Genomic DNA, 230686 nt, shown 5'->3' with positions numbered 1-230686 from the left:
GGCCATGGTCGAAAATCTGATCCAGTTTGATAATGTCTTCGACGGGTTCAGCTTTGAAGGGGTACCGGATATACGGGTGATTGTATTTAAAGGTTACCCTGTCATGGCCATGATGCGTTGTTCAACCGCGGCCTCCGACGGCAAAGCCAACCTTCACCAGGGAGCCGTCGGGGTCGGCATTGATATCGCCTCCGGCAAAGCCGTTCGTGCGGTGCAGTTTAACCTGCCGGTAGAACGTCACCCGGATACTGAAAGATTGCTCAGCGAGCTCACCGTACCCAACTGGCTGAAGTTACTGGAACTGGCAGCCAGTGCCTGGGAAATGACAGGACTGGGCTATCTGGGCACTGACATGGTACTGGATAAAGTCAAAGGTCCTATGGTATTGGAGCTGAATGCCCGGCCTGGCCTTGCGATCCAGACCGCCAATGGCTGCGGGTTGCTGCCGCGACTTCATCACATTGAAAGCCTGGGCACGCCGTCCAAGATGCCCTCTCCGGCTGAACGCGTCGCCTATGCTGCCGAACAGTTTGGAGCTAAGCCCCTGTTCTGATTACCTCTCAAGCCCCGGTTTTCGGCTGGGGCTTTCTTCTTCTGGCCAATTAGGCGCATAATAGCTCAGTCATCATATTCATTGATTTCAACTGGTTATTGGAGAGCCTATGTCAGAGATCCTGCGTTTATTTGACCAGCCGGTGGATCGCACCAAGAGCAACAGTACAAAGTGGCTGAAGTATCAGGGAAAGGATGTTCTGCCTATGTGGGTGGCAGACAGTGACTTCAGAGTACCGGATGCGATCACACACGCCCTCCACCAGCATGTCGATCACGGCGTCTTTGGCTATGGTTCCGTGCCTGCATCGCTCAGCGAGCTGATCGTTGAGCGCATGGCGACGCTCTATAACTGGCAGATCAAACCGGAGTGGATTGTTTATTTACCCGGTCTGGTCTGTGGTCTCAATCTGGCTGTTCGTGCCTGTACCGAGCAACATCAGGCCGTTGTCAGTCCCAAGCCGGTGTACCCGAAATTTTTTAGTGCGGCAAAATACGCTTCACGCCCTCTGGCCTACTCCCCCGTAACACTGCAGCAAGGCCGCTGGCTGTTGAATTTAGCGGCAACTGAGATCCCGACCGATAGCAAGCTGTTGCTGTTCTGTAACCCCTTAAATCCCGGCGGTACCGTCTACACGCGTCAGGAGTTGGAAGCGCTGCACAGCTTTGCCAAAAAGCATGACCTGTATGTCTGTTCCGATGAAATCCACTGCGATTTGCTCCTCAATGAGAATGCCCGCCATATTCCCTTTGCCAGTCTGGATGACGATGCCGCACAGCGATCCATCACCCTGATAGCACCGAGCAAGACCTTTAACATTGCCGGTCTTGGCGCATCAATGGCAATTATTCCGAGTTTCGAGCTACGACGCCGTTTCAACCGGACGCGGGCTGGCATAGTGCCTGAGGTCAATGTGCTGGCCTATACGGCCGCCGAAGCCGCATACCGTGATTGCCAGCCGTGGCTCGACAATCAGCTCCACTATCTGCGTCAGCACAGAGACAGGCTGATGACAGCCATTAACAGTATGCCGGGGCTCACACTGCATCCGATTGAAGCGACCTATCTGGCCTGGATTGATGCCTCCGGCCTGCCTGTGGCAAACCCGCATGCCTTCTTTGAAGCCGCTGGTGTTGGCTTTTCGTCTGGCGCAGATTTTGGCCATTCCGGATTTGTCAGGATGAATTTTGGCTGTACCAGCCAGACTTTAGAGCTGGCGCTATCGCGCATGAAGAACGCCATTGAATCAATCGGTTAATAATTAGCCATCTGATAGACAATCTCGCTAAAGATTTTCACTGACTGTCCGATAGAGATAACACTGGTTTTAATTTCTGTCGGACTCCATGCAAATCCATACCATAGACAAAGCGCAGCTTATCAGTGAAGTGCAGCTTGGTAACCAGCTCAACCGCGCGGTTGAGCAGGGGCGCCGATCTGACTTCGCACTGATGCTGGCTATGTTATCGCCGGATTATCTGGAAACCACGCCGACCGAAAAACCGCTGCCCCCTGCGACCACAGAAGAGCAGTTGCGCTCTTATTTCGAATTGCAAGACCCTGCCCCGCTGTCGACATCCGAGTTCTGCTATCCCCGTGGTGCAGAGCAATCACGAGCGTTCCATTATGGCGGGCTTTCCGCAACCCGCTTACTCAGCTCGTTACAACCCATAGCAATAACGTTCCCCCCCCAGGACACTAAAGGTTTGCCTGAAGAGCTGTACCATAACCTGTCCGGGCATGAGCGCCGCCGCCTGCCTCCCACCCAGCCGGAACCGATCAAAGGGTCCCCGCAGGATCTCTACCTTAACCTTATCCGAGCCAAACGTTCCGCTGAAATGTATGGTGCCGTTGCTAAGGTCTGCTGATCACCATCACCTTTTCTTTTCGTTATTTTTCAGTCAATTAAGCAATTTTTTCGCGACATCTCACAAAGTACTAAATTTCGTGACAAGCGTCATATGCCAAACAATTCAATGCCGCTTTACCTGCGTACTTAACTAAGATTTAACATTATCAGGGTGTTATTAGTTTATTGAATAGTGAAGGTGAGGATGGTTAAAGCCGTCATTGCTGTTACGACTTCTAGGTATCCACATATAGGAAGATTGCGCTATGAATATTGCAGACTCAGTTATTCTTATTACTGCTGCAGGCTGCCCATTAGGAAAAGCCGCATCGTTCCATTTCTCTTCATTAGGCGCACGGATAGCCCTGGTAGATACAGACAGTGAACGATTGCACATCAACCATCAGGAATGTTTAGCCAAAGGCAGCGAGTGCTATGCACTTTGTCTTTCCGATAATAAAGAAGCCACTATTGCCAGTGCCATTCATGCGGTACACGAGCAATACGGAAAAATCGATGTACTGATCAACTGTTGGCTGGGTGTCGATATTCCCATGCTCTTAACCCAGACCTCAGTTGAAGAATTCTGCCAGCTCATGACGGAAGGTACATCAGCGTTTCTTTCCTTTGGCAAACAGACCGCAAGCTACATGCGCGAACATCACCAGTCCGGTGTGATTATCAATTTAGCTGCTTGCCGGCCGGATAATCCCATACCTTTGAGCAGCAGTTCCAAAGCCATGCTGGCGGGCTTTACTCAAAGCTGGTCCAAAGAGCTGGCGCAGTACAAAATTCGTGTTGGTGGCGTTTTCCCGCTGATCTTTGATGAGCGGCATGATCTGCCACCCAGCACCCTACTCAGCCTGCCCATGCAGTATGAAATTGCCCGTAGTGCTGAGTACATAGTCTCGAACGACTATTTCAATGGCAGAATGATTGAAGCTGAAGTGGTCTGATCCCCTGTCACTGCAGCGAGTCCCGTCTTTGTCCTCGCAATCTACTAATGCCATAGGCCGTAATCTGCAAATGGTATAAAAAAACCCGCCAGATGGCGGGTTTTTGTTTCACTCAGCGATAGGCTATCAAGCCTTAGCCGCAACCTTCTTGCTTCGGGCCGCAGGAGCAGCCTGAATGACTTCCGCAGGTTTTTGATCTGCATTCTTCTTAATCACAGTCGTGCCTTCAAAGGTTTCGCCTTCGACATACGCCTTTCCGTAATAAGAAGCCAGTAGCACCTCTTTCAGCTCTGCAATCAGCGGATAACGCGGGTTCGCGCCGGTGCACTGATCATCAAAGGCTTCGACAGCCAGTTCATCCAGTTTCGCCAGGAAGTCAGATTCTGATACCCCTGCCGCCTGAATTGACTTAGGAATATCCAAATCGTCTTTCAGTGCATCCAGCCAGCTCAGCAAGCGCTCAATTTTCTGTGCGGTACGGTCACCGGGCTGAGAAAGGCCCAGGTGATCAGCCACTTCGGCATAGCGACGACGAGCTTGCGGGCGGTCGTACTGAGAGAAAGCCGTCTGCTTGGTTGGATTGTCGTTCGCGTTATAGCGCACCACATTCGCAATCAGCAAGGCATTTGCCAGACCATGTGGAATATGGAACTCAGCACCTATCTTGTGTGCCATAGAGTGACAGACGCCCAGGAACGCATTGGCAAAAGCAATACCGGCGATGGTTGCCGCGTTATGGACTTTCTCACGGGCAATCGGGTCTTTCGCACCGTTGGCATAGCTGGAAGGCAGGTATTGCTTGAGCAGTTGCAGTGCCTGCAATGCCTGGCCATCTGAATACTCGTTTGCCAGCACAGACACATAGGCTTCCAACGCATGGGTCACAGCGTCATAACCACCAAACGCAGTCAGTGATTTTGGCATGTTCATTACCAGATTGGCATCAACGATTGCCATCTGAGGTGTCAGCTCATAATCAGCCAGCGGGTATTTCGCGCCTGTTTCATCATCGGTGACGACCGCAAACGGCGTCACTTCAGACCCCGTCCCTGACGTGGTTGTAATACAAACCAACTCTGCTTTTTTACCCATTTTCGGGAATTTGTAGATACGTTTACGGATATCCATAAAGCGCATCGCCAGCTCTTCGAAGTGGGTATCCGGATGTTCATACATCACCCACATGATTTTCGCGGCGTCCATCGGTGAACCGCCACCCAGTGCAATGATCACATCAGGCTGGAAGCTCTTCATGGCTTCCGCACCTTTTTTGACGATCGTCAGTGTTGGATCGGCTTCCACATCGTAGAAAGCATGGACATCTATGCCCTGTGCTTTGAGCAGCGTCATCACTTCATCGGCATAGCCGTTGTTAAACAGGAAACGGTCGGTCACCAGAAAGGCACGTTTCTTATCTTCCAGATCCGTCAGCGCCACAGGCAGGCTGCCACGGCGGAAATAGATCGACTTAGGCAGTTTATGCCACAGCATATTTTCAGCTCGCTTCGCCACTGTTTTCTTGTTAATCAAATGTTTAGGCCCGACGTTTTCAGAGATAGAGTTCCCCCCCCAAGAACCGCAGCCTAAAGTCAAAGATGGTGCTATGTTGAAGTTGTACAGATCACCGATACCGCCGTGGGTGGTTGGGATGTTCACCAGAATACGCGCGGTTTTCAGCTTATCGCCAAAGTACTTAATGCGCTCTTCATTGACATCCTGGTTGGTATATAAACCCGAGGTATGACCAATACCGCCAAGGTCAACCATCTTACAGGCCATATCTACCGCATCTTCAAAGGTTTTGGCACGGAACATCCCCAGGGTTGGCGACAGTTTCTCATGGGCAAACTCTTCATCGATCGTGATGGCCTCGCCTTCACCAATCAGTACCTTGGTATCAGAAGGAACCGACACCCCTGCCATTTCAGCAATTTTTGTAGCAGGCTGGCCCACGATATTGGCGTTCAGATTACCTTCAATCAAAATCACTTTGCGGACTTTGTCGGCCTCTTCTTTGCTCAGCACATACCCTTTGTGGCTGGCAAAACGCGCCTTCACTTCGTCATAGATTTCATCCATTACGATTACGGCCTGCTCTGAGGCACACACCACGCCATTATCAAATGTCTTAGACATCAGCACAGATGCCACCGCACGTTTTACATCGGCCGTTTCGTCAATCACCACAGGCACATTACCTGCGCCGACGCCAATGGCCGGTTTGCCAGACGAGTAAGCCGCTTTCACCATGCCCGGACCACCGGTGGCCAGAATCAGGTTTAGGTCTGGGTGCTTCATCAGGGCATTGGACAACTCAACCGAAGGCTGATCGATCCAGCCAATGATATCTTTAGGTGCGCCAGCCGCGACGGCGGCATCCAATACCAGTTTCGCCGCAGCGTTGGTCGATTCTTTCGCCCGTGGGTGCGGAGAGAAAATAATACCGTTACGGGTTTTGAGTGAAATCAGAGATTTGAAGATAGCGGTTGAAGTTGGGTTTGTCGTCGGCACAATGCCGCAGATGATACCGACAGGCTCTGCGATGGTGATGGTGCCGAACTCATCGTTCTCCTCCAGAATGCCGCAGGTCTTTTCGTCTTTGTATTTGTTGTAAATAAATTCAGAGGCAAAGTGGTTTTTGATCACCTTGTCTTCAACGATCCCCATGCCAGACTCTTGTACGGCTTGCTGGGCCAGAGGAATACGGGCATTGTTTGCCGCCAGAGAGGCGGCACGGAAAATCTTGTCTACTTGCTCCTGCGAGTAGGTGGCAAAAATCTTCTGTGCTGCTTTTACACGGGCAACCATTGCATCGAGTTCTGCCAAATTCGTTACAGGCATAGTCAAACTCCTAACTTTAAGATTGAAAACTTTTTAGTAAGGATACGTCTCTGATTCCTTGCCATGAGAGCGCTTATCGCCGATTGAGCACACTTAGTAAATTGCTTTCAAAACTGATTTTATGACTTCATTGCCAGGTGGGGCTTGATCTGGATCATGCTAAACGCATACATCAGAAAGATGTCACCACTCATCAAAAACAAATAAAATCAATTATTTAAAAAGCAACTCAATTAGAATCATTCACAAAACAAATATTTAGACATGCCGCAACATGAAATTAATTTTCATATCGGTAATTTAATTCCCAAAAGTGACAACAGATTGGCTCCCCAAACGGCTACAGGCTCATACCCCATTCTGGGTAGTATTCACGCCACATAAAGCCTAATCCAGTAACGCTCAGAACGACAATGTCATTGAATGACTTTTTGACCACCAATAAGCATCTGAACACATATCATTGATAAATGAAGCCAGAATAGAAAACAAAAACAGTAAAATAGGTGCAGTAAGTCTTACCTTCCCCCTGCTGCTGTAAACCAAATAAGCTCTTACCGGCAGCAGGTACAAACAGCGCGGAAATGGCTCTGGCAAAGGCAGCAACTCTTAAGTATGCTTTATTTTTCAATCACTCAGATGTTAGTTATGTCCCACTCAACAAGAAAAGAAAGACTCTACATCACCATTTTTGGCACCCACACCCCGGCGGGCAAAGCATTTGATATCACATTAATTCTGACCATACTGGCATCGATTATTGTTCTGATGCTCGGGTCTGTCAGCCCGATAAGCCAGAAGTGGGGACAGCTGTTCTACCTGATGGAATGGGGGTTTACGCTGATCTTTACGCTCGAGTATCTGCTCAGGCTGTACTGCTCACCCAAGCCGGCTGCGTATGCCCGGAGTTTTTACGGCATTGTCGATTTTCTTGCCATCTTACCCACCTATCTGGTGTTTCTTTTTCCGGCCGCGCACTATCTGATGGTCATCCGGTTGCTGAGGGTAATGCGTATATTCCGGATCTTAAAACTGGTTAGGTATTTGCAGGATTCTAATTTACTGCTGAGGTCTTTATTACAATCCAGCCGCAAGATCCTGATCTTTTTCACTACTGTCGCAGTGCTGGTGACTGTATTTGGTTCACTCATGTTTGTGATTGAAGGACCAGAACATGGCTTTACCAGCATTCCTTACAGTATTTACTGGGCCATAGTGACCTTAACGACTGTGGGTTATGGTGACCTGGTACCTCAGACGGATCTCGGTAAAACGCTCGCCTCATTCACTATGCTGATGGGCTATTCCATCATCGCCGTTCCCACCGGCATTATCACTGCGGAGATTGGCCATCAGAGTCAGTTACACCGCACCCTGGTGAAGTGCATGAACTGCTCGCGGCCGGGCCATGAAACCGACGCCGTCTTCTGTAAGCATTGCGGCAGTGAACTCGCACATCCCGATGACAGGATCGTCTCAGCGCCTGCCACTAAATGATCCCAGAAAAACGAACACAATCCGCACGCACAAAAAAGCCCTCGCAAGAGGGCTTTTTCACTCAGCTGTCCAAGTGTCTGATAAACAGCTATTTACGACGCCAGATCGTACCTTGCGGACCATCCTCAAGAATGATTCCCATGGCGGTCAGCGTATCACGTGCGGCATCTGCAGCTGCCCAGTCTTTCGCAGCTCGGGCATCCAGACGTTGCTGGATCAGTGATTCAATCTCAGCCACATCGTCTGCCTTTGCACTGCTTTGCAGGAAGGTTTCAGGATCCTGCGCCAGCAATCCCAGTACTTCAGCCAGTGCGCGCAGTTGAGCGCCAAGTGCAGAAGCCGCCTTCAGATCTTCACCTTTCAGGCGATTAATCTCACGCGCCATATCAAACATCACAGAGTAAGCTTCAGGCGTGTTGAAGTCATCATCCATCGCCGTGGTAAAGCGCTCAATGAAGGCTTCACCACCCTGTGCGGCTACATCCGTATCCAGACCGCGCAGTGCCGTATACAGACGCTCCAGCGCAGAGCGTGCCTGCTTCAGGTTCTCTTCGCTGTAATTGAGCTGGCTGCGATAATGGCCAGACATCAGGAAATAACGAACCGTTTCAGCATCGTAATGCTCCAGCACATCACGAATGGTGAAAAAGTTACCCAGTGATTTGGACATCTTCTCACGATCAACCATCACCATACCGCTGTGCATCCAGGTATTCACATACTGGGTATCATGGGCACAGCAGGATTGCGCAATTTCATTTTCGTGATGCGGGAACTGAAGATCAGAGCCGCCGCCGTGAATGTCAAAATGATCGCCCAGAATGGCAGAGTTCATTGCAGAACATTCAATGTGCCAGCCCGGACGGCCAGGTCCCCATGGTGATTCCCAGGTCGGCTCGCCCGGTTTGGACATTTTCCACAGCACGAAATCCAGTGGGCTGCGTTTTGCCGTTTCAATATCAACACGCGCACCGGCCTGCAGCTGTTCCAGATCCTGGCCAGACAACTTACCGTATTCGTCAAACTTACTGACTTCAAACATCACGTCGCCATTGTCTGCCACGTACGCGAAACCGCGTTCGATCAGACGTTCACATAGCGCAACAATTTCCGGAATGAATTTGGTCGCACGAGGCTCAATATCCGGACGCGCCATACCCAAGGCATCAAAATCGGCGTACATTTCGCCGATCAGACGTTCGGTCAGAGAGTCACAGCTTTCACCGTTTTCTGCCGCGCGTTTAATAATTTTATCGTCAATATCTGTGATATTACGGACAAATGTCAGATCATAGCCACTGTAACGCAAGTAGCGTGACACCACGTCGAATGCAACAAAGGTGCGGCCGTGGCCGATGTGACATAAATCGTAAATAGTAACCCCGCAGACGTACATGCCTATTTTGCCAGGCACTATGGGTTTAAATTCCTCTTTTTGTCTTGTCAGTGAGTTATAGATCTTTAACATGTCTGATAATTACTCATTTCGGGGGTTACGATTCAAAGGGCTGATTATACCCAAGTCGCCTCAAGATGCTAGGTTCAGCGCGATTGGCATGGTTAACGGGTGCAGTACCGATTTTACCAATCCCAACCCTCTTCTATAGTTATAGAATTAACTTGGTTCACCTGTATAAACTGTATTGACGCTTTGCCTTAGTTCGTTAGAATTCAGGGTTTAAAGCAATACACTCCAGTTAAGGATAAGCTCATGGTAACGCTTCACACCACTTTTGGTGATATTAAAATCCAGCTCAACACAGAAAAAGCTCCGGAAACCAGTGCGAACTTCCTGCAGTACTGCCGTGACGGTTTCTACAATGGTACGCTGTTTCACCGTGTGATTGACGGCTTCATGGTTCAGGGCGGCGGTATGGCGTCCGGCATGGTTGAAAAAGAAACCCGTGCACCAATCAAGAATGAAGCTAACAATGGTCTGAGCAACAAAACTGGCAGCATCGCGATGGCCCGCACCATGGAGCCACATTCCGCAAGCTCTCAATTCTTCATCAACGTGAATGATAACAACTTCCTAGATTTCAAATCTGAAACACCAGATGGTTGGGGATACTGCGTATTTGGTGAAGTGGTTGAAGGTATGGATATCGTCAACAAGATCAAAGCGGTTGCGACAGGTAACTGGGGCTATGTCCATCAGGACGTGCCGGTTGAAGAAGTTGTCATCAATTCTGTTACCATCGAAGAATAATTCCCTGCCAAGGTGGCCGTTCATACCGGCCACCTGTCTCAATACTTATGACCATATGTTTTATAGCTGATTTGCACCTGAGTGCGGATCGCCCTGATATTACCGATTGTTTTCTGCACTTTATGTCAACCGAGGCAACCCAATGCGAAGCACTCTATGTGTTGGGCGATCTGTTTGAAATGTGGATTGGTGATGACGACGACAATGCCTTTCACCGCCAGATCAAATGTGCATTTAAAGCATTGACGGATTCCGGTGTGCCCTGTTTTTTCATTCATGGCAACCGTGATTTCCTGATCGGCAAGCAATTCAGCCGTGAAACAGGCGTCATGTTATTACCAGAGCACACTGTGATTGACCTGTACGGTACGCCAACGCTGATTTTGCATGGTGACACTTTGTGTACCCTGGATGAAAGCTATCAGCGTTACCGGAAAAAAGTCCATAACCCATTTATTCAATGGCTATTTTTGCGCCTACCGCTGGCATGGCGCCAGGCTGTTGGCCGCAAGATGCGCTCTGGCAGCAGTAGCAACAATCAGATGAAGTCCTATGACATCATGGATGTGACGCCACAAGCTGTCACTGATTTAATGTCAGAACACCAAGTGACCCATATGATTCATGGCCATACCCATCGCCCGGCCGTTCATGATTTAACCATTGATGGGCAGCAGGCCACCCGGACCGTGCTGGGTGACTGGTATGATCAGGGTTCCGTTCTGCTCTGCACAGCTGCCGGTTGCCAGCTGCAAATGCGCAGCTTCAGAATGGCTGACCAAAACTAGCGATACATATTCACACTCACACACAACCCGGTGATTCATAACCAGAGGCTGAATTCGGGTCGACACCGGGCATTACTTTTACTTATCAATCTTATCTTTTGGGCTTAAGATCACAAGCCGCGCAATTTCTCAGCGAAAGGTCACAACCAGTGGAAAATTCTACTGCTAATGTTACGCAACGGTGATAATTATTAGTAATATACTGGTTCACTCCTGTCATGCGGACTATTCACCAAAGAGAATCACTGGCAATGCAAGCCCTCGCCAACACAACGATAACCATAAACAGTGCTGATATCATGTATTCTTATCTTGCCCGGCAGCCCGTTTTAGATCGCGAAAAAACGACTATTGGCTACGAATTGCTCTTTCGCGACGGGCCCAAAAATTGTTTCCCGGATGTGCCGCCCGAAGAGGCAACAAATCGCTTGTTACTGAACAATTTCTTCTCTAACGGTTCAAACGATGTATGCAGCGGCAAACTCGCCTTTGTCAACTTTCCTGAAAAAAGCCTGCTTAAAGGTACACCTCTTCTTTTTCCATCCCATACTTTTGTAATTGAAGTGCTGGAAGACTGCACCCCCTCAGATACGCTTCTGGAAACGGTTAAAGACCTTTATCAGCGTGGCTACCAGATAGCACTGGACGATTTTAACCCGAGCGTAGAATGGAACCGGTTTTTGCCTTTCGTCCACATCATTAAATTTGATTTACAACTGACGCCTATTGATAAAGCGCGATTTTTTATTCGCCGCCACAAAGACAAGCCAATTCAGTTTCTGGCTGAAAAAGTGGAAACCTACGCCGAATTCAAAGAAGCCAAAGCGGCGGGATTTCATCTGTTTCAGGGGTATTTCTTCAGCAAGCCCGAAATGATGCAGCAAAAGACACTCAGCCCTTCGGCGCTGACGACGCTGAGGCTCTACCAGCAGATCTGTCAGGATGTGGTGAACTTTGATGAGGCGGAGGAGATCATTGCGACCGATTTGTCCTTATCGTACAAGTTATTACGCCATGTGAATGCCATCACCTCAAACCGTGCTGTGCCCATTTCCTCCTTCAAGCAGGCACTCATTTATCTGGGGGAAGAAAGGCTTCGCCGCTTTATCAGTTTTGTGGCAACCTCACACGTTACCCGTGACAAGCCGTCATCACTCTACTGCCTGTCTTTGCAACGGGCCCATCTGTGCGAACTGCTGGCCGCTGACATTTCCCCGAAATTAAATGGCAACCGTGCTTTTCTGACGGGGCTTTTCTCGATGCTGGATTCACTGCTTGATCAGCCGCTCGATGTGTTGATCCCTATGCTGCCGCTCGATATCAGCATTCAGGACGCCTTGATTCACCGCAGCGGAAAACTGGGATACCTGCTGTCACTGGTGTGCGCCTATGATCATGCCGATTGGGATCAGGTGGATAGCATGTGCTCTAAACTGGGTCTGGAGAGTGAACATGTTGCGAACCGCTACCTGGAATCTTTAGAATGGGTGACCAGCATAGAAGAACTGCAATAAATGATGACAAACACACAATTATGTCCTTGTGGCAGCCAGCAACCTTTATCCAGCTGCTGCCAGCTTGTCCACCAGAATCCATCAATGGCCCTGCATCCTGAACAGCTCATGCGCGCCCGATACAGCGCGCATGTTCTGGGACTGGTCGATTTTGTCGTCGCGACTTACCACCCCAGTTGTCAGGCAGAACAATATCGCGACGCCATCGCAGACTCCATCAATAGTGAATGGCTTGGGCTTGAGGTCGTCAGTAGCCAGATCGCCAGCGATACCCAAGGCTATGTCGAATTCAAAGCCTTTTACCGTGACGAAAACCAAGAATATTGCCTGCACGAAAAGTCACGATTTTTACGTGAAATGATCGGAAACAGCCCACAATGGTTCTATATCGACGGCGAGTATCCGGAAGCAACCGAACCGCTGAAAGTGGGCCGGAATGATCCCTGCACGTGCGGTAGCGGCAAGAAGTTTAAAAAATGCTGTATGTAAGCTAATCCCCGTGTGGCATTCAGCACAAAGAAATTTCCAAAATGTACTAATTAACTATTGCAAAACCGCCGTAGCTTGGTTAGTGTGAATAACAAGTCCACAGTCAATAATGATTTAGACAGAGTACATAATTATGCGTATCCAAATGGTAAACCTACACCACCATCATCATCCTGATTAGTCTTTCAGGAGGATACGCCTCACTCTGGAAGACGACAATTCGCCTCTTCCAGCGGTCGCTACATATAAGCAGCATTCAGACCCCCGGAAGAGAAATCTTCCGGGGGTTTTTCGTTTTAGCACTGAATTTAAAAGATAAATTAAGCATATAGGGAATGTCATCATGCAAACACAACGACTACGCATTGCTATCCAGAAGAAAGGACGACTGAGCACTGAATGTAAAGATCTCCTGAAGCGCTGCGGTGTAAAATTCAATCTGATCGGTGAGCGCCTTGTGGTTCACTGTGAAAACATGCCCATCGACCTGCTGCTGGTTCGTGATGATGACATTCCCGGCCTGATTATGGATGGTGTCGTTGATCTGGGCTTCATTGGTGAAAATGAACTGGAAGAAGTCGGGCTTGAGCGTGCGGCGCGGGGTGAACCCAGCCACTACGAGATGCTGCGTCGCCTGGATTTCGGTGGCTGCCGTCTGTCTATTGCGATTGATAAAGATGAGGAATACCTAGGTCCGCAAGATCTGCAAGGTAAGCGCATTGCCACTACCTATCCACAACTGGTGAAGCGCTACATGACAGAGCAGGGTGTGACATTCAGCACCTGCATGCTCAATGGCTCAGTCGAAGTTGCACCACGTGCCGGTCTGGCCGATGCCATCTGTGACCTGGTTTCCACCGGTGCGACACTCGAGGCCAACGGCCTGAAAGAAGTCGAAGTGATCCTGCAGTCTAAAGCGGTACTGATTCAGCGTTCTGGTGATTTCAGCGCCGACAAACAAGCGTTGATCGAGCGTCTGTTAACCCGTATGCAAGGTGTGATTCAGGCCAAAGAGTCGAAATACATCATGCTGCACGCACCGACTGAGTGCCTGGAACAAGTGACAGCCTTACTGCCTGGCGCGGAAGACCCTACCGTACTGCCGCTGTCTCACGACAAAAGCCGCGTCGCCGTTCACCTTGTCAGCTCAGAAAATCTGTTCTGGGAAACCATGGAACAACTGAAAGCGCTGGGCGCCAGCTCAATTCTCGTTCTGCCAATTGAGAAAATGATGGAGTAAGCACCATGAAGACGGTTGTATGGCAATCTCTGAGTGAACAGCAGCGTGAATCATTACTGCAACGCCCGGCCATCACAGCAGGCGAGAATGTGACGGCAATTGTCAAAGACATCATTACAGATGTTCGCGAACGCGGTGATGAGGCCTTGCTGGAGCTGGCAGAAAAATTCGATAAAGTCCGCCCGGAATCAATCAAAGTCAGCCAGGAAGAGATTCAGGCCGCCGCTGACAGACTGTCTGAGGACATGAAACAGGCACTGCAACAGGCATACGCCAACATCGCCAAGTTCCATAAAGCGCAAAAAACCAAGCCACTGCAGGTTGAAACACAACCCGGTGTTATCTGTGAGCAGGTCACCCGGCCCATTAATGCCGTGGGTCTGTACATTCCGGGAGGCAGCGCCCCCTTACCGTCGACTGTGTTGATGCTGGGCGTGCCGGCACAAATTGCCGGATGCCGGCGTGTGGTGCTTTGTTCGCCCCCGCCTATCGCCGATGAGATTCTGTATGTCGCCCAACTGTGCGGCATTACCGATGTCTACAATGCCGGTGGTGCGCAGGCTGTCGCCGCCATGGCATACGGCACCGAATCAGTATCCAGAGTCGACAAAATTTTCGGCCCCGGTAATGCGTTTGTTACCGAGGCCAAACGTCAGGTCAGCAATGATTTTAATGGCGCCGCCATTGACATGCCTGCCGGCCCGTCTGAAGTCATGGTCATTGCCGACAGTGGCGCTGATCCGGATTTTATCGCTGCTGATTTGCTCAGTCAGGCTGAGCACGGACCAGATTCACAGGTTGTGCTGGTTACCCCTGAGCCAAGTATTGCCGACCGCGTCGCTGACGCCATTGCAAAACAGCTCAGCAGTTTGTCCCGTGCCGATATTGCCCGCCAGGCACTCGGCTCGAGCCTGATGATCATTGCCGACAGCATCACTCAGTGCGTGTCTATCTCAAATCACTACGGACCTGAGCATCTGATTGTTCAGACCCGTAACCCGCGTGATTTAGTGCCTCTGCTGGATAACGCCGGCTCGATTTTCCTGGGGCACTGGTCGCCGGAATCCGTAGGCGATTACGCCTCAGGCACCAACCACGTATTGCCTACTTATGGTTATACCAAAACGTATTCCAGCCTGGGTCTGGCCGACTTTACCAAGCGTATGACGGTGCAGGAGCTCAGTGCCGATGGTCTGCTGGAACTGGCGCCGACGGTGGAAACCATGGCAACCGCAGAAGGTCTGGACGCACACCGCCGTGCCGTCAGCATCCGGGTAGAAAAAATCAAACAATCACGCTCATCGACGTTGAAAGAGGCTTAAGATGAACCCTGAATTACTGGCTCGTAAAACCGTTCGCGAACTCACGCCATACCAGTCTGCCCGCCGCCTTGGCGGCAGTGGTGACATCTGGCTGAATGCCAACGAGTCGCCGTTCGTCAATGAATACAAGATTCAGTGTGACCGCCTGAACCGCTACAGCTCCTGCCAGCCAGAAGCGCTGATTCAGGCCTATGCCGATTATGCGCGTGTCGATAAATCCCAGGTGCTGACTTCGCGTGGGGCTGACGAAGGCATTGAGTTGCTGGTCCGCACTTTCTGTGAGCCTAAGCAAGACAGCATTCTTTACTGCCCGCCGACTTACGGCATGTACAGCATCAGTGCCGAGACCTTTGATGTGGGGGTCAAGCAGGTACCGCTGACCGCTGACTGGCAGCTGGATTTACCTTCGATTGCCGATAACCTGGACGGCGTCAAACTGGTCTTTGTCTGCAGCCCTAACAACCCGACCGGCAACCTCATTCGCCGTGATGACATTATTACGCTGCTGAACATGACGCAAGACAAAGCCCTGGTGGTGATGGACGAAGCCTATATCGATTTCTGTCCGGAAGCTTCCACGGTTGATTTGCTGGCACAGTTCCCGAACCTGGTGATCCTGCGTACCCTGTCTAAAGCCTTTGCCCTGGCTGGCCTGCGTTGTGGCTTCACACTGGCCAACTCAGTGGTGATTGATTTGCTGCTGAAAGTGATAGCGCCTTACCCGGTACCTATCCCTGTGGCGGATATTGCGGTTCAGGCACTGTCGCCCGCCGGTCTGGCCAGAACCAAATTTCAGGTGCTCGATCTGAGCGCAAACCGGGCTTACCTGCAAGCTGGACTGGGTATGTTACCGGGTGTGACGGTATACGACGGCTATGGTAACTATCTGCTGGTACGTTTTCCTGACGGTGATGCCATGTTCAAAGCCCTGTGGGATAACGGCATTATTCTGCGCCGCTCTCCGATCGAGAACTGTATCCGTATCAGTATTGGCAGCCGGGATGAATGCGAGAAGACCCTGGCCTTCATCCGCACTCAGCTGGAAAAGATTTCGTAATTTGGAAGGATTCTATTGTGAGCAAGGAAAAAATTCTCTTTATTGATCGCGACGGCACTTTGATTGCCGAACCGCCGGTAGACTTCCAGGTCGATCGGCTGGACAAACTTGAGCTGGAGCCCTTCGTCATCCCTGCCCTGCTAAAACTGCAGGATGCAGGCTATAAACTGGTCATGGTGACCAATCAGGACGGACTGGGCACAGACAGTTACCCGCAGGCTGACTTTGATGCTCCGCACAATATGATGATGGCCATTTTCGAGTCTCAGGGAGTTCGCTTCGATGATGTGCTGATCTGCCCGCATTTTGAACACGACAACTGCAGTTGCCGCAAGCCCAAGCTCGGCCTGGTCAAAGACTACCTGCAACAAGGCCGTGTCGATTTTGCCACCTCTGCGGTTATCGGCGATCGCCAGACCGATCTGCAACTGGCCGGCAACATGGCTATCCGGGGTATCCAGTACCAGCGTGAAAGCCTGAACTGGCAGCAGATAGTGGCCGATCTCACCACCCGTCCCCGCATTGCCGAAGTGGTCCGCAAGACCAAAGAAACCGACATCAGAGTGAAGGTCAATCTGGATCAGTCCGGCGGCAACGTGATTCAGACCGGTCTGGGCTTTTTCGATCACATGCTGGATCAGATTGCGACTCACGGCGGCTTCCAGCTCATCCTGACAGTGGATGGCGACCTGCACATTGATGACCACCACAGTGTGGAAGACACCGCACTGGCACTGGGCCAGGCGCTGAAAGAAGCGCTGGGCGACAAACGCGGCATCGGCCGCTTTGGCTTCAGTCTGCCAATGGACGAATGCCTGGCTCAGTGTGCGCTGGACTTATCCGGCCGCCCCTATCTGAAATTCGATGCCAAGTTCAGCCGTGAAAACGTCGGTGATCTGTCAACGGAAATGGTCCCGCACTTCTTCCGCTCCCTGACCGATACACTGGCCTGCACGCTGCACCTTTCTTCCGATGGCAACAACGATCACCACATCGTTGAAAGCCTGTTTAAAGCCTTTGGCCGTACCTTGCGCCAGGCCATTAAAGTGGAAGGCAACGAGCTGCCGAGCAGTAAAGGGGTGCTGTAATGACTGATTCAACTCAGAAAGTTGTCATCATTGATACAGGGTGCGCCAACGTGTCATCCGTGCGATTTGCCATTGAGCGTTTGGGTTATCAAGTGACCGTCAGCCGGGATCCTGAGATTGTACTGGCGGCAGATAAACTCTTCCTGCCCGGTGTAGGGACCGCCAGCGAGGCTATGAAAAACCTGGCCGAGCGCGACCTAATCACACTGGTAAGCCAGGTCGACAAACCCTTGCTGGGTATCTGTCTGGGCATGCAGCTGCTGGGTGACTACTCAGAAGAACAAGGCCTGAATGGTACAGAACGCGTGCCCTGTCTGAAGCTTTGTCCGGCACCGGTGCAGAAAATGCGCACCGGTGAGCTGCCCTTACCGCACATGGGATGGAATACCATTACTCCGGAAGAGGGCCACCCATTATTTAACGGCATCCCTGCTGGCAGTTATTTCTATTTCGTCCACAGCTACGCCATGCCGGCGTTTAACACCGAGCAAGGCAGAACGATAGCCAGCTGTGAATACGGCCAGCCATTTACTGCCGCAGTGCAAAGCGGTAATTACTACGGTGTGCAGTTTCACCCTGAACGTTCCGGTAAAACCGGTGCACAACTGATTCAAAACTTTCTCGATATGTAGGACGACAAGGACTGGTTATGATTATTCCCGCACTCGATTTAATAGATGGCCAGGTCGTCCGCCTGTTTCAGGGCGATTACGGTCAGGTAACCGAGTATAAAGTAAACCCCGCAGAACAGTTTGCGCTGTATCATCAGGCAGGGGCTGACTGGCTGCACCTGGTTGATCTGACCGGCGCGAAAGACACCTCTGCTCGCCAGCTCGATTTAATCCGTGCCCTGCTGGCCAGCACGCCTGCCAATATCCAGATTGGAGGCGGCGTTCGCAGCGAGCAAGATGTTGCCGACTTACTGAATGCCGGCGCGCAGCGTGTTGTGATTGGTTCAACCGCGGTTAAACAACCGGAAGTTGTTAAGGCTTGGATGGAAAAATACGGCCCGGAGCGCATCGTACTGGCGCTGGACGTCAACATCGATGACAACGGCCAGCGCAAAGTGGCCGTCTCCGGCTGGCAGGAAGATTCAGGCGTCACCATTGAAGCCCTGATTGAAGACTTCCGCACCGTGGGCCTTAAACATGTTCTGTGTACGGATATCTCCCGCGACGGCACGCTGGCTGGCTCTAATGTCGATTTGTACCGCGACTTATGTGCGCAATACCCAGACGTTCAGTTCCAGTCATCCGGCGGTATCGGATCACTGGATGACATTGCTGCACTGAAAGGCTCAGGCGTTGCCGGCGTGATTGTCGGCCGTGCCCTGCTGGACGGTAAATTTACCGCAGAGCAGGCATTTGCCTGCTGGAACGAGTGACAAGGAGCCTGACATGTTAGCAAAACGCATTATTCCCTGCCTGGATGTCCGTGACGGCCAGGTCGTTAAGGGTGTCCAGTTCCGAAATCACGAAATTATCGGTGACATCGTTCCGCTGGCAAAACGCTACGCGGAAGAAGGGGCCGATGAGTTAGTTTTCTACGATATCACAGCGTCCAGCGATGGCCGTGTCGTTGACAAAAGCTGGGTCGAACGTGTCGCTGAAGTCATCGATATTCCGTTCTGTGTCGCGGGCGGTATTAAATCAGCCGACGATGCCCAGCAAATACTGCAATTTGGCGCGGATAAAATTTCTATCAATTCGCCGGCGTTAGCCAACCCTGCGCTGATCACTGAGCTGGCAGATAAATTCGGTGTGCAGTGTATTGTGGTGGGTATCGATTCTTACTTTGATGCCAAAACCGGTCAGTATCAGGTTTACCAGTTCACCGGTGATGAAAGCCGCACCCAGGTCACCCAGTGGCAAACCGCTGACTGGATTGAGGAAGTGCAGCGCCGCGGGGCAGGTGAAATCGTATTGAACATGATGAACCAGGATGGTGTTCGTCAGGGCTATGATCTGACTCAGCTGAATCTGGTTCGTGACATTTGCAAAGTGCCGCTTATTGCCTCCGGCGGCGCCGGTGAAATGGCGCATTTTGCCGATGCCTTTACTATCGCCGGAGTTGACGGCGCCCTCGCCGCTTCGGTTTTCCACAAGCAAATCATTAACATTGGCGAACTCAAGCAATACCTCAAACAACAACAGGTGGAGATCCGACTATGAGCCTGAGCAGTGAAATTAATTGGGACAAGGTCGACGGTCTGGTCCCCGCCGTAGTGCAGGACAGCCGCAGCGGCCAGGTACTGATGCTGGGCTACATGAATGATGAAGCCCTCAGCAAAACGCTGGATACCCGGCAGGTGACTTTCTGGTCACGCAGCAAACAACGTCTTTGGACTAAAGGCGAGACATCCAGCAATGTGCTGCAACTCAAACAAATTCAGCTCGACTGTGATCAGGATACCCTCCTGGTCAGCGCCGAGCCTGTTGGCCCCACCTGCCATCTCGGTACAACCACCTGTTTCGACAAGGGCAGCACAGACAGCGGAGACACTGCCACCGCCCCCGATCTGGTGTTTCTTCACCGACTGGAGCAAGTGCTGGCAGCCCGCAAAGGCGCCGATCCTGAGTCCTCTTACACCGCCAGCCTTTACGCTCGTGGCACCAAGCGGATTTCGCAGAAGGTGGGCGAAGAAGGCGTTGAAGTCGCGCTTGCGGCAACGGCGGGTGACAAAGAGGAGGTAATTTCCGAATCAGCCGACCTGATGTATCACCTGATAGTGTTGCTTCAGGATCAGGGTCTGAGCCTGTCTGATGTGATTGCCAAACTACAGGAAAGGCACAAAGGCTAAAGTCCGCGACAAGCCTCATTAAAAAAGGAAGCTTCAGCAGCTTCCTTTTATATTTTGTTTTCATTAATTATTACGTTGGCTTTATCAGGCGCTTTTCGCCGCCTGACGAGCTTGATCCATCGCTTCTTTATAATGCTTCCGGCAAACCGATACGTATCTGTCATTACCACCGATTTCAACCTGATCGCCATCTGCAATGGCTTTACCTGACGCATCATGGCGAATCACCATGTTCGCTTTTCGGCCGCAATGACAAACGGTTTTCAGTTCGACCAGTTTATCGGCCCAGGCCAGCAGGTACTGACTACCTTCAAACAGCTCACCACGAAAATCGGTACGCAAGCCATAGCAAAGCACAGGAATATCCAGTTTATCGACCACTTCAGTCAACTGGTGAACCTGATCTTTCGTCAGGAACTGGCATTCATCCATTAACACGCAATCCACTCGTGACAAGCTGTTCATCTGAGACAGCTTATCCCACAGGTTATCTTCCGGGCTATACAGTTCAGCCTCTTCAGACAGACCAATTCTGGAACTGACCTTACCCTGACCAAACCGGTTATCAATGGCTGCGGTAAAAATTACCGGCGACATGCCGCGTTCACGATAGTTAAAAGACGACTGCAACAGCGTCGTCGACTTCCCGGCATTCATCGCCGAGTAATAAAAATACATTTGCGCCATCAGGCTTTCCGCATCACTCTGAATATCGCAAGATGCTACCGAAGAAGAATGCGAATTGGAAGTCTGGCTCCCGGCTTCATGCGGTGAGACCACTTTACGATGAATTACTGTACACAGAGATAAAAAAACCGGCTCAGTGCAGACTAAGCCGGTTCAGTGCCATCTTTCTACGATAGCTAAGCTGCTCTTACGCGCCTTTCAGCGGGCGTTTGGCAATCCAGGCAAGGGATACACAAACCAGTAAGAAAGCGACTGTCGCAGCCACAAAAGACACCGCCAGAGATTCTGTCATCCCTAACACGGTAAAGCCTACTGCAGAAACAAGTGCAACGGACAATGCGTAAGGCAACTGTGTCGACACATGGTCAATGTGATTACAGCGTGCCCCCGTTGAAGACAATATGGTGGTGTCTGAAATAGGTGAACAGTGATCGCCAAAAACAGAACCAGCCAGTACCGCACTGAGCATAGGCAGAATCAGGCTGATGTCAGTTGCCGCAGCCAGATCACCGGCTATCGACAACATAATACCAAAGGTGCCCCAGGACGTACCGGTCGAGAAAGCCATAATACCGGCCAGCAGAAACAGAATCACAGGCAACCAGACAGGGTTAATATTGCCCTGAACCAAAGTCGACAGGAATTTACCTGTTGCCATATCGCTGATTATGCTACCGATTGTCCAGGCAAAAAACAGAATAAGAATGGCACCGAACATGGATTTCGCACCAATCCATAAAGCATGCGCAATGTGCTTTACCGGAATAGCCTGGCGTCCAACGGCAACCAGTGCCGATAATAACCCCAGCAGACCGCCGTAACACAAAGAGGCCCCAACATCGGTAGACTCAAATGCGCCAAGAATAGAAAACGGTTTACCGTCAGCCTGCAAACTCTGATTACCGGTGTAGATCATGAAGAATAATGTGGCTGCCACCAGTACCAGAATAGGAATAATGAGATCGCCCACTTTTCCATTTTCACTTTCTTCTATTTCAAGTTCGTCATTCAAATCTTTGGCTTCGGCATGAACTTCTTCATTGTCAAACCCGCGAGCATGACTGGCCTGAACTTCATGCTTCTTCATCAAACCAACATCTAATTGGAACCAGGCAACAACAAATACCATCAGCAGCGCGAACACAGCGTAAAAATTCATAGGAGCCAGTTGCATGAAGGCGCTCAACGCAGAATATTCAGTCACACCATGTGAAACCAAAATACCCCCCACCACTGTAATGATATATGCCCCCCAACTGGATGCAGGCATCAGTACACACATAGGTGCGGCAGTGGAGTCCAGAATATAAGCCAGTTTTGAGCGGGAAACATAAAAGCGGTCGGTGACTGGCCGGGAAATCGAACCAACCGCCAAGCTGTTGAAATAATCATCAACAAAAATAAACACGCCAAGAAAAGCCGCTAAAAGTTTTGCACCGCGTTTACTTTTAATCTTAGTTTGCGCCCATTGTGCAAAAGCACGCGTACCGCCAGAGAGCGTCAGTAATGCTGTGGTCATGCCTAATAAAAGCAAGAAAGCAACAATACTCATATTCCAGGTATTGATGCTGTCACCATCTATAAACAGCCCTTCAATTTTGTTTCTCAAATAAGAGACAGTATTGAACATACTGAAATCAGTCAGCAATAACGCACCGATCAAAATGCCAATACCCAGCGAGAGAAGCACTCGTCGAGTAAGAATAGCAAGGCTTAACGCCACGAGTGGCGGTAAAATGGAAATGGAGGATTGGGAAAAATCTACTAGGTTCATGATCTCTACTACAACCGATCGTGGTTGGAGATCTACTGTTAAACACGGTACCGATGTCAACCGTGATGGGAAGCGATATAGGAAAGAGACTGATGCCCCTCCCGACCCCACAGTAGCGCTCCATAGTTAATTGTAAGTTACTATGGCAGTGTTGTCCCTTTCAGTGACAACCCCAGCAAGGTGATTTGACAGACCAGCCTTACTTCGGCATTAGCTCCTTTCACTGACGTTCCTCGGGGTCACCTCCCGCCAGTTACTGATAGATAATGCACCTCTACCCTTAGTCAAGGAATCGCGTATTCTACTTTTTGTTATCTGATTTGCAACTACAGAAAGCCAATATCTGCTACTTTGAGTTAATACTACTGCACTAATCTTCTGTATTTACTTACATTTGCGCCCAAAACGCACTGTAAATGAATATGAAATTATTAGCATTACAGCAAGTTAAAATATTCGTACTCCCCCATTTTATTAACAAGCAAAAAAACGAATGGTGCCGCCTTTCATTGTTCAAAGATAAAGTTCAAGTATAAAAAACCGCCTGATTAATAATGCAAACTAACAATTTTATTTGGCAGTTGGGTTTAAAAAGTATTACTATTGCAGATATAAAGTGATTCACTAATAATTAGTATAACGCCAACAGGAAATTTGAAATGTCTGATGCAATGAAAGCGCTATTAAACCTTCGTAGTCTTCGTGCACTTGCTCGTGAATATTCACTGGAGCAACTGAAAGAAGCCCTGGAAAAACTTCAGACCGTGGTTGATGAACGTGAAGAATCAGAAGCGGAAGAAATCGCGAAAGAAAAAGAGCGCGAAGAAAAACTGAAGCAATACCGAGATATGCTACTGGCTGATGGTATTGATCCTGAAGAACTGATGGCAAACATTGGTAAAGCAAAAACCAAGCGTGCAGCTCGCCCGCCTAAATACAAGTTCATCGATGAAAACGGTGAAGAGAAAACCTGGACAGGCCAAGGCCGCACGCCAAGCGCTCTTAAAAAAGCACTGGATGAAGGTAAATCTCTGGACGACTTCAAGCTTTGATCAAACAAGGTTGATCAAGACCAGATCAAAAAACCCGGCATTGCTGCCGGGTTTTTTATTATTCGCAATTAATAACGCATATCGTTTTTTGTTCAGCTAAATCCGCAGCTACCGAATACTGTCTGCCAGTGTACTGACGGCTAACGCAAAATAATGCGACCGGTTCCATTTCAGTAATGTTTGGTAATTACCGTACACTAAGTAAGCTCTGCCATGATTATCGTCTGGTTGCACCAGCCATGCATTGATATCTACCTTAGGTAGTGCAGTGCCATTCAAACGGCGCACACCCAGTTGATCCCACTCAGACAACGTTTTCATCTTTTGGGATTCCACACCTTTCAGGGTGTCGCTCAACCTATCAGGAATACGTACCTGGCGTCCCCATGTGTATTTGTCATCCCAACCTGATTTACTCAGGTAGTTGGCCGCAGAAGCAAAAACATCATCTTCCGTTTTCCAGATATCAGCTTTATCGTCGCCATTTCCGTCAACAGCAAAGGTCAGGTATGAGGTCGGCATAAACTGAGGCTGCCCCATGGCACCGGCCCAGGAGCCTTTCATATCCGCTGCACTAATATGGCCTTGCTGTAAAATAGTTAAAGCCGCCATGACCTGCTCACGGAAGAAGGCTTCACGGCGACCTTCATAAGCAAGCGTCGTCAACGCTTCAATGACATTATACGAGCCGGTTAAGCGACCAAAATTACTTTCCACGCCCCACAATGCCACGATGAACCTGGGCTGAACACCATACTGACGCCCGATTCGCTCCAGTGCCGTTTTATGCTGCTGATAATACTTATTCGCCTGTTCAATTTTCCACTGGGGAACAGCTTTAGGTAAATATTCATCCAGTGTTAACTTCTTTTCTGGCTGATTTTTATCAGCTTTAACTGCACGTTCAATGAATGTGACATCAGCGAAGGCGGACTCAAGAATCGAATCATCTATCCCCTTCTCACGTGCTTCTTGTTTTAGCCCGGAGACATAATTATCAAAACTTTCATCAGCCGATACTATCGGTGATGCAAGGCCTAGTCCTAAGGACACAAAGACAGCTACCCATTGCTTACGCATATCCACCCTTTCATCGTCATGTATTATTTTCTGACTTATTTGCTTTGTATTCGTCTAGAAGGTTAGTCACAGGAGGCGGAATTTGCAGGTAATAACCCTGGGTAGAGAGCAACTCCCGTACCTTATTGATATCCGCCAACGCTAACTTCCTCTCATTACTCAGTTTTAGCACCATAACAAACTGAGGTGTACCAAAAGTGCTCAATAAGGCTTCAGGTACATCTGAAAAATCATCTTTGGTATTGATATATAAATAGGTGTTTTCTTTTTTAGAGCTTTTATAAATTGCACAAAACATGAGCTGACCTGCAGGTTACCAATCACCATTATCTGACCACAAAAAGCAGAAAACATTCCACCCCGAATCAGGATCAGGGTTCCTCTGCGTTCTGCGTTCACCATTGTGGCTATCATTTAAACTTTATACCGAACTCTGACAAGGAGAACTTGCTGAGACCTGCCTGGGAATATAACATGCTATAACCTATGTGATAACGTACCTGAGCGCGAAATTGTCCGCGTAAGATGAATAAGCCATGACAAAAACGGCAGAATTAAAAGGGGGCAGTTACACGCTCTCATCCTTACACTTGGCTGACGGCGGCTTAGAACAGGCAATCAGTTTCCTGAAGGACAAAGTGGAGCAGGCTCCGGCATTCTTTGCCCATGCGCCTCTGGTGATTGATGTCAGCCAGGCTGGCAGGGCACTTGATTTCGAACAACTTCGACAAGGCATTCAGGATGCGGGTATGATCCCCGTCGGGATCAGTGGCTGCAAGCCCTCTCACCTGCAAGCACAGGCGAAATCAGCCGGTTTTGCCATCATGAATGCCGCCAAGCAGGCCCGGGCCACCAGCCCGGTGATGGAGCCAGCAAAAGTGATTCGCACCCCGGTTAGATCGGGGCAACAGATTTATGCAAAAAATTGCGATCTCGTCGTATTGAATCATGTCAGCGCAGGTGCTGAAATTATTGCTGATGGATGTATCCATATTTATGGGTGTTTGCGTGGCCGGGCTATTGCCGGCGCCAGCGGCCAAACTCATGCTCAGATTTTCTGCCATAATTTACAGTCAGAGTTGATATCTATTGCTGGTAATTATTGGCTAAGTGACAAAATTCAAGACGCTTTTTGGGGAAAAAGTGTCGCTATCTCTCTGACTGACAACAATTTAAATATAGAGCATCTGGCTGTATAACTTTGAAAAGGAATAATACAGATGGCACGAATTATCGTGGTGACCTCAGGTAAAGGTGGGGTAGGTAAAACGACCTCCAGTGCGGCCATTGCGTCCGGCCTGGCCTTAAAAGGTAAAAAAACGGCCGTCATTGATTTTGATATCGGCCTGCGGAATCTGGACCTGATTATGGGCTGTGAACGCCGCGTTGTTTATGATTTCGTCAATGTTATCAATGGCGAGGCAAAACTTAATCAGGCGCTGATTAAAGACAAGCGTGTAGACAACCTGTTCGTCTTGCCGGCTTCACAAACCCGTGACAAAGATGCCCTAAGTAAAGAAGGTGTCGAAAAAGTCTTGTCTGAATTAGATGCACTGGGTTTCGACTTTATCATCTGTGACTCACCGGCAGGCATAGAGACAGGCGCGCTGATGGCCTTATATTTTGCAGATGAGGCGATAGTCACTACCAACCCTGAAGTGGCCTCTGTGCGCGATTCAGACCGTATCCTTGGTATTCTCGACTCTAAATCCCGTCGAGCCGAAAACAGTGAATCACCGGTTAAGCAACATTTATTGCTGACTCGTTATAATCCTTCGCGTGTGGTTCATGGCGATATGCTCAGCGTCGCGGATGTTGAAGAAATTCTGCACATTCCACTGCTAGGCGTCATACCTGAGAGCCAGTCTGTTCTGAATGCATCTAACAAAGGTGAACCCGTTATCCTGGACGCCGATTCAGATGCAGGTCAGGCATACCAGGACACAGTTGCACGCTTACTGGGTGAAGATCGCCCGTTCCGATTCTTAGAGGAAGAGAAAAAAGGCTTCCTGAAACGCATATTTGGAGGCTAACCACACTATGGCTTTGCTAGAGTTCTTCCGCCCCAAAAAACAGTCGACCGCGAGTGTGGCGAAAGAAAGGCTGCAGATCATTGTTGCTGAACGTCGCTCCGCGAGTATGGGTAATCCGAGTTATCTGCCCCAGCTCAAACAGGATATTCTTGAGGTTATCCGCCGTTACGTTGATGTCTCACCTGAGCATGTCACGGTACACCTCGATCAGAAAGAAGAAGACCTGTCGGTACTGGAACTCAATGTCACCCTGCCCGATGAAAAATAAAAAAATCCCCGGTTCGCCGGGGATTTTTTTCAGGTGTTAACTTGGTTTGTTACCGTACAAGCTTTAAGCCTGAACCAAAGGCAACACCCGATGAGCAAAAAGCGCTCTTCGCCAGCCAGACAACATTTCAGGCAACTGATCTTCAGGGCAGCCCTTCTTCCATGCCCAACTCAGCAACTGATTAATTTGCTTCTTCGAGGCAAGAAACTCCGTCGCCAGCCCTGTTTCTTTGGCCACGGCATTTACTTCATCTTTGATGCGTTTAACCATTTGTTTATAGCCGGGCATTTCCATCAAACGAAACAATGGCTGCGGATAATCCAACTGGCTCATTTTTTCAACGTCTTTCACAATGGAAATCAAACGGTTACCATGTCTTTGAATCTCACGCTCATCAAAACCTTCCTGAGCCATAACCGCTTTTGAGGTGATCTCATAGCGAGCAATTTTCCAAAGATGCAGCTCTTTGAGCACAAAGTTAAGTGCCAGATCGCGCTTTCTCGCTTCCCGAAGACGCCAGGAAGCCAGCTTCTGTAAGATAGCCAATTGTTTAGGGGATAGCTGCCAGGCATTCTTTATGTCTGTGTAAACTTGCTCCGGGTCGGGAACACGGCTGCGCTTTACCAGCATGGTTTCGCATTCCTGACGCAGGGCATCCATCCACCCTTTCGCTTCCACTTTTGCCAAAAGCTGCTGATACAAAGGCAACAGATAAAAAACATCTGCGGCGGCATAATCAAGTTGCTTGTCACTCAGAGGACGAGCAAGCCAATTCGTTCTGGCTTCCCCTTTTTCCAACTCAACGCCCAGATATTCCTGCACTAAGGCACCAAATCCCGTCGACAAGCCGTGGCCGATAAAGGCCGCCATGATCTGAGTATCCAGCATAGGCGCGGGCATGCAGCCAGCAACAGACTGAAACACCTCCAGATCTTCACCACAGGCATGCAGCACTTTCACAACATCAGGATTTTGCATTAACGCCCATAACGGCGACATATCAGTCAGCTTGAGAGGATCAATCAAAGACAGAAGTTCGCCGTCATAAAGCTGGATCAGCCCCAACTGAGCAAACAGGGTCCGTGTACGAACAAATTCGGTATCCAACATTACCGCCTGTTGTTGACTTGCCTGCTGGCAAACCTCAGCCAGTCTGTCATTCGTGGTTATAATCTCAAATTTCAAAACTCACCTTTTTCAACATAACAAGCAGATACCAGCCTGTTTTCTCTGTGTTCTAACGCCATTCTCAGATGAATACTGGCTGCTGGCATAAAACAAAGTGCCGGCTATGTAAGCCGGCACTGAACCTGGAACAAGTTTATCCTAAAATTCAGGATTATGCTTGCGCTGTCTCTTGTTGCGCTACCTTCTCTGACTCTTCACGCAGTGCACGGCGCAGAATTTTACCGACATTGGTTTTCGGTAATTCATCTCTGAACTCCACCACTTTAGGCACTTTATAACCGGTCAAGTATTGACGGCAATGCGACAACAACTCTTCGCGGGTCAAGCTGGAATCGCGTTTCACAACACAAATCTTCACCACCTCGCCCGAAGCTTCATCCGGCTGACCGATTGCCGCCACTTCCAGCACTTTACTGTGCAAAGCGACAACATCTTCAACTTCATTGGGATACACATTGAAGCCAGAGACCAGGATCATATCTTTCTTACGGTCAACGATATGTAAGAAACCGTCTTCGTCAAAACGCACAACATCGCCTGTCGATAACCAGCCATCTTCTGTCAGCACCTCACGCGTTGCTTCAGGGCGCTGCCAGTAGCCTTTCATCACCTGAGGACCATTGACCTGCAGTTCGCCGGTTTGATCCATGGCCAGAACGTTACCCTCTTCATCCACAATACGAATATCTGTCGAAGACACAGGCAGGCCAATCGAACCATTGTACTCAGTCAGGTTATGCGGATAAGCGGCCACCAGCGGCGAACACTCAGTCAGGCCATACCCTTCCAGCAAATAGTTCTTTGTGGTTGCTAACCATTTCTCCGCAACGGCACGCTGTACAGCCATACCACCACCTACAGACAGATGCAGACGGCTGAAGTCCAGTTCAAGAAAATCTTCATTATTGAGCAGCGCATTGAACAGTGTGTTTACACCGGTCAGCGCAGTGAACGGATAGCGCTTCAGCTCTTTGACGAAAGCTGGAATATCCCTGGGATTGGTAATCAGCAGGTTCTGGCCGCCCATTTCAATGAACAGCAGACAGTTCACAGTAAGGGCAAAAACGTGATATAGCGGAAGCGCTGTAACCACCTGCTCACGACCATCATGCAAAATGGGTCCGTAGGCTGCTTTAGCCTGCAGCACATTGGCAATCATATTTCTGTGCGTCAGCACTGCGCCTTTCGCTACGCCGGTAGTCCCTCCGGTGTATTGCAGAAAAGCGATGTCCTCTCCTGAAATGAAAGGCTTCACGTATTGCATTCTGCGCCCGCGCTTCAGCGCATGATTCAGCGAGGTGGCATGCGGCAGGTGGTATTTAGGGACCATCTTTTTAATGTGCTTCACCACAAAATTAACCAGAGTGCCTTTGGGCCGGGAAAGTTGATCCCCAAGACTGGTTAAAATGACATGCTCAACACTGGTTTTTTCGACAATTTTCTCCAGCGTATGAGCGAAGTTCGACACAATCACAATGGCTTTTGCACCAGAGTCATTCAGTTGATGCTCCAGTTCACGAGGTGTGTATAGTGGGTTAACATTAACCACCACACAACCCGCACGGAGAATACCGAACAGCGCGATAGGATACTGAAGCAGGTTTGGCATCATGACAGCCACCCGATCACCCTTTTCGAGCTTCAGGTCATTTTGCAGATAAGCCGCAAATGCACGACTGCGTTCTTCCAGCTTTCTGAAAGTCATCACCTGACCCATATTGATATAGGCCGTTTGATCGGAATATTTCTGGACGGACTGTTCAAACAGTTCAACCAATGACGAGTAAGTATCAGGGTTGATTTCAGCCGGTACATCATCCGGATAGCGGTTAAGCCAAACCTTATCCACCATGCACTCTCCTTATATTTATTAGGGCTTAAAGCGCCAAAAATGGCTGTAGCGGGACATTCAAACACTTGTTCTATACAAGCATTACAGCACAATTAACATTGAATTAACACAACTGATTAGACCAGCTTATTGATTTTTGAACTGAGCAGCAAAATCTGCTCACAAACAAGCTGAGGGCTATCAAGATGACAGTGATGACCACCGGGTACCACTATTTGCCCGGCCTGTTTCAGCCATGACAAGCCAGCATCCGGTTCTTTCAGATAGGAAAAGCCTTTATCACCGATCACTGACAATACCGGACACTCAATTTGCCGCATCAGCGCCTTAACCTGTTCCTTTGTCATCCTGAACAACGAATCGCAACGCAATTTATCGTCATGACGCCAGTACCAGTGTTTGCCGTCGGTATAGGTCGCTCGCTGAACCAGCGGCCTGAGCTGATCGGGTGTCAGTCTGTTTACCCGACAACGAACAGATAATGCGGCCTGAAACGAATCCAGTTTAAATTCTGCAGACTGACGCTGCCTGCGCCGCATCCGGCTTTCAATCCCCTGACGCAGCCTTTCAGGCACCCGTTCAGCGCTTTCATGGAGTGGCGCAAGCCCTTCGATCAGCACCAGTCCAGTGACCGATTCGGGAAAGGCCCCAGCATAGGCTGCCGCAACCAGCGCCCCCAAAGAATGGCCAACCAGCATAAGATTTTGAGATGACAGAGACTGTATGATCTGAGCCAGATCGTCGACATAGTCCATGAAATAATAATAATTATCTGTCTGGCGATGTGCAGACAGACCATGCCCGGGCCAGTCGACAGCAACCAGATTAAACCTCGCGGCCAGTGGCTCAAACAGCACAGCAAAGCTGGCAGCGTTATCGTGCCAGCCGTGCAGAAACAAGAGCGTAGGACGACGCCTTTCGGCATCGCTTATCGGAATGAGCTTGCCTCGCTGTATGCTTTCCCGGCAAGGAGAAAAAGACGTGATTACCGCCAGCTCAGTGTCAGCAAGCGGTAATCGGCTTTCGTACATCATAGTTAGTTTCGCTGTTCAATCAGGCAGGTCGTCGTAACTAAGGAGTAACGCGGTACTGGACATCCAGATTATCTGGCCGTAAACCATAGTGGATATACTGACAGCGGATACCAAGGCAGCGGTAGTAGGCACTCACATCATCAACACGGACCTGCTCTTTGATTTGCCAGATCTGCTGGCCTTTAGCAAACACCACAGGATAGGTGTAATCGAAATCACCAATCTTACCCACTTCGCTGCCACGCAGCTGACCGGCAATGGTCACCAGTTTACCCTGAGCGTATTCGATAGGGTCAGCAAAACCATCAACATAAGCAATAAATCGCCCTTGAGGCGACGCTTTCAATTCAGGCTTGCCTGATTCATCTATAGGCAAGCTGGCTATTTCCAGCCGCGTACGTGACGCTTCATTGACCACTGAGGCAATCACGCCTCCCAGGCGCACCTCTTTATCCTGTACACCCTGAGGGTCTTCAATCACTTGGGTTAAGTCGGTTACTGGTGTTTCGGTCGATGTTTGCAGGCTGTCTGGCAGTTGGCTGCAACCACTCAATACCATTAAGGCAAATGCCAATATAGATTTTTTCACCACAGGATCCTTGTTAAAAAAGAAATTCGCGTCTGATGCTCTGCCGGCATCGAAGCTCAAACGTAGAAATCCACGCCTAACAAATGAGAGTATTCTTCCCTTTTAGCCTGATGCAGCACATCGAGATAAGCCGACAATGCCTGCTTATTTTTCCCCTGCGGACTGTCGTACTGCACTCTGGCCTGAACCTCTTCAATAAAAGCCGGATCCTTGATCGTTTCCGCCACCGCTTTAGCAACCACAGTCGGCTGAGAAACAGGCGCAGCTGTCTGCTCAGCCTTTCGCTGTTTATCGGTTCGCTTCGGCCGTTGCGGCGCCTGCGTTGCTGTCGGTAAACGAGGTATGTTGACCATATTGACCTGTGTGTCTTGTTAGCTGTGAATACGCATTATTCACGGCCGGGCAATTTTTTCCACGTTACTTCATCACGCAGATAGACAGGGCTGGCATGTTCAGCGTCTACGGCTTCACCACGCTGCAGAGCAAATTGAGCCAGCCATGCCATATCCTGGGCTTCAGGGTAAAGCACTGTGCCGGCCTGCTTTTCGACAGCCAAAGCCTGTAATTGTTCCTGATAGGTTTGCCAGCCAGTACCTGCGGTAAACCAGCGGGTATCCGGTACAGAGATCAATCGCTGCTCTACCCGTTCTGGACGCAATACGGCTTCTTCACCGAGCACATGCCAGTCACCATCTTGCTGACGCTGATATTGCCCCCAGTAAATTTCGCCCATCCGCGCATCGATAGCAGCCAGGGTATGGCAAGCCTGATGTAAACGGTAGCTTCCCTGAGACATAGCAGCCAGTGTCGACACACCGACCATAGGCAAATCGGCACCAAATGCCAGCCCCTGAGCGATACCTATGCCAATCCGCACACCGGTGAAACTCCCCGGGCCACGACCGAACGCCAGCGCATCTAACTGGGTTAAACGCAAATCCGCTTCGGCGAGGACTTCATCAACCATAGGCAAAATTTTGGTGGTATGTTCACGCGGCGCAAATTCGCAACGCGCAATCACTTCACTGCCCACTAAAAGCGCAACAGAACAATTTTCAGTCGCGGTATCAACCGCTAAAATCTTACTGCTCATTCAAGCCTCTGAATGCTGGCTGTCGGCTGCTTGCTGCTCGGCGTGCAGTCCAGACAGAAATTGTCCGACACCGTCAACATCCCGCGTACGGGGGATCGGCGGCAGACTTCTTAAAAATACAGCGCCATAAGGGCGCGTGACCAAACGATTATCGCAGATAACCAGCACGCCTTTATCCTGCTGGTCACGGATTAACCGGCCTACCCCCTGCTTGAGGGTGATCACCGCATCCGGTATCTGAACTTGCGCGAAGGGGTCCCCGCCGCGCAGACGACAATCTTCTATCCGCGCCTTCAATAATGGGTCATCCGGCGCGGTAAAGGGAAGTTTGTCGATAATAACACAGCTCAGCGCCTGCCCTCTAACATCAATACCTTCCCAGAACGCACCTGTTGCAATAAGCAGCGCATTTCCCAATTCCAGATATTCTGAAAGCAGTTTTTGCTTACTGGTTTCTCCCTGAACCAGCACAGGCAAATCCAGGCAGGCGCGAAAGCCTTCCGCAAGATCCCGTACCATCTGGTGCGAGGTACAAAGGAAAAAACACCGCCCCTGGTTGGCCTCAATCACAGGTGCCATCAGAGTCACCAGTTTGGCCGCCAGTCCGTGACTGTTGGGTTCTGGTAAAAAACGGGGAACACACAGCAACGCCTGCTGCTGATAATCAAACGGGCTGGTCAGCGACATCTGCTCCGCAGGCTGCAGCCCTAAGCGATGACTGAAATGGCTGAAATCTTCATCAACAGCCAGTGTCGCAGAGGTAAAGATCCAGGCGCCTTTTTGCTTTTCTATCTGCTCATGAAACTTCTCTGCGACCGACAGCGGCGTAATATGCAAAGTAAAATGGCGGGGGGTGCATTCATACCAGTAGGAATAGCCGGTGATCGAGGTATCACACAAGCGTGTCAGTCTGGCTTTAAGCAAGGTGGTTCGTTCAAATGCGGCGTCCAGCAACTCACTGCGGCCAAGTGCCAGTTTGAGCACGTCATGTGCCAGATCCAGTGCATCATTCAGCCTCGTCAGCTCCCGTTGAATAGCCGGGCTGTTCACCGCCTCACGCCAGTTGCCGCGATAGCCGGGTTCGCCCATCACCAATCGCATATCAGCAGCGGCCTGACTCAGCCGGTCTGCGGTTTTTTCCAGCTGACGCATATCTCGTGCTTCAGTGCGATAACCGATAGTAATGTCTTTCGCCAGTTCCTGCAGTTGTCTGCTCGACAGACTTTGGCCGAAATACTGGCTGGCAATATCTGGGATCTGATGGGCTTCATCGAAAATAAACACATCCGCTTCCGGGATCAGCTCGCCAAAGCCTGTTTCTTTAATGGCCAGATCCGCCATGAACAAATGGTGGTTAACCACTACAACATCCGCATCCATGGCTTTTCGCCTGGCTTTCACGACAAAGCAGTCTTCAAAAGACGGGCACTCGCGCCCCAGGCAATTGTCGTTGGTTGAAGTAATAGTCGGAATCACCGGGCTGTCTTCGGCAATGGAATCACATTCGCTGATATCACCGGTTTTGGTAGCTGAAGACCAGCTGCGGATCGTCACCAGCTGGCTCAGCATGCCCTGATCGACAAAGCCACCATGGCTTTCGGTGATCTGACGGCTGAGCCTGTCGAGACAGAGATAATTTGAGCGCCCTTTCAGTAACGCCACTTTCCCTGTATAGCCCAGCGCCTGGGTCATCAAAGGTAAATCCCGGTAGAAAAGCTGTTCCTGCAGGTTTTTCGAGCCTGTGCTGATAATGGTTTTATGGCCCTTGAACAACGCCGGCACCAGATACGCAAAGGTTTTGCCTGTGCCTGTACCCGCTTCTACCACCAGTTGCTGCTGGTGTTTAATTGCCCGCCCGACCGCTTCTGCCATATCAATCTGTGGCTGACGTGCCTGAAAGCCAGGTATCGCCTTTTCCAATGCACCGCCGGGTTGAAAGAATTTTGCAATCATGAAAGCCAATCTATTGGTTATTTATCCAGTATCTTTCGGGATTATGCCAAGATTACCCCGTAACAGCCAGCGGCAGTTGCCAGGAAAAATTATTGAGTCAGATCACAAAATCTTTTGACGTCGAAATCAAAGCCATGTAAAAAATTAATGACACAACTAATACATATATGCACGCAACATAAGGACACCATGGAAAAGAAAACCCTGCTCACCGATTGCCCGGATGCCATGGGATTGATTTCTAAGATCACCAACATCTGCTACAAACACCAGCTCAACATTATCCACAACAAAGAGTTTGTCGATCACCGCCATCGGCAGTTCTTTATGCGTACTGAGCTGGAAGGGGTGTTTAACGATGAAACCTTTCTGTTCGATCTGGATCGCGCCCTGCCTGAAGGCAGCCACCGCCGTCTGGTGAGCTCTGCTCGCAAGAAAGTCGTGATTATGGTGACCAAAGAAGCACACTGCCTGGGCGATATCCTGGTAAAAGCCTATGACGGCACACTGGATATTGACATTGCAGCTGTCGTTGGTAACTACAACAAACTGGCTGGCCTGGTGGAAAAGTTTGATATCCCCTTCCACCATGTCTGCCATGAAGGTTTAAGTCGTGAAGAGCATGAAGCCAAATTACTTGACTGTGTAAACCAGTATTCACCCGATTATGTGGTGCTGGCAAAATACATGCGTATTCTGACGCCTGGTTTTGTCGCTCAGTTTCCGCACCGGATTATCAATATTCATCACAGTTTCCTTCCGGCATTTATTGGCGCGAAACCTTACTTGCAAGCCTATGAACGCGGGGTGAAAATCATTGGTGCCACGGCCCACTTCGTCACCAATGATTTGGATGAAGGCCCTATCATTACCCAGAACGTCATTCCGGTTGATCATAACTACAGTGCAGAAGACATGGCCCGTTCAGGACGTGATGTCGAAAAATCTGTTCTGAGCAAGGCACTCAGCCTGGTAGTAGAAGACAAGGTGTTCGTTTACGGCAATCGCACCGTGGTGCTGTAAACCTGTGGCGGAAAAGTGTTCATCGCTTCTCCGCCCTGGCTTTATGGCTCAGATCAGCCTTCACTCTCAATCACAGCTTTCAGCGAACACGGGTGCAGCTTAATGCATACCCCGTCCTTCTTAAACGCAAAGGTCGGGTTAGCCAGCCGCTCTTTCTCTCCTGCCGGTGAACTTGCTTTCACATCAATACCGGCTTGCTTCAAGTTGTCCCAGTCCAATCCGGGAAAACGCGCATCCAGAACCACTTTTAATTCCTCTGTGGTGGACGCCTGACAAGGCACCACAAATTCAACATGCTCCCACCCCTGAACCGGGTATGCTTTATCGCCCGGGTAAGGCAGCTCCAGTGCTTCAATCTGCCATTGGCCCGCTTGCACAGGCTGATGAAAACCAATCACAACAATAGGACGACCATTGATCACATTGGTTGACCACTCTTCACCGTATGCCAGCCATGCCTGATGCAATGCCGTCGCTAACGCAGTACTATTTACGCGCAGGGCAATGTGGTCTGCCTGACAGGCTGAAAGATCCAACCCCAGTAGTTCAGCAAGCCTCTCAATTTTACCCATAAATTCAGGTAATTGTGCCAGCATCTGCTCCGGTTGCAGATTTGCCTGCTGTAAATCTTGCATGTGATTTCTCCTCACTGATCTCAGGTCACCCATTATCCACAGAATCTTTGCCAGCAAAAGCCTTGAGCAACAAGCCTTCAGCCAGCCATAGCAATGAGAAAAATTTCAGCTCCTATCACCTTTTCACCTTGCCAACTGCCCTGTGTTTATGGGTATTATTACGGCTAACTATTTTTAGTATCCATGCAGCCGCCTTTGCAGCCAGCAAGCTCCCGTCAGCACTACCCGGATGACCTTTTTAAAAACATCAGACAGGGTTGTTTTCACCTTTTCTGGTGTATTGCTGACCACGCTTCTGACCGATTCAGGTGTAAGACGTAACTGCATAGCTTATTGAATACCCAAGACTTTTGCCTGCCTGTCAGGCTACAGACCGATTTAAAGGATAGACGTGTGAACATTCAAGCACTCATTAACGATAAAGTTTCCCTGGCGCTCGAAGCGGCCGGTGCCCCGGCAGGCAGCCCGGCAGCTGTTCGTCAGTCAGCCAAAGCACAGTTCGGTGATTACCAGGCCAACGGTGTGATGGGTGTTGCGAAAAAACTGGGAGCTAACCCGCGCGAGTTTGCACAAAAAGTCATCGATCAACTCGATCTGGGCGATATCGCAGAGAAAGTCGAGATCGCCGGTCCTGGTTTCATTAACATCTTTCTGAATAAAACCTGGCTGGCCGAGCGTGCAGAAGCGGCACTGACTGATGCCCGCCTGGGTGTGGCCACGCAGGAAAAACAAAATATCGTTGTCGACTATTCAGCACCCAATGTTGCCAAAGAAATGCACGTTGGTCACCTGCGCTCCACCATCATTGGTGATGCTGTGGTTCGTACACTGGAGTTTCTGGGACATAACGTCATTCGCGCCAACCACATAGGCGACTGGGGAACTCAGTTCGGCATGTTGATTGCCAACCTGGAACGTGTTCAGCAAGAATCTGGCGAGATTTCTATGGAACTGGCTGATCTGGAAGCTTTTTATCGTGAGTCGAAAAAACTGTACGATGAAGATGAAGCCTTTGCAGAACGCGCCCGTAACTATGTAGTGAAGCTGCAAAGTGGCGATCAGTACTGTGCTGATATGTGGAAGAAACTGGTCGACGTGACCATGGAGCAAAACCAGTATAACTATGATCGTCTGAATGTATCCCTGACCCGTGACAATGTGATGGGCGAGTCCATGTACAACGATATGCTGGCAGGGATTGTCGCCGATCTGAAAGCGAAGGGGCTGGCCGTAGAAGACGATGGCGCTCAGGTTGTTTTCCTGGATGAGTTCAAAAACAAAGATGGTGAGCCTATGGGGGTTATCATCCAGAAACGTGACGGCGGTTTCCTGTACACAACCACGGATATTGCCTGTGCGAAATACCGCTACGAGCATTTCAATGCCAACCGGGTGCTTTACTTTATCGATTCACGCCAGCACCAACACCTGATGCAGGCATGGACGATTGTCCGCAAAGCAGGTTACATCCCTGACGATGTGTCGCTGGAGCACCACGCTTTCGGTATGATGCTGGGTAAAGACGGTCGTCCGTTCAAAACACGCTCTGGCGGTACCGTTCGTCTGGCTGATCTGCTGGATGAAGCAGAATCACGCGCTAAGGTACTGATCGAAGAGAAGAACCCTGAGCTGGATGCGGCTGAGAAAACCAAGATTGCATCGACCGTCGCCATGGCCGCGGTGAAGTATGCTGATCTGTCCAAACACCGTACCACAGATTACGTGTTCGACTGGGAGAACATGCTGGCCTTCGAAGGCAATACAGCACCTTACATGCAATACGCCTACACCCGTGTCATTTCTGTATTTAAACGCGCAGGCCTGAACGAAAGTGAGCTGACACACCCAGTTGTGATCAATGGCGAGAAAGAGCAAGTGCTGCTGTCAAAACTGCTGCAATTTGAAGAAGCCGTGGAAACCGTGGCCCGTGAAGGCCATCCGCATGTTATGTGCAGCTACCTGTTTGAGCTGGCGGGGAATTTCTCCAGCTTCTATGAAGCCTGCCCGATTCTGAATGCCGATGAACCGGTCAAGCACAGCCGTCTGAAACTGGCGCTGCTGACAGCGAAAACCATCAAACAAGGTCTGGATTTACTGGGTATTGACACACTGGAACGTATGTAATCTGGCAGAATATCACATTTATCTAATTAAGCAAAGCTAAACATGCACAGCCTTCTGAGGTATCCTTAGAAGGCTTTTTTTTTGCACAAATTTTTGGATACCGGCCTTTTTCTGTTACATGGAATGTTGCAATGAGCCTCAATGACTCACACGAAACCGACGACGGTATGACTGACGAATTTCTCACGTCAACTCAAACCTTGCGTAAAGCCATTCCACTGATGATCAAGCATAAAGTCCCGACGACACCGGTGAATTACGCACTGTGGTACAGCTATACCACGAATCAGAATCCGATTCTCACTCAGGCCATAGACCAGAGTTTAGCGCAATACGGGCATTGTCCTCCCAGCCTGAGTGATTCGCTTTACCGAACCCATCTGGCTCATCACCCTGCCAGTGAGCAAGGGCAGGTAAGCCATAGCCTGCAAGCCATCATGGATGAACTTTGCCACACCATGAACGGATCTCAAAAAGAAACGCAGGCATTCCATCAAGCGTTATCCCGGACCTGCCAGCGGCTGAGCCAGAAAGCCGATCAGGGTGTCAACGTGCACGAAGCCAATGATTTGGTACAAGAATTACTGGATGAATCCAGACACATGCATCAATCCAGTACGCTTATGAACCAGCAACTGAAAAACGCTAATAAAGAAATTGAGAATCTGAGAAAAGCTCTGAAAGACAGCCTCAAATGTGCCAACGAAGATCCCTTGACCGGACTACTCAACCGACGCGCCTTTCAGCAAGACCTCAGCAGTTGTATCCAGCACGGCACACCTTTCAGTCTGGTCTTGCTGGATATTGATAACTTTAAAACCTTCAATGATGAATTTGGCCATTTAATGGGCGATAAAGTACTCTGCTCTGTTGCCCGCCACCTTCAATTCTGGTGCGAGCAAGGTATGCAGGCCTATCGCTACGGTGGCGAAGAGTTCGTTATTATCTTACCTGGCACTAACCTGCAACAAAGCAGAGACAAAGCAGAAAAATTACGTAAAACCCTCTCCGGCATTGCCGTGCAGGACAAACAATCGGGAAATACCGTCAGCTCTATTACTGCATCGTTTGGCATTGCAGAACAAACAGGAAAAGAAAACGGTCTGGCAGTGCTGGCCAGAGCCGACAAGTATCTGCTGCAGGCAAAAAATCTTGGCCGGAACCGGGTACTGCCTGTCTTATAACCCATTTACTGCCCGTATCTCGGGCCATGATGCAGATAGCTGATCTCATCTTGTGTCGATAATCTGCCGCAAACGGCATTGCGGTGCGGAAAGCGGCCGAAATCTTTGATGACCTGGAAATGACTGACAGCGTACTGATAGAAGTCGTCAAATTCTGGCTTATGCTCTTTCATGACCTCCTGCCGCAATTGGTCAAAACGAAACACACTCTCTTCCTGATCTTCCAATGCTTCTGAGTGCTCTAACGGCAAATAAAAGAACACTCTCTCAATAGGGGCTAACGCACGATCAAAATTCTTCGCCAGTCCGCGTTTACATATGGCCTGTGCCAATGAATCATAGCGGAAAGCGGCTGCCAACCCCCGATAGATGTTACGACTGAACTGATCAAGCAAAATAATCAGCGCCAGCGTCCCCTTAGGCGTTTCTGTCCACGCATTCAATTCACCCCGACCAGCACGGCTGACCAGATCCCTGAAACGTTCGGTGATTTCACGGTCTACTGCATCCCCGCCTTTAAACCACAGTGCCTGTTTATCCTGTTCGGTAACTTCCCCTTTGAGATTTCCGAACCAATAGGTAAGCACCTCCTCACACTCTGCCATGGTTTCCTCCTGCTTGTTCATAACAATAACTCTGAGATAATTAAGCCGCTTTCGTGCTTATACGTTCTAGTTTATCCTAGGGTGAGCTTGCTCGGTGCGATGGCTTTTTGTTGTAGCCTGATAGCTGACTTGTGAAGCACTTAATAGAAAGAAGGAATATTTCCATGAGTTTCACCCTTCATCCGAGACTAAGCGCGGATACTCAGTGGATTGGCGACTTACCGCTTTGCCGTGTGCTGCTGTCAAAAGAAGCCATTGGTCCCTGGTTGATTCTGGTCCCCAGATATGACGCATTACGTGAGATTCACCATATGTCTGCCGTGGATCAACAGCAGCTGATGGTAGAATCCAGCTCAACCGCCCAACTGCTTGAGACCTATTTCAGCCCCGATAAAATCAACATCGGCGCCTTAGGCAATTTAGTGCCGCAGCTTCATGTCCATCATATCGCCCGCTTTACGACAGATATTGCCTGGCCAGGACCTGTCTGGGGAAATACCGACGGCAGCCTGCACAGCGAAGATGAGCAACAACAACTGGTTGAACGATTGCAATTACTGTTCGGCCAAGTAAACGGCTTTACGCCAGCATAAATGGCTCAGCGAACAGCGACCGAGACGTTAATAACTCCAGCACTACACGCACGAGGGCCAGGCCCCATCGGTGCGACACACAGTCTATAAAGTAAAAAAACGCATCAAACGATGCGTTTTTTCTTTGTTACCCCGGCATAACCGCCAGCAGGTTCTGCCGTTCCCGATTCGCCAGTTTACGATAATCGGTCCGGGTTTTATTAGGCACAGGCTCAGCCTGAGGCAGCGGTACCTTCATGGCGTTCACTGCACGTCCGTATTTCAGCAACTCATAATGAAGATGCGGTCCCGTGGAACGTCCGGTATTCCCACTCAGTGCGATTTTGTCACCCATACGGACTTTCTGACCGACTTTTACCAGTATCTTGCTCAGATGAAGGTAGCGGGTTGAGTATTCCCGACCATGCTTGATCATAATGAAATTACCCGCCAAAGCATGTTTTTGCGCTTTAACTACCACGCCATCGCCTGTCGCAACCACAGGTGTGCCGACAGGCGTTGCAAAATCAGTACCGTTATGTGGCGAGACTCTGTGGGTGACGGGATGCTTGCGATGGGGATTAAACGATGAACTGATCCGAAAACGTTTCTGAGTCGGATATCGGTTCAGCGCCCGGTTCAGGCTTCGGCCTTCTTCGTCATAAAACTCACCATCGTCATAACGCATGGCAAACAGTTCCTGATTACGATTCATATAATACAGAGCCTTCACCTCACCCTGACCCACCGCTTTTCCGTCAATAAATTCACGTTCAAGCGTAATCGCAAAGCGGTCGCCCTTGCGGGCTTCTTTACCTAAATCAAACCGCCACTGCAGCGCTTTGACCAGGGTCTGAATTTGCGTCGGTGACAGACCGGCAGAGCGGGCCGACTGATAGAAGCTGCCGGAAACACGTCCGGTTAAACGTACAGGTTTAAACTCACCGGTGCGCTCCACTTCCTTATGCTCATAACCCTTTGAGGTCAGGGTATAAGTATCCGTCAGTTTCGCACTGCGTTCGATGGACAGTTCGCCGATCCGCCCTTCTTCATCCAGCGACCAGCCAATACTTTGTCCGACACGTAGAAACTGGATCGATTTATCTGCCTCAATCAGTTTGTACATATCTGAAATAGGCAGCGCATACTGAGTGAAAATTTCACCTAAGGTTTCACCGGAAGACACTTTGTGGGAATGTGCAACATCAGTGGCTTGATCCAACTGTTGTTCCAGCTCATCTTTGGGAACCTGAAAGTCCGGGTCTTCCGGGTCAAGCACAACACCAAGCGGTTCACTGTTTTGCTCGGACAGTGACAAGAGCTCCTCTGACAGCAGCGGGACTTCACGCCGCTGTTCCGATTCGCTGCGCGAACCGTAAGAGGGAGAGTGGACGACAGAAGGCTGCCACATAAGGGCAGCCGCAACGATAAGTGATGTAGAAGCAAGCGCAATTCGGTGTTGACGGGGGAGCTGATAAAACCGCCGGGCTGCAACCGTAAATATTTTCATTGTTATTTATTTAAGACATTCGGTAAAACTTCGTCCGAGTTCTTGCAGGAATCGAACATAACCTCCCTGGCCAGAGGCAATATCCGTTGCCATGGGATCCAGGGTTCCAATTTTGATGTCACTGCCATTTGTGACACTGTTAATGACCGCAGGTGAGAACTGCGGTTCCCTGAAAATACACTTAACCTGTGACTTTTTTAGCGTATTACGGATAGCGATCAAGGTTTTTGCACCTGGGCGGCGATCCGGTGAAACCGTAAAGTGTCCCAGATTATGTAACCCAAACGTTTCCTCAAAATAGCCATAGGCATCGTGAAAAACATAGTACCCATTATCACGCACAGGCTGGAGCTGCTCTTTCAGGTTCTGTACAGTTTCATTAACACTGACAATGAACCGGGACAGGTTAGCCTCATATTGCGCACGATTCAACGGATCCAGTTCAATCAATGCAGTGCTGATCACTTTTGCAGTCTGAATTGCCTGATCCGGGCCCAGCCAAAGGTGCGGGTCGATGCCATCATGATGATGTTCATGCTCTTCGTGACCGCCATTACTTTCGTGACTTTCATGACTTTCGTGACCGTCATGATCTTCATGGCCTTCAAAATCCCGGAAAGTAATTGTCTCTTGCGAGGTCAGTGAAAGCGCATTTTCCTGGCCACTGAGTATTTTGGTCAGAAAAGATTCCAGCTCCGGCCCGACCCAAACCACCAAATCCGCGGCTTTCAGCTTTTCCACATCAGATGGACGTAAAGCATAGTCATGGGGAGAGCTGCCGGCAGGCAACAGAGTTTCGCTCTGGCCGACACCTTCGACCAGCTCCTGCACAATCAGGTTCACCGGATGTACAGTGGTCACAACATGCACATTGCTTGCTGAAACCGCAAAGGGTACCAACACCATTGCCGCAAAGTACCAGGCTCGAAAACGCAACATCTACCTACCCTAAAAATATTCAATGAAAAGAAGTTTGATAATGTTATAATATAACACCAACCGATAGCAACGAGATTCACACCCATTTATGGCCAGTACAATGTCCACCAAACCTTTGGTAGAACTTCAGAATGTTACTGTTAACGCTTCAGGCCGCCACATTCTTGATCTGGTTTCACTCCAGCTTGAACGCGGCCAGATCACCACTCTGATAGGTCCGAACGGGGCAGGCAAGTCCACGCTGGTGAAAGTCATTACCGGCTTGCGCAAGCCCACATCTGGCCGAGTCATTCGCTCACCGGGGCTACGCATTGGCTACGTACCACAAAAACTGCAGCTCAATGACACGCTGCCGCTTACCGTTGATCGTTTTATGGCATTAGGCGGGCGTTACAGCGCCCAGCAACGTCTGGATGCGCTGGCGCTGGCGAGCAGCGCGCACCTGATACACAGTAATATGCACAGCCTGTCGGGAGGAGAAACACAAAGAGTGCTACTGTCTCGCGCACTTTTGCAAAATCCAGACTTGCTGGTGCTTGATGAGCCTGTACAGGGCGTCGATGTCAACGGTCAGCTCGAACTCTACAGTTTAATTCAGTCGCTCAGAGATAAGCTGAACTGCGCGATAATGATGGTTTCTCATGATCTTCATCTGGTTATGGCTAAAACCGACCATGTCATCTGCCTGCAGCACCATGTCTGCTGTTCGGGTGAACCAGAGTCGATCACCTGTCACCCTTCTTATGTTGCGCTCTTTGGCACACAGCAAAGTGAGCAACTTGCACTGTATCACCATCACCACAATCACGAACACGATCTGGGCGGTAGCCTGGTAGGTCCATGCCAGCACGGAAAAAACAATGCTTGAATTTATGCTACCCGCCTTTGCCGCCGGCATTGGCATCGCTATGTTAGCCGGGCCTTTGGGCTCCTTTGTTGTCTGGCGTAAAATGGCCTATTTCGGTGATACGCTGTCCCACGCCTCATTACTGGGCATAGCACTGGGCTTCTTGTTTAATATCAACCTCAACCTCGCTTTGGTGATCTGCTGTCTGACTCTGGCGGTCATTCTGGTCAGTTTACAAAAGCAGCGTTATATCGCTACTGACACGTTACTGGGCATTCTCGCTCACAGTGCGCTGTCGTTAGGCTTAGTCGCAATCAGTTTCATGGATCATGTCCGCATTGATTTGATGGCTTATCTTTTTGGTGACTTGCTGGCGGTGACAACCAATGATCTGGTATGGATTTACGGTGGTGGCGCGCTGGTCATGGCCGCTTTGATTGCATTATGGCGTCCGCTGCTGTCGATGACAGTCAACGAAGATCTGGCTCAGGTTGAAGGGGTTAACGTCGATCTGATGCGGTTATTACTGATGTTGATGGTCGGTATGGTGATTGCGGTAGCGATGAAATTTGTCGGCGCACTGATTATCACATCTTTGCTTATCATTCCGGCAGCCACAGCGCGCCGCTTTGCACAAAGCCCGGAAAGTATGGCAGTGATTGCCGCAATTCTGGGCTGCATTGCTGTGATGCTGGGCCTGTTACTGTCATGGCATTATGATACCCCGGCGGGCCCATCTGTGGTCGTCTCTGCCGCTTTGTTGTTTTTGCTCAGCCAGACAAAACGCTCAGAGGCCTGATCAGCGTAAGAAAGAACGGTATCTGTCCTGACAGGCCTGCTTGATACTCAATGTGGCTTCAAGCCTGCTCGATTTCGGCATGAATTCGAGCAGGCACTGATAGTATTGTTTGTCTTTGTCGGTCAGCAGAATATTATCCAGATACAGTTCACGACAGGCATTGGTTAGCCAGGTAATTGCCGCCGCTTCCTCAGCGGCAGAAACATACTCCAGTATGCAGTCATTGTACTGCTCGCGCTGTTCAGCGAAGCCCGCAGCCCATACAGGACCGTAACTCAGCCAATAGGCCATGCACCCAATCCTGATCAGGTCATTCATTTCTCATGTCTTCACAGCAGCATCTTGTTAACCGAATCTTCTCTATTAAAGATAGTTGACGCTGACAAGGACAGAGACCCCGCCTCAGAGCATTGCTGCGCTGAAAATAAAAAATCCGGGCGGCTTGCACACACCCGGATTTGTTTTCTGCGAAAGGCTTTACCGTTAGCCTCTGGATTTAAGGCATGGATAAGCACTTTTCATATGTTATCAATTAGATAAAATCACAAGGATGTTGCTCAGCACCACGCGGGGGCTTGTAATGTTGCTTTTTCTGTTCGAGTTGCTGCAATAACACACTTTTGTGTGATTCATTCAGCAAAGTCCAATGGCAACCTTCGATCGCTCCTGCAAACATCCACAACAGTTTCTGATCAACATTTTTCCCCTGAGTCTGTTTTACCTGCAGATACGCATCCACCGCCCCCATCTGATGAAAAATATCAACATCATCGATACCGGATTTTTTCATCATCCTTTCGAGGGTCAAACGCAAGTTCGGCAGATCCCGTAACCGCTTGTTACGGGATGCTCCTTTGACTGTTTTTTCCTGTAATGCTATCGCGATTGAGCTTTGAATCAGCTCATTACAGAGCGATAACCGGGATGCATACAGAGGTGAGATATCGTAATAATTCACGACTGCCACCGTACTGCGCTTCACATGCTTGAACTTGTGGCAGCCCAATTCGAGCAGTTGCTGATCCAGCATTTCTCCACCACGAATATAAAGCTTTTCATTCGACAGCAGAGCATACATGGCCCCCTGAACGAAGATACCTGTCCCGCCAAACATGGAACGCTGTTCATTCGGTACAAAGGTATCCAGGTAATTTATGAATGTTTCTTTTGTAATCGACATAACATAAGTCCTAAATTTATTCTTCTTTGTCGATCTAAAACCAACGCCAACTATCATATGCAACAATGTCACACAGAAATTTTAAATTCCACATATGAAACAAAGTACAGATGAAAATGAGATTCAGAGCAAGTTCTTAAGAAAAATTGAATGCAAATTCAGGTAACTATGGGCATTTATCAATAAGTAATAATAAAAAATCCTGTGTCATATCCGATGCTGATGATCGTTTTACACTGTGATAACGACTAAGGTTAAGAGAGAAAGGGAGAAAGGAATTAAGAGATATGCCTGATATTGCCCTGTTTCCTTCTGCCAGCCATGTGTTACCGGAAGGCAAACTGGAAATTACCATTACCGAACAGCGTTACCAGCGTATGCTGAAAGAGTCGATTGAAGGCCAGCGGGATTTTGCATTATGCATGCGCAGTGAAGAAGAAGAGAACGACGAGACCATTACCCGCATTCCCGCCATCGCAACCAAAGTCCGGGTGGTGGACTTTAACGCGTTAACTAACGGTTTGCTCAGCATTGTCGTGGAAGGTAAAACGAAAATACGGATTTTGTCGGTAAGGCATGAGAGTGATCGCCTGTTGATTGCTGACTACCTGCCATTCAGGGCATGGCCGCCAACACCTTTAACAGACAAACACCAGTGCTTAGTGGACAAACTGAAACTCTTTTTCGCCACTATGCCAGAAATTGGCGCCTTATATCCAATCAGTGAATTCGACGACTTAAGTTGGGTATGTCAACGCTGGATTGAATCACTACCGCTCGAAGTTCACTATAAGCAGCTATTAATTGCTCAGGATTCCCCTGCCCTCACTGCACGTTTTTTGCACAAGCTACTCGATAATAACCAGTTATTTGATGACGATATCAACTAACCCTTACATTGTTCTCAAAAATCACCTGGTCTGGTGTACTCAACTCATCTGACCAAGATAAAATAAGCAAAATCTCATAGGTTAACGTTCCCTCATGCCGCATGTATCTTTTTTCTGGTTAAAACCTGAAAACGACAAAATTTTGACAGGCCTGCAATCAGAGTTTCACGCGTTAGTGAAGGACGCGATCAAAGAAAACCGTCTGAAGCTACCGCCTATTCCTGACGTCCTGACAGAACTGCAGACCTTGTGTAACAGAGACGACTCTACCGTTCGTGATGCAGCCACTTTATTGCTGAATGACCCCGGTATGGCCGCAACTGTGATAAAAACCTCCAATACCATGATGTTTAATCGCCGTAACATTGTCTGCCACGATATTCAAACCGCTGTCAGTCGGCTCGGTATTTTCCGTGTCAGAGATATCATTACAGCAAAAACAGTCTTGGACATTAAACTGCACAGCAGCTTTGATATTGAATGCAAGTCTCTGTTATTAAACAGCGCCACCCGTTCCAGGCAACTGGCAGGTTCTATGGCATTAATTACCCAGAACCTGCTGCAATACCGTCCAGAGTTGAAAATTGAGCCAGAGAAAGCCCTGCTGGCCGGATTATTTGCCGACATTGGTTTATTCAGCCTGATACATGAATACCAAAACTACCTTGATAGCGGGAATTTTCTGGATATCAATTTTGCCAAATACGTCTTTGAACACTGCTGTAACAAATCCAGTCTGGATATCCTGAAACACTGGGGCTTCGACGAAGATTATCTTGAAGTCGCCTGTAATAAGCGTTTTTTTCCTGCTCACAAGAAAGAAGATGACATCACTTATCTGGATGTCGCCCGCATGGCTAATCATTTGTTACTGTTTAAAGACGATGATGACGCCATCGACGAGCATGAAGTTGAACTGGATCTGGCTGGCGCAGAAGTCATGTTTACTTTGACCAATCTGCCCGATGACGAATTTAACAGCCAAATCAACCACGTGTTGCTCAGCAGTGGTTTTTAATCTATCAGTAAGCCCCTTCCAGCCAGATCTCCTCCACTTAAGCGCTGTAGACACACAGCGCTCTATTGACCCTGTCTTCAACAGCCTGATAAGCTTCTGATTTCATTAACAGCCCATTGACAAAAAGGTTCATTGTCAGGACTGCACCAACCATGCAGTATCCGGGTGCTTTTTTTCGCCAGAACAGGCAACGTATTGTAAGGATACTCATGTTTTCAGGAATGCTTTTTATTTTCCTGCCACTTATCGTTGGCTACCTCATACCGGTCAGGAAAGACTCAGTACTTCAGTTTATTCACGCGCAGACATCACGCCTGGTGCTAGTGATTCTGTCACTGATGGGACTGAGCTTGGCCGGTTTGGACAATCTGGGAGAAAATCTCAGCCAGATCCTGTTATACACAATCACCTTCTTCCTCTGCATCAGCGCATCTAACCTGCTGGTACTGCCGCTGCTTGATAAGCGCTATCCATTGAAAACAGAGCATGGCCACCAGCAGCTTCCCAAAGCCAAAATGTTGCTGGAGTCAGCCAAGCTGATATTGGTCGTCGCCGTCGGGCTCATTGCTGGTCTGTTGCTGAACATGGATTTGAGCTGGGTTGACCGGGCAAGTGAAATCATTCTGTTACTGCTGCTGTTTTTAATCGGTATCCAGCTGCGCAACAGTGGCATGACGCTGCGACAGATCCTGCTCAACAAGCAAGGTATGCTGATCGCTTTAGTGATTATTGCGACCTCTTTACCAGGTGGGTTGCTCGCCGCCTGGCTGCTGGATATTCCGCTGAATCACGGCCTGGCGATGGCCTCAGGATTCGGCTGGTATTCGCTGGCTGGTATTTTGATGGGTGATGGCCTTGGACCTGTATACGGCGGCGCATCATTCTTGAATGAGCTGCTGCGGGAGCTGGTTGCGTTAACCATGATACCCGCCGTGATTTCACGCTTCCCCAACACAGCCATCGGCTATGCCGGTGCAACAGCAATGGACTTCACTTTACCTATTATCCAAAACTGTGGCGGTATTCGCTGCGTCCCAATTGCAATAGTCAGCGGATTCATTCTCAGCCTGTTGGTACCAGTGCTGATGCTGTTTTTTCTGTCGCTTTAAACCATAGTAACAATCCGCCGCCATCGGCGGTGGATTAGAAGTGGCAACAAAAAGCCTGGCAACTGCCAGGCTTTGATTATGGTTAAAGGAAAACTGTCACCGCAAATTAAGCGTGATTGCGAATCCACTCATCCATTTCTGTACGCAAGTTATCAGACTTAGTCCCGAAGATAGCTTGCACACCGCCAGAGACTACAACCACACCGGCTGCACCCAGACGTTTCAGTTTGTCCTGATCAACGATATCGGTGTCTGCAACGCTGACACGCAAACGTGTAATACAGGCATCGAGGTTAGTGATGTTGGATTTACCGCCGAAGGCTTCAACCAGCTCACCAGCCAGCTCAGAACCCGTTGCGGTTTCAACATCCGCCGTTTCATCTTCACGACCCGGTGTTTTCAGATTCAGGGTACGGATAACAAAAGTGAATACCACGTAGTACAGTACGGCATAACACAGACCCAGAATCACCAGTGTCCACACGTTCTCTGCACGAGGCATCTGAACAATGAAGTCGATGAAACCGTTCGAGAAGGTATGGCCGTGTACAACACCCAGAGCATTGGTCAGTACATATGCCAGACCAGCCAGCAAAGCGTGAATCCCGTACAAGACTGGCGCGATGAACAGGAATGAGAACTCAATAGGTTCGGTAATGCCGGTCAGGAAAGATGTCAGGGCAGCCGATGCCATGATACCCATTACCTTGGCGCGGTTTTCAGGTTTAGCACAGTGAGCGATAGCAAATGCTGCTGCAGGCAAACCAAACATCTTAAACAGGTAGCCACCCGCAAGCTGACCAAAACCGTTGCCTGCGGCACGGGAAGCGTCATCCGCAGTCAGGAAACAAGTCATGATACCACGTGCTGCTTCACCAGTATTGGTCACACAAGAACCCGCTTCATAGAAGAATGGAACGTTCCAGATGTGGTGCAGGCCAAATGGGATAAGAGAACGCTCAACGACACCGTAGATACCGAACGCCAGTACTGGGTTCTGGTTGGCAGCCCAGTCAGAGAATGTGGCAATAGCTGAACCGATTGGCGGCCAAATGAACGACAGCACAACACCCAACGCAATAGACAGAAAACCTGTGATGATAGGCACTGCACGCTTACCAGCAAAAAAGCCCAGGTATTCCGGTAACTGGATCTTAAAGAAGCGGTTGAACGCCCAGGCCGCCACACCACCGGCCAGGATACCACCCAGCACACCGGTCTCAATCTTGGCGACACCCATGACATCGGCCATCACCTTCAGGGTAGCAACCATGATACCGTAACCGACGATGGCAGACAGACCGGCAACACCGTCGTTTTTCGTAAAGCCCAGAGCCACACCAACGGCAAACAGCAGTGCCATCTGACCGAATACCGAGCCACCGGCCTGTTCCATCAAGTGAGAGACTACGTCAGGTAACCAGCTGAAGTTAGCAGCCCCCACACCTAACAGAATACCCGCTACCGGCAGAACCGATACAGGCAGCATCAGCGCCTTACCGACCTTCTGCAGGTTAGCAAAAAAGTTCTTAAACATATTGTGCTCCTGAGTGAGATGTTTGTTTTGTTTCAGCGGTTTCCAGCGACCTACCCCCGTAGTCATAATGCTAGCACCGCTCATTTTTATTGTTCGGCATAAGTATAAAATGCGGCGCCAAATATAACGTGACATCAATCAATATTGCCAACCGAAGATGAAAGTAAGTTTCAGTTTGACGCATAGATCACAATTAACAATCAACTCAAAAAACACATCAAAATCAAACAACTTAATTATAAATCAAATACTTAATGCAAATATTTGGCATTACGGCCGAATGTAATTATATTTCACTTTTGTATCCCATGTTTCTTTATGTAACGAACGAAGATTTCATGGAATGACAGGTAAAGATTGGGGGGAGATTGAAAAAGGAGAGGAAAATTAAAATAAATGGATAAAACCTATTGGATTTATTTGAAAAAAAGGAGCCTCAGCTCCTTTTTTATCCGTTTTAGCGTTTTGCCTGCGAAAAAAGTCGGAAAAAGTTTTCACTCGACACTCTGGCAACCTCAGCGGCAGAAACCCCTTTCAGCAAGCCTATATACTCTGCAACTTCTTTAACATAAGCAGGCTGATTTTCTTTACCGCGATAAGGGACAGGCGCTAAGTAGGGTGAATCTGTTTCCACCAATAGCCGCTCCAGAGGTAAACGACTCACCACATCTTTCAGTTCAGCAGCTTTATTAAAAGTCACAATTCCGGAAATGGAAATATAAAAGCCCAGCTCAATTGCCGCTTCTGCCATTTCCAGGCTTTCAGTAAAGCAATGGAGTACACCACCACAGCGCTCAGCGCCTTCTTCGCGCAGAATACGAATGGTATCTTCACGCGCCATGCGGGTGTGAATGATCAACGGCTTGTTCAGCTCAACCGCCAAACGGATATGCTGACGGAAAATATCCTGTTGCTGTTCGGCCAGTTCAGGTTGGTAGTGGTAATCCAACCCGGTTTCACCGATAGCGACGACTTTATCATCACTGGCATATTGCCTCAGCAGGCCATAATCAAAGCCAGCTTCAATATCCAGCGGATGCACCCCACAAGATGCAAACACATTATCGAAAGGGGCAATCATCGCCATCATGGCAGGGAAACTGTTCAGGGTGACACCGACGGACAGAAAATACTCTACTCCCCGAGCCTGTGCTTTTGCCAGTACGTCTGCAACATCAGTATGCAGTTCGTTGTAATTCAATTTATCAAGGTGGCAATGGGAATCTACTAGCACCTGAATATCCTCTCGCGTTTCTGTGTATTTATGTTGCACTGATAAAGCCTGACAACCAGTCAGAGATCAACAACTCATCATTCAGACCAGGATGGCTTTCCAGTTCCCGAATCAGGGCATTAAGCCCTTTTATTTGCGCCAGCAATGTGACCGTGGTCAGCTGCCCCGCGATTTGCCTGACCAAAGGTGCTGATTCACAATGAATCAAGTGCTGCTCAGCGCCTTGCTGTACTTTCAGGCAGTCAACCAGAAAATAGCTCAGCCATTTCAGGCTTGAGTGGCCATCTTTCATGCAGCTGTCAGCCACACTGAACAGGCCACTATGGGGGGGAGACAGAAACTGATGAAAGCCGGCCAGCAAATGCTGATGACGGATATCCTGTCCCTGCTCGATAAACGCTAAGGCTGCCAGAGGCGCATTGCCGTTAAGCCGTACAGCCTCCAGTTTGATTGATTGCATCAGTTTATGTTCAACCCAGCGCTTAGCATCCTGCTCAGGCGGCAGAGGCAGACGCCACTTGTTACACCGGCTGTTAATCGTTGGCAGTAAGCGATCCAGCTCAGTGGCGGTTAAGATGAACTGGCAGTTTGCCGGCGGTTCTTCCAGTGTTTTCAGCAAGGCATTCGCCGCCGCCTCGCCCATATGCTCTGACTGCTCAATCAGTACCACACGCTTACCGCCAAGCTGGGAGGTTTCCCACGCCCAGTGGTTACACTGACGAACCATATCAACGCCAATGGCTTTGCCATCCTGCGGACTGATACTGTGACAATCTGGGTGGGTACCGGCTTCAAACAACTGGCAGCTGTGGCAGATCCCACAGGACTCTTCAACACCGTTCTGGCAGAGCACAGTTTTTGCCAGCTGGCGTATCAACACGTCCCCGGCGCACCCGGCAGGTGAAATCAACAGCATGGCGTGATGCAAACGATCCTGACTCAAAAGCTGCTGCCATTGCTGCCAGACCGTTGTCAGCCAGGGGTAACTCATGCTGACTCCTGCTGAGCCAGCCAGGCATTCAACTGCTGGCGGATATCCGACGTCACAGCTTCCAGTGATTGGGACGCATCAATAATCACCACTTTGCGGTTATTACGTGACAGCGCTAAAAACCGCTCCCGGGTTCGTTCGAAGAAAGACAGATCCATTTTTTCAATGCGATCCAAAGCCCCGCGTCCCCGAGCCCGTGACAAACCAAGCTCTGGGTCAATGTCCATGTAAATGGTCAGATCCGGTTCAAAATCGCCAAGCACCATGGTTTTGATCCCAGACATCAGCTCAGGGTCAAATCCCCTGCCGCCGCCCTGGTAAGCCTGCGACGACATATCATGACGATCGCCCACCACCCAGTGACCTGCACGCAGCGCAGGCTTAATAACATTTTCTACCAGTTGGCTGCGCGCCGCATACAGCAACAACAACTCAGCCATATCTGTTAATGGCTCTTCCGGGTGCCCTTCTTTCACCAGCGCTCGCATTTGTTCTGCCAGGGGAGTCCCGCCTGGTTCGCGGGTAGACTGAATGTCGGTGATCCCCCGTGCCGCGAGCGTGTCCAGCACGGTTGCAATCGCGGTACTTTTACCCGCCCCTTCCAGGCCTTCGATGACGATAAATTTTCCGTTCATTTATTGTTTTAATATCTTCAGATAATGGCGAACAGCACGATTATGCTCGCTTAATGTTGTTGAGAAAGTATGGCCACCTTTTCCGTCGGCCACAAAATAGTAGTAACCTGTCTGGGCAGGTTTCACCGCGGCAATCACAGAGGCCGCGCTTGGCATAGCAATAGGTGTGGGTGGTAAGCCGTCTATGGTATAGGTGTTATAGGGTGTCGGTGTTCGCAAATCTTTTCTGCGAATATTGCCGTCAAATTTCTCCCCTAAGCCATAAATCACCGTCGGATCCGTTTGAAGACGCATCCCTTTGTGCAGACGATTCATAAAGACAGATGACACTTTAGCCCGCTCTTCATCAACCGCCGTTTCTTTCTCGATAATGGAAGCCATAATCAAGACTTCGTATGGATTATTGAGCGGAATCGAATCGTCCCGCTCTTTCCAGGCATTATCAAGCAGCTCCGTCATATGCTTATAAGCGCGCTTGAGCAAAGCCAGATCAGATGTGCCCGCTGTATAGTGATAGGTTTCAGGTAACAGATACCCTTCCAGCTTATCGACATCGGCGCCGATAGCTTTGGCGATATCCTGCTCTGTCATCTGGGAAGTGTCGTTCTTCAGCATTGGGGCATTTTCCAGCTCAGCCAGCCAGTCGGAAAAACGGCCGCCCTCCAGTAAGGTGATCGCAAACTGGTGTTCTTTGCCCGAGGCCACCGTTCTCAGGATATCGCGCAGGGTATGTGCCTGCTCAATGGCATACGTGCCCGCTTTAATTTGAGCCAGTTGCGGTTCGATCCGCCCGATCCAGCGCGCCCAGGGAGAGTCGGCGATCATCCCCATCTGAGTCAGCTGGTAAAGTAAGCCTCGGAAAGTGGAGCCCTGTCTGACCGTGAGATATGGCTCAGTATTTTTTAACAGCGGCTGGTCAATACTTGCTCTTACCTGCACATACGTCCAGCCTGCACCGCCTGCCAGGATGGCCCCCAGCAGTACAAACACCAATGCCAGTTTCTTTAGCACGTGTACAACCTCTTCATTATCGCTTTTAACGCACTGTGTTCAGTGTACGTTCTCATTTGGATTTTCGTGACCGGCACCAGGGCCATCAACGCATTAGTAATAAAGACTTCATCAGCGCAAAGCAAGGTGTCGAGCGGGCTTTTGACAAACTCAAGACAATAGCCCAAATCGCTTGCCTGCTGACAGACGTGCGCCCGCATTAAGCCATGCACCCCAGCCAGATCCAAAGCTGGCGTGTATAGCCTATTGCCGCAACGCCAGAAAATATTGGAGGCACTGGTTTCCGCCACATGGTCATTCGCATCTAGCACTACAGCATCAAGCCAGCCATTCCGTTCAATTTCCTGCTTCAACAGCACCTGCTCCAAACGGTTCAGGTGCTTTAAGCCGGCTAACATGGGAGAAAGCCCGAGCCGCTGCTGACAAACTCCTAACTCGATACCTTCCTGCTGCCATTTCTCGTAAAAGGCTGGCCAGGTAAAGTCGGAAATAATGACCTGAGTCTGATGGCAGCCTGCAGGGCTGTAGCCTCGGCCTCCGGTACCCCGGCTGATAAGTATTTTTACAACCCCTTTTTCAGGGTATCCCCTGGCAAGAGACATCACCTTATCTGTTAGGGGCGACCAGTCTGGAGCATCAATGTCCAGTCTTTTCAAGGTCGTTTGCAGGCGTTCAAGGTGCAGATGCCAAAGCCTGGGTTCACTGTGTTCAACCAGCACAGTCGTAAAACAACCGTCGCCGTACTGCAAAGCACGAGCAGACACATCGACCGTGTCTTGTTCCACATAACCCTTTGCAACACTGTTGATCCACACCATTGCGACCCCCATAAAAAAACGGCCCGGTTAGATGACCGGGCCGTCTAGCATAACAGAATCGACTTAGATTTTCTTGAACAGCAAGGAGCCATTCGTGCCGCCGAATCCGAAGGAGTTACACAGTGCGTACTCCATCGAAACCTGACGGGCTTCACCCGGGACATAATCCAGGTCGCAACCTTCGTCTGGATTCTCCAGGTTGATAGTTGGCGGTACCGCCTGATCAACCAGAGACATAACAGTAATAATGGATTCCACAGAACCTGCTGCGCCCAGCAAGTGACCAGTCATTGACTTAGTTGAAGACACAAGCACCTTGTCTGCCGCTGCACCCAAGGCACGTTTAATGCCCAGTGTTTCAGCAACGTCACCAGCCGGTGTAGAGGTACCGTGTGCATTCACATAGCCAATCTGATCTTGCGAAATAGCAGCATCACGAATAGCAGCTTCCATAGCCAGGGCACCGCCAGAACCATCAGCACTTGGCGAGGTCATGTGAAAAGCATCACCACTCATACCAAAGCCAACCAGCTCAGCATAAATCTTGGCACCGCGCGCTTTCGCGTGCTCATACTCTTCCAACACCATCATGCCGGCACCGTCACCCAGGACGAAACCGTCACGATCTTTGTCCCAAGGACGAGACGCGCCCTGAGGATCATCGTTACGGGTAGACAGCGCTTTCGCCGCAGCAAAGCCTCCCATACCCAGCGGTGTTGAGGCTTTTTCTGCACCACCAGCCAGCATCATGTCCGCATCTCCGTATACAATCATACGGGCGGCGTGACCAATGTTGTGCAGGCCAGTCGTACAGGCAGTAGAAATTGCAATGTTTGGACCGCGCAGGCCATACATGATAGACAAATGACCGGCAATCATGTTGACAATCGTGGATGGTACAAAGAATGGGCTGATTTTACGCGGACCCTTCTCAAGCATTGCCTGATGGTTGACTTCAATCAGGCCAATACCACCAATACCTGAACCGATAGCAACACCAAAGCGACTGGCGTTGTCTTCGCCGACTTCAATACCAGAGTCTTTCAGCGCCTGAATACCAGCAGCCACGCCATACTGGATGAACAGATCCATTTTGCGGGCATCTTTCTTTGACATGTAATCTTCGCAATTGAAGTCTTTGACCATGCCAGCAAAACGGGTTGCAAAATCACTCGCATCGAAGTGCTCAATATTGCTGATACCACTCTGGCCTGCCAACAAGGCTTTCCATGAAGATTCGACAGTATTGCCAACCGGCGACAGCATACCCATGCCAGTTACAACTACGCGACGCTTAGACACGATTTATTCTCCGGGAACTGAAGTATTAAATAAGGATTTACAAATGAAAATCAGGCGGTCATGGAGACCGCCTGGAAGTGTTCTTGAGATTACTCAGCAGAAGCGCTTACAACGTAGTCGATAGCTGCCTGAACTGTAGTAATTTTCTCAGCTTCTTCATCTGGAATTTCTGTGTCGAATTCTTCTTCCAGAGCCATTACCAGCTCAACAGTATCCAGAGAGTCAGCACCCAGATCGTCAACAAAAGAAGCTTCGTTCTTTACTTCAGACTCATCTACGCCCAGCTGCTCAACGATGATTTTTTTTACGCGTTCTTCGATGTTGCTCATACTAATCTATTTCCTTAACAAGAGTTCGCTATTGCGATTTGCTGTAGTTTATTCATTACTGTAAAAGTTGCAACACTCAGGGTGCTGGTCAAACCACGATTCTGCGTCAAATCTACGTGAGTTTGACCTGCATCCAAAAAGATTTCAACTTTTTTGCTTAAATCATGTACATGCCGCCATTAACGTGCAGGGTTTCGCCTGTAACGTAACCAGCATCGTCAGAGGCTAGAAATGCAACAGCTGCTGCAATTTCACGCGGCTCGCCTAAACGTCCCGCAGGCACAGCAGACAACGTAGAGGCACGTTGCTCATCATTCAGAGCTTTGGTCATATCCGTTTCAATGAAACCAGGTGCCACAGCGTTCACTGTGATACCACGTGAAGCCACTTCGCGTGCCATGGATTTAGTGAAACCGATCACACCGGCTTTTGCCGCTGAATAGTTTGCCTGACCCGCATTACCCATAGTACCGACCACAGAACCAATGCTGATAATACGCCCATAACGCTTTTTCATCATTGAACGTAGCACAGCTTTAGACAGACGGAAAATCGAGGTCAGGTTAGTGTTGATGATATCCTGCCATTCGTCATCTTTCATTCGCATCAGCAGGTTATCGCGCGTAATACCGGCGTTGTTCACCAGAATATCAACATCACCAAATTCTTCTTTGATCTGCTTCAGTACTGCATCAATAGACTCAGGAGAAGTCACATTCAGTGCCAGACCTTTACCTTTATCACCCAGGTAAGCGCTAATCGCTTCCGCGCCACTTTCAGAAGTGGCAGTGCCGACTACGGTTGCACCACGTTCAACCAGGATTTCTGCGATCGCACGGCCGATACCACGGCTTGCGCCGGTGACCAGAGCAACTTTACCTTCCAGGCTCATGTTTTTTCCTCTTTATATAGCCTGTCATTGTTTACAGGCTGATTATTCGGTTTGCCGCGTACTGACCAGCAGCTATCGCGACAACGTCAGATTATTTAGCCGCTGCCAGGCTGGCTGGATCATTCACAGCAGCGCCATTGAGCGATTTATCAATGCGCTTAGTCAGACCTGTCAGCACTTTGCCTGGCCCCACTTCCAGCAGCAGTTCGATACCTTCAGCGGCCATACGCTCGACAGATTCTGTCCAGCGCACAGGGCCATAGAGCTGTTTAACCAGCGCCAGCTTGATCGCTGCCGGGTCGGTTTCAGTCGCGACGTCCGCATTGTTAATCACTGGAATAACCGGCGGATTGAAAGTGACTGACTCAAGCGCCACGGCCAGTTTATCGGCAGCTGGTTTCATTAACGCGCAATGAGACGGTACAGACACAGGCAACGGCAGTGCGCGTTTCGCGCCTGCGGCTTTACACAGATCGTTCGCACGTTCCACTGCCGCTTTATGCCCTGCAATAACAACCTGACCCGGTGAATTAAAGTTAACCGGTGCAACCACTTCGCCCTGAGCCGCTTCTTCGCACGCTTTAGCAATAGCGTCATTGTCCAGACCAATGATAGCCGACATAGCACCCACACCGGCTGGTACCGCTTCTTGCATCAGTTGGCCGCGCAGCTCAACCAGCTTAATAGCATCGCTAAAATCCAGCACACCAGCACAAACCAATGCAGAATATTCGCCCAGACTATGGCCGGCCAGAACAGCAGGCTGTGCGCCCCCTTCTTGCTGCCAGACACGCCAGATAGCAACCGAAGCCGCCAAAAGAGCAGGCTGAGTGCGGTGAGTCTGGTTCAGATCTTCGGCCGGGCCATTCTGAATCAGCGCCCACAGGTCATAACCCAGGGCATCAGATGCTTGTGCAAAAGTTTGCTGTACGCTTTCATACTGCTCAGCCAGTTCAGCCAGCATGCCAACAGCCTGAGACCCCTGACCAGGGAAAACAATCGCGAACTTAGACATTCGAGAATCCTTATACAAAGAGAAATGGCATCCAAGATGCCATCAATGATGCGGTAATCAGGCGACTATTGATTAATTCCGCCTGTGCCTCATAGTAAAAAACGTGCGGTTCTATCAGAATTTCACCAGTGCCGAACCCCAGGTGAATCCACCACCAAAGGCTTCCAGCAACAGTGTCTGTCCCCGCTGGATGCGGCCGTCTCGTACGGCTTCATCCAGCGCGGCCGGCACCGTTGCCGCTGACGTGTTCCCTTGCTTATCCAGCGTCACGACAACCTGATCCATCGACATTGACAGCTTTTTCGCCGTCGCCGTAATAATGCGCAAATTGGCCTGATGCGGCACCAGCCAGTCCAAATCGGATTTTTCCATATTATTGGCGGCCAGTGTATCCGTCACCAGATTCGACAGCTGAGTGACGGCCACTTTGAAGACTTCGTTGCCTGCCATGTAGAGCCATTTATTACAATCAAATGTCTCACCGTGTTCAGGCACAGCCAAACTGAGCAAACCGCCAAAATGGCCATCTGCATGTAGATGGGTAGAAATGATACCGGCTTCTTCACTGGCGCCCAGCACAACGGCCCCTGCACCATCACCAAATAAAATGATGGTGGAACGGTCTTGCGGGTCGCACTTATGGGACAGCGCATCCGCACCGATAACCAGAACCTTCTTCGCCATACCGGTTTTGATGTGTTGATCCGCCACACTCAAGGCATAGACAAAACCGGAACAGGCCGCCGCAAGATCAAATGCCGGGCACCCTTTGACGCCAAGCATGCCCTGTACCTGACAGGCTGCAGACGGAAAAGCATGGCTGGCTGAGGTTGTCGCAACGATAATTAAATCAATCTCGTCAGCCGCAACACCGGCCATTTCCATCGCACGGCTTGCAGCGTGATACCCCATTACTGCGACTGTTTCCTCTTCTGCCGCGATGCGACGCTCACGAATACCAGTGCGAGCGACAATCCACTCATCGCTGGTATCCACCATTTTCTCCAGATCCGCATTGGTACGAACCTGCTCTGGCAGATAGCTGCCAGTGCCTAATATTCTGCTATACATGAAGACTAAAAATGCCTCTCAAGTAGTACGTGTTCCAAACGGTCACTGATTTTTGCCGGTATCTTCCGCTTGATTTCATGTACTGCTTCACCAATTGCATTGGTAAAAGCAGCAATGTCAGCACTTCCATGGCTTTTAACGACAATACCGCGCAATCCTAACAGACTTGCGCCATTGTACTGGTCGGGGTTCAGGCTTTGTATCTGACGGAACAGGTCACTAAACAGCCACTTAGCGATCAATCGCTTGATAGGATGCTGGCTGACAGCCTGTTTAAAGCTCTCTATAAAGAGATTAGCAACCCCTTCGCTGGTTTTCAGGCTAACATTGCCGACAAAACCATCACAGACAACCACGTCGGCTTTACCGTCATACAGTTCATTGCCTTCAACATAGCCAATGTAATGTACATCCGGCGAACGGCTCAGCATAGATGCACAGCGTTTAACAAGATCGTTGCCTTTTATTTCTTCAGAACCAATATTGAGCAGGGCCACTTTGGGCGGCCTGCCCGTCATTTCCTGCTCCGCCAGTACCGATCCCATCACAGCAAACTGAAACAAAGTATCAGCATCACAAGATACATTGGCACCCAGATCCAGCAGCCATGTTTTGCCACCGCGGCGGCTGGGGATTGCGGACACTAAAGCAGGACGCTCCACGCCGGGTAATTGCTTCAACGTATAGCGAGCCAATGCCATAAGAGCGCCGGTATTCCCTGCACTGACACAGGCATCCGCGTCACCTTCTGCCACAGCATCCAATGCCCGCCGCATAGACGAACCCTGGCTTTGGCGTAATGCTTGAGACGGACGAGTGTGATCAGCGATGGCACGATCGCAATGGACAACAGTCAGACGGGGATGATGAGTAGAATTGAGCGATGAGAGTTGAGCGGTGATTGCACTTTGATCACCGAAGAGGAGCAGATTTAGCGACGGGTATTGTAACAGTGCCTGCACGGCGGCAGGCACTGTTACCTGAGGACCGAAGTCCCCACCCATTGCATCAAGTGCAACGGTTAGACCAGTCAAGGTTCAACCTTATTTGTTGATAACCTTGCGGCCACGGTAAAAACCGTCAGCAGTCACGTGGTGACGCAGATGGGTTTCACCGCTGTTCTGATCGACAGATACAGCAGCGCCAGTCAGTGCATCGTGTGAACGACGCATACCACGTGCTGAACGTGATTTTTTGCTCTTTTGTACGGCCATTAACCCTACTCCTTATTACTTTTACTCAAGTTTTTTAATACTGCAAACGGATTCGGACGCTCATCAGCAACAGGGATCTCACCGAAGCTCATACCTGATGCAGTGACTGAACAGTCAGCTTCATCATGCATTGGCACTTGCGGTAACTCCAGAATCAGCTCATCTTCGATGAGTTGAAGCAGATTGATCTCACCATTTTCGTCGACTTCAGCCGGCTCATAAGCTTCCGGAAACTCATCTGCTTCCTCGGGTCTGAGGAGCGGACTATAACAGAAATCCACACTGTAATGGTGTTGGAATTCTTCCTGACATCGCTGGCAGGTTAACATCACATCAACATCAGCATGCCCACGCATGAATGCGATATGACGCTGGTCAAAGTCAAATGATAAGATGACGTTTGCATCACTTAAAACGCTGGAAGCCGATTCAGCCAGACGCTCTAAAAGCTCGGCTTTGATGATGCCATCATAGTCGAGCTTTTTTTGAGCAGCGCGGACCGGATCTACCGTCAGCGGCAATTTTACCTTTTGCATAGGGCGCGAATATTAGCCTTCTAATTGGTTTGAGTCAAAGGAAATGTGTCCGAAATCCCAGCTTTTGACCATTTCCCCCCAAGGGGTTTTCATTGCCAGTCCAAGTCCATGGTACGGCAGGTATAATAAGGTTGGTTCTGAGTTAAAACTAGCGTAGATTTCAGCTTATTGCTCCCCCAATCTCTGGGGGTAAAAACGCACTGAACACACCTACACACATTGAGTCAAATCATGAAACAACCGCTACTTCTGGCTTCTACTTCTCCCTTCCGTCGCAGTCTGCTGGAGAAGTTCGGTTTACCGTTCGACTGCGCATCACCCAATATTGATGAAACACCGTTTCCTGATGAATCGGCTGAAACACTGGTAAAACGGCTGGCTGAAGCCAAAGCCCGAGCATGCCGGGCAGAACATCCGTCTCATATCATCATCGGCTCGGATCAGGTCTGCGTCATTAACGGCAAGATAGTGGGTAAACCTCATACCGCAGAGCAGGCCTGTGCCCAGCTCGCCGCCGCCAGCGGTCAGACAGTCACTTTTTATACTGGCCTGTGCGTCTATAACGCTCAGACTGATAACAGAGACGTCATCTGTGAACCCTTTCTCGTGCATTTTCGCACTCTGACGCAGGTTGAGATCCAACGTTATATTGAACGTGAACAACCATTACAGTGCGCCGGCAGCTTCAAAAGCGAAGGCTTAGGTATCGCGTTGTTTGACCGCCTTGAAGGCCGGGATCCCAATACCCTGATCGGTTTGCCCCTCATCAGTTTACGGGAGATGCTGTCCCGACAGGGTATTGACGTCCTTTGAATGCATTAACGCTGGCGAAGCGCCTCCAGCGTTCTGTTGAGCATGGCATCCATGGGCGCATTGATTTCCACTTTCTCACCCGAGTGCGGGTGTTCAAACTGAATATTCGCTGCATGTAAAAAGAGACGACTCAGCCCGGCCGTCTTGGTATACGCATCAAAACGCGGGTCACCGTATCTGTCATCCCAGGCAATGGGGTGACCTGTATACTGACAGTGCACACGGATCTGGTGCGTACGACCTGTGACCGGACTGGCCTGCACCAGCGTGGCCTCTGTAAAACTTTCCAGTACTTTAAAACGTGTATCAGACGCTTTACCGTTCGGATTAACCCGAACAATACTGTTGACTTCGTTTTTCAGCAGCGGAGCGGTGACTTTACGGCACTCTTTCGGCCACTGCCCCATGACTAACGCAAAATAATATTTCTGAACCGTTTTCTGCCTGAACTGTTCCTGAAGTTTACGCAGGGCTGAACGTTTCTTTGCTATCAGCAAAATGCCTGAAGTGTCTCTGTCTATCCTGTGTACTAACTCCAGAAAGCGCGCATCCGGGCGCAACGCCCGCAGTGCTTCGATGGCACCAAATTTCAGGCCACTGCCACCGTGTACAGCAGTACCTGACGGTTTATTGAGGATAAGCATGTGCTCATCTTCGTAAATGATGCAATTTTCCAGCTCAGCGACTTTGTCCAGTTTAGTGCTGACAGGTGCCGCTGCTTCTTTCTCTGGCAAGGTCACAGGCGGTACTCTCACCAGATCCCCTTCCTGGAGTTTGTACTCCGGTTTTATCCGTTTTTTGTTTACTCGCACCTCACCCTTACGCAAAATCCGGTAAATCATACTTTTGGGCACGTTTTTCAGTCGGGCACGGAGAAAATTATCAATCCTTTGCCCGGCAAAATCATCAGCAATAGCGATGAATTGCACTTTTGGTTTGTCATCTTTCATAGCTCAAGATTCTATCACGGCTATAAAGCAGATTGCCGCAAAAAAGTCACCCTGCTATGATTGCAGTCTGGAACAGGGGAATTTCCCACTTTCCGTGCCATGACGGTCATATTTTCGTCATGATGAATGTTTTTTATCCTGCTCTGCTTGGCGTCGCTGCAATAGGCGTAAGACGATAAGTCATGCAGAGTCATTATTAGTGTTCCGATTGCAGATTTTTTATCGGTGTTAGAGATACAACCGCGATGACGCGGTGTTACCGGCTGAGTACCGTAGGGTCTTAAAGCCACTTTTAATGGTCTTATACCATCTTTAAGTACAGCTGGCAGATACGTGTAGCCATAGAGCACTCCTGAAACATCCAACCGTGAGGTTGCAACCGTAAATCAGACTTGGGGTCAGGCAGCATCGGTAGAAAATCCAATATTGGCTCACTAAAACAACGACAATAAATGAGTACACAGAATGAAAAGAATGTTGATCAACGCAACTCAGAAGGAAGAGTTGCGCGTCGCATTAGTGGACGGTCAAAAGCTATTCGATCTTGATATCGAAAGCCCAGGACACGAATCTAAGAAAGCAAATATCTACAAAGGCCGCATTACCCGTATCGAACCTAGTCTTGAAGCCGCTTTCGTCGACTATGGTGCCGAGCGTCACGGTTTCCTCCCTCTGAAAGAAATTGCACGCGACTACTTCCCAGCCAACTACACCTATCAGGGTCGTCCTAATATTAAGGAAGTGCTGAAAGAAGGTCAGGAAGTTATCGTTCAAGTGGATAAAGAAGAACGCGGCAACAAAGGGGCTGCGCTGACAACCTTTATCTCTCTGGCGGGAAGTTACCTGGTACTGATGCCAAACAACCCTCGTGCCGGCGGTATATCGCGCCGAATCGAAGGGGAAGAACGCACACAACTGAAAGCCGCACTGAGCACCCTGCAACTACCGGATGGCATGGGCCTGATCGTACGTACTGCTGGCGTGGGCAAATCCGCTGAAGAACTGGAGTGGGATTTAAACGTACTGCTCAATCACTGGAGTGCAGTGAAAGAAGCCGCCGATGCCCACCCTGCTCCTTTCCTGATCCATCAGGAAAGTAACGTGATTGCCCGTGCTATTCGTGACTATCTGCGCCGTGATATTGGCGAGATTTTGATCGACAGCCCGAAAATCTTCGACCGCGCCCGCGATCACATCAAACTGATACGTCCTGATTTTCTGCCTAAAGTAAAACGTTACGAAGGCGAAGTACCGCTGTTCAGCCACTATCAGATTGAAAGCCAGATTGAATCGGCTTTCCAGCGTGAAGTGCGACTGCCTTCCGGTGGTTCTGTGGTTATTGACCCGACAGAAGCTCTGACTTCTATCGATATCAACTCAGCCCGCGCCACGAAAGGCGGTGATATCGAAGAAACCGCGCTGCAGACCAACCTGGAAGCGGCCGACGAGATCGCCCGTCAACTGCGTTTGCGCGACTTAGGCGGCCTGGTGGTTATCGACTTCATCGATATGACCCCGGTTCGTCACCAGCGTGAAGTGGAAAACCGCCTGCGCGAAGCCGTGCGAATGGACCGTGCCCGCGTGCAAATCGGCCGTATCTCCCGCTTCGGCCTGCTGGAAATGTCACGTCAGCGTTTAAGTCCTTCTCTGGCTGAAGCCAGCCACCATGTCTGCCCACGCTGTACAGGTACAGGTGTGGTACGTGATAACGAGTCGCTGTCTCTGTCTATTCTTCGCCTAATTGAAGAAGAAGCACTCAAAGACAACAGCTCTCAGGTACAGGCTATCGTACCGGTTGCTGTCGCGTCCTACCTGCTGAACGAGAAACGTCGCTCTGTACAACACATCGAAAAATATCACGATGTAAGAGTGGTGATCGTTCCTAACGCTGATATTGAAACACCGCATTTTGAAGTGCTGCGTGTACGTACCGGCGAAGAAAAAGACACCTTGTCTTACCACATTCCGCAAGTGCTGGAAGCTACACGTGAGACAGAAGCAGCGGAAGCGGCACCAGAGCGTGCAACCAAAAAGCGTGAAGAGCCCATTCTGCAAGGATTTACTGCGCCAAAAGCACCAGCGCCGGTTGTTAAGCCTGCTCCTGCCGCAGTCTCTGAGCCGACGGCCAAAGCAGAAAGCAAGCCTGGTCTGTTCCAGCGACTGTTCAGCGCTCTTGCCAGCTTCTTTAGCAGCACCGCTGAAGAGAAGCCTGCAGAAAAGCCAGAGACTACACCTGCCGTACGCCAGGATAACCGACGTGATAACCGTCGTGATAACCGCCGCGGCAAAGACGGCAGCCGTCAGGGTCAGAGCCGTAACCGTCAGGATGATGATCGCGATTCACGCGACGCGAAAGCTGGCGAAAAAGGTCAGCGTCAGCAGCGTCGTCGCAATGAGCGTCCTAAGCAAGACCGTAACGCCCAGGCTGAAAAGCCAGCGAAAGCGGCGGCACCGCGCACAATAGCTGATGAAGAAATCAAAGAGCAAAAACGCCAACGCCGCGATGAAGTGCAAAAGCAACGCCGTAAGGAAAAGCAGCAACAGGCTGAAACGGCAGAGGTAATTGACACCGTTGAAGCGACCACCGACAACGTTGAGCAACCAAAGACCGAGAAGGTAAAACAACGCCGTCAACGTCGCCAGTTGCATAAGAAGATCCGCCTGGAATCTGCAGAGCTGCAGCCAGCCGGTGACACAGAGCAAGCTCCTGCTGCGGTCAGCGATAAGACGCCAAGCCGTGTTAAGAACGTCGGTATCGAAATGGCCAAAGAAGCCAACTCTGCCGCTGAGCTAGAATCTGCCGATGTGCAGTCGGAAACAGATGCTCAGGAAGGTCAGGAAGGTCAACGCCGTAACCGCCGCTCACCACGACACCTGCGTGCCAGCGGTCAACGTCGTCGCCGCATCCGCGATACGCGTCCTCAACAGGATGAAGACCAGGTCGATCAGGCAGTCTCTGATGCCATTACCCATGCGGTAGAAGAAGTGTCTGACAGCCTGGGCGAAATGGAAAACGTGGTCTCCATTGTTGAGCGTCCTAAGCGTCGTCCAACTACCGGTGTGGCGTCTCCTGAAATGGCAATGGGTAAAGTCTGGCCTCGTCACGACAAGCCAGCTGTCCATGCAGAAGATACCGCCGCAGAAGATAGCGCCGAAGAAACTGAAACCCTTGCAGCAGCAGTACAGGCTGAGCAATCCGCCGAGGCACAAGCTGCATCACTGAGCGGTGTGGCCATGCCGGAACTGGCAATGGGTAAAGTCATGCCACTTCGTCAGCCTGCAGCGCAAAGTGAGCCAGTACAAGCCCGCGTTGAGCAAGCCGAAACGGCAGCTGTGGCTGAAGCACCTGAAACCACCCAGGTTTCTGAGAGCGCGGCTCCCGACACTGACGTTTCCGTGCCTCTGGTAGCAGAAACTGTCACTGAAGCCGTCGCAGAAACTGTTGCGGAAAAGCAGGCAGAAGAAGCCAGTCCGCAAGAGACCGTTGAACCGCCTGTTATGGCCCAAGTGACAGCAGCCGTTAAGCAGCAAGTGACGGCAAGCGCACCCCGCGGGATTCACAGCGTGTCTCCGATGACTAAGGCACCTGCTCCGCAGCAAGTGCTGGATACGACACCGGTAGCGATTGCACCATTACGTACCAGTCAGATTCAAGCCCGTCAGGCAGGTAGTCAGACAGCAACTAACGTTGCTTCGGCGCCAATGACCAAAGCAGCCTCAGAGACACAAGAGTAACTCTGACGCAGTAATAAAGACAAAAAGCCATGCGTTTGCATGGCTTTTTACTTTCTGTGTTTCGGATTAACGTACATCTCCAGTCAGGCCACTTAACTCAGAGCCACTTACAGTGCACGCCAGATCACCTTTGTTTCAGACCAGCAACTATCCTGTCCGCAGCAGCTTCGATTAAATCCAGCACATGCTCGAAACCCTCCTCGCCGCCATAGTACGGGTCCGGTACTTCATCTTCCTCTGCATCCGCAAAGGCCAGTAACAAGGACAGCTTAGAAAGATATTCTGCCGGACAGATGGCTGTCAGATCAGACAAATTTTGCCTGTCCGCAACCAGAATTAAATCAAACTTTTCGAAATCGCCGACAACTATCTGGCGGGCGCGAATCCCCTCAAAGCTGTATCCTCTGGCTTCCCCGGCAGCACGCGAACGACTGTCCGGCCGTTTTCCTTCGTGATACCCAATCGTACCTGCAGAATCGATCTCAACCTCGACGCCCGCTTTCACTGCCTTAGCACGCAACACAGCTTCTGCGGTTGGCGAGCGGCAAATATTGCCCATGCAGACTAACAGCACGGACGGTTTTCTCTTATCTGGCATCCATTTCCCTCATCATTATCAGGTTATCTTTACACTTGATTACAGAGTACGCATCCCTGCCAGGTCAATGCAATATTCAAACAAGCACAGCCTATCTGTGTCCTGCCTGTCGTTGTTTGCGCTGAGCTGCCACAACCACCACAGCCGCATGACGGATCACAGAGGTCAAACAATCACCACCGCCATAGGCGGTGGTTTAGAGGCGACAAAAAAGGGAGCGAAATCGCTCCCTTTTTGTCTGAGTCTCTGATGTTCTTTGCGTTATCGGATTAACAGCATAGGAACAGTGGCATCCACCAGAAGCCGGGTGGTATTACTGCCGACAAAGAACTGGCGCAGCTTAGAGTGACCATAAGCCCCCATCACTATCATGCCAATCGATTTTTCCTGCTGATATTGCAAAATTGCACTGCCTACTGATCCCGTCAGGCACACTTTAGTAACGTTAATACCTGCGTTGCTCAGGGTCCCGGCCGCAGACTCAAAGGCGTCGCGTTTGTTGTCAGCATCTTCCACCATCACTAAGTGGCACGCCATCCCCTTGAGTAATGGTGTATCAATGGCCTTCTGCACCAGCTTCTGGCTGGTTTCGCTGCCATCAAACGCCAGCAGATACTCAGCCGGTTCACTGAAATCGCCGTTAGCAATCAGAGTGTGGGTCGAAAATGCCCGCACCACACTTTCCAGCTGCGAGCCAATCGCCTTGGCATCCTGCTGATGTAACTCGCCGGATTTACCCAGCACCAGTACCCGAATTTCCGGTTCCAGTTCCAGTAACGTCTCGACAAGATGCCCATGCAGTTGCTGTTTCACCACAGCAGGGACGCCAGTATCAGTGACCAGAGATTCCAGATCATTGAGCAAAGCTTTGCTGTGCTGTATTTCCAGTTTGGAGCGTTTTTCATCCAGCTCGCTGAGCTCTTTCAGTAACGCTTCACGGCTGCCCAGACCAATTGTTCCGGACAGCTGAGAATCAGCCTGATACCTGTCTTTATCCAGCACGTGCAGCAGTTTTAGCGGCGTATCCAAACGCCTGGCTGTCCAGGCTGCCAGGTCCACCACGGCTTTCGAGTAATGCTGGCCGTCTATACATGCGGTAATATATTGCGTCATGATATCTCCTTAATGGCCGCCCATCAGTTTTTCAACTTCTTCCGGCTTGTCATGAACACCAAATTTATCAACTATGGTCGCTGTTGCTTCATTCATGCCAATGAGATCCACCTGAGTACCTTCGCGGCGGAACTTAATGACCACTTTATCCAGCGATGAGACGGCTGTGATATCCCAGAAGTGAGCCGATGACAGATCAATAGTGACACGCTCCAGCACTTCCTTGTAGTCAAAAGAGGCTAAAAATTGATCTGAAGAGGCAAAAAAGACTTGTCCTACAACACGATAAGTTCTTGCTTCGCCATTTTGTTCCAGATCACTCTTCACCACCATAAAGTGGCCGATCTTGTTGGCAAAGAACAAGGCTGCCAGCAGAACACCGACAAACACACCAATAGCGAGGTTATGTGTTGCCACGACCACAGCAACGGTGGTGACCATCACAATATTGGTAGACAGCGGGTGTGATTTCAGATCTTTAATCGAAGACCAGGAGAAAGTACCAATAGACACCATAATCATGACAGCAACCAGCGCTGCCATTGGGATCTGCTTGATCCAGTCGCTGAGAAAAACCACCATAATCAGCAGGAACAAACCCGCGATAAAAGTTGATAATCTGCCCCGACCACCGGACTTGATGTTGATAATCGACTGACCAATCATGGCACAACCAGCCATACCGCCCAGGAAGCCCGTGGCAATATTTGCAACCCCCTGACCTTTACACTCACGGTTTTTGTCACTGCTGGTGTCAGTGAGATCATCCACAATTGTGGCTGTCATCATGGACTCCAGCAAACCGACAACTGCCAGGCCAACAGAATAAGGCAGGATAATCAGCAAGGTTTCCAGGTTCAGCGGAACATCCGGCCACAGGAAAACAGGCAATGTATCAGGCAATTGCCCCATGTCGCCAACAGTGCGAATATCAATGCCAAAGGTCAATGTGACTGCAGTAATAACAAGAATACACACCAGTGGCGATGGAAGAACTTTGCCGACATAAGGCAAATAAGGGAACAGGTAGATAATACCCAAACCGGCCGCCGTCAGAGCATAAACGTGCCAGGTTACATCAGTCAGTTCAGGTAACTGGGCCATAAAGATCAAAATGGCTAATGCGTTAACAAATCCCGTGACGACCGAACGGGAAACAAATCGCATTAAATCACCCAACTTCAGATACCCGGCCGCGATTTGCAAGATACCGGTTAATACTGTGGCTGCCAGCAGATACTGCAAACCATGCTCTTTGACCAGAGTCACCATCAGCAGCGCCATGGCACCGGTTGCCGCTGAAATCATGCCAGGACGGCCTCCGGTAAACGCAATAATTACCGCGATACTGAATGAGGCATACAGGCCGACTTTCGGGTCAACGCCGGCAATAATGGAAAAAGCAATCGCTTCTGGAATAAGAGCCAGTGCAACTACAAGCCCAGACAATACATCACCACGCACATTGGATAACCAATCGCGCTTTATCGTTTCTATCATAAAATTTCTCAAAAATTTGTGTAAACAAGAGGTTAGAAAGATTAGGGGTGGGTTGTCGGCTAAGGCGGCGTAATTGACATCTGTCTCTCCATGGCGTGTAAAAAGTGTGATCCTATTCACTCCTTTCGACCTAGTCAATAAAAATGCCTTTTTATCCAATCTGTTCGGGATCAGGCGCAACCTGAGTAAACCGAATGAAAAATATCTGCTGCTTCAGTAAATCCCCCTGAAGTGAAGCCATTATGGTTAAATAGCGCCTGAAAACCCACACACTGAAAATACGCCCCATGACAGAACTGAAAACCCTGATGCTGTTTTTATTCACCGCACTGGCAGAAATACTTGGCTGCTACCTTCCCTATTTATGGTTGAGGGAAGGCAAATCCATTTGGCTGTTGTTCCCTGCTGCTATTTGCTTGGCGCTGTTCGCCTGGCTTTTGTCTTTGCACCCCACAGCGTCCGGCCGGGTATACGCTGCCTACGGCGGGGTTTATATCTTCGCTGCCATATTCTGGCTATGGTTGGTTGATGGCATCCGCCCTACGTTTTGGGATTTGCTCGGTGCGTCTGTCGCCATTACGGGCATGTGTATCATCATGTTTGCACCAAGGCATACATAGATATTTTCATCCGGTAAGGCTGATGCATATCTGTCAGTCTTTACTGCCAGTCTTACCTCAAATCGCACTGCAACGACATCAAATAGTGCTTTGCCCTTCGTCATTCACGGCGAATCACCACTACACTTGAACATTGACGTTATTAGCCTGTGTCAGTATTCAAGGAAAAAGTATGAAAAAATTATTAATCATCTTCGGCAGTACCCGGCCTAACCGTGGTGGCTTACCAGTTGCTGAGTGGGTAGTACAAGAAGCAGAAACTGCAGGACAGTTTGAAGTGGCATTTGCTGATCTGAAAACAGTGAACTTGCCCTTACTGGACGAACCTGATCACCCTGCCCAGCAAAAATATACCCAAGCTCATACTAAGCAATGGAGCCAGGCCGTCACTGCTGCGGATACCATTCTCTTTGTGACCCCGGAGTACGACTACTTTCCCCCTGCCGCATTAGTCAACGCCATTCAATTTCTGGCCAAAGAATGGGCTGGAAAGCCAACCGGTATTGTCAGTTATGGCGGGGTGTCCGGCGGGCTACGTTCAACTCAGGCATTACGGCTGCTGCTGTCTGGCGTCGGTACGCTTACCCTGTCTGCTTCCGTGCCTATTGCCTTTTATAACCAATACATTAATGACCAAGGCGTGCTGGAAGCCAATGACGCAATGAAAAAAGGTCTCACGGGTTTGCTGACAGAATTGCAAAGAATGACCGAGCTTGTCGCGAGGGTATAAATACTGGCCAGACTCATCCGAAACATCAGACAGGCCACAAGATAGTGGCCTGTCCAATTCTACCCGTGCAAGCTAAACCACAGGACTATTTATCGGTGAAGCCTCAGCGCTAAAGAATGGACTACTGAGGCACTACCCGTGCAGTTCTGCCGGTGACATTAATCCGGACTTTCTGCCCCACCCGAAAAAGCATATTAGGATCAACAGCCTGGACGATGGCTATGGTTTCGCCTGAGTCGAGTTTAATCGTCAGATTCACACCGTTACTTTCCGACAGATTCTGTGAGGCTTTACTCCCGGCATAACCACCCAGCAAACCACCCCCGATGGCAGCAATGTCTGAGCCGCTGCCGCCACCGATTTTCGAGCCCAATATCCCGCCCACAGCTGCACCGGCTATGGTGCCAACCACATTCTGCTCACCTTCTAAGGTCACAGGATCAATCTGAACAATAGTGCCGTATTTCACTTGCTGGATCTGCTGTGCCTGAGATCGGCCATAAGAATCACCGTAAGGGTTTCTTGCACAGCCACTCACTGCCAGCGACACAATGAAAAAGACGAAAAGGACGAATTTCACAACATCACCTTCCTTACCTGCTAGGGTTCACGCTAAAAGTATAGCAATCCCTATTTTCCTCCATTGGCTAAGGAATGAGAGATTCAGGTTGTCATTAAACCGCCAATCCCACTTGCGTCTTGTGCTCTGCTCGAACACAATCATCTCTTTTCTATTCCGCAGGAACGCCAACTTAAAGAGGCAGTTATGGCAGACGAACACAATAAACAGGATCGTTACAAAACCCGGCAGCAAAAAGTCAAAGAAGAAGTCGATGCCCGAGTGGCTGCAGCTCAGACAGAAAAAGGCATCCTGCTGGTCATTACCGGTAACGGTAAAGGTAAATCCACCTCTGGTTTCGGCACTATTGCCCGCGCGGTCGGTCATGGTCAGAAATGTGGTGTCGGTCAGTTTATCAAAGGCACCTGGGACAATGGCGAGCGGAACCTGCTAGAACAACACGACGTCACTTTCGCTGTCATGGGCACAGGATTTACCTGGGACACGCAAGACAAAGAAGCCGATACACTCGCGGCGCAGACCACCTGGACTGAATGCAAAAAAATGCTGACAGACGCCAGCTATGACGTGGTATTGCTCGACGAGCTGACTTACATGCTGACTTACGGCTATCTGGATATCGATGAGGTGCTGGACACTATCGCGCAGCGCCCACCGGAGCAATCCGTGGTGGTAACAGGCCGCGCGGCTCACCGTCGCCTGACTGACATGGCCGATACCGTTTCAGAAGTTCGCAACATCAAACACGCCTTTGAGAGCGGTATTAAAGCCCGCAAAGGCGTAGACTGGTAATCAGGACGACGGCAGCGCCGAATGATGACAGGCCTCAGACGCATGGCAGAGGTCTGCATCAATATCCTGACTGCCCAACAGGCGCAGCCACAAAGAAGGTAAATGTTTTATCCGCACCGCTGGACTGCTCAATTGCACTGGCAGCGGGAATTGCCAGTCTTCATGGTTCTCCCGGCTGGCAAACACAAACCGGAACGGCAGATAATCCACCATGCCCAGACGCAGATCTGTGGCGATGATCTGGCTGCCGTTATCTTCATAGCGAATGAACTGACGGGTAAAACGTTCAAGCGCCTGCAATGTTGAAGGCTTGTCGGTCAGAGGCCAGTGACCACGGGCTTTCTCAAGAAAGTCTACAGTGTCTGATCCATCCAGCAGTGACGACAACCCTTCCCAGTAGCTATCCTCGCCTAACACCACAATTCGCCATAACACGGTATTAAAAGGCGTTGGCGAAACAAAAACCGGCTTGCCTTCCAGTGGCGTGCCTGCCACCTGATTTTCTACTCTCTGCTCAATCATGTGCATCGCCACTACTGACCATAACAGGTACAGACTGGACAGGATAACACCGGCTTTGCACAGGCTGGCAATACGATCACGCCACAGCAGCGCGGCCAGCAACGTCACTAACAGCGGCAGGGTATAAAGCGGATCAATAATGAAGATACTGGACACCGCCACGCTGACAGGTAAAGGCCACAAAAGCTGAGTACCGTAAGCGGTAAAGGCATCCAGAATGGGATGGGTGATCAGGCAGGCCGCCACCAAGCCCCACAACCGCAAGAAACTGAATGAGCTGGCTGGCCGCCATCGGTGCCAGCACCACGCCAGTAACAACGAAAGCGGAAACAGCACAAAAAGAGAGTGGCTGAAGCCGCGATGCTTCACCATATCCGATACAGGATCGCCATAATCGATCAACACATCCAGATCCGGCAAGGTTCCCAGCATGGCACCGGCCACCAGCACTTTGGGTGAGGCTTTTCGGCCAGCTATCATGCCGGCAACAGCAGCGCCCAACGCCGCCTGTGTAACTGAATCCAAGGTCACTCTCCATGGTTTTTTGCTGATTGTACCAAACCGCTCAGTCAGAGATAGCCCAACTACATTATCAGTAACAAAATAGCGGCAGGCACTAAAAAGGCCAGCGGTTTACCCGACTGGCCCTGATCTCATTGGTTTGACGCAAACTGCGCGTTAGTTAAACAGTCCTTTCAGCAACTTATCCGTAGCTTCTTTGACTTTATCGTCACCGGCTTTGTCGCCCAGCAATTTATCCAGACCGCGTTGCACTTCCTTGTTGGCCTTTTCTTCCAGTCTGTCGGCTTCTTTTTTGGCTTTTGCTTCCAGTTCTTTCGCCCGCTTATCCAGCTCGCTGTTCCGCTTCACCAGCTCTTTAAAGTTGATGGCATAATCTGGCGCCTGCCAGGTCCCGGTAATATCAAGCGGCACTGTGATATCCGCGACTTCGTCTACCGATTTACCGCCCTGTCCTTTACTGGTGGCCACCACAGAGGTGTCAATCTGAAACGCCAGTGACTGCTCGGTCAGATCCGTATTCCCTTTGCCATCGACACGCAGCAGAGGCGAAGCCAGATGCATATTATTGGTCGCCGCTTTACCGTCCTTCAGTATGAAGGTCGCCGTCAGCGCAGAGAAATCTGTCTTTTTCGGCTCGTCCTGTACAGTATCAGACTGGCCTTTCAGTTTGGCCTTGGCTTCACGGATCATCTTGGGAATATTGATCCCGTTAACCGCACCATCGGCAAAATTGATGGCGATTGTTCCATCCAGCTTCTTCTTGAGCCGCGACTCTGCCAGGCCTTTGCCTGCCACTTCGACATCAATGTTACCCGTGCCAGCCAGAATATCATTCTCGGCAACATCGACCAGTAAAGGCTGCACCTGTACACCCTGAATGGTATTGCTGATCTGGTACACCGGCAATGAACCGTTCGCATCCAGTCTGGCTGTGGCGGATATTGTCCCGTCATACAGATCTGCCGCGAATTTGTTGAGAGTAAACACGCCATTTTTAACCGCTATCGCCAGATCAACATTGCTCAGCCTGGCGTTGGCCGCCACAAAGCGCTTAACCTTCACAGTGCCGTCAACATCGAGCTGTTTCAAGACCGACAGATCAGGCTCCTGTTCGCTGACAGGTGCATCGCCAGCCGGTGCTGAAGCCGTGCCTGAGGTGTCTGACGGTTTGGCCTCCTCACTGGCTGCAGCCTCTGCGTCGCCACCGGTCCAGTTGTCGACATTGATCTCCTCACTGCTGAGCGCAATACGGATCACCGGAATATCGGCCTGTTTGAAAGAGGCGTCGCCGTTCAACGCCAGTTCATCCGCCTTCACTGTCAATCCGCTCAGGGTCGCCATAGCGGCTTTGAGATCGTATTCAGCATCGCCAGACATGGCCACTTTCATCGTCGGCCGGGGCAGAGCGGCACCTTCGAGATCTGATTTCAGATCCAGCGCCTGCAGCGAAATGTTCGCCTTATCCTGGCTGACCCTAATCCGGGTTTTACCCTCAGCATTAAAGGCAAGATCAGGGATCTGCCCTTTGGCTGACAGTGTCACGTTACTCCACTCGCCCAAATTAAAGGCATCCAGTTTCACCGTGACATTATCCAGCTGAGTGCCGGCTTCTGTCATGCTGGCGGAGAGCTCGGTGTTTTTCAGCGCCGCGTTATCCAGATTTTCCGCCAACTGCAGGCTGGTTTTGCCCTGGGCAGAGAAGCGCATCGCACCGTTTTGACCCGCCAGATCAAAATTCAGATCCGCCCATTCACCCGGTGCAAATTGGCTCAAATTCATGTTCAGCGAGTCCAGCGCAGTGACAGTACCTGCCTGATCGTCCCGCAGGCTGACACTGGCATTTTCAAGCGCTATGCCTGCCAGACTGATCACCCATTTCTCACCGGTTGCTGTTTCGCCTTCGGCCACCACTTCACCCTCACCTGACGCTGTCGGCTGTGCCTCAGTTTCCCGGGAGTCAGACGCCCTGTCTGTGGTCGTTTTATCGCCACCTAAGCCATCCAGATTACTGACGCCATCTTTGCGCGTCTGAATAAACACACGGGCATCTTTGAGCGTGACCTGACCAATTTCCAGCCGGTTGGACAGCAACGGCAGTACAGACACAGACACACCCGCTTCGTTGAACTGAACCAGGTTAGCTTCATCAAAACCTGCCGGATTACGAAACTCGGTCCGGCCTATCGCAAAGCCCACGCTCGGGAAAAAACGCCAGCCGATATCGCCTTCAATAACCAGATCACGGCCCGTGGCCTTTTTCACCTGTTCCGCAATCAAAGGCTTAAATTGGTTCGGGTCGACCAGCGTCACCAGAACGCCAATCGCCACCACCACAACCAGCACGATCGCCAGCAGTACATAGAGAATTTTTTTCATTCTGTCCTCGGAATGTGTGCCATGTTGAACAACATTTATTGACCTGTGACACACTAAAAATGCCAACAAAAAATGTCAAAATACCTGATTTATTAAAGCAAAAAATAAGGCCACCGTTAAGGTGACCTTATCATTCTGACTACAATTTAATGCGCTTCTGACAAAAATCAGCGATGTTTCTTCTCGTCTTCATTGATTCGGCTGGCAACCGCACCCTGCTGATTATGATATTTCGCATTGGCGCGCTTGTTGTAAGGTTTCTCAGCAGAACCTGACAGCACCTCAAAACTCAGAGCACCAATGGGCATGTGCGGACGCAGTGCCAGCGGCAGCCGGCCACTGTTATAAAATTCCAGCACAATCCTGCCAGCCCAGCCCGGGTCGATACGGTGCGCTGTGACGTGTACCATCAAACCCAAACGGGCCAGCGAAGAGCGTCCGTCCAGCCAGCCGACAATGTTATCCGGTAAGGTGACAGATTCATGAGTCACCGCCAGCGCCAGTTGTCCCGGATGCAGGAAAAAGGCATCGCCATCGGCGACTTCAATCTCATCACTCATGACTTTTTCGAGCTGTGCCGCAACATCTTCTTTTTTGCCGGAGAGATCGATAAACGGCGCACCGTGGTCAGTAAAAATACGGAAATTATTACCTAAGGTGACATCGATTGTCAGACCGCTAATCACATCATTTGACGGGCGCGGCTCAATACTGATCTTACCTTCATCAAGATAGGCCTTGATGTCCTTGTCACAAAGTCTCATGTTGCGGGTTATCTCCAGGGCAAAAAATCATAAATACTATCGGAAATGTTTGCCGCCACTATAACGACCTGTTCGCAGCAGGTCTATCTTTGCAGCCGCTTGCGTGACATGTTGTCACGCCTTTTATTACAACACCGAATTCAGGAGACAAAAAAGGCTGACCTGAGCCAGCCTTTGCCATACCTTACGCTTTAAGCAAGCGGGCAATATGCGCTTTTAACACATCGATAGCAATTCGGTTCTTGCCGCCTCGTGGCACAATAATATCGGCATATTGTTTCGACGGTTCAATGAACTGCATAAACATAGGGCGGACGGTTTTCTGATATTGCTGCAGTACCGATGACATTGTCCGGCCGCGTTCTGCCACATCGCGCTGCAAACGGCGAAGCAGGCAGATATCCAGCGGGGTATCCATGAACACAGTTGCATGCATCAGGTCACGTAAACGGGGATCCGTCAGCAGCAGGATACCTTCCAGAATGATCACCTTCTTTGGAGTCAGCGAGGTGGTTTCCGTCATGCGAGTGTGCTCGCTGTAGCTATACTGCGGCACTTCCACCGCTTCACCACGCATTAGGGTTTCGAGGTGCTCACAAAGCAAATCATGGTCAAGGGCATTGGGATGGTCATAATTGGTCTTTACCCGTTCATCCATACTCAGGTGACTTTGATCGTTATAGTAACAATCTTCCGTAATAACACCGATCTGTTGATCGCCAACTTTTTCTCTAAGTTCGTTGTAAACCGTTCTGGCAATCAAACTTTTACCGGAAGCAGACGCGCCTGCAATCCCGATAATTACGCATTGGTGTGAATGTTCAGACATATCAGAAAGCACCTGTAAGAATATCTAGCGGGTTATTACCCAAATTCAGTAACCGGCCCTACTCAGCGGCACAGCACTATACTGCAGGTAAAAATTAAACCGCACGATTATAAGGAGTTGACGCCTTGGATACCAGAGCAAATGCGATCTTGCGCTCAAAACATTATGCAAATGCAACGGCAAACAAGGCTGGAACAGTTACATTGACTGCAATTATAGAGTTTTAATACTGATCTGTTCTGCCACAGGTTGCCCATGCCAATAGAGTCGGCTGGCTACGCGCCCGGCTAACTCTATATAAGCCTGAGCCTGCTCACTGTCAGGTGATGACGCCACTGTCGGTGTGCCTTGGTCAATATCCTGACGAATCTGAATATGCAGTGGCACCTGAGCCAGCAAAGGAATCGCGTAGTCCCGCGCCATTCTCTCCGCCCCTCCGGCACCAAAAATCGCCTCATGGTGACCGCAGGCGCTGCATATGTGATAGCTCATGTTTTCCACCACGCCGAGTACGGGCACATGCACTTTACTGAACATATTTACTCCCTTAATGGCATCAGCCAGGGCCAGATCCTGCGGGGTGGTGATCACCACAGCCCCGGTGACCGGCATTTGCTGCGCCATGGTCAGCTGGATATCTCCCGTGCCGGGCGGCATGTCCACCACCAGATAGTCCAGCTCCGGCCACAGAGTTTCATTCATGATCTGCGACAGAGCTTTCGATGCCATCGGGCCGCGCCACACAGTCGCATTATCGGCCGGCACCAGGTAGCCGACAGAATTGGTATACAGGCCATGCGCCACCACCGGAGCCATCATTTTTCCGTCCGGTGAGGACGGTTTTTCATCTGCCGCGCCCAGCATCATAGGCACAGATGGCCCATAGATATCGGCATCCAGCAGCCCGACCCGGGCGCCCAGCGCCTGTAATCCCAGCGCAAGATTCACGGCTGTCGTCGACTTGCCTACGCCGCCTTTGGCCGAACTGACGACCAGCAGATTCTTAACGCCTTTCAATAGCGGCTTGTCATTGGCGGCCAACGGCGTAACCCGCACTTTGACACTGACGTTCAGATCTGTGGCAATCTGCTGAGCCTGCTGATCAGCAATCCAGTCTGTCAAGGCATCGGCCACAGACGAAGCGGCAAAAGGCAGCGTGATGATCACCGCCTGATCACCTTGCCAGTGGACGAGACCGGGAGTATCCGCCCACTCATGTACCAGCCAGGGATGTGTAAACTGATTTAACCAGTCACACAATGCCGCTTTATCGGCAAAAGGACTGTTAGGATTATTCACCATGAGAAAGACCTGCTTTGTTCGTTGTAATACGCTGTTTTTATCCTATCACTTTGCGTCTGAAACCGCTCTAATTGTCAGTGATTTCGGCTATGAATCAGGCCTGCCTTGGGGTACTATTCAAGGCTTATTATCTTTTTTACCCATCATGAGCGAATAGAGAAATATGGCTGCAAACCCAAGAAAAATTCTGGTGACCTGCGCCCTGCCGTACGCTAACGGTTCTATCCACCTTGGCCACATGCTTGAGCATATCCAGGCGGATATCTGGGTGCGCTATCAGCGCCTTCGCGGCAACGAAGTTCATTTCATCTGTGCAGACGACGCGCACGGTACGCCAATTATGCTTAAGGCCCAACAGATGGGGATGGAGCCTGAGCAAATGATTGACGAAGTGAGCAAAGAGCACCAGGCGGATTTTGCTGGCTTCGATATCAGCTTTGATAACTACCACAGCACGCACTCTGAAGAGAACCGCGAGCTGTCTTCTTTCATCTATAACGAACTCAAGAAAAACGGTTTTATTACCAGCCGCACTATTTCTCAGCTGTTCGATCCAGAGAAAGAAATGTTTCTGCCGGACCGTTTTGTCAAAGGCACCTGCCCGAAATGTAAAGCAGACGATCAGTACGGTGATAACTGTGACAACTGTGGTGAAACTTACAGCCCGACGGATCTGATCAACCCGAAATCTGCAGTTTCTGGCGCCACGCCTGTAATGAAAGATTCAGTGCACTTCTTCTTTGACCTGCCTCAGTTTGAAAGCATGTTAAAAGCGTGGACCAAGTCCGGCGCACTGCAGGAAGAAACATCCAATAAAATGCAGGAATGGTTCGATGGCGGACTGCAGCAATGGGATATTTCCCGTGATGCGCCATACTTCGGCTTTGAAATCCCGGGCGAAACCGGCAAGTATTTTTATGTCTGGCTGGACGCGCCTATCGGTTACATGGGTTCATTCAAAAACCTGTGTGACAAGCGTGACGATCTGAACTTTGATGAGTTCTGGAACAAAGACAGCTCCACTGAGCTTTACCATTTCATCGGTAAAGACATAGTGTATTTCCACAGCCTGTTCTGGCCAGCCATGCTGGACGGTGCCGGTCTGCGCAAACCGAGCAATGTCTTTGTTCACGGCTATGTCACAGTCAACGGTGCCAAAATGTCCAAGTCTAAGGGGACATTTGTCAAAGCCAGCACTTATCTGGAACATTTGGATCCTGAGTGCCTGCGATACTACTACGCCGCCAAACTGAACAACCGTATTGATGATCTCGACCTGAATCTGGAAGACTTCTCACAACGCGTCAACAGCGATGTCGTGAACAAGATTGTCAACCTGGCTTCCCGTAACGCAGGTTTCATTACCAAACGCTTCGATGGCAAACTGGCCGACACCTTCGCAGAACCGGCGCTGTACCAGGAATTCGTGGCGGCGTCTGACCGTATTGCCGAGTTATATGAGAACCGTGAATTTGGTCGTGCCATCCGCGAAATTACTGCCCTGGCTGACAAAGCTAACCAGTACGTCGATGAGAAAGCACCTTGGGTTGTAGCGAAAGAAGAAGGCAAAGATGCTGAACTGCAGTCAATCTGCTCTGTCGGTATTAACCTGTTCCGCGTGCTGATGACTTACCTCAAACCTGTGATGCCAAAACTGACAGAGCGCGTTGAAGGATTCCTCAATGAAACCCTGACCTGGGATGGTATTGCACAGCCACTGACAGGCCATGAGATTGCCAAGTTCAAAGCCCTGTTCAGCCGAATCGACAGCAAACACATTGAAGCTATGGTTGAGGCGTCTAAAGAAGATGCTGCCGCTGAAAAAGCCGCAACAACCCAGCCCGCCGCGGGTCCATTGGTTGATGAACCAATCGCGGATGAAATCGAGTTCGATGACTTTGCAAAAGTGGATCTGCGTATTGCAAAAATCATCAGTTGTGAGTCTGTGCCAAAAGCGGACAAACTACTGAAATTCCAGCTCGATATCGGCGGCGAAACCCGTCAGGTTTTCTCTGGCATTAAGTCAGCCTATAACCCGGAAGATCTGGTCGGCAAGCTAACGGTTGTCGTGGCTAACCTCAAACCGCGTAAAATGAAGTTTGGTATGTCAGAAGGCATGATCCTGGCTGCCGGTCCTGGCGGCAAAGAGCTATGGCTGCTGGAACCTCATGAAGGTGCCCAGCCTGGCATGCGTGTAATGTAAAGCGGATTCACAGAAAAACACCTGAAAAAAGGAGCAGTCGCTCCTTTTTTTTTATCCTTATTTCCCCTTGTTCCGCACGTTCACCCGCCGGCGACTCTCTCGCAATCATGCACTTCTCAGCAGCACCTACAGCCTACACACTCAGCTTTTGATTTCATCAAAATCGCAAAGAGCAGACGATATAACCAAAAAATGCTTGCTATATCAGTATATAAAGCAATCAAACGGTTTCTGGTTTGTTAATAAGAATAAGGCTTTATTAACAACAAACCCAATAAAGTGTGATCTCATACAAGCTTTAAATCATGACATTGATTTTACATCGCGGGTTTGTAACTGGAACTGGTAATCTGCTCCGCGCTCTGAGGATCAGTAACAGAGCCACATATAATAAGGAGTGTTCTTTCATGAAAACCCAAAACAAAAAACTGTCCCTGACCGCCCGAGTCATTCTCGGTATGGTGCTGGGTATTTTGACTGGATTTATCATCCGCTCGCTTTTCGCTGACACGGCATTTGTTCAGGACTACATAGTGAACGGCCTGTTCGAAGTAGGCGGCTCAATCTTTATTGCCAGCCTGAAGATGCTGGTTGTGCCACTCGTTTTCGTCTCACTGGTATGCGGTACCAGCACTCTGAGCGATATCAGCACTCTTGGCCGTCTTGGCGGTAAAACGCTGGCTTTCTATCTCACCACTACGGCTGTGGCTATTACGCTTGCCCTGACAATGGGCACGCTGTTTAAGCCTGGCGAAGGTGCAGATCTGGCGGCCGCGACCTCATTTGCAGCCAAGGAAGCACCTTCACTGGGTGAAGTGATCATTGGCATGTTCCCGACCAACCCTATCAATTCCATGGCTCAGGGCAATACGCTGCAGATCATCGTATTTGCCATTCTGCTCGGTATTGCCATCAGTGCAGCAGGTAAAGCGGGTGAACGCATTGCCGGCGTCTTTGCCGATCTGAACGAAGTGATCATGAAGCTGGTGGCATTGCTGATGCACATCGCGCCATACGGTGTATTCTTCCTGATGGCAAAACTGTTCACCGGTCTGGGTTTGGATGCTATCTATAACCTGATGGGCTACTTCCTGGTACTGAGTTGTACCCTGATTCTGCATGCCGTGTTCACTTACGGCCTGATGCTGAAAATGTTCTCGGGCCTGAGCCCATTCGTTTTCTTCAAGAAGATGGAAGATGCGATCATGTTCGCCTTCTCAACGGCCTCTTCCAATGCCACCATCCCGGTGACGATGGAAACGGCGACCAAGCGTCTGGGTGTCAGCAATAAAGTGGCCTCATTCACTGTACCATTGGGCGCGACCATCAACATGGATGGCACCGCCATTATGCAAGGTGTGGCCACTGCCTTTATTGCTCAGGCATTCAATATCGACCTGACCATGGGCGATTACATGGCAGTGATCATGACAGCAACGCTGGCCTCAATCGGTACCGCCGGTGTCCCTGGTGTCGGGCTGATCATGCTGGCGATGGTATTGAATCAGGTAGGACTGCCGGTAGAAGGTATCGCTATCATCATGGGTGTTGACCGCCTGCTGGATATGATTCGCACTGCCGTCAACATCACAGGCGACAGTGTTGTCACCTGTATTGTGGGTAAATCTGAAAACGAGATAGATATCAGCCGCTTTAACGATCCAGAAGCGGGTGAAGCTGACGAAGAAGTGCACCTGCACAAAGCCTGATGCGAAAGCTGGATAGTAACCTCTGAGGCCCCATATCGGGGCCTCTTCTTTTATCTGCTCAACCAATTTCTCTCCTTGCCTCATTCTGTGGCATCGCAAGTTTTTAAATGCACCAAAACAGTGCAATTAAAGTGTACCAATGACGCCACCTTAAAAAATTTTCCAACTTAATCATATAGATAGAAAATGATACCTGCTAAAAAATCTGGCTCGCTTTTTGCGTTATGGCTAGGTCGTTAAGAAACTGCAACTCAGGCTTAAACAAGCTGACCCAGAAACAGAATCAAAACGTCAAAGAGGATCAACAAAGTATTTATGCCATTTACTGGCATTCAGGGAGTCGATATGTGGATTATTCTTGGTTTAACACTGACTGTGCTGGCACTCACTGCTTGGTATTTCTACAACAAACAGCAGCAGGCACAAACTGAAGCACACTTCGATCAGATCCTTGGGCTTCGGCAGCTCATTCAACTGCTGCGCCAGCACAGGCGTCTGTCCCATAGCCATCTTATGAAAAGCCAACTCACAGAAAGTCGAGGCGAAATCCTGCCGGTTTTTCCTGAACAGAATGCCATCCTGAGTTTGAGCCATACTCTGCTGAGTCAGGCCGGGCTTGAGCAAAAACCCATGTACCGGATTCTGACTCAGCATTTGCAGCAGTTAAGCACTGAGTGGCCGCAGTATTCTATGTCACGTAACCAGGCCAGTCATGGCAAAAACATTCGCCATGTTATGTATCTGATTGATGACCACTTAACCACCAGCCTGCTCATTGCAGACAAAAGCACCCTGTTCGAGCAGTATCAGCAGTTCTGGCCGGTCACACTGAACGCATTAGATACCCTGGCCCAGTTCCGCTCAACGGTGGCGGTGTTTCATCCCAGTAACAGCAAGCAGGAAGTATTACTGCGCAGGCATCTGCATTTGCTGCAACGCCGATTGGGACAAATGAACCTGATGCTCAAAATACCCGGGCCGTCACTAATGGCCGATCAGCTGGAGAATGACCTGACCACTTTGCTGCAATCGGCCAGTGCAAGCAAAGCATGCCGGCTGGCACTGTATAAGTTCTCACTCAGCTTGTCGGATAACATTTTCTATTTATTTGATGCCAAGTTGACTGAGATTGCTCATTCGCTGGCGATAGAAGATTTTCCGCTGGATATCAGCGCCAGTCTGCTTCCCCTGCTGGAACAGGCTGAATCTGAAGCTGCTGGTCAAACCGAACTCAAGCTTCAAGCCTGATAACAATGCCCCCGCCTCTGACGCAGCGGCCAGAACAGGTAGCAGTCAAGGTAACTAGCGGTCAAAGTAGGTAACAGGACATAAAAAAACCCAGCGCGCAGGCTGGGTTTTTCATTTGACTGTCATCACAGCGATTAACCGATGTGAGTCAGACCGCCCATGTACTGACGCAGCACTTCAGGGATCTCAATGCGGCCATCAGCCTGCTGATAGTTTTCCAGCACTGCGACCATGGTGCGGCCAACCGCCAGACCTGAGCCATTCAGAGTATGTACCAGCTCAGGCTTCTTCTCGCCTTTACGGCGGAAGCGTGCCTGCATCCGGCGTGCCTGGAAATCACCCACATTGGAGCAGGAAGAGATCTCACGGTAAGTATTCTGCGCCGGCAGCCAGACTTCCAGATCGTACGTCTTCATCGCACCAAAGCCCATATCACCAGTACAGAGAATCACTTTACGGTAAGGCAGTTCCAGCAGTTGCAGTACTTTCTCTGCCTGGCCGGTCAGCTCTTCCAGTGCCGCCATAGAATCTTCCGGACGGGTGATCTGAACCAGTTCCACTTTATCAAACTGGTGCATACGAATCAGGCCGCGGGTATCACGACCATAAGAACCGGCTTCAGAGCGGAAGCAAGGCGTATGCGCCGTCATCTTGATTGGCAGTTCAGCTTCGTCAACTATGGTATCGCGAACCATATTGGTCAGCGGCACTTCCGCGGTCGGGATCAGCGACATACCCACGCCTTCTTCGGTCGCAGGCTTGGTATTGAACAGATCTTCGCCGAATTTCGGCAGCTGGCCCGTACCGTACAGGCTGTCTTGATTGACCAGGTAAGGGACATACATTTCGGTATAGCCATGCTCCTGGGTGTGGAGATCGAGCATGAACTGCGCCAATGCACGGTGCAGACGGGCGAACTGGCCCTTCATTACGATGAAACGGGAGCCAGAGAGTTTTACCGCGCTGGCAAAGTCCAGACCTTCAGCCATCTCGCCCAGATCAACGTGATCTTTCACAGCAAAATCGTAAGTCTTAGGTTCGCCCCAGCGTGAAATTTCGACGTTCTCGTCTTCATCTTTACCGATTGGCGCGGAGTCATCCGCTATATTCGGAATAGACAGCTCAATGTCGCTGAGCTGAGACTGAATCTCAGCCAGCGCTTTTTTAGCGTTATCCAGCTCAGAACCCAGGCCAGCGACCTCTGCCATGACTTTATCGGCTTCTTCGTGCTCGCCCTTGCCTTTCAGCTGACCAATTAACTTCGAGCGGGAATTACGCAAGGACTGCAGTTCTTCCGTTTTCACCTGAATCGACTTACGTTGCTCTTCCAGGGAACGAAGTGTTTCTACATCAAGGGTAAACCCACGGTGCGCTAATTTTTCTGCTGTCGCGTCCAGCTCAGTTCGAAGAAGTTTTGAATCTAGCATGCTAATCCTGTGCTCGTCATAGAATGTTGCACAAAATTTAACCCGTTCGCGGGTTAAATAAGTTGAAATCTGAATACGTTAGAATCACTAACGCAAGTTGATAAACGATACCCAAAAAGCCTGATTATTGATAGCGTTTCTGCGGGCTTTTTGCATCCAAGGAAGCCAGATATTCCAGCTTCTCAGCAATTTTACTCTCTAAACCACGCTCTGAGGGCTGATAGTACTTCCTGCTCTGTAGCTCAGGGGGCAGATAGCACTCCCCTGCCGCATACGCGCCAGGCTCATCATGGGCATACCGATACTCAGCACCGTAACCCAGATCTTTCATCAGTGTGGTTGGTGCATTTCTCAGATGAGGAGGGACTTCGTAGTCGGGCAGATTGGCCGCATCCGCTTTTGCCTGATTAAATGCAGTGTAGACCGCATTACTTTTGGGTGCAGAAGCAAGATACACAATGGCTTGCGCGATCGCCCTTTCACCTTCATAAGCGCCCACCCGGGTGAAACAATCCCAGGCCGCAATCGCGACTTGCATGCCACGCGGGTCGGCATTGCCGACATCTTCAGACGCTATGGCCAGTAATCGGCGGGCGACATAAAGGGGATCGCAACCTGCCTGTAGCATGCGCGCATACCAGTATAAGGCGCCATCCGGACTGGAGCCGCGGATTGACTTGTGGACCGCGGAAATCATGTCGTACCAGAGATCGCCTTTGTTATCAAAACGGGTGATCTTCTCACCGGCGACTTCAGCCAGCAGCGCTAAAGTGATGACTTTACTGCCCTGATGCGCCTCTACCATATCCGCCAGCAGCTCCAGGTAGTTCAGTGCCATACGCGCATCGCCATTAACCAGTGCCGCCAGGTTTTCTTTCACATCCGGAGCAAAGGTCAGGCTGTCGTCCCTGATGCCGCGCTCTGCATCATCCATCGCCTGATTGATGACTGTCAGTATGTCGTCTGTCGTCAGAGACTTAAGCTTATAGACCCGGGCGCGGGATAACAGTGCATTGTTCAGCTCAAAAGACGGATTTTCAGTGGTCGCGCCAATGAATGTCACAGTGCCATCTTCAATATGCGGCAAAAACGCATCCTGCTGGCTTTTATTGAAACGGTGCACCTCATCGACAAACAGAATGGTTCGCCGGCCGGCATGCTGATTCTGACGTGCTTTATCTATGGCAGCACGAATATCTTTGACGCCCGAGGTCACCGCCGATACACGCTCTACTTCAGCATTGGCATAGTGAGCCGCAACTTCCGCCAGCGTCGTTTTGCCGGTGCCGGGCGGTCCCCAGAGAATCATGGAGTGTAGATGCCCGGCCTCCAGCGCTCTTCGTAAAGGCTTCCCCTGGCCAAGTATATGTTGCTGGCCAATGTACTCTTCTACCGTACGCGGACGCATGCGCGCAGCCAAGGGGCGAAAATCCGAGGAAAAATTTAAGCTGAGGTTATCCACGCTGACCATCCATCACTGAAAAAGGCGGTATCTCTACCGCCTGAATAATACTCTCTCGTTTTTAACGCAATCAGCGCTTATCGTCCAGCTCTACGCCCGGAGGGGGAGTGAAGCTGTATTGCTTACGATCTTGCTTGCCACGCGTAAATCGGGCAAAGCGAAACTGGCTGAGCTGACCGTCCTGCTCTTCAACGGAAAACCCGCGAACCTGACCATCCCGGCCGACTGTGACCACAAACTTCCCGGTCACTGCAGCGCTGTCTTTCGGCGTCAGCGTAAACGTATCAGCCGTCTGGGCTACGTTGTATTTCGCCCAATCCTGATTCTGGTTGCGAATCAATAAAACAAAAGGAGTCTGCGCGGTGGCATCGTCCAGTTTCATCGCCGTTACCTGCTCTACCATAGGGGTGTAGTACCAGAGGGTACGGCCATCTGACACCAGCAGATTTTCATCCGGCGTGTCGGCATGCCATCTGAACAAATTCGGGCGCTGAACCGAAACATTCCCCTGCCCCTCAACCAGCAAATCCCCTTCAGGGCTGGTGACCTTCTGAGTGAATGTGGCACTGAAGGCATCGACTTTATTCAGACGCTGACTCAACTCCTGCTGGGCACTGGCTAATGCCAGTACTGGAAACAGTGCTGCGGCCAGAATCACGCCCTGAATGGTTTTTGTTATTTGCTGATTTTTCATCATACATCAATCTCCTGCCGGAGCCGGCGCCAGCACTTCGCGGTTACCATTATGGCCCGGAGGACTGACAATACCGTGTGCTTCCAGCTGTTCTACAATACGGGCGGCGCGGTTATAGCCAATTTTGAAACGGCGTTGTACGCCAGAAACGGATCCGCGACGGCTCTCTGCCACAAAGGCAGCGACCTGGTCAAAGAGCTGATCAAGATCATCCTCACCACCGGATGAAGTTTCCCCTGGCAACATGGCTTCCGACCCCTGGTCTGAGTTCAGAATTCCGTCGATATACTGGGGTTTGCCCCGGGCTTTCCAGTCGTTCACCACATTATGGACATCATCATCGGATGCAAAGGCACCGTGAACACGTATGGTGTGACTCTGACCTGCCGGCAGATACAACATATCACCCATGCCCAGCAACGATTCTGCCCCACCCTGATCCAGAATAGTCCGTGAGTCTGTCTTGGTTGAGACGGTAAACGCCATACGGCTTGGTATATTGGCCTTAATCAGACCGGTAATCACATCCACCGACGGACGCTGAGTCGCCAGCACCAGGTGAATACCAGAGGCTCGCGCTTTCTGCGCCAGACGAGCGATCAGCTCTTCCACTTTCTTGCCGACCACCATCATGAGATCGGCAAACTCATCCACTATGACCACAATACTTGGCATTTTCTCCAACAGCGGTGGATGTTCATCCATACTATCGCCAGGTTTCCACAGCGGATCATGAATTGGGTGACCGGCGGCAGCAGCTTCTTTCAGCTTGGCATTATAACCGGCCAGGTTTCGCACCCCTACCGCGGCCATCAGTTTGTAGCGGCGTTCCATTTCCCCCACACACCAGCGAAGCGCATTACCGGCGTCTTTCATGTCAGTGACGACTTCGGTCAGCAGATGCGGAATGCCTTCGTAAATAGACAGCTCCAGCATTTTCGGGTCGATCATGATGAAACGGCAATCCTCTGGCTTACATTTGTAAAGCAGGCTGAGGATCATCACGTTGACACCCACAGATTTACCAGAGCCTGTGGTACCGGCCACCAGTAAGTGAGGCATTTTACTTAAATCAGCAGCAACCGCCTCACCGGCAATGTCATAGCCCAGCACGATAGGAAGTGGACCGCGCATGTTCATAAAGCGCTCACTGCCCAGCACTTCAGACATATAAACCGTTTCGCGGCTCTCGTTCGGCAATTCCAGACCGATATAAGGCTTGCCCGGGATCACTTCCACAACGCGCACTGCATAGGCAGACAAAGCACGGGCCAGATCTTTCGCCAGCCCTGAGATGCGGCTCACTTTGACACCGGGTGCCAGATCCAGCTCATAGCGCGTGATCACCGGGCCAGGATAAATCCCAACCACCTTGGCTTTAATTTTGTAATCCGCCAGCTTAGATTCCACCAAACGGGCGGTATTCTTTAATTCTTCTTCACTGGTTGGCTGCACATTTTGTGTTGGCGGCTGCAGGAGATCCAAAGTCGGCATCGGTGAAGTCGGTTTAGGCAAATCGACATCTTTTTTCATCAGGAACGGATTATCCAGCCCCGCTGCGTAGGCTTGCTGCTGTTGTGCCTGCTGCGCTTCGCGAATTTTGCGCTGAAAAGCATCTTCATCAGATTCTTGGTCATCAGCGTATTCAGCCTCGTCCTCAGTTTCTGAGGCTATGCCAGCACGCTCCAGTTCAGACATACCATCACGGACACCGATCTCAATATCCGTATCGGGCATGGGTTCGTCTTGCCAGGGTATATCCTCATCAGGTTCAGCAACTGCGTACTCCTGCTCCGGCGCAGATTGGTACTCAGACATCACCGGCTCTTCCCCGACCAGGGACAGATCGCCGATAACGGGTTCATCCACCCTGTCATGAGTGGACGGGTCCTGCTGGCTCAGTTGGTCCTGACCCGGCTGTTCATAACTGTCTGTAAGAGTGTCGGCCTGGGCGTTGTCCGACTCGGCGGCATACACGCTGTAATCATCATTTTCAGCCAGCTGGGACTGCAAGTCCGCAATCGTCACGCCAGCGATATCCGGATTGGAACCCAGCGGCTGACTGGCGGAGGCTGCAGCGGGCTTGCTGCGTTCTGGCATCACAATGGCAGGTTCTGACTGCCCAGGCGCATGCGCCGGCGCAGGCTTAACCTCAGGGCGAGCCTGATTGATCTGAGCCGGTTTCTCAACAGCCGTATCCGAAACCCGTGTGTCGGCCAGCGGCGTTGGAGTATAGGCAATACGTTCTGGACGACGCAGTAATACGTCATCCTCGTCAATGTCTGTCTCGTCCTTGTGCGTCAGCCTGGCGGCATAAGCTGTCTGGCTTTCGTCTGGAATATCAGCAGCAAAAGGCGTCAGTGTCTGCGGCTTTTCGCCACGGACTCTGTTGAGCAACCAGCCTAACATCCCTAAGGTTGTCTCACCTATGCCATCCACCACGCGCAGCCAGGAAATGCCGGTCAGCAGGGTAAAACCCACCGCCCATAAAAACATCAGAACCAGTGTCGTGCCAAGCAGGCTAAACAGCGGCAGAGTCAGATTGGCGACGACATCGCCGATAACACCACCGGAGGAGAAGTACCAGATATCATCAAAGTTCAGATCGGCAAGGCCACAACTGGTCAGAAACAGTAACAGCAAGCCTAACAGGCGGGTGCCGTATATCATGTAGTCCGCCGCTTCCCGTTCACCACGACGACGGAACATCACCCAGGTCACTCCCAGCATAACAAGCGGTAAAGGGTACGCCAGCGAGCCAAAAGTGAAAAAGGCGGTGTCGGCCACCATAGCACCGAATGCGCCGGCTTTATTTTGCACCGTACCCTGCCAGGCCGTTTGCGACCAGGACGGATCGGCCGGGTTAAAACTGACCAGGGCAACCATGATATACACTGCGGCAAGAATACCGATGATCAAAAAACTTTCCAGCAGGCGCTGTCCGCCTGACAGGCGTATAGGCTGAGTTTTGCCTCTAACTTTCCTCAAAAACTCTCTCCGGTCTTGCTAATACTGACTGTAAGCCGGGGGTAATCAACGTCCTGTGGGTGACCCAGCTGAATTTGCGTTTGATATATCACCCAGGCCGCTTTAAGGGGCTTGGGTGTTGTGGCCTATTTTATACCACTTAACGGGTAATGTTACCTGCCTGAGAAAATGTGGGAGCAAAGTAGGGAAACGATGTGAACAACACAGAATGCACGCCCGTTGACACTTTCACTCACTTTGCGCACTCCCGCAGCACGCTTGGCTCCACCATACAAGCTGTAATTGTAGTTTGTTGATAACACAAATAATTCATCCCAATGTCAAATAGATGATGGGATGCCGACTTTTTCAGCAATTGAGACACAAAACAGTATAACTGCCACAAAAACGAAACAAGCGGCGCAAGGCCGCTTGGTATTGATTGAAATCAGACTGGCTCCGGGCCAATTAACGCGTTTTGATAACCAGGTTATTGGTCTGTTTCACTTCTTCCATTACAACATATGTACGAGTGTCGTTTACACCCGGTAAGCGCAGCAGGGTTTCACCCAGCAGCTTACGGTATGCAGACATATCCGATACACGTGTTTTTAACAGGTAGTCGAAATCGCCCGACACCAGATGGCACTCTTGAATATCTTCCAGCTCCTGAACCGAACGGTTAAATTGCTCAAAGACATCGGGTGCACCACGATTAAGGGTAATTTCAACGAAAACGAGCAGAGATGCGTCCAGATATTGCGGGTTCAGCAACGCCGTATAGCCGCTGATGTACCCCTGGCGCTCCAGGCGACGTACACGCTCCAGACAAGGAGTTGGAGACAATCCAACACGTTTAGACAACTCAACGTTTGAAATTCGTCCGTCCTTCTGAAGTTCGTTCAGAATGTTGCGGTCGATGCGATCCAACTCCTTGGAGGGTTTCTTTTTGGTATCTACCATTTTTTATTCCACCTATTTACTTCCTTGTAAAAAAATATACTACATCTACTAGTTATTTAGTATCAAATACTCTTTTAGTCAAACTATACTGCCATTAGCTCTGTCATTTCAACCTTGTCCATAGCTAACCCTGCTACATAGATCAAGGAGCACAGCATGATCATCGGTGTGCCTAAAGAAATCAAAGACCACGAATACCGAGTAGGCCTTGTAACCAGCAGCGTCAGAGAACTGGTTTCGCTAGGTCATCAGGTACTGATTGAAACCCAGGCCGGAGCAGGTATAGGGTTGTCCGATGCAGATTATCAATCTGCCGGAGCAACGATTCTTTCGACTGCTTCAGAAGTTTTTACCAGATCAGAGCTAATTATTAAAGTAAAAGAACCCCAGACCGTCGAAAGAGCCATGCTTCGCGAAGGGCAAATTCTATTCACTTATCTACATCTGGCCCCTGATTTTGAGCAGACAAAAGAGCTGATTCAGAGCAAATCTATTTGTATTGCTTATGAAACGGTAAAAGACCATAAAGGCCGGCTTCCTTTACTGGCGCCCATGTCTGAAGTAGCCGGCAGGATGTCGGTTCAGGCCGCTGCGCAAACGCTGGAAAATACCCGTGGCGGCAGAGGTTTGCTGCTCAGCGGTGTACCCGGGGTCGAGCCAGCCAAAGTCCTCATTTTAGGCGGTGGTGTTGTGGGTTCGAATGCCGCCCGTCTGGCGGTAGGGATGCGTGCTGATGTCACTGTGCTGGATCGTAACCTGGATACGTTACGGGCGCTGGACTGCGAGTTTCAGGGCAAAGTGAAGCTGCTTTACTCGACGGATGATCTGATTGACCGTCTGGTGCCTGATACCGATGTGATTATCGGCGCGGTGCTCATTCCCGGTGCAGCTGCCCCTAAGCTCATCACGGCCGGGCACGTTAAAGCTATGAAGCACGGTTCATGCCTTGTTGATGTGGCGATTGATCAGGGCGGCTGTTTTGAAACTTCTCATCCGACCACGCATACCAACCCAACCTACATAGTAGACAATGTCGTGCACTACTGTGTCGCCAATATGCCCGGTGCGGTGGCACGAACTTCGGCGTTTGCGCTCAACAATGCCACGCTGCCGTATATCATCAGTCTGGCCGGTAAAGGCTATAAGCAGGCGTTACGGGATGATCCCGGCTTTCTGGCCGGTTTAAATGTCATACACGGTAAAGTGACATATCGCGAAGTCGCTGAAGCCTTTAACCTTCACTATACCGATCCGACGGTTGCCCTGAGCATGCACTAAACTGCGCCTGTTACATTTCGCTGCCCCTAGCGCTGAAAACCTGGTTTCCGGCGCTTTTTCGTTGAGTTTCCTGAACAGCTATGGTCTGCTCTTTCCTTACGCCTGCATTTTCCCTACAATCGATGCCTTATTGATAAGTGACGCTGACTAAGTCTGGAGAAACAATGAGTAACGCAAAACACAGTAAACTACTCATCCTAGGTTCTGGCCCCGCCGGTTATACGGCAGCTGTCTACGCGGCCCGTGCCAATCTCAATCCAGTCATGATTACTGGCATGCAGCAAGGCGGCCAGCTTACCACGACGACAGAAGTTGAAAACTGGCCTGGCGACGCGGAAGGACTGACAGGTCCGGCACTGATGGACCGCATGAAAGAGCATGCTGAAAAATTCAATACTGAGATCATTTTCGATCACATCAACGAAACCGATTTCAGCCAGCGTCCTTTCCATCTGAAAGGCGATAACGGTGAATACACCTGCGACGCATTGATCATTGCAACCGGTGCGTCCGCAAAATATATCGGTCTGGATTCCGAACAAACGTTCCAGGGCCGCGGTGTCTCTGCCTGCGCCACCTGTGACGGATTTTTCTACCGTAACCAGAAAGTTGCTGTGGTCGGCGGTGGTAATACCGCAGTAGAAGAAGCCCTGTATCTGGCCAACATCGCGTCCGAAGTGCATCTGGTACACAGACGTGACACCTTCCGCGCCGAGAAAATTCTTATCGATCGCCTGATGGACAAAGTCCATAACGGCAATATCGTCCTGCACACAGATCGCACCCTGGAAGAAGTGCTGGGTGATGACATGGGCGTGACAGGTGTACGCCTGAAAGCGACCCAGTCTGATAAAACTGAAGATCTGGACGTGATGGGCGTGTTCATTGCTATCGGCCACCAGCCGAACACCGGCATTTTCAGCGGTCAGCTGGCAATGGAAAATGGCTATATCAAAGTCCAGTCCGGCCTGGAAGGCAATGCAACACAAACCAGCGTTCCTGGTGTATTTGCCGCCGGAGATGTCATGGATCACGTCTACCGCCAGGCTATCACCTCTGCTGGCACAGGTTGCATGGCCGCGCTGGATGCGGAACGCTACCTTGACGCGTTAAACAGCAAGTAAAAACTGAAACTACGGCCACGGCAATCGACCGCGGCCTTTTTTGCCTTCCCCCTTTGGGAAACCAGAATTTGACCAACCATACAGCGCTACTTTAAAAAATGGATAAACAATTACAGCGCGAATTGACCAAATGGTTAAAATCGCAAAGCAAGCTTGCCAAACCCTGGCTCATGCTGAGTGTCGGCATGGGATTCCTGTCGGGTCTGCTCCTGGTAGCCCAGGCCGGACTGCTCGCCTACATTTTGCAGCAACTGATCATTGAACACACTGACAAGTACCAGCTGATCGCGCATTTTGCCGGCCTGATTGCTGTGGTTGCACTGCGTGCCGCCTGCAGCTGGGGCCGTGAAGTGGCAGGATACCGGTGCGGAGAGCATATCCGCCTGCATATCCGTCAGCTGATCATTCAACGGCTGCATCAGCTTGGCCCGGCGTTTATCAAAGGTCGTCCTGCCGGTTCCTGGGCCAGCCTGATTCTGGAACAGGTTGAAGAAATGCAGGATTTCTTTGCCCGCTATATCCCTCAGATGGCGCTGTCTGTCCTTATCCCGGTTGTCATTCTGGTGGCGGTATTTCCGTTTAACTGGGCGGCCGGCCTGATTTTCCTGATCACTGCGCCGTTAGTTCCCTTGTTCATGGCGCTGGTCGGTATGGGTGCTGCCGATGCAAGCCGACGCAACTTTACAGCCATGCAACGCCTGTCCGGCCACTTTTATGACCGCCTGCAGGGCCTGGCAACACTGCGACTGTTCAACCGCGCAGACGCTGAAGCAGAAAACCTGCACGATGCCGCCGATACACTGCGCAAACGCACCATGGAAGTGCTGCGCATGGCCTTTCTGTCATCCGCGGTGCTGGAATTCTTCACGGCCATTTCCATCGCACTGGTCGCGGTCTATTTTGGTTTTTCCTTCATTGGCGAGCTGGATTTCGGCCATTATGGCCTGCCGATCACTTTATTCACCGGTTTCTTTATTCTGCTGCTGGCGCCTGAGTTCTATCAGCCGCTGAGAGATCTGGGCACCTATTACCACGCCAAAGCGCAAGCCATTGGCGCCGCAGAATCCATAGTGACTTTCCTCAATACCCAGGCCGACGACATGAGTCAGGGTGAGCAGCCGCTGCCCTCTCCCGAAACCATCCGCATCAGTCTGAGCGACGTCAAAGTGCTTAGCCCGCAAGGACAGGTACTGGCAGGCCCGCTGAGTTTTGAGATTGATGCGAAACAACAAGTGGCTCTGGTTGGCCCCAGCGGTGCCGGTAAAACCAGCCTGTTAAATGCCCTGCTGGGTTTTCTGCCCTATGAAGGCAGCATTAAAGTGAATGGCGCAGAACTGCGCGAAATCGACCCTGCCCAATGGCGCCAGGCTATCAGCTGGGTTGGCCAAAATCCGCTGCTTATTCACGGCAGCATTCGCGATAATATTACACTGGGCAATCCATTAGCTACCAACGAGCATATCCGGCAAGTGGCTGACAAAGCCTTCGCCAATGAGTTTATTCAACATCTGGAACGGGGCTTTGATCATCCGGTCGGTGATCGTTCAGCCGGTCTGTCCGTGGGCCAGGCACAGCGGCTGGCCGTCGCCCGTGCCCTGCTTCAGAACGGCAGTTTCTGGCTTTTAGATGAACCCACCGCCAGCCTGGATGCTAACAGCGAACACCTGGTGCAACAGAGCCTTAACCAGGCTACACAGGGCCAGACCACCCTGATGATCAGCCACCGTCTCGACCAGCTGACCAGTATGGATAAGGTGCTGGTGCTGGAAAACGGCCAGATTGTTCAGCAAGGCCATTTCAGCCAGATTAGCCGCGAAGGCTTATTAGCCGACATGTTGTCCCACACAGATAAGAGGGATCTCGATGCGTGATTTAATCCCTTACATTAAACTCTACCGTCGTCATTGGTTTGGCCTGACCCTGGGTATGTTGCTGGGGCTGGCGACCCTGCTTGCTGCCATGAGCCTGCTGACACTGTCTGGCTGGTTCCTTGCCGCCTCTGCCGTTGCGGGTATGACGATTGCCCGTGAAACCTTCAACTACATGTTACCTGCATCAGGTGTGCGTGGTTTTTCCATCGCCCGTACCGCTGGCCGGTGGGGAGAACGTGTTGTCAGCCACAATGCGACCTTTAAGCTACTGGCCGATCTGCGCATTTTCTTCTTCCGTAAGCTCATTCCGCTGATTCCCGGCCGTCAGACCAATCTGCGCGACGCCGATTTGCTAAACCGCCTGGTTGCTGATGTGGATGCCATGGACCACGTTTACCTGCGGCTGATCAGCCCCTTAGTGATTGGGGTGATTGGTATCCTGGCGATCAGTGGCTTTCTGGCCTGGTTTGACCCTGCGCTTGGCCTGGTACTCGGTTGCCTGCTGTTTACCCTGATGCTTTCTCTGCCGGTTGTTTTTTATAAACTGGGCAAGAAGCACGGTGAAACGCTGACGATGGCAAAAGCCGGATTCAGAATACGCCTGCTCGACTGGTTACAAGGCCAGGCCGAGCTCTTACTGTTTAACGCAGAGCCCGCGTACAGAGAGCGGACACTGAGTGAGCAAAGTCAGCTGCTGCTGGCACAGCGCCGCATGGCCAGCCTGACAGGGATGGCGAATGCGATGTTATTGCTGGCCACCGGATGGTCTCTGGTACTCATGCTGTGGTTAGCGGCTGACGGTGTGGGCGGCAGCACACCTGATCCTATGATTGCGCTGGCGGCTTTTGCCACTATGGCCAGCTTTGAGCTGATGATGCCGGTTGCCGGGGCTTTCCAGTATCTGGGGCAAACGCTCTCCTCGGCCAGACGCCTGAATGAAATTATTCATGCCACGCCCGACACACAGTTTGATCCTCAGGGCCATCAAGCCAGTGTTAGGGGCGAGATTAAAATTCAAGACGTCAGCTTTAGCTACTTCGGCAGCGAACAATCCGTGCTCAACCATGTCACTCTTGAGCTCAAAGCCGGTGAAAAACTGGCGCTGCTTGGACGCACAGGCTGTGGTAAATCAACCCTGCTGCAATTGCTGACCCGTAACTGGGATCCGCAGCAAGGTCAGATCACACTGGATGGCACGCCGCTTTGTCAATGGCAGGAAGCGGCACTGCGTGATGCTGTCAGCGTGGTCAGCCAGCGTGTCGATATCTTTAACGGCACAGTGCGCGATAACCTGCAACTAGCCAAACCGGATGCAACCGACAGCGAGCTGACAGCCGTACTGACCAAAGTCGGACTGGAGAAACTGCTGGACGGTAATGGCCTGAATACCTGGCTGGGTGACGGGGGCCGGCAAATTTCCGGGGGCGAACGCCGCCGTATGGGCATCGCCCGTGCGCTGCTTCATGATGCCCCCATTTTACTGCTCGATGAACCAACCGAAGGGCTGGACCGCCGGACTGAACAACAGATCCTGTCTTTGCTGTTCGAGCACATGCCGGATAAAACAGTGGTCTTCATTACCCACCGTCTGGTCGGGCTGGAGCAAATGGATCAGATTTGTCTGATGGATCAGGGCAACATCATAGAACGTGGCAATCACGCTTCTCTGATGGCCCTGAACGGGCGCTACACTGAACTTTGGCGTCGGGTTTAACTCATGCAACAAAAAGGCGCTGGAGCGATTCCAGCGCCTTTCTCTCAGCCTGGCTCACATTTGTTCTGACTCACTTGTTCTGGCTATGGATAAGTGCGGTCAACTCTGACCCCTTCGTCGAAATAGAGAATCCGGACGTTATCGCCTGACTGAAACAGCATATTCGGATCAATGACCTGAATCACATCCACCAGCTTACCGTCATCGGTTTTTATCAGTAATTCCACCAGCTTGTACTGCCGGATTGACTGACCAATATGCTGATTTTGATAGGCAACTCCAGCGCCCGCCAAAGCGCCAACCGTGGTCGCGACCTCACGGCCATGTCCTCCTCCGAACTGATTACCGATCAAGCCGCCCACCACTGCACCTAATAAAGTCTGCCAACCGTTATGTTCGGAGTTGACCACTTGCTGCTGGGTAATATAACGTACCGTTTCCAGTTGACCGAAAACAACCTGATTGACAGGGCGCGCCTGATTGCGATTATAAGGCGCGGCTTGCGACACGCACGAAAACAGCAAAACGAACCATAACCACTTTCTCATACTGATATTCTCCACCTACATTGTATTTATATGGCTATATATTTGCCTGAGCTCGACTCAGTCGACTTACAGTTTCCCCATCCGAGCACAGCGCTTGATGATCCCAATGGCCTGTTGGCATTTGGTGGTGATCTCAGTGCCCAGCGACTTGTTCATGCTTATCGGCAAGGCATCTTCCCTTGGTACGCTGAAGGTGAGCCCCTGTTATGGTGGAGCCCGTCTCCCAGAGCAATTATCCTGCCAGAGATATTTCAGCCAAGTAAGAGTCTGAAAAAGTTTTACCGCAAATCAGGCTATCAGGTCACTCTGAACCATGCCTGTCATCAAGTCATAGAGAAATGCGCTTACAGCCGCGGGGTTGATGCCACTTGGATCACTTCCGCCATGATTAAAGCCTATCAGCACTTACATAACCAGGGCCACTGCCATTCCGTTGAAGTCTGGCATGACGACCAGCTTGTTGGCGGCTTATATGGCATTAGCGTCGGTACCGTCTTTTGCGGTGAATCCATGTTTTCGCTCGCCGACAATGCCTCAAAGATTGCATTCTGGCACTTCTGCCGGCATTTCAGCGCACATAACGGCAGTCTTATCGACTGTCAGATTATGAACTCGCACCTTGCTTCTCTGGGCGCGCAGGAAGTGCCTCGTGACGCATTTTTGCAAACCTTAGGACAACAAAGATGCGCCATACTTAAATCAGGTTGTTATTCGCCCCAGGTTATTGCGTAGTAGGTTATCATGAGTCTTCCCACTATACGCTTAGGCTTTACTCCGGAAATCAGTTGCAGTTATTTACCTGAGCAAAAAGAGCAGCTTGGCGTAGTCGTTGACCATCGCTGGTTAACGGCTTCTGGCTACGGCGCTCTGCTTGGCTGCGGATATCGTCGCAGCGGTCAGGCCATTTATAAACCTATGTGTGACCAGTGCCATGCCTGTACTCCCCTTCGTGTTGACTGCACTAACTTCACTCCCAGCAAAAGCCAGAAAAGGCAGTTAAAACAGCTCAATGGCTTTCGGGCTGAATTCAAGAACCAGCTTGATGATGACTGGTTCCCTCTCTATGAACGATATATCCGGGAAAGACATGCGCACGGGGCCATGTATCCGGCCAGCAGACAGCAGTTTTTTGAGTTTTGCCAGGCAAACTGGATGGAAACCCGTTTTTTGCACCTCTATCAGGATCAGCAATTACTGGCTGTCGCCGTCACCGATTTTTTTGACCAGGCACTGAGCGCAGTCTATACCTTCTTCGAGCCGAACTACCCGTTATCGCTGGGCACTCTCTGCGTGCTGAAGCAAATCCAGTACTGCCGGGATACCGGACGGCGCTGGCTCTACCCCGGTTATCAGATTGATGACTGCCCTGCGATGAACTATAAAACCCGCTTCAGACCTTACCAAAAGCTGATTCAGGGCCAATGGCAATAAGATTATTATTTATTCCCCCTGCTTCTGCCTCATTAAAAGGAACGAAGTTTGCAACAAAAGCTGACAAAGGGCAGCAGCAAGGGTAAAATTGCGGGCCTGAACTTTACACTTAAACAGTTTCAAGGCATTATCCGGCCCAATCAGATGCAAGGCACGGTAGCCTAAGAGGATTCAATGGCAAAAGAAGACGTAATCGAAATGCAAGGTACTGTACTGGATACACTACCTAATACTATGTTCCGTGTTGAGCTGGAAAACGGTCACGTAGTGACTGCACACATTTCTGGCAAAATGCGCAAAAACTACATCCGTATCCTGACCGGCGACAAGGTGACAGTTGAGCTGACTCCTTACGATCTGTCTAAAGGCCGCATCGTCTTCCGTTCACGCTAATTTGCGCCGGGCGGGTGAACATCAGACTGGCCCAGCTGCGAAGCACACCATACTATCGCCTTCATAAGCTAAGGCATAAAAAACGGGACTCTCAAGTCCCGTTTTTGTTCGCTGTCACTGGCTGAAGCCGGCGTTTTAATGCGCGGGTTCCATCTCACTGCTGAAGCGGAAATCCAGTGTACCGTCATCTTTTAAGGTTACACGCACCGAACCACCATTGACCAGCGAGCCGAACAGCAACTCGTTCGCCATAGGTTTTTTCAGATTTTCCTGAATGACCCTGGCCATTGGCCGGGCACCCATAGATTTGTCATAGCCTTTATTTGCCAGCCATTCACGTGCTTCATTTGACACTTCCATTGAGACGCCACGGGCATCCAGCTGGGCCTGCAGCTCAACAATGAATTTATCAACAACCTGATTGATAACATCTTTTTCCAGGTGATTGAACCAAATGATATTATCCAGACGGTTACGAAATTCAGGTGCAAAGACCCGCTTGATTTCCGACATCGCATCATGACTGTGATCCTGCTGAACAAGCCCAATGGATTTACGTACCGTCTCCTGAACACCGGCATTAGTCGTCATCACCAAAATCACGTTGCGGAAATCCGCTTTACGTCCGTTATTATCAGTCAGGGTCCCGTTATCCATTACCTGCAGCAACAGGTTAAAGACGTCCGGGTGCGCTTTCTCTATTTCATCCAGCAGCACAACAGAGTGCGGATGCTTAATGACGGCATCGGTCAGCAAACCACCCTGATCAAAACCAACATAGCCCGGAGGCGCACCAATCAAACGGCTGACAGTATGGCGCTCCATGTACTCAGACATATCAAACCTCAGCAGTTCGATGCCCAGCATTTTCGCCAATTGCACCGTCACCTCGGTTTTACCTACCCCTGTCGGGCCGGCAAACAGGAATGAACCCACGGGTTTATTATCAGCCCCTAACCCGGCACGGCTGAGTTTGATAACTTCGGTCAGCGCTTCTATCGCCTTATCCTGACCAAAGACCAGCATCTTAAGCTTGTTGTCCAGGTTCAGCAGAACCTCTTTATCGCTTGAGGAAACCGATTTTTCAGGGATACGGGCAATACGCGCGATCATGGCTTCAATGTCGCTGACATTGATGGTTTTCTTACGCTTACTGACAGGTGCCAGACGGCAACGCGCACCGGCTTCATCAATGACATCAATTGCCTTATCAGGTAAATGGCGCTCATTGATATACTTAGCAGAAAGCTCAACTGCCGCCCGAATGGCTTTATTGGTGTACCTGACTTCATGGTGGGCTTCGTATTTCGTTTTCAGCCCCATGAGTATTTTCGTGGTATCGTCCAACGAAGGTTCAACAATATCAATCTTTTGGAATCGACGAGCCAGCGCTCTCTCTTTCTCAAAAATATTGCTGTATTCCTGATAAGTGGTTGACCCCATACAACGGATTTTACCGCTGCTCAGCAAAGGCTTGATCAAATTAGCCGCATCAACCTGTCCGCCAGAAGCCGCTCCCGCGCCTATGATGGTATGAATTTCATCGATGAACAGGACGGCTTTCTCTTCTTTCTCAAGCTGCTTCAAAATCGCTTTGAAGCGTTTCTCAAAGTCGCCACGATACTTAGTGCCGGCCAACAGTGAGCCGATATCCAGCGAGTAGATAACACAATCTTTAATAATGTCGGGGACCTGACCTTCAACGATACGCCAGGCAAGGCCTTCCGCGATAGCCGTCTTACCCACCCCGGCCTCACCGACCAGCAAAGGGTTATTTTTACGACGACGGCACAACACCTGAACGGTACGTTCAAGCTCATATTCACGGCCAATTAATGGATCGATAGCACCGGCCCGGGCCAGCTGATTGAGATTAGTGGCAAAGTTTTCCAGACGGTCTTCACCGCCTTCAGCACGAGGATCGTCAGGACTGACCTCTGACTGATTCAAATCATCACTGTCACTGTCTTTTACTGTGCCATGAGAAATGAAATTGACCACATCAAGTCGACTGATATCACTTTTCTTAAGCAGATAGGCCGCATGCGATTCCTGTTCACTGAAAATAGCCACCAGCACATTGGCACCGGTCACTTCGCTGCGGCCCGATGACTGTACATGGAAAACCGCGCGTTGTAGTACGCGCTGAAAGCTCAGTGTTGGCTGGGTTTCCCTGCTTTCGTCATCGGCAGGGATTAATGGCGTGGTTTGTTCAATGAAGGCATCCAGTTCTTTTCGAAGGGTGTCCAAATTAGCACGGCACGCTAACAGGGCTTCCTGAGCAGCAGGATTCTCCAATAGCGCCAACAGCAGATGCTCAACCGTCATAAACTCATGGCGTTTTTCCCTTGCCCGCGCGAAGGCACCATTGAGACTGGTTTCAAGTTCTTTATTTAGCATAAGGCACCTCCCCTAAATACCACTTGATTTGGCGTGCCGGAAAAAGTCAGGCTTTTTCCATGGTACACAGTAGCGGATGTTCATGCTCTCTTGCATACATCATGACTTGAGCCACTTTGGTTTCAGCGACTTCGGCAGTAAAAATGCCGCACACTGCCTTCCCCTCATAATGCACAGCCAGCATCAACTGTGTTGCTCTCTCCAAATCCATGGAGAAGAACTTCTGTAACACTTCTATCACAAAATCCATCGGTGTGTAATCATCATTATTTAAAATCACTTTATACATCGATGGCGGCTTAACCTGAGTGTCCTCCTTATTCAGTATGTCTGACTCTGGGCTAATCCTTTCGCTTAACTTACTCATATTCTCATCTTAGTCATTTGTTCAATCGGTTGCTAGATTGCGACGGACAAAAAAGATTTCATCCAAATGTTACAAGTCTTGCTTGACTGTCTAAGTCTTTTTACTAAAGTGTACCTTGTAGTAGATACTAACTGCATCAAAATAGCATTTATATTCAAGTCATGTTAAAACAGTACTGATAAATAAATGCTAAATGGAAATTGAATGCAAAGAGGGATGTAAAAGCATGGCAACAGGTACAGTTAAATGGTTCAACAACGCAAAAGGCTTCGGTTTCATTTGTCCTGAAAACGGTGAAGGCGATATCTTTGCACACTATTCAACTATCCAGATGGAAGGATATCGAACGCTGAAAGCAGGTCAACAAGTTAACTACACCGTTCAAACTGGCCCGAAAGGCTATCACGCCAGTGAAATCGTCCCCATCGATGTTGAAAGCGCCAGTAAATAAACGTAGCTGACACATTTACATCACTTTATCCAGGTGGGCGACTGCTCACCTTTAGCTATTGCCTCTCCCACCCTACTGACAACCTACTCTTCAAGCATTTCATCTCTGGTTATGCTTTTTCATCACCACTTCATTGACAATTAAGTGAATAAACAGTGAATAAATCACAAGAAAACAAGTAATTAACAATTCAGTTAACAACTGGCTATTCAGCCCGCGTTTTCTTATCGTTTTGAACAAGCGCTTGTGGGCTAATTATGACCGATCTCATAGAAACAACACAATGCCAGAGACATGCTTTTCTCAGGCCATGGGATAAATAATCGAGTAAAAACAAAAAGGCCCAGCCGAAGCCGAGCCTTTTTCAAAGCGATTAAACTGACTTACATTTGTTCAATCATATCGCCAGCGAACTCTGAACATTTACGCAGTGTTGCGCCGTCCATCAGACGTTCAAAGTCGTAAGTCACAGTCTTGTTGCGGATTGCCGCTTCCATAGACTTGATGATCAGGTCGGCAGCTTCAGTCCAACCCAGGTGACGCAGCATCATTTCAGCAGACAGAATCAGAGAACCCGGGTTCACTTTATCCTGACCAGCATACTTAGGTGCAGTACCATGAGTAGCTTCAAACAGTGCAACACCATCACCGATGTTGGCACCAGGTGCGATACCGATACCACCTACCTGAGCAGCCAGTGCATCAGAAATGTAGTCACCGTTCAGGTTCATAGTCGCAATCACATCATACTCAGCCGGACGCAGCAGGATCTGCTGCAGGAATGCGTCTGCAATGCTGTCTTTGATGATGATCTCTTTACCTGTGTTAGGGTTTTTCAGCGTCATCCATGGGCCGCCATCCAGCAGCTCAGCACCGAATTCTTTCGCTACTTCGTAACCCCAGTCTTTAAAGGCACCTTCAGTAAACTTCATGATGTTGCCTTTATGAACCAGCGTCAGTGAATCACGGTCATTGTCGATGGTGTACTGTACTGCTGCACGTACCAGGCGCTTAGTACCTTCTTCAGATACTGGCTTGATGCCGATGCCGCAGTCTTTAGAGAAGCGGATCTTAGTCGCGCCCATCTCGTCTTGCAGGAACTTGATAACTTTATCTGCTTCGGCTGTACCCGCTTTGAACTCGATACCTGCATAGATATCTTCTGAGTTTTCACGGTAGATAACCATATCAGTCAGTTCAGGTTGTTTCAGCGGGCTTGGTACGCCTTCAAAATAACGAACCGGGCGAGCACAGATATACAGATCCAGCTCTTGGCGCAGTGCAACGTTCAGAGAACGAATGCCGCCGCCAACAGGTGTAGTGAGTGGACCTTTAATTGCAACTTTGTATTCACGAATAAAATCAAGGGTTTCTTGAGGAAGCCAAGCATCTTCACCGTAAATCTGAGTCGATTTTTCACCGGTGTAGATCTCCATCCAGGAAATTTTACGGTCGCCGCCGTATGCTTTCTGAACTGCCGCATCAACCACTTTGATCATTGCAGGGCTTACATCAACGCCAATACCATCACCTTCAATAAAAGGAATGATCGGGTTGTTAGGAACGACCAGCTTACCATTGGCATCAAGGGCAATTTTCTGACCTTCTGCTGGTACAACTACTTTACTATCCATTAAATTCTCCTAGCGTCCGTTTGTTATCTTTTTGTAAGATGCGGGGGAATCATACTTGAAAATTCACCAGCACGCCATGGGTGGTTTTTTACGTTATAATGGTGCGCTCACAAAATACTTATCCCCTTTACTTTGTATCGCCATGAAAACTCAACGTACCCGACGCACCACCCGGAACGACGATCGTAACCCGTCCCGTCAGCCTGGCGCCAAACCGCGAAAATCACGTATTGCCTCTCAGCCAGGCCGTCACCGTGGTCCGCAGAAGATCATTCTTTTTAACAAGCCCTTCAATGTGTTGACGCAATTTAGCGGAGAGCCGGGAGACAAAACACTCGCTGACTACATCCCGGTAAAAGATGTCTATGCCGCAGGGCGTTTGGACAAAGACAGCGAAGGCCTGCTGGTGCTGACCAATGACGGTATCCTGCAAGCGCGCCTGACACAGCCCAGCTCCAAGCAGCCCAAAACTTACTGGGTGCAGGTTGAAGGCATTCCAGATGAAGAGCAGCTCAAAGCATTACGTACAGGTGTTACATTAAAAGACGGTATGACATTGCCGGCCGATGTCACCGTCATTGAAACACCTGCGGTTTGGGACAGGCATCCGCCAATTCGTGAGCGTAAAAATATCCCGACCACCTGGCTCAGTATTACCTTAAGAGAGGGGCGAAACCGGCAAGTGCGCCGTATGACGGCCCATATAGGTCACCCCACTCTCAGATTGATCCGCTATCAAATGGCTGACTGGACTGTCGATGGTCTGGCTCCCGGTGAATGGCGGGAAGTCTCTCTCTGACAACGACAGGCTGGCCGGGGAGATTTACCGGCGCGTTAATTTTGCTAAAACACTACACATTAGCGGAGAGTTACACTATCATTGCCGGCAAATAGCAAACGATTGCGTTAGTGGTGATTAACGAGTGATCGCACAGGCTGACAGCCCAATTTGCCGATAAAAGATGAATAAAGTGTGAAGCGGTTCTCGATCTGTTTCAGTTCGCAGCTTTCTGTTAGAATTACGCCCTTATCACTTATTCAAGATTGAAGAGAAAAATGTCAGATAACAGCCAGAAAAAAGTTATTGTCGGCATGTCCGGCGGCGTCGATTCCTCGGTTTCTGCTTACCTGCTACTTCAACAGGGCTACCAGGTAGAAGGCCTGTTCATGAAGAACTGGGAAGAAGATGACAATGACGAGTACTGCTCAGCGGCAGAAGATCTCGCGGACGCACAGGCTGTGTGCGACAAACTGGGCATTCATCTTCATACGATCAACTTTGCTGCTGAGTACTGGGACAACGTGTTCGAATACTTTCTTGCAGAATATAAAGCTGGCCGTACCCCAAACCCTGACATTCTGTGTAACAAAGAAATCAAATTTAAGGCATTCCTGGAGTTTGCCGATGAAGTGCTGGATGCTGATTATATTGCCATGGGACACTATACCCGTCGCACTTTCCCTACCCAGCCCGGTCAAAAAGCACAGATGTTACGCGGACTGGATAACAACAAAGACCAGAGCTATTTCCTTTATACCCTGAGCCACGATCAGGTAGCACGTAGTCTGTTCCCTGTCGGTGAACTGGAAAAACCGGAAGTACGCCGCATCGCTGAAGAGCAAGGGCTGATCACCGCCAAGAAAAAAGACTCTACCGGTATCTGTTTTATCGGCGAGCGCAAGTTCACCGAATTTCTGGGTAAGTACCTGCCTGCACAACCAGGCGATATTGTGACGGCAGAAGACGGTAAAGTTATCGGACAGCATCAGGGACTGATGTATCACACCCTGGGCCAGCGCAAAGGCCTGCTGATTGGTGGTTTGAAAGACAGCTCAGATGAGCCCTGGTATGTCGTTGATAAAGATATTGAGAAGAACCTGCTGATTGTCGGACAAGGAAAAGATCATCCGCGCCTGCAATCTAACGGTCTGATCGCCGCTCAGCTGCACTGGGTGGATCGCGAACCTGTGCGTGAGCCGGTGAAATGCACGGTGAAGACTCGTTATCGCCAGCAGGATACGCCTTGCACCCTTATTCCTGTTGATGACAACAGCATCAAAGTCATTTTTGATGAGCCGCAAATCGCAGTGACGCCAGGCCAGTCAGCGGTGTTTTATCAGGGTGATGTGTGTCTTGGCGGCGGCATCATTGAAGAGCGGATTTAAAGGGACAGTCCATGGCTTATACAATTTATGACAGAACCATTGCGTTTGCAGGTATTTGTCAGGCAGTGAAATTAGTACAGACTGTTGCTCGCACAGGTACTTGTGATAACGATGCTTTCGTCACCTGTTTACGCACCCTGACCTCGACAAACCCAAACAACGTGATTGAAATTTTTGGTGAAGAAGCTGACCTCAGGTTAGGCCTCAGCACCATGATCAATGAAATTGACAATACACCTGCAGGCAGTGAAATTACCCGCTATCTGGTCAGTGTGATGGCGTTGGAGCGTAAGCTGGCCAGTCGTCGCGACAGTATGGCGCAGTTGGGCGACCGGATTGATATGGTGAAACGCCAGCTGGATCATTTCGACCTGCTTGATGACCAGATGATCAGCAACATGGCCAGTGTGTATCTGGATATCATCAGCCCGCTTGGCCCGCGCATTCAGGTCACAGGGACACCGGCTCAGTTGCAACAGCAACAAGTGCAGCACAAGGTACGTGCCCTGTTGCTGGCTGCTGTTCGCAGTGCCGTATTGTGGCGTCAGGTCGGCGGTAAGCGCCGTCATCTGATTTTTGGCCGTAAACAGATGCTTGAACAGGCAAAAATCATTCAGGCCCGAAGCTAAACACTATTCTCAGAGAACGCCTGCTGGGCGTTCTGTAACTCAGCTATAACCCTTTAATCAGGAGAGAGACATCATGGAACTGTCAGCATTGACTGCTGTTTCCCCGGTAGACGGCCGCTACGGTAGCAAAACCAGCGCACTGCGCAGTATCTTCAGTGAATTTGGTCTGCTGAAATACCGTACCATCGTTGAAATTCGCTGGCTGCAAAAACTGGCAGCGACTGACGCTATCGCGGAAGTTCCGGCCTTCAGCGCTGAAGCCAATGCCTTCCTGGATCGTATTGCCGCTGAATTCAGCGAGCAAGATGCACTGCGTATCAAGACCATTGAGCGCACGACCAACCACGATGTGAAAGCCGTAGAGTACTTCCTGAAGGAAAAAGTGGCTGATAATCCTGAGCTGCACGCGGTGAATGAATTCATTCACTTTGCCTGTACGTCTGAAGACATCAACAACCTGTCGCACGCTTTAATGCTAAAAGAAGCGCGTGAGCAAGTCATGCTGCCTGAAGTCCGTAACGTGATTGACGCCATTAAAGCACTGGCAGCGGAGTACCGTGAAGTGCCTCTGTTGTCCCGTACACACGGCCAGCCGGCTTCACCAAGTACCATGGGTAAAGAAATGGCTAACGTGGCGTACCGTATGGAACGTCAGTACCGTCAGATTGAACAGGTAGAACTGCTGGGTAAAATCAACGGCGCTGTCGGTAACTACAATGCCCACCTTTCTGCTTATCCGGATATCGACTGGCACCAGTACAGCGAAGAGTTCGTCACCTCTCTGGGTCTGGACTGGAACCCGTACACCACGCAAATTGAACCACACGATTACATCGCAGAACTGTTCGACGCCTTTGCACGCTTCAACACTATCCTGATCGATTTTGATCGTGATGTCTGGGGCTATATCGCCCTGGGCCACTTCAAGCAGAAGACCATTGCCGGTGAAATCGGTTCTTCCACCATGCCGCACAAAGTCAACCCGATTGACTTTGAAAACTCAGAAGGCAACCTGGGTCTGGCGAATGCTATCTTTGCTCACCTGGCTCAAAAACTGCCGATTTCCCGCTGGCAGCGTGACCTGACCGACTCTACGGTATTGCGTAACCTGGGTGTTGGCTGCGGTTATGCCATCATTGCTTACACTTCTACCCTGAAAGGGATCAGCAAGCTGGAAGTCAACCAGGCTGCACTGGAAGCCGAGCTGGACAAAAACTGGGAAGTGCTGGCCGAACCGGTACAAACAGTGATGCGTCGTTACGGTATCGAAAAGCCGTATGAGAAGCTGAAAGAGCTGACCCGCGGCAAGCGTGTCGACGGCGAGGGTATGCGTCAGTTCATCGATGGTCTGGATTTGCCGGAACACGAGAAAACACGCCTGAAAGCCATGACACCGGCTAACTACATTGGTGATGCAATTAAACTGACTGATCAACTCTGATCGGCTTATTTATTGTGTCTCAAGGCCAGCATAGGATGCTGGCCTTTTTAGTTTCTGCCGGTCTGCCCCCAATCACTGATATAATCGCCCTTAAATTTCTAACCGATGAAGACTATGTATCAATTTACCTTCTCGTTCAGCGAGTTCTTATCGACTTACTGGCAAAAGCAACCCACAGTGATTAAAGGCGGTTTTGCCGATTTCGTTGACCCTATCTCGCCAGATGAACTGGCCGGACTGGCGATGGAAGAAGAAGTCGACTCCCGTTATATTGCACATCAGGGTGAAGACTGGCAGGTCGAACAAGGGCCGCTGAGCTTCGAAAACCTGCCGGATGATCACTGGTCTTTCATGGTGCAGGCAGCCAACCACTGGCACAGCGGCGCGGCCAGGCTGGTCAAACCGTTTCAGGCAATGCCCGGCTGGCTGTTTGATGATCTGATGATCAGCTATTCCACCCCTGGAGGCGGTGTCGGCCCTCATTTCGACCAGTATGATGTCTTCATTATTCAGGGTTCCGGACAACGCCGCTGGCGTGTCGGCCCGCGCAAAGAGAACTACGAAGAGTGCTTCCGTCATCCGAATCTGCGCCAGATCACCGGGTTCGACCCAATCATAGATGAAGTGCTGGAGCCGGGCGACATTCTGTATATTCCTGCCGGATTCCCCCATGACGGTTATGCACTGGAAACCGCAATGAGCTACTCAATGGGGTTCCGTTCACCAAAGCAACAGGAGCTTTTGAGCAGCTTTGCCGATTTCATCATCGAAAATGAACTGGGCGATGAACATTATCACAACCCAGATCTTCCGGCTCGTGACAAGGTCGGCGAACTGCCAGCCAGCGAATGTCAGGATCTGATAGCCATGATGCGCAACCTGATGGAAAAACCGGAAACCATGCATCAGTGGCTGGGTGAATACTTAAGCCTGAGCCGTCATAATATGGATGTGATCGCAGCTGATCCGGCCTGGTCGGGTAATGAAATCGTGGGCGCGCTGATGCAGGGCGAAACGCTGTTTAAGATTGGCGGTCTGCGCGCTTTTTACCATCAGGAGCACCCTCACACTGTCTATATTGATGGCGAGCGCTACCAGTTACCCGCCGGTTGTGAACAGGCCGCCGACTGGCTTTGCAATCAGGACAGTTTCTCTATCGCAGAGGTGGGTGAGCTCATCAATAACTCAGCATTAATTTTACTGCTGACCCAATGGGTTAACATGGGTTACTGGCATCAGGCCGACTAAATCAGGTTCCCGTTAAGGTAGAAAAGCCCGCACTGCGGGCTTTTTTTGGTCACGCTGACAGCGGCGGCGCTGTCACACTTTGAACTGACCTGCTAACTCTTGCTGTTTATGAGACAAGGAGGTTAAACGCTGGCCTATAGTGGCCGAATTTTCAGCCTGACCGAGAATGGTTTCACTCAGCTCGCGGATATTCGATACATTACGGTTCACTTCTCCGGCGACCGCACGCTGCTCACCCGCGGCATGCATAATTTGCTCATTCATAGACTGAATCGCACGGACCGCTTCGGTAATACGCTCCAGACTCGCGACAGCTTCACTGACCTGATGGGCGGTATCACCTGCCAGCTGGTTGCCTTCTTCAATCGCATTCACCACATCACGGGTGCCCTGCTGCAACACCTCAATCACGTTGCGGATCTGGCCGACAGAGTCCTGAGTCCGGCTGGCGAGCTGACGCACCTCGTCCGCGACCACTGCAAACCCACGGCCTTGCTCCCCGGCCCGCGCCGCTTCAATGGCCGCATTCAGGGCCAGCAGGTTTGTCTGTTCTGAAATGCCGGCAATCACCTGCAGAATCTGATTGATATCTTCGCTGTTTCGTTCCAGGTCACGGGCGACAGGGACAGCCGTTTCCATGCGGGAAACCAGATGGTTCATGGATTCTGCTGAGGCATGAATCACACTCTGGCCCTCTACAGCAGCTGAGTCTGCATCCCGGGCAGCACCAACCGCTGTTTCGGTATGGCTGACAACCTGCTCGGCCGTCTGCGACATCTCTTCAGACGCCGTCGCTACCATGTCGACTTCTTTAAACTGCGCCTGGCTGCCGTCACGGGTGTGGCTCGCTACCTGTGCGGCCTCATTGGCTGTGGTGCCGACTTCATCAACAGCAGTGATCACTTGCGAGATGGTGTGCTGCAATTTATCCAAGAAGCGGTTAAACCAGGTTGCCAGCTCCCCCAGCTCGTCTTGCTGGCCAACATGAAGGCGCTGGGTTAAATCCCCTTCTCCTGAGGCAATATCTTTCAATCGTTCGGCAATCTGACGAATCGGGGCAACCAGACGAGCGGCAGCAAACCACAGCATCAGCAAACCAGCCGCTGCAATCATCAGGCTGGCCATCAACTGAATAGCAGAAGATTCATCTCGCTGTTTTTGAATCGCATTATCCAAGGCTGTTGCTTCCGCCAGCACTTTTTCAGCCGGTAACTGAATAACCACACCCCAGGTTGTCTGACCCAGTTCAACCGGATTGTAAGCGGTCAGCCAGCTTTGATCCTGACTCCAGCCCACCACTTGCGTACCCTGTCTGAGCCAGTCATTCAGCGTAGCAGGAAGGCCATCGCCTGGCATTACCGTGCTGCCCACCCTGTCACTGGCCTGATCCCAGGCTACAACTGTGCCATTCTGACTGACCAGAGAAACCTTACCGCTGGCGTTAAACAGGTTTTCGTCTACGGTATTGATGACACTCTGTAAGGAATCCAGCTTCACATCAATCCCCATCACACCAACGGCTTTACCCTTTACAATCAGCGGGATAGTAATAGAGCTCAGCAGCACCTTCTGGCCATTATCGGTTGAGAATACCGGATCCTGAACACAGGATTCCCTGCCATTGAGGCTGCAGGTATACCAGGCATTGCTAGCCTTATCGCCAATTTTCGCTTCACTGATAATGCGTTGCTCAGCTTCGCCACTGTCGCCGCGGTACCAGTAGGGTGAAAATCGCCCGGTCGCATTGGCTCCGACATAGGCAGCATCGGCGTAGTTGCCATCTTCACCATCCAGGGCGTCCGGCTCAAACACCACAAACGCGCCATGAATGTTGGCAAATTCATTGACAGAACGGCGGAGTAACTCGGTAATTGAGCCGCGAAGTTCTGCACTGTTGGTGTAATTTTCTTCCGCGTTATATTTCAGAAACAGCACACTCTGAGCCAGCATCTCTGCCCTGTGTGACGCTTCATCAAAAAATTGCTGAACAGAAATCGCCTGTCTTTCAGCCTGTGCTTTTACCAGCTCTTGCGACTGATTTCGCAACGAACTGAATGACTGCTGGCTAACCAGTTGCTGACTTTGTCCCGAGAAGTAAAACGAAAGGCTGGTGAGTACCGCAGCGGTTGCCAGTAAGGCAAACCCCGCCATCAGGGTAATTTTCCACTGAACCGAAAGTGACCGCATATAACCGTCCTTGTAAGTCAAATCAGTCAAAATGTAACTTTTAGTGATAACAACATCAACAGGTTGTTAACAAAACACTCAAAAGTTTGATTTTTATTCAATTTATCAGAGATGTAACAAAAAAAGCGCGGGTTTTACACCGCGCTTAAAGCCTGTCACAGGCTTAAATCAGTGCACATTCAGGCAAGCCACAGCATGTACGTCTCCGCCTTCTAATTGAGGCTTTTTCTGCGCACAGCTGTCGGTTGCCTGCGGACAGCGCGTTCTGAACACGCAGCCCGAGGGTGGATTCATGGGTGAAGGTAAATCACCTTCCAGTAACTGAATGGTCTTATTGCGCTCCTTCTCCGGATCCGGAATAGGAACAGCCGACATCAGTGCCTTGGTATAAGGGTGCTTAGGTCCGTCAAACAGTGCATCTCCCTCACCGATTTCAACGGCATTACCCAGATACATCACCATGACACGATCCGAGATATGCTTCACCACCGACAGGTCGTGGGCAATAAATATCAGGCTCAGGCCCATCTCTTTCTGAAGTGATTTCAACAGGTTGACCACCTGAGCCTGAATAGACACGTCCAGTGCCGACACCGGCTCATCACAGATAATCAGTTTTGGCCTCAGGATCAACGCACGTGCAATACCGATACGCTGACACTGACCGCCGGAGAACTCATGCGGATAACGGTTGATCACGTTAGGTAACAAGCCTACCTTATTCATCATTTCTTTCACCCTGGCCTTGACTTCATCTGTCGTCAGCTCCGGATAAAAGGTTTTCAATGGCTCGGCAATGATATCTCCCACCGTCATACGCGGGTTCAGAGAGGCCAGCGGATCCTGGAAAATCATCTGGATTTCTTTGCGTTTTTCACGCATCGCATTGTGTTCCAGCTTGGTCAGATCCTGCCCCAGCCAGACAACATTGCCTTCTGTAGCTTGCACCAGACCAATGACTGCACGGGCAAAGGTCGACTTACCACAGCCCGACTCACCCACAACGCCCAGAGTTTCTCCTTCGTACAAACGAATTCCGACCCCGTCGACAGCTTTCAGCTTAAGCGGTTTGGTCCAGGGCCAGGCTGACTTGGGTGCAATGTTGAAGTGAACCTTGAGATCTTTAATATCGAGTAAAACTTTCTTTTCTGCTTGCATTACCACGTCCCCACATCAGAAAAACATGCACGTAAACGCCCCTCAGCAAAAGGTTCCAGTGAAGGGGCTTCCTGTGAACAGCGGCTGCTGACACGGTGGCAACGCTCCTGATACGGACAGCCGACAGGCAGGCGCAGTAAGTTAGGCGGATTGCCTGGAATCGTCGGCAATTCTTCACCTTCGGTATCCAGACGGGGAATCGCTCTCAGCAGACCTTCGGTGTAAGGGTGAGCAGGTTTATAGAAAATCTCATCGATTTTGCCATATTCCATGGTACGGCCAGCGTACATGACCAGCACTTTGTCACAGCTACCGGCTACTACGCCCAGATCATGGGTGATCATGATAATGGCGGTGTTGAAGTCGCTTTTCAGCTCGTTGAGCAAATCCATGATTTGCGCCTGTACGGTAACGTCCAGGGCCGTGGTTGGTTCATCGGCAATCAGCAGTTTCGGACGGCACAGCAGCGCCATGGCGATCATCACACGCTGGCGCATACCGCCGGAAAACTCGTGCGGGTACATGGTAATTCGCTTGCGCGCTTCCGGAATTTTCACTGCATCAAGCATGCGTACACTTTCTTCGAAAGCTTCGGCACGCCCCAGACCTTTATGCAGCATCAGCACTTCCATCAGCTGATCGCTGACTTTCATGTAAGGATTCAGCGATGTCATCGGGTCCTGGAAAATCATCGCGATCTGCTCGGCGCGGATCTTATTGAGTTCACGCTCCGGCAAATTCAGGATTTCACGGCCTTCAAATTTCGCGCTGCCGCTGATCTTACCGTTCTTGGCAAGCAAACCCATAATGGAGAACACGGTCTGGCTTTTGCCTGAACCCGACTCACCCACTATCCCCAGGGTTTCCCCCTGGTTAAGAGAAAAATTCAAATCATTCACTGCGGTGACAATACCATCTTGCGTGGTGAACTCTACCCGCAGATCTTTGACATCTAATAAGCTCATATTTCACTTCCTTATCTTGCCGCCGTGCAGTCAGTGTTCCAGCAAGGTAACCTGAACAGCGGCAATGAATATTCCTTGGTTTTATCTGTCTTTCGGATCCAGCGCGTCGCGCAGGCCATCGCCAACATAGTTAAAGCAGAATAAAGTCAGGACCATAAATATCGCAGGGAACAACAGCTGCCAGATGGCAATCTCCATTGTTTGTGCCCCTTCTTGCAGCAAGGCGCCCCAGCTGGTCATTGGCTCCTGTACACCCAGACCAAGGAAACTCAGGAAAGATTCGGTCAAAATCATCTGCGGTACCAGCAGTGTTGAATACACAGCAACAATACCCAGTACGTTAGGCACAATATGACGGGTAATAATATTCCAGCGGCTGACACCAGATACATGGGCAGCTTCGATAAACTCTTTGCTGCGCAGTGACAACGTCTGACCACGTACGATACGGGCCATATCCAGCCAGGAAATAGCGCCAATCGCCACGAAGATCAGCATGATATTACGACCAAAGAAGGTCACCAGGACGATCACAAAGAACATAAACGGAATCGAGTACAGAATTTCCAGAATACGCATCATGACACGGTCGGTGCGGCCGCCAAGAAAGCCGGACGTTGCGCCGTACAAGGTGCCGATAACAACAGCAACCAGAGCACCGAGAATGCCGACCATTAATGAGATACGGCCGCCGATCAGGGTACGCGTATACAAATCACGCCCCAGACTGTCTGTGCCGAACAAGTGACCTTCCGAACCAAGACTTGGCGCGGCATGCAATGCATACCAATCGGTGTCATCAAAGGCGTACTGACTGAACATAGGCCCGAAAATAACAGCCAGGCAGATCAACGACAGAATAGCCAGGCTGATCATAGCGGCTTTGTTACGTGTAAATCGGGTACGGGCATCCTGCCACAGACTGCGGCCTTCAATTTCCAGCTGCTCTGAAAACTTCTCTACCGCGTTTACGTTTTCTTTTTTAGTTAACATCATCGGTCAGCTTCCTTAGTAGCGGATTTTCGGATCGATATACGCCAGAACAATATCAACAATAGCGTTGAACAGAATGGTAAGCGTACCGATCAGAATAGTAATACCAAGCACCAGTGAATAATCACGGTTGAAGGCTGCATTCACGAAAAGCTTACCAATTCCTGGCAGACCGAAGATGGTTTCAATCACAACAGAACCAGTAATAATACCGACAAATGCAGGGCCCATATATGAGACAACAGGCAACATCGCTGGCTTGAGCGCATGCTTGACAATGATATACGGGTAACTCAGGCCTTTGGCACGGGCAGTACGGATAAAGTTGCTGTTCAGTGTTTCAATCATGCTGCCACGGGTAATTCGGGCAAATGTCGCCACATACAGCAGCGCCATCCCTAACATAGGCAGCAGCATGAATTTAACCGAACCATCCTGCCAGCCACCAGCAGGTAACCATTGCATGTTAATTGAAAAGATATAAATGAGGACAGGTGCCAGAATAAAGGATGGCATCACCACCCCGGCCATGGCCGTAGACATTATCAGGTAATCCAGCCAGGTATTTTGCTTGAGTGCGGCAAGGGTACCGACAGTGACCCCCATCACCAGCGCAAACACAAAAGCAAAAAAACCAATTTTTGCAGAAACAGGCAAGGCACCCTGAACCAGCTCATTCACGCTGAAATCTTTATATTTAAAAGACGGGCCAAAGTCGCCCTGCAGGATATTACCCAGGTAAGTGGTGTACTGTTCGAAAACAGGCTTATCCAGACCATACTTAGCTTCGATATTTGCCATCACTTCCGGCGGAAGTGGACGCTCACTTGAGAACGGATTACCCGGCGCGAAGCGCATCAGGAAAAATGAGATTGTGATCAAAACCAACAGCGTTGGGATCGCCTCAAAAATCCGTTTTGCAACAAATTTAATCATAATTGTTACCGACTAATAGCTGTGACAGAAATGCGGCATTTCCTCCTCCTGAGGAGGAAATGCCGTTGGTCTTATTTTTTTGATTGGTACGAACGTTTAGTTCGCTTTAATGTACAGATCTTTGGTGAAGATCTTCTCTTCCGCATTGTTATATGGGAAGCCGCCAACTTTCTGACTTAACAAGCGAGGTTTTACGTATTGATAGATAGGCGCGATTGGCATATCTTTCGCCAGCAGTTTCTCAGCCTCGGCGTACAGAGCTTTACGCTCAGCATCAGACGTTGAGTCAAGAGCTTTAGCCATGATGTCATCGTACGCTTTGCTGTGATAGCGAGGATCATTTGAAGAGTTGTTGCTTTGCATCAGAGACAGGAAGCTTGATGCTTCATTGTAGTCGCCACACCAGCCGGCACGGGTAACTTCAAAATTACCCTGACGACGGTTGTCCAGATAGGTTTTCCACTCCTGGTTTTCCAGCTCAGTGGTCACACCCAAGTTCTTCTTCCACATAGAAGCTACAGCGACTGCAATTTTCTTGTGGTTTTCTGAGGTGTTATAGAGCAGTGTAAAGTTCAGCGGGTTGCTGCTGTCGAAACCTGCTTCTTTCAGCAATTCTTTGGCTTTCGCCACACGCTCTTTCTGCGTCATAGCAGCATATTCTGGCGCAACCGGATCAAAGCCAGCCGTGATCTCCGGTGTCAGGAAATAAGCCGGTTTCTGGCCCTGGCCCAACAGCGCTTTGGTGATGATGTCACGGTCAATCGCGTAAGTCAGGGCTTTACGTACACGCACATCATTAAATGGCGCTTTTTCGTTGTTAAAACCGTAGTAGTAAGAACACAGGTTACCCGTAATGGTAACTTCTTGCGGGTGCTCTTTTTCCAGGCGGCGGAAATGCTCATTGGGCACTTCATACGTGAAATCAATTTCACCGGCCAGGAAACGATTCATTTCTGCAACCTGGTTTTCGATTGGCAGGTAAGTCACTTTGTCGATGACAGTGTGCTCGTTATCCCAGTAGTAAGGGTTGCGCTTCATTTCGATGCGTTCATTCACAACCCAGTTGTCCATTACGTAAGCACCGTTACCCACGAAGTTTTCTGGCTTGGTCCAGTCATCACCAAATTTTTCAACCACTTTCTGGTTGACGGGTTTCACTGTGGTGTGGCCCATCATCTTAACGAAGTAAGGAACGGCCTGCTCAAGCTCGATGCGCAGTGTGTTGTCATCTACTGCGAAAACACCCAGCGAGCTAACTTCTTTCTTCCCAGCAATAATCTCTGCAGCATTCTTCATGGTAGTCATTTCCAGATACCATGAATAAGGGGAAGCAGTAGCAGGATCTACCGCACGCTTGAAGCTGTATACGAAGTCACCGGCTGTGACAGGATCACCGTTTGACCATTTAGCATCTTTGCGCAGGTGGAAAATAAACGTGCGGTTATCTTTGGTTTCCCAGCTTTCTGCAACACCTGGAACTGTATTTCCGTCACCATCCTGGTTAACCAGACCTTCCAGCAAATCGCGAATTACGTGGGACTCCGGCACACCTTCCGTTTTGTGCGGGTCGATAGAGGCAACTTCAGTACCATTACCACGTACCAGTTCTTGCTTCTCAGCCAGTTTCACACCAGCCGGTACATTTGCGGCCATTGCAGAAAATGAAGCTGCTGCAACAGAAACACCCGCGCCAAGCAGAAGTGCCTGAGTAATTTTGTTCTTAAACATGCATTATCTCCAATACATTATTTCATTGCGTCCATGACTTTCTTCGACCAGGTTAATGATAACCGTTATCATCCATTGTTATTCCAATTAACAATGATAAAACAGCCGAAGAATTGGTTGAAAACTTTAACAGTAACTAACAATATTTGCCATAAAATCATCACAAAACAGCGAACACACCTCATAAAAATGACTAATAAAGACAAAAGTTTCGATTGAAAATACACAGACAGATAATTTATCCACTTTATTCATCGTTAATAGTCAATACAGCTAAACATACTGATAACATGAATAAATGTGCAATTTAATAACATAACAAGTCACAAAGTCATCATTTTATGTGGAATGAATTTAAGTCTTAACAAATATGCAACCTTTAACTTTTAGAATCTTGATCGAACGCAACAAAAAAAGCGCCAAAATTGGCGCTTTCTAAGACAAAATAATCGTTATTTTCGATCTGATTCAGTTCTTAACTGTTCGTGGCTGTCATCAAACGTCTCACTTTTTCCTTCTCGCTGCATGTCTCGATCATCATGCATCTGATCAGAAAATGGGGCTCTAATGCCCGCATCTTCCAGAATCTGTTTAACTCGTCTGTTTGATACGCGTCTGTGCTTCATACCCCCTCCTTTGCTAAAACAGAAAATCAATGTGTTATTTACTGCAGTAAAATTCCAGGCTGGTAAAAACAATTATGCCTTCACGACTGGCGCAAACACCACCGCGGCCGTTTCCCGCAGATATTAACTATGGCACAAAATTTCATGCTCTGCCGAAGGCGGATTTTAAGAACAAAAGCGCATAAAAAAAACGCTGTTAGATTTTGTTTTCACATCCCCATTCCAACGCAATATTCAAGTATCTCAGCCAGATTTTTAGCGCTAATATCACCGATATTGGCAGGGCTATTCTACTGGCAGCAGTGAAGGCAAATGCCAATCAACCTGTTCCTGAATATTTCCGTTAGTGATCGAGAGTGCAACTATGAGACCAGCCGGCGGCGCATCACGCCCCAGCCCTTCACGAGTCCGTCATGGCTACATGCCACCAGCGCGTAAAGTGAAAGAAGAAGAAGGTATTAAGTAAGCATGTAAGAGTAATTATCTACTCTTAATGTGATGAAATAGCCCCAGATTTGGGGCTATTTTTTGTTTTGTACTTTTTTGCTGTAACCTGCTTATAAACATAAACCCGGCACCATGGCACCGGGTTCAAAGGCAGTAGTATTTGCAAGTTACGAACTGCAGTTACGTTTCTTAGAAGTAAACGTAGTAACCAACAACGATTTTATTATCGCCATCGACAATTTTGGTGTCGTAACCATTACCAGTGTTAGCATCTTCATAGGCAATTGTTGCACCGTCATTGTAAGCGTATTCCAGGAACGCTTTAGACCAGCTGTTTACTTTATATGTTGTACCAACATAGATTTGAGTAAAATCTTCTTCCATGCCGTTGCTTACATCGTAATTTACAAATTCATAACCAGCGTAAGCATTTGCTTGGCTATTGAAACTATATACACCTGACAGCTGATAACCATCCATGTCGATTGAATCGCTGTTGCTCTTATCTTCGATAGAACCGTTCAGATAAGTGAAGGCAATACCAGCGGCCCCCATAGTGTATTCTGCAGTAACCTCAGCATGTGTGTTTTTCACATCACGGCTACCAGCATCAGCAAAAGCAGCAGCGGACACCACACCACCACCAGCATGCAGGTTGAGATTACCAAAAGAAGTACCAACAAAGAACTCTGTTGCTTCTGGGTTTGCACGATCTTCAGACATGTTGTACGCAGAGTTAATCCAGAAAGATTCACCTTCGTAAACATACTTGATCATTGAGTCCAGCTTACCGCCAGTAACTGCTTCTGAGATGAAACCAATTGGCGCACCACCATAGTAGTTAGAATAATCAGCACCCCAAACGTCATCTGCAGGCGTGGTCTGGAAACCAAAGCTGACTTTACCGTAATTAGTTTCAACACCACCAAAGTGCAGACGGCTCTGAATATCTCCAGTCATACCCACTTCGTATTGGCCAAAAACACTGACCTGATCATTTACCGCAAATTTTGCTTTTACACCTGTACGGGAGCTTCCTGCATCCAGTTTAGTGTCTTTGTCTTCTTCTTGTTTAAAAACTGTACGAATCTGGCCATACAACTCTACGTATTTGCCTTCTTCGTTGATCAACTCATAAGCATTCGCTGTGTTGGCAATCAATAAGGTAGGGATTGCTACTGCTAAAAGTGTCTTTTTCATTTTACATTCCTCTAACGATTTTATGTTATTTGGCCCCATCCAAGGACGACAAAAACTTAACAGGCACTGAACAGCGGCGCAACAGAACATTTCAACATCAACGCAACAAAATAGTATAAAAAACCACCAACTTGCTAAACGTGATCACGATCCACTGTGAATAAATAACCAGTTAAATAAAATAAAAAACCAAAAAAGAAGGATTGCATTGAATGCAGGATATCATTTCATTCACAAAGCTGAACCTAAGCTTAATTATTTTTGGTTATAAGAATTATAAAATTAGAATTAAAAAGATATAAATATTTTTTTGAACTTTCTAGATTAGTGGTCTTTTAAGCACAATAAAAAAGTGTCATTTTTCACCCTTTATATTGTTAATACTGTGTTTACAAACATAAGTGGAGCAAAAATTCGCCACCACAATGGGAGACTGGTTTTATACATCGGGTATGCATTTTTTAAGCAAAGGTATGCATTTGATATTAACGTAAAATAACGTTAACAAAGAATATGTCAGCTAGAGATCACAGTTCAATGCGGGTTATTAGGATGGTTTCACTGTTGCGGATAGATTAACAGGTGTTTTACTCTAGTCTCAGGGAGACAATAGAAGACACACCTATTAATCAGGTTTAACATTTATTTTTGCCAGCGCTGCCTGGCTTGCTGGTCCGTTTCTCTGGCATCGACCCAGCTGGTTTCACCTTCCCTGACCTCTTTCTTCCAGAAAGGTGCCTCGGTCTTCAGGTAATCCATGATGAATTCACAGGCTTGAAAAGCCGCTCCCCGGTGCGCGCTGGATACCCCGACAAGCACTATCTGGTCGCCTGCAGTTAACTGACCAACCCGATGGATGACAGTTGCAGCCAAAACCGGCCAGCGTGACTTCGCTTGTTCAACAATAGATAGCAACGACTTTTCCGTCATGCCAGGATAATGTTCAAGAGTCAGAGTCGACACTGATTCACCCAGGTTCATATCCCTGACTTTGCCGACGAAAGTCACCACAGCGCCAGCCTGGTTTCCTTCGGCTAAGGCTTGATATTCCTGCGCTAAACTGAAGTCCTCAGCCTGCACGCAAATCTTATCTGTCATCTTTCACCCCCCGGTAACCGGTGGAAAAAAGGCCACTTCATCGCCGTCGTTCAGTTGGATATCCAACGGGCAGATAGTTTGATTGACGGCCACTAACAATTTATCGTTATCCAGTGCCAGCGCCCATTTCTCACCGCGCGATGATAAAAATGCACGTAAGTCTTCAGCTGTTGGATACTCAAACGGTACTTGCAATTTATCTTCACCGATCAATTCGCGCACTTGGGCAAAAAACAGCACAGTAATCATAAGCCCTCTCCCTGTATATCCGTTGTTACCTGAAAATCGCCGGATTTTCCGCCGCGTTTTTCCAGCAACCTGACAGGGCCGATAACCATGTCTTTCTGTACCGCTTTACACATATCATAGATGGTCAACGCCGCCACCGATGCCGCCGTCAGGGCTTCCATCTCAACGCCGGTTTTCCCTGCCAGCTTACAGGCAGAGACAATACGTACCCTGTTCTGTTCAGGCTGAGCCTCTAACTGAACTTCAACTTTCGATAACAGCAGTGGATGGCAAAGGGGGATCAGATCCCAGGTTTTCTTTGCCGCCTGAATACCTGCAATTCTGGCGGTAGCAAACACATCACCTTTGTGATGCTGGCCGGAGACAATCAATTGCAGTGTTTTATCCGACATGGTGACGAAAGCTTCAGCTTTCGCTTCACGAACGGTTTCCGCTTTTTCCGATACGTCCACCATATTCGCTTCGCCGGACGCATTAATATGAGTCAGTTCTGTCATTAGTTTCTCTTTAATATTGAATCTGGGAAAACTGCGTCAGCCGCCGATAGAAGCCAGATGCGGCGTCATACCCGTAATGCCATCCTGCAGGTAATGACTGATTGATTTTTCTGTCAGTCCCCCCCGGATTCTGGCGATCAGAGCATCATGCTGATTATCGCTGGCCAGTAAATCACGCAGCTCAACACCATGATCACCAAAAAGACAAAGATGCAGCTTACCCCGCGCCGATACTCTCAAACGGTTACAGGTGGTACAAAAGCCTTTTTCATAAGGCATGATCAGGCCAATCTCGCCCAGATAATCAGGATGATAGAAAACCTGTGCCGGACCGTCATTCAACCCGCGGGGTTTAAGTAGCCAACCATTGGCGATCAACGTATTACGAATACTGACACCGGACACATGGCGCTGTTTGAACAGCTCATCCATCTCTCCTGTCTGCATCAGTTCAATGAAGCGAAGCTGAATCCGGCGATCTTTTATCCATGCCAGAAACTGCGGTAGCTGCTCGGCATTCATGCCTTTGAGCAGCACAGTATTCACTTTGATCTGCTCGTAGCCGGCTTCAAAGGCTGCATCGACACCTCGCATTACCTGGTGAAACAGATTTTCACCCGTAATGAGATGGAACTGGCGGGGATCCAGGCTATCGACACTGACATTAATATTTGTCAGCCCGGCCAGGCGCCATTGATGAACTTGCTTCTCCATCCGGTATCCATTGGTGGTGGTTGCCACTTTTTCGATACCAGGCTGTGAAGCAACAGTATGGATGATGTCGGTAAAATCCCGCCGCAAGCTCGGTTCACCGCCGGTGATCCTTACTTTGGTGGTGCCGCAGTCAGCAAAGGCCGACGTGACACGGCGAATCTCGTCCAGGGTAAGGAAAGAGGGCTTTTTCCCATGCTCAGGATGATAGCCATCAGGCAGACAGTAAGTACACCTGAAGTTACAGACATCAGTGATTGACAGGCGCAAATAATAGAATTTGCGCTGGTAGTTATCTTCAAATTGTTTCGCCACGGAACACCTTTCCAAATACGGGAGGCCAGCTCATTTCTGAACTCACCCTGAGTGAAACCAGCACAGGCCGGTCACTGGCGACACCCTCTTATCATGGACGATTCCGTTATGCCTTCATGACTTAGAAGAGAGTCGCTCGGAGTTTTGATGGCAGTTATGCGTCAGAATATTTTACAAAGAATTTTCACACTCTTCACAGAAAACACACAACAGCGTTGTAATTTCACATTACCAGAGTTTAGCTCTGATTGACAAATAATTGAGAATTACCTTTTTAAGTCTACCCCTAGCCCACAGAAGCGACAATACTACTAAGGAGTAGTCTCTTTTATCTGAGCGGATGTCGGCAGGGAGGGGTTATGTCGGACATTGTAGAATCTGCAACCGTTGAAGACATTGCTTTGTATCTACAACGGGAAGAAGGGATTGATGCCCATCTTGCCCGCAGTCAGGCCAAGCAGGTCATAGACAGCTTTACCGATATGAGAAGCAAAGGGTTAATCAAGGGCTGGTATTTTGACGAGCAAAATCATTTAGAACTGTTACCCAGTGATGCTGCAATGAAAATCATCGCTAATCATAAGTAGGATCGCCGCAAACAGTTATGCTACCTGTACATGCAATTTGCAGAGGCATATTTGCAATTTGCAAAGCGATTTGCATTTCAAAACGATGGCAAATTTATGACAGGGCTATACTGCATATGAAAATCCGGCATCCAATTTGCAGTAGGTATGTTAAGCAACGTCGATGAGACCAAAGACCAACTAAAATGAAAAAATTGGAGCCGACAATGAGTGACATGATCCCACTGATATTTCAACAGCGTCACATCCTGCCAGGCGGTCGGATCCCAGTGCGTATCCCGCCGGGCAGCCAGATGGAGACATTCAAAGTTGCCCTGGCATCTGACAATGGCTTCGGCATCTGCATGTTCGATGAGGACGAACATGGTCAGCATTTTTGTTACATAGGTACGCGAGTGACTGTCGAAGATTTTGACATTTCAAGTCAGGATGGCGCTTTGATCGCGACCTTATACGGACACAGTAATTTCCGGATAAAATCGCTAAATCAAGCTGACAATGGCGTGTTTTATGCTGTTCCTGAAGACATTCCCCAGTGGCCTGATATGACACTGCGCGATGATCAGCAACCACTGGCTGAAAAACTTCAGGTAATGTTTAACAATCACCCTGAGTTGGACAAGCTGCATCAGACGAAATACCTGAATAATCTCAGTTGGTTATGCCAGCGCTGGCTTGAATTACTGCCACTGCCGGCATTTCAGAAACAGGCCTTACTGACAGCGCCAAATTGCCTGAATACGTACGACTATCTTCAGAGCATCATGCAGCAAAACCACTGAACATTGTTCGCCAGCCAGCACTGAAATCAGTGCTGGCTGCACATTTTATTCCACTGCAGCGGAATGCCACTTTCCCACTCGCCCGCCCTTGGGTACACTTCCATTCAGCACACTATTCAATAACGAGCATTCCTTAACCTATGAGCAGCCATGTATCTCCAACCTCTGCCAGAATTGTCGCTATCGGCGGTGGTCACGGCCTGGGGCGAATTCTGTCTTCCCTTTCCTGCTTTGGTTCTCATGTCACAGGCATAGTGGCGACCACTGACAATGGCGGCTCTACCGGGCGCATCAGAGCATCCATGGGCGGCATTGCCTGGGGAGATACCAGAAACTGTATCAATCAGTTAATCACTGAACCGTCTATTGGCTCAATGTTATTTGAATACAGATTCAGAGGTAATGGCGATCTGAACGGACATAATCTTGGCAATCTCATTCTGACTGCTTTAGACAACTTATGTATTCGTCCACTTGAAGCCATTAACCTGATCCGGGAAATCCTGCACGTGGAGACCCAGATCCTCCCGATGTCAGAACATCCGACGGATTTGGCAGCCTGGTTACCCGACGGCAATATCATTAGCGGTGAAACCAGTATTGATGAGCTGCAACAGATCCCGAAGCGCCTGTTTATCGAGCCTTCCGTGCCCGCGACTAAAGAAGCGTTAATAGCAATAAAAGAAGCGGATCTTGTCTTGCTTGGACCGGGCAGTTTTCTGACCAGTATCATGCCGCCACTGCTGTTAAATGACCTCGCCTATGAACTGAAAATCTGTAATGCACCCGTTTATTTCATAGCCAATCTCGATAAAGAAAAAGGGCCGGCAGGCAGTATGTCACTGGAAACTATGTTGTACTGGTGCGAAAGGGCGATGGGGGGAAGAAAAATTGACGGTGTTTTATCGGACAAACACAGGCCAGAGCTGAACGAAAGCTATGACCAGGTGGTTGGGGAGTTTGCCTCCCGCAACCATGAATGGCGCCATGACCGGCAGAAGCTAAAAAATGCGGTTGAAAGCCTCCTGATCCGACGCTAAATGCCGGTACTGTTGCGCCATGTCGCCCACTAACTGTTGCAGCTCAGGTAAGTGATCGTTGACCCAGGACTCTTGTCCCTGCTTAACTCTCGATTCGCACTCCTGAGCCATTTGGGCTAATTCATCAGCCCCAAAACTGGCGGCGCTGCTTTTTATCGCATGGCTAATCTCCCGGATTTGCATCACGCTGGGCTGCTCAGTTAATTGCTGTAAATATTGCTCTAACTCGCCGCTGAAAACTTCAAGCAAGAGTGCAACAGTTTCCTGGCCAACTTCAACAGCCAAGCGTTTTAATGTTGCTTCATTAATAATGGCAGTCATTTATTCTTTCTCCCTTTGACTACTCTCGGCCTCTTGCCAAGCCTGTAATTTTCTATAGATAGTAGATGGGCTGACTTCCAGTAAACCGGCAGCTCTGGGGATATTCCCGTCACAGGCTGCGATTGCTGACTGTATTGTTCGCTTCTCTACCTTCCACAATGGTTCAATCTGACTGGGACTCGCAACGGACAAACTATCCAAACTGTGGATAACCGTTCCAGGTTCCGGTAAAGATGATGTGGACACAGCACTAACTGATGCAATTTCAACGCCAGAAACTTGCTTGAGGGATGGAGGGAGCATCTGAACGAGTACTTCTTCGCCATCATTGAGCACAACAATGTTGCGGATAACGTTTTGCAACTCACGCACATTCCCGGGCCAGGTGTGCTGACGGAAGCGTTCAATTACATCTGGTGAAAAACGGCTAAAGCGCTTCCCTTCTTCCACCGAGATATGCCCCAGCAAAGCATGAGCAATTTCAATAACATCGTCGCTGCGATCACGAAGCGGCGGCAAACTGATAGGAATAACATGCAGGCGGTAATACAGGTCTTCACGAAACCGCCCTTGTTTAACTTCTTCCCAGGGATTGCGGTTGGTGGCACAAACAAAGCGAACATCAACCGAGCTGGTTACGGAAGAACCCACCTTCTGAAACGTGCCGGTCTGAATAAACCGTAGCAATTTGCTTTGCAATTCCAAATCCATTTCGCAAAGCTCGTCCAAAAACAAGGTGCCCTTGTTTGCCAGCTCAACAGCGCCTTGTCTTTCTGTCAGCGCACCGGTAAACGCGCCTTTTACATGGCCGAACAATTCACTTTCAATCAGTTCTTTGGGTATAGCCGCACAGTTCAGTGCAACAAATGGGCAATTGGCGCGCGGACTCGCGGCATGAACGGCTTCAGCACACACTTCTTTGCCTGTGCCACTCTCACCGGTTATAAATACCGTCGCTTTACTCGATGCTGCGGATTCTATAACGCGATACACCGCCTGCATTGGCAGACTGGTCCCGATAAACCCTTGATATTGTGCGCCCTGAGTGACTGACATTGCTTTATTGTCGTTTTTGTCATTTTTCAGGGCATTGTTCACCGTGATGCGCAGCCGATCCGCTTCGCAGGGTTTGATCAGGAAATCTTTAGCGCCATAACGCATCGCTTCCACGGCCACATCAATGGAGCCATGGGCTGTCATGATCACCACGGGCAACTTAGGGTGATGCTTACGTACCTGCTCAAGCACCGTCATGCCTGTCATGTCAGGTAATCGTAAATCTAACAGTACCAGCTCAGGCACCGAGTCTTTCATTGCTGCCAGAGCTTCCGCACCGGTACCGACTATTTTGACGTCTAACCCTAACGGATTAAGGTAGGATTTATACAAGGCCGCAACTGATGCAGTATCTTCTACCATCAGTACTTGTCGTGCTTTCAGCTTGTTATCCATTTATCCTCCGACGCAGTTTCCCTGATCTAATTGTAATCACTGGAAAAAATTACTGCCTGCTGACTTTTGTATTATCGGCCATTTACCATTTCGCATTGCAAATCGGTTTGCAAAATGCAAAAAACTATCTCTAGTATAACTTTTTTGTGCAGACATGGTGACCAGAAATCCCAAATAATCACTTTCCGAGGCACTTTAAAAAGTTGGCACGCTTGCTGCATTAATATAACCGACTCTGATAGAGTCAACCTAGCCAACTGACGTTGTTTGTGGAATATTTCACTTAAACAATGATGCCAACCGAACGATTTACGGTTGGCTTTTTTTTTGGCTGCGTTTCAGCGGAAGGGTCGCAGGAAGCCACCCTCAGACTGGGAGGCCCTTTCAGCTGTTAGCGATGAACTGCTCGCGAAGCGAATGAATTTGATCACGTAGCTGTGCCGCTTTCTCAAATTCCAGTTCCTGTGCCATATCATACATTTGCGCTTCCAGTTTCTGGATCTCAGTTTCCAGTTCCTGCGGAGACATCAGGTTATAGCTACCCCGGCGTTCCGCCACTTTATGTAACTGCTCCGCTTTACTGGCTCGGCGTGTACGTCCTTTACCCAGTTCCATGATATCCGCAACTTGCTTATTCAGAGCCTTAGGTTCGATACCTCTTTCCCTGTTATACGCATCCTGCTTTTCCCGGCGCCGTTCGGTTTCAGACATTGCACGCTGCATTGACCCCGTGATGCGGTCGGCATAAAGAATGGCTTTACCCGACAGGTTGCGTGCAGCCCGGCCAATGGTCTGAATCAGTGAACGCTCAGAGCGCAGAAAACCTTCTTTATCGGCATCCAGAATGGCCACCAAAGACACTTCCGGCATATCCAGACCTTCTCGCAGCAGGTTAATCCCGACCAGCACATCAAATTCACCCAAGCGTAAATCACGAATGATCTCGACCCTTTCGACAGTATCTATGTCTGAATGCAGGTATCTGACCCTGACGCCATGCTCATCCAGGTATTCAGTAAGATCCTCGGCCATACGTTTGGTCAGGGTGGTCACCAGCACCCGCTCATTGATCGCTGCACGGAGCCGGATTTCCGACAACAAATCGTCAACCTGCGTAGAAACCGGTCTGACTTCAATGATTGGGTCCAACAATCCTGTCGGACGGACAACCTGCTCCGCAATATCATTACCGGATTTATTTTTTTCATAATCGCCGGGCGTGGCAGAGACATAAATCGTCTGAGGCGCCAAAGACTCGAACTCTTCAAACTTCAAAGGCCGGTTATCAAGGGCGGAAGGAAGGCGGAAACCGTACTCAACAAGATTTTCCTTACGGGAACGGTCTCCTCTGTACATAGCGCCGATCTGGGAGACAGTCACGTGCGACTCATCAATAATCAGTAAGCCGTCAGGCGGCAGGTAATCAAAAAGCGTTGGCGGCGGCTCGCCTTCGGCACGGCCGCTGAGATAGCGTGAATAGTTTTCGATACCAGAGCAAAAGCCAAGCTCATGCATCATTTCCAGATCAAACTGCGTGCGCTGAGCAATTCGCTGCTCTTCCACCAGCTTATTATTGTCAATAAGCTGCTGACGACGAATAGCCAGATCGACTTTGATTTTTTCAACCGCCTCAAGGATACGTTCGCGAGGCGTAACATAGTGGGTCTTAGGATAGATAGTCGCCCGCGGCATATCTTTTTGAATGATCGCGCCGGTCAGCGGGTCAAACCGGCTGATGCAATCCACTTCATCATCAAACAGCTCAATACGAATCGCGTCATGATCGGATTCAGCAGGAAAGATATCGATCACCTCGCCTCTTACCCTAAAGTTGCCACGCTCAAAGGCAAGATCATTGCGTGTATACTGCAGTTCCGCCAACCGCCGCAGAATATCTCGCTGATCCAGCATGTCACCACGCCGCACATGCAACATCATTTTCAGATAAGAGTCTGGATCGCCCAAACCATAGATAGCCGATACAGAGGCAATAATCACCACATCCCGGCGCTCCATTAACGCTTTCGTAGCGGATAAACGCATCTGTTCGATATGCGCATTCACAGAAGAATCTTTTTCTATGAAGGTATCCGTGGAAGGCACATAGGCCTCTGGCTGGTAATAATCGTAGTAAGAGACAAAATACTCAACCGCATTATCAGGAAAGAACTCTTTCATTTCCCCGTAAAGCTGCGCCGCCAAAGTCTTATTAGGTGCAAGTATCAGAGTCGGCCTGTCGGCGCTGGCAATGACATTTGCCATAGTAAATGTTTTCCCTGAGCCAGTGACACCCAGCAGGGTTTGGTGTGCCAGACCGGAATCCAGACCTTCCAATAACTGTTGTATGGCTGTCGGCTGATCCCCGGCCGGGGCAAATGCAGAAGCCAGATTGAAGGATTTACTCATGACACCATCCGAAAAGTTCAGGTAATAGGATCTGATTCCATTGTGAGGCCACCAATATACTTGTCAACCAAGAAAGGTGAAATCAGCTATTGACCCAGACAAAATGTCGACGTAACATCATGCGCCTCAGTGACCTCCCTGCTGACTGCTCACTGTCAAAAAAGTGATAGTTGATGTCAAATTTCCAGCTAAATTATACGCACTGCGAATAGATCACCATCCACAGCTTATCCTCAAACAGCATTTTTTCATTCACAGTCTCCTGATTATGAAATCTGATGTAGAGCTAAAAATCTAATTTGATTTTTTCAGCTTTATCGTTTTCTTTCTTGCTCCTCTGAAACAGCAGCTTATCTGCTCACTATGATATCGATTACAAATAGATTACTCATAAAGGAAGAGCTCCGGTTTGCCGTTTACCCGACCACAATCAACACAGTTATCCACAGTTTCCGTGGATAAGTAGCCCAACCCCTTGTCTCTTCTGGTTTAGCAAAGATCAAGTCATTTTTTCCTGTTCTGACGCGAGACTATTTGGGAGCGATTTACGCCTCAATTCGGCTAAAAGAACAACAAACTTGAAAAACCCTTTGGCTGAGGAGTTGTTATAGCCGTCACAAAGGCAGATAATGTACCGCTCACTGGCAAGCATAAAAAAGTTGGTATGACGGAATACCTGTTACTTCTGATCGGCACCGTACTGGTCAACAACTTCGTTTTGGTCAAATTTCTGGGACTCTGCCCGTTTATGGGGGTGTCTAAAAAACTGGAAACCGCCATTGGTATGGGGCTCGCCACGACGTTTGTTCTCACACTCGCCTCTGTGAGTGCGTATTTGGTCGAAGCTTACATTTTGCAGCCTTTAGGCATTCAGTACCTGCGCACACTCAGCTTTATTCTTGTGATTGCGGTCGTCGTTCAGTTCACAGAAATGGTGGTACACAAAACCAGTCCGACACTGTATCGGTTACTGGGCATTTTTCTGCCCTTAATCACGACCAACTGTGCCGTGCTGGGTGTTGCTCTGCTCAATATCAATGAACGTCATAATTTCATTGAATCCGTGGTGTACGGATTTGGCGCCGCTGTCGGTTTTTCTCTGGTGCTCGTGCTCTTTGCTGCCATGCGTGAACGTATCGCGGCTGCCGATGTCCCCTCACCATTTAAAGGCGCATCCATTGCTATGATAACGGCGGGGCTGATGTCGCTCGCCTTTATGGGCTTCACCGGACTGGTTAAACTGTAATTATGAGCGGAATCTTAATTGCCATTATAGCTATCGCTGTCCTTGCTGCGATTTTTGGCCTGATCCTGGGCTTTGCCGCTGTTCGCTTCAAAGTTGAATCGGATCCAGTTGTTGAACAAATCGATGCCATCCTGCCACAGACCCAATGTGGTCAGTGCGGCTATCCGGGCTGTCGTCCTTATGCCGAGGCGATAGCTAATGGCGATGAAATCAACAAGTGCCCTCCGGGTGGACAGGCGACCATAGAAAAGCTGGCCGATTTAATGGGTGTTGAAGTCAAAGATTCAGCCCATGACGCAGAAAAAAGCATTAAAAAGGTGGCCTTTATTCATGAGGACATGTGTATCGGCTGTACCAAGTGTATCCAGGCCTGTCCGGTTGATGCTATCGCAGGTGCAACAAAAGCCCTGCATACCGTTATCAAAGATGAATGTACTGGCTGTGATCTCTGCGTTGCCCCCTGCCCGACGGATTGCATTGAGATGATCCCGGTTGAATCTACGCCTGAAAGCTGGCGCTGGAATCTGGATCAAATACCCGTGGTCAATCTTCCTGCCACTGAGCACCACGGTAATAAGGTAGAATAACCGTCATGCTGTCTATTATTGAACAACTCAAATTAGGAAAGCTTTGGGATTTTCCGGGTGGTATCCATCCGCCAGAACAAAAAAAACTATCAAACCAAAGCCCGGTTTCAGCAGCCTTTTTACCGGATGAGCTGGTCATTCCGCTTAAGCAACACCTGGGCGCAGTCGGTAGTCTGTCTGTTGCTGTGGGTGATAAGGTGCTGAAAGGCCAGGCGCTGACGCATACCGATGTCGCTCTGAGCGTACCGGTACATGCACCAACATCGGGTGTCATTGCTGCCATTGAGGCAAGAACCATAGCCCACCCTTCCGGCTTATCTGATCGCTGCATCATCCTCAAACCCGATGGAAAAGACAGTTGGGGCACTAAAAACACCATTACCAACTACCTTGAAAGCGAACCGGCTGATCTGATTGAGCATATCCGCAGCTGTGGTATTTCCGGTATGGGCGGCGCTGGCTTTCCTACCGCGCGCAAGCTGCAAAGCGCGTCAGGTAAAACGGATCTGTTGATCATTAACGCCGCGGAATGTGAGCCTTATATTACGGCCGATGACCGTCTCATGCAGGATTATGCCGATGAGATTGTGGAAGGTATCCGCATCATCAGTTATATCCTCAAACCCAAAATGACCGTCATCGGGATTGAAGATAATAAGCCGGAAGCGATTGCAGCACTGACTCAGTCGGTAAAAGAGCAAGACAATATACTAATCCGAGTGATCCCGACCAAATACCCGTCGGGTGGTGAAAAACAGCTGATCAAAATTCTGACCGGAAGAGAAGTCCCAACTCAGGGGATCCCGGCGGATATTGGCATTATGATGCAAAATATCGGCACGGCGCACGCGATAAAGAAAGCCGTCATTGACGGCGAACCGCTTATTCAGCGTGTGATGACGATAACGGGCCAGACCGTCAGTACCCCCTGTAATACCTGGGCTTTACTTGGCACTCCTGTGCAGGCATTGCTCAATCGCTATGGCTATAAAATCGACAAAAAACAGCCTCGCGTAATTATGGGCGGCCCTATGATGGGCTTTACCTTACCGCATACTGAAGTCCCCATCACCAAAACGGCTAACTGCATACTTGCGCCAAGTCGCAAAGAGCTCAGTGCGCCGGGCGATGAAATGTCCTGTATCCGTTGTACTGCCTGTGCAGAAGCTTGCCCGGTTTCCCTGTTACCCCAGCAATTACAGTGGTATGCCAAAGACGGCGATTATGACAAATGTGAAGAATATAATCTGTTCGACTGCATAGAATGCGGGGCTTGCGCCTATGTTTGCCCCAGCGAAATTCCTCTTGTTCACTATTACCGCCAGGCCAAAGCGGAAATCCGCCACAGGAAACAGGATGCATTAAGTGCCGAGCGTGCCAAGCAGCGCTTCGAGGCCAAAAACGCCCGGATGGAACGGGAAAAAGAAGAACGTGAGCAACGCTTCCAGAAAGCGGCTGAGCAACGCCGTAAAGACATGGCAGCCAAAGGAGGCGATGATGCCGTGGCCGCTGCGATTGCTCGGGTAAAAGCGAAAAAAGAAGCGGATGCCGGTACTGAGGTGAAACCTGCCGTGGCCGCCGCGATTGCCAAAGCCAAAGCCAAGCAGGCTGAAGCGCAGGCAAAAGCACAATCAGCTGCACCGGGTGACACAGCCCTGCCAGACAACAGTGAAATGGCAAAACTGCGCGAAGAGCGTAAGCGGCAGGCCCGGGAGCAGAAAGCGGCCAAAGCCGCGGCTGAAGCTGATGCGCCGATAGCCGCGCCTGAAGCAGAAGCAGCCAGGCCGTCAGAGGACGACCCGAAAAAAGCGGCGGTCGCGGCCGCCATTGCCCGCGCTAAAGCCCGTAAAACGGCGCAAGCGGCTGAATCGCAGGCTGAACCACAAACTGATAAACCGGCTGAAGCCGCGTCAGACGAGCAGGCAATAACTGACGTTCAGGCCGACCCGAAAAAAGCCGCGGTTGCAGCAGCCATTGCCCGCGCCAAAGCCCGTAAAGCGGCCCAAGCGGCTGAATCTCAGGCTGAAACACAAACTGATAAACCGGCTGAAGCCACGTCAGACGAGCAGGCAATAACTGACGTTCAGGCCGATCCGAAAAAAGCCGCGGTTGCAGCAGCCATTGCCCGCGCCAAAGCCCGTAAAGCGGCCCAGGCAGCAGAATCGCAGGCTGATAAACCGGCTGATGCAGTAGCAGACGAGCAGGCAATAACTGACGTTCAGGCCGACCCGAAAAAAGCCGCGGTTGCAGCAGCCATTGCCCGCGCCAAAGCCCGTAAAGCGGCCCAAGCGGCTGAATCGCAGCCTGATAAACCGGCTGATGCAGTAGCAGACGAGCAGGCAATAACTGACACTCAGGCCGACCCGAAAAAAGCCGCGGTTGCAGCAGCCATTGCCCGCGCCAAAGCCCGTAAAGCGGCCCAGGCAGCAGAATCGCAGGCTGATAAACCGGCTGATGCAGTAGCAGACGGGCAGGCAACAACTGACACTCAGGCCGATCCGAAAAAAGCCGCGGTTGCAGCAGCCATTGCCCGCGCCAAAGCCCGTAAAGCGGCGCAAGCGGCTGAGAAAGAAGCCGCTGAGAAGAATGCGGATAACAACAACAAACCCAACGAGGAAAACAAGTAGTGGCTTTTAATATTGCCAGTTCTCCCCATGCACACAGCCGTCGCAGCACCAATGACATCATGCGAAATGTCATTCTCTGCTGCGGCCTTGGATTTGCCGCTCAGTGGTATTTTTTCGGATGGGGTGTTGTCTTTCAGGTTTTATTCGCAGGATCGATGGCTGTACTGGCTGAATGCCTTGTCCTGACAATACGTAAACGCCCTCTTCGTCAGGTTCGGGACAACAGCGCGTTATTGACCGGGATTCTGCTGGGTCTGTCCATACCGCCTCTGGCACCGTGGTGGATAGCCGTTATTGGTATTTTCTTTGCCATCATAGTTGCCAAACACCTGTACGGTGGACTGGGGCAGAACCTGTTTAATCCGGCCATGGTCGCTTATGTGGTGCTGTTGATCTCCTTCCCGGTTCCTATGACATCCTGGCTGCCGCCGGCTTCAATCAGTGATCATCCGGTGACTCTGATGGAAAGCATGCATGTGATCTTTACCGGATTTACTGCAGATGGCTTCAGTGTCCACCAGTTGCGTAACGGTATTGACGGCGTGACTATGGCCACGCCGCTGGATACCCTTAAAACATCAATGAAAGCGGGCTTTACCGCATCAGAAGCAATGGAAAGCCCGGTCTTTGGTGCGCTGGCGGGAATCGGTTGGACCTGGGTCAATCTGGGTTTCTTTCTCGGCGGTTTAGTACTGCTGAAGCTACGGATTATTCAATGGCAGATTCCGGTCGCCATGCTTTCGGCTCTTTTCGTGATCAGCTTTCTGGGGTACATAATCAGTCCGGATGGTGCGGCGTCTCCCTTGATTCACCTGTTTTCAGGGGCGACTATGTTAGGGGCCTTTTTCATAGCCACGGATCCCGTTTCCGCATCCACCACCCTGCGCGGACGCCTTATTTTCGGTGCCATGATTGGTATTCTGACCTACCTGATCCGTACTTTTGGTGGTTTCCCGGATGGCATTGCCTTTAGCGTACTCTTGGCCAATATGTGTGTTCCGCTGATCGATTACTACACCCGTCCGCGGACTTACGGTCATTCCTAGGAGCGCCCATGATACTGAAAAACATGCAAAAAAACGGTGGTATTCTGGCTATTTCAGCTTTGCTTGCCACTGCCCTGGTCGCCCTGACGCATCAGGTCACCGCGTCGCGTATCCAAGAGCAGGAACAAAAGCAACTGCTGCAGGTGCTCAACCAGGTAATCCCGAAAGAGAATCATGACAACGAGCTCTACAAGAGCTGTATTCTGATCAGCGATCCGGCGTATCTTGGCACCAGCGAGCCGATGCCGGCCTATCTGGCGACCAAAGACGGTCAACCTAATGGTGTTGCCATTGAAGCCATCGCGCCGGATGGTTATAGCGGCGCCATTAAGGTGATTGTCGGGCTGGATATGACAGGTACAGTCACCGGGGTACGCGTACTGGCGCACCAGGAAACACCGGGACTGGGCGATAAAATTGACATCCGGATCACTGACTGGATTTACAGCTTTACCGGACGCAAACTTAACGGTGAGAAAGACGCTGCCTGGGCTGTACGTAAAGACGGCGGTGACTTCGATCAGTTTACCGGCGCCACTATTACCCCGCGCGCCGTGGTGAATGCCGTTAAGCGAGTGTCGCTGTATTTTAACCAGCATCAGGATACGCTGTTTACTCAACCGGCTAACTGCGAAGGAGCCTGAGCAAAATGAGTTCAACGCCAAATAACGAACTGATGGCTAACGGGCTGTGGCACAACAACCCGGCTATCGTGCAGCTACTGGGATTATGCCCGCTGCTGGCAGTCTCAGCCACGGTCACCAACGCCCTTGGACTGGGCATTGCCACTACTCTGGTGTTAGTGGGTTCTAACCTGATTGTGTCTCTCATTCGGGAGTGGGTGCCAAACGAAGTCCGCATTCCGATTTTTGTGATGATCATTGCGGCGCTGGTCACCTGTGTCCAGTTGCTGATGAACGCTTACACATACGGTCTGTTTTTGTCCCTGGGGATCTTTATCCCTCTGATAGTGACCAACTGCATCATCATTGGTCGCGCCGAATCATTTGCCTCAAAAAATGCACCTATGCCAGCCGTGATTGACGGGCTCTGGATGGGGCTGGGCATGACATCTGTACTGGTGGTGTTGGGTGCAGGACGTGAGATTCTGGGCAACGGCACCTTGTTTGACGGGGCCGACCGGCTGCTGGGTGACTGGGCGTCGGTGCTGCGGATAGAAGTCTTCAGCACAGAGAACAATTTCCTGCTGGCGATGCTGCCACCGGGCGCCTTTATTGGTGTCGGCTTCCTGATTGCCCTAAAAAACATTATTGACAAAAAGCAGGCAGAGAGAACACAGACCGCAGAGAAAAAACCCGAGATCGAGCGGGTTCGTATTACCTCTGCGAACTGATTTTCACGAGCCTTTCATTATGATGAAAGCTCAGCAACATTGATCTCGGTAATTGGCATTCCCTACAATTTCTATCTGTGCCAGTAACCTGCCCTGCCGAACTTAGGAAGCGAGCATGAACAATCAGAAACGCGTTCAAATCCTTGAGCGATTGCGGGCTAATAACCCGCACCCGGAAACGGAACTTCACTGGAGCAACCCGTTTGAATTGCTGATAGCCGTATTGCTGTCAGCGCAGGCAACCGATGTCAGCGTCAACAAAGCCACCGCCAGGCTGTATCCTGTTGCCAACACACCGGAAGACATGCTGGCGCTGGGGGTCGAGGGTGTAAAAGAGCACATCAAGACCATAGGTCTGTTTAATTCTAAAGCTGAAAATGTCATCAAAACCTGCCGGATTCTGGTTGAGAAGCATGGCGGTGAAATCCCTGAAAACCGTGAAGCGCTGGAAGCCTTGCCGGGCGTCGGCCGTAAAACCGCCAATGTCGTGCTCAATACCGCTTTTGGCTGGCCGACTATCGCTGTTGATACCCATATCTTCCGTGTGTCCAACCGCACCAAATTCGCCATGGGCAAGAATGTCGACGAAGTCGAACAAAAGCTGCTGAAAGTGGTGCCGAAAGAATTCAAAGTCGATGTCCATCACTGGCTGATCCTGCATGGACGTTACACTTGTGTGGCACGCAAGCCCCGCTGCGGTAGCTGCATTATTGAAGATCTCTGTGAATTCAAAGACAAAGTCTATCCCGCTGAATAAGCTCTACTCTGAGGAGAAAAAAATGGCAAACGGACGCATTCTGCACACCATGTTACGCGTGGGTGATCTTGACCGTTCTATCGCTTTCTACACAGACATCATGGGCATGAAGCTGTTAAGAAAGTCGGATAACGAAGCCTACCAGTACACCCTGGCTTTTGTCGGTTATTCGGATGAATCCGAAGGGGCAGTCATCGAACTCACTTACAACTGGGGCACCACTGAGTACGACATGGGCAACGCTTATGGCCACATCGCCATTGGTGTCGAGGATATCTATACCACCTGTGAAGCCATTAAAGCTTCAGGGGGGAACGTTACCCGCGAACCGGGCCCGGTTAAAGGCGGCACAACGCACATAGCCTTTGTTCGCGATCCTGACGGCTATCAGATTGAACTGATTCAGCGCAGCTGATTAACCTGATACCACGCAAACTGCACGCATACGAAAAGAGGGCAGGATTATTTCTGCCCTCTTTATACGCACGATCACAGTTACGCACGAGCACATCGATGAGTGGCTATTCCACTTTGCCAAAATATTCCGTCACTTCCGCCCGGTAATTTTCTTCCTGATTACCAGTATCTATGACATCCACTGAGTAATACGGCATTTTCGATTCTTTCAGTTTGTCGACCACATTATCAGTCAGATTGTCTGCGCTGATAGAGCTGAACACCTCATAAGTGGTTGACCGATTCAGCCCCATATCCTCTGCCTGCTCCTTAGTGATGAGCTGAGCCTGAGTCGCTGCCGCCACCTCTTCTTTCATTGTTTCTAAGCCGCTATTCACTATGTCTTTGTCATCCGCAAAGACGGAAGAAGCGGCGATCATTATCACCATAGCCAAGAGTTGCCGTTTCATTTTTTCACCACGCTTTTTCTATTGTTATGTCGGATCAACGATCCTTGCTTCTATCAATCTAGCGTGTTTTGGCTATCTCTCTTCTTCAATAATGAGAACTGGTATAAGTAGATGACTCGCCACTATTGATAATGAGAAACGATCTCATTATTATTTACCAAATACAGGAGGAAACCACATGTCATTTACTTTCCCAGCATTACCCTATCCCTATGATGCGCTCGAACCCTATATTGATGCCAAAACCATGGAAGTGCATCACAGCCGTCATCATAAAACCTACTTTGACAAATTCATCAGCGCCATTGAAAACACCGATCTCGAACAAATCACCCTCAAAGACATTTTTGCACGGGTCTCCGAATTCAGTCCTGCGGTCAGAAATCACGGCGGGGGCTACTATAACCACAACCTCTACTGGCAGTGCATGTCACCCAATGGCGGCGGACAGCCTGTCGGCCTGCTGGCAGAAGCGATTCGATGCCACTTCGGCAGCTTTGATGAGTTTAAAACCGCCTTTTCAGACGCCGCTGCAGCTCACTTCGGCTCTGGTTTTATCTGGTTGTCTGTCACTGGCGGGCGACTGGAGATTTCCTCAACCTCTAATCAGGACAATCCCCTGATGGATGTGGTGGAAAACCGCGGTACTCCAATCCTGGCACTCGATGTGTGGGAACATGCTTATTACCTGACGTACCAGAATAAGCGTCCCGACTACATCAGTGCCTGGTGGCAGGTGGTTGACTGGGATCAGGTAGAACAACATTACCTGGATGCACTTCATCAATAAGAAGGAAATGTACTCATGAACGTGTCACGGTGGGAAATGCACACCTTGCTGGCAGCAGAAGCAGAGAAAGACCAAAAACCCATGATGTCAGTGATCCATTATCAGCTTGCTCTGTCGGAATCACAGCAATTGGAACCTGTCGATGGAACTCTGGATGAGCTGGAAGAATTACTCGCCATCAAAGTGACCGCCTGTCACAACATGGCCAGTTTTTGGCGAAAACAGGGAGACGGCGACTACGAGCTGAAATATCTGCAGCTGGCATCCGAGCAGATCATGGCGCTGATTCCGCAATGCCCGAACCGTGACTGTGAAGCCTTCATCAGCTCTTTGGGCTGCTGTAAGTCAGCGCTGATCGATTTTCTCAAACGCCACCCTAACCCCAAAGTGGCAAAACAGGTGGCGCATATCACAACCAGCAACCAGTGTGAGCTTATCGCCAGGTTCCGCTTGCAATGAGCGCTCTATTCCCTCATTCGCAATCACTGCCGGATGAGGGAATCACCCATCACATCAGGCTGGAAGTCCGGCCCATGGAAATCACAACACGCCTGTTTTTATTGCGCCCCAGCGGCGTACTGTTATCGGCAATCGGACGGCGCTCACCGAATCCCTGAACTTCTATCCGATCTTTAGGCAGACCCAAAGAGACAAAATACTGCTCCAGCTTTTCTGCGCGGCGCTCAGATAAAGACTGGTTAGTATTTTTTCCGCCAGAAGAATCACTGTAAGTCGCGACCAGGATTAAATCGATGTCCTGACTGTATTTAATAAAATCCGCAATTTGCGCCAAACGCTTCTGTGAGGCCTTGTTCAGCTCGTCGCTGTTTTTATCGTAATGCAGCACAGTAAAGGAGATATCTTCAAAGTTATAAGGCAGCAGATTGGCCAGACAGGTACTGAAGGTCTTGTAACCCGCACTGAATGCCACGGCAGACAGGCCAACTGCAATCCTTTCGTTTCTGTGCTGCCAGTCCTGATAACTGAAGGTCGGTATTTTCCCTTCTTCAAGTTCCGACAACATGTTCCATGCCATCTGCCCGCCTACATAACCGTCAAACTGCTTAAAGAATTTCAGTCGCGTCAATGGTTCTGCCGCATCGCCGGGGCGCCATCGCGGAGGCATAGATACCAGGCTGACATTGCTGGTCTGTCCCAGCGGACGACGCATTTTCAGTTCAAAATCGAGGTTCATTTTTTTGCTGGCACGGGATGTAAACTGCGCCTGACCAAAATTCGGGATGGCATGCTGCAACTGGCATTCCAGCGGCGTATCCACCACCATCTCCCAGGTAGACTCCCCGGGCGTCGCAACATAATATTTTCCCGCCCAAGCTGGCGAACAGGCACCCATCAGTGCTAAAGACCAAGCCCCCAGCTTCAATGGCAACGTCATTTTTATCATCCCGGAATAACCTACTTGCAAGTACTGGGTATTGTATCGGATTTTGTCGCAAAATCTTTAGCCGCCGTTTATCTTTCTGACAACCTCTCAGTATCCGTGCCCTGCCGTCACACCTTAGCAGCAAGGGTTTAGCTTCTGAACCAGATCTGACATAATGCTGGCCTCATTTTTATCAGCAACATTATCATGAGCCAAGAAAACACATTAAATACCCTGAAAAGTCGCTTTCGTGGTTTCTTTCCTGTCGTTGTCGATGTGGAAACAGCCGGTTTCAACGCCAACACTGATGCCCTGCTTGAAATTTGTGCTGTCACCCTGACCATGGACGAAGAAGGATGGCTCAAACCTGCCAGCACACTGCATTTTCATATTACGCCTTTTGAGGGTGCAGTTATCCATCAGGAAGCATTGGATTTTAACGGTATCAAAGATCCGTTCAGCCCGTTACGTGGCGCGGTGACGGAAGAAGAAGCCCTGAAAGAAATCTATAAAGTCATACGGAAAGAACAAAAAGAAGAAGGCTGCTCTCGCGCCATCATGGTGGCGCATAATGCGAACTTTGATCACAGCTTCGTCATGGCCGCCTCTGAAAGGGCCAAGCTAAAGCGCATTCCCTTTCATCCTTTTGCCACATTTGATACCGCGGCACTGAGTGGACTGGCATTCGGCCAGACGGTGCTGGCTAAAGCCTGTGAAGCAGCGAATATTCCATTTTGTAACAAAGAAGCGCATTCAGCTCTCTATGACACCGAACGAACCGCAGAATTATTTTGTGAGATCGTTAACAAATGGAAAAAATTAGGTGGATGGCCAGTCGCCGCACTTCAAACAGAAGAAGAAGCCTAAGGTCAGACCTGAAACACAAACACTCATCAGACCTCCTACCAAAGCCCAGCCATGCTGGGCCTTTTCACAAAAATGAAACAAACGTCCGAAATTAATCAAACGTGAGTTTAAAACACAGATAAATAATACACCGTACAAATAGCCTTGCTAGCCCCCAAACACCCTGTTACATATGGTTAACATTGGCGTAGCGAATCCTTATACTCCGTGTCTACAAGCTGATTCACCATTCTTTCATGGATTGAAGAACGCGAAGCATATCAATAATAAACAACAAGAGAGGCAGCAGAATGTCCAAAAGATTTCATGTAACCGCACTCGCCGTGGCCGCCGCGCTGACATCCCTCCAGGCGCAAAGTGCTGGTTTCCAGGTAGCTGAACACTCCGCCAGCGGTTTAGGCCGGGCTTTCGCCGGTGAAGCCGCGATTGCCGATAACGCCGCAGTGCTGGCCCGTAACCCCGCCGCATCGACCATGTTCAAGCAGCGCGCCCTTTCGGGTGGCTTAAGCATTGTTGACCCGGCAATCGATGTCGACAGCGTTAATCGTGACCAAAAAGCCAATGACATTGCACCTCCGGGCTTTGTTCCTGCCGGTTACTATATTCAGCCGATCAACGACAAGCTGGCGTTTGGTCTGGCCCTGTTTTCTAACTACGGTGTCACCACAGATTACGATCCCTCTTTCCATGCAGGTTCATCTGCGGGCGAGACGTCACTAATTACTGTGAATTTCAACCCAAGTATTGCTTATCGTGTAAACAAGCAACTGAGCCTGGGCGCAGGTGTCAGCGCAATTTATGGTTCAGCCGAGTTGAATCGCTTCTTAGGTGATCTCGCTGTGGCTGTACCCGGTGCCGACCCAAGTGATAAGAGCGTCAATATGGAAGGTGATACCTGGGGATTTGGCTGGAACGTGGGTGCATTGTTTGAACTGAACGATAACAACCGCTTTGGCCTCAGCTACCGCTCACAGACCGATATGGACTTTGAAGGTGATTTTACCGACTACACAGGCCGTATCACTGGCTCTCCCAACAACACTGTACCGGGTGACTTAACCGTGGTGCTTCCTGCTATTGCTGAATTTTCCGGTTTCCATCAACTGAACAATCAGTGGGCGGTCCACTATAGCGTGCAATGGACACAGTACAGCAAATTTGAAGAGCTGCGCGCGACAGGGGATCAATGCGTACCAGGATACGGCGGCAGCGCAGGTCTGTGTTTGCTGAAAGATGAAAAGTATGACGACACCTTCCGTTATGCGATTGGTACAACCTATAACATCAACACAGAATGGACAGTTCGCGGTGGCTATGCCTTTGATGAACAGGCTGGTAAACCAACCCTGAGCATTCCCGATACCGACCGTAACTGGTTTACAGCAGGTGCGACGTACAACTACAACGCAAATCTGTCGTTTGATGCCGGCATCGCTTACCTGATCGCCGATGAACTGACTTTCACTGAAGACGGCGACACCTTTGAGTCCAGTGGCGGCGCGATTATCGCTTCCGGCCAGGTGAACTACAGCTTCTAAGCCAATCGCTCTCAGTTGAACAGAATTTAGGGATAAAATATGAACAAAAAATTACTTGCCCTGCTGGTTGCATCCAGCTTTTCACTTTACGGTTGTGGTGACGAACAAGGCCTGAGTGGTACACCAACCATCGATCCGGATATCAAAAGCAGCCTGAATGCCGAAACCAAAATTGAGTTTGATCTGCTCTCGGCTGAAAAAAAGGTTGTTACGCCAAGCTTTATTGCCATGGATCTTGACGATGGCACCATAGCGACTGAAAGTAGCGCTAAAGTGGCGAATATCAGTGACCCGGCCTACGCCTGGGGCCAGACCGACGGCTGGAGTACCACTCAGCCCATCAACATTAACTTTACCGGGAACGATCTGGCCGCAGAAACTGCTGCAGACAGCTTCTATCTGATTAAGTCTGGTGATCCAACCAACTCAGCTGATGCAACAACGCCTGAAGTCTTGTCGGCAGATAATGGCGATTTCATGGTGACGGCTTCCGGAACCAGACTAACCGTGATCCTGACCAAGCCTTTAGATCCGGCCAGCAACTATATGTTCGCGGTCACCAGTGATCTGAAAGACAGCAAAGGCAATCCTGTGGGTCTGTCCAATTCTTATGCGGTCCTGAAGAGTGTCGGTAAAGTGCCGGATGCAGCACTGGAGAAACCTCAGGCCATCACGCACGCGGTAGAAAGCACGCTGTCAGCAGTAGCAGGCGCACCGAAGAATAAGATTATTTTCTCCAGCTGGTTCACCACCGCCTCGGTTGGCGAAGTGCTCTATGCTGCAAAATCCGCTTCTGCGCTCGCGTTAAAGCATGGTGCTGCGAATATATGGCAAGGCAGTGCCATTGCTGATGGCATTAGCCAGAGTGATCTGGAAAGCATGTTCGAGATGAGCGTGCCAACCGATAGTGGTACAACCACACCAGGTGGCAATCCAATCTACACCGGAACGATCAAACTGCCGTATTTCCTGGAAAAAGATCCCACCAAATTCAGCAGTACACCTTGGCAAAGCGGTATGCCGAGTCTGGCAAAAATCAGCTATGTGCTGAACAACGGCTCTGATGCCGACAAAGCGGCGATTGTCCAACAACTGGCGGCACTGCAGATCACGACAGAAGATTTAGCTGCCGTTAAAACCGATCCTGAAACTCAGGTCAGAGTACTGCAGGCGCTTACAGGTTCAACTTTAAAACTGGCCGATGGTTCGCAACTGGATGAAGAACGACTGATTACCCGTTATAGTCCTGTGCCAAAACTGAAAGCAGTAGATACTGTTGAATATACGCTTGTCTTGTCATCAGATACGGCCACTTGCCAAACCGGTTCAAGCAAAGTTTCCATCTATCAGCACGGTATTACATCGACAAAGGCGACAGTCGCGGCCTTAGCCGATAGTGTCATTGGCACTGAGTGTCATGCGATCTTCGCCATTGACCACCCACTGCATGGCGATCGTGGCATTGCAGGTGTCGGTAGTGCTTCAGGTCCGGATGGTAACCCAGCGTTATACCTAAACCTGGCAGCACTCACAGTCGCACGGGATAACCTGCGCCAGAGCACCATCGATGTACTCAACCTGCGTGCAGGAATTGCATTGGCGTTTAAAAAACTGGGGACAGCGATTCTTCAGGGAGATACAGCAACTATTATTGAAATGGGCCCGCTGGCGCGCCTCAATCCACAGAGCAAAGTCGGTTTTGTCGGTCACTCGCTTGGTGCAATCACCGGGATCAATGTCGCTGATGCCGCGAACCGAACCCTGAACGACCCTGCCGGTGATGCCGCTTTCGCGATCGATAAAGTCGCACTGGCGAATCCGGGAGCGGGGATTCCTCACCTGTTACTTCAGTCAGGTACATTTGGCGATTCAATCAAAGGCCAGCTGCTCTACTCAGCCAGTACTGACTTCCAGAAATTCTGTGCCGATTACTCGCTGAGTGATCCAGAAGCCTGTTTCAAAGCATTTGAAACTGCACTAGTCGGCGCAGGAGATCCAGAAGGGACGCTAGCAACTGCGTACGGCCAGTTCAGCCAATTCGCTTATGTTGCACAAGGGGTGCTGGATACCGTCGACCCGATTAACACTTCACTGCAAGTCTCGGCGGATTTACCGGTTTACCTGAGCCAAGTGAAAGATGATCAAACAATTCCAAATCAGCTCATACTCGGCGCCACAGTCAACGGTGCAGATAACATCCCACTGCCATATTCTCCGTTTGGTGGCACCCTGCCGTTGCTGCAAACTATGAGCCTTTCAACTTCAACACATGTAAATGGTGAAGTCGTTCGAAGTGCTGTGTTGTTTGATTCAGGGACTCATAATTCTTTGTTGGAATCAGATGCAACGGGTATCAATATGCGTGCTCAAATCAGTTCTTTACTGAACAATGATGGCACTGTACTCAACAATTGATCACACATACATCATGAGAGAAACACAAAGGCCAGCAGTGCTGGCCTTTGTGTTTCTGCATGAAAAATGAATAGGACACCTAAAGTTCGCAGCCTGTATCACCACAGATGTTCATGCCAACAACAGACATTCAGGTTCCTTCCACTCCCCTGCCTGATCTTCTCAGGTGAAAAACTCTACCTTGAGCACAATTTCTTCTCGACATGTATGAAAATTTCAGCAAACTAGACGGCTTGCTCGTTTTAGCCTGGATCGCATGATTATTCATCAATGCAATCACACGAATTTAAAATGGAAAGTCGTTTTATGAATCCTGTCGTTATTTCCGTCTGCGTCATGCTGGTGCTGGCGCTGATGCGAGTCAACGTCGTGGTCGCACTGACCTTCAGTGCCATCCTCGGCGGACTTGTCGGAGGGCTCTCCCTCACAGATACCATCTCTGCCTTCGAAGGCGGATTGGGTGGCGGTGCTACCACAGCATTGAGCTATGCCATGCTGGGCACCTTCGCCGTTGCCATTTCCCGTTCGGGTATTACGGATGTACTGGCACAAAAAGTCATCAAACGTATCAGCGGCCATCATAATGCGGCAGCGGCGACCGGGGTGAAGTACTCAGTGCTGACCATTCTGCTGCTGCTGTCTATTTCATCGCAGAATGCGATTCCGGTGCACATTGCTTTCATCCCTATTGTGATTCCCCCTTTGCTGCATGTGTTCGCCAAACTTAAGCTGGATCGCCGCCTGATTGCCTGCGTACTGACCTTTGGTCTGGTGACACCTTACATGGTGCTGCCTGTGGGCTTTGGCGGTATTTTCCTCAATAATATCCTGCTGAAAAACCTGCATGACAATGGCCTGGATGTCGCCGCCAGCCAGGTGCCTTATGCCATGATTCTGCCGGCGGCCGGCATGCTGTTTGGTCTGCTGCTGGCCACCTTTGTCAGCTACCGCAAACCACGGGAATATTCTGAAGCGCAAATCCTGGCCAGCGAACCGGAGCACGCTGAGATCAACATGCAGCATGTTTATGTGGCCATGATTGCTATCGCGGCCGCTCTGGGCGTTCAGCTGTACAGTGGTTCGATGATCATCGGTGGTCTGGCCGGTTTCATGGTGTTTACCCTTGCCGGTGTGATCAAATGGAAAGATACCCATGACGTGTTCACCAAAGGTGTCCACATGATGGCAATGATAGGTTTCATCATGATTGCGGCTGCCGGTTTTGCGGCAGTCATGAAAGCCACTGGCGGCGTGGAAACCCTGGTCAGCTCGCTGTCTCATGCCATCGGCGACAACAAAGCGCTGGCTGCCCTGCTGATGCTGGTGGTTGGCCTGCTGGTGACTATGGGCATAGGGTCATCGTTCTCGACCATTCCCATCCTGGCGACTATCTATGTGCCATTATGTCTGAGCTTTGGCTTCTCGCCGCTGGCGACTGTGGCGCTGGTCGGTACTGCTGCTGCACTGGGTGATGCCGGCTCACCGGCTTCTGATTCGACTCTGGGCCCGACAGCCGGCCTGAATGCTGACGGCCAGCACGAGCACGTGTGGGACACGGTTGTGCCGACCTTTATTCACTACAACCTGCCACTGATTGCCTTTGGCTGGCTGGCCTCCATGATGCTGTAAGTCGCTCATTGTTTGGCAGAAACAAAAAGACCCCGCAGTGCGGGGTCTTTTTTTATCAGTACAGTAGCTTTCAGATATTATTCTGCGGCTTCAGCACTGTCGCGACGCGCTGCGGCTTCTTTGATCAAAGGTTGCAGTTCACCTTTCTGGAACATTTCCAGAATAATGTCACAGCCGCCAACCAGCTCGCCTTCAATCCACAGCTGCGGGAAAGTTGGCCATTGCGCGTAAATTGGCAGTTCAGCACGGATATCCGGGTTTTGCAGGATATCAACGTAAGCAAACTTTTCACCACAAGCCATCAGTGCCTGAGAAGCCTGTGAAGAGAAACCGCAGCTCGGCAGTTTTGGTGATCCTTTCATGTACAGCAGAATTGGGTTTTCTTCGATCTGCTGTTTGATTTTGTCGATGGTTTCCATAGCTTCCTCTAACAACGTTAGCTTTATAGTAAGTGTGATACCCACATTCTACTTTGTCACGGCAAGGAAAAAAACGCCTAATAAAAGTAAGGTTAAGACTTATACTTGTCTGAACGCTTGCTTGCCATCTTCTGCTTGCAGCGACCTTTTTCATTCAGACTACTTTTAATAAAGAAAAAACTTGCTAAAATGATTTGCAAACACGCAAGCCTATCGCTTGTATACAATAACAAACACAGTTTGAAGTGACGCAGGCTGTTGCCTGCTAACGGAAGCAATGTCGTGGGTCTGCCCACACCATCAATATGGAGAATCGAGTAATGGCATTCGAACTACCTGCTCTACCGTACGAGAAAAATGCACTTGAGCCACACATTTCTCAAGAAACGCTGGAATACCACCACGGTAAGCACCACAACACTTATGTTGTGAAACTGAACGGCCTGATCGAAGGTACTGAGTACGCAGACAAATCTCTGGAAGAGATCATCAAGACCTCGACTGGCGGTGTTTTCAACAACGCAGCTCAGATCTGGAACCACACTTTCTACTGGCACTGCCTGAGCCCGAACGGCGGCGGTGAGCCAACTGGCGCAGTGGCGGATGCCATTGTTAAAGCGTTTGGTTCTTTTGACGCATTCAAAGCAAAATTCACTGATTCAGCAATCAACAACTTTGGTTCATCATGGACTTGGTTGGTGAAAAAAGCAGACGGTTCTCTGGACATCGTTAACACGTCTAACGCTGGTACGCCACTAACTGAAGCAGGTGTCACTCCTCTGCTGACTGTTGATCTGTGGGAACACGCTTACTACATCGACTACCGTAACCTGCGTCCGGACTACATGAACGGTTTCTGGGCACTGGTTAACTGGGAATTCGTTGCTAATAACCTGGCAGCTTAATTCTCAAACCTAACGGTTAAGATCGCAAAAGGCCCGCACATTCAGTGCGGGCCTTTTCTTATGGTTCTTTGTTGTTGATTGTTCAGTTGCTGATTTTTCAGCAGGCAGCCCCACTACTTACTGAGCAAAAACCTCTGGTCTGAACTAGCAAACGATCAGGCTTTCTCTGCCAGAATGATACGCAGTGTACGGCGCAGCGGCTCAGCAGCACCCCACAACAGCTGATCACCCACAGTGAACGCATTCAGGAAATCATCGCCCATTGCCAGCTTACGCAGACGGCCCACAGGTACAGACAGAGTGCCTGTCACTTTCGTTGGCGTCAGCTCCTGCATGGTAATATCACGCTCATTAGGGATCACTTTAACCCAGTCATTGTGGGACGCGATGATACCTTCGATTTCATCCAACGGGACGTTCTTCTTCAGTTTCAGCGTCAGCGCCTGGCTGTGACAACGCATCGCACCGATACGCACGCAGGTCCCGTCAATCGCAATCGGGCTGTTGCCGGTTGCCAGAATCTTGTTAGTCTCGACGCCGCCTTTCCACTCTTCTTTGCTCTGCCCGTTTTCACGCTTCACATCGATCCAGGGGATCAGAGAGCCCGCCAACGGCACACCGAACTCAGATGTCGGGAAATCGGCAGAGCGCATGGCTTGCGCCACTTTACGGTCGATATCCAGAATAGACGTGGCCGGATTAGCCAGCTCGCTGGTAACGTTGTCATTAATGACACCCATCTGAGAGATCAACTCACGCATATTCTTGGCACCCGCGCCTGACGCCGCCTGATAAGTCTGGGAGGTCATCCACTCAACCAAATCTGCCTTAAACAGTCCGCCGACCGCCATCAGCATCAGGCTGACAGTACAGTTACCACCGGCGAATGAACGCACGCCAGAGTGGATACCCTGCTGAATCTGATCAAAGTTAACCGGATCCAGAGTGATGATGGTTTGATCATCCATACGCAGCGTAGACGCCGCATCAATCCAGTAACCTTTCCAGCCTGCCTGACGCAGCGCCGGATACACCTTCTCGGTATAGCTGCCACCCTGGCAGGTAATAATGGCATCAAGCTTCTTCAGTGCATCAATATCAAATGCATCATGAAGTACGCCTGCATCTTTACCGAAGTCAGGCGCAGGAATTCCAACCTGAGAGGTTGAAAAGAAAACAGGTTCAATATGGTCAAAGTCTTTTTCTTCCACCATACGTTGCATAAGCACGGAACCTACCATGCCGCGCCAACCGATCAAACCAACTTTCATCATAGCTTGCTACACTCCATGTTGACGTGATTGGGCACCTCCTAAATTGATTGGAGAAAAGCCACCTCAGTATGCAACAGGTCAAATAAAGGCCATCAGTGACACACTGACAGCCGCATACCCATTTCAATCACGTTTTTGAAAACCACATTCATGGCTGTTACGCGCCAGAAATACTCTGCATTATCGCAACGGCCATGAACCGAAGATAGCTAAATACCATAAAGCAAAGCCCCTACCAACGCAACAAAATGCCAAAATTAACTGGTGTCAAAGCTGTAACACAGCGCAGCATGATGAGCGCACCAGTTTTTTTAGAGTATTCAGCTAATTTGATGTCATGGAACAGAGCGATGATGCTAGATTTTCAGGGAATAAATCATGATTTTCCTGCAGAAGCTAAAATACTGTTTTTCACACTCTTTAATTCACTAAAGCGTGTATTCATATATCTTTACATCACTTTATCGCAATCAGAAGGCTGATTTGCTCTCAACAGGCAAAAACCTTAAATAAGGCATCGAGAATGATGGATTCCAAGGCAGAGAAAAGGATCAAAAATAAGCAGATAATCAGGAGTGAAGCGTTGGGACAGCGCAGGCAAACTGGCGCTGAATAATAGTTAAGGAATAACACGGATAAAGTGTCCGAAACACTAAAGTTAGATAAGACGTACTGCACAGATTTCCAACTGTACAGTACGACTGTTCAACTGCGTATCAGGTATCGCTGTTCTGACGTCGCTGAAGCTGATCTTTCAGGTTCGGCGGTGTGCCTTTAATCGTCAGTGTGTCGGTGTCCGGATCGTAGAAAATTCGCTCACCCAGCAGCATGCTGTCAAAGTTGATCGTCAGCCCGCCACCGGAACCGACAAACTTGGTCAGCTTACGCATGGCAGTCCGATCAGCCGGAAAGGTGTCTTCCAGCTCATAGCCTTGGTTGGAGGTGAACTGGTAGAAGTCGACCCCGGCCTCTGTGGCAGGTAATTCACCCGACAACTCTTTCACCGCAACTTCTTCACCGGACTGCAGCTGACCGTTGCAGTAATCGTAGACCTGCTTGCGGTATTGCTGCTTTTCCTCTTTATCCATACGAGAATCAGCACAGAAATCCTCAACCGCCTGCATCAGCACCTGATTCTGCACTTTGACATCCAGGCCGACTTCCGCCTGCAGGAAATCCAGGAAAAAGTCGGCCACTTTACGACCAACCCGCCCCTTGATAAAGGTCAGGTAACGATTACATTCGGGATCAGTCTCCCAGGATGACAAGTCTATCCGGGCAACAATTTCCATTTTGCTGACATCCAGATAGTCTGTGGCGCTAATATCAAGTTGATCAGTCACCTTCATGCTGTGGCAGGTTGGCAGAAGACCAATGAAGAGATAATCGGTGGCCAGAGACTGGTATTGCGCCATGACCAGTGTCCCGGCATCAGCAAACGGATACTTCACCAGCTCAGATTGCAGACGTTGTGACGCCTGATTTGAAAAAGTCAGAAAATCCAGGTCTCCCTGGCGGCACTGTTTCAGCCAGTAACCGAATTCACTCTCTTCGGAGAATCGGCCAAAGCCTTTGGTACCCTTACTGCTGTACACCCGGTGCAGTTCAGCAACCAGTTCAGTGGTGGTATCGGTATGTTCTAGTTCCTGCTCTCTCAACTGAACAGACAGCTCATCTTGTTCGTTTTTGGAGAATTGGTGCAGGATGACGTTGGAAAGCGTGAGACTCATAATGGAAAAGTTTTTCAGTAAATCTAAAGTGTAGGGTATTATAAGTCGCTTTCTTCACCATAAAACAAGACCTGATATGCCAATTACATCAAAATACAGTAATGAAAAAGTGGAACAGATCCTTAATGATGTGTTCGATGTCTTTGAAAAGCACGATACATCTGCTGAATTAGCGCTTATGATTGTAGGTAATGTTGCTACCAATATCATTAATGCCGATGTTCCGGCATCACAACGTCAAGCCATTGCTGATAAATTCGCCCAAGCTCTGCTGACCTCAATCAAGAAAGATTAATCCCAGCACCAGAGAGAAGAAGAACACAGGTATATGGTCTCCAGCGGAAACAACTACAAAGAAACCGTGTCTCAACTGATTAGCTGGGGACACTGGTTCAGTTTTTTCAATATTATCGCCGCCATGCTGTTAGGCACCCGGTACATTATCCATTCGGAGTGGCCGGAAACCCTGATGGGGCAGCTTTATATGGGCCTGAGCTGGGTGGGTCATTTCGGCTTTCTGGTTTTTGGCTTTTACATTCTCATTCTGTTTCCTGCCAGCTTTCTCATCCCTTCGCAGCGTTTGATGCGACTGTTTGCGGTGCTGGTTGGAACCATAGGTCAAACCATACTGATTCTGGACACCCATGCTTATGAAAGCCTGGATCTCCATCTCAGCCCTCTGGTCTGGGATCTGTTACTCAGTGGGGAACGAACCGAACTGAATGCCCGCTGGCAATACTTGTTCATAGTCGTGCCAGCCATTTTCCTGCTCCAGCTGTTCCTGTCTGAATGGCTGTGGCGCAAGCTGCGTAAACTTACACGCAAGCATGTCGGCGTACCGATTGCTTCTGTTTTCGGACTGTGTTTCCTCGCCAGCCATCTGCTCTACATTTGGGCCGATGCCAATCTTTATCGGCCCGTTACGGCGCAGCGATCCAATTTTCCGCTGTCTTATCCAATGACAGCCAAATCCTTTATGGAACGCCATGGCCTGTTAGACAGGCAGGAATATGCCCGTTTGCAGGAAAAGCAGGGCGTTGAAAACAGCGAGAGCATCCGCTATCCGCTCAAGCCGCTGTCGTTCAGCGATAAAGGGACCGGCCAGAACCTGTTGGTTATTATGATCGATGGCTTACGCAGTGATATGGTCACAGCTGAAACCATGCCGTATCTGGCTGCCTACGCGCAGCAGAATCTGAACTTTACTGAGCATTACAGTACTGGAAACGACAGTACCCTGGGGACCTTTGGCTTATTTTATGGCCTGCCCGGCGCCTACAATACCAGTATCCGGGCAGAGCACAGCCCACCGGTCTTGCTCGAAACCCTCACTAAACGCGGGTATCGGTTTGGTTTGTTCAGCGGTTCAGGCTTTGCCGATGTCATCTATCCGCAGGCTATCTTCACCAAAGATCAGATAGCTTTAGCCGCGGCCCTGAACCCGGAGACACATAGCGATCAGCAAGCCATTACCAATATGCAAAGCTGGCTGAGCAAACAAACCGCAGGCAAACCCTGGTTTGGCTATCTGGAACTGGTATCAGTCCAGGATTACGAAGATTCTGACAATACCGTTGCAGCCACATTTTCACCCTCGCTGAAAGACACTCAGCCCGGTGAAGACTCAAGCACAGATCCGGCTGAGCTACTGAAAAACAGTTATCGTAATTCGGCTTACTATGTTGATGAGCAATTGATTGCCATCTTTGATAGCCTGATTAAACGCGACATGCTGGACAATACTGTAGTGATTATCACCGCCAACCACGGTACTGAGTTTAATGAAACCGGCACCAATTCCTGGGGCTCGGGATCCAATTACAGCCAGTATCAGCTGAAAGTACCGCTGATCGTACATTGGCCAGATAGCCAAACCGCACAGATCAGCCGGGCAACCAGTCACCTTGATATTGTCCCTACTCTGATGGAAACCCTGCTCAGTACCACGACAGCGCCTGAGTTTTACAGCAGTGGCATCAGTCTGTTTGATACCAGCAATAAACGTCGCTGGGTATTGGCTGGCGACCATCAGGACATTGTTGTTGTCCAGCCGGAAGGTACCACAATAGTTGATAAATACGGCAACTACACTGTGTACGACGCTGAATACAGAATGAAAGATAACGGGAAACCGAAACTCTCCACTTTGATGCAGGTAATGCATGAGCTGAAGCGGTTTTATCAGCCGGGGTCTGCGCAATAATCTCTCAACAGGGCAGCCCATATAGCTGCCCTGCTCTTTATGAACATTACCGGCCAGCCAACTAAACTAACTAATGGTAATCAATATTGCTGGCGTAGCATTGCTCATAGCCATCATTCCAGCCATTCGCGTATTTATTCTCTTTCTTCATTCTCTCGGGATCCTGACGAAACCCGTCATAGAAAGTCGTCGCCTGTACTTTTCGGCTGTCACAACCATCCTGATACCCTTCAAGATAATTGCGGGCAAATCCCAGTTCTGCGAGCTGAGCATGCCGTGTTTGGCCACATGCCGACAAAATCAGAGACAGTGATACCCACAATAAAAACACATGTCGTCTTTTCATGTTCTCACCTGACGGTGTAAATAAAGTCAAAATATCCCCGTAAGGTAAAAATAGTGAAACTTGTCAGTTAACTCTGTCTCAATAGTGACACAAGGGCCGTCTGGCTGCTGAGCGACCTACGGCATGTCCAGGCCAGCCCGCCACAAATTGGCAACAAAGCCATCAACAAACACGCATTACCGCCTTCGTCCATCGTCCATCGTCCATCGTCCATCGTCCGCAAAATAAATACCTTCAGGGTGTCAATGCAACAAAACGCACACACACACATAATAAATTTGACTACGGCCAGATTTTAACTAATTGCTATATATGTTTATTGAATTTCCCGCGTTAGCACTCTGTTCTCTTTTCATTATTTTTATATCGTAATGTATTAAAAAACATTTCATAAACCCTCCAGGTCAGTAGCAGCGAGAACGGAATGGATTCCTTCTATCAGGCATACTTTTCACAATGGCAGACAGCAACAGAGAGGCCAGCAGTTATTGACGGGCTGCTTCCTCTGTTTTGCCGCCATTTGGGTGCCTCATCCTGTCGGCTATTCGTAAAAAAGCACGCTGAGTGGACTCATTTCACGCATTGCACCCCATTCCATAGCTTGCCTATATCACCGCGTGATGAAGAGCTCGAAGGCTGGCTTTGTCAGCCGATGCCTTTTCACCGGCAGTCTGCTGAGAAGGCGGTGCTTTGGCTCCCGCTGCAACATCAGGGTACACCTATTGGCTTGCTGGCACTGAGTTATCCGGCAGGTTCACCATGCACAGACCCTGACTATTTACAGCCTTGTATCCTCCACCTGAGTGCCGAGCTGAAAAATGACATCGCAGCAGAGCAGCCTGCCGGTTCGGGCCCGGTTTTACTGGATATGCTGCAGGGCTTGCACGACATCTCTTTCGCTTTATGGCGTGCTGAAAGTATTGACGATATGCTCTTTCATGCCGTCGAACAGGGAAAGAAAGTGCTGAAGATTGATCGTATCGCTATCTTTCTTCTGACAGGGCATAACCGGATGAAAGGCACTTATGGCACAGATACTGAAGGCAATACGGTAAAAGAAGCCTATTTTGAATCCCCTATCCCGTCTCACTGGTTCATTGACCATCCTCAGGCACAACACGGTTACCTGGCCATTGAAGAGAACACGTCGCTTTATCATGATTTACAGGAAATCGGGTTTGGCTGGAGTGCTTACACGTCACTGTGGGACGGGGATAAACGCGTCGGCTGGATAGCTTACGATAACCTGATCAACGGACGCCCGCTGGCTGACTATCACCCGCAGCTTCTCAAGCAGTTCAGCTTTATTGTCTCTCAGCACCTGGTTCGCAGACAGACAGAAGAACACCTCAGCCAGCTCAATGGCGAACTGGAAAAGCGCGTCACCGAACGGACGCGGGAATTGCAGCAGTTAAACCGGCAACTGGAACACACTTCCCGTCATGATCCCTTAACGCAGGTGCCGAACCGGCGGGTGTTTGATCAAACCCTGCCCTTAGAATGGCGCAGGGCTCAGCGGCACCAGTTACCCGTCTCATTGCTGATTATCGATGTGGATCACTTCAAGTCGTTCAATGACACTTATGGTCACGCGATGGGCGACCGTTGCCTGAGCCTGATTGCCCAGACGCTGGTCTCGGTCGAACGTCGGGCCGGGGCACTGTTTGCCCGTTATGGCGGAGAAGAATTCGTTATCTTGCTGCCGGGTCAAAACGCTCAGGCAGCGATTGTCGCTGCCGAAAACACCTTGAAAGCGGTTCGTTCGTTGCTCATTCCTGTCAACAATCAGGAATACTGCAATGTCACTGTGAGTGTTGGCATCAGTTGTATGGTGCCGGACAAACAGTCGACAGCAGATCAACTGTTTAATCAGGCCGACAGCGCCTTATACAAAGCCAAATCGCTGGGCCGGGATGCCTTTTTTATTTACGACGACTAGCCGCTCTTTTCTGGCCGGTACTTTTCTGACCTGTAGCACCCGAATGTTGCCTGCTCCGCGTACGCCGGTTATAGCCGCCCTTTCCTTTACTGGCCGGAGGAGCAACCGCCTGAAGTGTTCGGAGGCTTGGCGGGACACCACCTGATTTGATCGACCCCATCAGTTGCTCAATCTGCTGTTGCAGCGCTCCCATAAACGGCTGGTAGGCATATTTCCGCTCAGCCATGTCCTGCAGCTGGTGTTCCCAATGTGCCGTCATGTCCGGGTAGGTCGCTTCATCAGGTAAGGCATACACCAGAGCGCGGCCAGCGTCTGAGGCATGAATATTCTTCCCCTGACGGTAGAGTAACTGGCGCTTGAACAAGACTTCCATAATACCGGCCCGGGTTGCTTCCGTACCTAAACCGTCCGTGTCGCGCAGAATCTTCTTCAGAGATTTATCTGCCACAAATCTGGCGATCCCCGTCATCGCCTGAAGCAAAGTTGCTTCGGTAAAATGCTTAGGCGGCTCCGTCACCCTGTCTTTGATTTCTCCGTCCTGGCAGGTCAGCACTGTGCCTTTATCCAAAGGCGGCACTTTATCGGCCAGATCCTGCTCTTTGTCGGCATCGTCTTTACCCTGCAACACTTTCCAGCCCGGCTGCATCAGCTGGCGGCCTCTGGCAATAAACACTCCGCCTGCGATAGCAAACGTCAGCTTAGCTTCCGCGTAAACCGCCGCCGGGTAAAACTGCATCAGATACTGACGGGCAATCAACTGATAAACCTTGGCTTCCTGATCATTCAGGCTGCCGGGCTGCACCGCTTTCGGGGTGGGAATAATGGCATGGTGCGCATCCACTCTACTGTCATTCCAGGCTTTTGAGCGTATTGATAAATCTGCGCCCTTGACCGCCTCAAGCATCTGCGGTGCCGTTGAAGACACAGCTTTCACCACCTCACTGGCCTGATGATAGTGATCGGCCGGCAGGTAGCGGCAGTCAGAACGCGGATAGGTGATGACTTTGTGCTTCTCGTACAACGACTGACAGCACGCCAGTACATCCGCCGCGCTCATGCCAAAGCGACGCGCTGTATCGATCTGCAGTGCCGACAGAGAATAAGGTAAGGGCGGCGATTGGCGGGTTTCTTTTCGCTCCGCATCCGAAACAGTGGCTGGCTGGCCCTTAATGCGCGCCACAACATTTTCACACAGCTTGCGATTAAGCACCCGGCCTTCATCGTCTTGCCAGGGTTCACAGGCCTTGCTCGGCTGCCAACGGGCGCGGATAACGTTGTCCTGATAGGGGATCAATGCATAGACATCATAGAAAGGAGCCGGCACGAAATTGGCGATCTCGTCATCCCGGCGAGTCACCAGCCCAAGCACAGGTGTTTGTACCCTGCCGACCGACAGTACGCCTTTATAGCCGCCCCGCTGCCCGAGCAAGGTATAAGCACGAGACATATTCATGCCGTACAGCCAATCCGCCCGGGACCGGGCCAGGGCTGACACAGACAACGGAATAAAATCGCTATTGTCCCTTAACTGCCCGAGCGCTCTTTTCACTGCTGCCGGGTTAAGATCTGAGATAAGTAAGCGTTTCATGGCTGCTTTTTTCGCGGCGGCCAGCTTAACATAGTCGATCACTTCATCGACCAGCAGCTGACCTTCCCTGTCCGGATCGCCAGCATGTATCACTTCATCTGCCAGTTTAGCTAACTTGCGGACCACACTCAGTTGCTGCTTAGCCGATTTTCTCGGTGCCAGTTGCCACTGCTCAGGAATGATAGGCAAATCATCCAGATTCCATTTCTTATAACGCGGATCATACGCATCCGGCTCGACCTGCTCGAGCAAATGGCCGATACACCAGGTGACAATGTCGCCGTTGGCGACTTCGATGTAGCCTTGATGATTCTTATGCGGACGGGGTAAGACGGCTGCAATAGCACGTCCAAGGCTGGGTTTTTCAGCGATATAAAGACGGGTCATGAAGTCTGTAACTACTGGAAATAACTCTCCGCACTATAAAGAATTCAGCAATAGGTGACAATCATTACTGGATATAAACCCAGTAAAAGTTCACAAAGCCGTCGCAGGATTGAGGAGAGACAGGCAGCAATAAGCTGCCTGAAGAAGCCTGCAGGAAACTATACAGAAAGCTATAAATACTCAACAAATTGCGCCAAATCCCGCTCTGGCGCTTTCGCATCACGGCAATCCGGTGTGCCCAGATACAGAAAACCGACAATCATATCATCACCCTGTACGCCCAGCGCTTCGCGTACCACAGTATGATATGCCCAGCTTCCTGTGCGCCAAAAGCCAGCATAACCCTGAGCAACCGCCGCCATCTGCATCGCCTGAGCCGCACAGCCTGCCGACAGATGTTGTTCAATCACTGGAATTTTATCGCTGGGCTGCACTTTAGCGACAACAGTAATCACCATAGGCGCACGGAAAGGGGCTTTAGAGGCTTTTTCGATCACCGCCTCTTCTGCCTTATCAGCCTGGGCAGCAGAGACCAGAATATCGGCCAGCTTATTCAAACCTTCGCCTTCCGAGACGATAAAACGCCAGGGAGTCAACGCACCGTGATCCGGTGCCCGAAGGCCGGCACGAAGAATATTGTCCAGCACTTCACCCTGAGGGGCCGGGGCGGTCATTTTAGGCAAGGAGCGACGATTAAGCAGCAGCGACAGTGCATCCATAAATTATGTATCCTCGATGATAACAATTCTTGTTAAATACCATACCACATCTGCTCTTCTGAGTAACGGCAACGAAAAGAGGCTCCCTCAGGAGCCTCTTGGTCACAGTAGCCGATACCTGCCGATATCTAAAGACGGGCGGCCAGCTCTGTTCCCTGACGGATAACACGCTTGGCATCCACTTCCCCGGCGAATTCAGCACCACCGATGACATGCACCTTGATACCCAGCGCTTTGAGCGGTGCCGACAACTCTTCCACGGAAGTCTGACCGGCGCACAGCACAATATGATCAACTTCCAGCACGCGCTGCTGTCCTTCCACGCTAATATGCAGACCTTGCTCATCAATCTTCTCGTAGCTGACGCCGGAGAGCATTTCAACACCGCGTTTCAGCAACACCTGCTGGTGGATCCAGCCTGTCGTCTTACCCGGCCCTTTACCCATCTTGCCGGGCCTGCGCTGCATCAGCCACACCTGGCGCTCACTGTGCTCGCTTTGAGGCGTACATAAACCACCAGCATGGGTAATGGTTTTATCAATGCCCCAATCCTGTAACCAGCTGTCCAGAGAACTGTCCTGAGGTTCTGTCAGCATACTTGAGACATCCACCCCGATACCACCAGCACCGATCACAGCCACCCGCTGACCCAGCTGCACTTTATCGCGGATCAGTGTCTGATAATCTATCACCTTATCGCTGGCTTCCAATCCGGGAATGGCGGGAATACGAGGTTTCACCCCGGTCGAGACCACGACATCGTCATAGCCTTTCAGCTCATTGATATCCACCGCCTTGCCCAGTTTCAGGTTCACACCTGTCTGGCTCAAACGGCGGGAGAAATAACGAATCGTTTCCCGGAATTCTTCTTTACCCGGAATTTGCATCGCCAGATTAAACTGCCCGCCGATATACTCGTTCTTCTCGTATAAATCGACCTCGAAGCCGCGTTCTGCAGCAGCCGTTGCGAAAGCCAGCCCAGCAGGACCCGCACCGATAACCGCCACTTTGCGGTGCTGTGCGGCCGGGGTCAGCACTAACTCTGTCTCATAACAGGCCTGAGGGTTAACCAGGCAACTTGCCCGCTTGCCGGCAAAAACATGATCCAGACAGGCCTGATTACAGCCAATACAGGTATTAATGTCGTCGGCACGGTTCTGTTCGGCCTTCAGCACAAAATCAGCGTCAGCCAGGAACGGACGGGCCATGGACACCATATCCGCCTGATCGGCAGCAAGAATGGACTCTGCCACCTCTGGCGTATTAATCCGGTTACAGGTCACCAGCGGGATAGACACTTTACCTTTCAGCTTTTCCGTTACCCAGCTGAACGCTGCCCGGGGAACCTGAGTCGCTATAGTAGGAACTCGCGCCTCATGCCAGCCGATACCGGTATTGAGAATGGTCACACCGGCGGCTTCCAGCGCCTGAGCCAGCTGTACCACTTCATCATAGGTACTGCCCTGCTCCACCAGATCCAGCATCGAAAGACGGAAAATAATAATAAAATCTGTGCCTACCCGGGCACGAACGGCTTTCACCAATTCAATAGGAAAACGGACCCGGTTCTCATAGCTACCGCCCCATTCATCGGTTCTGTGGTTGGAACGCTGACAGATAAACTGATTGATCAGATAACCTTCAGAGCCCATCAGCTCAACGCCGTCATAACCCGCTTCTCTCGCCAGCTCAGAGCTGCGTGCAAAGGCGTCAATGGTCTTGAGGATCTGGCGGCGGCTCATTTCTTTGGGCGTAAATTTAGAGATAGGTGCTTTAATGCCAGAAGCACTGACAGCAAACGGATGCATCGCATAGCGCCCGGCATGCAGAAGCTGAATGGCAATCTTGCCGCCTTCTTTGTGGACAGCATCTGTAATAACCCGGTGTGCCCTTGCCGCTCGTCCGCTGCTGAATTCGGCACTGAGTGGTGTCAAGCGGCCGCGAAAATTGGGTGCAAAGCCGCCAGTTACAATCAAGCCTACTCCACCTCTGGCGCGGGCAGCGTAAAAGGCAGACAGCTTTTTAAATCCATCGTGTGCTTCTTCCAGGCCAGTATGCATAGACCCCATCAACACCCGGTTTTTAAGCTGAGTGAAGCCAAGATCCAAAGGTGCCAGCAAGTGTGGGTAGGTAAGAGTGTCCATAGCTTCCCTATATCTCTTTAATTATTGTAGGTCAGACCAGTTATAGCATAGGGTTAACCTTCACTCAAACACCTGTTTACATAACCTCAACATCCATCACTGCTGCGGTACTTTCCAAATACGCAATTTTAGTCGCAATATAGCTATCATTAGGATTTTACGCTGTGTCTCGGTTAGGATAAGCACTGGGATTTATTATCAGGAAAGGCCATGAAAGTACTACTAAAAGGCATTGCCAAAGTGCTGCGCGGATGTTGGAAGCTGTTGAGCTTTACCCGTCAGCTATTTTTTAACCTGTTTTTTATTGCTCTGATTGGGGTCATCATTTTTGCCTTTCAGCAAGGGGCTGAATCGCCGGTTCTGCCAGAAAAGGCCGCTTTGGTACTGGATATTGACGGCCCGATTGTTGAGCAGCGCTCCTACGTCAATCCCTTCGATCAATTTGTCGACAGCGCCATGGGTCAGGTGCCGGTTCAGGAAAATATCCTTTTTGACATCGTCGATACCATTCGGGCTGCCGCCAAGGATGACAGGATCACCGGCCTTATCCTGAATCTGAAAAGCATGCCAGAGACGAACCTGACGAAGCTGCGCTACATTGCCAAGGCCATTGAAGAATTCAAGCAGGCTGGCAAACCTGTCTATGCCACGGGCGATCACTACCGCCAGAGCCAGTACTACCTAGCCAGCTTCGCCGACAAAGTGTTCATGTCTGCCGACGGCGGCGTGATGCTGACAGGTTACGGCAGCTATTCGCTGTACTATAAAACCTTACTGGATAACCTGGATGTCACCACCCATGTCTTCCGCGTCGGGACCTATAAATCATTCGTTGAGCCCTACACCCGTGACAACATGTCAGACGCTGCCCGCGAAGCAAACACAGTCTGGCTCAACCAGATGTGGGACGCTTACACGCAGGATGTCGCACGTAACCGCCACATCCATGCCAGTGTCCTGAACCCTGAAGTCAAAGATCTGGTTGCAGAACTGAAAAGTGTCGAGGGCGATTTCGCACGCCTGAGCCAGAAAATGGGACTGGTAGACGAACTGATCAGCCGTACCCAACTACGCCAGACCTTTATCAAGGAATTTGGCAGCGATGGCGACCATGGCTTTAATCAGATCAGTTATTACGATTATCAGCCTTCGGTCAGTGCACCATTCGAGCCAAGCAGCAATGGTATTGCCATAGTCGTTGCCAGCGGCGCAATTGTCGATGGTCAGCAAGGGCAAGGCAGAGTCGGTGGCGACACAACGGCCGCTTTACTGCGAGAAGCCCGTCTTGATGATGACATTAAAGCGGTGATTCTGCGCGTTGACAGCCCTGGTGGCAGTGCCTTCGCTTCTGAGATTATCCGCAATGAAGTGGATGCATTAAAACTGGCTGGCAAGCCTGTAGTGGTGTCAATGTCCAGCCTGGCGGCATCCGGCGGTTACTGGATCTCGTCCAGCGCCAGTGAAATTATTGCTCAGCCAACCACTATCACAGGTTCTATCGGTATCTTCGGCATGCTGGCTACCTTTGAAAAAGGCCTGGAAAACATCGGGGTGCACAGCGATGGCGTCGGTACTACCCCCTTTGCCGGTATCGGGATAACCCGAGGCTTGCCTGACGATGTCGCTGAAATTTTCCAGCTGGGTATCGAAAACGGCTATCAGCGCTTTATCAGCCTGGTCAGCGAGAATCGCCATATATCACTCGAAGAGACAGACAAAATAGCACAAGGCCGGGTCTGGACGGGTCAGGATGCATTAAAACTGGGTCTGGTTGATCGTCTGGGTGATTTCGATGATGCCATTGTCTCTGCGGCCAAACTGGCAAAACTGGACAACTACGACATTCGCTGGATAGCCTTGCCGCTCAGCCCGATGGAGCAGTTTCTGCAGGATATGACGTCAGAAACCAGCGCGCGCATTGGCATGGCAATATCCGCCCAGCTACCCAATGTGTTCACGCCGGCTTTGCGCCATATTACAGCCGATATCACCAATATGAATAATTTCAATGATCCCAAAGGACAATATGCTTTCTGTCTGAATTGTTCCAGCACAGGAAATTAACTCTTTTCGGATTCACAGTGATGAAACTTGACTTAGCCCGGTATATCCGGGCTTTTTTTCGCCGGTTTTCACCGTATAATGCCTTCACCATCAATAACTATGCTGTACCCGTACTCTAATGACAAAAAAACATATCTATATCGCCTACACAGGCGGAACAATTGGAATGCAGAAGTCAGCTCACGGATATATTCCTGTCGCTGGTTTTATGGAACAGCAACTGCAGAACATGCCTGAGTTTCACCGCTCAGAAATGCCTGCATTCACTATCCATGAATATGCGCCACTGATTGACTCTTCAGATATGACTCCTGAAGACTGGCAACGCATTGCTGATGATATTAAGGCCAACTACGACAAGTTTGATGGATTTGTCATTCTTCATGGTACGGACACCATGGCCTATACCGCTTCTGCTTTATCCTTCATGCTGGAAAATCTGGGCAAGCCTGTGATTGTCACCGGCTCGCAAATCCCACTGGCAGAAATGCGCTCAGACGGTCAAAGCAACCTGCTTAATGCGCTGCATCTCGCGGCTAATTACCCGGTTAATGAAGTGACGGTTTTCTTCAATAACCAGCTTCTGCGCGGCAACCGCAGCACAAAAGCCCATGCCGACGGTTTCAATGCTTTTATTTCACCCAATATGCCAGCGCTGATCGAAGCAGGTATCAACATTCAGGTAAAACCAGCCACAGAGCTGAACAAACAGCCGGCAGGTGAGTTTCGGGTACACCAAATTACCCCGCAACCAATCGGTGTGATTACTATGTACCCCGGCATTTCACCTGAAGTTATCCGCAACACCCTGCGCCAGCCGGTCAACGCCATGATCCTGCTGACATTCGGAGTGGGTAATGCGCCGCAAAACGCTGATCTTCTGGCTCAGCTTAAAGAAGCGGCCGACCGCGGCGTCATAGTGGTTAACCTGACTCAGTGCCTGTCCGGAAAAGTGAACATGGATGGTTACGCAACTGGCTGTGCACTGGCGGATGCCGGCGTACTCAGTGGTTATGATATGACTCGGGAAGCCGCACTGGCGAAACTGCACTTTCTGCTCAGCCAGGCGCTGCCAACAGAAAAAGTGCGTGAGCTGATGCAACAGGACATCCGCGGCGAGTTATCCCGCTAATCAAGTTAATCGGACTCCCCCAATTGAGCCGCACTCGTGCGGCTCTTTTTATATCTCAGCTACACTTATAGCAAATTTCGTCTGTTGACTATGAGCAAGGTTGACTATGATTCTGCACGGCGCCTCCATTTCTCCTTTTGTCAGAAAAATCATGCTGGCCTTATCTTACAAAGGGCTGAATTACAACTTACAACCGCTCAACCCGTACCTGGAAAAAGAGTTGGCGCACAAACGCCATCCAATGGGAAAAGTGCCGGTGCTGGAACATGACAGTCTGACAGTTATCGACTCAACAGTTATTGCCCATTACCTTGACGACATCTACCCGGTTCCTCCGCTGTACCCGGGCGATGCCGGTGAAAGAGCAAAAATCCGGTGGCTGGAAGAATATGCCGATACCCGGCTCAGCGCACTGCTCGCTGGCGTGCTCTTCTATCAGAAAATTCTGAGGGGGCAGATTCTGGAAAAAGACGTTGATCAGGATGCCATTGACGACTGCATTCAGCATCATCTGCCGCCGGTTCTGAACTACCTGGAAGAACAAGTGCCGGCAGAAGGTTATATTACGACCCGTTTTTCGATGGCCGAAATTACGCTATGGAGTATTTTCCGCAGTGGCTGGATGGCTGGCTTAAGATTGAAACCTTACTATCCCAAACTGGCCATGTATCTGGAAGGTATTGAGCAAGAGCCCTGGGTGTCTAGTCTGGTGACGCAGGAAGATCATGAATTGAGTGGGTTTTACTGTGACCCTGTGCCTTTCACTGTGCCCAGGCAGTGATAACTGCAGATGAGCGCACCAGCCTTTACAGGGTCATAGGTGTCAGTTTTGCTGTAAAGTGAAACGGGCAATATCTGCCACAGGGGTTTCACTGTCTTCTATGGCAAAATCACGCTTGAGCTCAGATTTAGACTTAAAGCGAATCTCACCACCGGCTGCCACTGTCATATGCTCGGCCTCGGTATTATGACGAGACTGATACAGCATGACGGCCTGCATGGTGGACTCTTTCTGAGCCTCAGTTAATGGGGTGCCATCAGCCCATTTACCTGTTTCAGCCGCCGCCAGTAACTTTTGGTACACCTCTGGGGTCATGGCAGCCAGAATCTGTTGTACATCCATCCCATCTACTCCTCTTCATGCCCGACTATTTCAGGCCACTTGCAATGGTAGGCTACGATAATGACCTGAGTTTGCCAGTCAAGTAGCGTCTTGGTTTTAGTTTTCTTTTGTTTTCGTGATCACACTGCAGCAATGTCACATTATTCTTTCTCTCAGGTCAGTTTCTGCCGATAGGTATTAGGGTATTCTTGATTCTAGTGAACCCATCTATGAGTAACGCACCGCACATGACTTCTTCTGGCAAAAAAACGCGCAACATTTTGTTTTTTTTATCTGCTGTCGCATTTCTGCCAGCCTGCCAGGGCGAGTTTAAAACAACCGACAGTCTTTGCTCGGCACATCCCGAGCTATGTAAAGGACTGAATAACAATGACGGCCAGTGCCGTATCCAGCGTACAGATCTCATTTGGCAACGCTATAAACAGCTGAAAACGCCGACTGACATTGAAAAACTGCATACTCTTGAGTTCACCCGCAGCTACCAGTATTGCCTGGAGTATGCCGCAGAAATTGAACCAACCCGCTATAAAGAACGTAAATCAGTGCGGACCGCTGCGCTTATTCACAGCTATGAGGTCATGGAACAGCTAAGCGAAGAGCTGGCTGACTCCAAAGAACCCGAAGTTATTTATGACCGCTGGAGCCAGGGCGAGCACCAGGCTAAGGAAGAATTTCTGAAATTGGAAGGCACAGGCCAGCTTCAGACACCGGAATTGCAACTGGCACTGGCCTCTTTTTATACTGGTGTTGATAAAGCCAAAACTCGCCAGCTTCTGTTAAGAGCTCTGGAGCTTTATCAGGGTAAAGTTAAAGTGAAACCAGACATTATTCTGACACTGGCGACGCAGGCCCATCAGGACAACAACAAAACCGAAGCCTATTTATGGTCAAGAGTAGGTAGCCTGATGGGACTACCCGTGGCCAATTCAGAGACCTTATCGCGCCTGTATCCAATGCCGCAACAAGATAAAAGTCATCTGGATTCCTTAGCAGACAGCATCATACAGAGCATCAGTGCCGGCCATTTTAACCGTGTCTATGTAGAAAAAAATCTGATCTCCCTGCCAAGCCAGCAGCCCGACCAGCCACCGTCCTGACAACGCCATCACGGGCAGCACTGCCGTTACTCTACTTCACTGAATTGCAGTGAGACCGAATTGACGCAGTATCGCTGCCCGGTAGAAACCGGCCCATCATCAAATACATGCCCTAAATGACTGTCACACTCAGCGCAGCGAATTTCCGTTCGCTTCATCCCATGACTGGTATCGCTTAAATATCGAATTGAATCAGATTTAACAGGTGCATCAAAACTCGGCCAGCCACATCCCGAATCGTATTTTTGCTCAGAATGAAATAAGGCAATTTGACAACAAGTGCAGTGATATATTCCTGTTTTCTTATTATGCAATAACGTGCCTGAAAAAGGGGCTTCTGTGCCACCTTCCCGACAGACATAATATTGTTCATCTGATAGCAGTTCTTTCCAGTAAGAATTTGTTTTAAAAGCCATTTACCTGCCTGTAAACACAGTTTTCCAAAACCGTACTACTTAAAATTTGCCAATTTTTGCATATATGGCACATACTTTTGCTCGAAAGGTTTTTACATCGAAACAGTGCATTTAAGCATATTCCCCTGTATTTCGGGTACTGAATTAAAACTGAGCTACATCGTTGATTACTTTGCCAGCATTTATAGGTGAACTATTCATCTTTCGGCCAGGATTGTAATAAAAATCCGAAACTTTTTTGATTAAAGACAATTTGAGGTCTGTTTTTGCTTGCAGACCAGCGTTAGATTATGTAATTTTACTACCAGTTATCTTTCATTAGAAATTAAGTTGTGGAGCAACATAATGACTATCAAAGTAGGTATTAACGGTTTTGGCCGCATCGGTCGTTTCGTTTTCCGTGCTTCTGTAGAACGTGATGATATTGAAGTTGTCGGTATCAACGACCTGATCGACGTCGAGTACATGGCTTACATGCTGAAGTACGATTCAACTCACGGCCGTTTCAAAGGCACAGTTGAAGTTAAAGACGGTAACCTGATCGTTAACGGCAAGACTGTACGTGTTACCGCCGAACGCGATCCAGCAAGCCTGAACTGGGGTGCAATCGGTGTTGATGTTGTTGCAGAAGCAACGGGTATCTTCCTGACTGACGAGACTGCACGTAAGCACATCGAAGCGGGTGCAAAGAAAGTGGTTCTGACTGGTCCGTCTAAAGACGACACTCCTATGTTCGTAATGGGTGTGAACCACGAAACTTACCAGGGTCAGGAAATCGTTTCTAACGCGTCTTGTACTACTAACTGTCTGGCACCTATCGCTAAGGTTCTGAACGACAAGTGGGGCATCAAAGACGGTCTGATGACGACTGTTCACGCAACAACTGCTACTCAGAAAACTGTTGACGGTCCTTCTGCGAAAGACTGGCGCGGTGGCCGTGGTGCTTCTCAGAACATCATCCCATCTTCAACTGGTGCGGCTAAAGCTGTAGGTAAAGTCATTCCTGAGCTGAACGGCAAACTGACTGGTATGGCATTCCGCGTTCCAACAGCAGACGTTTCTGTTGTTGACCTGACTGTAAACCTGGAAAAACCTGCTACATACGAAGAAATTAAAGCTGAAATGAAGCGTGCTTCTGAAGCTGAGATGTCTGGCGTACTGGGTTACACAGAAGATGCCGTTGTTTCTCAGGATTTCATCGGTGAAGTACGTACTTCTGTATTCGACGCTGACGCAGGTATCGCTCTGACCGATACTTTCGTTAAGGTTGTTTCCTGGTATGACAACGAGATCGGTTACTCTAATAAAGTACTGGATCTGGTTGCTCACATCTCTAAGTAATACTTAGACGATGATTGAAAAGGCGGCTGATGGCCGCCTTTTTGCTATCTGTCATCCCGGATAGAGTCTCGACGGGCAGAAGTGTCGCCCGCAACCTTCATTGGCTTTTAAAGGAATCACTATGGACTTACGTCAACTCCCGACTTCAACAGTGCTTTCAGAACATATCAGCCTGTGCCGTCTTGATGGTGTGGATATCATTCGAATTCTTCACCCTGAATGCCAGGCAGCTATCTCATTATTTGGTGGTCATCTCTTAAGTTTCCAGCCTCAGGGACACGAAGATCTGATCTGGATGAGTGAAGCCGCCGACTTCTCGGGTAAGTCAGCTCTTCGTGGCGGCATGCCAGTTTGCTGGCCATGGTTCGGTAAAGTGGCCAGTCCATCGCACGGTTTTGCGCGTTCCAGTGTGTGGGAGCTGGAAAGTTTCAACGATCAGCAAAGCCATGTCACTGTCACGCTCACGCTGCATGACTCCCCCAAGTCCCGGGCTATATGGCCCTACCGCTTCCACAACCGGCTCCACTTTGAGTTCGATAAAACCCTCAAAGTCCAACTGACCAGCACCAATACCGACCAACGTCCGTGGCTTATGTCCGGCGCGCTTCATACCTATCTGGCCGTTGGAGACATAATGCAAACGAAATTGTCCGGATTGGGTAATGAATACCTCGACGGTCTGGCCGATCAGCAACGGCTTCCGACCAATGGTGTTTTACAATTCGATGACGCCGTAGACAGAGTTTACAGTCGGGCTGAGGACACGATTTATCTGGAAGATCCTGCCCTGTTTCGCCGTCTTCGCATGCATAACCATGGCCATGACAGCGCCGTGGTCTGGAACCCATGGCAGTCCGGTGCAGCAGGCATGGCTGACATGACACCGGATGGTTACACCACTCTGCTGTGTGTGGAATCAGCACTGGCGGGTCAGGGTATTGTGCTGGAACCCGGGCAATCGCACAATCTCAGTACAGAAATCTGCGTCGAGTAACTGCCAGGCTCAGGAAAACCTGAGCCTGCTTTACCCCTGACTTCAACCCCTGACTTCAACCTCTGATCTCAGGCCTGCATGGTAATATCCGCTTCAATCAGCACCCAGCCGTTACCATCCGGATCATTGAAAGTCGCGAAACGCCCTCCCATTAAGGTCACAATTTCTGACAGACTGACCCCCCGGTTGGTGAGCTCATCGTATGTCGAGGTAATATCATCAGTATGCACCACCAACCCCTGAACAGAACCTGCCCGCATTCCCCCAAATGGCATAACCAGACTAATGGTCGTCTCTGCGCCCTTAGGTGCCAGCTGTATCCAACGTTTATGGCTATCTGCCTTGTGATCCCTGATCAACTCAAATCCCAGTGCATCCCGGTAAAATAAAAGAGCCTGGCTTTGGTCCGATACAGGAATCGACACAGTATCAACCCGCGAAATCGGCATGTATCTCCTCCCCCTCAAGCTACACTTTTCTAGCTTAAATCAGAGCTGTTGATTTAGCTCAAAAAATAAGCAAGCAGTTTGATGGCATACTCCGCCTCTGAGCCGGTTTCCCAATGCTGAGACATCGCAGATAGCTGGCTGCCTTCGGTGCCTCCCCCTAAAAAACCATCTTCCGCTGACTTTCCCATTACCCGCATCATTTAACGCCAACCCGCACAGCCGAAACCAGATTTCGCACCAGTTCCTACCGTTTGCCCGCTTCAACTCACTTTCCTGAAATAATGCGACTTCAGGCTGGATCTCGGCCCAGGTAAAGTGGCGTTTTTTTGAACAAGATGGCTTGCAGATCCCTGTTGATAGGAGGATAGTTCCTCTATGGTAGGTTGTTTTTTGCCCACTATAGTCTGATGTGTCAGCTAAATTTTTCAGCAAAACCAACCACTCACTAAAGCAAATTAATTAGTTAGGTCTAGTCTTAGTTATGAGGGATGTGAAAGATTATTGATTTCGTCCTTTCTAAATGATTGAAGAACGATTCAGGGGGCATACCATGAGTATTTTTGACCACTATCGTCATCGCTATGAAGAAGCCAAGGATGAAGAGCTTTCATTGCAAGAATTCCTTGAGATTTGCCGTAACGATCGCAGTGCTTACGTAAACGCCGCAGAACGTCTTCTGATGGCCATTGGTGAACCGGAAATGGTAGATACCGCGAAAGACCCACGTCTGAGCCGGATATTTTCCAACCGCGTCATGTCACGCTATCCAACGTTTGAAGACTTCTATGGTATGGAAGAGGCCATTGAACAAATTGTTTCTTACCTGAAACATGCCGCTCAGGGCCTGGAAGAACGTAAACAAATCCTCTATCTGCTGGGTCCGGTAGGTGGCGGTAAATCCTCACTGGCTGAAAAGTTAAAAAGTCTGATGCAAAAAGTGCCCATTTATGTGCTGACTGCTAACGGTGAACGCAGTCCGGTAAATGACCACCCATTCTGCCTGTTCGACCCGCTTGAAGACGGCGAAATTCTGAACAAAGAATTTGGCATCCCTCATCGCTATCTGAATAACATTATGTCGCCATGGGCAGCGAAACGCTTGAAAGAATTCGGTGGTGATATCACCAAATTCAAAGTGGTGAAAGTGCGTCCATCCATTCTGCATCAGGTAGGTATCGCGAAAACAGAGCCTGGTGATGAGAACAATCAGGATATTTCATCTTTGGTCGGTAAAGTGGATATCCGTCAGCTTGAGCATTTTGCCCAGGATGACCCGGATGCCTACAGCTACTCAGGTGCGCTGTGTAAAGCCAATCAGGGCATGATGGAATTCGTGGAGATGTTCAAAGCACCGCTGAAAGTGCTGCACCCACTGCTGACCGCCACCCAGGAAGGTAACTATAACGGTACAGAAGGTCTGTCCGCCCTGCCTTTCGATGGCATTATTCTGGCTCACTCCAACGAATCAGAATGGCAGACATTCCGGAACAACAAAAATAATGAGGCGTTTCTCGATCGTGTTTACATAGTGAAAGTGCCTTATTGTCTGCGTGTGTCGGAAGAAATCAAGATTTACGAAAAACTACTGATGAACAGTGAACTGGCTAACTCGCCATGTTCTCCGAGTACGCTGGATATCCTGGCCCGCTTCTCAGTGCTGTCGCGCCTGAAAGAGCCGGAGAACTCAAGCATGTACTCAAAAATGCGGGTGTATGACGGTGAAACCCTCAAAGACACGGATCCAAAAGCCAAGTCTTATCAGGAATACCGCGATTACGCCGGTGTGGATGAAGGCATGGCTGGTCTGTCGACCCGCTTCGCGTTCAAAATCCTGTCTCGGGTGTTCAACTTCGATCACTCTGAAGTCGCCGCGAACCCGGTTCACCTGTTCTATGTTCTGGAACAACAGATTGAGCGTGAACAGTTCCCGCAGGAAAATGCCGAGAAATACCTGGAGCACCTGAAAGGCTACCTGATTCCCAAATATGTCGAATTCATCGGCAAGGAAATTCAGACCGCTTATCTGGAGTCCTATTCTGAGTACGGCCAGAACATTTTCGACCGTTATGTCAGTTATGCGGACTTCTGGATTCAGGATCAGGAATACCGCGATCCGGAAACAGGACAGCTGTTCGACCGCGCTGCATTGAACAACGAGCTTGAAAAAATCGAGAAGCCTGCCGGTATCAGTAATCCGAAAGACTTCCGTAACGAGATCGTCAACTTTGTATTGCGTGCACGTGCCAGCAATGCCGGTAAGAATCCGAACTGGACCAGCTACGAGAAACTGCGCACGGTTATTGAGAAGAAAATGTTCTCAAATACCGAAGAGTTGCTGCCTGTCATCTCGTTCAATGCCAAAACCTCTACGGAGGAGCAGAAGAAGCACGACGATTTTGTCGCCCGTATGATGGAAAAAGGCTATACCCGCAAGCAAGTACGTCTGTTGTCTGAATGGTATCTGCGCGTACGTAAATCATCGTAATTGATGGATGATGATCAAGGGGGAGAGCTTATGGCGCACTTTATCGACCGCAGGCTCAACGGCAAAAATAAGAGCACAGTGAACCGGCAGCGTTTTTTACGCCGGCACAAGCAACAGATCAAAGATTCTATTGCTGATGCCGTCAATAAACGCTCCATCACTGACGTGGAAAGCGGAGAGAGCATTACTATCCCTTCCCGCGACATACGTGAACCCTCGTTCCATCAGGGACGAGGTGGGCAGCGAGAAATCGTCCACCCTGGTAACGATCAGTTCAGCCCTGGTGACCGCATTGAGCGGCCCCAGGGGGGAGCCGGTTCCGGTGGGGCCGGCGAAGGTCAGGCCAGCCCTGATGGCGAGGGACAGGATGACTTTGTCTTTCAAATCTCTAAAGACGAGTATCTGGATCTGTTGTTTGAAGATCTCGAACTCCCTAATCTGAAGAAAAATCAGTTCAACAAACTTGTTGAGTGGAAAACCTTCCGCTCAGGGTTTAAATCTACCGGGGTACCGGCCAATATTGCTATTGTCAGATCCCTGCGGAATTCACTTGCCCGTCGTACCGCAATGACGGCAGCAAAACGTCGCCAGTTACGAGAGCTGGAACTTGAACTCGACAGATTACAAAGCACAGAACCGGCACAGCCGTTTGATGAACAACGTGTGAAAGAAGAAATACAGACACTGCGTGATCGCATTAGCAAAGTGCCATTTATCGATACCTTTGACCTGAGATACAAAAACTACGAACGTCGCCCCATGCCCAGTAGTCAGGCAGTGATGTTCTGTCTGATGGACGTATCAGGTTCCATGGATCAGGCGACCAAGGATATGGCGAAACGCTTCTATATCCTGCTTTACCTGTTCCTGACACGAACCTACAAAAATGTGGAGGTGGTTTTTATCCGCCACCATACACAGGCTAAAGAAGTAGACGAACACGAGTTTTTCTATTCCCAGGAAACCGGGGGCACCATAGTATCCAGCGCATTGCGGCTGATGGATGAAATCATTAAGAAGCGGTACTCCCCTTCAGAATGGAACATCTATGCCGCGCAGGCTTCAGATGGCGACAACTGGGCGGATGATTCCCCTGGCTGCCGTGAGTTGCTCGACAAGCATATTCTGCCGGTTTCGCGTTATTACTCATACATTGAAATCACCCGTCGGGCTCATCAGACGCTGTGGCGTGAATATGAGTCCCTGTTAGGCAATCATGAAAATTTTGCCATGCAGAACATTCGCAGCGTAGAAGACATCTTCCCGGTATTCCGAGAACTGTTCAAAAAACAAGTCCATTAATCCTAAGGTGCGGGGCGACTTAAAAACTCGCCCATCTGCAATCTACACTTAAGGGACAGCGCTGATTATTGGCCGACGCGCATCAGGGGAGTGGGTTATGGAAACAGAGATCAAACAAAAGGCACTCAGTGATGGTCCGGACTGGACATTTGAACTGCTTGATCAATACCACATGGAAATCAAGCGGGTGGCCAACCATTACCGGTTAGACGCCTACCCTAACCAGATCGAGATCATTACTGCCGAACAAATGATGGATGCCTATTCCAGCATCGGCATGCCGATTAACTACAATCACTGGTCATTCGGAAAGCGCTTTATTGAAACGGAGCGTGGTTACAAGCATGGTCAGATGGGGCTGGCGTATGAAATAGTGATCAACTCAGATCCCTGTATCGCCTACCTGATGGAAGAGAATACTATCACCATGCAGGCCCTGGTCATGGCCCATGCCAGCTATGGCCATAATTCATTCTTTAAAGGCAACTACCTGTTCAAAACCTGGACGGATGCCAGCTCAATTATTGATTACCTGCTGTTTGCTAAGAAATATATCTCTGAATGTGAGGAAAAATACGGTGATGTGGAGGTTGAAAAACTGCTCGACTCCTGTCATGCACTGATGAACTACGGCGTTGATCGTTACAAGCGCCCGCAAAAAATCTCGCTGGTTGAAGAAACCGCCCGTCAGAAAGCACGGGAAGACTACCTGCAAACGCAAGTAAATGCTCTGTGGCGCACTATTCCGGCGCAAGCGGAAAAGGATCTCCATAATGAAGAAATCCGTTTTCCTGCTGATCCACAGGAGAACATTCTGTACTTCATTGAAAAACATGCCCCGCTTCTTGAGCCCTGGCAGAGAGAAATCGTGCGGATTGTGCGCAAGATCAGCCAATATTTTTATCCTCAGAAACAGACCCAGGTCATGAATGAAGGCTGGGCGACGTTCTGGCACTACACCATTCTGAACCACCTCTATGATGAAGGGCTGGTAACTGATCGCTTTATGCTTGAGTTCCTGCACAGCCACACCAATGTAGTTGCGCAGCCAACCTACAACAGTCCGTACTATAGCGGCATCAACCCCTATGCCCTCGGGTTTGCCATGTTCCAGGACATACGCCGGATCTGTGAACATCCCACCGAGGAAGATAAGTACTGGTTTCCTGACTTTGCCGGTAAAGACTGGCTGGATACTGTGCATTTTGCAATGGAGAACTTTAAGGACGAGAGTTTCATCAGCCAGTTTTTATCACCCAAACTGATCCGTGATTTTAAATTCTTTGCCGTTGATGACGATGACAGAAACAACTATGTGGAAGTCAATGCTATTCACAATGAAGAAGGGTACAGAGCTATTCGGGAAAAACTGTCGTCACAGTACAATCTGAGTAACAACGAACCGAACTTACAAGTATGGAACGTGGCATTACGTGGCGACAGGTCGCTCACACTAAGGTACGTGCCGCATAACCGGATACCTTTGTCAGACAGCTATAACGAGGTGCTGAAACACCTTCACCGTCTGTGGGGATTTGATGTCATTCTCGAAGAAGAGCTGAGTGATGGCAGATGTCATATTCTGTCGACCTGCCCTAACAGAAGCAGCAGTTACTCTTCAGAGCTCTGAATTAAAATCTTGCGCAAAAAAAGAGAGGCATTACGCCTCTCTTTTTCATTCACACGGTGATAAGCAGCAGATTACTGCTCTTCTTCGTGCAGATAGCGTGCAATTTCGATACGGTGACTGTACCAGATAGCTCCGCTGTCGCGACCGTATTTTCGAATACGATCTGCTACCAGCTCTGACTGATGATTATCACAATATGACTTCAGATCACGATAATATGCCAACGCCAGCTCACACGCTTCACGGTTCATGAAGTAATACCCACCCACTCGGGTGTAAATCTTACGCAGACCGTTGATTGTCAGAACATACAGGATGTTACCTGAGTGGGTAGCCATTCCCTGAAACATGCGGTAATCAAAATAATTGAAGGCGCGGGCACGGCAAATCTGCTCACACAGCTCCGGCTGTTCCTTACCATATTTATCCACAATTTTTCTGACTTCCAGCAGCAGCTCAGGCTTTACCTCACAGCTTTCCACGAAAGACTCGAAGCTGCTCGCAGCCAGTAGAGATTCGCAGGAATGGATAACATAATCCAGCAACTGGCTGACTTTTTCGCTGTTAGATTTCACCGCATAGCGCATGTAAACGGTGCTGATATCGGTACGGGCAGCCAGCAAATCTTCCAGAACGCGCTGAACATCCTGGCCATCCAGTGTAATAAGGGTATCCAAGATACTCAGTCCTGAAGTATCCATATAATTATTTACCCGGGTTGGCTTACCGTGTTGAATGGTCAGCCATCCATCACGTGCCAAACGCTGCAGCACTTCCCGTAAAGTTGTACGTGTCACACCAATCAGCTCTGATAATTCACGCTCTGCAGGTAAGATTGAACCCTGCGGAAAATGATTATTCCAGATACTCTCAATGATGTATTTCTCAGCAAATGTTGCTGGGCTATCAGCCTTTATAACCATCAGTTAGTATTCCAAACTTGCTTCTTGCTTATCTTTTATAAACTCATCATACCACTAGTTATCGCTGAGTAGAAACCTTGCCTCCGGGAGTTTTGAAGTAAGTTAACAAAGGTGCAATATCCTGCAATCAAACCCTCATCCCAACTTATTGTTCTGGCAGATTTATTTCTAACCATTTCTGGTACAATCTCTAAGTCGTAGTCCATGGTTTGGATTTACACTCTATTTTTGTGTTACGAAATATTAACACCTTAACAAACAATTCATACAATCGGTTAAAATTGCGACCCGTAAATAAGGGGAGTCAGCAATGACAATTCCCCGGAAAGGAAGCGATTTGTCATCAAAATATCAGGGCTTTCAATGACTCGGAAACATTCTGGGCCAGGGCTGAGGTACGCCTGCTGTTTTGTTAACGCCCATAAATAACACAGAGATCAAAAAAATGGCTATCACGCTAGGGAACGCGTTTATTAAGAACTTTCTGGGTAAAGCGCCCGACTGGTATAAACTCACGATCATTGCCTTCTTGGTGATCAACCCCATCGTTTTTTTCTTCATCGACCCTTTTGTCGCTGGCTGGCTACTGGTTGTTGAGTTTATCTTCACTCTGGCAATGGCACTGAAATGCTACCCGCTCCAGCCTGGTGGTCTGCTGGCCATTGAGGCTGTCGCCATCGGCATGACGACACCTGAACTGGTCAAACATGAACTGGTCGCCAATATTGAAGTCTTGCTGCTGCTTATCTTCATGGTGGCGGGTATTTACTTTATGAAGCAGCTGCTGCTGTTCATTTTCACCAAGATATTGATAGGCATCCGCTCAAAAATTCTGCTGTCACTGTCTTTCTGTGTCATGGCAGCCTTCCTGTCGGCATTTTTGGATGCCCTGACTGTGATTGCCGTTGTGATCAGTGTGACCACAGGTTTCTACAGCATCTACCATAAAGTCGCCTCCGGTCAGGAGCCACATGCGTCTCACGACCACACTTCCGACCATGCCATTCAAGAACTGAGCCGCGATGATCTGGAAAACTACCGGGCCTTCCTGCGTAGCCTGCTGATGCATGCTGGTGTGGGTACCGCTCTGGGTGGTGTCATGACCATGGTCGGTGAACCGCAAAACCTGATCATTGCCAATCAGGCGGGCTGGCAGTTTGGCGAATTCTTCCTGCGTATGGCGCCTGTAACCGTGCCGGTTTTCTTTTGCGGCCTCATCACTTGTGCTCTGGTCGAAAAGTTTGGTTTGTGCGGCTACGGCGCCAAGCTTCCTGAAAACGTACGCAACATTCTGATCGACTACGATAACGAAGAACGTAAGCGTCGTACCAATCTGGATATCGCTAAACTCTGGATTCAAGTCATCATAGCCGTCTGGCTGATTGCCGGTCTGGCCCTGCATTTGGCTGCTGTCGGCTTGATTGGTCTGACCGTGATCATCCTGGCTACTGCGTTTACCGGTATCATTGAAGAGCACTCTTTGGGTAAAGCCTTTGAAGAAGCTCTTCCATTCACCGCTCTGCTGGCCGTTTTCTTTTCAGTCGTGGCAGTGATCATTGAGCAAAAACTGTTCAGCCCTATTATTACTGCCGTACTGGAAATGGATGGCAGTGCGCAAATGGGGATGTTCTACATTGCCAACGGGCTGTTATCCATGGTGTCGGATAACGTTTTTGTCGGTACTGTCTATATCAATGAAGTAAAATCAGCGCTGATCGACGGCATGATTGACCGCGAACGCTTCGACATGCTGGCCGTAGCCATCAACACAGGCACCAACCTGCCATCGGTCGCGACGCCAAACGGTCAGGCTGCGTTCCTGTTTGCACTGACATCGGCATTGGCACCGTTGATCCGACTGTCATACGGACGCATGGTCTATATGGCACTACCATATACACTGGTCTTGTCTCTGGTTGGTCTCGCAGGTATTGAGCTGACGCTGCTCCCTATGACGGAGTGGTTCTATCAAAACGGTTGGTTGTCCGCCGCCAGTGAAGCCATTCCACAATTGGCACCGGTAACTGGACACTAACGGGAATTTCTGGTTCTCTAGGTTGTCATAGCTTAAGCAAAACACTGAGTAACAAGGGGTTGTCGACTTTTGCGTTTACAGCCCCTTCGCTATATCTGACCGAGAGAATTTCATGCAGATGTTAAAAACCTTCAGCCAACGCCGTCTGTCGTGGCTACTGTTGTTAGTTTTCGCCGTCTTCTTCGAAGGCTGCGCCCTGTTTTTCCAGCACGCGATGAATCTGGCGCCCTGCGTCATGTGTATCTATGAGCGCATTGCGATGTTTGGGATTGGTATTGCAGCTCTGGTTGGCCTGATCGCGCCTGAGGTGAGTGTTGTTCGCTGGTCCGGACTGGCGCTATGGGGATACAGCGCCTGGCGTGGTCTGTCTCTGGCACAAGAACATGTCGGCTATCAGTTTAACCCCTCCCCATTTGCTACCTGTGATCTGTTCGTAAAACTGCCTGCCTGGGCACCACTGAATCAATGGGCACCCTGGTTATTCGAAGCTTACGGTGATTGCAGTAAAGTGGTATGGCAATTTCTGGGACAATCCATGCCGCAATGGCTGGTCATCATTTTCGCGGCTAACCTGATTGTCTGGGCTGTCATCGTGCTAGCTCAGTTTGTTAAATCAACCTCAAGCCGATATTGACAACACAGGAGGCACTATGCCTCCTGTGTTCCGTCACTGCTTTCGGCCACAACACTGCTTAAACTTTTTCCCGCTGCCGCACGGACAAGAGTCGTTGCGGCCAACCCCTTTATATGGGTTGATTGACTGCGCAGAGCTTCCCCCTTGCTGTAACTCATCAGCAGCCATTACCACCTCTGAAATCATAAAAGGCAGATTGGCATACAATGCACTGGGTTCTGGCATACCGTCGACGCCGTCATCTGCCATTTGAGTCAGCGTACCAGCCTCATCAAGAATTAGCATACAGGTCGTCAACAAGGCCGACAGCATTCTGCCGGTGCCATCGGAAATGGTTTTATTTTCCCAGTGCACTGCCACATACGGCCAAACGGCCAGAAAGCCTTCGGCAAAATGCCCCATGGCCTCTGATACCCCCTGCGCTTCCTGCCACTTCATATCCAAGGGAAGACTGTACTCGCCGGATTTTATGGCCAGGTATTGGTGCTCAAAATGGGCCAGTATGCTGGCTCTGTCTTGCTGACTGATGGTCACTGGCTCATCTTCTGCCAGGCCACCGTTAACCAGCGCGGGCAGCCAGTTATCAGGCTCCATTGCAGCAGGGCTTGCATTTGCAGCAAGTAAAGCGCCTTCAATAAAGGCCGGCGGCATGCCTGCCCAGTCATCAGAGAGCGTGATCAATGTGGTCATGGTGTTTTCCTGTTTGTTGTTACCGGCGAGTATAACGCAAACGGAAAAGGCCGCAAATGTGACGATTTGTTGTTGAAATTTCATTCAAAACAACGCCAAAATGGCCTTAACGCTAACAGCTGTGGGTAACAAAGATGCAAAGAGAGGTCAGCGCTATTATTGCAGGAGCTACCGGCCTGGTGGGCAACGAGCTTCTGCACCTGCTGCTCGGTAACGGCACCATGGAAAAGGTATACGCACTAACCCGTGTCGCATTGCCCTACCGCAGTAAAAACCTGGTGCAGATAGTGCATCCTGAATTACGTATCACAGAATGGGAAGATACCGATCCCGTCCCTGAACTTGGCTTTATTTGCCTGGGCACCACCAAAAAGTCTGCCGGCAGCAAAGCCGGGCTTGAAGCCGTAGATGTAGAGCTGGTCAAGTCGGTGGCGCGCAGTATGTTACAGCTGGGCGTACAGCACCTTGTTGTCATCTCCAGCCTGGGTGCCACGCCCTACTCCCCTTCCTTCTATCTGCGTTGCAAAGCGAAAATGGAGCAGGCACTGAGTGACATGGGCTTCAGCCATTGCATCTTCGTACGTCCGGGGCCGCTGAGCGGTGAGCGCTCAGAATCACGGCAAGATGAAGTGCTGTTGCAAAAGGGCTTGGAACTCGCGCAGCCTTTGCTTATCGGCCCGCTTTCGCACCTTGTCCCCATTCCGGCCGAAGACCTTGCCCTCACCATGCTGAATCTGGCAATCAAGGCGTTAGAGCTACCGCCCACCTCTGCGGAAATTCACAGCGGCAATGCGCTAAGACGACAGGCTGCAGATACTCAGCGCCCTCAAGCCTGACAGATACTGAGCAAAAGGTGACAAGCCAGCTTAACCACACTACAATCTCGCCTCTTTAACTGAACTACAGTAATCTGAGGCTATGAGACTGATACTTGGCCCGATGGAAGGTGTGCTTGACCACCTGATGCGGGAAATGCTCACTGAAATCAATGACTACGATCTGTGCGTGACTGAATTTGTCCGCGTGATCGACCAGCGCCTGCCCAAAAGTGTCTTCTATCGTCTGTGCCCGGAATTACTGCAAGGTGGAAAAACCCTGTCAGGCACACCTGTTCGTGTTCAGTTACTCGGACAAGATCCGGACTGGATGGCCGAAAACGCTCATCTCGCGGCTTCGCTGGGCTCTCCCGGTATCGATATCAACTTTGGCTGCCCGGCAAAGTCAGTCAATAAAAGCCGGGGAGGTGCGGTATTACTGCAAGAACCCGAGCTGATGTATCAGATCGTCAAAGCCGTCCGTGATGCGGTTGACCCGCGAGTGCCAGTCTCGGCCAAAGTCCGTTTAGGCTGGGATGATCCGGGTCACTGCTTTGAGATCACCGATGCGGTTTCGCAGGCCAAAGCGGATGAAATCACCATTCATGCCCGCACCAAAACCGATGGCTATAAAGCCGAGGCGATAAAATGGGATTACATACGTCAGGTAAAACAGACAGCACAGCTTTCAATCGTAGCGAACGGTGAAGTCTGGAACCATGCCGACGGGCAAGAGTGTATGAAAGCCACGCAAGCCGATGCTCTGATGGTGTGTCGCGGCGCGCTCAACCTGCCTAACCTGGGCAATGTAGTCAAATATAATCACCCCCACATGGTATGGGAGACGGTGCTGGATCTGCTGCTGAAATATTCCGGTTACGAAATCAAAGGGGATAAAGGCTTGTATTACCCAAACCGTGTCAAACAGTGGTTTGCTTACCTTCGCCACGAATACCCGCAAGCCAAAGCTCTGTTTGCTGATGTCCGCCGCCATAATAAGGCCGCTCCTATTGTCGAAGTGCTGCAATCTGCAAAAACGCAATTGTTACGGCAAGCCTGCTAGTTGCAGCGCAACTGACACAAAAACGTCATAAACAACACTTAGGCTTGAAACATGGAGAGCCTTGAATAAGTGGGACTTAGAATGAAAGTGTTGTTTATCAGCCGTCACAATACTTGCCGAAGTATCCTTGCGGAAGCTGTCGCTAAACGTTTTTTACCTGCTCATTTTCACATCGCCAGTGCAGGCTCTGACCCAAAAGGTGAGTTGCCTGCATTCATACACACTTACCTCAGCGCAATGGGCCTGAATCCGGCTGATTACCGAAGCAAGTCCTGGGAAGAGTTTTCACGGTTCCATCCTGATATTGTGATTTCTGTCGGCGATAGCCAGCATGGCGAACCTTGTCCGAACTGGCTGGCAGACGGCATACGGGTGAGCTGGGATTTACCCAATCCCTTGACGCTCAGCCAAGACCCTAATGAGCAGGAAAAAGCCTGTGAACAAACCGCACTGCTGCTGAAACATCACGTCGATACACTGAGCACACTAGCGATAGACAGTCTCAGTGCGGAAGAGATAAAGACAAAGCTCAGCCAAACCGCCTTGTAGCGCGTCGAATGTCATTTCATCCAGCTAAGTCGGCGTCAGACTGCAGGCAACGGACACTAGCGATTCGGGTGATTCAGAATGTGGTCCTCCCAGTCGATAACATCAATTTCGTACACGACTGTATCGCGGACCGACTGATTTGCCGCATGCATGGCGTCTTTGGAGCCGGTAATTAACGGGTGCCATTCCGGCAAGGGCTGACCTTCGGCCAGCAGGCGATAGGCGCAGGTGTCCGGCAACCAGCTGAACTCATCAATGCGCTCACGGGTAAGCTTGAGGCACTCTTCGCCCGATTCAAACCGGTTGGCATAGTCTTTACATGAACAGGTTTGGTCATCAAGTAAACTGCAGGCAACATTAGTGTAATAAACTTCATCGGTATCATCGTCGATAAGTTTATGCAGACAGCATTTACCGCAGCCGTCACACAGCGATTCCCACTCTGTATCTGTCATTGCTGTCAGGTCTTTCTCTTGCCAAAATGCTGCCATCTCTGTGCCCCAATATCATGCGTTATTCGCCCTCTTATTGTAGGGATAAGAGGAAACAAGGCGGTGTTATAGCTGTCTGCCCGGCAAAGTGCAAGCCTCAGTCCGGATTTCCTTTCTTTGGCAGGCACACAACAGCCGCAAAGGTTGATTCCCGATACTATGGGTGATAATTTGCGCCACCAGCGTGAACGGCCAGTGATACTGGCCGGAATCACGAACGTGTCCACGAAGTGTCACTGTTGAATAAGACTGCCAGATAAGTATAGAAGGTTGGAATGGATTGTCGTTTAGGCTGCGGAGCCTGTTGTATTGCCCCGAGTATTTCTTCCCCCATTCCGGGTATGCCTGATGGCAAACCTGCCGGGGTGCGCTGTATTCAGCTAAACGACAATAATCTGTGCAAGCTTTTTGGCAAGCCGGAAAGACCGGCAGTATGTCATCACTTCAAACCCTGTCCGGATCTCTGCGGCACCACCAATCAGCAAGCGCTGTTCAACCTGGCAGAGCTGGAGCAGATCTCAGACGTTCACTTTGCCGGATAATATTCGCAAGGCTGATTTGGCATGCTCTAATGCCTGATGGCCCGAGCTGGTCAGATAGCCGCCATCGGGTTGAGTGACGAGCCCTTTATCATACAAACGCTGTGCGGCAGAGATCATCTCAGAACTCGCGTCATGATTAACCTTGATCCCCTCCATATCACTGTGCATCGGGAACTTAACCAGCAGATTCAATTCTTGTACTAACTCTGGTGTCAGGGGCATAGCGACCTCTCCTCTTAAGAACTTATCTCCAAGCATAGTGAGAGAAACCCAAAGTCGCTGCGGTTTAGATCAAAACAACAGTAATTATCTGAAAAAAAAGAAAACCGCTTACCCCTCTCCGGGCTAAGCGGTCTATGAAACGCTGAGTTTCTAAGGGTCTTTATACCCAGTCTGTCAGGCTTGAATACCGACAATCAGCCAAGGTGCATTCGGTGCGCTCAGATCACGCTCCAAATGCCAGATATCAGAGATATCTTCTTCTACCCCTTCATGGCTATCTTTGTAGCGTCCTGCAAACTTCACGCTCAGATGAGCGGTATTGGCATTGTAATCAGCACGAACCAGCTCTGCATCAACGTACATCACTTCAGTGTGCTGCTCGCCATCCAGCTTGTTACGCTCTGCTTTTAAGTCTTCAAACAGTGCCGGGCTGACATACTCACGGATGGTTTCCAGCTCATTGTAATTCCAGGCGCCTTGCAGTGTGCGGTAATGCTCACGAGCACCTTGCAAAAAAGCATTCATGTCAAAGCCAGGAGGCAGATTGAACGGCACATCACTATCGGTTGCGCGATACTCAGGCTGTGCACTCGCCGCACCGGTAAATGCATCCGCTTGCTGACGGTGCTGTGCCTGGGGTGAGTCACCGGCATACGCCTGCTGATGCCCCATTGCCGTCGGCTTGGTTTTGCGCATGCCTTTGAGGAACTTGAAAATCAGAAAAGCGATCAGGCCAAAAATCAGGATATCCATAAACTGAATACCTTCAAATGCCCCACCGAAGAATGCTGCCAGCAGTCCACCGGCAAGTAATCCGCCCAGCAGTCCGCCCATCAAGCCTTTTTTGCCGGCTGATGCCGTTGGGTTCTGTTTACTGATCGTATCTGTTTGCTGCGGTTGCTGTTTTTGCGCCGGAGCTGTTTTAAAGCTCTTGCCCAAAGATTTACTGCCACCAAACTTTTTCGCTTCTGCGTGCGGAGCAGTGAAAGACACAGCCACCAGTAACGCGAACATGGTTATATAGCGTTTCATCAATCCTTTACCTTTGCCTATAAAATGCAATCCTTATGCATCCTAGCTGGGGGGATGGTAAAGTCAATCAGGTCTGTCGGCCAAATTGTTACCAAATTTAGCAGGCTCGCCGAATATGCTCCCTGTAAACCATTACACTTTTCAACAACAAGCTGACATCACTTCATAGCCAACAATGCGATCTTCTACGGCTAAGCTAATGAAATGGCTTGTTACTTTGTGTACATCCCACCTAGTATTAGGCAAGACCTACTTATCTCAATTCGCATACAGTGAGGCAATCACCATGCATGAAGCGACGCATCAGAACACACACAGTAAACTGATAGGTTATTTGCTTTGGATTTTTGGCTTTACCGGTGCCCACCGCTTTTATTACGGCAAACCTGTGACCGGCACACTGTGGTTCTTCACTCTGGGTCTGTTGGGCATTGGCTGGCTGATCGATCTGTTCCTGATCCCCGGCATGGACAAAGAAGCGGATCTTCGTTTCCAAAGTGGCGAACTGGACTATAACATTGCCTGGTTGCTGCTTACCTTTCTGGGTGTCTTCGGCGTGCACCGTATGTACATGGGAAAATGGATAAGCGGACTCTTGTATTTACTGACGTTTGGCTTTTTCCTGATTGGTGTTTTGATTGATTTCTGGACCCTGAATGAGCAGGTTTCGGTCAAAAATGCCGAACGCCGTTAATACAGGTAACGTTAATACAGGTAAATAGAGACATTCTTGACCCGGAAGTTTTGTTGCCCATAGAATATTGAACATTGTTCTATATTCTATACTTTTTATAGCACACGCAGCCTGTGCTATAAGGCAGCCAGCAAACTGTCCGGCCTTTTATTTGTGCTTAGCGCACCATGTAGGGAAGATCATGGCAAGACGAAACGATCACACGCGGGAAGAGCTCATCAGCATGACACTTGAGCAAGTCAAAAAGTTTCTCAGCGAGCACCCCCATCACGAACTCAGTTTACGTAAAGTGGCCGCAATGATTGGCTATGTGCCCAGTACCTTAGTCAATGTGTTTGGCAACTATAACCTGCTGTTACTCCATGCTGTTGCCCAAACCATGGATGAACTGTTTGCTGAGGCTGAAAAGCAGTTGCAGCAGTCAGAGTCTACAACAGACGCACTGCGCAAACTTGCCTACTGCTATCTCAATTTTGCGGTGGATAATCCTTACCGCTGGCAGCTGATTTTCCAGCACACCATGAATGGCGAGGAACTGCCTGAGTGGCAGAATGAACGCATCAACAACATGATCAACATGCTGGAAAGCCTTATCCGCCAGCTCATCCCCGACCAATCAGAAACCGCGGTGATGGAAGCCAGTCGTGTCTTGTGGGCTGGCGTGCATGGCATTACCCTGCTGACCGTTGACGATAAGCTCTTCACCTCAACGCCCGTTGACGGAAAAGCGCTGATCGACAACCTGCTGGACACTTACCTGAACAATTGGCAGGTATGAAGGAGTCCAGCCAGATGAGTCATTCACAATCCGCTTTACTGACCCAACGCCGTTTTCTCCCTTATTTCATTACCCAGGCGCTGGGTGCATTTAACGACAACATTTATAAAAATGTTCTGCTAATTCTGATCGCTTTTGCAGCGCCGGGCACTTTGCCATTTGAGTCCGATTTCATTATCAACCTGGCCGCCGGTATCTTTATTTTGCCTTTCTTTTTGTTCTCGGCGTCTGCCGGTGTTCTGGCTGATTCCTATGACAAAGCCAGCATCATGCGAAAAGTGAAAATGGCTGAAATCATCATTATGGCTATGGCGGCTGTGGCTTTTGTGGCAGAAAATTATACCGCCTTACTGCTGCTGTTATTCCTGATGGGCTCGCAATCGGCTTTCTTTGGCCCGGCCAAGTATGCCTTGTTGCCTCAGCACCTGAAAAAGGAAGAACTGGTTTCCGGCAATGCGTTGGTTGAGACAGGGACATTTCTGGCCATACTGATCGGTACCCTGCTTGCGGGGATCATTGCCGATCAGCAAGCAGCGAGAACCATAGCGGCAGTGGCTGTGGTATCGTTCGCTGTCTTAGGCTATGCCAGTTCGCGTTATATCCCTGCAGCCAAGCCCTGCGGTGCAGGTCAGCGGTTTCGCTGGCAGCCGATCAGACAAACCCGCAAAACGCTGTCTATTGCAGCAAAAGATAAAGTGGTGTTGCAGTGCGTGCTGGGGATCAGCTGGTTCTGGTTTCTGGGGGCAAGTTATCTGACCCAGTTTCCCAACTTCGCCAAGTTATACCTTGGCGGTAATGCCGCTTCGGTTTCAGTATTGCTGACCTTGTTTTCCATCGGTATCGCTATCGGCTCACTGCTGTGCGACCGCCTGTCTGGCCATCGTATCGAGCCGGGCATCGTTCCGCTGGGCTCACTCGGCATCACCCTGTTTGGTGCAGACCTGATGTTCGCGACCCCTGATATAGCGCCAGTGTCAGACTCACTGTGGGCCTTTCTGACCCAACCGGATCTGATTCGGGTGTTCTTCTCACTGACCATGCTGGGTGTGTCTGGCGGTATCTATATCGTGCCACTGTATGCCATGATGCAAAACCGCGCCGAACCGTCGGAGCGGGCGCAGGTGATTGCGGCGAACAATATCTGGAATGCCATTTTCATGGTCGTCAGCTCAGTGACCGCGATCGTTTTCCTGTCAGTACTGTCTTTGTCGATACCGCAGTTCTTCCTCTTCCTGGCGGTTCTCAATCTGCTGGTGCTGGGGTATATCTACCTGCAGGCGCCCGATTTTTTCTGGCGATTTATCATTTGGATTGTCAGCCACACCTTGTACCGGGTAAGCCACCAGCAGTTGGAGAACATTCCGAAGCAGGGCGGTGCATTAATTGTCTGCAACCATGTCAGCTATATGGATGCCTTGCTGCTGGCCGGTGCCTGCCCTCGCCCGATACGCTTTATCATGGATGAGGACATATTCAAATTGCCACTCATTAAAGCCTTCTGCAGCGCCTGTAAAGTCATTCCTATTGCCGCAAAAGACAGGCGATCTATTCAAAAAGCTTTTGAGGAAGTGGAATACTATCTGTCTCAAGGCGAATTGGTGTGTATCTTCCCTGAAGGAAAGCTCACCCATGATGGAGAAGTCGGGCCTTTCATGCGGGGTGTGGATCTCATCCTGAAACGCTCCCCTGCGCCTGTCATTCCGATGGCACTGCAAGGTTTGTGGGGCAGTTACTTCAGCCGTGAAGGCGGTAAAGCCTTGCTGAAGTGGCCGAAACGTTTCTGGTCGCGTGTGACTATTGTCGCCGGGACCCCGGTGAATGCGCAATCAGCCAATAGCGCGGCTTTACGTGAGACCGTTATTGCGCTGCGAGGCGAATCTCGCTAATACACTGACAAAACGGAAAGTGCGTGGTTTTGCGCTTTCCGTTTTTATCCTGCCTTAAAAATTTATACAGAATAATCCACCAACATATAAATCAATAACAATCATTAAAACCAGCCATTATCCAGTGAAGCCGAGATATCATCGGCCTCACACCTCACAGACCACTTTTCACTCTTTTAGTTTATTATTCTGATAAACATTAAAATTACGCCCCTTCACATAATTTTTTCCTGCAAACCCTTTATCAAAAGGTGGCATTTAGTGTAATTTGTGGGAAATGTTCACTTTTTCGCAGGATGACCACATGCACAACATCGGGATGTCTACCAAGCTCAACAATGTTTGTTATGACATAAGGGGTCCCGTTCTTAAACATGCCAAGCGCATGGAAGAAGAAGGCCACAAAATTCTTAAGCTCAACATTGGCAACCCCGCCCCATTCGGTTTTGATGCTCCGGATGAAATCCTGGTGGACGTGATCCGCAATCTGCCAACCTCACAGGGTTACTGCGATTCAAAAGGCATTTACTCGGCACGTAAAGCCGTAGTGCAGCATTACCAGAGACGCGGCCTGCTGGATTTAGATGTCGAAGACGTATATATCGGCAATGGCGTATCCGAACTGATCGTCATGGCGATGCAGGCACTGCTGGATAACACGGATGAAATTCTGGTTCCTGCACCCGATTACCCGCTGTGGACTGCGGCCATATCCTTGTCTGGCGGCAATCCTGTGCACTATATCTGTGATGAAGAATCAGACTGGTATCCGGACCTTGACGACATTCGCAGTAAAATCACCCCGAAAACGCGCGGGATTGTGTTGATCAACCCGAACAACCCAACCGGTGCTGTCTACAGCCGTGACTTTTTGCTGGAAGTGATTGAAATCGCCCGTCAGCACAAACTGATTATCTTTGCCGACGAAATTTACGACAAAATTCTCTATGACGGCGCCCAGCACACTTCTATCGCACCACTGGCAGAAGACGTGTTCTGTGTCACCTTCAATGGTTTGTCTAAGTCTTACCGTGTCTGTGGCTTCCGCGCTGGCTGGATGTTGCTCTCAGGGCCACGCCACGTTGCCAAACGCTACATCGAAGGCCTGGATATGCTGGCCTCAATGCGTCTGTGTGCCAACGTGCCGATGCAGCATGCAGTACAGACAGCTTTAGGTGGCTACCAGAGCATTAACGAGCTTATCCTGCCTGGTGGTCGCTTGCTAGAGCAGAGAAACAAGGCCTACGACATGATTACGCAAATTCCCGGCGTGTCATGCGTGAAACCTAAAGGTGCCTTGTACTTATTCCCTAAACTGGATCAGAAGAAGTTCAACATTGTCGATGATCAGAAAATGGCACTGGACTTCCTGCAGCAAGAGAAAGTACTGATAGTCCACGGCACAGGTTTTAACTGGAAAAAGCCGGATCACTTCCGCATAGTGACATTACCCAGGGTTGATGACCTGGAAATGGCCATCGGTCGTTTGGAGCGATTTCTTCACGGTTACCGCCAATAACTGGTTATTGGCAATAAACCCTTCAGTATGTATCGCAAAGCCCCGGTTCTCGGGGCTTTTGTTGTTTCCTAGGCTGCAAAAAATCTGTTAGGTTTAAATAGCAGTCTGATCAATGTGGAAACATCATGAAAACCAGCCATTTTTTTGCTCATCTCGCTCGTATGAAACTGATTCAGCGCTGGCCGCTTATGCGCTGCGTGGCAACTGAGAATGTCTCAGAACACAGCCTTCAGGTGGCTTTTGTCGCCCACGCTCTGGCATTGATCAAAAACCGCCACTTCGGTGGGCAGCTAAACCCTGAACGTATCGCCCTGCTGGCCATGTTTCATGATGCCAGTGAAGTACTGACAGGCGACATGCCAACACCGATCAAATACTTCAACCCGACTATTGCAGAAGAGTACAAAAAGATTGAACTGGCCGCCGAGCAAAGGCTGCTTTCTATGCTCCCCGACGAGTTTCAGGCCGACTACGCCCCTTTGCTGGTCAGTGATGCCATCGACCAGCAGGACTACCACATAGTCAAGCAGGCTGATACCTTGTGTGCTTACCTGAAATGTCTGGAAGAGCTCAGTGCCGGCAATCACGAATTCACACAGGCCAAGAAACGTCTCGAAGAAACGCTGGAAGAGCGAAAGACACAGGAAATGAGCTATTTCCTGAAAACCTTCGCCACCAGTTTCAACCTAACTTTGGATGAGATCAGTTAATGCCTTTACCCAGTGACCCAAGCACCGCTCTGTGGCAAGCAAGAAAGAGTCAGGAGCACAAGGAAAGACGCGATGATCACCGTACTGCCTATCAGCGTGATCGCGCCAGAATTCTTCACTCTGCGGCCTTTCGCCGCTTACAGGCCAAAACTCAGGTCCATGGCGCCGGTCACCACGACTTTTACCGCACCCGGCTGACCCACTCGCTGGAAGCTTCCCAAATCGGCACCGGCATCGTGGCTCAGCTGAAAATCAAGCAGCCCGAATTTCGCTCGCTCTTGCCCTCAAACAGCCTGATGGAAAGCCTGTGTCTGGCGCATGACATCGGGCATCCGCCGTTTGGCCATGGTGGTGAGGTAGCGCTCAATTATATGATGCGTGATCATGGTGGCTTTGAAGGCAATGCGCAGACTTTCAGAATTGTCACATTACTTGAGCCCTATACCGAAAAGTTTGGTATGAATTTATCACGCCGCACTTTGCTCGGGCTGCTGAAATACCCGGCTTTTATCCGCGATACAAGAGCCACAGAGCAACCCCCTGAAGTCATCGACTTCCGGCATTTGCGCGCCAAAGACTGGCAGCCCGCCAAGGGAATTTACCGCGACGACAAAGAGACCTTTGAGTGGGTGCTGTCTTCTCTTCCAGAGCAAGACAGGGAGCTGTTCGGTATGATGCGCAGCGAGCGGCATTCTCCCACTCAACACCTCAAAACACGCTTTAAGTCTTTAGACTGTTCCATCATGGAACTTGCCGACGACATTGCGTATGGCGTGCACGATTTGGAAGATGCCATCGTCATGGGCATAGTGACACAGAAACAATGGGAAGAGGCTGCAGCCAGCCAGTTACTGCACTGTGGGGAACCCTGGCTGGCTTCTCGGACGGAATGGCTGAGTCAGCAGTTGTTTGCCGATCACCATCAGCGCAAAGATGCCATTGGTGCTTTGGTGAATGCCCTTATCACAGCGATTGAGATTGGCCCGACAACCGCCGAAAATGCCCCTGCATTCAGCGAACCACTGCTAAAATGGAACGCCTACCTGTCGGCCCCCATGGAAAGCGCCCTGACAGTACTGAAGCAATTTGTCAGCGAGTACGTGGTCCATAAACCGGAAATTCAGCTGCTTGAGTACAAAGGGCAGCAGATCATCATGGAAATGTTCGAGGCTTTCACCTCTGATCCCGAGCGGTTGCTGCCGGCCAGTACACGCGACCGCTGGCGCACAGCCATCCATCATAGTGAAAATGAACAACGGATCATTGCTGACTATATTGCCGGGATGACAGACGGGTTCGCCCAACGTCTTTATAGCAACCTGTTTCAACCTGCCAGTGAATGGAAAATAGGGCCTATTGTTTAAGGCTGCTTGCCATAATGCCGTTCGAACAGTCCGGGCGGCATCTGGCTAATCTGAAAATCAATCATCTTTTCAAACGCAGTCACTAATGGCAAAAAACGCTGGCTTTCGCCTTCAAGCTGATTCAGGGCGTGAAAGGCCGCTTCAACGGTTGATAACCCTGATTGTTTGGGTGATTTTCGAATCCGGTAATTCCCCGCGGGTACATCATCAAGGCACACGCACGGCAAGGCTTGCAGGTTAGCTGACAAGCGCCACATTTTATACGCCTTCTTCCATGTACCATCCAAGAGTATTAATGTCGTCAGAGGAAGCGAATTTGATGCAGCCCGACGGGAAAGCGGCACAGCCTGCTCATCCGGATAGAGCACCGCAGCATGGCGATCAGGGTCAGCCAGCAGGCTATTAATTTCCTCATGCCGGCTGAAATCTTCACCTACCCATAAGCGCGCGTTTGGCAGCGATAAGGTCAGAATACGGGCCGTACCGAGCGGCCGGCTGACTTCAGACGGGTGTTGCAATATCCAGAGTTCAGTTCTAGCATCAATTTTTTCAATCCACTGGCAAATGCAGGCATTGCCTGCTTTACCGCAATCTTCACAGTATCGGCTCATTGAGGTGCCCTTGTTATCACGATCTCTGCTCCTGTCTCTGCTGGCAACCTGTCTTTTTTGTGTCGCAGCACAGCTTGCACCACTTCATGCACTGCTTGAATGGCAGCGTCCACTCATTGAAGCCGGGCAATGGTGGCGGATCCTAACAGGAAATTTCACCCACACCAATTGGGCCCATCTCGGCATGAATGTTTCAGGTCTGCTGATAATCGGTTATCTGTTCCGGTTTTACCTGACTGCAGGGCGCTTCGGGCTGTTACTAGCCTCGTTAAGCTTGATTGTAGGCCTGTCTCTGTTTCTTACCAAGCTGGACGGTTACGCAGGATTGTCCGGCCTGTTACATGGGGTTTTCATTTGGGGAGCCTGTCAGGATATTCGCACACAGCGTGCTGGTGGACGGTTATTGCTGATAGCCGGTATCCTAAAAATCAGCTGGGATTTGTATAGCGGAGGGTCCGCTGAAACTGCGTCCATGATTAAAGCACAGATTGCAGTGGAAGCGCATCTTGCAGGGGCTGTCGGTGGCTTCTTGTTAGCCATGCTGCCACCTGCTTTCAGGTTATCAGCATCACCCGTTAAATAATGCAGGTTGCAAGGGGCGCATTGCACCCCTTACAAGATAGTGGCGTTTCAGTCTTCAGCTCATCAGAGCTGAATGCGATCGCGGTTTTTGTCTACAGTAGAGGCGCCAATGCCTTTGACCTTACTCAGATCCTCGATAGTGGCAAATTTCCCATTCTGCTCCCGGTATTCAATAATGCTCTGAGCTTTATCCGGACCAACGCCTAATAGTAGCTTATCCAGTTCCTCAGCATTGGCACTATTGATATTAATTGTTATTTCAATCCCTTCATGCTTATCGGACGCATCCACCACTCCAGGTAAGACAACGCTCGACGCCAGCAAAATTAATGCAAATGTGTTTTTCATTTTTTCTCCTTGGTGTTAATTCAGCACAAGGATAATCATTTTTAATCACACAATAATGCTCGCCAGAATATGACAAGATAAAAAAACGACGGGCCGCACAAAGCGGCCCGTCTATTATAATTATCAATTACATTTAGTTTGCAGATGCATCCAATACCGGATAGGTCACTTCTGCATCAGCGCGCAGAACATCAAGTAAAGCGGCTACATCCTGCTGAGCATTCATCTGAGCAACCTGTTCGGCCAGTTGCCCATTCACGCTGGCCGAATCAATCTCAGGCTCAATCACTTTATCCAGCGCAATCACAACAACATTGCCCTGCTGGTCATGAGTCACACCATAGACCGACTTACCCGCTTCAGGTTTTGCCATCGCAAATGCTTCTTGTGCAATCACAGGATCGCTGCCACGACGACTGATAGTCTGAGGTTCAGAAAAGCTCAGTTCATACTGCTCCAAAATGGCGCTATCACCATTACGCAATGCAGCAAGAATCTCATCAGCCTGCTTCTCAGCCGCTTCTTCACCACGCTGGGCTGCCATTATCTCATGCACCTGAGCAGCAACCTCCTCAAACGGTAGCAGTTGTTCAGGGCGAGACTCATCAACACGCACAACAATGATATGCTCCGAACCCAATTCAATGACTTCAGAATTCAACCCATCTTCACGTACTTCCGCATTACCTAGCGCCTGGACAACAGCAGGTGAAGCCAACACGCCCTGGGCATTGTTAAGTGCGAAGAAGTCAGTCTTCTGTACTTTAGCATTGACCGCTTTAGCCGCATCATCCAATGAATCCGGTATCTCGAAAGCAGATTCCGCCAGTTTGGTCTGCAGCTGATAAAACGCTTCAGCCGCTTTTTGTTCACGCAGATCCGCTAACAGGCCGCTGCGAACCTCGGCAAGAGGCTTGGCAGTAGGTGCTTTGACCGCTTCCAGCTGAATGATGTGATAGCCAAATGAGGATTTCACTACGCCAGACAGATCGCCTTGGTTTTCCAAAGCAAAAGCCGCTTCTTCAAACGCAGGGTCCATCACACCACGCTCAAACCAGTCCAGCTCACCACCCTGTTTCGCACTAAAAGTGTCATCCGATTTGGAGCTTGCCAGCTCGGAAAAATCCGCTCCCTGGTTCAGCTCGGCAAGAATCGCTTCCGCCTTTGACTGGGCCTCTGCATCGTCACCCTGAATCAGAATGTGGCGAACATGGCGCTGTTCAGGCGTCGAGAACTTAGTCAGGTTATCCTGATAATACGCATTCAGCTCATCATCACTGACATCCATGGTACTTTTCAGTGTATCGCCAGACAGCTCAATATAAGCAACTTTCACTTGCTCCGGACGTGTAAAGGCTTCCGGGTGCTGCTCATAGTAATCTTTGCTGTCGCTTTCTGAGATCTCAACAGTTTCCTTAAACGTATCTAGGTTCAGGGTCAGACTGCGCACTTCACGCTGTTGTTGCTCCAGTTGCTGCAACTGAGTTAATTCGTTATTCAATGCAAAATCACTGCCCTGAATAGCGCTCAGCAGCTGCTGACGCAGCATGTCGGTACGCATGTACTCGGCAAATTGATCAGGCGTGAAACGCGAGCGACGAAGCAAAGAAGCATACACTTCGTTGTCAAACTTACCGTCACGCTGAAACTCAGGCATTGAACGGATTGCTTGCTTCACCTGATCATCACTGATACGTAAGCCCAGCTCGTTAGCACGTTGCTCAATCAGCGCATCGTTCACCAAACGGTCTAGCACACTGCGACGAAACTGCTGAACATAGCCAGGGTCACCCATCAGCGTAGAAAAATACTCTCCCAGCTGCGACTGCATACGGTTACGTTCGTTCTGGTATGCCTGCTCGAACTGATTCTGGCTGATTTCCTCGCCGTCAATCTTTGCCGCTACAGGCTGATTAGAATTTGCCAGATAACTGCCTACACCGGCAAAGACAAAAGAAAATATGATTAGGGAGAGAATAATCTTCACCCAAATGCTGCTAACGCCTTCGCGCATCCGCTCCATCATAACGTGCCGTATCTCCTAGTTGTTCGAGCTGGCAATAACTGTTGATTACGATTCTGAAGAATCACAATCTGTTCACCCTGATACAATGTAAAAAAAGCGCATCAGATATGATGCGCTCTCGTGTTACGCAATAATGCCACTATATGACAAGAAGCGTAAGGTTTTGTTCATTTCAACTTACTGGCAAAGCCAGAATCAGTTGACAGAATCTTTCAGCGCTTTACCTGGTTTGAAACCTGGTACACGTGCTGCTGCGATTTGGATTTCTTCACCCGTTTGTGGGTTACGGCCGGTACGGGCAGCGCGCTCACGAACAGAGAATGTACCAAAACCAACCAGCGCAACCTGGTCACCTTCCTTCAGAGACTCAGATACTGCCTCAATGAAAGCGTCCAGCGCACGGCCAGCAGATGCTTTAGAAATATCAGCACCTTCGGCAATTTTATCAACCAATTGAGTTTTGTTCACGATTTCTTCCCCTCTATGAACATTGTCTTCCTGACAACAGCATAATCTATGTTTACGCTGTGACGACAAAGGACAATCAAAAACTTGTATCAGGTCTAATTTATCAGCTCATTGTGACACTGAACAGGCTGTAAGCCTTGTTATTATTGAGCTTACAGCAAATTAGACCCCACTTATAGCCAGACAGAAAAAGGCTGACAAGCGATTTCCACCACAGTCAGCCTCTTACATCTGTTAATTTTGCTGCATATCACTGTTTTGAGCATTTACCAGCTCGATCCCTGTCGGATTATTTTCCAGGGCGATGCGTAACACATCATCAATCCAGCGAACCGGGCGGACTTCCAAATCAGCAATAACGTTGTCTGGGATCTCTTCCAGATCACGTTCATTCTCTTTTGGAATCAGCACCGTTTTAATACCACCACGGTGTGCTGCCAGCAGTTTTTCTTTCAAACCACCGATAGGCAGAACTTCACCACGCAGGGTAATTTCACCTGTCATCGCGACATCGCTGCGCACAGGGTTACCTGTCAGGCTCGACACCAGTGCCGTACACATTGCAATACCCGCACTTGGGCCGTCTTTAGGGGTTGCCCCTTCAGGAACATGAACATGGATATCACGCTTCTCATAGAAGTCGTTATTAATACCCAGTTTCTCTGCGCGAGTACGTACCACAGTCATTGCTGCCTGAATAGACTCCTGCATCACATCGCCGAGAGACCCGGTGTAAGACAGCTTGCCTTTGCCCGGCATAGACTCAGTTTCAATGGTTAGCAGATCGCCGCCCACCTCGGTCCACGCCAGCCCGGTGACTTGTCCAATACGGTTGCTTTCTTCTGCTTTTCCGTAGTCGAAGCGCTGCACACCCAAGTACTGCTTCAGGTTCGCCTGATTAATGGTGACCTTTTTCACTTTCGGGTTCAGCAGGATTTCTTTCACCGCTTTACGGCACAATTTGGAAATTTCACGCTCAAGATTACGCACGCCAGCTTCGCGGGTGTAGTAGCGGATGATGCCGATGATGGCAGAATCTTCTATCTCCACTTCGCCTTTTTTCAGGCCGTTACGTTGAATCTGTTTTTCCAGCAAGTGACGTTTGGCGATGTTGAGTTTTTCGTCCTCGGTATAACCAGACAGGCGAATCACTTCCATACGGTCCAGTAACGGGCCAGGAATATTCATCGAGTTCGATGTCGCCACGAACATCACGTCGGACAAATCGTAATCCACTTCCAGATAATGGTCGTTAAACGCATTGTTCTGTTCCGGATCCAGAACTTCCAGCAACGCTGATGCAGGATCGCCACGCATGTCGGAAGACATCTTGTCGATCTCATCCAGCAGGAACAGTGGGTTTTTCACGCCAACTTTGGCCATTTTCTGGATCAGCTTGCCTGGCATTGAGCCGATGTAAGTCCGGCGGTGACCACGGATTTCCGCTTCATCACGCACCCCGCCCAGCGCCATACGCACGTATTTACGGCCAGTGGCAGCAGCAATCGACTGCCCCAGAGACGTTTTACCGACACCAGGAGGGCCAACCAGACACAGGATCGGGCCTTTCAGCTTATTAATACGGCTCTGGACAGCTAAATACTCAAGAATGCGGTCTTTGACGCGTTCCAGACCATAGTGATCGGCATTGAGGATCTCTTCCGCTTTAGCCAGATCTTTCTTGACCTTGGTACGCTTGTGCCAGGGCACACTCAGCATCCAGTCGATATAACCACGAACCACAGTCGCTTCAGCTGACATCGGCGACATCATTTTCAGCTTTTGCAATTCCTGCTCAGTTTTTTCACGTGCTTCGGCTGGCATCTTCGACTCGTCGATTTTTTTCTTCAACGATTCGAATTCGTCCGGTGCATCATCCAGCTCACCCAGTTCTTTCTGGATGGCTTTCATCTGCTCATTCAGATAGTACTCGCGCTGGCTCTTTTCCATCTGTTTCTTGACGCGGCCACGGATACGTTTCTCTACCTGCAGCAGATCAATTTCAGACTCCATCATGGCCATCAGGAACTCCAGACGTTCCGTGATATCCACAATTTCGAGCACTTTCTGCTTATCTGCCAGTTTCAGTGGCATGTGCGCAGCAATGGTATCGGCAAGGCGAGCGGCCTCATCAATACCATTCAGTGACGTAAGCACTTCAGGCGGGATCTTCTTGTTCAGCTTGATAAAGCCTTCAAACTGATTGATCGCAGTGCGAACCAGCACTTCCTGCTCGCGTTCGTCCATTTCCGGCGTGACCAGAAATTCCGCTTCCGCACTGAAAAATTCGTCGTCAGTCAACTTCTTAACGTTTGCACGCTGCTGACCTTCTACCAACACCTTCACTGTGCCATCAGGCAATTTCAGGAGCTGCAGTATGGTCGCCACTGTGCCGACATCATAGAGATCGTCAACGGTTGGTTCGTCAGTTGCCGCTTCTTTTTGGGCAACCAACAAAATTTGTTTATCGTTATCCATTGCGGTTTCAAGGCAACGAATGGATTTATCCCGGCCTACAAACAATGGAATAACCATATGAGGGTAGACCACCACGTCACGCAGTGGCAGAACGGGAATGGCAAGGCGTTCCGAACGCTCCAGGTTCATATTGTTCTCTCTTTCCGTTCAGTCTCTTTTAGTGAGTATATGGGGGCAGACTGACAAGATTCAACGGTCGATTTGCCAGAAAATCAAAAAGGAGGCCAAAGCCTCCTTTATTTACTCAAACTGTACGTTTTGCAACCACTTACTCGCCGCCTGCAGCTTGATTTTCAGTGTTTTCATAAATCAGCAAAGGTTCAGATTCACCTTTAATAACCGACTCATCAATCACTACTTTACTCACGCCTTCGGCAGAAGGTAGCTCATACATGGTATCCAGCAGCACCGCCTCTACGATAGAGCGAAGGCCACGTGCACCGGTTTTACGTTCCATGGCTTTACGGGCAATTGCCTGCAGCGCATCGTCACGAAATTCCAGTTCAACGTTTTCCAGCTCCAGTAATGCAGCATACTGTTTTGTCAGCGCATTTTTCGGCTCACGCAGAATCTGCACCAGAGCAGATTCATCCAGCTCACTCAAAATCGCAGTGACTGGCAGACGACCGATAAACTCAGGGATCAAACCGTATTTCACCAGATCTTCCGGTTCGACTTTCTCGAATAAATCACTGAGTGTGTTGCGCTGATCTTTAGAGCGGACTTCCGCACCAAAACCAATACCTGAACTGGTTGCCACACGTTGCTCTACCACTTTATCCAGGCCTGCAAATGCACCACCACAAATAAAGAGTATTTTCGATGTATCAACCTGCAGGAACTCCTGCTGAGGATGTTTACGACCGCCCTGTGGAGGCACAGAGGCAACCGTACCCTCGATCAATTTCAGCAGCGCCTGCTGCACACCTTCGCCAGACACGTCACGGGTAATTGATGGGTTGTCAGATTTACGGGAAATCTTGTCAATTTCATCAATATAAACTATTCCGCGCTCAGCTTTAGCGACATCGTAATCACATTTCTGCAGCAACTTCTGGATGATGTTTTCTACATCTTCACCGACATAACCGGCTTCGGTCAGGGTCGTTGCATCCGCCATAGTGAAAGGTACATCCAGCATACGCGCCAGCGTTTCTGCAAGCAGTGTTTTACCACTACCCGTCGGACCTATCAGCAGGATGTTACTTTTACCCAACTCGACACCATCACTTGTGGTGTCGCCATTACGCAAACGCTTGTAATGGTTGTAGACAGCTACAGCCAGTACTTTCTTCGCGTGATCCTGGCCGATGACATAATCATCTAAGTGCGTGCGGATCTCCCTTGGCGTTGGCAGTTCATTACCATCGCGCTTTGGCATAACTTCTTTGATTTCTTCGCGAATGATGTCGTTACACAGATCGACGCACTCATCGCAAATATACACAGAAGGGCCAGCAATCAGCTTGCGAACTTCATGCTGACTTTTACCGCAGAAAGAGCAGTACAGCAGTTTTCCACTACCACTCTCTTTTCGCTTATCTGTCATTCGCTAACCTCATATTGGGTTTCACCCATCCTTGCCTTGTTTTGAGTGTATAACATCTCTCGTCACTTTGCTGTCACCTTGCGCCTTCAGAGCACTGTGCACCATAATGACAGGTTAGTCACGCTTATTCAAAACGGCATCAACCAGTCCATACTCCGCAGCCTGCTCAGCAGACATGAAGTTGTCACGGTCTGTATCTTTTTCAACGATTTCCAATGGTTGGCCGGTATGGTCAGCCAGCAGATTGTTTAATCGCTTCTTAATTGTCAGAATTTCCTGAGCATGAATCTGAATATCAGAAGCCTGTCCCTGGAAACCGCCTAATGGTTGGTGGATCATTACACGGGAATTAGGCAGACAAAAACGTTTACCTTTCGCTCCACCTGCCAGCAGGAATGCACCCATTGAACATGCTTGTCCCATACAGAAGGTACTCACATCCGGTTTGATGTGTTGCATAGTGTCATAGATGGACATACCTGCAGTGACTGAGCCACCAGGGGAGTTAATATACAGGAAAATATCTTTGTCAGGGTTCTCTGACTCCAGGAACAACAGCTGTGCCACAACCAGGTTCGCCATCTGATCTTCAACCTGGCCGGTCAGAAAGATCACACGCTCCTTCAATAGTCGGGAATAGATGTCGTAGGAACGCTCGCCACGAGAGGTCTGCTCGACCACCATAGGAACCAGCGCATTCATAATTGGCGACATGGCGTTATTATCTTGGTAGCTCATAACCTTATTTCCCCAAAAAATTAATGGCCCGAATGATTGACTCATACGGACCATTGTTAGCAGAAGATTTGAAATGAAGTCAAATCTTTACAGTCATTTCAGTCAATTAAGCTGCTGGTTGCTGATTCATCAGCTCATTGAAGCTTACTTCTTTTTCTGAAACCTGTGCTTTAGCCAGTAGAGCATCAATCGCTTGTTCTTCCAGAGCAACATTACGCATGTTGTTCATCAGTTGCTCATTCTTTTCATAGTATGCAACAACTTCCGTTGGATCTTCATAAGCAGATGCCATTTCAGTGATCAGCGCCTTAACTCGCTCGTCATCGGCTTTCAGTTCTTCAGCCTTGATCACTTCACCCAGCAGCAGACCAACTACTACACGACGTTTAGCTTGCTCTTCGAACAGCTCACGTGGCAGCTCTGGTGCATTATCCGCATTACCGCCGAAACGCTGAACAGCCTGCTGACGCAGGGTGTTAACTTCCTGGTCAATCAGCGCAGAAGGTACAGCAATGTCGTTTTGTTCAATCAGACCATTCAGAACCTGATCCTTGATACGGCCTTTAACCGCTTGCTTCAGCTCGCGCTCCATGTTCTTGCGCACTTCAGCTTTCAGGCCTTCAACAGAACCGTCTTCAACGCCAAACTTCTTCACAAATTCGTCGTTCAGCTCTGGCAGCTCCTGAGCTTCTACTTTGTGCAGTTTGATGGCGAACACAGCCGCTTTACCTTTCAGGTTCTCGGCGTGATAGTCTTCAGGGAAAGTGACTTCAATGCTAAACTCTTCACCCGCTTTCTTACCAACGATACCTTCTTCGAAGCCTGGAATCATACGGCCCTGGCCCATTGCCAGAGGGAAAGCTTCTGCTTTACCGCCGTCGAATTCTTCACCGTCAATAGAACCAGTGAAATCGATAGTCACACGGCTGTCTGCGTCAGCAGCGGTATCAACTTCAGCCCAGTTAGCTTGCTGCTTACGCAGTGTTTCCAGCATCTGAGCAACGTCTTCTTCTTTCACTTCAGCAGCTGGCTTCTCGATAGCAATCTTGTCCAGACCCGTCAGTTCAATCTCAGGGAACACTTCGAAGGTTGCTTTGAAAACCAGATCCTTACCTTCAGCCATGTCGACTGGCGTGAACGTTGGCGCACCGGCTGGGTTAATTTTCTCTTTAACGATAGCTTCAATGTAATGACGCTGCATCACTTCACCCAGTACATCCTGACGTACAGATGCGCCGAACATACGTGCAACCATCTTGATTGGTGCTTTACCAGGACGGAAACCGTCAAAACGACGGGTTTTAGCGATTTTCTGCAACTGGGCAGTTACTGCATCTTCGATGTTTGCAGCAGGTACAGTAATCGTAATTTGGCGTTCTAGGCCTTCAGTGGTTTCAACGGTAACTTGCATTTTCTTAAACCTCAAAACTGACTCAGGTTGACTGAGTTATCTTGCCCGTCAGATCTCTGCTGACGCTGGCATCCTTTCGTGTTACGGCTTGAACACCATAACGCCTGAATTCGGTCAATTTCTGTATCACTAGCCAGTGCCACTGAAACAAAAATTAAAGCGCGGTATTATAACGACCCAGCCCTCTTTCGTCGAGGCATCTGGTGTCACACCAAGTGTAAACCTTCGGACAAGATAGGGTCTGAATTCGCATTTTCAAGAGAAAACACGAAAAAATTGCAGTTTAACCTCGCTTTTTTGTTCAAATGTCGATTCAGTGCAGGAATTTTAATCAATACTGCATGCTGCTTTGCGCACTGTAACCAAAGATGAAAAATGAAGAAGCGAGTAGAAAAAGAAGGGTGTGACGAAGAAAAGTGGCGCGCCCTGCAGGATTCGAACCTGCGACCACATGCTTAGAAGGCACGTGCTCTATCCAACTGAGCTAAGGGCGCATTGTCTGAGAGTTAGCAACCAGGAGCGTTAACTAACGGGGGTGAATTATACGTCGCTTGAGATCAAGGTCAACAATAAAACGTTAAAATACCTCGCCAAATGCACCAAGCGGTTAAACTTACGGCAAACACCCTCCTTTGTTGCCTCAGCGAAACACATCCTTTCTCTGTACAGCTAAGCACTTATTATTTGAAAATCTTTAGATTGCAGTATTTTAGGCAGCAATTACTTCTTTATTAACGCAGGGATTTTATCTGAAGCCTGCAAAAAGCAAACGTTTGCGCTATAGATTTCCCCCCTTATCTCTGCGACAATATGCCTGCTCAGCTCATTTCTGTACAAAGGAAAATCATGGCCGCTCAAATCATTGATGGAAAACTTATCTCACAAACTGTCAGACAAGAAGTTGCTGCACGTGTTAAGGCTCGCACTGACGCGGGATTACGTGCACCTGGGTTAGCCGTCATTCTGGTAGGTCAGGATCCTGCCTCACAGATTTATGTCGGCAGCAAGCGCAAAGCCTGTGAAGAAGTGGGCTTTATCTCTCGCTCATTCGACCTTCCTGCTGATACTGCAGAAGTCGAACTGCTGGCGCTGATTGATGAACTGAATGCGGATCAGTCCATAGACGGGATACTGGTACAGTTGCCTCTGCCTGCAGGCATTGACTCCACCAAAGTGCTTGAACATATTAATCCCGAGAAAGATGTCGACGGTTTCCACCCCTATAACGTCGGGCGTCTGTGCCAGCGCATCCCGAAACTGCGCTCATGCACACCAAAGGGGATTATCACTTTGCTGGAGCGCTATAATATCCAGGCTCGTGGCAAACACGCGGTTATTGTGGGTGCTTCTAATATCGTTGGCCGCCCTATGACCCTTGAACTGTTGCTTGCCGGCGCCACGACCACAACCTGTCACCGATTCACTCAGGATCTGGAAAGCCATGTTCGTCAGGCTGATATCCTGGTTGTCGCGGTAGGAAAGCCTAATTTTATTCCGGGTAGCTGGATTAAAGAAGGCGCGACTATCATAGATGTCGGTATCAATCGCCTGGACAACGGCACCCTGGTGGGTGATGTGGAATATGATGTCGCGCGCCAAAAGGCCAAACACATTACTCCCGTCCCTGGTGGTGTTGGCCCGATGACGGTTGCCACACTGATCGAAAATACCCTGCTGGCCTGTGAGCAATTCCACGAAAGCTGACAGGTATTTAGTTATTCCAGAAACAAAAAAGCGAGGTAATCAACCTCGCTTTTTTTGTTATTCATCGGTACTGGCCAGCTTTTATAACCTGTTATAACCCGCGTTATTTCTGCAGCGTTTTCAGATAAGCCGCGAAATCATTCCCGAGCACAGGGTGGCGTAAGCCATATTCTACGAATGCCTGCATATAACCCAGTTTACTGCCGCAATCATGGCTCTTACCAGTCATGTGGAACGCATTAACCTGCTGCTTTTCCATCAACATATCAATTGCGTCTGTCAACTGAATTTCATCACCTGCACCAATCGGAGTTTTGGCAAGAATTTCCCAGATTTCGGCAGGAAGGATATAACGCCCCACGATAGCCAGGTTAGACGGCGCCTGATCAGCCGCTGGTTTCTCAACAACCTTGGCCATAGAAGCTGAATCGCCTGGCGCAATTTGCTCGCCATTCACATCAGCCACACCATAGTTAGACACTTCCGACATTGGTACTGGCTCTACCATGACCTGGCTGACACCTGTTTCATTGAACAGATTAACCATAGCAGCCATGTTCTCACTACGCAGATCGCTGGCAGCATCATCCAGAATCACATCTGGCAGGACGACGGCAAACGGCTCGTTGCCTACCAGTGGACGGGCACAAAGTACCGCATGGCCCAGGCCTTTTGCCTGGCCCTGACGCACATGCATTATGGTCACATCACTTGGACAGATGTTCTGTACTTCATCCAGCAACTGACGCTTAACCCGCTTTTCAAGCGTTGCTTCCAGCTCAAATGAAGTATCAAAGTGGTTTTCAATAGAGTTTTTAGACGAATGGGTAACCAGCACTATTTCTTTAATACCGGCCGCAACACATTCATTCACGACATATTGAATCAGAGGTTTGTCCACAATAGGCAGCATCTCTTTGGGAATGGCCTTTGTGGCTGGTAACATCCTGGTCCCTAAACCGGCTACCGGAATGACCGCTTTACGAACTGGGGAAGACTTTTGCATTGCTTTTTCCATGTACGTTGTCATTGTCAGTCGCAATATAACAAACTTGCCTTTATGCAGCGAGAGATCTGAGCAATAAGCGTGAGCTGGTGTCCTCAACGACAAAAAGACAGATTACGCAGGACAGAGATGGCGGAATGTTTAAGCCACGACCAGGTTACCCACGGCGGACGATATCTGCGTTATCTATACTGATTTTCACCGGTTTACCGAGCAAGTTTATCAGCATGAATGAGCGCTTTTCACCGTCAGGTTCCTGATAGATGGCTTCAAGGCCCTTAAACTGGCCTTGTTTGAGCTCGAGGCACTCGCCGGGTTTGGGCAGATTAGACAACAGACGTCTGTGTTCTTCGCAATTTTCATTCGTCATTAACTCAAACAGCAGTTCAGGCTGAACTTTTTGCGGGTATGCCCCCTGGCGGATAAAGTCAGCCACACCGCGCGTCGAGCGGACTGTGGTATAGCTGACATATTCAGGGTCAAAACAAACATATAATTAGGGAACAGTGGTTCATTCACAGTGACACGTTTTCCGCGCACCACTTTCTCGACGAGTACCTGAGGGTAATAGCACTCTACGCCCTGACGATCCAGATTGACCACGGCCCGCTCCTGCTCGCTTCGCTTGCAATAAAGTAGGTACCAATCTTTCATATCGTCTCTGCCCGGAAAATGTCTGTCTGAAAGTGATTATATGGTGGGAGGTATAAACCTCAATAGTTTCCCTGTACATTGACGCTAAGCGTTTACTTTTCCAACGTTTTCCAGTTTACTCCTAAAGCTGATAGTGTATTGATTCTCCGCTAAACTTTCGTTTTTGCTTTCACTGCCGGATGGATTTCATGCTCTTTCATGGCGTCCAGTCGCTGAATTGTAATACTGAAATTAGCGGCGCCAATTTTGCTCAAAGACAAACGTGCGCCTGAATACGGCAGAACATACGAAGAGGTGAGGTTTTTTCGTGCCCCGTCTCCCAGACTGGTGCCAGCCGGGACTATCATTTCTTCATCGCTGGTTCTCAGCATCGCTTCCGATCCGGTTGACACCACCACCAGGCTTCTGTCACACGCATCAAAAATGCCAAACAACCCCTTGATAGGCACAGCGTAACCCGACTGCTTCATCCCGTTTTCAATGGTTTGCAGCATACTGGAAATGTCATTCTCGCTTGCCATACGTTTGCGCAGATAGTCATTGAACAATGCCCGTATCAGCAGCACAGTGGCCGCCCCCTGCCGGCCCCCTGACTCGGCATCAAGCAGATAGAAAGCCAGACGACCGTCCATCAACCAAGTGTAGTCGAGCAACACGGGCTGCACATCGGCAGACTGCAAAACGCAGTAGCTCATCTGCCAGTCTCCCTGACGGGACAAGGTGTCCGGCATCAGCCCCACCAGCAGCTCGCGAGCAATCTCCGGATTTGATTCCAGCTCATTGATATGCCACTGCAGTTCTTCATCTACCGTCGAGTCATGCTGTAATAGCTGGCTGGAAAAGTCTGTGTATTCGGTTGTGTTTTCCTGTGCTTTGAGTACCGACATCAGTGCAGCTTTCAGCACCATGATGTTATCCAGCGGTTTGACCAGAAAATCTTTAACGCCATGCCTGAGAGCGGCTGCGACATCGGCCATTTCACCGGTACCGGAAATGACAATGACAGGAATCATGGGGTAATGCAGTGAAACCTCTTCAACAAACTCCATGCCTGTCAATACAGGCATAGCCAGATCGCACAAAAGCACATCAGGGATTCCGTCGCGCAGGGCCCGCAGTCCCTGTAAACCGTCTTCAGCTTCCCTGACCTCGCATCCTTGCGATAGCAAAAAGCCTGTTATCATCCGGCGAAACACCGGATCGTCCTCCACAATGAGGATATCTTTACCTTCTAGCAACGATTGTGCCCTCCATGAAACAAGGGGCCAAGAGCACAGAATAATATTCTGCTGAACAGGCACATCCTTCTAATTGAATCTGTGCGAAGTTGGGTAGTCGCGATGAATGTTCTCATTTAGGATAGGCGTAAAACCGCGCTACGTCAGGGCGTCTGCCTGTTCATGAACTTTAGTTTTAGTATTCTGTTAGCCAGTTCAAAATCTTGCCCATTGCGAAACTTGTTTTGGTCCCTGAAGGTCCTATTTTAATAACACTCAATGTTAACCTCTTCACATTGAGTGTTTTGTTATACAATTCCCACTTTCTCATATCCGCTCACGACACGCCTATGAAGCTTGATGATCTAAATTTATTTCGCATTGTGGTTGAGGAAGGCAGCTATACCGCCGCTTCTCGCAAGCATCAGGTGCCTGTTGCCACACTGACCCGCCGTATACAGGCACTGGAAGAAAGCCTGAACCTGCGCCTGCTAAACCGCCATGCTCGCAAGCTGTCGCTGACTGAAGCTGGCCAGCAGTATTACCAGCTGTGTACGCCATTGCTTCAACAGTTACTGGATACCGCAGAAAATATTCGGGAAGAGTCCAGAGGGGCAAGCGGACGACTCAAAATAGCGGCTCCGACCAATCTGAGCAAAGTCATGCTGCAACCTATGCTCAACGCCTTCATGCTCGAACACCCGGCTATCAGTATTGAATTGTTTCTGAGCAATGAACCCGAGCAGTTAGACCCAACTGACTGGGATGTTATCTTTCGTGTCGGTCCGCAACGTGATTCGGCACTGATTGCCCGTAAAATAAACGCGGTGGAAGATATACTGGTTGCCAGCCCAGATTATCTGCAACGTCACCCAACGCTCACTCATGCACAAGATCTGTCCAAGCACTCCCTGCTCAAAGGCTCTCCTCTGCTGCGCTGGCGGCTCAGCAACAAAGACGGAGAAAACATCACGGTTAATGAGAAGGGACGCTTCGAGTCCAATCAGCTGAATGTGGTCAGGAAAGCTTGTGTGGCCGGGCTGGGAATTACATTAATGCCAGATGCCATGCTGAAAAAATACATTCACAGCGGTGAGCTGGTACGAGTGCTGGATAACTGGTCGGCCAACCCGCGCAATGTCTATCTTCTCTATAACCACAAAGATCACCAACCAGAGAAGCTGAGGCTGTTTATTGAGTTCGTAAGTCACTTCTTCAGCACATCCTGAGCCTGCTCTCCTTGCCAACCGGCAGAAGCCCGTCTAAACGTTATATGACAAAGAACACAAAAAGTGCCCGGATATGCACTGACAGTGTTCTGAACAACAACCTGCAATACGTTGTGCGATTTGCACCCTAGATAACGAGGATAGGTTATGATTCTGGGACATTTATTCGGGCTTTACACTCATCCCAAAAAAGAGTGGCACAACATTGATGAGCAGCATGAGGGGATGCAAAGCAGTTTGAGCCACATTATGCTGATCGCCTTGCTTCCGCCTATTTTTGCCTACATTTCCAGTGTGTTTATCGGCTGGCGGGTCGGGGCTGTTGACCCGATTTACCTGACACCGTCCAGTGCGCTGTTCATGTCTGTTGCCATGTACTTTGCCCTGATTGGCGGGGTATTTGCGCTTGCCTACCTGACATACTGGATGAGCCATACCTTTGGCTCAACACCAACCTATACCCAAGCGCTTGAATTGGCAGCTTACACAGCAACACCGCTGTTTATGATCAGTATTGCCGCCTTGTACCCTCAGTTGTGGTTTCTGATGATGGCCGGACTGGTCGGCATCACCTACTCAGTGTACCTGCTATACACAGGTGTCCCTATTCTGATGCACATTCCGGAAGAGCGCGGTTTTATCTATGCCAGTTCGATTGTGACCTGTGGCCTGGTACTGCTGGTTTCCATCATTGCCGGCTCTGTCATTCTGTGGAACATGGGATTGGGGCCACAGTTCAGTCACTAACCTGTCCCGAGTTCAACGCATTAAATTCAACGCATTAAAAAAGGCAAGCTCAGAGAGCTTGCCTTTTTGTGTTCAGACACTGGTGCTGACAATGAAGGTGTTACACGCCTTCGTTATACAGTTCCAGGTTTGCCAGTTCCTGCTGAATTTCACGCTGCGTTTTGGCATCTTCGCTGCGCAGCGTTTCCAGGTACTCTAAATACTGCTGGTTCACATCGCCCGTGACATAGTTGCCATTAAAGACGGAAGTTTCGAACAGTTTAATGTCAGGGTTGCCTTCTGCAACCGCATCCACCAAATCCTGCAAGTCCTGGAAAATCAGACCGTCTGCACCGATCATCTTGCAGATTTCATCCACTTCACGACCATGAGCAATCAGTTCATTCGCGCTTGGCATATCAATGCCGTATACATTAGGGAAACGAATTTCCGGCGCCGCAGAAGCCAGGTAGACTTTTTTGGCACCCGCTTCACGCGCCATTTCAATGATTTGCTCAGAGGTGGTCCCACGTACAATCGAATCATCAATCAGGAGTACACTTTTACCCTTGAATTCAGAGCTGATCGCGTTCAGTTTACGACGCACTGACTTACGGCGCAGCTGCTGACCCGGCATGATAAAGGTACGGCCGACATAGCGGTTCTTCACAAAGCCCTGACGGTAAGGTTTATCAAGCGTACGGGCAATTTCCAGTGCACTGTCGCAAGAGGTTTCCGGAATCGGGATAACCACATCAATATCCAGATCATCCCACTCGCGCTTAATCTTCTCACCCAGCTTCTTACCCATATTCAGGCGAGCGCTGTACACAGAAATCTTATCAATAAAAGAGTCTGGACGGGCAAAATACACGAACTCGAACACACATGGGTTCAAAGCCGGATTTTCAGCACACTGCTCAGTGAACAGTTGGCCGTCAAAAGTGATATAGACCGCCTCTCCCGGTGCAACATCACGCATGAAATCAAAACCCACCGCGTCCAGTGCCACCGATTCAGAGGCAACCATGTACTCGACTTTACCTTCAACTTCGCGCTTACCCAGGCACAGAGGGCGGATTCCGTGCGGGTCACGAAATGCCATCAGACCATGCCCGATAACCATAGCCACAACGGCATAAGCACCACGCACCTTTTTATGCACAGCACGAATCGCCGCAAAGATGTCATCTGAAGTTAACGGGTAGTTAGTCGCGCCTTCCAGCTGATGAGCCAGAACATTCAACAGAATTTCCGAGTCGGAAGAAGTGTTAACATGACGGCGAGCCTGCTCAAAGAGCGAATCTCTGATGTCGGCTGCGTTAGTCAGGTTACCATTGTGCGCCAGTGAAATACCGTAAGGAGAGTTCACATAAAAAGGCTGAGCCTCTGAAGCACTTGAGCTGCCCGCAGTAGGGTAACGAACGTGCCCAAGCCCTACAGTCCCCTGCAGACGCTGCATGTGTTTTGCTTCGAAGACGTCACGCACCAGGCCATTGGCCTTGCGCAGACGAAAACGATTGCTTTCCAGGGTAACAATACCGGCAGCATCCTGGCCACGGTGCTGCAGCACGGTCAGTGCATCATAAATAGACTGGTTAACCGGGGTGTTTCCCACGATTCCGACAATACCACACATGTCCTAAATCCTCGTCATGGATCATCAATAATTGCATTGAGTAACAATACGTTAGTTCGTTGTCTCCATACGGTTACTCAATGCAATTAATATAAATCCGGCGCTATAACGCGCCGGGAAGAAAACTGGAACTCTCTTTCAGGTAAGAGAAAAACCACTCAATTACCACACCAAACTGCGGGATTAACTGCGACGCCTGCCACCATTCTGCATCAGCAAAACCGGTAAAGGCATCCAGAAAAAACAGCACAGCGGCAATGATAAGCACACCGCGAAGGGCACCAAATACGATACCCAGCACCCTGTCGGTACCGGACAAACCGGTTTTCTGCACTAGTTGCCCGATCACATAATTCACTACCGCTCCCACAATCAGTGTGGCAATGAACAATACCGCGATAGCACTGCCATTTCGTATGAGCTCATCCTGAATATTGGTGAAATACAGCGCCAGTTCTTTGTAAAAATTGCTGGCAACAAAAAATGCCGCAAACCAAATCACCAGCGACAGCGCTTCCTTCACAAAACCACGGATCAAACTGACCAGTGAAGAAAAGGCAATCACCCCTAAAATGACATAATCAATCCAGATCATCTTCTACTTAATTCTTGTTGTTGGCGCGTATTCTAACAGAAAAAATCAGAACGCAAACGTTTACCTAAGGGTTGAGTGGGTTAAATCTGAGCAATTGCCCGTTAAGCCCGGTAAGTTTACGCAAATCGTCTGCTTTCCCTGACAGTTTATCTTTGTCGATCTCGGGTCCGACGACAACACGGGCCAAATCACCTGGTTTCAGCTGTTTTGGCAGAACGTGCGCCTGATAGCCTTTACTTCTCAGTTTCTCAACCAGTTGATGCGCATTCTCAAAATTACGGAACACCCCCAGCTGAATCACCCAGCCACTGTCTGTGTTGCCCGGTTGCGGTTCGCCGACAGGCTGCGGCTTGACGTTAACAGGCTCGGATACCGACTCGGGTAGTACAGGTTCTCCGGCAATTTGCTCAGTCACTGGCATAGGTGGTAATTCGGCTTCCGCATCCACGGGTTCCGGAATCGCAATCAGGTTGTCTCCATTACCAGTCTGAGGCTGCAAAGGAATACTGGCAAACTGCTCTTGGAAGTGCTGCTTTTTGCCATCAAAAAAATCAGGCAGAAAAATCACACCGATTGCGACCAGTACGATAGTTCCGACCAGACGACTCTGAAATTTACTCGCCACACTTACTCCTGTGTCTTAATGTAGCTGGACACTTCGCCAACTGTGTAAAACGAACCAAAGACAATCACGACATCTTCAGGTTGCGCCAGCATTAATGCCGCCTGATAAGCAAGTTCAGGTGCAGTATACAGATCGCCCTGAAACGTCAGATACTCAGCAATTTCCTGGGCAGACGCAGCGCGAGGCCCCTTGAGTGATGCCGGATACCAGGCATCCACTACCGCCTTCATCTCAATCAGGGTTGATGGGATGTCTTTATCACGCAGCATACCCACCACGCCGTGAATTTTACCCACCGGGCGGACATTCTTCAGCGCCTTGAGCTGACGGGCCAGATAATTTGCCGAATGCGGATTATGGGCCACATCAAGTAAAATCAGCGGATTATCCGCTACCGTTTCCATCCGGCCGGCAAGGCGCACTTTGGCTAAGCCGGAAACAATGTGCTGATCACTGATCTCCAGTTCAGCGACACCAAGTGCCATCAGCGCAGTGGCCGCGTTAGGTAAAGGTAAAGCAGGCAGAGGCAGCTGTTCCATGTCGAATGCACCGCACTTCCAGTTCCATGTCTCTCCTGCCTGCTCGTAGGTATACTGATAGCCAACCTGATACAACTCAGCCCCAATACTGTCAGCATGCGCGGCCACGGAAGCAGGGGGATTGGGCTGACCGCAGACGGCTGGCTTCCCGGCACGGAAAATACCGGCCTTCTCATAGCCAATCACTTCGATGTCGTTCCCCAGCCAGTCCACATGATCAATGGCCAGACTGGTAATAACCGAGACATCATGATCCACAATATTGGTCGCATCCAGTCGGCCACCCAGTCCCACTTCTAACACCACAACATCTACCTGATGGGTTTTAAAGAGGTTGAGTGCGGCCAGTGTACCGAATTCGAACAGGCTCAGACTGGTGTCCTGCCGGTATGATTCTACCGCCGCAAACGCCTGACTGTGTTCACTGTCATCCAGCTCCTGACCATTAATGCGTACCCGCTCGTTGTAGCGCACCAAATGTGGTGAGCTGTACACACCCACACTGTATCCCGCCTGCTGCAGGATGGCTTCAAGAATGGCGCAGGTCGAACCTTTACCATTGGTGCCCGCAACAGTAATCACTGTCGGTGCCGGTTTGCGTAATCCGGCCCGCTCACCCACGGCCTGCACACGATCCAGCCCCAGCTCGATGGCACTGGTGTGAAGGTTTTCCAGATAAAGCAGCCAGTCATTTAGCGGTGAAGTAGCCGAAGGAACAGATTGCGGCGTTGCAGAGGAATCAGACATGTAACAGTACTAACTAATGTAATTAAGATGATGTCGCTTAATGTAGCATGAAGTACGCAGAATTTAACGGTTGAGAGCCAAACGAAGAAACGAAATGTGGAACAATAACGATATTTGCCTGACTGGCAGACCGCTTTTCACTTCAGCCTGACATTTGTCTGCGCGAAAAAAAACGCCCGGTATACAACCAGGCGCTTTTTCGTCTTAAGCTTTGTCTTCCGCAGACTCGGTATCGCTGTCAGCTTCGACGTCCGCTGACACCTGCGGTTCCCTTTCGACAGGCACCACAAGCGGAGACTCAGCATTCATCATCTTGGCCAGCAGGCCGCCAATACGCTGACGCATTTCACGGCGGTCAACAATCATATCAATCGCGCCGTGCTCCAGCAGGAATTCACTGCGCTGGAAACCTTCAGGTAACTTCTCGCGTACAGTCTGCTCAATCACCCGCTGTCCGGCAAAGCCAATCAGCGCCTTAGGCTCGCCGATGTTGATATCACCCAACATCGCCAGACTGGCAGAAACACCGCCCATTGTCGGATCAGTCAGCACAGAGAAGAAAGGCAAACCTTTCGCCGACAAACGCTCCAGCGCCGCACTTGTTTTCGCCATTTGCATCAGAGACATCAGCGCTTCCTGCATACGGGCACCGCCGCTGGCAGAGAAACAAACCAGACCGCAGTTATTGGCAATCGCTTCATCAACCGCGCGAACAAACTTGGCACCGACAACCGATCCCATAGAGCCCCCCATGAAGGAGAACTCAAAGGCACAGGCAACCACAGGTTGCTGTAACAATGTCCCTTTCATGGCCACCAGCGCATCTTTTTCACCGCTGGCTTTCTGGGCCGCTGTAATACGGTCTTTGTATTTTTTCGAATCACGGAATTTCAGGTGATCTTTAGGCTCCAGCTCCGCAGCAATCTCCACCTGGCCTTCTTCATCGAGGAAGGTTTCCAGACGGCGGCGGGCTTTCATGCGCATGTGGTGATCACACTTTGGGCAAACTTCCAGATTGCGCTCAAGATCAGCGTAATAAAGTACCTGTTCACAAGAGGTACATTTCGTCCATACCCCTTCAGGGATAGATGCTTTACGAGACGTTACAATGTTGCTTTTTGTGAGGATCTTTTCAAGCCAGCTCATGAATGACCTTTCATTTACATCTCCCCCGCCCTGTGGCAAGGGATAATCAATTCGATAATTTCAAGTCCGGAATTAAAACACAAACTCGTCTAAGTGTAGATAAAAAACTGGTTGTACCTTGAGGAAATAGAGTGTTAACGGGATCTTAGCTCAAGAAACTTGACCGACCAGTTAACGTCCGACTGAACCATTACAGCTCAGATTTCACTCAACCTCTGCAGACCTTGCCTGCGCGACAACCAGTCAGCGCGATATTGCGCGTTAAAACAGATCACCTGCTCACAAAAAGAGCGGGCCTGCAGAAACGCAGGGCAAATCATAGGCTTCAGGATAATCCACTTCAACCAAATATAAGCCTTCCGCTTTTGCGGTCGCACCCGCTAAAGTACGATCTTTCTGCGCCAGCAGCCACTGAATCCATTCAGGTTTTTCTTCGCCCCGCCCCACTTTAATCAGGCTGCCTGTGATATTACGCACCATATGATGAACAAAAGCATTGGCCTTAATATCAATAATGACGTAATGGCCCTGCCGGGTGACATTCAGGTGCATCACATTACGCCACGGGCTGCGGGACTGGCAAAACACCGCCCGGAATGAAGTAAAGTCATTCTCGCCCAGCAGGTACTGTCCGGCCTGATGCATTTTTTCAGCATCCAGCTCACCGTGATAATGGCTGATACCCGAACCAAGGATAGCAGGCCGCAGCGCATGATTGTAAATGACATAGCGATAACGTCTGGCGGTAGCGCTGAAACGGGCATGGAACTCATCCGGTACTTCCTTTGCCCAGCGCACAGCAATGTCTTTGGGCAAATGGGCGTTGGTTCCCATCGTCCAGGCCACCAGCTTGCGCGGTGTATCACAATCAAAGTGCACCACTTGCCCGGTACCGTGCACACCGGCATCGGTACGACCGGCGCATTGCACCTCTATGGTCTGGTTGGCAATTTTGCTCAGCGCTTTTTCCAGTCTGCCCTGCACACTGTCAACGTCACGCTGACGCTGCCAACCAAAATAGCGGCTCCCGTCGTACTCAATTCCTAAGGCAATTCGCATGTCTGCACTCTTACTTATCTGAAAACCCTGCCAGCGTGTCCGCCGGCAAAGCGAAAGCAGGGATTATAAAAAAAGCGCCAAAAGAAAAGAAGTCCGCATACGCGGACTTCCTGTTCAGTCTGATGAAATGATCAGCGATCCATCTTTAATAACAGATTCGCAGCTTCACGGCTGACATCGCCATCACCGTTTTCAGCCACATCCTCCAATAAAAAGTATGCCCCGTCAGTGTCATTCATTTCCAGATAGGCTTTGGCCAAATCGAGTTTGCTGGCGTATTCACCCGCACCGTCGACATCAATATCGCCAATGCCGGCTAACACATCCGGAAACTCATCCAGCCCCACATCCAGCTTGAGCGGTGCTGAATCCAGTTCAGGATCCGACTCCCCTTCCAGCTCTTTCATCAGTTCATCGATACTGATGTAAGGCTCATTGTCACTTGCTGAGGCTATCAGCTGGCTCTCTGCCTGAGTATCTGCGACGTCCACAGGCTCGTCAGTCTGTTCAGAGAGCGGCGGCTGCTCCCCCCAGTCCTCACTTTCCAGTTCAGGCTCAGGGATATCCGCTCCCCAGATGGCGTTTTCTTCCGGCGACAGCTCCTGATCATCCAGCTCGGACAGCGGCACACTTTCATGTAGCAGCCACTGTTCATGCTCGAACTCATCGGGATTGTTTTGTTCTGCTCTGGGTTCAGATTCAGGCTGTGGCTCCGGCAAAGATTCAGGCTCAGCCGGAGCGTCGGCATCAGGCAACGCAAGATCAGACAGTTCCCCCCCAGGCTCAGCATCCGCACTGTCTTCGGTGCGCATTGAAGGCAGTGTCTCATCGGATTGAAGCTCATCAAACGCCTGCATAGCTGGCACTTCCAGCTCAGGTTCTGCCAGCAACGCCGCCATATCCAAGCCTGCGGAGTCGATCATTTCATCGCTCCAGGGTTCATTCAGCTCTGGCTGAGGCTGAGGCTGAGGCTGAGGCTGGACAGTCTGTGCTTCATCGCCGTGCTTCAGTTCCTGCTCGTACTGCTCCAGCTCCATCTGCTCTTCAAATGAGGCATTCAATGCATCATCTTCATCAAACTCAGGCAAGGTCGTCGGATCAATCACCGCATATTCATACTGAGGTTTGCCATGCATAGGCACGGCTTGCCCGGCAGTCTCTTGCCCGGAAGAAGCCTCTTGCGACGCAGAATCATCTTGTAATGAAGGAGCATCTTGCGCCGGTACTGCCTGCGCTGGTTCTGCATCTGTCTCAGCCAGCTCACCGTTTCGCTCAGCAGCCTGCGCGGCCAGCTGTAACTGCTCCGAGACTTTATTGAGCGCGGCCTGGGCATCATCATCAGACCAGTCTTTGTCATCCTCATCGTCTTGCCACGAGACAGCTTCAGGATCGAGCAGCGCAGCTTCTTCGTCGAACTCCGGAAATTCCTCCAGGTTGAACACAGGTTCCTGGCGTCCGGCAACGGCCTCATCCCAGGCAGGATCGAGTGTTGCTTCGGGCTGCTCCGCTGCTGCATCCAGCGCCGAGGTATGTTCATGTACCTGCTCGTCGTCCACAAACTCAGGCTCTGCAGCCTGTACTTGTGTCTGAGCCTGCTCCTGTGCCTTAACCTGTGCCTCATCGACAGCCTTTTCAGCCAGCTCCGATTTCAGATACGGGTTCTGTTCTATCAACTGGCTGGCTTCATCGCTGTCGTGATGCCACTGCACGGTATCGTGATCTTCCGCCGACTCGGTGTCTGGTGAAGCCGGTGCAGGCTCAGCAACCACATCCTGGGCGTCAGGTGCAGTGTGTTCCGCAACCTGCTGGGCAAACGTTTCTGTTGCTGCCCCTTCATCTGCGTCTTGCTCAGCAGACTCACTTTTCTCTGGCTCTGCTTCAGTATCGCCAATCTCAGTTGCAGGTGCTTCGCTGTGTGAAACCGGTTCATTCACAGCGCCTGAATCCTCGGCTTCGATATTGTCGTCCGGGGCCGAATCTGCGCTGTCAGATTCCATAACGACTGAGTCATCCGTCTGGACGTCACTCAACAGGCTATCAATATCATCCTGGCTGGCTGTCGTTTCTGGCTCAGATACTGGCTCTGATTCTGACTCAAATTCAGATTCAGCGACTGCTTCTGCTTCTGCTTCATCAGTCGCCGCCTGAACTGCGGCTGGTGGTGGCGCTGCATCGGCCACTTTCTCAGCTTCAGGCTCAGCGTCAAAAATACCAGTGTCAGATTCATCAGGGGCAGAGTCTTGGATCTCTGTACCATCTGAAACCGAGTCACCGACATCGGCCATGCCCTGAAGGTATTCTTCAGGCGGCTCGCTTTGTGTCTCAGTGTCATCCAGATCACTTAAGTGCTCATCGACGGTTTTTTTTTCAGAAAAAATCAGATCGTCGATGTCATCCGCACTAACAGTATCCTCTTCTTCCTGAGGGTCTTCCTCATCCAGTGTCAGCAGCTCATCGAAAACATCTTTGTCTTCATCTGTGTTTTCTTCAGCATCCAGCTCAGGATCGATCTGCTCGTTGGGGTTATCTTCATCCAGCAACTCGTCCAGCAGGACCGTACTGTTTTCATCCAGCTCAAAGTCGCTGTCAGCATCACTTTCCTGATCATCAATCAGCTCGTCCAGTAACTCGGTGCTGCTGGCATCCAGGTTGAAGTCACTATTGAGATCGTCCAGTTCCCAATCCGCTTCAGCACTGTCATCCTGAATGCTGTCAGCCCGGGCATTGTTAACCGCAGAGCTGGCGGGCTCATTTTGCACGTCACCTTCACGTTCAAAATCCTGCATCAGTTCATTGAGAATGTCCTGATCCAGCATGCCAAGCTCAATACTGTCGGCTTTATTACCTGTCAGTTCACTGTCAGCAAAGGCATCGAACAGATCGTCATTGCGCTTGTCTTCGACGGGCTTTGCCGGCAATGCGTCCTCGTCTTCCAGTAAACCAACGGCAAGATCAAAGTCCGTTTCTTCGTTATCCTGTGCGCTGAAAGGCTTGTCCCAAATGCCACTCAGACTGTCTTCTTTTTCCTGCGGCGGCGCCTGATCAATCTGATCCAGTGCACGCTCCATATCCTGGAGACCAATGGCCTGATCGTTGTTCTTAACCGAGATATCACTCTTTGGCAATTCATTGCCAAAGGCGTCATCCAGCCCGTCCGTCAGATCCAGCTCATCAAGCTCTGCATCGTTATCATCAAACAGGTTGTCCGAGAAGATCGGATTGTCCTGCGGCGTCTTATCATCAAACAGATCGTCAAGACTGCTGTCTTCACTGTCCAGCCCCAGATGCGGTTCATCATCGTCCAGATCAGTGACTATAGGCTTAGGCGCTTCTTTGCTTACCTCAGCGACAGGGGGAGTAGTGTCTTCCTCTTTACGGCGCCGGCCAACGAAAAATGCCAGTAAGCCTGCAATTAAACTGCCGGGAATCAAAGCGGCACCTGCCAGTGCCCACGGGTTTGCAACCAGTTTATCCAGCCAGTGAAGTGGCGGTTGTTCGACCAGCGGCGCGTCAAGCTGGCCTTGCTGCACTTTTTGCTGGTCAATGAATGACTGAATTTCGCCGCGCAGCTCCTCGTCACCCGCCAGCTGTTCTTTCAGCGCACCAATTTCATGCTGCATTTCAGACAAGCGAACACGAAGCAACTGATTACTTTCGCGTAATTTGGTCAGCTCTTCATCTGAGGTGTCAAGCTGCTCCTGAAGCGCAGGCGAAAGGGCACCATTCGCCGTACCTGCGGCAGCGGCGGCAACACCCGCTGCAGGCGCGGTGGATGACACTGCTGGTGCGGCTGGGCGTTCTGGTGTGCTGGCAGGCACTGAAGGAGACTGAGCCTGAACCTGTGGCGCAGGTACGGCCGGTTTCGGTGCTGGCGCCGATCTGGGAGCAGAAGTCGATCCTGCCCCCGACGTACCTGCTTGTGCTGATGCCGGACGGCTATTATTACCTCCGGTCGTATTGCCCGCGTTACCCGCGCGCGCGCGCGACTGCTCACGGCGCTGAAGATCAGTTTCTACGCGATTGCGTATCTGATCGGCATTTTCCGCCTGAATCTGAGCCATGGTCGGCATTCTCAGGCGGCTACCCGGGATCAGGCCATGAATATTGCTGTCAGTGAAGGCATTAGGGTTGGCACGGAAAATTGCCCCGAGGACCTGATAAATAGAAACGTTGTCATTGGGCTTATACCGCGACGCAATGGACCATAAGGTTTCGTTTTCGCCTGTCGGGCCGTAAATACCGACAGAGCGATTGCCGGGAGCCGTCGCTGGACGCGACGTGGCCGCGCGAGGCTGAGTCACAGCGGGTCGGGGCGATGGCGCGGGTGACACCGCAGGCGCCGGTGGTTGTACGGGCTCAGCAACCTGATCGGTCGGCCCCATAATTCGAACAGTGTTCGCTTGAACGGCGACAGGAAGCTGCAAAGCCGCCGATGCGATAACGACCGGTAAGATGGCACGTTTCATTTTATTTGATGAGTCAGACACTGCCTGCTGTCCTCTCTGGCAGAGATAGTAAACTAGGAATTCTTCGGCCTGTAGCCAGAATACTTGAGCGTAAATGCAAAACGACAGGCGTTTGTGAACATTAAAAGTGATTGTTGCCTGCCATGGCTTGATGTCAATCACCATGCCCGGCTTTTACTGTGAAGATCAAGAAATTGGCTAAAGGAACTCAAAGGCGTGCTCATTCGCACGCCTCTGAATCGCCGGGTGTATCCGGCCGCTTGGTGGCCGGAACAACTCGCTTTGTGTCTTACAGGTATTCCTGGATCAGTTTCTCTGCAATCTGCACGCTGTTGGTCGCTGCGCCTTTACGGACGTTATCCGCCACCACCCACATATTCAGACCACAAGGGTGACTGATATCTTCCCGGATACGGCCGACCATGACATGGTTTTTGCCGATAGCGTCCACCACCTGGGTCGGGTACTCGCTGCCGTGGAACACTTCGATGCCATCGGCATTTTCCAGCAGGCTGATCACTTCTTCAATAATCACAGGCTGACAAGTTTCCACATGCACAGCTTCCGCATGGCCGTAGAATACCGGCACACGGACACAAGTCGGGTTCACGCGGATATTGGCATCGCCGAGAATTTTCTGGGTTTCCCACACCATTTTCATTTCTTCTTTGGTGTAGCCGTTATCCATGAACTCGTCGATCTGCGGCAGGCAATTAAAAGCAATCTGCTTAGAGTAGACTTTGTTTTCCACCGGCAAACCGTTCAGCAGCTTGGACGTCTGGCCAGCCAGTTCATTCACGCCACTCTTACCCGAGCCTGAAACAGACTGATAAGTCGCCACGTTAATCCGGTCGATGCCATAAGCATCATGAATCGGCTTCAGGGCCACCAGCATCTGAATCGTCGAACAGTTCGGGTTGGCCACTATGTTGCGATTACGAAAATCGGCCAGCGCTTCCGGGTTCACTTCCGGCACAACCAGTGGGATCTCCGGGTCGTAGCGGAAGCATGAGGTATTATCAATCACCACCACACCCGCGTCGGCGGCAATCGGCGCCCAATGTTCAGAGGCCTCAGAACCGGCAGAAAACAACGCCAGCTGCACCTGCGTCCAGTCGAAGTCTTCGACATTGGTCACACGGGCACTTTTACCCTTAAATCGCAGCGTCTTGCCCGCACCGCGCTCGGAGGCGAGCAGATACAGGTTACGGACAGGAAAATTACGCTCCTCCAGCACCTCAACCATGGCTTCCCCAACGGCACCGGTGGCTCCGAGAATGGCAATATCAAATTCCTGACTCATGGTGTTTCCTCAACAGTAAAACCTAATTTAGCCAGCGACTCTAACCCAAAATGCCCCTGACCTTCTACCGTGACCGCACTGTATTCGCGTCGATCCCAGTAATTTTTTCGCATCTTATCGAATTCCGACGCCATAGCGGCATCATCGACCGCCTGCATCTTACGGCGAAAGAGGGCGTCATCCTTTCTGACATCATAGATCAACTGAATCAAGGTGAAGAGCGTGTCTTCATCCCACTCTCTGCTCAGCCGTGCCAAGGGCACAGGCGCAACCGGTAACAATTCTGCCGCTTCTACTCTGTCGTCGCGGCCAAGAAATTCGCAGAAGCTATTGAAAATCATAGTCGTGCCACGGGCTTTGCCTTCCAGGCCGTAACCTGCCACATGGGGGGTGGCAAATGCCAGCAAAGGCAATAGCTCGCGATCAACCAAAGGCTCATGCTCAAACACATCCAGTACCGCCGTCAGTGCTTTACCCTGACCGGTTTGCGACTGCTGCAGGGCATGTTTCAGTGCCTGGCTGTCGACTATAGGGCCCCGGGCGGCATTGATCAAAATCGCCCCGTCTTTCAGGCGGGAAAGAAACGCCTGATCCACCAGGTGATGGGTCGGGTAATCGCCCTGCTTTGTCAACGGTGTGTGCAGGGTGATGACATCGCATTGCTTAATCAGAGTGTCCAGCGAGGCAAACTGCCGCGGATCACCCTCCGCTTCTTTGAGGGGATCATTGAGCAAATAGCGGATACCTAAGGCATCCAGACAGCCTGCCAGATACGAGCCGACATTGCCGGCCCCGACAATCCCTACCGTTTTGTCGAAAATCGAAAAACCCTGCTGCTGGCCCAGCACCATCAGGCTGCTTAGCACATATTCAGCCACCCCGACCTTGTTACAGCCCGGCGCGGCTGTGTAGGCAATCCCTTTCGCTTCCACCGCGGCCTGATCAATATGGTCCTGACCGGCGGTTGCCGTGCCAATGAAACGCAGCTTGTCGGCTTTTGCCAGTAAATCGGCATTCACTTTGGTGACCGAACGTATCATGAGACCATCAATATCAACCAGATCTTCGGCTGTCAGTGTGCGGCCAGGCTTGGCGATAACCTCACCTAAACGACTGAACAGTTCAACCGCATAAGGCATGTTTTCATCTACAAGGATTTTCATTGGGGCTCCGAAAAAGTAGCGCGAATCAATTGCGGACTAGCATGGGAAAAAATTGGCAGATGTCAAGAAAAGCTCGGACTGACTAGCCATTCTGTAACGACAAAAAAACCCGGTATAAATACCGGGTTAAACATCCAGGATGGGGAAGAACACTCGATAAGTGCCGCGTCTGAATACTGGCGCGATACAGGAAACCCTGAGTATCGCGCCGCCCTGGAAATCAGGGGATACAGACTCTGCATAAAGCATCATCTGTATGCCGGCTTATCAGGCTTCGTATTTCTTGATCACCAGCGTCGCGTTGGTGCCGCCGAAACCAAACGAGTTCGACATCACGGTTTTCATCTTGGCATCACGGGTTTCACGCACAATGTCCAGGCCTTCTGCCGCCGGGTCCAGATTATCAATGTTAATGCTCGGGGCAATAAAGTCATTGTCCAGCATCAGCGTGGAGTAAATGGCTTCATGAACACCGGCAGCACCCAGAGCGTGACCTGTCATGGCTTTGGTGGCTGAAATCGCCGGACTGTTCTGGCCGAACAGTTCCTGAATGGCACCCAGCTCTTTCACATCACCCACAGGCGTTGAGGTGCCGTGTGTGTTGATGTAATCGATAGGTGCATCCAGATCCTGCATCGCCATCTTCATACAACGCACTGCGCCTTCCCCTGAAGGGGCAACCATGTCATAACCATCCGATGTCGCGCCATAACCGACGATTTCACCGTAAATTTTCGCGCCGCGTGCCAGAGCATGCTCCAGCTCTTCCACGACAACCATGCCGCCGCCGCCGGAAATCACAAAACCGTCGCGATCGGCATCATAGGTACGTGATGCTTTTGATGGATCGTCATTGTACTTGGTTGACAGCGCGCCCATGGCATCGAACATCATGGTCAGTGACCAGTCCAGCTCTTCACCGCCACCGGCGAATACAACGTCTTGTTTGCCCAGTTGAATCAGCTCCAGCGCGTGGCCGATACAGTGCGCAGATGTCGCACAGGCAGAACTCATGGTGTAGTTGACACCACGAATCTTGAATGGGGTTGCCAGACAGGCAGACACGGTGGATGACATAGTACGAGGTACCATGTAAGGGCCGACACGCTTCACACCTTTCTCACGCAGAATATCTACGGCTGCAACCTGGTTATACGAGGATGCGCCACCCGAACCAGCCACCAGACCAGTACGTTCATTAGAGACCTGCTCTTCAGTCAGACCAGCATCTTCAATTGCCTGTTCCATAGACAAATACGCGAAGGCTGCGGCATCGCCCATGAAACGCATTTTTTTACGATCGATATGATCAGCCGGGTTCATTTTCAGGTCACCCCAGACATTGCTGCGCAGTTTTGCGTCTGCAAACTGCTGAGAAAAGTTAATGCCTGACTTACCTGTTTTCAGAGAATCCAGTACCTCTTTCACATTGTTACCGATACTGGATACGATACCCATGCCTGTAATTACGGCTCGTTTCATGATGAATTCCTACTGTCATTTAACGCGGTGATGATAACGGGTTTAGTAAGCTTAAGTGGTCAGCTTTCCCCGTGATCGGTTACAATCCGCTACTTATCGTGGTCAGTTGATGATCTTTTACCAAAGTTTGCCTGTAAGACATAGCGGCATTTCACATTTCTTGCTTAAAAAATCATCACGTTATCTTTACTAAGAGGTTTTCTTTTGTCCCATTCGTCGCCTAAACAGATTGAAAATGCCGTTCTGGACTGGAACGAAGCCGGTACGCCAGTTTCTCACGATTTCGACGACGTGTATTTCTCCAATGCCAACGGACTCGAAGAAACACGTTATGTCTTTTTGCAGCAGAATGGGCTGCCGACGCGCTGGGACACCTTTGACCGCCGCCGATTTGTTGTGGCAGAAACCGGCTTTGGCACGGGTCTGAATTTTCTTGCGGTCTGGCAGTGGTTCAAAGCCTTTCGTCAGGCGAACCCGGACGCCAGTGTTAAAGAGCTGCATTTTATCAGTTTCGAAAAATTTCCTGTCACCCGTGAGGATCTGATCAAAGCCCATGAATCCTGGCCTGAGCTGGCCGATCTTGCTCGTCAGCTCCATGCTCATTATCCACCGGCCGTTGCCGACTGCCACCGCCTGGTGCTGGAAGATGGCATGATCACCCTGGACCTGTGGTTTGGTGACATTAAAACCTCTCTTCCTCAAGTATGGACCCCAGCAGGCGGGTTAGTCGACGCCTGGTTTCTCGATGGTTTTGCCCCCAGTAAAAATCCTGAGATGTGGAACCAGGATCTCTTCAACGGCATGGCAGCACTGGCCCGCGAAGCCTGTACCGCCGCCACATTCACCGCCGCCGGTTTTGTCCGCCGCGGACTGAACGATGCCGGTTTTGACATGAAAAAAGTCAAAGGGTTCGGCTACAAGCGAGATATGTTGGCCGGCACCTTGTCTGAACGCCGCCAGGGAGCCAGTTTTGCCCCCTGGTATGCCCGCCAGAGCGCTGCAGATTTATCCGATGTGGCTATCATTGGCGGCGGAATAGGATCAGCCGCGACCGCACTGGCACTGGTGCGGCGCGGCGTTCAGGTCAGCCTTTACTGTGCCGACGCCCTGCCCGCAGAAGGAGCATCAGGCAATCGCCAGGGTGCTGTCTACCCGCTGCTGAATGGTTCCAACGATGCGCTCAGTCGTTTCTTTGCCCCGGCTTATCTCTACGCCCGGCAGTTTGTCGAACAGGCTGCTGCAGTCAGTGATTTCAGCCATGACTGGTGCGGCGTCACTCAACTGGCCTGGAATGAGAAAACGGCAGAAAAACTGGATAAGATGCTGAGCGGCGGCTTTCCGCAGGATGTCGTTCATGCCCTGGATGTCGAACAGACTCAGGCCATCACAGGCGTAACAACCGGTCACCGCAGTGTGCACTACCCGCTTGGCGGCTGGCTGTGCCCGCAAGCGCTGACACGCGCCCTTGTTCAACAGGCACAGGCAACAGGACGTTTGTCGCTGCATACTGATACTGACATCACCATCCTGAGCCAGAATGACAGCGCTCGGTGGTCGCTGATCAGCCGTGATAACCGGCAATTCATCCATTCAACCGTGGTTGTTGCCAATGGGCATCGCTTTGCAGAATTCGCGCAGACCCGGGATATCCCTGCCTACTCAGTCCGTGGTCAGGTCAGCCATGTGCCCAGCCAGGGTGAACTGGCGCAATTGAAATCGGTTCTGTGTTACGACGGTTATCTGACGCCGGTCAATCCAGACACACAAACGCACTGTATCGGCGCCAGTTATCGCCGCAACAGTACCGATCTGAGTTTCTCGCCAGAAGAACATCAGGATAACCAGACGCGGCTGGCAGAGTGTCTGCCCGCTGTTGACTGGCCAACAGCCATCGATGTCTCCGCACAGGATGCCCGAACCGGTGTTCGCTGCGCCAGCCGGGATCATTTGCCTTTCATCGGGGATGTCTGCCGCTTTGAGAAGTTGCTGAGTCAGTATGCCGAACTGCGGGAGCAGCAAAGCGAAGCCGCGGATGTGCCTGTCTATTCCGGACTCTATGCCATGATAGGACTGGGTTCCCGCGGTCTCAGCTCAGCGCCGCTGCTGGGCGAAGTGCTGGCGTCCCAGTTATGCGGAGATCCACTGCCACTGCCTCTGAGTGTCCTTGATGCTCTGCATCCGGGACGGATGTGGGTACGCAAATTACTCAAAGGAAAAGCGGTAGAAAGCTGATTCAGCAATATGCGTCATGCAAAATGTGGTAGCGCTCAGCCGTAATGGCTCTCCCCATTTATGTGAGGAGAGCACTCAATACCCGGCAGTGATACCGCTCAGGCGAGGTTCAGACTATTGCTGATTGGTGACCGGCGGCGCAGGGCTATCATCACCGCCGCCGGTGTCCGATAACGCAACACCTATCACCACAGCGGCCACCCCGACAGCAACCACAGTGGCCGTTAAGCCCCCTGCTGATGCCGCAGACGCCGTAGTGATGCCCGCCGCAGACCCTTTAGAGGCAGTTGCCGACGAGGTTGTCGCAGAAGATGTCGTTGCCGAAGAAGGGGTCGTCACTGGGGTTGATGTGGCCTTAGGCACAGCGGGCACTTCTGTTGCCGTTTCTGCCGCACTTACACCCACACTCATCATCATTCCAGCAACTATTACTCCAGCCGCCATTAGCGCAATGACGGGCTTTCGGGAATCGATCCCCGTAAGGATTCTTGCAAGAGTTCTCATAGCAGTCCCTGACCATCTCAAATAACCAAAGAGGTAACTCAAGTATAGACAGGGATGCTAATTTTCTGTGATCTATGTCGAAATCAAACCGCAAGAAAAGTAAGACACTCACTCATTTTGGTCGGAACTCTCTGATTAATCAGCCCCAAACAGATCACGGGTGTAGACTTTCTCAAGCACATCTTCCAGCTCTGGCGTCATTCGGTTCGACACAATGACATCAGACATTGCCTTGAACTCCGCTAAGTCACGAATCACCGCAGAATGAAAGAATTCATCGTCTTTCAGCACAGGTTCGTAAACAACAACATCCACACCTTTGGCTTTAATGCGCTTCATGATGCCCTGAATCGATGATGCCCGGAAATTGTCTGAGCCGCTTTTCATGATCAAGCGGTACACTCCCACCACCCTGGGCTTTTTGCGCAAAATGGATTCAGCAATAAAGTCCTTGCGGGTGGAATTGGCATCAACGATGGCCCGGATCAGGTTATTCGGCACTTCCTGATAGTTTGCCAGCAATTGCTTGGTGTCTTTGGGTAAACAATAACCACCGTAACCAAACGAAGGATTGTTATAGTGGGTGCCAATGCGCGGATCCAGTCCTACCCCCTGAATAATCTCACGGCTGTCCAGGCCATGCGCAGCGGCATAACTGTCCAGCTCATTGAAATAAGCCACCCGCATCGCCAGATAAGTATTGGAAAACAGTTTCACCGCTTCCGCTTCGGTCGAATGGGTGAACAGCACCGGAATATCGTCTTTAACCGCGCCTTCGATCAGCAGATTTGCGAAGGTTTCAGCCCGCAGCGATTGCTCACCCACAATAATGCGTGATGGATACAGGTTATCGTACAGCGCCCGGCCTTCACGAAGAAACTCAGGTGAAAACAAAACGTTATCAGTACCGAACTCTTCTTTTACCCGCTGGGTATAACCGACAGGAACCGTGGATTTAATCACCATCACAGCATCAGGGTTGATGGTAATAACATCGCGTATCACAGATTCCACTGATGCAGTATTAAAATAATTGGTCACCGGATCATAGTCGGTTGGCGTTGCTATGATGACGAAATCGGCATTTTCATAAGCGAGGTGTTTATCTGTCGTGGCCGTCAGGTTCAACTCACGGTGTTTGAGGTATTCGCTGATTTCTGTATCAACGATGGGAGAGAGCCTCTGATTAAGCTGATTTACCTTCTCTTCTACAATATCCAGCGCAATAACCTGATGGTTTTGTGCCAGTAATACAGCATTCGACAGGCCTACATAACCTGTTCCCGCTACTGTTATTTTCATTATCTGTCCTCAAACTCTGCCTACTTAACAACAATGATAGCCCCAGCTTAATGGGTTGATATGGAATGCAGATGACAAAGCCCATTAAACGGATTGAATATACTGCTCAGCTATCACTGTGTTATCGCGCAGAATAGAGTATCGAAAGACAGTCCTGATGCAAGCTATGACTTAATCCTGGTTCAGGTTTGCGCAAACTATCACCTTTGCATCCGGTTTGACCTTTTGCAAGCGTCGCGCCAGTGCTTCCTGAGCGGGTCTGTCGCCATGCACCAGACGAATTTCAGCAGGCCCTTTTTCAATGCCCTTCACAAAACGGATCAGATCCCGCTGATCGGCATGGGCTGAATACCCCGTCATAGTGTGCACTCTGGCGTTCACTTCAATGCGGTTATTGTTAATCATCACTTCTTTGGCGCCATTTTGCAGCTCCCGGCCCAGTGTGCCCCTGGCCTGATAGCCAATAAGCAGCAGATCGGTTCTGGGATCAGGCAGCAAAGCCTCCAGATAATTCATGATCCGCCCGCCACTGCACATCCCGCTGGCAGCCACAATAACGGCCGGCTCTCCGCTGGCCTGCAGACGGTTAACCAAGCCGATATGATCGCTGTGTGTATCAATCTGGGTGCACTGATCAAAATCCAGCGGGTGGCGACCGTTATCCAGCCTTGCCTTGGCTTCTTTGGTCCATAACCGCTTAAAGCCCTGATAGGCTTGAGTGATTTTCATGGCTAAGGGGGAATCAAGCACAATCGGCAAATTGAGCCACGGACTCTCCGCAGAGGGCTGGCTGATTTCATTGTTTACAATGTTTTCCAAATCAAAAAGCAGTTCCTGAGTGCGTCCCAGACTGAACGCCGGTATCAAAATAGCCCCGCCGTCTTTTAACGACTGCTCGACCACGCTTTTTAACGCCTGCTCTCTTGTTGCCACGCCAGGGTGACGCTTATTGCCATAGGTGCTTTCCAGCACCAGTACGTCAGCATGCAGCGGCGGTTCAGGGTCGACCAGCAGCGGGGTATTACTAGGGCCAAGATCGCCGGAGAACACCACTTTCTGGCGATCAGACAGCAGTAACTCGACATAAGCCGAGCCTAAAATGTGGCCTGCCTGGCGAAATGACAGGCTGACATCCTGGCCATCCGGCAGCATGATCTGCGCCCGGCAATCAAATGGCACAGGTTTTAGCTGAGAGCGCACCAACCGGATAAAGGCTTCGCACTTTTCATCGCTCAATCCCAGTTGCAATTTCAGTCCATCTTCGAGCATCAAAGGCAACAAGGCTGCTGTCGCTTCTGTGGCATAAATCGGCCCGCGAAAGCCAGCCGCTAATAACCAGGGAATACGGCCGACATGATCGATATGACAATGAGTCAGAATAAGTGCCCGAATGGGCTCAACAGGAAAGGTAATATCGTTGCTGACTTTGGCTTCCTCGCCCTGAAACACACCGCAATCGATTAGCAGACTGTATCTTCCTAGCTGTAGCTCATGACAAGAACCGGTCACCCCGTCCCTGGCTCCATGGTGTAAAATATTCACCTTATTCCCCTGGTATTAAGAGATTAAATAATTCACCCAGCATGACAAAGTTAATGACAGGTGAAACATTAACAGCAAAATTGCGCGACTGAATTCACGAAAAACTTTCATGCCCAACACAGGTTAATTTCAAATATTCGACGGCATGTCCGTTTAGTCAGGCCGCATCAGGTTCAGTCATCCTTTTGACCTTACTTTTCACCGGGCTTTTGTCCGTTTTTTTACTGGACGCTTGCCCGGCTTTTACCACGCTTTAAGTGCCATTGCGTAATTCGTCACCCGCTCAAAAAACACCCGATGCACAGAACCAAGGCTCTATGGCAGGTATCAAATTGCAGAAGAAACTAATGAAGCAATTCACAGTTTTCATCATTAAAAAATGAAATGCACATTGTATCTGGGATCAAGGCTTTATTTATTCAGCAATTCATTTATAAAGCTTATCGCAATAAATTACTGCGCGAACTGGCCGACAGACTAGCGCACAGATAGCAAGCTCGATTGCAGCCAATAATAAAAGGCACATTGAAAGTAGCCTCAGGCTCTCATATTTATTCAAAGGAAATATCATGAAAAAGTCAGTTTTGGCGACACTTATCATATCCTCGCTGGGATTAACCGCCTGTGGCGGTGGCAGCGGGAGTAATAACGATAGTACAGACTCCAACACTTCACCAACAGAGATCACCACGGCAGGTGTCGTCAATAAAGGGATAGTGAAGTCAGGCCAGGTCGCCGTGTGTGAAGCCACAGTCGCCAATACCAGCCAGCAACGCTGTGTTTCTCCGTTGCTCACGACAACAACAAATGAAAAAGGCCAGTTTTCTCTGACAGGTCTTCCAGCCAATAAAGCCCTGCTGGTTGTTGTGACCAAAGGCACAGGCACCCAAATGAAATGTGACTACGTTGGCTGTCAGGATGCGAGCGGATGACAGTTCCAGACGAATTCAAACTGCTGGCCGTTATTGCTTCTTCAGGTGAAATCAAAACCGCCAATGTTAACAGCCTGACCAATCTGGCAGCTAAAAAAGCCATTGAACTGACCGGCGCTTTGGATCTAACGACTGACATAGTCAACAACAGCAATGCCATTATCGGGAAAGCGCTCGGCCTGACCAAGCCTATTACGGAAATGGGCTCAGTAGACATTACCGATGCGAGTGCCATTGCCGGTTCAGACAACGAAGATCTGCGCGCTGCCATTCTGTCGGCATCGATAGAACAAAGCCGCAAGAGTGGCAATGTCAATATTGATGACTTAATTGACTATGATGCCAATGGCAAACTGGCCGTGAATAAAAATGTCGTCAGCCAGATCCAGGCTGATACCACTCAGGTAGTCAGTCAGGCAAAAGCCCATTCGAATAATCAGGGCAACACGGGTTCAAAACTGGATAATGCCGAGCAGGATGTTTCAGCCATTAATCCGGATAATATCGAGATTGGTATTGATATTGACAAACCCGTCGCTAACGCCGTCGTGCAGGCCAAAGACTTCATCAAACAAATCCGTACTGTCTATACTGCCGCGTCTGATGGCGGGGATCTGAATACCGGGCTAACAAACTTTGCTGACGAACTGGGCGATATAAGCAGTATCGCGCAGGAAGATACAGAAATGTTGCTGGAAAATGTCAATGGCGCCATCATTGCCATTAGTGAAGTCATGAAGTCAAATTCCAACTCTCAGGATAATTTGTGGTTCACTAGGAATGGCTACGACGTATATAAAAACGGCGACCAGTATACCGTTCAGCAAAATGGTGTATGGCTGGTGGCCACAGGCTCTTACGACCATAGCACCAAAACGGTTACTGGAACCGACCAGAATTGTAATTACTCAGATTACTGCATAAAGACTTCAACAGAAGAAGTGCATACTAACATCACGCTAAACGAATTAAGTGCAAACTATAATGATGCTTGGTTACAAGCTTCCCAAAGCCATGTTGTGTTGAGTGCCAATATTACCAAAGAAGAGAAAAGGAACTATAGCAATACGTCACCTGAAGATTATGGTTCCGAGAGCAGTACCTCAGAAGTTTCTCAGGTAAACACCTTAAAACTTCAGCTCTCTGAAGCAACACTTACCTATTTTAGCTACCAGGAAAACTTTTCATACCCAAATACATTTTCTGGAAACATCACCCTTATAGCCGATGATATATCTTCTGCCGATTTCAATGGCTATAAATACAGTGAATACTGGGATGGTTC

General features: G+C 50.0%; 209 protein-coding genes, 1 tRNA gene, 1 pseudogene, 2 riboswitches and 1 other annotated feature (1 of these 214 cut by a window edge). Of the genes and pseudogenes, 101 read left to right on the top strand and 110 right to left on the bottom strand.

The features are described 5' to 3' along the window. The 4 genes from L6J37_RS03485 to L6J37_RS03470 form a co-directional block, all read left to right on the top strand. A protein-coding gene (locus tag L6J37_RS03485) for an alpha-L-glutamate ligase-like protein (RefSeq protein ID WP_192015246.1) crosses the window boundary here: on the top strand, positions 1–553 show its 3' portion. It extends 419 nt beyond the left edge of the window; only the last 553 of its 972 coding nucleotides appear in the window; its start codon lies beyond the left edge, outside the window; the stop codon is at positions 551–553. Positions 554–662: 109 nt separating this feature from the next. Then, positions 663–1811, top strand: a complete 1149-nt coding sequence (locus L6J37_RS03480; protein ID WP_237794134.1) for a MalY/PatB family protein — start codon at positions 663–665, stop codon at positions 1809–1811. An 88-nt stretch (positions 1812–1899) separates the two neighbouring features. Then, the gene (locus L6J37_RS03475; RefSeq protein ID WP_192015244.1) at positions 1900–2421 is read left to right on the top strand and encodes a VC2046/SO_2500 family protein; all 522 of its coding nucleotides are present in this window, start codon (positions 1900–1902) and stop codon (positions 2419–2421) included. 247 nt (positions 2422–2668) lie between these two features. Continuing rightward, a complete protein-coding gene (locus L6J37_RS03470; protein ID WP_192015243.1) occupies positions 2669–3358 on the top strand; it encodes an SDR family oxidoreductase in 690 nt (229 codons plus the stop codon). A 126-nt stretch (positions 3359–3484) separates the two neighbouring features. Here L6J37_RS03470 and adhE read toward each other — a convergent pair whose 3' ends face one another. Next, entirely contained in the window at positions 3485–6199 is a 2715-nt protein-coding gene (gene adhE / locus L6J37_RS03465; protein WP_192015242.1) for a bifunctional acetaldehyde-CoA/alcohol dehydrogenase, read from the bottom strand. A gap of 648 nt (positions 6200–6847) precedes the next feature. Between adhE and L6J37_RS03460 the strand changes: the two genes are divergently transcribed. After that, entirely contained in the window at positions 6848–7696 is an 849-nt protein-coding gene (locus tag L6J37_RS03460) for an ion transporter (protein ID WP_192015241.1), read from the top strand. An 88-nt stretch (positions 7697–7784) separates the two neighbouring features. On the opposite strand, the gene cysS is transcribed toward L6J37_RS03460, so the two are convergent. Next, a complete protein-coding gene (gene cysS, locus L6J37_RS03455; protein WP_192015240.1) occupies positions 7785–9164 on the bottom strand; it encodes a cysteine--tRNA ligase in 1380 nt (459 codons plus the stop codon). A 243-nt stretch (positions 9165–9407) separates the two neighbouring features. Here cysS and L6J37_RS03450 point away from each other — a divergent pair, with 243 nt between their 5' ends. The 12 genes from L6J37_RS03450 (at position 9408) to hisIE (ending at position 20203) form a co-directional block, all read left to right on the top strand. Beyond that, positions 9408–9905, top strand: coding sequence for a peptidylprolyl isomerase (locus tag L6J37_RS03450; protein WP_192015239.1), 498 nt, complete (start codon positions 9408–9410; stop codon positions 9903–9905). A 47-nt stretch (positions 9906–9952) separates the two neighbouring features. Continuing rightward, positions 9953–10693, top strand: coding sequence for a UDP-2,3-diacylglucosamine diphosphatase (lpxH, locus tag L6J37_RS03445; protein ID WP_192015238.1), 741 nt, complete (start codon positions 9953–9955; stop codon positions 10691–10693). A 299-nt stretch (positions 10694–10992) separates the two neighbouring features. Continuing rightward, positions 10993–12207, top strand: coding sequence for an EAL and HDOD domain-containing protein (locus L6J37_RS03440; RefSeq protein WP_192015371.1), 1215 nt, complete (start codon positions 10993–10995; stop codon positions 12205–12207). Further along, a complete protein-coding gene (locus L6J37_RS03435) occupies positions 12208–12696 on the top strand; it encodes a YchJ family protein (protein WP_218383015.1) in 489 nt (162 codons plus the stop codon). 156 nt (positions 12697–12852) lie between these two features. After that, positions 12853–12992 (top strand) — a sequence feature (His leader region). 47 nt (positions 12993–13039) lie between these two features. Beyond that, entirely contained in the window at positions 13040–13936 is an 897-nt protein-coding gene (gene hisG, locus L6J37_RS03430) for an ATP phosphoribosyltransferase (RefSeq protein ID WP_192015236.1), read from the top strand. A 5-nt stretch (positions 13937–13941) separates the two neighbouring features. Further along, complete coding sequence (hisD, locus tag L6J37_RS03425) at positions 13942–15258, top strand: histidinol dehydrogenase (protein WP_218383014.1); 1317 nt, start codon at positions 13942–13944, stop codon at positions 15256–15258. Position 15259: 1 nt separating this feature from the next. Then, a complete protein-coding gene (gene hisC / locus L6J37_RS03420) occupies positions 15260–16315 on the top strand; it encodes a histidinol-phosphate transaminase (RefSeq protein WP_192015234.1) in 1056 nt (351 codons plus the stop codon). Positions 16316–16332: 17 nt separating this feature from the next. Next, on the top strand, positions 16333–17403 hold the full coding sequence (gene hisB, locus L6J37_RS03415) for a bifunctional histidinol-phosphatase/imidazoleglycerol-phosphate dehydratase HisB (RefSeq protein ID WP_370630657.1): 1071 nt from the start codon (positions 16333–16335) through the stop codon (positions 17401–17403). After that, the gene (hisH, locus tag L6J37_RS03410) at positions 17403–18035 is read left to right on the top strand and encodes an imidazole glycerol phosphate synthase subunit HisH (RefSeq protein WP_192015233.1); all 633 of its coding nucleotides are present in this window, start codon (positions 17403–17405) and stop codon (positions 18033–18035) included. Before hisB ends, hisH begins: the two co-directional genes overlap by 1 nt. 17 nt (positions 18036–18052) lie before the next feature. Further along, complete coding sequence (gene hisA, locus L6J37_RS03405) at positions 18053–18787, top strand: 1-(5-phosphoribosyl)-5-[(5-phosphoribosylamino)methylideneamino]imidazole-4-carboxamide isomerase (RefSeq protein ID WP_218383013.1); 735 nt, start codon at positions 18053–18055, stop codon at positions 18785–18787. 13 nt (positions 18788–18800) lie between these two features. Continuing rightward, a complete protein-coding gene (gene hisF, locus L6J37_RS03400; protein ID WP_218383010.1) occupies positions 18801–19574 on the top strand; it encodes an imidazole glycerol phosphate synthase subunit HisF in 774 nt (257 codons plus the stop codon). Beyond that, complete coding sequence (gene hisIE, locus L6J37_RS03395) at positions 19571–20203, top strand: bifunctional phosphoribosyl-AMP cyclohydrolase/phosphoribosyl-ATP diphosphatase HisIE (protein ID WP_218383006.1); 633 nt, start codon at positions 19571–19573, stop codon at positions 20201–20203. The genes hisF and hisIE overlap by 4 nt, the downstream gene beginning before the upstream one ends. Positions 20204–20287: 84 nt before the next feature. Here the strand turns inward: hisIE and L6J37_RS03390 are convergent, their stop codons facing one another. Further along, positions 20288–20890, bottom strand: a complete 603-nt coding sequence (locus L6J37_RS03390; RefSeq protein WP_237794131.1) for a thymidine kinase — start codon at positions 20888–20890, stop codon at positions 20288–20290. 187 nt (positions 20891–21077) lie between these two features. After that, positions 21078–22664: a Na+/H+ antiporter NhaC family protein gene (locus L6J37_RS03385; protein ID WP_237794129.1), complete on the bottom strand. Its 1587-nt coding sequence runs from the start codon at positions 22662–22664 to the stop codon at positions 21078–21080. 105 nt (positions 22665–22769) lie between these two features. Beyond that, a riboswitch (Lysine riboswitch) is annotated at positions 22770–22949 on the bottom strand. Between the two features lie 374 nt (positions 22950–23323). Here L6J37_RS03385 and L6J37_RS03380 point away from each other — a divergent pair. Beyond that, a complete protein-coding gene (locus L6J37_RS03380) occupies positions 23324–23716 on the top strand; it encodes an H-NS family histone-like protein (RefSeq protein WP_027253473.1) in 393 nt (130 codons plus the stop codon). 108 nt (positions 23717–23824) lie between these two features. Here the strand turns inward: L6J37_RS03380 and L6J37_RS03375 are convergent, their stop codons facing one another. Further along, positions 23825–24796 (bottom strand): lytic murein transglycosylase, encoded by a 972-nt coding sequence (locus tag L6J37_RS03375; protein ID WP_237794128.1) that lies wholly within the window; start codon positions 24794–24796, stop codon positions 23825–23827. A gap of 16 nt (positions 24797–24812) precedes the next feature. Continuing rightward, complete coding sequence (locus tag L6J37_RS03370) at positions 24813–25094, bottom strand: YcgL domain-containing protein (protein WP_192015226.1); 282 nt, start codon at positions 25092–25094, stop codon at positions 24813–24815. Between the two features lie 238 nt (positions 25095–25332). On the opposite strand from L6J37_RS03370, the gene minC reads away from it, so the two are divergent. From minC to minE, 3 genes are read left to right on the top strand one after another with little or no spacing between them, the layout of a single operon-like run. Beyond that, positions 25333–25995 (top strand): septum site-determining protein MinC, encoded by a 663-nt coding sequence (minC, locus tag L6J37_RS03365; protein ID WP_161446324.1) that lies wholly within the window; start codon positions 25333–25335, stop codon positions 25993–25995. 21 nt (positions 25996–26016) lie between these two features. Further along, positions 26017–26829: a septum site-determining protein MinD gene (gene minD / locus L6J37_RS03360; RefSeq protein WP_046222509.1), complete on the top strand. Its 813-nt coding sequence runs from the start codon at positions 26017–26019 to the stop codon at positions 26827–26829. Between the two features lie 7 nt (positions 26830–26836). After that, positions 26837–27097 (top strand): cell division topological specificity factor MinE, encoded by a 261-nt coding sequence (minE, locus tag L6J37_RS03355; RefSeq protein WP_027253478.1) that lies wholly within the window; start codon positions 26837–26839, stop codon positions 27095–27097. A gap of 63 nt (positions 27098–27160) precedes the next feature. Here the strand turns inward: minE and rnd are convergent, their stop codons facing one another. The 7 genes from rnd to L6J37_RS03320 all read right to left on the bottom strand — a co-directional run bounded on the left by rnd (position 27161) and on the right by L6J37_RS03320 (position 34806). Continuing rightward, the gene (gene rnd / locus L6J37_RS03350) at positions 27161–28282 is read right to left on the bottom strand and encodes a ribonuclease D (protein ID WP_237794127.1); all 1122 of its coding nucleotides are present in this window, start codon (positions 28280–28282) and stop codon (positions 27161–27163) included. A gap of 154 nt (positions 28283–28436) precedes the next feature. Then, complete coding sequence (gene fadD, locus L6J37_RS03345; RefSeq protein ID WP_330872741.1) at positions 28437–30134, bottom strand: long-chain-fatty-acid--CoA ligase FadD; 1698 nt, start codon at positions 30132–30134, stop codon at positions 28437–28439. Positions 30135–30253: 119 nt separating this feature from the next. Then, complete coding sequence (locus L6J37_RS03340) at positions 30254–31171, bottom strand: alpha/beta fold hydrolase (RefSeq protein ID WP_237794125.1); 918 nt, start codon at positions 31169–31171, stop codon at positions 30254–30256. Positions 31172–31208: 37 nt separating this feature from the next. Then, positions 31209–31760 carry a Slp family lipoprotein gene (locus L6J37_RS03335; RefSeq protein WP_237794124.1) on the bottom strand — a complete coding sequence of 184 codons (552 nt, stop codon included), beginning with the start codon at positions 31758–31760 and terminating at the stop codon, positions 31209–31211. A 56-nt stretch (positions 31761–31816) separates the two neighbouring features. Beyond that, positions 31817–32113, bottom strand: a complete 297-nt coding sequence (locus tag L6J37_RS03330; protein ID WP_192015224.1) for a chromosome partitioning protein ParA — start codon at positions 32111–32113, stop codon at positions 31817–31819. 35 nt (positions 32114–32148) lie between these two features. Then, entirely contained in the window at positions 32149–32853 is a 705-nt protein-coding gene (gene tsaB / locus L6J37_RS03325) for a tRNA (adenosine(37)-N6)-threonylcarbamoyltransferase complex dimerization subunit type 1 TsaB (protein ID WP_237794123.1), read from the bottom strand. Beyond that, positions 32854–34806, bottom strand: a complete 1953-nt coding sequence (locus tag L6J37_RS03320; RefSeq protein ID WP_192015222.1) for an ATP-dependent DNA helicase — start codon at positions 34804–34806, stop codon at positions 32854–32856. A 189-nt stretch (positions 34807–34995) separates the two neighbouring features. On the opposite strand from L6J37_RS03320, the gene purU reads away from it, so the two are divergent. Continuing rightward, a complete protein-coding gene (gene purU / locus L6J37_RS03315) occupies positions 34996–35829 on the top strand; it encodes a formyltetrahydrofolate deformylase (RefSeq protein ID WP_237794121.1) in 834 nt (277 codons plus the stop codon). Between the two features lie 53 nt (positions 35830–35882). Here purU and L6J37_RS03310 read toward each other — a convergent pair whose 3' ends face one another. Beyond that, on the bottom strand, positions 35883–36464 hold the full coding sequence (locus L6J37_RS03310) for a VOC family protein (protein ID WP_218382996.1): 582 nt from the start codon (positions 36462–36464) through the stop codon (positions 35883–35885). Positions 36465–36857: 393 nt separating this feature from the next. On the opposite strand from L6J37_RS03310, the gene argS reads away from it, so the two are divergent. After that, a complete protein-coding gene (gene argS, locus L6J37_RS03305; protein ID WP_192015219.1) occupies positions 36858–38588 on the top strand; it encodes an arginine--tRNA ligase in 1731 nt (576 codons plus the stop codon). A 131-nt stretch (positions 38589–38719) separates the two neighbouring features. Beyond that, a complete protein-coding gene (locus L6J37_RS03300; RefSeq protein ID WP_237794119.1) occupies positions 38720–39772 on the top strand; it encodes a GGDEF domain-containing protein in 1053 nt (350 codons plus the stop codon). Positions 39773–39777: 5 nt separating this feature from the next. Here the strand turns inward: L6J37_RS03300 and L6J37_RS03295 are convergent, their stop codons facing one another. Beyond that, entirely contained in the window at positions 39778–40377 is a 600-nt protein-coding gene (locus L6J37_RS03295) for a DUF924 family protein (protein ID WP_237794117.1), read from the bottom strand. 164 nt (positions 40378–40541) lie between these two features. Between L6J37_RS03295 and L6J37_RS03290 the strand changes: the two genes are divergently transcribed. After that, positions 40542–40970, top strand: a complete 429-nt coding sequence (locus L6J37_RS03290; RefSeq protein ID WP_192015216.1) for an HIT domain-containing protein — start codon at positions 40542–40544, stop codon at positions 40968–40970. A gap of 127 nt (positions 40971–41097) precedes the next feature. Here L6J37_RS03290 and mepM read toward each other — a convergent pair whose 3' ends face one another. Together mepM and znuA are read right to left on the bottom strand one after the other, a co-directional pair. Then, entirely contained in the window at positions 41098–42459 is a 1362-nt protein-coding gene (gene mepM / locus L6J37_RS03285) for a murein DD-endopeptidase MepM (protein WP_192015215.1), read from the bottom strand. 6 nt (positions 42460–42465) lie between these two features. Then, on the bottom strand, positions 42466–43398 hold the full coding sequence (gene znuA, locus L6J37_RS03280; protein WP_237794116.1) for a zinc ABC transporter substrate-binding protein ZnuA: 933 nt from the start codon (positions 43396–43398) through the stop codon (positions 42466–42468). A gap of 100 nt (positions 43399–43498) precedes the next feature. On the opposite strand from znuA, the gene znuC reads away from it, so the two are divergent. Next, the gene (znuC, locus tag L6J37_RS03275) at positions 43499–44266 is read left to right on the top strand and encodes a zinc ABC transporter ATP-binding protein ZnuC (RefSeq protein ID WP_192015213.1); all 768 of its coding nucleotides are present in this window, start codon (positions 43499–43501) and stop codon (positions 44264–44266) included. Continuing rightward, complete coding sequence (gene znuB / locus L6J37_RS03270) at positions 44259–45044, top strand: zinc ABC transporter permease subunit ZnuB (protein WP_218382991.1); 786 nt, start codon at positions 44259–44261, stop codon at positions 45042–45044. The genes znuC and znuB overlap by 8 nt, the downstream gene beginning before the upstream one ends. Here znuB and L6J37_RS03265 read toward each other — a convergent pair whose 3' ends face one another. After that, a complete protein-coding gene (locus L6J37_RS03265; protein WP_192015211.1) occupies positions 45045–45335 on the bottom strand; it encodes a VF_A0006 family four-cysteine protein in 291 nt (96 codons plus the stop codon). 241 nt (positions 45336–45576) lie between these two features. Beyond that, positions 45577–46224, bottom strand: a complete 648-nt coding sequence (locus L6J37_RS03260) for a TfoX/Sxy family DNA transformation protein (protein WP_218382987.1) — start codon at positions 46222–46224, stop codon at positions 45577–45579. 287 nt (positions 46225–46511) lie between these two features. On the opposite strand from L6J37_RS03260, the gene L6J37_RS03255 reads away from it, so the two are divergent. From L6J37_RS03255 to L6J37_RS03245, 3 genes are all read left to right on the top strand, one after another. After that, complete coding sequence (locus tag L6J37_RS03255) at positions 46512–47114, top strand: LON peptidase substrate-binding domain-containing protein (RefSeq protein ID WP_218382984.1); 603 nt, start codon at positions 46512–46514, stop codon at positions 47112–47114. Between the two features lie 142 nt (positions 47115–47256). After that, a complete protein-coding gene (locus tag L6J37_RS03250) occupies positions 47257–48132 on the top strand; it encodes an HDOD domain-containing protein (protein WP_442957022.1) in 876 nt (291 codons plus the stop codon). A gap of 209 nt (positions 48133–48341) precedes the next feature. Next, complete coding sequence (locus L6J37_RS03245) at positions 48342–49241, top strand: lysine exporter LysO family protein (protein ID WP_237794115.1); 900 nt, start codon at positions 48342–48344, stop codon at positions 49239–49241. A gap of 106 nt (positions 49242–49347) precedes the next feature. On the opposite strand, the gene ptsG is transcribed toward L6J37_RS03245, so the two are convergent. The 14 genes from ptsG to yceD form a co-directional block, all read right to left on the bottom strand. After that, positions 49348–50778, bottom strand: a complete 1431-nt coding sequence (ptsG, locus tag L6J37_RS03240) for a PTS glucose transporter subunit IIBC (protein WP_237794114.1) — start codon at positions 50776–50778, stop codon at positions 49348–49350. Between the two features lie 457 nt (positions 50779–51235). After that, positions 51236–52012, bottom strand: coding sequence for a TatD family hydrolase (locus L6J37_RS03235; protein WP_237794113.1), 777 nt, complete (start codon positions 52010–52012; stop codon positions 51236–51238). 28 nt (positions 52013–52040) lie between these two features. Then, the gene (gene holB, locus L6J37_RS03230; RefSeq protein WP_237794112.1) at positions 52041–53003 is read right to left on the bottom strand and encodes a DNA polymerase III subunit delta'; all 963 of its coding nucleotides are present in this window, start codon (positions 53001–53003) and stop codon (positions 52041–52043) included. Beyond that, a complete protein-coding gene (tmk, locus tag L6J37_RS03225) occupies positions 53000–53638 on the bottom strand; it encodes a dTMP kinase (protein ID WP_192015203.1) in 639 nt (212 codons plus the stop codon). Before tmk ends, holB begins: the two co-directional genes overlap by 4 nt. Further along, positions 53639–54649 carry an endolytic transglycosylase MltG gene (gene mltG / locus L6J37_RS03220; RefSeq protein ID WP_218382977.1) on the bottom strand — a complete coding sequence of 337 codons (1011 nt, stop codon included), beginning with the start codon at positions 54647–54649 and terminating at the stop codon, positions 53639–53641. After that, complete coding sequence (gene pabC / locus L6J37_RS03215; RefSeq protein ID WP_237794111.1) at positions 54643–55467, bottom strand: aminodeoxychorismate lyase; 825 nt, start codon at positions 55465–55467, stop codon at positions 54643–54645. Before pabC ends, mltG begins: the two co-directional genes overlap by 7 nt. A gap of 63 nt (positions 55468–55530) precedes the next feature. Then, positions 55531–56769 carry a beta-ketoacyl-ACP synthase II gene (gene fabF, locus L6J37_RS03210; protein WP_192015200.1) on the bottom strand — a complete coding sequence of 413 codons (1239 nt, stop codon included), beginning with the start codon at positions 56767–56769 and terminating at the stop codon, positions 55531–55533. A gap of 89 nt (positions 56770–56858) precedes the next feature. Beyond that, complete coding sequence (acpP, locus tag L6J37_RS03205; RefSeq protein WP_027253507.1) at positions 56859–57098, bottom strand: acyl carrier protein; 240 nt, start codon at positions 57096–57098, stop codon at positions 56859–56861. A gap of 157 nt (positions 57099–57255) precedes the next feature. Continuing rightward, positions 57256–57990 carry a 3-oxoacyl-ACP reductase FabG gene (gene fabG, locus L6J37_RS03200; RefSeq protein ID WP_192015199.1) on the bottom strand — a complete coding sequence of 245 codons (735 nt, stop codon included), beginning with the start codon at positions 57988–57990 and terminating at the stop codon, positions 57256–57258. Between the two features lie 91 nt (positions 57991–58081). Beyond that, positions 58082–59005 (bottom strand): ACP S-malonyltransferase, encoded by a 924-nt coding sequence (gene fabD, locus L6J37_RS03195; protein ID WP_192015198.1) that lies wholly within the window; start codon positions 59003–59005, stop codon positions 58082–58084. 114 nt (positions 59006–59119) lie between these two features. Then, a complete protein-coding gene (locus L6J37_RS03190; RefSeq protein ID WP_192015197.1) occupies positions 59120–60076 on the bottom strand; it encodes a beta-ketoacyl-ACP synthase III in 957 nt (318 codons plus the stop codon). A 5-nt stretch (positions 60077–60081) separates the two neighbouring features. Then, positions 60082–61110, bottom strand: coding sequence for a phosphate acyltransferase PlsX (gene plsX / locus L6J37_RS03185; protein WP_192015196.1), 1029 nt, complete (start codon positions 61108–61110; stop codon positions 60082–60084). Between the two features lie 9 nt (positions 61111–61119). Continuing rightward, a complete protein-coding gene (gene rpmF / locus L6J37_RS03180) occupies positions 61120–61290 on the bottom strand; it encodes a 50S ribosomal protein L32 (protein WP_192015195.1) in 171 nt (56 codons plus the stop codon). A 5-nt stretch (positions 61291–61295) separates the two neighbouring features. Continuing rightward, positions 61296–61826 carry a 23S rRNA accumulation protein YceD gene (yceD, locus tag L6J37_RS03175; protein WP_027253513.1) on the bottom strand — a complete coding sequence of 177 codons (531 nt, stop codon included), beginning with the start codon at positions 61824–61826 and terminating at the stop codon, positions 61296–61298. Positions 61827–62057: 231 nt separating this feature from the next. Here yceD and L6J37_RS03170 point away from each other — a divergent pair, with 231 nt between their 5' ends. Continuing rightward, complete coding sequence (locus L6J37_RS03170) at positions 62058–62639, top strand: Maf family protein (protein ID WP_237794109.1); 582 nt, start codon at positions 62058–62060, stop codon at positions 62637–62639. A 5-nt stretch (positions 62640–62644) separates the two neighbouring features. Here L6J37_RS03170 and rluC read toward each other — a convergent pair whose 3' ends face one another. Then, complete coding sequence (gene rluC / locus L6J37_RS03165) at positions 62645–63589, bottom strand: 23S rRNA pseudouridine(955/2504/2580) synthase RluC (protein ID WP_192015193.1); 945 nt, start codon at positions 63587–63589, stop codon at positions 62645–62647. 465 nt (positions 63590–64054) lie between these two features. On the opposite strand from rluC, the gene rne reads away from it, so the two are divergent. Beyond that, complete coding sequence (rne, locus tag L6J37_RS03160; protein WP_237794107.1) at positions 64055–67324, top strand: ribonuclease E; 3270 nt, start codon at positions 64055–64057, stop codon at positions 67322–67324. Between the two features lie 124 nt (positions 67325–67448). Here rne and L6J37_RS03155 read toward each other — a convergent pair whose 3' ends face one another. The 3 genes from L6J37_RS03155 to L6J37_RS03145 all read right to left on the bottom strand — a co-directional run bounded on the left by L6J37_RS03155 (position 67449) and on the right by L6J37_RS03145 (position 70535). Then, positions 67449–67922 (bottom strand): low molecular weight protein-tyrosine-phosphatase, encoded by a 474-nt coding sequence (locus tag L6J37_RS03155; RefSeq protein ID WP_192015191.1) that lies wholly within the window; start codon positions 67920–67922, stop codon positions 67449–67451. Positions 67923–68183: 261 nt separating this feature from the next. After that, the gene (locus L6J37_RS03150) at positions 68184–69035 is read right to left on the bottom strand and encodes a universal stress protein (protein ID WP_237794105.1); all 852 of its coding nucleotides are present in this window, start codon (positions 69033–69035) and stop codon (positions 68184–68186) included. Positions 69036–69044: 9 nt separating this feature from the next. Continuing rightward, positions 69045–70535 carry a SulP family inorganic anion transporter gene (locus L6J37_RS03145; RefSeq protein ID WP_237794103.1) on the bottom strand — a complete coding sequence of 497 codons (1491 nt, stop codon included), beginning with the start codon at positions 70533–70535 and terminating at the stop codon, positions 69045–69047. A gap of 287 nt (positions 70536–70822) precedes the next feature. Between L6J37_RS03145 and L6J37_RS03140 the strand changes: the two genes are divergently transcribed. Beyond that, complete coding sequence (locus tag L6J37_RS03140) at positions 70823–71155, top strand: YnfA family protein (protein ID WP_192015188.1); 333 nt, start codon at positions 70823–70825, stop codon at positions 71153–71155. A gap of 172 nt (positions 71156–71327) precedes the next feature. Next, complete coding sequence (locus L6J37_RS03135) at positions 71328–71885, top strand: NADPH-dependent FMN reductase (protein ID WP_192015187.1); 558 nt, start codon at positions 71328–71330, stop codon at positions 71883–71885. Positions 71886–72006: 121 nt separating this feature from the next. On the opposite strand, the gene L6J37_RS03130 is transcribed toward L6J37_RS03135, so the two are convergent. Then, positions 72007–72465, bottom strand: a complete 459-nt coding sequence (locus tag L6J37_RS03130) for a glycine zipper 2TM domain-containing protein (protein ID WP_192015186.1) — start codon at positions 72463–72465, stop codon at positions 72007–72009. Between the two features lie 186 nt (positions 72466–72651). Between L6J37_RS03130 and cobO the strand changes: the two genes are divergently transcribed. Next, positions 72652–73257 (top strand): cob(I)yrinic acid a,c-diamide adenosyltransferase, encoded by a 606-nt coding sequence (cobO, locus tag L6J37_RS03125; protein ID WP_218382966.1) that lies wholly within the window; start codon positions 72652–72654, stop codon positions 73255–73257. On the opposite strand, the gene L6J37_RS03120 is transcribed toward cobO, so the two are convergent. From L6J37_RS03120 to apbC, 5 genes are all read right to left on the bottom strand, one after another. After that, positions 73258–74304 carry a metal-dependent hydrolase gene (locus tag L6J37_RS03120; RefSeq protein WP_237794101.1) on the bottom strand — a complete coding sequence of 349 codons (1047 nt, stop codon included), beginning with the start codon at positions 74302–74304 and terminating at the stop codon, positions 73258–73260. It lies immediately after the preceding gene. Positions 74305–74457: 153 nt separating this feature from the next. Next, positions 74458–76677, bottom strand: a complete 2220-nt coding sequence (locus tag L6J37_RS03115; protein WP_237794100.1) for an AsmA family protein — start codon at positions 76675–76677, stop codon at positions 74458–74460. Between the two features lie 167 nt (positions 76678–76844). Continuing rightward, positions 76845–77441 carry a dCTP deaminase gene (gene dcd, locus L6J37_RS03110; protein WP_192015182.1) on the bottom strand — a complete coding sequence of 199 codons (597 nt, stop codon included), beginning with the start codon at positions 77439–77441 and terminating at the stop codon, positions 76845–76847. 184 nt (positions 77442–77625) lie between these two features. Beyond that, entirely contained in the window at positions 77626–78270 is a 645-nt protein-coding gene (gene udk, locus L6J37_RS03105; protein ID WP_192015181.1) for a uridine kinase, read from the bottom strand. A 213-nt stretch (positions 78271–78483) separates the two neighbouring features. Next, the gene (gene apbC / locus L6J37_RS03100; protein ID WP_237794099.1) at positions 78484–79572 is read right to left on the bottom strand and encodes an iron-sulfur cluster carrier protein ApbC; all 1089 of its coding nucleotides are present in this window, start codon (positions 79570–79572) and stop codon (positions 78484–78486) included. Positions 79573–79735: 163 nt separating this feature from the next. Here apbC and metG point away from each other — a divergent pair, with 163 nt between their 5' ends. From metG to L6J37_RS03085, 3 genes are all read left to right on the top strand, one after another. Then, on the top strand, positions 79736–81775 hold the full coding sequence (gene metG, locus L6J37_RS03095) for a methionine--tRNA ligase (RefSeq protein WP_237794098.1): 2040 nt from the start codon (positions 79736–79738) through the stop codon (positions 81773–81775). A 407-nt stretch (positions 81776–82182) separates the two neighbouring features. Continuing rightward, on the top strand, positions 82183–83484 hold the full coding sequence (locus L6J37_RS03090; RefSeq protein ID WP_237794097.1) for a dicarboxylate/amino acid:cation symporter: 1302 nt from the start codon (positions 82183–82185) through the stop codon (positions 83482–83484). 345 nt (positions 83485–83829) lie between these two features. After that, entirely contained in the window at positions 83830–84732 is a 903-nt protein-coding gene (locus L6J37_RS03085; RefSeq protein WP_237794096.1) for a hypothetical protein, read from the top strand. Between the two features lie 134 nt (positions 84733–84866). Here the strand turns inward: L6J37_RS03085 and serS are convergent, their stop codons facing one another. From serS to lrp, 5 genes are all read right to left on the bottom strand, one after another. Further along, entirely contained in the window at positions 84867–86159 is a 1293-nt protein-coding gene (serS, locus tag L6J37_RS03080) for a serine--tRNA ligase (protein ID WP_237794094.1), read from the bottom strand. A 124-nt stretch (positions 86160–86283) separates the two neighbouring features. Then, the gene (locus L6J37_RS03075; protein WP_237794092.1) at positions 86284–87621 is read right to left on the bottom strand and encodes a replication-associated recombination protein A; all 1338 of its coding nucleotides are present in this window, start codon (positions 87619–87621) and stop codon (positions 86284–86286) included. A gap of 70 nt (positions 87622–87691) precedes the next feature. Then, positions 87692–88288, bottom strand: coding sequence for an outer membrane lipoprotein chaperone LolA (lolA, locus tag L6J37_RS03070; RefSeq protein WP_442956999.1), 597 nt, complete (start codon positions 88286–88288; stop codon positions 87692–87694). A 33-nt stretch (positions 88289–88321) separates the two neighbouring features. Further along, complete coding sequence (locus tag L6J37_RS03065) at positions 88322–91303, bottom strand: DNA translocase FtsK (protein ID WP_237794090.1); 2982 nt, start codon at positions 91301–91303, stop codon at positions 88322–88324. Positions 91304–91750: 447 nt separating this feature from the next. Beyond that, on the bottom strand, positions 91751–92245 hold the full coding sequence (lrp, locus tag L6J37_RS03060; RefSeq protein WP_027252761.1) for a leucine-responsive transcriptional regulator Lrp: 495 nt from the start codon (positions 92243–92245) through the stop codon (positions 91751–91753). A gap of 156 nt (positions 92246–92401) precedes the next feature. Here lrp and ald point away from each other — a divergent pair, with 156 nt between their 5' ends. The 4 genes from ald (at position 92402) to cydC (ending at position 98232) form a co-directional block, all read left to right on the top strand. Beyond that, entirely contained in the window at positions 92402–93523 is a 1122-nt protein-coding gene (gene ald / locus L6J37_RS03055; RefSeq protein ID WP_192015174.1) for an alanine dehydrogenase, read from the top strand. Between the two features lie 164 nt (positions 93524–93687). Next, entirely contained in the window at positions 93688–94647 is a 960-nt protein-coding gene (gene trxB, locus L6J37_RS03050; protein ID WP_192015173.1) for a thioredoxin-disulfide reductase, read from the top strand. A gap of 98 nt (positions 94648–94745) precedes the next feature. Next, positions 94746–96518, top strand: a complete 1773-nt coding sequence (cydD, locus tag L6J37_RS03045) for a heme ABC transporter permease/ATP-binding protein CydD (protein ID WP_237794089.1) — start codon at positions 94746–94748, stop codon at positions 96516–96518. Then, positions 96511–98232 (top strand): heme ABC transporter ATP-binding protein/permease CydC, encoded by a 1722-nt coding sequence (gene cydC, locus L6J37_RS03040; protein ID WP_237794088.1) that lies wholly within the window; start codon positions 96511–96513, stop codon positions 98230–98232. The genes cydD and cydC overlap by 8 nt, the downstream gene beginning before the upstream one ends. Before the next feature lie 83 nt (positions 98233–98315). Here cydC and L6J37_RS03035 read toward each other — a convergent pair whose 3' ends face one another. Continuing rightward, complete coding sequence (locus L6J37_RS03035) at positions 98316–98780, bottom strand: glycine zipper 2TM domain-containing protein (RefSeq protein WP_237794087.1); 465 nt, start codon at positions 98778–98780, stop codon at positions 98316–98318. A gap of 30 nt (positions 98781–98810) precedes the next feature. On the opposite strand from L6J37_RS03035, the gene aat reads away from it, so the two are divergent. The 3 genes from aat to infA all read left to right on the top strand — a co-directional run bounded on the left by aat (position 98811) and on the right by infA (position 100604). Beyond that, positions 98811–99512 carry a leucyl/phenylalanyl-tRNA--protein transferase gene (gene aat, locus L6J37_RS03030; RefSeq protein WP_192015170.1) on the top strand — a complete coding sequence of 234 codons (702 nt, stop codon included), beginning with the start codon at positions 98811–98813 and terminating at the stop codon, positions 99510–99512. A 9-nt stretch (positions 99513–99521) separates the two neighbouring features. Beyond that, a complete protein-coding gene (locus tag L6J37_RS03025) occupies positions 99522–100211 on the top strand; it encodes an arginyltransferase (RefSeq protein ID WP_218382926.1) in 690 nt (229 codons plus the stop codon). A gap of 174 nt (positions 100212–100385) precedes the next feature. Continuing rightward, the gene (gene infA, locus L6J37_RS03020) at positions 100386–100604 is read left to right on the top strand and encodes a translation initiation factor IF-1 (RefSeq protein ID WP_027252769.1); all 219 of its coding nucleotides are present in this window, start codon (positions 100386–100388) and stop codon (positions 100602–100604) included. Between the two features lie 135 nt (positions 100605–100739). On the opposite strand, the gene clpA is transcribed toward infA, so the two are convergent. Together clpA and clpS are read right to left on the bottom strand one after the other, a co-directional pair. Next, on the bottom strand, positions 100740–103004 hold the full coding sequence (clpA, locus tag L6J37_RS03015; RefSeq protein WP_192015168.1) for an ATP-dependent Clp protease ATP-binding subunit ClpA: 2265 nt from the start codon (positions 103002–103004) through the stop codon (positions 100740–100742). Between the two features lie 46 nt (positions 103005–103050). Beyond that, positions 103051–103371, bottom strand: coding sequence for an ATP-dependent Clp protease adapter ClpS (gene clpS / locus L6J37_RS03010; protein WP_161445786.1), 321 nt, complete (start codon positions 103369–103371; stop codon positions 103051–103053). 226 nt (positions 103372–103597) lie between these two features. On the opposite strand from clpS, the gene cspD reads away from it, so the two are divergent. Then, positions 103598–103822, top strand: a complete 225-nt coding sequence (gene cspD, locus L6J37_RS03005) for a cold shock domain-containing protein CspD (RefSeq protein ID WP_027252772.1) — start codon at positions 103598–103600, stop codon at positions 103820–103822. Positions 103823–104205: 383 nt separating this feature from the next. Here the strand turns inward: cspD and icd are convergent, their stop codons facing one another. Continuing rightward, positions 104206–105456 (bottom strand): NADP-dependent isocitrate dehydrogenase, encoded by a 1251-nt coding sequence (gene icd / locus L6J37_RS03000; RefSeq protein WP_218382925.1) that lies wholly within the window; start codon positions 105454–105456, stop codon positions 104206–104208. Positions 105457–105598: 142 nt separating this feature from the next. Here icd and L6J37_RS02995 point away from each other — a divergent pair, with 142 nt between their 5' ends. The 5 genes from L6J37_RS02995 (at position 105599) to L6J37_RS02975 (ending at position 110940) form a co-directional block, all read left to right on the top strand. Next, the gene (locus L6J37_RS02995) at positions 105599–106255 is read left to right on the top strand and encodes a pseudouridine synthase (RefSeq protein WP_368393372.1); all 657 of its coding nucleotides are present in this window, start codon (positions 105599–105601) and stop codon (positions 106253–106255) included. 257 nt (positions 106256–106512) lie between these two features. Continuing rightward, complete coding sequence (mnmA, locus tag L6J37_RS02990) at positions 106513–107622, top strand: tRNA 2-thiouridine(34) synthase MnmA (protein ID WP_237794085.1); 1110 nt, start codon at positions 106513–106515, stop codon at positions 107620–107622. A gap of 11 nt (positions 107623–107633) precedes the next feature. Further along, positions 107634–108251, top strand: coding sequence for a high frequency lysogenization protein HflD (hflD, locus tag L6J37_RS02985; protein ID WP_218382922.1), 618 nt, complete (start codon positions 107634–107636; stop codon positions 108249–108251). Positions 108252–108324: 73 nt separating this feature from the next. Next, positions 108325–109692, top strand: a complete 1368-nt coding sequence (gene purB / locus L6J37_RS02980; RefSeq protein WP_218382921.1) for an adenylosuccinate lyase — start codon at positions 108325–108327, stop codon at positions 109690–109692. A gap of 114 nt (positions 109693–109806) precedes the next feature. Next, complete coding sequence (locus L6J37_RS02975) at positions 109807–110940, top strand: ribosomal protein uL16 3-hydroxylase (RefSeq protein ID WP_218382918.1); 1134 nt, start codon at positions 109807–109809, stop codon at positions 110938–110940. A gap of 72 nt (positions 110941–111012) precedes the next feature. Here L6J37_RS02975 and L6J37_RS02970 read toward each other — a convergent pair whose 3' ends face one another. The 12 genes from L6J37_RS02970 to moaA form a co-directional block, all read right to left on the bottom strand. Next, a complete protein-coding gene (locus tag L6J37_RS02970; protein WP_237794084.1) occupies positions 111013–113127 on the bottom strand; it encodes a methyl-accepting chemotaxis protein in 2115 nt (704 codons plus the stop codon). A gap of 168 nt (positions 113128–113295) precedes the next feature. Further along, positions 113296–114285 (bottom strand): murein tripeptide/oligopeptide ABC transporter ATP binding protein OppF, encoded by a 990-nt coding sequence (oppF, locus tag L6J37_RS02965; protein WP_192015160.1) that lies wholly within the window; start codon positions 114283–114285, stop codon positions 113296–113298. Continuing rightward, positions 114285–115250, bottom strand: a complete 966-nt coding sequence (locus L6J37_RS02960) for an ABC transporter ATP-binding protein (RefSeq protein WP_192015159.1) — start codon at positions 115248–115250, stop codon at positions 114285–114287. The genes oppF and L6J37_RS02960 overlap by 1 nt, the downstream gene beginning before the upstream one ends. A gap of 81 nt (positions 115251–115331) precedes the next feature. Further along, entirely contained in the window at positions 115332–116243 is a 912-nt protein-coding gene (gene oppC, locus L6J37_RS02955) for an oligopeptide ABC transporter permease OppC (protein ID WP_218383288.1), read from the bottom strand. A gap of 15 nt (positions 116244–116258) precedes the next feature. Continuing rightward, positions 116259–117179, bottom strand: a complete 921-nt coding sequence (gene oppB, locus L6J37_RS02950; protein WP_237794083.1) for an oligopeptide ABC transporter permease OppB — start codon at positions 117177–117179, stop codon at positions 116259–116261. A gap of 96 nt (positions 117180–117275) precedes the next feature. Then, positions 117276–118907 carry an ABC transporter substrate-binding protein gene (locus tag L6J37_RS02945; RefSeq protein ID WP_237794082.1) on the bottom strand — a complete coding sequence of 544 codons (1632 nt, stop codon included), beginning with the start codon at positions 118905–118907 and terminating at the stop codon, positions 117276–117278. A gap of 452 nt (positions 118908–119359) precedes the next feature. Then, positions 119360–119533 (bottom strand): hypothetical protein, encoded by a 174-nt coding sequence (locus L6J37_RS02940; RefSeq protein WP_192015156.1) that lies wholly within the window; start codon positions 119531–119533, stop codon positions 119360–119362. A 636-nt stretch (positions 119534–120169) separates the two neighbouring features. Continuing rightward, positions 120170–121180 carry a porin gene (locus L6J37_RS02935; RefSeq protein WP_237794081.1) on the bottom strand — a complete coding sequence of 337 codons (1011 nt, stop codon included), beginning with the start codon at positions 121178–121180 and terminating at the stop codon, positions 120170–120172. Between the two features lie 642 nt (positions 121181–121822). Further along, positions 121823–122278, bottom strand: coding sequence for a molybdopterin synthase catalytic subunit MoaE (moaE, locus tag L6J37_RS02930; protein ID WP_237794080.1), 456 nt, complete (start codon positions 122276–122278; stop codon positions 121823–121825). Positions 122279–122281: 3 nt separating this feature from the next. After that, on the bottom strand, positions 122282–122527 hold the full coding sequence (gene moaD, locus L6J37_RS02925) for a molybdopterin synthase sulfur carrier subunit (RefSeq protein WP_192015153.1): 246 nt from the start codon (positions 122525–122527) through the stop codon (positions 122282–122284). Continuing rightward, positions 122524–123024 (bottom strand): cyclic pyranopterin monophosphate synthase MoaC, encoded by a 501-nt coding sequence (gene moaC, locus L6J37_RS02920; RefSeq protein WP_192015152.1) that lies wholly within the window; start codon positions 123022–123024, stop codon positions 122524–122526. Before moaC ends, moaD begins: the two co-directional genes overlap by 4 nt. Before the next feature lie 36 nt (positions 123025–123060). Then, positions 123061–124050, bottom strand: a complete 990-nt coding sequence (moaA, locus tag L6J37_RS02915) for a GTP 3',8-cyclase MoaA (protein WP_237794079.1) — start codon at positions 124048–124050, stop codon at positions 123061–123063. Beyond that, a riboswitch (molybdenum cofactor riboswitch) is annotated at positions 124039–124205 on the bottom strand. It overlaps the preceding gene by 12 nt. Before the next feature lie 204 nt (positions 124206–124409). On the opposite strand from moaA, the gene L6J37_RS02910 reads away from it, so the two are divergent. The 3 genes from L6J37_RS02910 to yvcK all read left to right on the top strand — a co-directional run bounded on the left by L6J37_RS02910 (position 124410) and on the right by yvcK (position 126459). Continuing rightward, entirely contained in the window at positions 124410–124637 is a 228-nt protein-coding gene (locus tag L6J37_RS02910; protein ID WP_027252790.1) for a hypothetical protein, read from the top strand. Between the two features lie 206 nt (positions 124638–124843). Next, entirely contained in the window at positions 124844–125419 is a 576-nt protein-coding gene (locus L6J37_RS02905) for an LON peptidase substrate-binding domain-containing protein (RefSeq protein WP_237794077.1), read from the top strand. Between the two features lie 140 nt (positions 125420–125559). After that, on the top strand, positions 125560–126459 hold the full coding sequence (yvcK, locus tag L6J37_RS02900) for a uridine diphosphate-N-acetylglucosamine-binding protein YvcK (RefSeq protein ID WP_218382904.1): 900 nt from the start codon (positions 125560–125562) through the stop codon (positions 126457–126459). Here the strand turns inward: yvcK and L6J37_RS02895 are convergent. The 3 genes from L6J37_RS02895 to uvrB all read right to left on the bottom strand — a co-directional run bounded on the left by L6J37_RS02895 (position 126421) and on the right by uvrB (position 130638). Further along, entirely contained in the window at positions 126421–126780 is a 360-nt protein-coding gene (locus L6J37_RS02895) for an Hpt domain-containing protein (RefSeq protein WP_192015149.1), read from the bottom strand. The two genes, yvcK and L6J37_RS02895, sit on opposite strands and share 39 nt — an antisense overlap. Beyond that, a complete protein-coding gene (gene luxO, locus L6J37_RS02890; RefSeq protein WP_225445094.1) occupies positions 126781–128232 on the bottom strand; it encodes a quorum-sensing sigma-54 dependent transcriptional regulator LuxO in 1452 nt (483 codons plus the stop codon). 384 nt (positions 128233–128616) lie between these two features. Beyond that, positions 128617–130638 carry an excinuclease ABC subunit UvrB gene (gene uvrB, locus L6J37_RS02885; RefSeq protein ID WP_192015148.1) on the bottom strand — a complete coding sequence of 674 codons (2022 nt, stop codon included), beginning with the start codon at positions 130636–130638 and terminating at the stop codon, positions 128617–128619. A 664-nt stretch (positions 130639–131302) separates the two neighbouring features. Here uvrB and rsxA point away from each other — a divergent pair. From rsxA to gloA, 8 genes are all read left to right on the top strand, one after another. Continuing rightward, positions 131303–131884 (top strand): electron transport complex subunit RsxA, encoded by a 582-nt coding sequence (gene rsxA / locus L6J37_RS02880; protein ID WP_120511351.1) that lies wholly within the window; start codon positions 131303–131305, stop codon positions 131882–131884. Positions 131885–131886: 2 nt separating this feature from the next. After that, positions 131887–132471, top strand: a complete 585-nt coding sequence (gene rsxB / locus L6J37_RS02875) for an electron transport complex subunit RsxB (RefSeq protein ID WP_027252797.1) — start codon at positions 131887–131889, stop codon at positions 132469–132471. 5 nt (positions 132472–132476) lie between these two features. Continuing rightward, positions 132477–135098 carry an electron transport complex subunit RsxC gene (gene rsxC, locus L6J37_RS02870; protein ID WP_237794076.1) on the top strand — a complete coding sequence of 874 codons (2622 nt, stop codon included), beginning with the start codon at positions 132477–132479 and terminating at the stop codon, positions 135096–135098. Then, on the top strand, positions 135098–136144 hold the full coding sequence (gene rsxD, locus L6J37_RS02865; protein WP_237794075.1) for an electron transport complex subunit RsxD: 1047 nt from the start codon (positions 135098–135100) through the stop codon (positions 136142–136144). The genes rsxC and rsxD overlap by 1 nt, the downstream gene beginning before the upstream one ends. A gap of 11 nt (positions 136145–136155) precedes the next feature. After that, positions 136156–136788: an electron transport complex subunit RsxG gene (gene rsxG, locus L6J37_RS02860; protein ID WP_237794174.1), complete on the top strand. Its 633-nt coding sequence runs from the start codon at positions 136156–136158 to the stop codon at positions 136786–136788. 5 nt (positions 136789–136793) lie between these two features. Next, positions 136794–137498 carry an electron transport complex subunit E gene (locus L6J37_RS02855; RefSeq protein ID WP_161455574.1) on the top strand — a complete coding sequence of 235 codons (705 nt, stop codon included), beginning with the start codon at positions 136794–136796 and terminating at the stop codon, positions 137496–137498. Between the two features lie 115 nt (positions 137499–137613). Beyond that, entirely contained in the window at positions 137614–138255 is a 642-nt protein-coding gene (nth, locus tag L6J37_RS02850; protein ID WP_027252801.1) for an endonuclease III, read from the top strand. A 22-nt stretch (positions 138256–138277) separates the two neighbouring features. Next, complete coding sequence (gene gloA / locus L6J37_RS02845; protein WP_237794074.1) at positions 138278–138670, top strand: lactoylglutathione lyase; 393 nt, start codon at positions 138278–138280, stop codon at positions 138668–138670. Between the two features lie 106 nt (positions 138671–138776). On the opposite strand, the gene L6J37_RS02840 is transcribed toward gloA, so the two are convergent. After that, entirely contained in the window at positions 138777–139121 is a 345-nt protein-coding gene (locus L6J37_RS02840; RefSeq protein ID WP_237794073.1) for a hypothetical protein, read from the bottom strand. Positions 139122–139299: 178 nt separating this feature from the next. Between L6J37_RS02840 and L6J37_RS02835 the strand changes: the two genes are divergently transcribed. Next, positions 139300–139911, top strand: coding sequence for a superoxide dismutase (locus L6J37_RS02835; RefSeq protein WP_237794072.1), 612 nt, complete (start codon positions 139300–139302; stop codon positions 139909–139911). A 15-nt stretch (positions 139912–139926) separates the two neighbouring features. Further along, entirely contained in the window at positions 139927–140370 is a 444-nt protein-coding gene (locus L6J37_RS02830; RefSeq protein WP_161455580.1) for a DUF2753 family protein, read from the top strand. Positions 140371–140419: 49 nt separating this feature from the next. Here the strand turns inward: L6J37_RS02830 and motY are convergent, their stop codons facing one another. Beyond that, positions 140420–141265: a flagellar protein MotY gene (gene motY / locus L6J37_RS02825; RefSeq protein WP_237794173.1), complete on the bottom strand. Its 846-nt coding sequence runs from the start codon at positions 141263–141265 to the stop codon at positions 140420–140422. A gap of 237 nt (positions 141266–141502) precedes the next feature. On the opposite strand from motY, the gene rnt reads away from it, so the two are divergent. The 4 genes from rnt (at position 141503) to L6J37_RS02805 (ending at position 147744) form a co-directional block, all read left to right on the top strand. After that, entirely contained in the window at positions 141503–142162 is a 660-nt protein-coding gene (gene rnt, locus L6J37_RS02820) for a ribonuclease T (protein WP_120511362.1), read from the top strand. A gap of 290 nt (positions 142163–142452) precedes the next feature. Continuing rightward, entirely contained in the window at positions 142453–143700 is a 1248-nt protein-coding gene (locus L6J37_RS02815) for an outer membrane protein transport protein (protein ID WP_237794071.1), read from the top strand. 39 nt (positions 143701–143739) lie between these two features. Continuing rightward, entirely contained in the window at positions 143740–146115 is a 2376-nt protein-coding gene (locus L6J37_RS02810) for a VolA/Pla-1 family phospholipase (RefSeq protein ID WP_237794070.1), read from the top strand. A 306-nt stretch (positions 146116–146421) separates the two neighbouring features. Further along, positions 146422–147744 (top strand): Na+/H+ antiporter family protein, encoded by a 1323-nt coding sequence (locus tag L6J37_RS02805; RefSeq protein WP_192015137.1) that lies wholly within the window; start codon positions 146422–146424, stop codon positions 147742–147744. A gap of 77 nt (positions 147745–147821) precedes the next feature. Here the strand turns inward: L6J37_RS02805 and L6J37_RS02800 are convergent, their stop codons facing one another. Beyond that, entirely contained in the window at positions 147822–148163 is a 342-nt protein-coding gene (locus L6J37_RS02800) for a Grx4 family monothiol glutaredoxin (RefSeq protein ID WP_027252810.1), read from the bottom strand. Between the two features lie 320 nt (positions 148164–148483). Between L6J37_RS02800 and sodB the strand changes: the two genes are divergently transcribed. Beyond that, a complete protein-coding gene (gene sodB, locus L6J37_RS02795) occupies positions 148484–149068 on the top strand; it encodes a superoxide dismutase [Fe] (RefSeq protein ID WP_161455300.1) in 585 nt (194 codons plus the stop codon). 155 nt (positions 149069–149223) lie between these two features. Here the strand turns inward: sodB and asd are convergent, their stop codons facing one another. After that, positions 149224–150339: an aspartate-semialdehyde dehydrogenase gene (gene asd, locus L6J37_RS02790; protein WP_237794172.1), complete on the bottom strand. Its 1116-nt coding sequence runs from the start codon at positions 150337–150339 to the stop codon at positions 149224–149226. Positions 150340–150590: 251 nt separating this feature from the next. Here asd and L6J37_RS02785 point away from each other — a divergent pair, with 251 nt between their 5' ends. Then, complete coding sequence (locus tag L6J37_RS02785) at positions 150591–150824, top strand: hypothetical protein (protein WP_237794068.1); 234 nt, start codon at positions 150591–150593, stop codon at positions 150822–150824. A gap of 234 nt (positions 150825–151058) precedes the next feature. On the opposite strand, the gene yejK is transcribed toward L6J37_RS02785, so the two are convergent. Then, a complete protein-coding gene (yejK, locus tag L6J37_RS02780; RefSeq protein ID WP_237794066.1) occupies positions 151059–152072 on the bottom strand; it encodes a nucleoid-associated protein YejK in 1014 nt (337 codons plus the stop codon). A 76-nt stretch (positions 152073–152148) separates the two neighbouring features. On the opposite strand from yejK, the gene L6J37_RS02775 reads away from it, so the two are divergent. Further along, positions 152149–152367 carry a YejL family protein gene (locus tag L6J37_RS02775; RefSeq protein WP_027252814.1) on the top strand — a complete coding sequence of 73 codons (219 nt, stop codon included), beginning with the start codon at positions 152149–152151 and terminating at the stop codon, positions 152365–152367. A gap of 33 nt (positions 152368–152400) precedes the next feature. Beyond that, a complete protein-coding gene (locus L6J37_RS02770) occupies positions 152401–154275 on the top strand; it encodes a DUF3413 domain-containing protein (RefSeq protein ID WP_237794065.1) in 1875 nt (624 codons plus the stop codon). A 70-nt stretch (positions 154276–154345) separates the two neighbouring features. Here the strand turns inward: L6J37_RS02770 and L6J37_RS02765 are convergent, their stop codons facing one another. Further along, positions 154346–154621, bottom strand: a complete 276-nt coding sequence (locus L6J37_RS02765) for a hypothetical protein (RefSeq protein ID WP_192015133.1) — start codon at positions 154619–154621, stop codon at positions 154346–154348. Positions 154622–155222: 601 nt separating this feature from the next. On the opposite strand from L6J37_RS02765, the gene L6J37_RS02760 reads away from it, so the two are divergent. After that, the gene (locus L6J37_RS02760) at positions 155223–156560 is read left to right on the top strand and encodes a GGDEF domain-containing protein (protein ID WP_237794064.1); all 1338 of its coding nucleotides are present in this window, start codon (positions 155223–155225) and stop codon (positions 156558–156560) included. Here L6J37_RS02760 and L6J37_RS02755 read toward each other — a convergent pair. From L6J37_RS02755 to L6J37_RS02745, 3 genes are all read right to left on the bottom strand, one after another. After that, entirely contained in the window at positions 156544–158535 is a 1992-nt protein-coding gene (locus L6J37_RS02755; RefSeq protein ID WP_237794063.1) for a DNA topoisomerase III, read from the bottom strand. The two genes, L6J37_RS02760 and L6J37_RS02755, sit on opposite strands and share 17 nt — an antisense overlap. 170 nt (positions 158536–158705) lie before the next feature. Next, the gene (locus L6J37_RS02750; protein ID WP_218382887.1) at positions 158706–159254 is read right to left on the bottom strand and encodes an NAD(P)H nitroreductase; all 549 of its coding nucleotides are present in this window, start codon (positions 159252–159254) and stop codon (positions 158706–158708) included. 128 nt (positions 159255–159382) lie between these two features. Further along, complete coding sequence (locus tag L6J37_RS02745) at positions 159383–161398, bottom strand: NADPH-dependent 2,4-dienoyl-CoA reductase (protein ID WP_218382884.1); 2016 nt, start codon at positions 161396–161398, stop codon at positions 159383–159385. Between the two features lie 210 nt (positions 161399–161608). Between L6J37_RS02745 and sppA the strand changes: the two genes are divergently transcribed. From sppA to L6J37_RS02730, 3 genes are all read left to right on the top strand, one after another. Next, positions 161609–163462 (top strand): signal peptide peptidase SppA, encoded by a 1854-nt coding sequence (gene sppA, locus L6J37_RS02740; protein WP_192015128.1) that lies wholly within the window; start codon positions 161609–161611, stop codon positions 163460–163462. A 118-nt stretch (positions 163463–163580) separates the two neighbouring features. Then, complete coding sequence (ansA, locus tag L6J37_RS02735) at positions 163581–164594, top strand: asparaginase (RefSeq protein ID WP_192015127.1); 1014 nt, start codon at positions 163581–163583, stop codon at positions 164592–164594. A gap of 106 nt (positions 164595–164700) precedes the next feature. After that, positions 164701–165375: a glutathione S-transferase family protein gene (locus L6J37_RS02730; RefSeq protein ID WP_192015126.1), complete on the top strand. Its 675-nt coding sequence runs from the start codon at positions 164701–164703 to the stop codon at positions 165373–165375. A gap of 42 nt (positions 165376–165417) precedes the next feature. On the opposite strand, the gene L6J37_RS02725 is transcribed toward L6J37_RS02730, so the two are convergent. Further along, positions 165418–165717 (bottom strand): YeaC family protein, encoded by a 300-nt coding sequence (locus tag L6J37_RS02725; protein WP_192015125.1) that lies wholly within the window; start codon positions 165715–165717, stop codon positions 165418–165420. A gap of 209 nt (positions 165718–165926) precedes the next feature. Here L6J37_RS02725 and L6J37_RS02720 point away from each other — a divergent pair, with 209 nt between their 5' ends. After that, on the top strand, positions 165927–166814 hold the full coding sequence (locus L6J37_RS02720; RefSeq protein WP_225445092.1) for a DUF2989 domain-containing protein: 888 nt from the start codon (positions 165927–165929) through the stop codon (positions 166812–166814). Positions 166815–166840: 26 nt separating this feature from the next. Here the strand turns inward: L6J37_RS02720 and msrB are convergent, their stop codons facing one another. Beyond that, positions 166841–167230, bottom strand: a complete 390-nt coding sequence (msrB, locus tag L6J37_RS02715; protein ID WP_192015124.1) for a peptide-methionine (R)-S-oxide reductase MsrB — start codon at positions 167228–167230, stop codon at positions 166841–166843. A 345-nt stretch (positions 167231–167575) separates the two neighbouring features. Here msrB and gap point away from each other — a divergent pair, with 345 nt between their 5' ends. Both gap and L6J37_RS02705 read left to right on the top strand, forming a co-directional pair. After that, a complete protein-coding gene (gene gap / locus L6J37_RS02710) occupies positions 167576–168571 on the top strand; it encodes a type I glyceraldehyde-3-phosphate dehydrogenase (protein ID WP_027252825.1) in 996 nt (331 codons plus the stop codon). 121 nt (positions 168572–168692) lie between these two features. Beyond that, positions 168693–169565 carry a D-hexose-6-phosphate mutarotase gene (locus L6J37_RS02705; RefSeq protein WP_237794062.1) on the top strand — a complete coding sequence of 291 codons (873 nt, stop codon included), beginning with the start codon at positions 168693–168695 and terminating at the stop codon, positions 169563–169565. Positions 169566–169633: 68 nt separating this feature from the next. On the opposite strand, the gene L6J37_RS02700 is transcribed toward L6J37_RS02705, so the two are convergent. Both L6J37_RS02700 and L6J37_RS21290 read right to left on the bottom strand, forming a co-directional pair. Then, positions 169634–170014 (bottom strand): VOC family protein, encoded by a 381-nt coding sequence (locus L6J37_RS02700; protein WP_027252827.1) that lies wholly within the window; start codon positions 170012–170014, stop codon positions 169634–169636. 53 nt (positions 170015–170067) lie between these two features. Beyond that, positions 170068–170202 carry a hypothetical protein gene (locus L6J37_RS21290; protein ID WP_269093339.1) on the bottom strand — a complete coding sequence of 45 codons (135 nt, stop codon included), beginning with the start codon at positions 170200–170202 and terminating at the stop codon, positions 170068–170070. Positions 170203–170564: 362 nt separating this feature from the next. Here L6J37_RS21290 and L6J37_RS02695 point away from each other — a divergent pair, with 362 nt between their 5' ends. The 3 genes from L6J37_RS02695 to L6J37_RS02685 all read left to right on the top strand — a co-directional run bounded on the left by L6J37_RS02695 (position 170565) and on the right by L6J37_RS02685 (position 175431). Next, complete coding sequence (locus L6J37_RS02695) at positions 170565–172499, top strand: PrkA family serine protein kinase (RefSeq protein ID WP_192015122.1); 1935 nt, start codon at positions 170565–170567, stop codon at positions 172497–172499. A gap of 30 nt (positions 172500–172529) precedes the next feature. Next, positions 172530–173801 (top strand): YeaH/YhbH family protein, encoded by a 1272-nt coding sequence (locus L6J37_RS02690; RefSeq protein WP_192015121.1) that lies wholly within the window; start codon positions 172530–172532, stop codon positions 173799–173801. A 97-nt stretch (positions 173802–173898) separates the two neighbouring features. Next, on the top strand, positions 173899–175431 hold the full coding sequence (locus L6J37_RS02685; protein ID WP_237794061.1) for a SpoVR family protein: 1533 nt from the start codon (positions 173899–173901) through the stop codon (positions 175429–175431). 71 nt (positions 175432–175502) lie between these two features. On the opposite strand, the gene fadR is transcribed toward L6J37_RS02685, so the two are convergent. Beyond that, positions 175503–176354: a fatty acid metabolism transcriptional regulator FadR gene (gene fadR / locus L6J37_RS02680; RefSeq protein ID WP_192015119.1), complete on the bottom strand. Its 852-nt coding sequence runs from the start codon at positions 176352–176354 to the stop codon at positions 175503–175505. A gap of 445 nt (positions 176355–176799) precedes the next feature. Between fadR and nhaB the strand changes: the two genes are divergently transcribed. Then, positions 176800–178389 carry a Na(+)/H(+) antiporter NhaB gene (gene nhaB, locus L6J37_RS02675; protein ID WP_192015118.1) on the top strand — a complete coding sequence of 530 codons (1590 nt, stop codon included), beginning with the start codon at positions 176800–176802 and terminating at the stop codon, positions 178387–178389. Between the two features lie 112 nt (positions 178390–178501). Then, positions 178502–179023, top strand: a complete 522-nt coding sequence (dsbB, locus tag L6J37_RS02670) for a disulfide bond formation protein DsbB (protein WP_192015117.1) — start codon at positions 178502–178504, stop codon at positions 179021–179023. Between the two features lie 33 nt (positions 179024–179056). Here the strand turns inward: dsbB and L6J37_RS02665 are convergent, their stop codons facing one another. Next, complete coding sequence (locus tag L6J37_RS02665) at positions 179057–179713, bottom strand: SEC-C metal-binding domain-containing protein (RefSeq protein WP_237794059.1); 657 nt, start codon at positions 179711–179713, stop codon at positions 179057–179059. A gap of 134 nt (positions 179714–179847) precedes the next feature. Between L6J37_RS02665 and L6J37_RS02660 the strand changes: the two genes are divergently transcribed. The 3 genes from L6J37_RS02660 to L6J37_RS02650 all read left to right on the top strand — a co-directional run bounded on the left by L6J37_RS02660 (position 179848) and on the right by L6J37_RS02650 (position 182140). Then, on the top strand, positions 179848–180549 hold the full coding sequence (locus L6J37_RS02660; RefSeq protein WP_218382877.1) for an NAD-dependent epimerase/dehydratase family protein: 702 nt from the start codon (positions 179848–179850) through the stop codon (positions 180547–180549). A gap of 82 nt (positions 180550–180631) precedes the next feature. Beyond that, positions 180632–181591, top strand: a complete 960-nt coding sequence (dusC, locus tag L6J37_RS02655) for a tRNA dihydrouridine(16) synthase DusC (RefSeq protein ID WP_218382875.1) — start codon at positions 180632–180634, stop codon at positions 181589–181591. A gap of 81 nt (positions 181592–181672) precedes the next feature. Further along, positions 181673–182140 (top strand): arsenate reductase/protein-tyrosine-phosphatase family protein, encoded by a 468-nt coding sequence (locus L6J37_RS02650; RefSeq protein ID WP_237794058.1) that lies wholly within the window; start codon positions 181673–181675, stop codon positions 182138–182140. A gap of 56 nt (positions 182141–182196) precedes the next feature. On the opposite strand, the gene L6J37_RS02645 is transcribed toward L6J37_RS02650, so the two are convergent. After that, the gene (locus L6J37_RS02645; RefSeq protein ID WP_192015112.1) at positions 182197–182631 is read right to left on the bottom strand and encodes a YcgN family cysteine cluster protein; all 435 of its coding nucleotides are present in this window, start codon (positions 182629–182631) and stop codon (positions 182197–182199) included. 275 nt (positions 182632–182906) lie between these two features. On the opposite strand from L6J37_RS02645, the gene L6J37_RS02640 reads away from it, so the two are divergent. Beyond that, positions 182907–183173 (top strand): YkgJ family cysteine cluster protein, encoded by a 267-nt coding sequence (locus L6J37_RS02640; protein WP_237794057.1) that lies wholly within the window; start codon positions 182907–182909, stop codon positions 183171–183173. Here L6J37_RS02640 and L6J37_RS02635 read toward each other — a convergent pair. Both L6J37_RS02635 and L6J37_RS02630 read right to left on the bottom strand, forming a co-directional pair. Further along, entirely contained in the window at positions 183150–183395 is a 246-nt protein-coding gene (locus tag L6J37_RS02635; protein ID WP_192015111.1) for a TIGR02647 family protein, read from the bottom strand. The two genes, L6J37_RS02640 and L6J37_RS02635, sit on opposite strands and share 24 nt — an antisense overlap. 174 nt (positions 183396–183569) lie before the next feature. Further along, complete coding sequence (locus L6J37_RS02630) at positions 183570–184427, bottom strand: Tim44 domain-containing protein (RefSeq protein ID WP_192015110.1); 858 nt, start codon at positions 184425–184427, stop codon at positions 183570–183572. A 286-nt stretch (positions 184428–184713) separates the two neighbouring features. Between L6J37_RS02630 and L6J37_RS02625 the strand changes: the two genes are divergently transcribed. The 6 genes from L6J37_RS02625 (at position 184714) to L6J37_RS02600 (ending at position 191378) form a co-directional block, all read left to right on the top strand. Then, positions 184714–185121: an NINE protein gene (locus L6J37_RS02625; RefSeq protein WP_027252841.1), complete on the top strand. Its 408-nt coding sequence runs from the start codon at positions 184714–184716 to the stop codon at positions 185119–185121. A 181-nt stretch (positions 185122–185302) separates the two neighbouring features. Further along, positions 185303–185899 carry a TetR/AcrR family transcriptional regulator gene (locus tag L6J37_RS02620; RefSeq protein ID WP_161446525.1) on the top strand — a complete coding sequence of 199 codons (597 nt, stop codon included), beginning with the start codon at positions 185303–185305 and terminating at the stop codon, positions 185897–185899. A gap of 14 nt (positions 185900–185913) precedes the next feature. Then, positions 185914–187785: an MFS transporter gene (locus L6J37_RS02615; RefSeq protein WP_192015109.1), complete on the top strand. Its 1872-nt coding sequence runs from the start codon at positions 185914–185916 to the stop codon at positions 187783–187785. A 304-nt stretch (positions 187786–188089) separates the two neighbouring features. Then, positions 188090–189304 carry a pyridoxal phosphate-dependent aminotransferase gene (locus tag L6J37_RS02610; protein ID WP_192015108.1) on the top strand — a complete coding sequence of 405 codons (1215 nt, stop codon included), beginning with the start codon at positions 188090–188092 and terminating at the stop codon, positions 189302–189304. Between the two features lie 125 nt (positions 189305–189429). Beyond that, positions 189430–190014, top strand: coding sequence for a 5'-deoxynucleotidase (yfbR, locus tag L6J37_RS02605; RefSeq protein WP_046218758.1), 585 nt, complete (start codon positions 189430–189432; stop codon positions 190012–190014). Next, positions 190014–191378: an anti-phage deoxyguanosine triphosphatase gene (locus tag L6J37_RS02600; RefSeq protein ID WP_237794056.1), complete on the top strand. Its 1365-nt coding sequence runs from the start codon at positions 190014–190016 to the stop codon at positions 191376–191378. Before yfbR ends, L6J37_RS02600 begins: the two co-directional genes overlap by 1 nt. On the opposite strand, the gene L6J37_RS02595 is transcribed toward L6J37_RS02600, so the two are convergent. Then, on the bottom strand, positions 191375–191989 hold the full coding sequence (locus L6J37_RS02595) for a tRNA-uridine aminocarboxypropyltransferase (RefSeq protein ID WP_237794055.1): 615 nt from the start codon (positions 191987–191989) through the stop codon (positions 191375–191377). The genes L6J37_RS02600 and L6J37_RS02595 overlap by 4 nt on opposite strands. Positions 191990–191999: 10 nt before the next feature. On the opposite strand from L6J37_RS02595, the gene rrtA reads away from it, so the two are divergent. Continuing rightward, positions 192000–192572, top strand: coding sequence for a rhombosortase (gene rrtA / locus L6J37_RS02590; RefSeq protein ID WP_237794054.1), 573 nt, complete (start codon positions 192000–192002; stop codon positions 192570–192572). A gap of 62 nt (positions 192573–192634) precedes the next feature. On the opposite strand, the gene L6J37_RS02585 is transcribed toward rrtA, so the two are convergent. From L6J37_RS02585 to L6J37_RS02550, 8 genes are all read right to left on the bottom strand, one after another. Next, positions 192635–192919: a ComEA family DNA-binding protein gene (locus L6J37_RS02585; RefSeq protein WP_027252848.1), complete on the bottom strand. Its 285-nt coding sequence runs from the start codon at positions 192917–192919 to the stop codon at positions 192635–192637. 133 nt (positions 192920–193052) lie between these two features. Beyond that, entirely contained in the window at positions 193053–194945 is a 1893-nt protein-coding gene (gene ppiD, locus L6J37_RS02580; RefSeq protein ID WP_237794053.1) for a peptidylprolyl isomerase, read from the bottom strand. Positions 194946–195140: 195 nt separating this feature from the next. Continuing rightward, positions 195141–195413, bottom strand: coding sequence for a nucleoid-associated protein HU-beta (hupB, locus tag L6J37_RS02575; RefSeq protein WP_027252850.1), 273 nt, complete (start codon positions 195411–195413; stop codon positions 195141–195143). A gap of 234 nt (positions 195414–195647) precedes the next feature. Further along, positions 195648–198020 carry an endopeptidase La gene (gene lon, locus L6J37_RS02570; protein ID WP_192015103.1) on the bottom strand — a complete coding sequence of 791 codons (2373 nt, stop codon included), beginning with the start codon at positions 198018–198020 and terminating at the stop codon, positions 195648–195650. Between the two features lie 139 nt (positions 198021–198159). Next, positions 198160–199440, bottom strand: coding sequence for an ATP-dependent protease ATP-binding subunit ClpX (gene clpX, locus L6J37_RS02565; protein ID WP_027252852.1), 1281 nt, complete (start codon positions 199438–199440; stop codon positions 198160–198162). A 114-nt stretch (positions 199441–199554) separates the two neighbouring features. Then, positions 199555–200178, bottom strand: a complete 624-nt coding sequence (gene clpP / locus L6J37_RS02560; RefSeq protein WP_192015102.1) for an ATP-dependent Clp endopeptidase proteolytic subunit ClpP — start codon at positions 200176–200178, stop codon at positions 199555–199557. A gap of 106 nt (positions 200179–200284) precedes the next feature. Then, positions 200285–201589, bottom strand: a complete 1305-nt coding sequence (gene tig, locus L6J37_RS02555) for a trigger factor (RefSeq protein WP_192015101.1) — start codon at positions 201587–201589, stop codon at positions 200285–200287. A 417-nt stretch (positions 201590–202006) separates the two neighbouring features. Continuing rightward, positions 202007–202083 (bottom strand) — tRNA-Arg (locus L6J37_RS02550). A gap of 352 nt (positions 202084–202435) precedes the next feature. Between L6J37_RS02550 and folD the strand changes: the two genes are divergently transcribed. Further along, positions 202436–203293: a bifunctional methylenetetrahydrofolate dehydrogenase/methenyltetrahydrofolate cyclohydrolase FolD gene (gene folD, locus L6J37_RS02545; RefSeq protein ID WP_192015100.1), complete on the top strand. Its 858-nt coding sequence runs from the start codon at positions 202436–202438 to the stop codon at positions 203291–203293. A 103-nt stretch (positions 203294–203396) separates the two neighbouring features. On the opposite strand, the gene galU is transcribed toward folD, so the two are convergent. From galU to L6J37_RS02530, 3 genes and pseudogenes are all read right to left on the bottom strand, one after another. Next, a complete protein-coding gene (galU, locus tag L6J37_RS02540; protein WP_192015099.1) occupies positions 203397–204299 on the bottom strand; it encodes a UTP--glucose-1-phosphate uridylyltransferase GalU in 903 nt (300 codons plus the stop codon). A 157-nt stretch (positions 204300–204456) separates the two neighbouring features. Next, positions 204457–204953, bottom strand: a pseudogene (rfaH, locus tag L6J37_RS02535) (transcription/translation regulatory transformer protein RfaH). Between the two features lie 149 nt (positions 204954–205102). Further along, positions 205103–206191, bottom strand: coding sequence for a response regulator (locus L6J37_RS02530; protein WP_237794051.1), 1089 nt, complete (start codon positions 206189–206191; stop codon positions 205103–205105). 329 nt (positions 206192–206520) lie between these two features. Between L6J37_RS02530 and L6J37_RS02525 the strand changes: the two genes are divergently transcribed. After that, positions 206521–207399 carry a LysR family transcriptional regulator gene (locus tag L6J37_RS02525; RefSeq protein WP_192015096.1) on the top strand — a complete coding sequence of 293 codons (879 nt, stop codon included), beginning with the start codon at positions 206521–206523 and terminating at the stop codon, positions 207397–207399. A gap of 147 nt (positions 207400–207546) precedes the next feature. Then, the gene (locus L6J37_RS02520; protein WP_161444961.1) at positions 207547–208146 is read left to right on the top strand and encodes a Yip1 family protein; all 600 of its coding nucleotides are present in this window, start codon (positions 207547–207549) and stop codon (positions 208144–208146) included. A 100-nt stretch (positions 208147–208246) separates the two neighbouring features. Here L6J37_RS02520 and purF read toward each other — a convergent pair whose 3' ends face one another. The 10 genes from purF to fabB form a co-directional block, all read right to left on the bottom strand. Beyond that, a complete protein-coding gene (purF, locus tag L6J37_RS02515) occupies positions 208247–209764 on the bottom strand; it encodes an amidophosphoribosyltransferase (protein ID WP_027252860.1) in 1518 nt (505 codons plus the stop codon). 103 nt (positions 209765–209867) lie between these two features. Continuing rightward, entirely contained in the window at positions 209868–210359 is a 492-nt protein-coding gene (gene cvpA / locus L6J37_RS02510) for a colicin V production protein (RefSeq protein WP_237794050.1), read from the bottom strand. Between the two features lie 64 nt (positions 210360–210423). Then, positions 210424–210984 (bottom strand): SPOR domain-containing protein, encoded by a 561-nt coding sequence (locus L6J37_RS02505; RefSeq protein WP_192015095.1) that lies wholly within the window; start codon positions 210982–210984, stop codon positions 210424–210426. A gap of 2 nt (positions 210985–210986) precedes the next feature. Continuing rightward, complete coding sequence (gene folC / locus L6J37_RS02500) at positions 210987–212270, bottom strand: bifunctional tetrahydrofolate synthase/dihydrofolate synthase (RefSeq protein ID WP_237794049.1); 1284 nt, start codon at positions 212268–212270, stop codon at positions 210987–210989. Between the two features lie 204 nt (positions 212271–212474). Next, positions 212475–213416, bottom strand: a complete 942-nt coding sequence (gene accD, locus L6J37_RS02495) for an acetyl-CoA carboxylase, carboxyltransferase subunit beta (RefSeq protein ID WP_192015093.1) — start codon at positions 213414–213416, stop codon at positions 212475–212477. A 279-nt stretch (positions 213417–213695) separates the two neighbouring features. Further along, positions 213696–214475, bottom strand: a complete 780-nt coding sequence (gene truA / locus L6J37_RS02490) for a tRNA pseudouridine(38-40) synthase TruA (protein ID WP_192015092.1) — start codon at positions 214473–214475, stop codon at positions 213696–213698. Positions 214476–214606: 131 nt separating this feature from the next. Continuing rightward, a complete protein-coding gene (locus L6J37_RS02485) occupies positions 214607–218962 on the bottom strand; it encodes a FimV/HubP family polar landmark protein (protein ID WP_237794048.1) in 4356 nt (1451 codons plus the stop codon). A 268-nt stretch (positions 218963–219230) separates the two neighbouring features. Further along, positions 219231–220244 (bottom strand): aspartate-semialdehyde dehydrogenase, encoded by a 1014-nt coding sequence (locus tag L6J37_RS02480; protein ID WP_192015090.1) that lies wholly within the window; start codon positions 220242–220244, stop codon positions 219231–219233. After that, the gene (locus L6J37_RS02475) at positions 220241–221407 is read right to left on the bottom strand and encodes a 4-phosphoerythronate dehydrogenase (protein ID WP_237794047.1); all 1167 of its coding nucleotides are present in this window, start codon (positions 221405–221407) and stop codon (positions 220241–220243) included. Before L6J37_RS02475 ends, L6J37_RS02480 begins: the two co-directional genes overlap by 4 nt. A gap of 267 nt (positions 221408–221674) precedes the next feature. Continuing rightward, positions 221675–222889 carry a beta-ketoacyl-ACP synthase I gene (gene fabB / locus L6J37_RS02470; protein ID WP_192015088.1) on the bottom strand — a complete coding sequence of 405 codons (1215 nt, stop codon included), beginning with the start codon at positions 222887–222889 and terminating at the stop codon, positions 221675–221677. Positions 222890–223093: 204 nt separating this feature from the next. Between fabB and mnmC the strand changes: the two genes are divergently transcribed. Then, positions 223094–225121, top strand: coding sequence for a bifunctional tRNA (5-methylaminomethyl-2-thiouridine)(34)-methyltransferase MnmD/FAD-dependent 5-carboxymethylaminomethyl-2-thiouridine(34) oxidoreductase MnmC (mnmC, locus tag L6J37_RS02465; RefSeq protein ID WP_237794046.1), 2028 nt, complete (start codon positions 223094–223096; stop codon positions 225119–225121). A 114-nt stretch (positions 225122–225235) separates the two neighbouring features. Here mnmC and L6J37_RS02460 read toward each other — a convergent pair whose 3' ends face one another. From L6J37_RS02460 to L6J37_RS02450, 3 genes are all read right to left on the bottom strand, one after another. Next, entirely contained in the window at positions 225236–225625 is a 390-nt protein-coding gene (locus L6J37_RS02460; RefSeq protein WP_237794045.1) for a hypothetical protein, read from the bottom strand. A gap of 135 nt (positions 225626–225760) precedes the next feature. Beyond that, positions 225761–226927, bottom strand: a complete 1167-nt coding sequence (locus L6J37_RS02455; RefSeq protein ID WP_237794043.1) for a nucleotide sugar dehydrogenase — start codon at positions 226925–226927, stop codon at positions 225761–225763. A gap of 171 nt (positions 226928–227098) precedes the next feature. Further along, on the bottom strand, positions 227099–228469 hold the full coding sequence (locus L6J37_RS02450) for an MBL fold metallo-hydrolase RNA specificity domain-containing protein (protein ID WP_237794042.1): 1371 nt from the start codon (positions 228467–228469) through the stop codon (positions 227099–227101). Between the two features lie 569 nt (positions 228470–229038). Here L6J37_RS02450 and L6J37_RS02445 point away from each other — a divergent pair. Then, positions 229039–229401, top strand: a complete 363-nt coding sequence (locus L6J37_RS02445; protein ID WP_237794041.1) for a hypothetical protein — start codon at positions 229039–229041, stop codon at positions 229399–229401. Beyond that, positions 229398–230686 (top strand): hypothetical protein (locus L6J37_RS02440; protein ID WP_237794040.1); only part of this gene is annotated, 1289 nt, incomplete at its 3' end. The genes L6J37_RS02445 and L6J37_RS02440, both read left to right, overlap by 4 nt.

This window comes from Photobacterium sp. WH77 (assembly GCF_022014395.1).
GTDB lineage: Bacteria > Pseudomonadota > Gammaproteobacteria > Enterobacterales > Vibrionaceae > Photobacterium > Photobacterium arenosum.
Note: the sequence above shows the minus strand (reverse complement) of the source record. Positions and strands in the feature narration are given on the sequence as shown.

Coding starts and splice junctions, on each gene's coding strand:
- L6J37_RS03480 (WP_237794134.1), top strand. CDS start 663: ATGTCAGAGATCCTGCGTTTATTTGACCAGCCGGTGGATCGCACCAAG.
- L6J37_RS03475 (WP_192015244.1), top strand. CDS start 1,900: ATGCAAATCCATACCATAGACAAAGCGCAGCTTATCAGTGAAGTGCAG.
- L6J37_RS03470 (WP_192015243.1), top strand. CDS start 2,669: ATGAATATTGCAGACTCAGTTATTCTTATTACTGCTGCAGGCTGCCCA.
- adhE (WP_192015242.1), bottom strand. CDS start 6,199: ATGCCTGTAACGAATTTGGCAGAACTCGATGCAATGGTTGCCCGTGTA.
- L6J37_RS03460 (WP_192015241.1), top strand. CDS start 6,848: ATGTCCCACTCAACAAGAAAAGAAAGACTCTACATCACCATTTTTGGC.
- cysS (WP_192015240.1), bottom strand. CDS start 9,164: ATGTTAAAGATCTATAACTCACTGACAAGACAAAAAGAGGAATTTAAA.
- L6J37_RS03450 (WP_192015239.1), top strand. CDS start 9,408: ATGGTAACGCTTCACACCACTTTTGGTGATATTAAAATCCAGCTCAAC.
- lpxH (WP_192015238.1), top strand. CDS start 9,953: ATGACCATATGTTTTATAGCTGATTTGCACCTGAGTGCGGATCGCCCT.
- L6J37_RS03440 (WP_192015371.1), top strand. CDS start 10,993: ATGTATTCTTATCTTGCCCGGCAGCCCGTTTTAGATCGCGAAAAAACG.
- L6J37_RS03435 (WP_218383015.1), top strand. CDS start 12,208: ATGATGACAAACACACAATTATGTCCTTGTGGCAGCCAGCAACCTTTA.
- hisG (WP_192015236.1), top strand. CDS start 13,040: ATGCAAACACAACGACTACGCATTGCTATCCAGAAGAAAGGACGACTG.
- hisD (WP_218383014.1), top strand. CDS start 13,942: ATGAAGACGGTTGTATGGCAATCTCTGAGTGAACAGCAGCGTGAATCA.
- hisC (WP_192015234.1), top strand. CDS start 15,260: ATGAACCCTGAATTACTGGCTCGTAAAACCGTTCGCGAACTCACGCCA.
- hisH (WP_192015233.1), top strand. CDS start 17,403: ATGACTGATTCAACTCAGAAAGTTGTCATCATTGATACAGGGTGCGCC.
- hisA (WP_218383013.1), top strand. CDS start 18,053: ATGATTATTCCCGCACTCGATTTAATAGATGGCCAGGTCGTCCGCCTG.
- hisF (WP_218383010.1), top strand. CDS start 18,801: ATGTTAGCAAAACGCATTATTCCCTGCCTGGATGTCCGTGACGGCCAG.
- hisIE (WP_218383006.1), top strand. CDS start 19,571: ATGAGCCTGAGCAGTGAAATTAATTGGGACAAGGTCGACGGTCTGGTC.
- L6J37_RS03390 (WP_237794131.1), bottom strand. CDS start 20,890: ATGGCGCAAATGTATTTTTATTACTCGGCGATGAATGCCGGGAAGTCG.
- L6J37_RS03385 (WP_237794129.1), bottom strand. CDS start 22,664: ATGAACCTAGTAGATTTTTCCCAATCCTCCATTTCCATTTTACCGCCA.
- L6J37_RS03380 (WP_027253473.1), top strand. CDS start 23,324: ATGTCTGATGCAATGAAAGCGCTATTAAACCTTCGTAGTCTTCGTGCA.
- L6J37_RS03375 (WP_237794128.1), bottom strand. CDS start 24,796: ATGCGTAAGCAATGGGTAGCTGTCTTTGTGTCCTTAGGACTAGGCCTT.
- L6J37_RS03370 (WP_192015226.1), bottom strand. CDS start 25,094: ATGTTTTGTGCAATTTATAAAAGCTCTAAAAAAGAAAACACCTATTTA.
- minC (WP_161446324.1), top strand. CDS start 25,333: ATGACAAAAACGGCAGAATTAAAAGGGGGCAGTTACACGCTCTCATCC.
- minD (WP_046222509.1), top strand. CDS start 26,017: ATGGCACGAATTATCGTGGTGACCTCAGGTAAAGGTGGGGTAGGTAAA.
- minE (WP_027253478.1), top strand. CDS start 26,837: ATGGCTTTGCTAGAGTTCTTCCGCCCCAAAAAACAGTCGACCGCGAGT.
- L6J37_RS03340 (WP_237794125.1), bottom strand. CDS start 31,171: ATGATGTACGAAAGCCGATTACCGCTTGCTGACACTGAGCTGGCGGTA.
- L6J37_RS03330 (WP_192015224.1), bottom strand. CDS start 32,113: ATGGTCAACATACCTCGTTTACCGACAGCAACGCAGGCGCCGCAACGG.
- tsaB (WP_237794123.1), bottom strand. CDS start 32,853: ATGAGCAGTAAGATTTTAGCGGTTGATACCGCGACTGAAAATTGTTCT.
- L6J37_RS03320 (WP_192015222.1), bottom strand. CDS start 34,806: ATGATTGCAAAATTCTTTCAACCCGGCGGTGCATTGGAAAAGGCGATA.
- purU (WP_237794121.1), top strand. CDS start 34,996: ATGGAAAAGAAAACCCTGCTCACCGATTGCCCGGATGCCATGGGATTG.
- L6J37_RS03310 (WP_218382996.1), bottom strand. CDS start 36,464: ATGCAAGATTTACAGCAGGCAAATCTGCAACCGGAGCAGATGCTGGCA.
- L6J37_RS03300 (WP_237794119.1), top strand. CDS start 38,720: ATGAGCCTCAATGACTCACACGAAACCGACGACGGTATGACTGACGAA.
- L6J37_RS03295 (WP_237794117.1), bottom strand. CDS start 40,377: ATGGCAGAGTGTGAGGAGGTGCTTACCTATTGGTTCGGAAATCTCAAA.
- L6J37_RS03290 (WP_192015216.1), top strand. CDS start 40,542: ATGAGTTTCACCCTTCATCCGAGACTAAGCGCGGATACTCAGTGGATT.
- mepM (WP_192015215.1), bottom strand. CDS start 42,459: ATGAAAATATTTACGGTTGCAGCCCGGCGGTTTTATCAGCTCCCCCGT.
- znuA (WP_237794116.1), bottom strand. CDS start 43,398: ATGTTGCGTTTTCGAGCCTGGTACTTTGCGGCAATGGTGTTGGTACCC.
- znuC (WP_192015213.1), top strand. CDS start 43,499: ATGTCCACCAAACCTTTGGTAGAACTTCAGAATGTTACTGTTAACGCT.
- znuB (WP_218382991.1), top strand. CDS start 44,259: ATGCTTGAATTTATGCTACCCGCCTTTGCCGCCGGCATTGGCATCGCT.
- L6J37_RS03265 (WP_192015211.1), bottom strand. CDS start 45,335: ATGGCCTATTGGCTGAGTTACGGTCCTGTATGGGCTGCGGGCTTCGCT.
- L6J37_RS03260 (WP_218382987.1), bottom strand. CDS start 46,224: ATGTCGATTACAAAAGAAACATTCATAAATTACCTGGATACCTTTGTA.
- L6J37_RS03255 (WP_218382984.1), top strand. CDS start 46,512: ATGCCTGATATTGCCCTGTTTCCTTCTGCCAGCCATGTGTTACCGGAA.
- L6J37_RS03245 (WP_237794115.1), top strand. CDS start 48,342: ATGTTTTCAGGAATGCTTTTTATTTTCCTGCCACTTATCGTTGGCTAC.
- ptsG (WP_237794114.1), bottom strand. CDS start 50,778: ATGTTTAAGAACTTTTTTGCTAACCTGCAGAAGGTCGGTAAGGCGCTG.
- holB (WP_237794112.1), bottom strand. CDS start 53,003: ATGAGTTACCCCTGGCTGACAACGGTCTGGCAGCAATGGCAGCAGCTT.
- tmk (WP_192015203.1), bottom strand. CDS start 53,638: ATGAACGGAAAATTTATCGTCATCGAAGGCCTGGAAGGGGCGGGTAAA.
- pabC (WP_237794111.1), bottom strand. CDS start 55,467: ATGGTGTGGATCAACAGTGTTGCAAAGGGTTATGTGGAACAAGACACG.
- acpP (WP_027253507.1), bottom strand. CDS start 57,098: ATGAGCAACATCGAAGAACGCGTAAAAAAAATCATCGTTGAGCAGCTG.
- fabG (WP_192015199.1), bottom strand. CDS start 57,990: ATGAGCCTGGAAGGTAAAGTTGCTCTGGTCACCGGCGCAAGCCGTGGT.
- fabD (WP_192015198.1), bottom strand. CDS start 59,005: ATGTCTAAGTTCGCGATTGTTTTCCCTGGTCAGGGGTCTCAGGCTGTT.
- L6J37_RS03190 (WP_192015197.1), bottom strand. CDS start 60,076: ATGTATAGCAGAATATTAGGCACTGGCAGCTATCTGCCAGAGCAGGTT.
- rpmF (WP_192015195.1), bottom strand. CDS start 61,290: ATGGCCGTACAAAAGAGCAAAAAATCACGTTCAGCACGTGGTATGCGT.
- yceD (WP_027253513.1), bottom strand. CDS start 61,826: ATGCAAAAGGTAAAATTGCCGCTGACGGTAGATCCGGTCCGCGCTGCT.
- L6J37_RS03170 (WP_237794109.1), top strand. CDS start 62,058: ATGAAACAACCGCTACTTCTGGCTTCTACTTCTCCCTTCCGTCGCAGT.
- rluC (WP_192015193.1), bottom strand. CDS start 63,589: ATGAAAGATGACAAACCAAAAGTGCAATTCATCGCTATTGCTGATGAT.
- rne (WP_237794107.1), top strand. CDS start 64,055: ATGAAAAGAATGTTGATCAACGCAACTCAGAAGGAAGAGTTGCGCGTC.
- L6J37_RS03155 (WP_192015191.1), bottom strand. CDS start 67,922: ATGCCAGATAAGAGAAAACCGTCCGTGCTGTTAGTCTGCATGGGCAAT.
- L6J37_RS03150 (WP_237794105.1), bottom strand. CDS start 69,035: ATGACGCAATATATTACCGCATGTATAGACGGCCAGCATTACTCGAAA.
- L6J37_RS03145 (WP_237794103.1), bottom strand. CDS start 70,535: ATGATAGAAACGATAAAGCGCGATTGGTTATCCAATGTGCGTGGTGAT.
- L6J37_RS03140 (WP_192015188.1), top strand. CDS start 70,823: ATGACAGAACTGAAAACCCTGATGCTGTTTTTATTCACCGCACTGGCA.
- L6J37_RS03135 (WP_192015187.1), top strand. CDS start 71,328: ATGAAAAAATTATTAATCATCTTCGGCAGTACCCGGCCTAACCGTGGT.
- cobO (WP_218382966.1), top strand. CDS start 72,652: ATGGCAGACGAACACAATAAACAGGATCGTTACAAAACCCGGCAGCAA.
- L6J37_RS03115 (WP_237794100.1), bottom strand. CDS start 76,677: ATGAAAAAAATTCTCTATGTACTGCTGGCGATCGTGCTGGTTGTGGTG.
- dcd (WP_192015182.1), bottom strand. CDS start 77,441: ATGAGACTTTGTGACAAGGACATCAAGGCCTATCTTGATGAAGGTAAG.
- udk (WP_192015181.1), bottom strand. CDS start 78,270: ATGTCTGAACATTCACACCAATGCGTAATTATCGGGATTGCAGGCGCG.
- apbC (WP_237794099.1), bottom strand. CDS start 79,572: ATGGTGAATAATCCTAACAGTCCTTTTGCCGATAAAGCGGCATTGTGT.
- metG (WP_237794098.1), top strand. CDS start 79,736: ATGGCTGCAAACCCAAGAAAAATTCTGGTGACCTGCGCCCTGCCGTAC.
- L6J37_RS03090 (WP_237794097.1), top strand. CDS start 82,183: ATGAAAACCCAAAACAAAAAACTGTCCCTGACCGCCCGAGTCATTCTC.
- L6J37_RS03085 (WP_237794096.1), top strand. CDS start 83,830: ATGTGGATTATTCTTGGTTTAACACTGACTGTGCTGGCACTCACTGCT.
- serS (WP_237794094.1), bottom strand. CDS start 86,159: ATGCTAGATTCAAAACTTCTTCGAACTGAGCTGGACGCGACAGCAGAA.
- lrp (WP_027252761.1), bottom strand. CDS start 92,245: ATGGTAGATACCAAAAAGAAACCCTCCAAGGAGTTGGATCGCATCGAC.
- ald (WP_192015174.1), top strand. CDS start 92,402: ATGATCATCGGTGTGCCTAAAGAAATCAAAGACCACGAATACCGAGTA.
- trxB (WP_192015173.1), top strand. CDS start 93,688: ATGAGTAACGCAAAACACAGTAAACTACTCATCCTAGGTTCTGGCCCC.
- cydD (WP_237794089.1), top strand. CDS start 94,746: ATGGATAAACAATTACAGCGCGAATTGACCAAATGGTTAAAATCGCAA.
- cydC (WP_237794088.1), top strand. CDS start 96,511: ATGCGTGATTTAATCCCTTACATTAAACTCTACCGTCGTCATTGGTTT.
- L6J37_RS03035 (WP_237794087.1), bottom strand. CDS start 98,780: ATGAGAAAGTGGTTATGGTTCGTTTTGCTGTTTTCGTGCGTGTCGCAA.
- aat (WP_192015170.1), top strand. CDS start 98,811: ATGGCTATATATTTGCCTGAGCTCGACTCAGTCGACTTACAGTTTCCC.
- L6J37_RS03025 (WP_218382926.1), top strand. CDS start 99,522: ATGAGTCTTCCCACTATACGCTTAGGCTTTACTCCGGAAATCAGTTGC.
- infA (WP_027252769.1), top strand. CDS start 100,386: ATGGCAAAAGAAGACGTAATCGAAATGCAAGGTACTGTACTGGATACA.
- clpA (WP_192015168.1), bottom strand. CDS start 103,004: ATGCTAAATAAAGAACTTGAAACCAGTCTCAATGGTGCCTTCGCGCGG.
- clpS (WP_161445786.1), bottom strand. CDS start 103,371: ATGAGTAAGTTAAGCGAAAGGATTAGCCCAGAGTCAGACATACTGAAT.
- cspD (WP_027252772.1), top strand. CDS start 103,598: ATGGCAACAGGTACAGTTAAATGGTTCAACAACGCAAAAGGCTTCGGT.
- icd (WP_218382925.1), bottom strand. CDS start 105,456: ATGGATAGTAAAGTAGTTGTACCAGCAGAAGGTCAGAAAATTGCCCTT.
- L6J37_RS02995 (WP_368393372.1), top strand. CDS start 105,599: ATGAAAACTCAACGTACCCGACGCACCACCCGGAACGACGATCGTAAC.
- mnmA (WP_237794085.1), top strand. CDS start 106,513: ATGTCAGATAACAGCCAGAAAAAAGTTATTGTCGGCATGTCCGGCGGC.
- hflD (WP_218382922.1), top strand. CDS start 107,634: ATGGCTTATACAATTTATGACAGAACCATTGCGTTTGCAGGTATTTGT.
- purB (WP_218382921.1), top strand. CDS start 108,325: ATGGAACTGTCAGCATTGACTGCTGTTTCCCCGGTAGACGGCCGCTAC.
- L6J37_RS02975 (WP_218382918.1), top strand. CDS start 109,807: ATGTATCAATTTACCTTCTCGTTCAGCGAGTTCTTATCGACTTACTGG.
- L6J37_RS02970 (WP_237794084.1), bottom strand. CDS start 113,127: ATGCGGTCACTTTCGGTTCAGTGGAAAATTACCCTGATGGCGGGGTTT.
- oppF (WP_192015160.1), bottom strand. CDS start 114,285: ATGCAAGCAGAAAAGAAAGTTTTACTCGATATTAAAGATCTCAAGGTT.
- L6J37_RS02960 (WP_192015159.1), bottom strand. CDS start 115,250: ATGAGCTTATTAGATGTCAAAGATCTGCGGGTAGAGTTCACCACGCAA.
- oppC (WP_218383288.1), bottom strand. CDS start 116,243: ATGTTAACTAAAAAAGAAAACGTAAACGCGGTAGAGAAGTTTTCAGAG.
- oppB (WP_237794083.1), bottom strand. CDS start 117,179: ATGATTAAATTTGTTGCAAAACGGATTTTTGAGGCGATCCCAACGCTG.
- L6J37_RS02945 (WP_237794082.1), bottom strand. CDS start 118,907: ATGTTTAAGAACAAAATTACTCAGGCACTTCTGCTTGGCGCGGGTGTT.
- L6J37_RS02940 (WP_192015156.1), bottom strand. CDS start 119,533: ATGAAGCACAGACGCGTATCAAACAGACGAGTTAAACAGATTCTGGAA.
- L6J37_RS02935 (WP_237794081.1), bottom strand. CDS start 121,180: ATGAAAAAGACACTTTTAGCAGTAGCAATCCCTACCTTATTGATTGCC.
- moaE (WP_237794080.1), bottom strand. CDS start 122,278: ATGACAGATAAGATTTGCGTGCAGGCTGAGGACTTCAGTTTAGCGCAG.
- moaD (WP_192015153.1), bottom strand. CDS start 122,527: ATGATTACTGTGCTGTTTTTTGCCCAAGTGCGCGAATTGATCGGTGAA.
- moaC (WP_192015152.1), bottom strand. CDS start 123,024: ATGACAGAACTGACTCATATTAATGCGTCCGGCGAAGCGAATATGGTG.
- L6J37_RS02910 (WP_027252790.1), top strand. CDS start 124,410: ATGTCGGACATTGTAGAATCTGCAACCGTTGAAGACATTGCTTTGTAT.
- L6J37_RS02905 (WP_237794077.1), top strand. CDS start 124,844: ATGAGTGACATGATCCCACTGATATTTCAACAGCGTCACATCCTGCCA.
- yvcK (WP_218382904.1), top strand. CDS start 125,560: ATGAGCAGCCATGTATCTCCAACCTCTGCCAGAATTGTCGCTATCGGC.
- L6J37_RS02895 (WP_192015149.1), bottom strand. CDS start 126,780: ATGACTGCCATTATTAATGAAGCAACATTAAAACGCTTGGCTGTTGAA.
- luxO (WP_225445094.1), bottom strand. CDS start 128,232: ATGGATAACAAGCTGAAAGCACGACAAGTACTGATGGTAGAAGATACT.
- uvrB (WP_192015148.1), bottom strand. CDS start 130,638: ATGAGTAAATCCTTCAATCTGGCTTCTGCATTTGCCCCGGCCGGGGAT.
- rsxA (WP_120511351.1), top strand. CDS start 131,303: ATGACGGAATACCTGTTACTTCTGATCGGCACCGTACTGGTCAACAAC.
- rsxB (WP_027252797.1), top strand. CDS start 131,887: ATGAGCGGAATCTTAATTGCCATTATAGCTATCGCTGTCCTTGCTGCG.
- rsxC (WP_237794076.1), top strand. CDS start 132,477: ATGCTGTCTATTATTGAACAACTCAAATTAGGAAAGCTTTGGGATTTT.
- L6J37_RS02855 (WP_161455574.1), top strand. CDS start 136,794: ATGAGTTCAACGCCAAATAACGAACTGATGGCTAACGGGCTGTGGCAC.
- nth (WP_027252801.1), top strand. CDS start 137,614: ATGAACAATCAGAAACGCGTTCAAATCCTTGAGCGATTGCGGGCTAAT.
- gloA (WP_237794074.1), top strand. CDS start 138,278: ATGGCAAACGGACGCATTCTGCACACCATGTTACGCGTGGGTGATCTT.
- L6J37_RS02840 (WP_237794073.1), bottom strand. CDS start 139,121: ATGAAACGGCAACTCTTGGCTATGGTGATAATGATCGCCGCTTCTTCC.
- L6J37_RS02835 (WP_237794072.1), top strand. CDS start 139,300: ATGTCATTTACTTTCCCAGCATTACCCTATCCCTATGATGCGCTCGAA.
- L6J37_RS02830 (WP_161455580.1), top strand. CDS start 139,927: ATGAACGTGTCACGGTGGGAAATGCACACCTTGCTGGCAGCAGAAGCA.
- motY (WP_237794173.1), bottom strand. CDS start 141,265: ATGGGTGCCTGTTCGCCAGCTTGGGCGGGAAAATATTATGTTGCGACG.
- rnt (WP_120511362.1), top strand. CDS start 141,503: ATGAGCCAAGAAAACACATTAAATACCCTGAAAAGTCGCTTTCGTGGT.
- L6J37_RS02815 (WP_237794071.1), top strand. CDS start 142,453: ATGTCCAAAAGATTTCATGTAACCGCACTCGCCGTGGCCGCCGCGCTG.
- L6J37_RS02810 (WP_237794070.1), top strand. CDS start 143,740: ATGAACAAAAAATTACTTGCCCTGCTGGTTGCATCCAGCTTTTCACTT.
- L6J37_RS02805 (WP_192015137.1), top strand. CDS start 146,422: ATGAATCCTGTCGTTATTTCCGTCTGCGTCATGCTGGTGCTGGCGCTG.
- L6J37_RS02800 (WP_027252810.1), bottom strand. CDS start 148,163: ATGGAAACCATCGACAAAATCAAACAGCAGATCGAAGAAAACCCAATT.
- sodB (WP_161455300.1), top strand. CDS start 148,484: ATGGCATTCGAACTACCTGCTCTACCGTACGAGAAAAATGCACTTGAG.
- asd (WP_237794172.1), bottom strand. CDS start 150,339: ATGAAAGTTGGTTTGATCGGTTGGCGCGGCATGGTAGGTTCCGTGCTT.
- L6J37_RS02785 (WP_237794068.1), top strand. CDS start 150,591: ATGCCAAAATTAACTGGTGTCAAAGCTGTAACACAGCGCAGCATGATG.
- yejK (WP_237794066.1), bottom strand. CDS start 152,072: ATGAGTCTCACGCTTTCCAACGTCATCCTGCACCAATTCTCCAAAAAC.
- L6J37_RS02775 (WP_027252814.1), top strand. CDS start 152,149: ATGCCAATTACATCAAAATACAGTAATGAAAAAGTGGAACAGATCCTT.
- L6J37_RS02770 (WP_237794065.1), top strand. CDS start 152,401: ATGGTCTCCAGCGGAAACAACTACAAAGAAACCGTGTCTCAACTGATT.
- L6J37_RS02765 (WP_192015133.1), bottom strand. CDS start 154,621: ATGAAAAGACGACATGTGTTTTTATTGTGGGTATCACTGTCTCTGATT.
- L6J37_RS02755 (WP_237794063.1), bottom strand. CDS start 158,535: ATGACCCGTCTTTATATCGCTGAAAAACCCAGCCTTGGACGTGCTATT.
- L6J37_RS02750 (WP_218382887.1), bottom strand. CDS start 159,254: ATGGATGCACTGTCGCTGCTGCTTAATCGTCGCTCCTTGCCTAAAATG.
- L6J37_RS02745 (WP_218382884.1), bottom strand. CDS start 161,398: ATGGACACTCTTACCTACCCACACTTGCTGGCACCTTTGGATCTTGGC.
- sppA (WP_192015128.1), top strand. CDS start 161,609: ATGAAAGTACTACTAAAAGGCATTGCCAAAGTGCTGCGCGGATGTTGG.
- ansA (WP_192015127.1), top strand. CDS start 163,581: ATGACAAAAAAACATATCTATATCGCCTACACAGGCGGAACAATTGGA.
- L6J37_RS02730 (WP_192015126.1), top strand. CDS start 164,701: ATGATTCTGCACGGCGCCTCCATTTCTCCTTTTGTCAGAAAAATCATG.
- L6J37_RS02725 (WP_192015125.1), bottom strand. CDS start 165,717: ATGGATGTACAACAGATTCTGGCTGCCATGACCCCAGAGGTGTACCAA.
- L6J37_RS02720 (WP_225445092.1), top strand. CDS start 165,927: ATGAGTAACGCACCGCACATGACTTCTTCTGGCAAAAAAACGCGCAAC.
- msrB (WP_192015124.1), bottom strand. CDS start 167,230: ATGGCTTTTAAAACAAATTCTTACTGGAAAGAACTGCTATCAGATGAA.
- gap (WP_027252825.1), top strand. CDS start 167,576: ATGACTATCAAAGTAGGTATTAACGGTTTTGGCCGCATCGGTCGTTTC.
- L6J37_RS02705 (WP_237794062.1), top strand. CDS start 168,693: ATGGACTTACGTCAACTCCCGACTTCAACAGTGCTTTCAGAACATATC.
- L6J37_RS02700 (WP_027252827.1), bottom strand. CDS start 170,014: ATGCCGATTTCGCGGGTTGATACTGTGTCGATTCCTGTATCGGACCAA.
- L6J37_RS21290 (WP_269093339.1), bottom strand. CDS start 170,202: ATGGGAAAGTCAGCGGAAGATGGTTTTTTAGGGGGAGGCACCGAAGGC.
- L6J37_RS02695 (WP_192015122.1), top strand. CDS start 170,565: ATGAGTATTTTTGACCACTATCGTCATCGCTATGAAGAAGCCAAGGAT.
- L6J37_RS02690 (WP_192015121.1), top strand. CDS start 172,530: ATGGCGCACTTTATCGACCGCAGGCTCAACGGCAAAAATAAGAGCACA.
- L6J37_RS02685 (WP_237794061.1), top strand. CDS start 173,899: ATGGAAACAGAGATCAAACAAAAGGCACTCAGTGATGGTCCGGACTGG.
- fadR (WP_192015119.1), bottom strand. CDS start 176,354: ATGGTTATAAAGGCTGATAGCCCAGCAACATTTGCTGAGAAATACATC.
- nhaB (WP_192015118.1), top strand. CDS start 176,800: ATGGCTATCACGCTAGGGAACGCGTTTATTAAGAACTTTCTGGGTAAA.
- dsbB (WP_192015117.1), top strand. CDS start 178,502: ATGCAGATGTTAAAAACCTTCAGCCAACGCCGTCTGTCGTGGCTACTG.
- L6J37_RS02665 (WP_237794059.1), bottom strand. CDS start 179,713: ATGACCACATTGATCACGCTCTCTGATGACTGGGCAGGCATGCCGCCG.
- L6J37_RS02660 (WP_218382877.1), top strand. CDS start 179,848: ATGCAAAGAGAGGTCAGCGCTATTATTGCAGGAGCTACCGGCCTGGTG.
- dusC (WP_218382875.1), top strand. CDS start 180,632: ATGAGACTGATACTTGGCCCGATGGAAGGTGTGCTTGACCACCTGATG.
- L6J37_RS02650 (WP_237794058.1), top strand. CDS start 181,673: ATGAAAGTGTTGTTTATCAGCCGTCACAATACTTGCCGAAGTATCCTT.
- L6J37_RS02645 (WP_192015112.1), bottom strand. CDS start 182,631: ATGGCAGCATTTTGGCAAGAGAAAGACCTGACAGCAATGACAGATACA.
- L6J37_RS02640 (WP_237794057.1), top strand. CDS start 182,907: ATGGATTGTCGTTTAGGCTGCGGAGCCTGTTGTATTGCCCCGAGTATT.
- L6J37_RS02635 (WP_192015111.1), bottom strand. CDS start 183,395: ATGCCCCTGACACCAGAGTTAGTACAAGAATTGAATCTGCTGGTTAAG.
- L6J37_RS02630 (WP_192015110.1), bottom strand. CDS start 184,427: ATGAAACGCTATATAACCATGTTCGCGTTACTGGTGGCTGTGTCTTTC.
- L6J37_RS02625 (WP_027252841.1), top strand. CDS start 184,714: ATGCATGAAGCGACGCATCAGAACACACACAGTAAACTGATAGGTTAT.
- L6J37_RS02620 (WP_161446525.1), top strand. CDS start 185,303: ATGGCAAGACGAAACGATCACACGCGGGAAGAGCTCATCAGCATGACA.
- L6J37_RS02615 (WP_192015109.1), top strand. CDS start 185,914: ATGAGTCATTCACAATCCGCTTTACTGACCCAACGCCGTTTTCTCCCT.
- L6J37_RS02610 (WP_192015108.1), top strand. CDS start 188,090: ATGCACAACATCGGGATGTCTACCAAGCTCAACAATGTTTGTTATGAC.
- yfbR (WP_046218758.1), top strand. CDS start 189,430: ATGAAAACCAGCCATTTTTTTGCTCATCTCGCTCGTATGAAACTGATT.
- L6J37_RS02600 (WP_237794056.1), top strand. CDS start 190,014: ATGCCTTTACCCAGTGACCCAAGCACCGCTCTGTGGCAAGCAAGAAAG.
- L6J37_RS02595 (WP_237794055.1), bottom strand. CDS start 191,989: ATGAGCCGATACTGTGAAGATTGCGGTAAAGCAGGCAATGCCTGCATT.
- L6J37_RS02585 (WP_027252848.1), bottom strand. CDS start 192,919: ATGAAAAACACATTTGCATTAATTTTGCTGGCGTCGAGCGTTGTCTTA.
- ppiD (WP_237794053.1), bottom strand. CDS start 194,945: ATGATGGAGCGGATGCGCGAAGGCGTTAGCAGCATTTGGGTGAAGATT.
- lon (WP_192015103.1), bottom strand. CDS start 198,020: ATGAACCTGGAGCGTTCGGAACGCCTTGCCATTCCCGTTCTGCCACTG.
- clpX (WP_027252852.1), bottom strand. CDS start 199,440: ATGACAGATAAGCGAAAAGAGAGTGGTAGTGGAAAACTGCTGTACTGC.
- clpP (WP_192015102.1), bottom strand. CDS start 200,178: ATGAGCTACCAAGATAATAACGCCATGTCGCCAATTATGAATGCGCTG.
- tig (WP_192015101.1), bottom strand. CDS start 201,589: ATGCAAGTTACCGTTGAAACCACTGAAGGCCTAGAACGCCAAATTACG.
- folD (WP_192015100.1), top strand. CDS start 202,436: ATGGCCGCTCAAATCATTGATGGAAAACTTATCTCACAAACTGTCAGA.
- galU (WP_192015099.1), bottom strand. CDS start 204,299: ATGCAAAAGTCTTCCCCAGTTCGTAAAGCGGTCATTCCGGTAGCCGGT.
- L6J37_RS02525 (WP_192015096.1), top strand. CDS start 206,521: ATGAAGCTTGATGATCTAAATTTATTTCGCATTGTGGTTGAGGAAGGC.
- L6J37_RS02520 (WP_161444961.1), top strand. CDS start 207,547: ATGATTCTGGGACATTTATTCGGGCTTTACACTCATCCCAAAAAAGAG.
- purF (WP_027252860.1), bottom strand. CDS start 209,764: ATGTGTGGTATTGTCGGAATCGTGGGAAACACCCCGGTTAACCAGTCT.
- cvpA (WP_237794050.1), bottom strand. CDS start 210,359: ATGATCTGGATTGATTATGTCATTTTAGGGGTGATTGCCTTTTCTTCA.
- folC (WP_237794049.1), bottom strand. CDS start 212,270: ATGTCTGATTCCTCTGCAACGCCGCAATCTGTTCCTTCGGCTACTTCA.
- accD (WP_192015093.1), bottom strand. CDS start 213,416: ATGAGCTGGCTTGAAAAGATCCTCACAAAAAGCAACATTGTAACGTCT.
- truA (WP_192015092.1), bottom strand. CDS start 214,475: ATGCGAATTGCCTTAGGAATTGAGTACGACGGGAGCCGCTATTTTGGT.
- L6J37_RS02480 (WP_192015090.1), bottom strand. CDS start 220,244: ATGAGTCAGGAATTTGATATTGCCATTCTCGGAGCCACCGGTGCCGTT.
- L6J37_RS02475 (WP_237794047.1), bottom strand. CDS start 221,407: ATGAAAATCCTTGTAGATGAAAACATGCCTTATGCGGTTGAACTGTTC.
- fabB (WP_192015088.1), bottom strand. CDS start 222,889: ATGAAACGAGCCGTAATTACAGGCATGGGTATCGTATCCAGTATCGGT.
- L6J37_RS02460 (WP_237794045.1), bottom strand. CDS start 225,625: ATGAGAACTCTTGCAAGAATCCTTACGGGGATCGATTCCCGAAAGCCC.
- L6J37_RS02455 (WP_237794043.1), bottom strand. CDS start 226,927: ATGAAAATAACAGTAGCGGGAACAGGTTATGTAGGCCTGTCGAATGCT.
- L6J37_RS02445 (WP_237794041.1), top strand. CDS start 229,039: ATGAAAAAGTCAGTTTTGGCGACACTTATCATATCCTCGCTGGGATTA.